This is a genomic window from Ruegeria sp. BB9, from assembly GCF_056539345.1.
The window spans coordinates 504,830-695,544 of sequence record NZ_JBQFUU010000002.1; the positions used below are offsets into that span (position 1 = coordinate 504,830).

A 190,715-nucleotide genomic window follows, 5' to 3' on the forward strand; every position below is an offset into this window, starting at 1 on the left:
GAAACCATGGACGAGCTTGATGCGGTGGAAAAATCCCCGGTGATCGACAAGATGCGCGGTGCGTTGAGCAAGCTGACGGATGCCGCAGCCAACTGATCGGCGTCATACCTGAGAAGCGCGTGCGATCCGTTTCATGCAATTGCGCACGATCAGAATGTGAAGGGGCATGATCACCGTCAGATAGATCCGTCCCAAACGATTGTGAGTCCGCACCCAAGTTGCCATGACTACGCGGTCTTTGTCGCGATGCACGGCGATGCGGAAATCCAGATGGCGGTCATCGATTCCCACGATGACCTCTGTCTCATCCCTGTAGGTCACGGGAAAAATCGCGCCGGTGCCTGCGTCGGGCGAGCCATTGTCGGTGTTCAAGTGCTTGCGGCCCTTCAAGCCGAATGGGGCAACGATTGCGTTCCGGATTCCCATCAGGATCTTCACCCACCCCGGCATGTTCAGACCGATTTTCATCGCGTCAAACGGTGCAAGGTCGCTTTGGACCGAGTACCCATCAACAAAATCACCCGGAGTGAACAGCGACCACAATTCAGACTGCTCGGGCAGAACCTGTTTGCGGACCGCTTGCAATATCCTAACCCTTCAACGCCGCCAGGGCTTCGCGCAGATCCAGCGCGCCGTCATAGAGCGCGCGACCTGAAATCGCGCCGTTCAGGTTTGCGCCGCAGTCGCGCAGGGCGATCAGGTCGTCCAGCGAGCTGACCCCGCCGCTGGCGATCACCGGGATCGAGACTGCACGGGCCAGATCGGCCGTGGCTTCGACATTGGGGCCTTGCATCGCGCCGTCGCGGTTGATGTCGGTGTAGATGATCGCCGCCACGCCCGCGTCTTCGAAGCTGCGCGCCAGGTCGGTCACCATCACGTCGGTTTCCTCGGCCCAGCCCTTGGTGGCGACACGTCCGTTGCGCGCGTCGATGCCGACGGCGACCTGGCCGGGAAAGGCCTTGGCTGCCTGACGGACCAGATCGGGGTTTTCCACGGCAACCGTGCCCAGAATCACCCGGGCCAGGCCTTTGTCCAGCCAGGTCTCGATAGTGGCCATGTCGCGGATGCCGCCGCCCAACTGGGCCGGTACGTCGCAGGACTTCAGGATCGCCTCGACCGGGGCGGCGTTCACGGGTTCCCCGGCGAAAGCGCCGTTCAGGTCCACCAGATGCAGCCATTCGCAGCCGGCCTCGACAAAGGCGCGGGCCTGGGCGGCGGGGTCTTCGTTGAAGACCGTGGCCTTGTCCATCTCGCCGCGCAGTAGGCGCACGGCCTGGCCGTCTTTCAGGTCGATTGCGGGATAGAGGATCATGTCGGGCGGCCTTTTCGTGACTGGTACTGGCGCGGGATATGGCACAGGCGGGGCAGGGGATGCAACGCGACGCAAAGTCAATCTTGCCCGAACCAGTGCCGGCGGTCAGACTGGCTGCAAATCAGGGAGGATACCATGAACAAACTTGCTCTGGCCGCTGCGGCGGCACTTGTCACCTTGGCCACCGGCGCACGGGCGGATGACCCGGTCGACGGGCTTTGGAAAACCCAGCCGGGCGATACCGGCGGATATCTGCACGTCTCGATCGGGCCTTGCGGCAGCGCCGTTTGCGGCACCATCGACAGCGCCTTCGACAAGGACGGAAACCAGCAGCTGGATTACGAGAATCTTGGCAAGAAGATCATCTGGGACATGGTCGCGGATGGCGGCGGCAGCTATAGCGGCGGCAAGATCTGGGCGCCGGACCGGGACAAGACCTACAATTCCAAGATGTCGCTTGACGGTCAGAACAAGCTGACGGTCAAGGGTTGCGTCGCGGGCGGCCTGATCTGCCGCGGCCAGGCCTGGACCCGCGTGCAGTAACCGGTCAGGGGGCCCAGGTCAGGAAGTTTCCGATCATCCGCAGGCCCACATCCTGGCTTTTTTCAGGGTGAAACTGCATTCCGATCATCGTGTCGCGGCCGATCACGGCCGTGACCGGCCCGCCATAGTCCACATGGGCCAGACGTTGCGCCGGATCGGCGACGCGGAAATGGTAGGAGTGGACAAAATAAACGTGATCGCCTGAGGTAACTCCGTTGAACACCGGGTGCTCGCTCTCGATCACCAGATCGTTCCACCCCATATGCGGAACCTTCAGCGCCCGGTCTTCGGGCTCGATCCGCACCACGTCTCCGGTCACCCAATTCAGGCCCGGCGTGTCGGTATATTCGCGGCCCGTGGTTGCCATCAGCTGCATGCCGACGCAGATGCCCAGGAACGGGCGGCCCTTCTGCTCGACCGCTTCGACCATCGCATCGTGGATGCCCTTGTGCCCGCGCAGCTCGGCCGCGCAGGCGGGAAAGGCGCCGTCGCCGGGCAGCACCAGTCGGTCGGCGCGCGCGACGACGTCGGCATCCGAGGTCACGACGACCTCGCCCGCGTCCAGCTCGCGCGCCATGCGTTGAAACGCCTTTTCCGCCGAGTGCAGGTTGCCGCTTTCGTAGTCGATGATCGCGGTCAGCATCTAGAGCGCGCCCTTGGTGGACGGTATCGCATCCGCTTTGCGCGGGTCGGTCTCGACCGCCTGGCGCAGGGCGCGGGCGACGGCCTTGAAGGCGGCCTCGGCGATGTGGTGGCTGTTGAAACCGTGCAACTGGTCGATATGCAGAGTGATGCCGCCATGGGTGGCCAGCGCTTGGAAGAACTCGCGCACCAACTCGGTGTCGAAACTGCCGATCTTGGGCGTCGGCAGATCCACGTTCCACACCAGAAACGGTCGGCCCGACAAGTCCAGCGCGCAGCGCACCTGCGCATCGTCCATCGGCAGATGGCACTCGCCATACCGACGGATGCCTTTTTTGTCCCCCAGCGCCTGCGTCAGCGCCTGACCCAGCGCGATGCCGGTGTCTTCGACCGTGTGGTGATCGTCGATGTGATAGTCGCCTTTGGCCCGGATCGTCATGTCGATCAGCGAATGCCGCGCCAACTGGTCCAGCATGTGATCGAAGAACCCCACACCGGTCTGGTTGTCATAGGTGCCGGTGCCGTCGAGGTTGACCTCGACCGTAATCGCGGTCTCGGCGGTCTTGCGGCTGATCGAAGCTGTGCGCATTGGCGAAATCCTCTTGCTACAGGGGCGCTTATAGACGGGGACGGGCGGCCTTATCCAGCCCGATCGTTGCAATCGCAGCAAACTGTTGCAGGGGATTGCGCCCGGGCGTGGGGCGTGCCAGCCTGCGCCAAACGGAAGCAACAAGGCCACGAAATGTCCACCTGCGTTTTCATCCAGATCCGCTGCAAGCCCGGCACCACCTACAAGGTGGCCGAAGAGATCGCTCTGCGCGAAATCCACTCGGAACTCTACTCCACCAGCGGTGAATATGATCTGCTGCTCAAGCTTTACATCCCCGAAACCGAGGATGTGGGCCATTTCATTAACGAACACCTTCTGGTCATTCCGAACATCGAGCGGTCGTTGACGACAATGACCTTCAAGGCGTTCTAAGGCTCAGCCAAGTTCGAACGTCGTCACGCCGAACACTCGGTTCAGGTCGATATCCGGCTCGTGGTCGGAATACATGCGCGCGGTTTCAAAGACTTTTTCCAAACCCAAAGCGTCAGCCAGTGCAAAGGCCGCCGCGTTGGGCTGTGGCATGTCGACATAGACCTCAGAGCTGCGGTGATCAGCGGGAACTTCGGCCAGAACCGCAGCCAAAAGCGCCAGCGCGATGTCCGGATCGTCGGCGAACAGTGGCCCTACCTTGTAGCCATTCAGGCAGGGGCGCAGAGTTGCATATCCGGCGATGCGACCTTTCTGGATACAAACACGCGAGACGTGGCCCGGTGCGCTCAGCCATTTCGTCAGAAAGGCATCCCGATGCGCGGGGAACAGAGCGCGGTCATAGATGCGAAGGTCTTCGGACAGGCCACTGATGGGCGCGACCCGGATACCGGTTTTGGGTAGGCTGGACAGGATGGCTGAAACCGTGCCGGAGAACCGATAATTGTTGTAGGCGAAGACAAAGCCCGACTTGCGGTAGTTGTCCTGTTGTTCGACCACCCCGTCCAAGCCCATGTTTCGCCCTGTACAATGCGCCAGCGCGTGCTGGGCGATTTCCAGACCATGACCTGATCCGCGATACTCGGGCCGCACGATATAGAAACCCAGAAACGAAAATGCGTCGTCGTAGTTCACGGCTGAAACCGAGGCGATCATCTCGCCATCCAGAAACCCGCCCAGAAATCCGTCGGGGTCGGTCGAGCGGAAACAGACAGCGTCCTCATGACCTGGGTTCCAGCCCTCGCGTCCGGCCCAATCCACTGCGTGGCGCAGTTCTTCGGCGGTCAGCGTGCGAATGTGGTAGTCTGACATCGGGGCGTCCATCTGACTGCTGCATGTCAGAACAGAATGGCGCAGGACCGACCGATCTGCCAGTGCTTGTTGTGGGAAGGTGGATATCTGGAGCGGGCGATGAGATTCGAACTCACGACCCTAACCTTGGCAAGGTTATGCTCTACCCCTGAGCTACGCCCGCAATCAGATATCTTGTGCGACCTTTCGGTCCTCGTTGGAGCGGGCGATGAGATTCGAACTCACGACCCTAACCTTGGCAAGGTTATGCTCTACCCCTGAGCTACGCCCGCGCCGTCGAGTGAGGCGTGAACTATAAATTCTGGCGGAAAGCTGCAAGAGGAAAAACGCACTTGGCCGGAAAAAAATTTGCGACGGAAAAGGTGTGCTGAGCCGTTGAAACCTACAGCCACGGATATTGACAACGGTGGAGACGGAGGGATGAACAAGGTTGAGAACATAAAACTGACTGCGTTGGTCGGAGCCATGCTTCTGAGCCTCTTTGCAGGTCAGTTGAGAAACGAGCAAGCCTATGAAGTTAATGATATTTTCAAACTTCCGCCCGAGGTCAATTCTCTCGAACTGAGTGGGTAACAGCGGTTTCGTTCGAAGGCCAAATTTTGCCGTATTCGATAACTAGTATATGCATAATGCGAAATTTCTGCTCAAACTTGTGCCGGTTGGCGCAAGTATTTGGATACCTAAGAGGGGATTGGCATGCACTGGTTTATTTCCATGTCACGGGTTGTGGCGACATCTTTGTTGCTGACCGGGGCAGTTAGCTTCGTTGCGGTGTTGGCTACGCCAGATATCGCCATAGCCAAGAACGGGAATGGCAATGGAGGCGGAAATGGTAACGGTGGTGGAAACGGAAATAGTAACGGTGGCGGCAACGGAAATGGCAAAAGCGCCGAAAAATCCAGTGCCAGCCTCGGAGGATCTGCGCGCAGCACGAAGGGTGGGTCCGGCCAGGGCAAGGGTTTTCTCGCCGGTCTCGGTCTCGCTAAACCAAAGGCACAACGAAAGAACACCAAAACTACATCACGGACCAAAGGGCAGAACGGTTTTGCAGCCAAACTCGACGAATTCTTCACTGGAAAAAAGAAAGTCGAGAAGCCGATCCGTAAAGCGCGGGTAGCGGCGGCAGTTGTCGAGGAGCCGTATGTCAAACCAATCAAGCACGGCAAAATCGCGTCCGAGCTCAAGGGCTTGAATGCCGCGCACGCCAGCCAGACTGCCCTGATGAATGCGGCCCCGAACAGCATGCCGGGCAAGCTCTACAGCTATCAGCAGAGTATACTTGGTTTCTCTGGCGCGACAGAGGAGCTTGAAATGCGCGAACAGGAATTGTCCGAACTGGAAGGTCTGACCGAAGCGGAGATCGAGGACCAATTTGCGCCAACTGAAGAAGAAGCAGCCGAGGGCATCACCGCACAGGACAAATACGAGGATGCCGTGGCCGAAGCGGAGCAGGCTGTGACCGAAGCCGAAGAAGCCTTGGCAGGGGCGGATGATCCGCAGGAAGCACTTGATACCTTGACCGGTGGCCGTGACTTGTCCGATCCGGCTCTTCATGAACTGCACGATTTGTTGGGCTTGCCAGCGCCGATCGGGGAAGAGGTTTCGATCGACAGCACGCCGGAACAGTTGCCGCAGCAGCCCGTCGCGGAGTCAAGCGACGGCTGAACTCGCCCGCTCGGATGAAAAAAGGCGCGCTTGATGGCGCGCCTTTCTGTGTTTTAACGGTTTTATTCCAACTCGACCAAAAGATCCTTGGCGTCGATCTGGCCGCCGGGCTGGACATGCACCGCCTTCACGGTTGCGTCGCGTTCGGCATGGATGCCGGTTTCCATTTTCATGGCTTCGATCGTCAGCAGAAGGTCACCTTCTTTGACCTCCTGCCCGGCGGTGATCGCCACAGTCGAAACCACGCCCGGCATCGGCGCGCCGACATGGTTGGCGTTTCCGACCTCGGCCTTCGGGCGCTGGGCGGTCGAAGCTTGCACAAGGCGGTTGGGAACGCGGATGACGCGCGGTTGGCCATTGAGTTCAAAGAACACTTTGACCTCGCCATTCTCGTCCGTCTCCCCAATGGCCTGGCAGCGGATTTCCAGCGTTTTGCCCGGGTCGATCTCGGCCGAGATCTCCTCTCCCGGCTCCATTCCGTAAAAGAAGGTGCGGGTGGGCAGGGTGCGTACCGGGCCATAGATGCGGTGACGGCCCATGTAGTCCAGGAACACCTTGGGATACATCAGGTATCCGTTCAGGTCCTCGTCATCGACCTCCATGCCTTCCAGCTGTTTCGAGAGCTCCGCGCGGGTGGCCTCCAAATCAACCGGAGGCACGTCTTTGCCCGGCCGTTCGGTGTTCGGCTTTTCGCCTTTCAGCACCTTGGTCAAGATCGTTTCGGGGAAACCGCCCGGAGGCTGGCCCAGATTGCCGCGCATCATGTCGATGACTGAATCGGGGAAGGCCACGTCGGTCGAGGGATCCTCGACCTGCTCGCGGGTCAGGCCCTGACTGACCATCATCAGCGCCATGTCACCCACAACTTTCGAGGACGGCGTCACCTTGACGATGTCACCGAACATCTGGTTCACGTCCGCATACATCTGCGCGACTTCGTGCCAGCGTTCCTCCAGCCCCATCGAGCGCGCCTGCGCCTTGAGGTTGGTGAACTGGCCGCCCGGCATTTCGTGCAGATAGACCTCGGAGGCGGGGGCCTGCAGCCCGGATTCGAAGGCCGCGTATTGGCCGCGCACCGCCTCGAAGTAGTCGCTGATTTCGCGGATCGCCTTCACGTCCAACCCGGTGTCGCGGTCGGTGTGGCGCAGGGCCTCGACCACGGTGCCCAGCGTCGCCTGGCTGGTGTTGCCCGAGAAGCTGTCCATCGCGCAATCCACCACGTCCACGCCCGCCTCGCTGGCGGCCAGGATGGTGGCGCTGGCGATGCCGGCGGTGTCGTGGGTGTGGAAATGGATCGGCAGGCCGACCTCTTCCTTCAGTGCGCGGATCAGCACCCGCGCGGCGGCGGGTTTCAGCAGGCCGGCCATGTCCTTGAGGCCCAGAACATGGGCGCCGGCGTCGCGCAGTTCCTTGGCCATGCCGACATAGTATTTCAGATCATACTTGGCGCGGTTCGGGTCTAGGATGTCGCCGGTATAGCAGACGGTGCCTTCACAGATCTTGCCGTTCTCGATGACCGCATCCATCGCCACGCGCATGTTCTCGACCCAGTTCAGCGAGTCGAACACCCGGAACACGTCGATATTCCGCGAGGCCTGGCGCACGAATTCCTGCACCACGTTGTCGGGATAGTTGGTATAGCCCACCCCATTGGCACCGCGCAGCAGCATCTGGGTCATCAGGTTGGGCATGGCCTCGCGCAGGTCGCGCAGGCGCTGCCAGGGGCATTCCTGCAGGAAACGATAGGCCACGTCGAAAGTCGCCCCGCCCCAGCATTCGACGCTGAACAGCTGCGGCAGGTTCGCGGCATAGCTGGGTGCCACGCGGATCATGTCGATCGAGCGCATGCGGGTGGCCAGCAGCGACTGGTGCCCGTCGCGCATTGTGGTGTCAGTGATCAGCAACTGGCGCTGGGCCTTCATCCAGTCGGCCACGGCCTGCGGGCCTTTCTGTTCCAGCAGGTTGCGCGTGCCCATCAGCGGTTCGGCCTTGGGCGCGGGGGGCTTGGGTTCTTTCAGGTCGGCACGCGGGCGCGGGCGATCCTTGGTCTCGGGGTGCCCGTTGACCGTGATGTCGGCGATATAGGTCAGAACCTTGGTGCCCCGGTCGCGGCGCTTCTTGAACTGGAACAGCTCGGGCGTCTCGTCGATGAACTTGGTGGTGTATTCATTCGACAGGAAGGTCGGATGCTTCAGCAGGTTCTCGACAAAGGCGATGTTGGTTGAAACGCCGCGCACGCGGAACTCGCGCAGGGCGCGGTCCATGCGGGCGATCGCCTTTTCCGGAGTCGGCGCCCAGGCAGTGACTTTGGTCAGAAGCGAGTCGTAATACCGGGTGATCACCCCGCCCGCATAGGCCGTGCCACCATCCAGCCGGATGCCCATGCCCGTGGCCGAGCGATAGGCCGTGATGCGCCCATAGTCGGGGATGAAGTTGTTAAGCGGGTCTTCGGTGGTGACGCGCGTCTGCAGCGCGTGGCCGTTCAGGCGGATCTCGTCCTGGCTGTCCTTGCCGGTGGCCTCGGCCAGGGTCTTGCCCTCGGCGATCAGGATCTGCGCCTGCACGATGTCGATGCCGGTGACCTCTTCGGTCACGGTGTGTTCGACCTGGACGCGGGGGTTCACCTCGATGAAGTAGAACTTGCCGGTCTCCATATCCATCAGGAATTCGACCGTACCGGCGCATTCATAGTTCACGTGCGCGCAGATGCGGCGGCCTAGGTCGCAGATCTCGGCGCGTTGCTCTTCGGTCAGATAGGGGGCAGGGGCGCGTTCCACGACCTTCTGGTTTCGGCGCTGGACCGAGCAGTCGCGTTCATACAGGTGATAGATCTGCCCGTGTTTGTCGCCCAGGATCTGCACCTCGACATGGCGGGCGCGGGTGATCATCTTTTCCAGATAGCCCTCACCATTGCCGAATGCGGCCTCGGCCTCGCGGCGGCCCTCCAGAACCTTCTCTTCCAACTCGTCTTCGGAATAGATCGGGCGCATCCCGCGGCCGCCGCCGCCCCAGGACGCCTTGAGCATCAGCGGGTAGCCGATCTCGGCCGCTTCCTTGCGGATCGCGTCCATATCGTCGCCTAGCACCTCGGTCGCCGGGATCACCGGCACACCGGCGGCAATCGCCACCTTGCGGGCGCTGGCCTTGTCGCCCAGGGCGCGCATGGTCTCGGCCTTGGGGCCGATGAAGGTGATGCCGTTCTGAACGCAGGCATCTACGAAATCGGGGTTTTCCGACAGCAGGCCATAGCCCGGGTGGATGGCGTCAGCGCCGCTTTCCTTGGCGACGCGGATGATCTCGTCGATCGACAGATAGGCCGCGACCGGGCCCAGACCCTCGCCGATGCGATACGCCTCGTCCGCCTTGAACCGGTGCAGGCCCAGCTTGTCCTCCTCGGCATAGACGGCAACAGTGCGTTTACCCATCTCGTTCGCGGCGCGCATCACGCGAATGGCAATCTCACCCCTGTTGGCGATCAGGATTTTCTTGAAGTCAGTCATGGCAAGTCCCGGTCTTTTGCATTTGGCCGTGTTAATAGACCGAGATTACGCGCAGATATATCTGTAGTTCTGGGTAGAACCGGCATGTTATCGCTCGCAAACGCCGCCTATTGCGGCGTTTTATGGCACATGCTGCATCGCGGCATCAATGTTTGCGTTAACATCAGGCAAATCTTTTAGCGTTGCGGCACCCAATTGTCCCATATTTGCAAGCATATCTTGCCGCAACATATCGATGACATGGGCCGGGCCGCGCACGCCTAATGCTGCAACGCCATAGAGGAAAGCCCGCCCGAGCATGACCAGATCGGCGCCCAAGGCCCGCGCCCGCAGAATGTCCAGCCCGCCCGAAACGCCGCTGTCGAAGATCAGCGGCAGGTCGGTTGCGGCGCGGATGGCGGGCAGCATGTCGATGCTGGCCGGCGCGCCATCGAACTGACGGCCACCGTGATTCGACACCCAAAGCGCGTCGATCCCGGCCTGTTTCAGCCGCTCGGCATCCTCGGGGCGCAGCACGCCCTTGATAATGAACGGCCCCTGCCAGTGATCGCGCAGCCACTTGACGTAATCCATGCCCGGAGAGGTCCTGAGCAGGTATCCGATATGCGCAGTGGGCGGCAGGTTGGCGGTGCCGTCGATATATTTGTCCAGCGTGCGCATCCGGGGCTTGCCGTGACGCGCCATGCCCCAGGCCCAGGCCGGGCGGGCGGCGATCTGCGCCAGCAGGCGCGGCGTCAGGCGCGGCGGATGGGTCAGGCCCGAGCGGGTCTGCCGTTCCCGGCGCGAGGCCACGGGCACGTCTACGGTCAGCACCAGCGTGCCGAACCCGGCGGACCGGGCGCGGTTCAGCAGGTCGGCTCGAATCTCGGGGTCCTTGGGCGGGTACAACTGGAACCAGGCGTCGGGTCCGATATGCGGGGCCATGTCCTCGGGGCTTTGGCTGGCGACGGTGGACAGAACATACGGAATGCCCGCCTGCGCGGCGGCGCGCGCCATCAGCGCCTCGGCCCCAGGCCAGACTAGCCCGCACATCCCGATCGGAGCCATGCCGAAGGGCAGCGGATGGTCGCGCCCCAGAAAGCGGGTGCTGGTGTCGAATTCCAGCGGGCCTTTCAGGATGGCGGGCAGAAACCCGATGCGGTCCAGCGCCGCCCGGTTGCGTTTCAGCGCGGTCTCGGCCCCGGTGCCGCTGTCGACATAGTCCCAGACAAAGCGCGGCAACCGACGGCGTGCGCGGCGCTTCAGATCCTCGATGCCCGGATAGGTGCTGTGCAGGTCCATGTCGATTGATCCGACCTGCCGCGCGATTCGGCAAGGGTTTCAGTCGGATGCAGCCTGCGCCTGACGGCTCAACCAGCGCTACGAAAGAAATTCGCAAAACCGTGCGAACAAGCCGTGAACAAACCCTTTCCCTCGGCGCGCTTCCGGCTTAGTTTGGGCGCATGAGCAGTTTCGATGAAAATGACGCCTTCGAGGGCGCCTCGCTGTCGGCCCGCGCCATGGCCGCGCTTCGGCCCGAGGCGGACTACTTGAATGAATTGAACCCGGCGCAGCGGGAAGCGGTCGAGCTGTTGGATGGCCCGATCCTGATGCTGGCCGGGGCGGGCACCGGCAAGACCAAGGCCCTGACCACCCGCATTGCGCATCTGCTGAACACCGGGCGGGCCCGCCCGAACGAGATTCTGGCGGTGACCTTCACCAACAAGGCCGCGCGCGAGATGAAGGAACGGGTCGGCCGCCTCCTGGGGCAGCCCGCCGAGGGGATGCCGTGGCTGGGCACCTTCCACTCGATCTGCGTCAAGCTGCTGCGCCGCCATGCCGAACTGGCGGGGCTGAAGTCGAACTTCACCATCCTCGACACCGACGACCAGCTGCGCCTGCTCAAGCAACTGGTGCAGGTTGCCAATATCGACGACAAGCGCTGGCCTGCACGGATGCTGGCCGGCATCATCGACGACTGGAAGAACCGTGCCCTGACGCCCGACAAGGTGCCCGCCGCCGATGCCGGGGCCTACAACAACAAGGGCGTCGAGCTTTATGCCCAATACCAGGCCCGCCTGCGCGAGCTGAACGCGGTGGATTTCGGCGACCTGCTGTTGCACATGGTCACCATCTTCCAGACCCACGCGGACGTGCTGGAACAATACCAGCGCTGGTTCCGCTACATCCTTGTGGACGAATACCAGGACACCAACATCGCCCAGTACCTGTGGCTGCGGCTGTTGGCGGGCGGGCACAAGAATATCTGCTGCGTCGGCGACGACGACCAGTCGATCTATGGCTGGCGCGGGGCCGAGGTGGGCAACATCCTGCGGTTCGAGAAGGACTTTCCCGGCGCCCATGTGGTGCGTCTGGAGCAGAACTACCGCTCGACCCCGCATATTCTGGCCGCCGCCTCGAACGTGATCCGTGGCAATGAAAGCCGTCTGGGAAAGGAGTTGTGGACCGACAAGCCCGGGGGCGAAAAGGTCCGCCTGATCGGCCACTGGGATGGTGAGGAGGAGGCCCGCTGGATCGGCGAGGAGATCGACGCCATGCAGGGCGGCACCCGCGGCGTGCGGCCGATGAACCTGGACGAAATCGCCATCTTGGTGCGCGCCAGCCACCAGATGCGCGCCTTCGAGGATCGGTTCCTGACCATCGGTCTGCCCTACAAGGTGATCGGCGGCCCTCGATTCTATGAACGTATGGAGATCCGCGATGCCATGGCCTATTTCCGGTTGGTGGTCAGCCCCGAGGATGATCTGGCCTTCGAGCGGATCGTGAACACCCCCAAGCGCGGCCTTGGAGACAAGGCGCAGCAGACGATCCAGCGCACCGCGCGCGAACATGGTGTGTCGCTGGTTCAGGGCGCGCGGATCGCTGTGGAGCAAGGGCTGATCAAGGGCAAGGGCGGCGCAGCTCTGCGCGAACTGGTCGAAGGGCTGGCGCGCTGGAACGCGATGACCCGCGGCCCCCGGATCGAGATCGAGGATGATGCGGTCATCGACGACGGCAGCGCGCCCGTGCGCTATGGCCCGCCCGAGGTGTCGCATATCGAACTGGCGCAGATCGTGCTGGACGAGTCCGGCTATACCGCCCACTGGCAGAACGACAAGACGCCCGAGGCGCCGGGGCGGCTGGAAAACCTGAAGGAACTGGTCAACCAGCTGGACAATTTCGAAAACCTGCAAGGGTTCTTGGAACATGTCAGCCTGGTGATGGACAACGAACAGGACAGCGGCGGGCCCAAGGTCTCGATCATGACCCTGCACGCGGCCAAGGGGCTCGAGTTTCCCGCCGTGTTCCTGCCGGGGTGGGAGGACGGTCTGTTCCCCTCGCAACGGTCGATGGACGAAACCGGCCTCAAGGGGCTCGAGGAAGAACGGCGGCTGGCCTATGTGGGAATCACCCGTGCCGAGGAGGTCTGCACCATTTCCTTCGCCGCCAACCGGCGGGTGTTCGGGCAGTGGCAGAACGCGATGCCCTCGCGCTTCATCGACGAATTGCCCGAGGATCATGTTGAGGTTTTGCCCGGGGCAGGTTTGCACGGCAACCGGCAGATGTCGGCAGGCATCGAGACCCGCGCGGCGCAGGCCAATGTCTACAACTCGCCGGGCTGGAAACGGATGCAGGCGCGGCAGGGGCAATACGGCATGTCGCAGCCGCGTGAATCCCGCAACACCGTGATCGACGCGACCGCCGTGGCCAGCTTTACCCTGGGCGAGCGGGTGTTCCACCAGAAGTTCGGCTATGGCGGCGTGGTCGGGATCGAGGGGGACAAGGTCGAGGTCGAGTTCGACAAGGCCGGAACCAAGAAGGTCGTCGCGCAGTATCTATCCGCAAAAGACGACGTGCCGTTCTGATCCAGCGGAATGTGCCTCCCGGCACATGCTCGACTTTTTTGTTTGGCGCCCGGTCCTGCCCGTGGCGCCTTTTTCATGCCGAATGAAAAAAAACGGCGGTTCCCAGGGAGGAGGAGGGAACCGCCGTTCTTGTCAACATCAGAGCAGGGAGGAGGAGAGCCCCGATGTATCCGAACCCGGGTTTTCCCCGGTATCTGAAGCGCGCGGTGACACCAGGGAGGAGGAAGGGTGCCACCGCGCTCTTTTCACATCGGGAAGGGAGGAGGAGAACCCGATGTATGCGTTTCCGGGTCTGGCCCGGTATTTGAAGGGCGCGGTGGCATCAGGGAGGAGGAAGATGCCACCGCGCGCTTTCAACATCAGAGCAGGGAGGAGGAGAGCCCCGATGTATCAGCATCCGGCAGGTTGAGGCCGGTATAGGGTGCGGCAGCATCAGGGAGGAGGAGAGATGCTGCCGCTGAAATACAGGTCCTATGGGAGGAGGAGTGGACCTGATCTCGGTGTTTCGTGGCGCTTAGCGCGCAAATTGTTCTTCGGCGGCCTGCATGGCCAGGCGACGGATCATCGAACGGTGCAGGCCCAGATCGGCCAGCTCGCGGTCCGACAGTTCTGACAGTTCGTTCACCGTCTGGCGGTACACGCGATAGCGTGCGATACGGGTCTTCATGGTTTCGATCAGAGAGGCGAAACCAAATGTCGATGCGCTTTTGTGTGCGCTGTTGGTGCTTGCGACTGCCATGTTCGTTACCCAATCATCTGTCGTTTCCGCCGCGATGTTCCGGCGCTTGCTTGAGACTGAAGATAGGCAAATGCTGCGATTGCACAATACCGGACAGGATCAATGCTGCTATGCAGCAAGTGCATAGATTGACTGCCGGAATCCAGACACCCGAAAATATACCTTTAAAATATGGATATTTTCGTTAGCGCGAACTGCGGGGCATTGCTCGGGTCTGGCTACCGCCCATCATTTTGATGAAAATTTGCGCGCGTAAACGTGGAATTTGTGCGGTTCAGGATTGCGCGATTTTTGTGCGTCTGGGTCAACTCCCGATTTGGGTGGGGTCATGGGACTTTGTGGGACTGGCGGGAATTGGTGGGAAATCCGGGGCGGTCTCTCCGGGGCTCGGCCAGGAACGCAGGGTGATTCGGCGCCATATGGCCGAATTAGTGGGGGTACTGGACGGACTCAGGGTCGTTCCGCAGAAAATGTGGGAAATCGTGGGAAAAATTTTCCAGCGCGATATTTGTCTATATGTTGTGTTGGATTGGTTTAGTGCGTCTAACTGTGGACGGATTTCATGTTTGCGTATGGATTTCTACTGCTGTAGCTTTCCGAATCTAACCTTATTGGAAAAAAATCTCATTGATTTCCATGAATTCCCATGGCATCCCTTATTCATCCGATGAGGACGAGGCACATGGGGCGCCAAACGACCCCGAACCAAAAATAAACAGGTTTCATACAGGCATCTCGCTTTCATCACTCAAGAGATCCGGCGCGCGGGCGAGCAGACATCCCCCCAGGTGGCGCGCGCAGCTGGACATCCCGCGAAGCGGGTCAATGCGGCGGGTTGATCAGTGGCAGCAGATCAACCCGCCGTTTTTCATCCGGGGGAAGACGTAGGTGGGGCGCAAGCGAAAGGGACAGTCGTCTTGGCGCGCAGGTTTAGAGGTGAAAGCCACCACAAGGTGGACGCGAAGGGCAGGGTGTCGATCCCGGCCTCGTTTCGCCGTGTGCTCGAGGCCTCGGACCCCAACTGGCAGCCTGGCGACAATCCTGAACTGGTAATCGTATACGGTGACCACCGCCGCAAATACCTTGAATGCTATACTATGGAGGCGATCGACGAGGTCGACGCCAAGATCGACGCGCTGCCGCGCGGCTCGATGCAGCGCAAGATGTTGCAGCGCCTGTTCCACGGGCAGTCTTTCCCGACCAACGTCGATGAAACCGGACGCCTGGTGTTGCCGGCCAAGCTGCGCAACAAGATCGGGCTGGAAGGCGAGGCGTTCTTCATCGCCGCGGGCGACACGTTCCAGATCTGGAAGCCCGAGACATACGAGGCCGAGGAACTGGCCGCCACCGAAGACTGGTTGGACGAACTGCCCGAGGATTTCGATCCGATGCAGTTCCTTGATGGCATCGAAGGTGCGTGACGGCATGGCCGGCGCGGATCACACTTCATCTGATAAACCCCACATTCCCGTTCTGCTGCGCCCGTTGCTGGACGCGGTTCATCCGGTATCTGGCACGTGGCTGGATGGCACCTTTGGTGCAGGCGGCTATACCCGGGGTTTGCTTGAGGCTGGCGCCGACACGGTTATCGGTGTCGATCGCGATCCGTTGGCCTTTGAAATGGCGGCGGAGTGGGCAGCCGTATATGGCGATCGGCTGGTGATGCAGCCGGGTGTCTTTTCTCGCATGGATGAATACGCCAGCAACCTCGATGGCGTGGTGCTGGACCTTGGTGTCTCGTCCATGCAGCTGGATCAGGCCGAGCGCGGCTTTTCCTTCATGAAGGACGGCCCACTGGACATGCGCATGAGCCAGGAGGGCGAAAGCGCAGCTGATCTGGTCAACAGCGCGACCGAGGAGCAGTTGGCCGACATCCTGTTCCACTATGGCGAAGAACGGGCCAGCCGCCGCATCGCGCGCGCCATCGTCAAGGCCCGCACCGAGTCGCCCATCACCACCACCCTGCGTCTGGCCGAGATCGTCGAATCCTGCCTGCCGCGCGCCAAGCCCGGACAATCCCATCCGGCCACTCGGTCGTTCCAGGCGCTCCGCATTGCGGTGAATGCCGAATACGAGGAGCTGTTCCAGGGCCTGATGGCCGCCGAGCGCGCGTTGAAGCCGGGCGGGCAACTGGCCGTGGTCACCTTCCACTCGGTCGAGGACCGAATGGTCAAACGCTTTTTCCAGTCGCGCGCGGGCAAGACCGGCCGTGCCAACCGCTATGCGCCCGAGATCCAGCAGGATCAGCCGCAATTCACATTGAAGACTCGCAAGGCCATCGGCCCCGACCCGCAGGAGTTGCAGGACAACCCGCGCGCGCGCTCGGCCAAGTTGCGGGTTGCTGTTCGTACCGATGCTCCGGCGGGGGAAATTGATGCCCGCGCCATTGGCATGCCCATGATCGGGGGAAAGGCAAGATGAAGAGTATTCTGTTTGTATTGACCGCCTTGGGTGTTTTCGGGCTGGCCCTGTGGGCCTATCAGGAAAACTACCGCACCCAACAGGTACTGAAGGAAACCCAGTCTCTGCAGCACCAGATCGGCGCGGCCCAGGCTCGGCTGGCTGTATTGCAGGCCGAATGGGCCTATCTGAACCGCCCCGACCGACTGCGTGAACTGGCCGACCTTAATTTCGAGCGTCTGGGCCTTCTGCCGCTGCGCGCCGAGCAATTCGGACGCGCTGACCAGATCGCCTATGCCGAGGATCCCGACCTGCCCATCGCCGACCCGATCGAATTGCAGGCGATCACCGACACCCAGGCCCTGGGCGAGGTGCAGATCCCATGACGCGCACACCGCTCCGCCCGCTTGCCCGCATCCTCGAGGCCCGCGCCCGCGGGGAAAACCCCAAGGTGATCGAACGCGAGAACATCCGCCGCCGCCACGAAGAGATGAAGGACCGCGCCCGCGCCCGCGCCGAGGGGCGGTTGCTGGTGCTCAGCGCGTTTTTCTTTGCGGCATTTGCCATTGTCGGGTTCCGGATGGGCGCATTGGCTACTTCGGAGGCGCAAGAGCCGCTAGCGAGCGCCCCGGGCGCGTCGATTGCCATGCAGCGGGCGAATATCGTGGACCGCGAAGGCCGAATCCTTGCGACCAACCTTGATACCTACTCCGTTTATGCCCAGCCCCCGCTGATGATCGACCCGATCGCGGCCGCGGAAAAGCTGGTGGCGATCTTCCCGGATCTGGACAAAGAGCGGTTGGTCAAGGACTTCACCGGCAAGCGTAAATTCCTCTGGATCAAAAAACGTATTTCACCGGAACAAAAGCAGGCGGTGCATGACATCGGCGATCCGGGCATCCTGTTCGGCCCGCGCGAAATGCGGCTCTATCCCAACGGCCGGCTGGCCGCGCATATCCTTGGCGGTTCAGGCTTTGGGCGCGAAGGCGTCTCGGCTGCCGAGGTGATCGGTGTGGCCGGGGTGGAAAAACAGTTCGATGACTATCTGCGCGACCCGGCCAACGGAACCAAGCCGCTGCAGCTGTCGCTTGACCTGACCGTTCAGGCGGCGGTCGAGCAGGTGCTGGACGGCGGCATGAAGATTATGAACGCCAAAGGCGCCTCGGCGGTGCTGATGAACGCCCATACCGGCGAAGTGATTGCTGCCGCCTCGTTGCCATCGTTCGACCCGAACGACCGTCCGCGCCCGCCGACCTCGGGCTTTGACCCCTCGGACAGCCCGCTGTTCAACCGCTATGTGCAGGGGGTGTACGAACTGGGCTCGGTCTTCAAGATCTTCACCGCCGCGCAAGCGGTCGATCTGGGGCTGGTCAATGCCGACACGATCATCGACACCTCGGGGCCGATGAAGATCGGACGTTTCCCGATCGGCGAATTCAACGGCAAGAATTATGGCAAGATCAGCGTGGCCGATGTGATCGTGCACAGCTCGAACCGCGGCACCGGGCGGTTGGCGCTGCAGATCGGCGCCGAGCGCCAGCAGCAGTTCCTGGACGCGCTGGGCATGTTCGACCCCACGCCGTTCGAGATCGTCGAGGCCAAGGGTGGGGTGCCGCTCAAGCCCAAGAAGTGGGGTGAATTGAGCACCGTCACCATTTCCTACGGCCACGGCCTGTCGACCAGCCCGATGCATCTGGCGGCGGGCTATGCGGCCATCGCCAATGGCGGGCATTATGTCAGTCCCACGATCCTGCGCCGCAACGGCCCGCAATACGGGCCGCGCGTGATGTCGGAAAGCGCGGCCAAACAATCGTTGATGATGCTGCGCAAGGTGGTGACGGATGGAACCGCCAGCTTTGGTGACGTTCCGGGCTATGCTGTGGCCGGCAAAACTGGCACCGCCGACAAGCCCAAGCCGCGCGGCGGCTACTATGATGACAAGGTGATCGCCACCTTCGCTTCGGTTTTTCCGGCCTACGATCCGAAATATGTACTGATCGTTGCGCTGGACGAACCGTCGATCCTGGCCTACGGCGAAAAGCGCCGCACGGCAGGCTGGACGGCGGTGCCCGTGGCGGCCGAGTTGATCGGCCGCATCGCGCCGCTGCTGGGGCTGCGTCCGCGGCTTGAGCCTGAGGATCGCGCTGCTATAACGCTGACCTCGAATTAGGCAGTCCGACAGAGGTGGGTCATGGGCGCAAGGTCAAAGAAACTCAGCCAACTGGCCCTGACCGCGCGCGGCGGTGCCGACCCGGAGATTACCGGGCTGGCCGTTGACAGCCGTCAGGTCAAGGACGGCTTTTTGTTCGCGGCGCTGCCGGGGACGCGCGTGCATGGCGGCGAATTCATCCAATATGCCCTGCGCATGGGGGCCGCCGCCATTCTGACCGATGCCGAAGGCGCACGGATCGCCGCTGATGAACTGGCCGCCTCGGACGCCGCCCTGGTGGTGGTGCAGGACCCGCGCCAGACGCTGGCATACACCGCCGCATTGTGGTTCGGGGCGCAGCCGCGCACCATGGTGGCGGTCACCGGCACCAACGGCAAGACCTCGATTTCAACCTTCGTGCGCCAGATCTGGACCGAGTTGGGACACATGGCCGTCAACCTCGGCACCACAGGGGTCGAGGGCGCGTGGACGGCACCGCTGGCCCACACGACGCCCGAACCCATTACCCTGCATCGCTGTCTGGCCGAGGCCGCCAAGGCCGGCGTGACCCACGCCGCGATGGAGGCCTCGTCGCACGGGCTGGAACAGCGCCGGCTGGACGGCGTGCATCTGACGGCGGCGGGGTTTTCGAATTTCACCCAGGATCACCTGGACTATCACGCGACGTTCGAGGCGTATTTCGCCGCCAAGGCCGGCCTGTTCGACCGGGTTCTGCCGCAGGACGGAACGGCCGTGATCAACATGGATGATCCGAAAGGCGTCGCGATCCGTGATATCGCGCAAGCACGCGGTCAGACAGTTCTGACCGTGGGCAGCGGGGATGTCGATCTTTGCCTGTTGAATCAACGGTTCGACGCCACCGGGCAGGATCTGCGCTTTGCCTGGCGCGGCAAGACCTTCCAGACCCGGCTGAAACTGATCGGCGGGTTCCAGGCGGAAAACGTTCTGCTGGCCTGCGGATTGGTCATCGCCAGCGGAGACGAGGCTGAACATGTCTTCGACACCCTACCGCATCTGACCACGGTGCGGGGGCGGATGCAGTTGGCCGCGACCCGCGGCAACGGGGCGGCGGTATTCGTCGACTACGCGCACACGCCCGATGCTGTGGCCACCGCGTTGCAGGCACTGCGTCCGCATGTGATGGGCCGGTTGATCGCCATCGTCGGCGCGGGCGGCGACCGCGACGCGACCAAGCGCCCGCTGATGGGCCGCGCCGCGGCCGAGAACGCCGATATCGTGTTTGTCACCGACGACAACCCGCGCTCGGAAGACCCCGCCGCCATCCGCGCCGCGGTGATGGCCGGGGCCCCCGACGCAACCGAGGTTGCCGACCGGGCAGAGGCCATCCTGCGCGGCATCGATGCATTGCAGCCGGGCGATGCGCTGCTGATCGCGGGCAAGGGGCACGAGACCGGGCAAATCGTCGGTGACCAGGTTCTGCCCTTCGATGATGTGGAGCAGGCCAGCATCGCCGTGGCCGCACTGGACGGGAGGGTCGCATGACGCTCTGGACCGCATCCGAGGCCGCCGCCGCGACGGGCGGACGGGCCACGACCGACTGGCAGGCGGGCGGCGTGTCCATCGATACGCGCACGCTGCAACCGGGCGACCTGTTCGTGGCGTTGAAGGCGGCGCGCGACGGGCATGATTTCGTGGCGCAGGCGCTGGAAAAAGGGGCCGCCGCCGCGCTGGTCTCGCGGGTGCCCGACGGTGTGGCCCCCGATGCGCCGCTGCTGATCGTCGATGACGTACAGACCGCGCTCGAGGCGTTGGGCCGCGCCGCCCGTGACCGGTGCAAGGCCCGCGTGGTTGGGGTGACGGGAAGTGTCGGCAAGACCTCGACCAAGGAGATGCTGGCGACCATCCTGTCGGATCAGGGCCGCACCCATGCCAGCGTCGCCAGCTACAACAACCATTGGGGCGTGCCGCTGACTCTGGCCCGGATGCCGCGCGACACCGAATATGCGGTGATCGAGATCGGCATGAACCACCCCGGCGAAATTGCCCCCCTGGCGCGGCAGGCCCGCCCGCATGTGGCGCTGGTCACCACCGTCGCCGCGGTTCACCTCGAGGCGTTCGAGTCGGTTGCCGGCATAGCCCACGAAAAGGCCGCCATCTTTGATGGGCTGGAGGCCGGCGGCACTGCCATCGTGAACGCCGACCTGGATCACACCGACATCCTGCGCACCTGCGCCGCCCGGCATGGCGCCGTGATCGTGGATTTCGGCCGCACCGCATCGGATTATCGGCTGACCGGCGTGACCCAGTCGCCCACGGACATTCACGTCACCGCCGACGTTATGGGCCAGCCTTTCGCCTTCGACGTGCAATCGGCGGGGACGCATTTTGCCATGAACGCCCTGGGCGCGCTGGCTGCCTGCGTCGCGCTGGGTGTCGATCTGGACGCGGCCATTGCCGGCCTGGCCAAATGGGCGCCGGTCACGGGGCGGGGCGTGCGCGAGACGCTGGCCCTGCCGGATGGCGGGCAGATCGAACTGCTGGATGACAGCTACAACGCCAATCCGACCTCGATGGCGGCGGCATTGGATGTGCTGGCGGCAGCTAAGTGCGAAAGGCGCATCGCCTTTCTGGGCGACATGAAAGAGCTGGGGCCCGATGAACGCGCGATGCACACAGCGATGGCAGAAGTGCCGGCCATGAAGCAGATCGACAAGGTGCACTGCATCGGTCCGTTGATGCGGGCGCTGCACGAGGCCCTGCCCGAGGACAAGCGCGGGCTGTGGTTTGAGACGAGCGCGGAAATGGCACAAGAGCTGCCGCAGCTGGTTCGGGCGGGCGATGCCGTGTTGGCCAAAGGCTCTCTCAGCATGGCGCTGGCACGGATTGTTGACGGTTTGCGGAAAATGGGGCAAGTGGGCGCGCTTGATGCATGACCACCCATGACCGCGGTGTGAGAAAGGTTTTGTAATGCTCTATTGGTTGACCAGCCTGTCGGACGGAGGGGATTTCTTCAACCTCTTCCGCTACATAACTTTCCGCGCAGGCGGCGCCTTTCTGACGGCCCTGATCTTTGGCTTCCTGTTCGGCAAGCCGTTGATCAACGTGCTGCGCAGGAAACAGGGCAAAGGTCAGCCAATCCGGGATGACGGCCCCGAGGGGCACTTTACCAAGGCCGGCACGCCCACGATGGGTGGTCTGCTGATTGTAGGTGCCCTGGTGACGTCCACGCTGATTTGGGCACGGTGGGACAATCCTTATGTGTGGATGGTTCTTTTCGTCACGCTGGCCTATGCGGCCATCGGATTCGCGGACGACTATGCCAAGGTGTCGAAGCAGAATACCAAGGGCGTTTCAGGCAAAATGCGCCTGGCTTTGGGCATCATCATCGCCGCGCTGGCCGCGCTGTGGGCGACGCTGCACCACCCGGAGATGCTGCAGAACCAGCTGGCCGTGCCGATCTTCAAGGACACGCTGATCAATCTGGGTATCTTCTACATTCCGTTCTCGATCGTGGTGATCGTGGGGGCGGCGAATGCAGTGAACCTGACCGACGGGCTGGACGGGCTGGCCATCATGCCCGCGATGATCGCGGCGTCGACTTTGGGCGTGATCGCCTATGCGGTGGGTCGCGTCGACTTTACCGAATATCTGGACGTGCATTATGTGCCCGGCACGGGTGAGATCCTGATCTTCACCGCCGCGCTGTTTGGAGGCGGGCTTGGGTTCCTGTGGTACAACGCCCCGCCCGCCGCGGTGTTCATGGGGGATACCGGGTCTTTGGCCTTGGGCGGTGCGCTGGGCGCCATCGCCGTCGCCACCAAGCACGAGCTGGTTCTGGCCATCGTCGGCGGCCTGTTCGTGGTCGAGGCGTTGAGCGTGATTATCCAGGTGCTGTATTTCAAACGCACAGGGCGGCGGGTCTTCCTGATGGCGCCGATCCATCACCACTATGAGAAGAAGGGGTGGGCCGAACCGACTATCGTGATCCGGTTCTGGATCATCTCGCTGATCCTAGCGATGATTGGCCTTGCAACACTGAAAGTACGGTAAGGCTCCAGCCGGGCGCGGTGGGCCTGCGGCCCGCCTGTGCCCGTTGGGCCCGGCTCGCGCCGAGGGCGCGAGCCTGTCGCCGCCCTTGCCAAGGGTCAATTCTTCGGTACAGGGTGGCGGCGCATTGGCAGATGGAAGAAGGTGCGCGGCATGATCCCGGTCAAAGGGTTTTCAGGACATAAGGTTGCGGTTCTGGGGCTGGGGCGGTCGGGTTTGGCCACGGCGCGCGCATTGCGGGCTGGTGGGGCCGAGCCGGTCTGCTGGGATGACAACCCTGCCGCGCGCGAAAAGGCCGAGGCCGAGGGGTTCCTGTGTCAGGACCTGCGACGGCAGGGCGCCTTCGACGCGATCGCCGCGTTGATCGTCTCACCCGGCATTCCCCATCTTTATCCCGAACCCAACCCGGTTGTTGCCGCCGCACTGCAGGCTGGCGTACCGGTCGACAATGACATTGGTCTGTTCTTCCGCTCGTTGGGCGGTGCCGAATGGGACAAGTTCGATGTGCCGCCGCGTGTGGTCGCCGTCACCGGTTCGAACGGGAAATCGACCACGGCCGCGCTGATCCACCACATCCTGACCCAGTCGGGGCGCGAGGCGCAGCTGGCGGGCAATATCGGGCGCGGCGTTCTGGATATCGACCCCGGCGGCGACGGATCAGTGGTGGTGCTGGAGCTTTCCAGCTATCAGACCGAGCTGGCGCGTGCGCTGACGCCCGACGTGGCGGTGTTCACCAATCTCTCGCCCGACCATTTGGACCGACACGGGGGCATGGGCGGCTATTTTTCCGCCAAGCGCCGCCTGTTCTCAGAAGGCGGTCCCGACCGTGCCGTGATCGGCGTGGACGAGATCGAAGGCGCGTTTCTCGCTGGGCAACTGGCCGAAGGGCCGGGCGACGACCGGGTGATCCGCGTCTCTGTGGCGCGCAAATTGGCCGGTCCGGGTTGGCAGGTCTTTGCCCGCAAGGGGTTCCTGTCGGAGTACCGCAAGGGGCGGCAGGCCGCGTCGATCGACCTGCGCGGCATCAAGGGCTTGCCCGGAACGCACAACCACCAAAACGCGTGCTCGGCCTATGCCGCCTGCCGCGCGCTGGGGCTGGCGCCCAAGTTGATCGAGGACGCGTTGCTCAGCTATCCAGGCTTGCCGCACCGCAGCCAGATCATCGCTGAGGCAAACGGTGTGACATTCGTGAATGACTCCAAGGCCACCAATGTCGACAGCGCCGCCAAGGCGCTGGGCGCGTTCAAAAAGATCCGCTGGATCTGCGGCGGGCTTGAGAAAGAGGGCGGTATCGCAGCGCTGAACGACGCGACCGACGAGGTTCTGTGCGCCTACGTGATCGGGCGCGAGGCGGCCGGCTTCGCCATGCAGTTGTCGGTTGAAGCCCGCGTTTGCACCACCATGGCCGAGGCGGTCGAACAGGCCATGCGCGACGCCGCGCCGGGTGAGACCGTGCTGCTGGCGCCCGCGGCGGCCAGTTTCGACCAGTACGACAATTTCGAACAGCGCGGTGACGATTTCGTGGCGCAGGTACAAAAGCGGCTTTGAACTGCGCATTTGCAATGAACCGCCGGTTGGGCCAAATTGAAGTGCTATCAGCTTGACGCACCAGAATTAATGATTTTGTTACCCTAGGAATCCAACACGAGGTTAAGACCATGCTGAACCGCAAGCTTTCAATGATCCTGCCGGCCATCCTGGTGGCAGGGGCCTGCACGAACACAGGCGCGAACTACCAGCCCATTGTGGATGGACCCGTCAGCCCGAATTACAACGCAGACTTGGCGCAGTGTCAGGCCGTGGCGCGGCAGCAGGGCACGATCGACAGCAATACCGCTGGCGCGGCGGCCATTGGCGCGGCGGGTGCAGCGGGCACCAAAGCCATCATCGACGACAGCGCAAGCGATCTGGGCCGTGCGGCCGTCGCTGGCGCACTGGTGGGGGCAGGGGCCAGCGCTCTGCAAAACACCCAGAAGCAGGAAGTCATCGTCCGCAACTGCATGCGCGGCCGCGGCTATAACGTCGTAGGCTAAAGGCGACCGGCGATCGCAATTCCGGCGGCGTGGCCCGAGGACCACGCCCATTGGAAATTGTACCCGCCCAGCCATCCGGTGACATCCACCGCTTCACCAATCGCATAGAGGCCGGGGACATCCCTGGCCTCCATCGTTTTGGACGACAGGCCGTCCGTGTCGATGCCGCCCAAGGTGACTTCGGCGGTGCGATACCCTTCGGTGCCCGAGGGGGTCAGTGCCCAGTCGGACAGCGAATCGGTCAGTGCCTGCAACGCCGCATCCGACTGATCGGCCAGGTTGCCGCGCATCGGGATATGGGTGCTCAGATACTCGACCAGGCGGGCGGGCAGGTGGCGCGCGAGTTCGGTTGTCAGGGCCTTGCGGCCTGCGCTTTGCCGCCGTTCGCGCAGCAGGTCGAACAGGGGCAGCTCGGGGATCAGGTTGACCCGGATCGCCTCGCCCTCGTGCCAGTATGAGGACAGTTGCAGCACAGCCGGCCCGCTCAGGCCGCGATGGGTGAACAGCAGTGCCTCGTCGAAACTCTTGCGATCGTTCGACAATCGCGTCGGCACGGAAACACCGGACAAGTCTTTGAACCGCCCGTCGGGGAAGGTGAACGGCACCAAAGCGGCACGGGTTTCGGTGACGTGCAAGCCAAACTGCGCGGCGATGTCATAGGCCAGCCCGGTCGCACCCATCTTGGGGATGGATTTTCCGCCGGTGGCCAATACCACGTTGGCAGAGCTCAGGTCATATCGCGCACCCTCGCGCTCGACCATCATTTCAAAGCCGGTTTCGGTCTTGCGCAGATCGCGCAGCGACGTGTGCAACCACAGCTCGGCGCCTGCGCGGTCCATCTCGGCCAGCAGCATGGCGATGACCTGCTTCGATGAGCCGTCGCAGAACAGCTGTCCCAGCGTCTTTTCATGCCATGCGATGCCGTGACGGTCCACGAGGTCGATGAAATCCCATTGCGTGTACCGCGCCAGCGCAGATTTGCAGAAATGCGGGTTCTGCGACAAGAAGTTCTGTGGTCCGGCGTGGAGGTTGGTGAAGTTGCACCGCCCCCCGCCCGAGATGCGGATCTTTTCCCCCGGCGCCTTGGCGTGATCGATCACCAGTACACGCCCGCCGCAATGGGCGGCGCACATCATGCCGGCGGCTCCGGCGCCCAGTATGATCGTGTCAAATCGCATCCCTCGCCCTTGGCGCGGATTGACGCCAATGACAAGAGGAAGAGGCTGGCCTGAGGGGCATTTTCCCTGTAGACTCTCAAACAGATCCCGAAAACGGGACGTTAACGAGGCAGATAGTGGCGGTATCTCATGACTGAGATGGTGTATGGCGCGGTCCAGGACCAGCGCGGTGAACCGATCCTTCCGAAATGGTGGCGGACGATTGACCGCTGGACGATGTCCTGCGTGCTGATCCTGTTTGCGATCGGGCTTCTGCTGGGGCTGGCCTCGTCGCCGCCGTTGGCGCAGCGCAACGGGTTCGATCCGTTCCACTATGTCGAGCGTCAGGCCCTTTTCGGTGTGTTGGCGCTGATCGCGATGATGCTGACCTCAATGATGTCACCCACCTTGGTGCGTCGGTTGGCGGTGCTGGGCTTTCTGGCCTCATTTGTTGCGCTGGCCTTTCTGCCGGTCTTCGGAACCGATTTCGGCAAAGGTGCGGTGCGCTGGTATTCGCTGGGCTTCGCCTCGCTGCAACCGTCCGAGTTTCTGAAGCCGGGCTTCATTGTCGTGGCCGCGTGGCTGCTGGCCGCAGCGCAGGAGATCAATGGCCCCCCGGGGCGGTTGTGGTCGTTTGCGCTGTGTATGTCGATTGTTGGCATGTTGGTGATGCAGCCTGATTTCGGTCAGGCCTGTCTGATCCTGTTCGGCTGGGGCGTGATGTATTTCGTAGCGGGTGCACCGATGTTCCTGCTGCTGGGAATGGCCGGGGCGGTCGTCTTGGGTGGCATGTTCGCCTACGCCAATTCTGAACACTTCGCCCGGCGCATCGATGGTTTCCTGAATCAAGAGGTCGATCCGACGACCCAGTTGGGCTATGCCACCAACGCAATCCGCGAGGGCGGGCTGTTTGGGGTTGGGGTTGGCGAGGGGCAGGTGAAATGGTCGCTGCCCGATGCACATACCGATTTCATCATCGCCGTCGCGGCCGAAGAATACGGCCTGATCCTGGTGCTGATCATCATCGCGCTCTATTCAATCATCGTGGTACGGTCCCTGCTGCGACTGATGCGCGAGCGTGACATGTTCACCCGGTTGGCAGGCACGGGGCTGGCTTGCATGTTCGGTGTTCAGGCGATGATCAACATGGGCGTCGCGGTGCGCCTGCTGCCGGCCAAGGGCATGACGCTGCCTTTCGTCAGCTACGGCGGCTCGTCGTTGATCGCGGGCGGCATCGCACTGGGCATGCTGCTGGCCTTCACCCGCACCCGCCCACAGGGCGAACTGGGCGACATTCTGCGCGGACGAGGCTGATGACGAACCCTTATTTGCTGATCGCGGCTGGCGGAACCGGGGGCCACATGTTCCCCGCCCAGGCGCTGGCCGAGGCGATGCTGAACAAGGATTGGCGCGTGCGCCTGTCCACCGATGCGCGCGGCGCGCGTTATACCGGCGGTTTCCCGCATTCAACCGAGATCGTCGAGGTCTCCTCGGCCACTTTCGCCCGCGGCGGGCTGGCGGCCAAGGCGCTGGCCGGCCCGCGGATCGCGGCCGGTGTGGCCGGGATGACGGCCCAGTTGCTGCGCGACAGGCCGGACGTGGTGGTTGGGTTCGGCGGCTATCCGTCGATCCCGGCGCTGAGCGCGGCGGTGATGCTGCGTCTGCCCCGCATGATCCACGAACAGAACGGCGTTTTGGGGCGCGTGAACCAGTTGTTCGCCACGCGGGTTGCGCATGTGGCCTGCGGTGTCTGGCCCACCGACCTGCCCGAGGGCGCCCACGGTATCCACACCGGCAACCCCGTCCGGGCTGCCGTTCTGGAACGTGCGGCCGCGCCCTACATCCCGCCCGGAGACTATCCGATGTCGGTGCTTGTGATGGGCGGCAGCCAGGGCGCCCGTATCCTCAGCGATGTAGTCCCCGGCGCCATAGCTGCACTGCCCGAGAGCCTGCGCCAGTATATCCGCGTCTCTCACCAAGCGCGCGAGGAGGACACCGAACGGGTCAGCGCCTTCTACGCCGACCACGGGATTCTGGCCGAGGTCCAGCCCTTTTTCCACGACGTGCCCCGCCGCATGTCCGAGGCGCAGCTGGTCATCAGCCGCTCGGGTGCGTCCAGCGTGGCCGACATCTCGGTGATCGGGCGACCTTCGATCCTGATCCCCTTCGCCGCCGCCGCAGGCGATCACCAGACCGCCAATGCGCGCGGGCTAGTGCAGGCGGGCGGGGCAATCATGATCCCCGAAAATGCGCTTGACGTTCCCGCCCTGACCGAGCAAATCGCACTGGTTCTGACCAACCCCGAAGCTGCACAGAAAATGGCCCATGCTGCCCTGTCGGTCGGGGCGCCCGACGCGACCGAGCGTCTGGTGGCCCTTGTCGAACAGCTGGCGCAGAAGGAGACCCCATGAATCCAGCAACCAAACTCCCGCAGGATGTCGGACCGATCCATTTCGTGGGCATCGGTGGCATCGGAATGTCGGGCATCGCCGAGGTGCTGCTGAACCTTGGGTACCAAGTGCAGGGATCCGATCTGAAAGCGTCGAAGATCACCGACCGGCTGGCCTCGCTGGGGGCTGAGATTTTTGTGGGTCAGCGGGCTGAAAACCTCGACAATGCGACCGTCGTGGTCGTCTCGACAGCGATCAAGCCGGGCAACCCTGAATTGGACGGCGCTCGTGCGCTGGGCCTGCCGGTGGTGCGCCGCGCCGACATGTTGGCCGAGCTGATGCGGCTGAAATCCAACATTGCCATCGCCGGTACCCACGGCAAGACCACGACCACCACGATGATGGCCGAGTTGATGGTGGCGGGCGATTTCGACCCGACCGTGATCAACGGCGGCGTGATCCATGCCTACGGCTCGAACGCGCGGATGGGGCAGGGCGAATGGATGGTGGTCGAGGCCGACGAGTCCGACGGCTCGTTCAACCGGCTGCCGGCGACCATCGCCATCGTCACCAATATCGACCCCGAGCACATGGAGCATTGGGGTGATTTCGACCGGCTGCGCGCGGGCTTTCATGATTTCGTCTCGAACATCCCGTTCTACGGTCTGGCGGTGTGCTGCACCGACCATGCCGAGGTTCAGGCGTTGGTGGGCCGCATCACCGACCGCCGCGTGCGCACCTATGGGTTCAACGCCCAAGCCGACGTGCGTGCAGTCAACCTGACCTACAAGGGCGGCATCGCGCATTTCGACATCCACCTGCAATACGAGGATACCGTGATCGAGGGTTGCACCCTCCCGATGCCGGGCGATCACAACGTCTCGAACGCGCTGTCAGCCGTGGCCGTGGCACGTCATCTGGGCATGAAAACCGCTGAAATCCGCGACGCGCTGGCCAATTTCGGCGGCGTCAACCGCCGCTTTACCAAGGTGGGCGAGGTGAACGGCGTCACCATCATCGACGATTACGGCCATCACCCTGTGGAAATCGCGGCGGTGCTCAAGGCTGCACGTCAGGCAACCGAAGGCCGCGTGATCGCCGTGCACCAGCCGCACCGCTATTCACGCTTGTCCAACCTGTTCGACGATTTCTGCGCCTGTTTCAACGACGCCGATGTCGTGGCCATTGCCGAGGTCTTCTCTGCCGGTGAGGATCCGATCGAAGGTGCCAGCCGCGACGATCTGGTGCAGGGCCTGATCCGTCACGGCCACCGTCACGCGCGCGCGCTGCTGGACGAAGGCGACCTAGAGCGTCTGGTCCGCGAGCAGGCCCGGCCCGGCGACATGGTCGTCTGCCTGGGTGCCGGCACCATCAGTACCTGGGCAAATGCGCTGCCTGACCGGCTGAAGGAAAAACAAGCCGTTTGACGTTAGCAGGCATTTGGGTGCACAACTTGCGGATGTGTCGCTGCCTTGGTGCGTGACTCATTTGCGGAGAGAACCATGGATTATTCCGTCATCTTTGCCGCCCTTTGGGTGATCTGCGCCACTGTCGTGGCACTGCTGCCGATGCGCCTGCAATTCCCGCCGGGCATCGTGCTGCTGATCTGCGCACCGGTTCTGATCGTCTGGCTGGGCGTGGCGCATGGCTGGCTGATCGGAGCGCTGGCCTTTGCGGGGTTCGTATCGATGTTCCGCAATCCTATCCGGTATTATTGGCGCAAATGGTCGGGCCGCGAGGTGGAGCAATGAGCTGGTCGATCGCACTTGCCGCCCTGTGGGGCATCGCCGCCAATGTGCTGGCTATGATCCCCAGCAAGGACAACCACTGGACCCGCGCCTATGCGCTGATCGCGGTGGGCATTCCGATCCTAGGCTATGTCACCTATGAAAACGGGCCGTGGGTCGGCCTGTTCGTTCTCGCCGCCGGCATGTCGGTGCTGCGCTGGCCGGTGATCTATCTGACCCGTTGGACAAAGGCGAAAATGCAAGGCATGAAGGCGGCGGACAAATAACCCGACACCCCTTCGGAGACCAACGATGACGGACATCGCCACATTTGCTTACCTGCCGCTCGCGGCGCTTGTGCTCGGGACGCTGGCCGGCTTTGTCGCCGCGCGATGGCTTGGCCTGCGCGCGCTGTTGTGGCTGATCGGTTTGACTTCGGTTGTTGCGCTTGTCCTGATCGTGATGTTGGCAGGCGTCGGCACGGGCGAGGAGGAGCAGGCCTTTGGGCACTTCGTCTGGCTGACCGGAGGTGTTCTGCCGATTCTGTTCGCGGAAATCATGGGCGGAGTCGTCGGGCGCAGCCTGGCGGTGCGATCCGGACAATGACCACGATCCCAACGCCTCGTGGCCGTCTGACCGCGGCCCGTGCTCTGAACGACCTCACCTGGCTGCGTGTCGGCGGCCCGGCGGACTATCTGTTTCAGCCGGCTGACCTTGAGGATTTGCAGGCTTTCCTGCGCGACCTTCCGGCCGAGGTGCCGGTGTTTCCCATGGGCGTCGGCTCGAACCTGATCGTCCGCGATGGGGGCTTGCGGGCCGTGGTGATCCGGCTGGGGCGCGGCTTCAACGGCATCTCGGTCGAGGGCACCACCGTCACCGCGGGGGCGGCCACGCTGGATGCGCATGTGGCGCGCAAGGCGGCGGATGCGGGGGTGGACCTCACCTTTCTGCGCACCATTCCGGGTTCTATCGGCGGGGCCGTGCGGATGAACGCCGGGTGCTATGGCAGCTACACGGCGGATGTTCTGAAATCGGCTACCATCGTCACCCGGCAGGGCGAGGTGGTCGAACGGGCGCCGGCCGATCTGAACTTCCGCTATCGTCAGTCCGACCTGCCCGAGGGTGCGGTGCTGGTGTCGGCCACGTTCCAGGGCCCGGCGGGTGATCCGGCCGACCTGCACGCCCGGATGGAGGCGCAGCTGAAAAAGCGCGACGAGACCCAGCCCACCAAGGACCGCAGCGCCGGGTCGACCTTCCGCAATCCGGCCGGATTCTCCTCGACCGGGAGGTCGGACGATGTTCACGACCTGAAGGCCTGGAAGGTGATCGACGACGCCGGAATGCGCGGCGCCCGGCGCGGGGGCGCACAGATGAGCCCCAAGCACTCGAATTTCCTGATCAATACCGGAAACGCCACCGCCGCCGACCTCGAAGGGCTGGGCGAAGAGGTGCGAAAAAAGGTTTACGAAACAAGCGGGATCACGCTAGAGTGGGAAATCATGCGGGTTGGTGATCCGCTGACAGATTAAAGCCCCGACCGTCAGACCAAAACAGGCAAATTCAGGCGACGGATCAAAGGCATAACGAAATACGGACCACCAGATAAGGTCCGGGGACATTGAGGCGCACGAACGTGGGTAGGTCGAGCAGGACAAACCCCAAAGTGGCGGTATTGATGGGTGGCCCCTCGGCGGAACGCGAGGTGTCTCTCAGCAGCGGGCGCGAATGCGCAGCCGCCCTTGTGGGAGAAGGGATCGAGGTCGTCGAACTGGACGCCGGTCCTGACCTTTGTGCGCGTTTGCAGGACATCAAGCCTGACGTGGTTTTCAACGCCCTGCATGGCCGCTGGGGCGAGGATGGTTGCGTGCAGGGTCTGCTGGAGTGGCTGCGAATGCCCTACACGCATTCCGGCGTGTTGGCCTCGGCGCTGGCCATGGACAAACAGCGCAGCAAAGAGGTTTTCCGCGCGGCCGGCCTGCCTGTAGCCGACAGCGTGATCGTTCCGAAATCGGACGTGATGGCGGGGCACGTCATGCCCGCGCCATATGTGGTCAAGCCCAACAACGAAGGCTCGAGCGTCGGGATCTACCTTGTGTTCGAAGGGTCGAAGGGCCCGCCGCAGCTGTCGGATGACATGCCCGAACAGGTCATGGTCGAACAATACGTGGCGGGGCGCGAGCTGACGGTGACCGTGATGGGCGACCGCGCCTTGACCGTGACCGAGATTCTGACCGACGGTTGGTACGACTACGACGCCAAATACAAGCCCGGCGGATCGCGCCACGTGCTGCCGGCCGAGATCCCGCCGCGGATCTTCGAGTTGTGCATGGAATATGCCCTGCGCGCCCATCAGGTTCTGGGGTGCCGCGGCGTCAGCCGTACCGACTACCGCTGGGACGACGCCAAGGGCGAAGAGGGCCTGTTTCTACTGGAGACCAACACCCAGCCGGGTATGACCCCCACCTCGCTGGTGCCTGAACAAGCCGCGCATCTGGGCATGACCTTCGGTCAGCTCTGCGCCTGGATGGTCGAGGACGCCTCATGCGACCGCTGACCGCCACACGTGCGCCGGTGATCCACCGCGCCAAGCCTCTTTCCGGCCCGGATGCCGAGTTCCAGTCTGCGGATGCCGACGCCGACCGCGCAGAGCCCAAATTGCGGTTGCGCGGTGGTCGGTTCTTCCGCCGTGGCAAGGGCCGTGCGGACCCGGCACCGTCGCGGTTCAGTTATCGGTTCCAGCGATGGATGCTGACGCCGGGAATCCGGCTGGGGGTCAAGATCGGAGTGCCGCTCTGCGCCGTCGTGGCGACGGTTGGGCTCTACTTCGCGGCCGAAGAGCGGCGAGAAGCGGTTCGGGCGCAGGTGGACAACCTGATCACGTCGTTCCAGGAGCGTCCTGAATTCATGGTCAAGCTCATGGCGATCGACGGGGCGGGGGCCGGCCTTGCTGATGACATCCGCGAAGTCGTGCCTTTGGACTTCCCGCTCAGCTCCTGGGATCTGGATGTCGAGCAGATCCGGGACACGATCACCGGCTTGGACCCGGTCAAATCGGCAACCGTGCGGATCCGTCCGGGCGGCATTCTGCAGGTCGATGTTGTCGAACGTCAGCCCGTGATCGTCTGGCGCACCCGTGAAGGCATCCAGCTGTTGGACGAAACGGGCACACACGTGGCCGAGATCGCGGCTCGGACCGAGCGCTCCGATCTTCCGCTGATTGCCGGTCAGGGTGCAGATCAGCATGTGGCCGAGGCACTGGAGCTTCTGGCCACTGCGCGCAGCCTGGGCAGCCGGGTGCGCGGTCTGGTCCGCGTCGGCGAGCGGCGCTGGGACCTGGTTCTGGACCGAGGCCAACGGGTCATGCTGCCGACGGAGCGCCCGGTGCGCGCGCTCGAGCGTGTACTGGCGGTGAACGAGGTGCAGGACCTTCTGGAACGGGATGTTGCCGTGGTCGATATGCGCATAGGGGCGCGGCCGACCATTCGGATGACAGAAGCCGCCAGCGCAGACTGGTGGAATACAAAAGTGACTATGGGTAACGGGCAGTAATACGATGATGACGGATCTCTATCAGTCTCAACGCGCAATGCGCCAGATGCGCAGACAGGCCATGCAACGCGGTGTCGTTGCGATCCTGGATGTCGGAAGTTCCAAGATCGCCTGTCTTGTGCTGCGTTTTGATGGGTCGGCGCGGCTCAGCGAGGACAACTCGATCGGGTCCATGGCCGGGCAGACCGGGTTCCGGGTGATCGGTGCGGCGACGACCCGATCGCGCGGGGTGCGCTTTGGTGAGATCACGGCCATGCAGGAGACCGAGCGCGCCATCCGCACCGCGCTGCAGGCCGCTCAGAAGATGGCCGATATCCGGGTAGACCATGTGATCGCCTGTTTCTCGGGGGCAAACCCTCGGTCTTATGGGCTGGATGCGCAGGTGGATCTGGACGGTCAGCTGGTGACCGAGGCCGAGATCGGTCGTGTCCTGAACGCGTGCGATGTCCCGGACTATGGGTCAGGGCGCGAGGTGCTGCATGCACAACCTGTGAACTTCGCTCTGGACAACCGATCTGGCTTGATCGACCCGCGAGGGCAGATGGGGCAGACGCTTGCGGTCGACATGCACATGTTGACGGTCGATGCGGTTGCGATTCAGAACATCGTTCGTTGCGTCAAGCGGTGCGACCTGGAATTGGCTGGCATCGCGAACTCGGCCTATGTGTCGGGGATTTCTGCGCTGGTAGAAGACGAACAGGAACTTGGAGCGGCCTGTATCGACATGGGCGGTGGGTCCACCGGCGTTTCGATCTTCATCAAAAAGCACATGATCTATGCCGACAGTGTCCGCATGGGCGGGGATCACGTCACCAGTGACATCTCTATGGGGCTTGGTGTGTCCGCCTCGGTCGCCGAGCGGATCAAGACCTTCAATGGCGGGGTTCACGCCACCGGAGCCGATGACCGCGACATGATCGACATTGGCGGCGACACTGGGGATTGGGAACACGACCGGCGTACCGTCAGCCGTGCCGAGCTGATCGGCATCATGCGCCCGCGAGTCGAGGAAATCCTCGAGGAAGTCCGCGTTCGGCTGGACGCTGCAGGGTTCGAACATATGCCAAGCCAACAGATCGTTTTGACCGGTGGAGCCAGTCAGATCCCCGGTCTGGATGGGCTGGCCAGCCGGATACTAGGTCAGCGGGTGCGTCTGGGCCGACCGCTGCGTGTGCATGGGTTGCCGCAATCTGCGACAGGCCCGGGGTTCTCGTCGGCGGTTGGTCTTGCGCTGTTTGCGGCGCATCCGCAGGATGAATGGTGGGACTTTGAAATCCCGGTCGATACCTACGCAGCACGGCCATTCAAGCGTGCCGTGCGCTGGTTCCGTGACAACTGGTAGGTTCCTGCTCCGGGCTGCGGTGTTTTGCGCAGCCTGGGTTCCGGCTGCGGCTGTCGCGCAGACCCGTATCTCGCCCGAAGCATTCCTGGACGCGGTGGTCGGGAAAACCGTCACGTTCCACGAATTGACCAGCGGTATGCTTGTGGGCACCGAGGAGTTCCTCAGCCCAACCCGCTCGGTCTGGCGGCGAGAGGGCGAGGGCTGCGTCCATGGCCGGATCACGACGCCGGACGGCAAGCTGTGCTTCCTCTATGACACCGAGCCCGGCCCGGTATGCTGGTGGCCATTCGAGCATGATGGGCGGTTGCTGGTCAGGATCGCGCGGCTGGGGGATGGCGAAATCCAGGAAGTCAGCGGGTTTTCGGACGACGGCCTGGATTGTCCTTCCGTTCCCATCAGCTGAAAATTCCGGTTGCGGTGCAGGGATTTATCCCTCAGAATATCGACAAGGCCCGTCAGAGGCTCGTCGGCAGGACCCGAGCAGTCAGCCGCAGTTTGAACAGGATGTCCAGCATCGCACCCGCCAAATCAGGCTGGGGGTTTTCGCGTGTGTGGTGGTCTGTCCGCCCTGAACCGCTAGATTTGCGCAGTCGGGCGAAATGCCGCGAAAAACCGCCTTATTTCTTCCATATTTTGTGGATTCACGCGATTTTTGGCGTGACGTTTGACGTTTGGAAAGGTAGAATCACAAGCGGATAGGCAAGAAAAACACCGCTTTGCGGGATCATAAATACAGGCGGACAGAGCATGACATTGAATCTTTCGATGCCCGGGCACGACGAACTCAAGCCTCGGATTACGGTATTTGGCGTAGGCGGTGCAGGTGGAAACGCCGTCAACAACATGATTGAAAAACAACTCGACGGCGTTGACTTCGTGGTGGCCAACACGGACGCGCAGGCACTGCAGCAAAGCCGCTCGTCGGCGCGGGTGCAGTTGGGCATCAAGGTGACCGAGGGTCTGGGCGCGGGTGCCCGCGCATCGGTCGGCGCCGCCGCCGCCGAAGAAAGCATCGAACAGATCGTCGATCACCTGGCCGGCGCGCATATGTGCTTCATCACCGCCGGCATGGGCGGTGGCACCGGCACCGGCGCCGCTCCGATCATCGCGCAAGCCGCGCGTGAACTGGGTGTGTTGACCGTGGGCGTAGTGACCAAACCGTTCCAGTTCGAAGGCGCCAAGCGCATGCGTCAGGCCGAAGACGGTGTCGAGGCGCTGCAGAAGGTCGTCGATACGCTGATCATCATCCCCAACCAGAACCTGTTCCGTCTGGCCAACGAAAAGACCACGTTCACCGAGGCCTTCTCGATGGCCGATGACGTGCTGTATCAGGGCGTCAAGGGCGTAACCGACCTGATGGTGCGTCCGGGCCTTATCAACCTCGACTTCGCCGACGTCCGCGCGGTGATGGACGAGATGGGCAAAGCCATGATGGGTACAGGCGAGGCCGAGGGCGAAGATCGAGCCATCCAGGCTGCGGAAAAGGCCATCGCCAACCCGCTGCTGGACGAAATCAGCCTCAAGGGCGCCAAGGGCGTATTGATCAACATCACTGGCAGCCATGACCTGACCCTGTTCGAACTGGACGAGGCCGCCAACCGCATCCGCGAGGAAGTGGACCCCGAGGCCAACATCATCGTCGGCTCGACGCTGGATCCCGAGATGGAAGGCAAGATGCGCGTCTCGGTCGTGGCAACCGGCATCGATGCCAGCGAAAGCGGCTCCGAGGCGCCGGCTCCGCGCCGGTCCATGTCCGCTCCTCTGACCCGTACCGTATCGGCGGAAGAAGAAGCAGCACAGCCGGCTCCGGTCGCGGCGGAAGTTTCTGAACCGGCTCCGCAGCCCGAAGCTCCGCGCGAACCGTCTCTGTTTGAAGCGGCCGAAGAGCCTTCGCACACGACTTTGCAATTCGGTCACGGCGCCGATGAGGCTGTCGAGGACGATGACGACGGGCTGCCTCCTCCGGCCTACCAGCCGCGCAGCGCCGAGTTCGATCCACAGCCCGAGCCGGTCGAACGCCCGGCGGACAGCTATCAGCCGCAACAGGTGCCGCATACTCCTGGAACGCCTTCGCCTGCCGCGCTGGAACGGCTGCAGGCAGCTGTTCAGAACGTACCGACTTCGGCCCAGCGTCTGACCGCGTCGCGCCCGCAGGAACCGGCGCCGCAGCGCCAGCCCGCCGCCGAGGAACGGCCGCGGTTCGGGTTCAACCGTTTGATCGACCGGATGACTGGGCACGCCCCGGATACCCCCGCTCAACCGGCCCGGCAACAGCCTGCGATGCGCCAGACTGACGCCACGGCACCCTCGCATGAAGAGGTCGATCCCGAGCAGGAGCGGATCGAAATTCCGGCTTTCCTGCGCCGTCAGGCCAACTGATCGCGGTAACAATATCCACTCACGGGGCTGCCGAAAGGCGGCCCTTTTTCCTTTTGGTGCAAACGTTTAAGTGCCAGTAAGCAGGGTTTTGCCGATCTGTTGCAGAACTGTTTCATTCAGTTGCAAAGAGTGAGTTGAGCCTTGACCCGCGCTTCCTTAACTGAGGGTGCAACACAGCCGAAAAAGGCTGGACACCGCTCACCGAGGTTCAATTTGCAACAGACGCTCAAATCTTCGATCACGTTCAAAGGCGTGGGTCTGCACAGCGGCAAGCCCGCGACGATGGTTCTTAAACCGGCGGCTGCCGGTCACGGGATCTGGTTCAAGCGGACCGATATCGAACTGGGCAATGCGTTGATCCCGGCCATCTACGATGTGGTCGAAAGAACCCAACTGTGTACGCGCCTGGTCAATGACGCTGGTGTTTCGGTGTCGACCGTCGAGCATATCATGGCCGCGCTGGCAGGGTGCGGGATCCACAACGCATTGATCGAGATTGATGGACCCGAAGTTCCGATCATGGACGGTTCGTCGATCGACTTCGTGCGGGGTATCATCGCCAAGGGCGTTCGCCGTCAGGCCAGCCCGGTTCTGGCGTATGAGGTCCTCAAGCCGGTCGTGGCCGAGCGGGAAGGTGCCCGTGCGTCGATCCGGCCGGCAGACGGTTTGATCATCGAGTTCCACATTGATTTCGAAGACACTGCGATCGGCAGCCAGTCGAAGATCCTGGATATGCGCAACGGGTCGTTTGCTCGGGAACTGTCCGACTGCCGGACCTTCTGCCGCCGAACCGATGTCGAGGCGATGCGCGAAAACGGTCTGGCCTTGGGCGGCACACTGGAGAATGCGGTTGTTGTTCAAGGGGCCGAAGTGCTGACACCGGGTGGCTTCCGTCACCAGGATGAAGCCGTGCGCCACAAAATGCTGGACGCGTTGGGAGACCTGTATCTGGCCGGCGGCCCGATCTTTGGTCACTTCGTCGGCGAGAAATCCGGCCATGCCATGACCAACACATTGCTGCGCAAGCTGTTCGAAACGCCTGGCGCCGTGCGCCCGGTGCTGTGTACGCCTGAACAAGCCGCGCAACTGCCCGGGCAGGGGTTGGTCTGGGACGAAATCCCCGAAGTTGCCTGATCCGGCACGGCCCGGCGACAAATCGGTCGCGGGGCCGATAAGGCGTTTTGCACCGGAATTTTATGTGCTAGACCAAAGCTCAATCCGGGGTTACCCAAAGAGACAAGACGACTAGGATGGGCGGTATGGTTGGCACCAAAGCGGCAGTCAGGCTTGCGGGCGCGATTCTTCTGGCAGCTACTTTGACGGCCTGCGGCAACGCAGGCGGCCTGTTTGGCAACAGGGGCGCGGACAAATCCCAGAACCTTGAAGGCTTTACGCCCGAGCAGATCTACACCCGTGGCGAATACGAGCTTGCTCAGAATCGTCCCGCAGATGCGGCCTGGTACTTTTCCGAAGTCGAACGGCTTTATCCTTATTCCGACTGGGCCAAGCGGTCACTGATCATGCAGGCTTTCGCGTTCCACTCGGACAAGGAGTATGAGGAAAGCCGCGCAGCCGCGCAGCGGTATATAGACTTCTACCCAACCGACGAAGACGCAGCTTATGCGCAATACCTTCTGGCGCTCAGCTATTATGACCAGATCGACGAGGTCGGCCGCGACCAGGGCCTGACCTTCCAGGCGTTGCAGGCGCTGCGCACGGTGATCGAGGTCTATCCCGACAGCGAATACGCCACCTCGGCGGTGCTGAAATTCGATCTGGCCTTCGACCATCTGGCAGGCAAGGAAATGGAGATTGGGCGCTACTACCTGCGTCAGGATCACTATACCGCGGCCATCAACCGTTTCCGTGTTGTGGTCGAGGATTTCCAGACCACCAGCCACACAGCCGAGGCGCTGTACCGCTTGGTCGAGGCTTATCTGGCCTTGGGTCTGGTCGACGAGGCTCAATCGGCCGGCGCGATCCTGGGTTACAACTACCAGTCGTCTGAATGGTATGATGCGGCCTACAATCTGCTGACCTCGCGCGGGCTTGAACTCAAGAGCCGCGGCAACAACTGGCTCAGCACGATCTACCGCCAGACCATCAAGGGCCAGTGGTTGTAGTCGCCATGGTCACAGGCTTGGGACGCTGACGACCCGATGCTGCGCGCCCTTGATATCCGCGATATGCTGATCATCGACCGGCTGGAATTGACCTTTCAGCCGGGCCTGAACGCGCTGACCGGCGAAACGGGCGCGGGCAAGTCGATCCTGCTCGACTCGCTGGGCTTCGTGCTAGGCTGGCGCGGACGGGCCGAACTGGTCCGGCAGGGGGCTGCGCAGGGCGAGGTCGTGGCCGAGTTCGAACTGCCCGAGGGCCATCCCGCCCATGCGATCCTGGCCGAGGCTGGTTTACCCGGCGGGTCGGAACTGATCCTGCGCCGCGTCAACACTGCCGAGGGGCGCAAAACCGCTTGGGTCAACGACCGCCGATGCTCGGGCGAGGTGCTGCGCGCGTTGTCGGAAACCTTGGTCGAACTGCACGGCCAACATGATGACCGGGGCCTGCTGAACCCGCGCGGCCATCGCGCCATGCTGGACGTCTATGCCGGGGCCGAGCCGCAACTGGCCGCCGTACGCGCTGCCTGGGCCGAGATGGCACGCGCCCGCAAGGCCCTGGCCGAGACCGAGGCCGCTGTGGCCGCCGTGCGCAGCGAAGAGGAATTTCTGCGGCACTCCGTGGGTGAACTCGACACGCTCGATCCGCAACCCGGAGAGGATGCCGAGCTCGACGCCCGCCGCCGGATGATGCAGGGGGCCGAGCGCATCCGCGACGACGTGGCCCGCGCCTTTGCCCTGCTGGGCGGTGACGGGGCCGAAGGGGCGATGGCGGATGCCGTGCGCTGGTTGGAAGGTGTCGCCGACCGGGCCGAGGGCCAGCTGGACGAGCCGATCGCCGCCTTGGGGCGCGCCCTGATCGAACTGGGCGAGGCGCAGGACGGCGTGACCGCCTGCCTTGAGGCGCTGGACTTCAACCCTGTCGAGTTGGAGCAGACCGAAGAACGTCTGTTTGCCATCCGCGCACTGGCCCGCAAACATGACGTGGCCCCCGATGACCTGAGCGGTTTCGCCGACACGCTGCGCGCCCGTCTGGGCCAGCTTGAGGCCGGAGACGCTGACCTGGCCGACCGCCGTGCTGCGGTTCAGACCGCGCAGGCCGCCTATGACGCGGCCGCCGAGGCGCTCGGCGCTCTGCGTCACGAGGCGGCCGGCCGGCTGGACGCGGCGGTGATGGCCGAGCTTGCGCCGCTGAAGATGGAGCGTGCGGTGTTCCAAACCCAGATCACGCCCGCCGACCCCGGACCCGAAGGGCAGGACGCCGTGGCCTTTACCGTGGCCACCAACCCGGGCGCGCCGTCGGGTCCGCTGAACAAGATCGCCTCGGGTGGAGAACTCAGCCGCTTTCTGCTGGCGCTCAAGGTGTGCCTGTCGGGCGACGACAGCACCCGCACCATGATCTTTGACGAAATCGACCGCGGGGTGGGTGGCGCCACCGCGGACGCCGTGGGCCGCAGGCTGGCGGCGCTGGCGCAGGGTGGGCAGGTGCTGGTGGTAACCCATTCGCCGCAGGTCGCGGCCCGCGCGGCGCATCACTGGCGGGTTCAGAAACACGTGACCGACGGGCAAACCCTGTCGACCGTCCTGCCGCTGTCCGAACCGGACCGTATCGACGAGATCGCGCGCATGGTTTCGGGCGACGTCATCACGGAAGAAGCCCGCGCGGCCGCCCGTTCGTTGTTGCAAGCCTGATGCAGCCGGGCGGCGACACTTGCCTTCAATATCTTGTCAGCCGACTTTTCTAAGGGCCCGGCGTGGCTTAGTAAGGGATACCTGTTTATCCACAAAGCCCTATGACACAATCAACCCGAACCGTCCTGCGCACTCAGCTCAACCAGGCCCTGGCCGCGCTCAAGGACGCGTGGCGGGTGCTGCGGCACCGCGGGCCAAGCCAGATCCAGTTCTGGTTCATCGCGCTGGTGATCGGGATCACGGCGGGCTTCATGGCTTTGGGGTTTCGCAAGGGGATCACGGCTCTGCAAGCGCTGGTCTATCAGACCGATGACATCCTGTTTTTGCACAGCTTTGCGGAGAAACTGCACTGGACCTGGATTTTGGCAATCCCCACGGTTGGAGGGCTGGTCGTCGGGATCATCCTGCACCGTTTTACCGATGACGGGAGAGTTCGGTCTGTCGCCGATGTGATCGAAGGATCCGCGATCAGCGATGGCCGGGTCGAAACCAAGGCCGGGGTCGCGTCGTTTTTCGCCTCGCTGATCACACTCAGCACGGGCGGGTCGACGGGCCGGGAAGGACCTGTCGTGCACATGGCCGGCGTGATTTCGACCTGGGTGTGCCAGCGCATCAATGCGGATGGAATAACCGGCCGCGACCTGCTGGGTTGCGCAGTGGCCGCCGCTGTATCGGCCAGTTTCAACGCCCCGATCGCCGGAGCGCTGTTCGCGCTGGAAGTCGTGCTGCGCCATTTTGCAGTCCACGCATTCGCTCCGATCGTGATCGCGTCGGTGGCCGGCACCGTCATCAACCGGCTGGCATATGGCGATGTGACAGAGTTTGTCCTGGATACGCCCGGATCCCTGCAATTTTACGTCGAACTTCCGGCCTTTCTGATCCTTGGGCTGATCTGTGGGCTGGTCTCGCTGTTGCTGATGCGGTCGATCTTTTTTGCCGAAGACTTTGGCAATCACGTGCAGGCGCGCCTGTCGCTGCCGCGCTGGCTGCGACCCGCCGTGTCCGGCGCAATGCTGGGCGTGCTGGCGGTGTGGTTCCCGCATATCATCGGCGTCGGATACGAGACGACCATCCGTGCCCTGACCGGAGATCTGGTGCTGACCACGGCCATTCTGTTTGCAGTGATGAAAACCGTGGCAGTGGCCATAACCATGGGTGGTCGTATGGGCGGCGGGGTGTTTTCTCCGTCGTTGATGATCGGCGCGCTAACCGGCCTTGCCTTTGGCCTGATCGCCACAGGCCTTCTGCCAAGCGTTTCGGGCACGCATACGCTTTATGCCTTTGCCGGCATGGGTGCTGTCGCGGCGGCGGTTCTGGGCGCTCCGATTTCGACCACGTTGATTGTGTTTGAATTGACCGGAGACTGGCAGATCGGGCTTGCCGTGATGGTCTCGGTGTCGATGTCCACGGCGTTGGCCTCCCGCCTTGTGGACCGGTCCTTCTTCCTGACCCAGCTCGAGCGCCGCGGGGTGCATTTGGCCGCCGGGCCACAGGCTTATTTGCTGGCGATGCTGCGCGCCGGGGCCGTGATGCGACCGCTGGGAGATCCGAATACGGCAAGCAGGGAAGAGGTTCAGGAGATGATCGAGCAGGGCCTCTGCGTCCGGGCCAGCGCAACCCTCGAGGCGGCAATGCCGTATTTCGATCGAGACGGAATCACCTGGCTCCCGGTGGTTGTTCGGGATGATGACGGGGTCGAGAACCCGGTCGGAGCCTTGTACCACGTGGACGCATTGAAGGCGTACAACCGTGCACTGGCCGCAACAGCTGCCGAGGAACACTCATGACGCAGCAGTGGCTGGCGAGCCACTGAGGGTTTCTCTTTGATTTTGATACCTTGTCAAAAAGTGGGAGCATTCTAGCCTGATTGAAGAAGTACTCCTGATAGCCACTTTGATTGAGGTGTAAACATGGTTTTCGAACGGTCTTCTTTGCTGACTGTCGTGGTTGCGGTTTCGATGATTGGTGCTGTCCCCGCGCGGGCGCAGGAGGCTCCGTATGTGACCGGCTTTCTCGGTATCACCGATATGGGCGACTATGATTTTGATTTTTTCCAGACAATTCCTTCGGTCGTGGTTGGCCAAGGCACCATCACAACCGACAATGGAGTAACCTACGGTCTGGCCGTCGGACTACGTTTCGCGTCAAATCTACGGGCCGAGTTCGAACTTTCATATGCTTCGAATGATGCCAAGGAAATCGGTCGCCCGTTTACTCAGTATGACGGAAGCTTTGATGCGACCTTCGGAATGGCAAACCTTTGGTATGACGTCCCGGTACAGGGCAGGTTCAAGCCCTATGTTGGTGGCGGGCTCGGGTTTGCGCGCGTGTCCCACGACGGTCAGTCCGGTGCTGGCGTCACATTGGTCGATGACAGTGACACCGCCATTGCGGGGCAATTGGGGTTTGGCGGACGCTTTCAGGTAGGGGAACGCGGGAACATTGACATCGGGTACCGCTACAAGACGACCGGCGATCTTGATTTCACCACGACCCAAGTTTTCATTCCGACAGATCTCACGAATGGCCGCTACTCTTCGCACTCGCTCATTCTCGGATACAGCTACAGTTTCTGACAGACGTAGTTGAGGGCCAGGTTTGTCCGACCCTCAAATCTGTTCGACCTTCACCGACTCCAGCGGGTAGAACGCAAGGTAGCCCTTGATTTCGGCAACGGCGGGAATTGGATCTTCATAGCTCCACACCGCGTTTTGCGTCACGCTCGACTTGTTGACGATCGAGTAATGCGTGGCATCGCCTTTGTGCGGGCAATGGGTCAACTTGTCGGTCTTGTCCAGAAAGGCCATCGCGATGTCTGCGCGCGGAAAGTAGATGACGGGGGCCAGATCGCCTTCCAACAATTCCAGGGCGTTGGACGTTTCGCCCAGAATCGCGCCACCGGACCTGACGCACCACTTGCCAGGTGCTTTGCGGATCTTGATGTAATCTGTCATGTCTGCTCCTTCCCTCGTCTTCGCGGCCTCGTTGTGTTCAGGCCTTCGCCTATGCCCACACTATGTGACAAACGGGTGTCACAAGGGCGCGGTTGCGGCATCCAACCACAGTTGCGCGGCATGTGACAGTCTTGGCCGAATTTTTTCTGCCACGTCCCGGTGATACGCGTTCAGCCAATCACGCTCGGCACTGGTCAGCATGTCGACGACGATCAGGCGTCGATCGATGGGGACATATGTCAGTGTCCGCCAGCACAGCATCGCGCGCTCGGGATCTGCGCCGGGCAGGGCGGGGGCTTCCTCAACAACCAGCAGGTTTTCAATCCGAATGCCGAAGGCACCTTCGCGGTAGTAACCCGGTTCATTCGACAGGATCATCCCGGGCTCGAGCGGAACGTGGCTGACCCGCGCCAAGCGCTGTGGCCCTTCGTGAACGCTCAGGTATGCGCCGACACCGTGACCGACGCCGTGATTGAAATCCTGGCCCGCGGCCCACAAAGGTGCCCGGGCGATGCACTCGATGTCTCGACCGGCCAGGCCAACGGGCCAGCGCAGTTGCGACATCGCGATCATTCCCTTCAGAACCCGGGTAAAGCAGGTCTTTTCCTCGTCTCCCACCGTGCCGATGGGGATCGTCCGGGTGATGTCCGTGGTGCCATCCAGATACTGTCCGCCGCTGTCCAGAACCAGAATATGACCGTCCTCAAGCCGGCTGTCAGTTTCCTCGGTCACTCTGTAGTGCATGATGGCGCCGTTTGGCCCGGTGCCGGCAATGGTGTCGAACGAGATATCCTGCAACGCATTGTCGCGCCGCCGGTTCTCCTCCAGCCGTGTGACCACTTGCGTTTCGGTTAGGCTGCCAGGTGGTTGGGCATCCAGCCAGCACAGTGTTTCGATCACTGCGGCGGCGTCACGAAGATGCGCGGCGGCGCTGCCGGCAATTTCGGCTTCGTTTTTGCAGGCCTTGGGCCGGGCGCAGGGGTCGCCGCCGTCCACAGCCCGGTCGCCAAGCACATCGGCAACGGCCTGCGGCAGAGTTCCCATGTCCACTTGCACCGCGCCCTCAAGCGCCGCAACAGCGTTCAGGAACGCGTCGGGCTCGTGGATCGAAACCCGCGGCCCCAGATGCTCGTCCATCCCATTCAGCTTTTTTGCGGCCATGAACAGGTCCACGTGCCCGTCGGCCTGCAAAATCGCAAACCCATGCGCAACCGGGTTGTACGGAATGTCTGACCCGCGGATGTTGAGCAACCACATGATCGAATCCGGTAGCGTGATGACGGCAGCCGACCTCCCGTTTCGAGCCAGCGCCGAGGCCAGCCGCGAGACCTTTCTTTCGGCGCTTTCGCCTGCAAATTCCAGCGGGTGCACCTTGACCGGGTTCATTGGCGGTGGTGGCTGGTCGGACCAGATGCGGTCCACAAGATTTTCTGACGGAACCAACTCGATCCCGCTATTCTGCAGCTCGGCCCGGGTTGTGGTGATCTGTCCGGCGGAATGCAGCCAGGGATCGAACGCCACCTTCCCTCCATCGGGCAACTGCTGCTTCAACCACACCGCAAGGCTTACGTCTGGCCACGGTACCGGCGTGAAATCGGACGCCACCTGCGCCTTGACCTGAGTGCGATACCGTCCGTCCACAAATACGCCGGCCACGCTTCGCAGCGCAACGCAGAACCCGGCAGAACCGGTGAACCCGGTCAGCCATGCCAGCCGCCCGTCGCGGGCGGCTACATATTCGCCCTGATGCGCGTCGGCACGCGGAACGATGAAGCCATCCAGTCGTTCGCGCTCCAATTCTGTGCGCAACGCCGCCAATCGTGGCGGCCCCTGTTCGGGCCGCGCCGTGACTTCGAAAGACTGGAACATCTGCTTCTCCTTCGGCTCACTACAGGTCTTGGTCGCCTGCCTTCACCTTTCTTTTAAATGCTCTCGCTGGAGGCAAGACCGGCCTCATCCGGCCTTTTTCATGCCCATCACGCGGGCCCGCGCGCGCGGGTCGCTGTCGAACAGCGCGGCCAATTGCTCGGTTATCGCTCCTGCCAGCTGTTCGACATCGGTAATCGTGACCGCGCGATCATAATAGCGGGTGACGTCGTGGCCGATGCCGATGGCCAGCAACTCGACCATCTTGCGCTTTTCGACCATGGCGATGACATCGCGCAGATGCTTCTCAAGGTAGTTGGCGGGGTTCACGCTGAGTGTTGAATCATCGACCGGAGCGCCATCCGAGATCACCATCAGGATCTTGCGCTGTTCACGACGCGCCAACATCCGGCGGTGGGCCCATTCCAGCGCCTCGCCGTCAATGTTTTCCTTCAGCAGGCCTTCTTTCATCATCAGGCCAAGGTTGGGCCGTGCGCGGCGCCAAGGCGCGTCGGCGCCCTTGTAGACGATGTGGCGCAGGTCATTCAGGCGGCCGGGCTGCTGCGGTCTGCCGTCGTTGAGCCACGCCTCACGCGCTTGTCCACCCTTCCATGCCCGCGTCGTGAAGCCCAAGATCTCGACCTTCACGTTGCACCGTTCCAGCGTGCGGGCCAAAACATCGGCGCAGATCGCTGCAATGGAAATCGGCCGTCCACGCATCGAGCCAGAATTGTCCAGCAACAGCGTCACCACGGTGTCGCGGAACTCGGTATCCTTCTCGACCTTGAAGCTGAGCGGTGTCGTGGGGTTGGCTACCACCCGCGCCAGCCGACCGGCATCCAGAATGCCCTCTTCGCGGTCAAACTCCCAGCTGCGGTTCTGCTGTGCCTGAAGGCGGCGCTGCAGCTTGTTGGCCAAGCGGCTTACTGCGCCCTTCAGCGGCTCGAGCTGCTGATCCAGATAGGCGCGCAGCCGTTCCAGTTCGGCGGGTTCGGCAAGGTCCTCGGCCGCAATCTCTTCGTCATGTGTGTTCAGGTAGACCATGTAGTCCGGATCGGCCTCGGAGGCGGGCGGAGGGGCAGGCGGCTCCAAAGGCGCTTCGCCCTCGGGCATCTCGGCTTCTTCACCCATCTCGTCCTCGGCCATCTCGTCCATCGAGACCTGCGCCTGAGACTGATCCTGTTGCTCTTCCTGAGTTTGCTCGGGCGTCGCGTCGGCGTCCTGGTCGTCTTGGTCGTCCTGGCCGGTGCTGTCCGGATCGGGCTGTTCTTCGGCGTCTTCCTCGGCCTGATCTTCCTGATCTTCGTCCAGTTCGTCCGGGTCGTCACCCAACTGGTCGCCATAGCCCAGATCCTTGATCATCTGGCGGGCGAATTTGGCGAATTCGGCCTGATCCGAGAGCACCTCGTCGAGATTCTCCAACACACCGCCGGCCTGTTCCTCGATGAACCCGCGCCACAGGTTCATGACGTTCTCGGCTGCAGCGGGCAGATCACGCCCGGTCGCCAGATGACGGATCAGATAACCCGCCGCCACCGCAAGCGGTGCCTCGGAGGGTTGCTTGCATTGGTCATAGCCGCGCCGCAACGCCTCGTGACCGATCTTGACGTCAATGTTCGAAGCCGTGCCGGGCATGTCCCGGGCGCCCATCGCCTCGCACCGGGCGGTTTCCATCGCTTCATAGAGGTCGCGCGCCATATCTCCCGGAGGCGCATATCGTGCATGCGTCGCATCGTCATGGTAGCGACGGTTCAGCGCCAGGGCATCTGCGGTGCCCCGCGCCAAAAGAACCTCTTCGCGTGTCATTCGGCGTGACACCTGCGGCAGGCGCATCGAGTCTCCGGACAGGCCCGACGGGTCGACGGAATAGCTTACCGACAACTCGGGATCATCGGCCATGACCTTGGTCGCCTCGGCCAGAGCCTTCTTGAACGGATCAGCAGGGTTGTCGTTCTTCTGCGCCATATCTATCAGCCCTCACTCACGCCCTTAGGCCCGACGCCCGGTCGAAGTGACCGGACCCCGTCTTCATCTGGTCCCCGATGTCCCCGCCGGGGGCGTTGCGCCCAATCTGGGCGCAATCGATGCCATCAACCCAGGCTCACGCTGGCCGCGCTTTCCGGCAGTTCTTCATCAAAACAACGCTGATAGAACTCGGCAACGGTCTGCCGTTCCAACTCGTCGCATTTGTTCAGGAAAGACAAGCGGAAGGCGTAGCCCACGTCGCGGAAGATCTCGGCGTTCTGCGCCCAGTTGATAACGGTACGCGGGCTCATCACGGTCGACAGATCGCCGTTCATGAACGCCGTCCGGGTCAGGTCGGCAACGGTGACCATCTGGCTGACGGTCTTGCGGCCTTTTTCGGTGTTGTAATGCGGCGCCTTGGACAGAACGATCATCACCTCGGCGTCGTGGCTGAGGTAGTTGAGCGTCGCCACCAGCGACCAGCGGTCCATCTGGGCCTGGTTGATCTGCTGAACGCCATGATACAGGCCGGTGGTGTCACCCAGACCCACGGTGTTGGCGGTCGCGAACAGGCGGAAATAGGGGTTCGGCGTGATGATCTCATTCTGGTCCAGCAAGGTGAGCTTGCCGTCATGCTCCAGAACCCGCTGGATCACGAACATCACGTCGGCGCGGCCGGCATCGTATTCGTCGAACACGATGGCCACAGGGTTGCGCAGCGCCCAGGGCAGGATGCCTTCGTGGAATTCAGTCACCTGTTTGCCATCACGCAGCTTGATCGCATCCTTGCCGATCAGGTCGATCCGGCTGATGTGGCTGTCCAGATTGACGCGCACGGCAGGCCAGTTCAGTCGCGCAGCAACCTGCTCGATATGGGTCGATTTACCGGTGCCGTGATAGCCCTGGATCATCACCCGGCGGTTGTGGGTGAACCCGGCCAGAATAGCCAGCGTGGTTTCGGGATCAAACTTGTAGGTAGGGTCGATTGCCGGAACGCGGTCGCTGCTTTCGGCGAACCCTTTGACGGACATATTGCTGTCGATCCCGAACACGTCACGGACCGAGATCTCTTCGGTGGGTTTTGCGTTGATATCGGTCGATCCGTCAGCCATTCGCCTTGTCCTTATCCTTTGGCCCGTTTTGCCGGGTTTGAACCCGTGTGTGGTGCAACATATTGCAGATAAGGGCAAGGGAAAGCGGCCCCCTTGGAAAGGTGAGCAGGTTTTTCTTTCAAACTGGCCCTATTGACGCGCGGGCGATCCTTGGTCGCGACGCGTACCAGGTGCAGGTCAAGCCGCGTTTGTCAACAAAGGCACTGCGGCCTGTTCGGACGCACATGCCGATCCATGTGTCGGAAATGCTGTATGCAGGTAAGCATTCAATAATCCAAATGTTGAAAATGACCTTATCAGACATATGAAAAATGGTCTCATGGGGCTTTTTGCAAGTTGCTCAAGCACACAGCAGAATTCTTGGCTAGTCGCGAGCCAGAACTGCCAGGTGGCAATACCAGACGTCGAGATGGCAGTTTCTGGATTCAGCGTCATCCTAAGGACGTGTAGAAACTAGGCAGGGCAACACTTTCGGCGAACGGGAAAGTGACCTCGGGCAAATGCCACAAGAAATCGTCACAACTTGCGGCTCGTCACGTGCAGATATTGAAATGTGTTGTGGAGGTGGTACACTATTTCGGACTTAGTTTAAGTAAAAGGTTGCCATGGCTTTAGTAATTACCGGTCCAACGAGGATTTTCTTTCCTCCGAACACGGACACATTTTCTGTGGACTACAACTCCAGCAAGCCAGCGTCTTGGTTTGTATCTGTAACAGATGACGGACTTCTTTCCCCTTCAGATTACTCGGTTACGATTTCCAGTGCTGGTTTACTAACAGTGGACCTGCAGCCGGGGGTTATTGTTCCCCCAAATACAACTCTGAGTTTGATCGTCAGTGCCTCCAGCGGGCCTGGAAATGGCAACAATGCCTCGATTGGGGTAACCGTTAGGTTGCCCGCTGGAACGGTGCCGTGTTTCGTGAAAGGGACATTGATTGAAACTGAAAGTGGCTGTCGCGCTGTTGAGGAACTCGCTGTTGGTGACAAAGTGCGTGCTTCCAGTGGTGAACTGCTACGCATCGAGTGGATCGGAGAGAAGACCCTGCAGGCAGAAGCTTTGAAGCGAAACCCCCAGTTACGTCCGGTTTGCATTCAGAAAGGTGCATTCGGAAAAGGACTGCCTGACCGAGATTTGTACGTTTCTCCACAACATAGGATTGTCGTGGAGGGTTGGCGCGCAGAGTTGCTGTTTGGAGAGCCAAAAGTTTTCGCCGCGGCAGTTCATCTCGTTAACGATCATACAATTCGCCAAGTAAATACTTATGATCCCGTTACATACTACCATATTGCTTGCTGTCGCCACGCGATACTGTTGTCGAATGGTTTGCCAACTGAAAGTTTGTTTTTAGGTGAAATGGCGGTGATGTCCTTCGATCGGGAAGATGCCGAGGAACTCCGTGTGCTATTTCCCGAACTGCGAAACGCGGCATCCGCTTTTGAGCAAACGCGCGTACGTTGCCTAAAACGCCCCGAAGCTGCTGCGTTACGCGATACGTTCGCGCACTAAAACCGCTATTTGAAGTTCCTGCTGTCCTTGATCTGATCCCAGGCCCAGACGACTTCCTGCAGCTGTTCTTCCTGGCTGCGGTCGCCGCCGTTCATGTCCGGGTGCAGCACCTTGATCAGCTTTTTGTAGGCTTTGCGAACCTCGGCCTTGGTCCAAGTGTCCTTGGCTTCGAGGATTTCGATCGCACGACGCTCAGTAGGCGGCAGGCGACGGCCTGTTGCGGCCCGACCAGGGTTCTTGGTCGCGTTTTCGCCCAGAACCTGATGCGGATCTTCAATGCCAAGCCGGGCCCAGGCCCGCGCCTCGGGGTCGCCCATGGGCTTGGTTTCGCGTTCCCACACTTTGTCTTTCGACCGTTGGGCGTTCAACTCGGCCTCGGTGGTGCCGTCGAAGAAATTCCACTTCTGGTTATATTCGCGCACGTGCTGCTGGCAGAACCAGAAAAAGTCGTCCAGCACATCCGGTGCCTTGGGCGCGCGGAACTTGCCGGCTTCCTGGCATCCTTCGTGGTCACAGACCCGGGTCGAGGTCTCGGACGCGCCCGACATGCCCCGACGCCCGCGCGGGTTTTTCTTCTTGGCGCTGGACACCGACATGTCGAATCCGAAGGGATCTGATTTCACCATATGCTCATCCTCATGAACGCGTCTTTTCGACTCGGAGGCAGCAGTTTAATCTAAGTGATCGAAAGTAGAAGAGGGGCGCGGCAAAATATTTGCCGCTGAGCGCAAAAATGACCGTGACCGACGAAATCCGCCAGCGACTGCAGGCCGAGTTCAACCCGCGTGAACTGGAAGTCGTGGATGACAGTGAACGCCATCGCGGCCACGCAGGGTTTCAGGAAGGCGGCGAAAGCCACTTTAACGTCCGCATTCGCGCTGCCGCGTTTCAGGGGCAGTCCCGCGTTGCGCGCCACCGGGCCGTTCACAAGGCCCTGGGCGACATCGTTCCGCGCATCCACGCCCTGGCTTTGGACATCGGTGATTGAAGCCTTCCGCCCGACTTTTCCGATTATTGTCGGTTTTTCCAATAGTCTGCTATGTTTCCCGTGATTTGCGCGGAGGAAACTATGGAACAGATGAGCCACGCCGTTCGTACGGTGCTGTCAAAATACGCAACCTTTCAGGGGCGCGCGCCGCGCTCCGAGTTCTGGTGGTGGGTGTTGGCGCTCTTTTTGGTGCTGGTTGTCACACAGTTGATAGACGGTGCGGTGGTGGCGCCTTTGCTGGGGTTCGATGCTTTCGCTTCGGAAGCCGGTCAACCGCTGTCGTGGCTAGTCTCGTTGGGCGTGATCCTGCCGAACATCGCGGTGGGCGTGCGACGTCTGCATGACACCGGGCGGTCCGGTTGGTGGATCCTGATCGGTTTGATTCCGCTGATCGGCACGCTGATCCTTCTGTATTTCTACATTCAACCCAGCGAGCAGGCCGAAAACGCCTATGGTGCCGCGCCGGCCTGACGCGGTCTGAGCCTAGCTGTCGGGCTTTTCTTTTTCGTCCTCGGCATCCGCTTTGGGGGCATCTTCTGACTTGGCCGGTTTCAGCGTCAACGGCGGGTCGTCGTGATCCTGCGCGATGCGGGCCGGAGCCTCGACTTGACCGGCCTCAGCCGCATCGTCCGGGCCAGGAACCGGCCGTGCCAGAGGAGTGTCATCCTCTTCTGGCGGGGTCAGGAGTGCGGCGACGTCGTCGTTGGCGACTTCGGTTTCGACCGCACGGCGAAACACCAGAACATTGCGCCAGTTTTCCGCGGTTCCGGTCAGGCCGACCCGCTCCTCGCTGGGCAGTAGCTCGGCGCGCTGGTACTCCCAGCCTTTCGCACCCAACTCGTTCAGCAATTGCTCGATGGTGACGGCAAACCGGCCCTCGGGTGTTTTGACCCCTTTGGCTTTGGTGCCTTTCTTGGGGGCCGGGACGACCTTGTATTCGTAACGCTGCATCAATGGTTCCTGAACTGGTGTTGGCGGGCAATGTATCGTTCCGTCCGGGACGGGGAACAGAAAACTTCGCGCCCCGCGAATTTCAGCCTCGACTGTTGCTTTCCCCCTGCGTCGCCTTTGAGGCGATCTTCAGGCACAGCTCGGTCGCCACCGCCATGTCCTGGACCGAGATCCACTCCAGCGGCCCGTGGATGCATTGCATCCCGGTAAAGATGTTGGGGCAGGGGGTGCCGAATTCGGTCAGGCGCGACCCGTCGGTGCCGCCGCGGATCGGAACCGAGACCGGATCGATCCCCATGTCCCGGCAGGCCTCGCGCGCCAGATCCACCGGTGTCATGTCCTTTTCCAGCCAATAGCGCATGTTGCGGTACTGGTGGCTGATCTCGACGCTGATCTTGGCGCGCGATTCGCTGGCCTGAACCGCGTTGCAGACCTTGCGCACCAGTTCGCCCTTGGCTTCCAGCCCGTCCATCTCGAAATCGCGCAGGATCAGCTTGATCTCCATCTCGGACGAGCCGCCGTTCAGGTCGGTCACGTGGATGAACCCTTCGCGCCCGTCGGTGACTTCGGGGGTCATGGTGGCCTGCGGCAACGTCTGCACGATCTTGGCCGCCAGATGGGTCGCGTTCACCATCTTGTCCTTCGCCAGGCCGGGGTGAATCGAAACGCCCTCGATCCTGATCACCGCCCGGTCAGCCGAGAAGCTCTCGTATTCGATCTCGCCCAGTTGCTGCCCATCCAGCGTATAAGCGAAGTCGGCGCCCAGATCCTTGGGAAGCGCCTCGGTCACACCGCGGCCGATTTCCTCGTCGGGGGTAAAGGCGATGCGGATCGGTCCGTGCGCGACTGTCCGATCGGCCAACAGGTGCCGGGCCATGGTCATGATGATCGACACGCCCGCCTTGTCGTCGGCGCCCAGCAGCGTGGTGCCCGAGGCGGTGATCAGGTCGTCGCCGACCTTGTTGGCCAGATAGGGATGCTCGGCCGGGGACAGCACCAGCGACGGATCGTCGGGAAAGGTGATGTCGCCGCCATTGTAGCCCTTGATGACCCGCGGCTTGACCCCGGTCGCGTTGAACTGCGGTGCAGTGTCCACATGGGCCAGAAAGCCGATAGTCGGCCCCGGCGCGGTGCCCGGAATGGTGGCCAGAACGACGCCATAGTCCGTCATGGTCACATCCTGCGCGCCCATTTCGGTCAGTTCCTGCCGCAGCAGGTTCAGCATGTCGTATTGGATTTCCGTGCTGGGGGTGGTGGGTGAGTTTTCGTCGCTCTGGCTGTCGATAGCAGCGTAGCGAACCAGCCGGTCCTCCAGCTCCTGGTCAAATCTGTTCTGCATGGCACCTTACCTCTCTGGCCAAGACAAAGGCCGCAACCGGCCGCCCGAGTCAAGCGCCGCCTCGAGCCTGGAAGGCGTCAAGAACTCCGGGTAAAACTTTGAGCAACCGGGCAAACCCGGCTGCCGGGCCTGTACAAATGGAAAGACCTTATTGGCCCAGCTTCTGCGCAACCAACTGGTTGACCGCCTTGGGGTTGGCCTTGCCGCCGGTGGCCTTCATCACCTGTCCGACGAACCAGCCGGCCAGCTTTGGGTTCACCTTGGCCTTCTCGACTTGGGCCGGGTTGGCAGCGATGATCTCGTCCAAAGCAGCCTCGATGGCACCGGTGTCGGTCACCTGCTTCATGCCGCGCTCTTCGACGATCTGCGCCGGGTCGCCGCCTTCGGTATAGACGATCTCGAACAGGTCCTTGGCGATCTTGCCCGAGATGGCGTCCGAGGCGATCAGGTCGATGATCTCACCCAGCTGCGCGGGCAAAACCGGCGAGTCGGTGATGTCGCGGTCATCTTTCTTCAGGCGGCCGAACAGCTCGTTGATGACCCAGTTCGCGGCCAGCTTGCCGTTGCGACCCTTGGCGACCTCTTCGAAGTACACGGCCGATTCAACCTCGGCGGTCAGCACCGAGGCGTCATAGTCGGTCAGGCCGAAATCATTGATGAACCGGGCTTTCTTCTCGTCTGGCAGCTCGGGCAGCTTGGCGGCGATGCCATCGACCCAAGCTTGCTCGATCTCAAGCGGCAGCAGGTCGGGATCGGGGAAATAGCGATAGTCGTGCGCCTCTTCCTTGGACCGCATCGAGCGCGTCTCGCCCTTGTCGGGGTCATACAGGCGGGTTTCCTGCTCGACCTTGCCCCCGCCCTCGACGATGGCGATCTGGCGACGCGCCTCGACCTCGATGGCCTGCTGGATGAAACGCATCGAGTTCATGTTCTTGATCTCGCAACGCGTGCCCAAGTGCGAAAAGTCCTGCGTTTCCATGTATTTCTCATAGTCGCCCGGACGGCAGATCGACACGTTCACGTCGGCCCGCAGATTGCCGTTCTGCATGTTGCCGTCGCAGGTGCCCAGATAACGCATGATCTGGCGCAGCTTGGCGATATAGGCGGCGGCCTCTTCCGGGCCGCGGATGTCGGGGCGGCTGACGATCTCCATCAGGCAAACGCCGGTGCGGTTCAGGTCGACGAAGGACATGTTCGGATCCATGTCGTGGATCGATTTGCCTGCGTCCTGTTCCATGTGGATACGCTCGATGCGCACCATGCGCGCGGTGCCGTCGCCCAGTTCCACCAGAACTTCGCCTTCGCCCACGATCGGGTGATACAGCTGGGAAATCTGGTAGCCCTGTGGCAGGTCGGGATAGAAATAGTTCTTGCGGTCAAAGGCCGATTTCAGGTTGATCTGCGCTTTCAGGCCAAGACCCGTGCGCACTGCCTGTTCCACGCAGAATTCGTTGATCACCGGCAGCATGCCCGGCATGGCCGCATCCACGAAAGACACGTTCGAGTTCGGCTCGGCCCCGAATTTGGTCGATGCCCCCGAGAACAGCTTGGCATTGGACGAGACCTGCGCGTGCACCTCCATCCCGATCACCAGTTCCCAGTCGTGCTTGGCACCGGCGATGGTCTTGGGTTTGGGCAGTTCATAGGTCAAGTCGAGCATGGCGCGCCTCATTTCCGCAGAAGTTCAGGCATGGGTATTATGCCCGGCAAGGCCAAGGGGCAAGGGGCAAAGGGCGCCGAGACGCAATTCTCAGTGGCTGGTCAGTTGCAGACCTGAAGGCGTGAAGGTCACGTCGGTCCCGTTGCGCAATTCCTCGCGGAACAGATCACCGATGGCGCGCAAGGCGTCACGCTGTCCACGTGCCGCGAACCGCTCGGGTGAGTTGACGCGGACCGAGTTGTTGAACCCGTTGGCCGCGTGGGCCCAGATCAGCGGGTGCAGTTCGGTCAAATGATCGCGGATCAGCCATTGGGCGGCCTCCCTGATCTGGGACCGGACCAGATCGGCCTTGTCGTCCAGACCGAACCCATTCTGCACCGTGATCGCGCAATACGAGGCCAGCAGGTTGATCGTTTTCTGGTCCGGCATCCGTTGCACGATGTCGCGTAGACCTTCCAGAAAATACTCGATGTCCAGCCGCGCGCAGGCTTGTTCATCCAATGCAATTGCGTCGAACTGAACCCATGTGTATCCGCCGGCACCCCACGTGTCGCGCGTGTTCGCGGCATTGCGCAGGGCCTGCACCTCAAGCTCTTCATAGCTGCCGAACCATCGCGGTAGCAGGTGGCTGCCCATCGCGCGCATGTGTCGATGGTTTCGCGGATCCAGCGAAATAAGGCGTTCGTACTGATCCGCCACCCGGGCCCGTTTGGTGCGCTGACCAGCCAACAGGGCACAGTCGGCGGCGGCGACCACAGGGCTGTCCGGCAGCGCCTTGCGGCACTGGGGCAGTATGGCTGCAGCCCGGTCAAAATGTGCAGCACAGCGTGAACGATGCAGCGGCGGTAGCGCAGCGTCCAGAGCCGTGCCACGCCACGCCCATGCCAGATCGATGTGGGCCAGAGCGACGATGAGAGCAATCATCGGATCATCGGGATGATCCTGTTTCACACCCTCAAGCTCGGAAATACCGCCAAGCAGGTCGTACTCGGCGATCGCACCGCCGTCGGACAGCGCGTGTTCGGCGGCCAGGACAACATCCGATCGCGCGCCAAACGCCAGAAGATCGGCGATGGGCAGCCCGTCCGGGGCTGTTGTCCGCGCTTGGTCCGCGGCCCGGATCTCGGTTGACAGTTCGGCCCAACGATCCTGCCGAGCAAGATGGCGCCCGCGTTCGATCATGTCCCGCCCGATCAGGTCAGCCGCACCCAGTTCCGCAACGGGAATATTGAGACGCCCGACATCTTCCAGACAGCGGGAACCCGCGTCCGAAACCGGAGCCACGTGAGTTGATATGGGATTGATACGGGCAAGACCTGCCCAGAACGACCGGAACATCGAAAACACTCGAAACTGTACAAACTTGTTAACTAGCGATGAATTCTGAACCGGAATTGTGACCAGTTCAAGGATTCTAACATTAAACTTTCTGCTTCAATGGATCAGACAGGATCAATCTACGCGGATTCCGTGAATCGTTTCAGAAAACCGTGAAATGGTGCCGATCAACCCGGAAGCCGGCTTGTTGCAGCGCCTGTTCCAGCTGTTTGTGCGGCGGTAGGGACTCGTCCGGCAGGCGCAACCGCTTGCCGCTGGTCAACACAATCGACACGCGCACGGAAAAATCCCAGCGCGTGTCGAAGCGGAAGAAGTCGATCTCGGTCAGGTCGATCTCGCCCTGCCGCGCGCCCGAATGCCAGCTCAGTTTGGCCGGGTCCAGGTTCAGCCCGGCATCGGTGTCGCGCAGCACGTCCCACAACGCGGGCAGGGTGCCCAGCGCCAGCAACCCGATCAGCCACCAGGCCGCGCCGAAAACCAGCACAAGTGCCAGCAGCCCCGCATAGACAGCGGCCAGGATGGCGATGCTGCGGGGCGACCGGTTGTGTCGGGTAAAGCGAAACCCGGAGCCCTCGGGCGCCGTCATGCCCCGAGGATGCGCGAGATCATCTCGGTCGTGTCGCGCGACAGGTTCGGGGTTTCGGCGATGCGGGTCAGTTGGGCGCGGATCAGGTCCTGACGGTCGGCGTCATAGCGTTTCCAGGTCTGAAAGGCGGTGCACATGCGCGCGGTGGTCTGCGGGTTGACCGGGTCCAACCGGATCAGCCAGTCGGCCAGCAGGGCGTAGGCCTCGCCGCTGGCGTGGTGGAACCCGGCATGGTTCATTGCCAGCCCACCCATCAGCGCACGGAACCGGTTGGGGTTCTTCCAGTTGAAATCCGGATGCTCGGACAGGGCGCGGGCGATCCGCGGCGCATCGTCCGGGGCGGCCAGCGAGGCCTGAAGCCCGAACCATTTGTCCAACACCAGCCGGTCATGGCGCCATTGGTCGTAGAATGCCGCCAGTTCCGCCTGACCTTTGCCAGCACGCAGCAGGCAGGACAAAGCGCTAAGCTGCAGGGTCATGTTGTCGGCCTTGGCATAGACCTCGGCCGCCATCGCCCCGCCGTCCAGCCGGGTGGTCAGGGCCAGCGCGGCGCTGCCCAGGGCGCGCTTGCCCGCCTGTTCGGCATCGGGCGAATAGGGGCCGTCGACCAGCGCCTCGGAGTGCAGGCGGGGCAACAGGTCTTGCATGTGCTGGGCGGTGGCCTGGCGCAGGGTCTCGACCGCGCGCCAGATCGCCATCGGGTCGGGCGTTTCGCCCTGTTCGTGCAGCGCGGCGGCCAGTTCCGACTGGGTCGGCAGGCCCAACATCAGCGCGCGATAGGCCGGGTCCAGTTCGGCGTCGCGCAGAACGGCCAGCAGACCATCCAGGTATTCGGCATCGGGGGCCGCGTCCTGGGTGATCATGCGCAGCAGGGTATCCTGCGCCAGCGTCCGTCCGGCCTCCCACCGGTTGAACGGATCGGTGTCATGGGCCAGCAAAAACGCGCGTTCGGCGTTGGGGCGGTCATGCTCCAGGATCACCGGCGCCGAGAACCCCCGCAGGATCGAGGCGACGGGCCGCGTGGCCAGCCCTTCGAAGGTGAAGCTCTGGCGCACTTCGGTCAGTTCCAGCACCTCGGTGCCGCGCACCTCGTTGCCATTGGGACCCAGCAGGCCCACGGCCACGGGGATCACCTGCGGCAGCTTCTCGGGTTGGCCGGGCGTGGGTGGGGTGCTCTGGGACAGGGTCAGGGTATAGGTGCCGTCGGCCCAAACCTCCTCGACCTTCACCCGGGGCGTGCCGGACTGGCTGTACCACCGCTTGAACTGGGTCAGGTCGCGGCCGGTCGTGTCCTCGAACACTTTCAGCCAGTCCTCGATCGTACAGGCCTGCCCGTCGTGGCGTTCAAAATACAGGTCCAGCGCCTTGGAATAGGCCTCGTCCCCCACCAGCGTTTTCAGCATGCCGATCACCTCGGCACCTTTCTCATAGACGGTCGCGGTGTAGAAGTTGTTGATCTCCTGAAAGCTTTCGGGGCGCACGGGGTGCAACAGCGGCCCGTTGTCCTCGGGGAACTGGCGCGCGCGCAGGTCGATCACGTCATGGATGCGCTTGACCGCGGCCGAGCGCATGTCCGAGGTGAATTGTGCGTCGCGGAACACGGTCAGCCCCTCTTTCAGGCACAGCTGGAACCAGTCGCGGCAGGTGATGCGGTTGCCGGTCCAGTTGTGGAAATACTCATGCGCGATGATCGCCTCGATCCGTTCGAAATTGGCATCGGTCGAGGTTTCAGGGCTGGCCAGTACCGCCGACGAGTTGAAGATGTTCAGCCCCTTGTTCTCCATCGCGCCCATGTTGAAATCATCCACGGCGACGATGTTGAACACGTCCAGATCGTATTCGCGGCCATAGACATCCTCGTCCCATTTCATCGACCGCTTCAGGGCCTCCATGCCAAAGGCGCATTTGCCCTCGTCCCCGGGGCGGACCCAGAGGTTAAGATCGACATGGCGGCCCGATTTGGTGGTGAAATTGTCGGAGTGGGCAACCAGATCACCTGCGACCAGCGCGAACAGATAGGCGGGCTTGGGCCAGGGGTCGGTCCATTCGGCCCAGCCTTCGCCCTTGCCCGTCGGGTTGCCGTTCGACAGCAGCACCGGCAAGTCGCCGTTGATGCGCACGGTGAAGGTGGTCATCACGTCGGGCCGGTCGGGATAGAAGGTGATCTTGCGGAACCCCTCGGCCTCGCACTGGGTGCAATACATGCCGTTCGACATGTAAAGCCCTTCGAGCGCAGTGTTGTTGCCGGGGTCGATCTCGACCTCGGCCTCCCAGACAAAGGGGGCATCGGGGACGCTGGCGGTCAGGCCTTTGTCGGTGACGTCAGGAGTGATCGGGGTGCCGTCGATGCTGGCGCGGATCAGCTTCAGCTCTTCACCGTGCAAAAAAAACGTGCGGTCGGTGGCCTGCGGATTGGGCCGGAACGCGATGCGCGATGTCACGCGCGTTGCCTGCGGGGCCAGATCGAAGGTCAGGTGAACGCTGTCGATCAGAAAACCGAAGGGCGAATAGTCGGACAGGTAGATCGTGGTGGGGGCAGCGTCGCGCATCTGGGGCCTCGTGTCGGTGTGTTCCCGCGCGACGTTAGGAGGATCGCCGTGGCGCTGCAAGCAGGCGGGTCTGGGCGGCATTACCTTGCACGGTTTGAAGCTGTTTCAGGCGGAATTGAAAGGCGGATTGATGCAGCGGCAAGTTGCCTATCGGAAACAATGCCCCTAATTGAAGACTGCATACAACGGCACACGATGGGCAGGAGATTCGAGTCATGAGCGGCAGAGCTATCCGGAGCGGATTGGACGTAGATCAGGTTCTGATCGATTTCATCGAGGAACGCGCGCTTCCCGGAACGGGCGTTGAGCCCGATGCATTCTGGGCTGGTCTTTCGCGGATGGTGTCCGAGTTTGGCCCGAAAAACCGCGACTTGCTGCAAAAGCGTTCGGATATCCAGGGCAGTGTCGACGCTTGGCACCTTGCGCGCAAAGGCCAACCCATCGACATGGCCGAGCATCAGGCGTTCCTGCGCGAAATCGGTTATCTGCTGGATGAAGGCCCCGATTTCCAGATCGACACGGCGAATGTCGACCCCGAGATCGCCGCGACGCCCAGCCCGCAACTGGTGGTGCCGATCACCAATGCGCGTTTTGCCCTGAACGCGGCCAATGCCCGCTGGGGCAGCCTGTATGACGCGCTCTATGGCACCGACGCGATGGGCGACCTGCCGCAGGGGGGCGGCTATGACGCGGCACGCGGTGCGCGGGTCATCGCCTGGGCCAAGGCGTTTCTGGACGAGGCCGCGTCGCTGGCCCAAGGCAGCTGGGCCGATGTGGCCGGTCTGAAGGTCGAAGGCGGCGCATTGGTTCCAGCGCTGGCCGAACCCGGGAAATTCGTGGGCTTCGGCGGCGCGGCCGAGGGTCCGGACTTCGTGCTGCTGAAGAACAACGGTCTGCACGTCCAGATCATGATCGACCCGTCCAGCACCATTGGCGCCTCGGACCCGGCGGGCATTTCCGACGTGCGCCTGGAATCGGCCCTGTCCACTATCATGGATTGCGAAGATTCGGTGGCCTGTGTCGATGCCGAGGAGAAGGTCGTGGCCTATGGCAATTGGCTGGGCCTGATGAAGGGCGACCTGACCGAGGAGGTTACCAAGGGCGGCCGGACATTTACCCGCAAACTGTCCGAGGACATCGCCTTTATCCGGCCCGACGGATCGGCCGGCAGCCTCAAGGGCCGGTCGCTGATGCTGGTGCGCAATGTGGGGCACCTGATGACCAACCCCGCCGTGTTGGACGCCGAAGGCAACGAGATCGGCGAGGGGCTGATGGACGCGCTGTGCACCACGCTGATCGCGATGCACGACCTGCAGCGTGATGGCGGCAACTCGGTCCACGGTTCGGTCTATGTGGTCAAGCCCAAGATGCACGGCCCAGAAGAGGTCGCGTTCTCGGTCCAGATCTTCGACATGGTCGAGGACATTCTGGGCCTGCCGCGCAACACCGTGAAACTGGGCATCATGGATGAAGAGCGCCGGACTTCGGTGAACCTCAAGGAATGCATCCGCGCCGCGAAATCGCGGGTGGCCTTCATCAATACCGGGTTCCTCGACCGGACGGGGGATGAGATCCACACCTCGATGGAGGCCGGGCCGATGCTGCCCAAGGGCGACATGAAGAATACGCCCTGGATCCAGTCCTACGAGGATCGCAATGTCGATATCGGGCTGGCCTGCGGGCTGAAGGGCCGGGCGCAGATCGGCAAGGGCATGTGGGCCATGCCCGACCGGATGGGTGAGATGCTCGAGGCCAAGATCGGCCACCCGATGGCCGGTGCGACCTGTGCCTGGGTGCCGTCTCCCACCGCAGCGACCCTGCACGCGACCCATTACCACAAGGTGGACGTTCTGGCCCGTCAGGACGAGATCGCTACCGGAGGTCCGCGCGGCACGCTGGACGATCTGCTGACCATCCCGCTGCTGAGCGGCCGCAACCTCAGCGACGATGAAATCACTCGCGAGATCGAGAACAACGCGCAGGGTATCCTGGGCTATGTCGTGCGCTGGGTCGATCAGGGTGTCGGCTGCTCGAAGGTGCCCGATATCAACGACGTGGGTCTGATGGAGGATCGCGCCACCTGCCGGATTTCTAGCCAGGCGCTGGCCAACTGGCTGCATCACGACGTGATCGGCGCTGATCAGGTTATGGCCGCAATGAAGAAGATGGCCGCCGTTGTCGACCGCCAGAACGCGGACGACCCGGCCTATCGGCCCATGGCGCCGGGGTTCGACGGCATCGCCTTCCAGGCCGCCTGCGATCTGGTGTTCAAGGGGCGGGTGCAGCCCTCGGGCTATACCGAGCCGGTCCTGCATGCGCGACGGCTGGAACTGAAGGCTCGTCAGGGCTAGAACCGGGGCAGACCACCGCAGACAGAGGACAAGATCATGTCGGTTTCACTTAGAAAGGCCCGCACCATCATTCGCAAAACCCTTGAGAAAGGGCGCGAGATGGACCTGAAACCCCTGTCGGTGGTGGTTCTGGACGCCGGCGGCCATGTCATCGCCTTCGAGCGCGAGGACGGCGCGGCCCCGGGCCGGTTCGCGATTGCCCATGGCAAGGCCTATGGATCGGTCATGCTGGGCATGGCAGGCACCGCCCAGATGAAGCGGGCCGAGGCGCAGGCCTATTTCATGGCTGCGGTGAACGGGGTTTATGGCGGGCAGGTCGTTCCGGTTCCGGGCGGCGTACTGCTGCGCGACCGCAAGGGCGCAGTGATCGGTGCCGTCGGGGTAACCGGAGACACCTCGGACAACGACGCCGCTGCCGCCATGGCCGGGATCGAGGCCGCCGGGCTGACCGGCGAGACCTGATCTGCACAAGCGCCGTCCCGCCGCGGCCGCCTGTTTCGGGAAATTCGTCCCGCGCTCTGCGGAAATCGGGAACAATATGTGCGTATCTGAACACGTCCTTGCGCCATGGTGCAGGGCGTGTTTTCTTGCACGTTATTGAAGGGGCGGATAATTTCCGACCAGTTCAAGTAAAACAGCAAGGTAGCACAATGTCCCGACCCGTCGTTGGCATCATCGGCAATTCGTATCTGATGAACGACCAGTACCCCACCCATGCCGGGGGGACGATGAATTCGGACGCGGTCGCGAATGTCTCGAACTGTCTGCCGCTGCTGATCCCGGCCGATCCGCGCTATGTCGACGTGACCGAGCTGCTTGAGGTGTGCGACGGGTTCTTGCTGACCGGTGGCCGCCCCAACGTTCACCCCGAGGAATACGGCGAGTCGGCAACTGACGCACATGGCGAATTCGACCGGGCGCGCGATGCGATCACCCTGCCGCTGGTACGGGCCTGCGTGGAACGCGGCCAGCCCTTTCTGGGCATCTGCCGGGGCTTCCAGGAGGTCAACGTGGCCATGGGCGGCACTCTGTACCCGGAAATCCGCGATCTGCCCGGCCGGATGAACCACCGCATGCCGCCCGATGGCACGCTGGAAGAGAAATTCGCCCTGCGCCATGTGGTCAAGCTGACCGAGGGCGGGGTGTTCCACCGCCTGTTCGGTGCCAGTGAGGTGATGACCAATACGCTCCACGGGCAGGGCATCAAGACGGTGGGCAAGGGCGTGGTGATCGACGGCCACGCGCCGGATGGTACGCCCGAGGCGATCTATATCCAGGATGCGCCCGGGTTCACCCTGTCGGTGCAATGGCACCCGGAATGGGATGCCGCGAATGACCCGGTGTCGCGGCCTCTGTTTCAGGCTTTCGGCGACGCGGTGCGGGCTTGGTCGGCAAGTGCAATGCCGACGCCGGTGCGGCAATCGGCCTGACAATCGGCTCTCGGATTTCTTCAAAAGACCGGCGCGGCAATCACCGCGCCGGTCTTTTTTCGTTTCACACCAGCAGGTTGAACTGCTTGTTGAGCGGCAGGGTCCGAGCGCGCTGGCCGGTCAGGTCAAACAGCGCGTTGCCAAGCGCCGGCATCGAGGGCGGCGTGCCGGGCTCGCCCGCGCCACCCATGAAGCGGTTGGTTTCCAACACCTGAACCTCAACCTGCGGCGCGGTGTGCATGCGCAGCGCGTCATAGTCGGGGAAGTTCATCTGTTCGACCTCGCCATCGGCGAAGGTGATCTCGCCGTAGCAAGCCGCCGACAGGCCATACATCATGCCGCCGGACATCTGCGCCTTGACGTTTTCAGGGTCCAGCGCCAACCCCATGTCGCAGGCGATCCAGGCCTTGCTGATGCGGATGGTGCCGTCTTCGTCGGTCACCTCGATCACCTGCGCGACCGGGGTGCCGAAGCTGTAGGTGAAGGCCACGCCGCGCCCCACGCCATCGGGGGTCTTGCCCGTCCAGTCGGACATGTCGCGCACCGCCTCGAGGCACCCGGCCGAGGGCGCGTGTTCGTCGCGCATCAGCTCCAGCCGGAACTCCAGCGGGTCGCGTCCGGCGGCATGGGCCATCTCGTCGATGAAGGTCTCGTGGAAGAAACCGTTGTGGCTGTTGCCGACCGAGCGCCAGAAACCCACCGGGATCTTCAGGTCGGCGATATGGCCGCTCATGCGATAGTTGGGCACCGCGTAGGGCTGGTTGAAGAACCCTTCGACCAGAACCTTGTCCGGGCCAGCGCCGGGCATTCCGGTATAGCGCTCAACGGCTTGCTGCGTGCAGGACTGCGCGGCGACCGCACCATCGATGAGCACTGCTTTGCCATCCTGAACCGCACCGCGCATCCGTGCCATCGCACCGGGGCGGTAGTAGTCGTGACGCATATCTTCTTCGCGGCTCCAGGTGGTCTGGACCGGAGTGCCGGGCATCGCCATGGCCACTTTGGTGGCGATGTCGCCGAAATCCAGCTCTCCGCGGCGACCAAACCCGCCGCCCAGATAGGTGGTGTGGATTTGGACGGCTTCGGTGTCCAAACCGGCCGTGTTGGCAACGCGGAACTGGATCAGCGTGGGGGCCTGGTTGCCGCACCACAGTTCCAAGGCGTCGCCGGTGAACAGCGCGGTGGCGTTCATCGGTTCCATCGTGGCGTGGGCCAGGTAGGGGACAGTGTATTCAGCGTCGATTACGGTCGCGCCTTCGGGAACGATGCTGACATCGCCGTCATCGCGCATGGTCGAGTTCGGATCCGCGTCGAAGGCCTTGGCGATCTCGGCAAAGATGGCGTCGGTTTCAGGGGGATAGGGGGCCTCGCCCCAATCAACGCCGATGGCCTCGACCGCCTGGTTGGCCAGCCAGGTGTTGGTGGCGATCACCGCGACACCGTTGCCCAGATCGACGATCTTTTCCACGCCCGGCATTGCCTTGGCGGCGCTGTCGTCAAAGCCGTTCATCTGGCCGCCCAGCTTGGGGTTCATCCGGACGCTGGCGAATTTCATGCCGGGCAGGCGCACGTCAACGCCGAACTGGGCGGTGCCGGTAGCCTTTTCCACCATGTCCAGACGCGGCAGGGTCCGGCCCAGATAACGCCACTCGGACGGGTCGCGCAGCTCTGCCTCAATCGGTTCCATCTGCGCCACGTCTGCAGCCAGGTCGGTATAGGCGATCTTGCTGTCATCAGGCGCGATGACATGGCCCGAAGCGGTCTTCAACTGAGCCCGATCCACCCCCAGTCGGTCGGCGGCGGCCTGTTTCAGCGTCTCGCGGGCGGAGGCACCAGCCGCGCGCATTCGCTCGAACCCGTCCTTCATCGAGGTCGAGCCGCCGGTGACCTGCAGGCTGAGCGCTTTGCCGATCACGCCAAGGGCCTCGCCCAGATTGTGCTGGAAGTTCGAGACGTCATAGCCCTTGTTGGGCAGGCTCTCGCCGATCAGGGCCGAGTTGTAATAAGCCGCCGCCGCAGGTCCGTGCAGAACGGTGACCTGATCCAGATCCACGTCCAGTTCCTCGGCAATCAGGGCGGCCCAGGTGGTTTTCACGCCCTGGCCCATCTCGGCGCGGGGCGCAAACAGGGTCACGCCGTTCTGGTCGATCAGGATGAAAGGGTTCAGCGCCGCTTCGCCCTCGCCCGGTTTCAGCGGGTTCTTGGCGGGACGGTTGACGTAATAGACCCCGAAAGCCACGCCGCCGACGATGGCGGCAGATCCGATCAGGAAGGTGCGGCGCAGGATTTTTCCGATGCTGGCCATGGATCAGGCCTCCTTCAGCTTGGCGGCGGCGTCGTTGATCGCGGCGCGGATGCGGGGGTAGGTGCCGCAGCGGCACAGGTTGCCCTGCATCGCCTCGTCGATTTCTTCGTCAGAGGGGGCAGGGTTTTCGGCCAGCAGCGCGGCGGCCTGCATGATCTGCCCCGACTGGCAATAGCCGCATTGCGCGACCTGATGGTCGACCCAGGCCTGCTGGATCGTGGCCAAGTTGTCGGGCGTCCCCAACCCTTCGATCGTGGTGACCTCGCCCCAGACATCGGACAGGGCAACTTGGCACGAGCGGACGGCCTCGCCGTCGATCTGCACCGTGCAGGCTCCGCAGGCGGCCACACCGCAGCCGAACTTGGTTCCGGTCAGGCCCACCTCGTCGCGCAGCACCCACAGAAGGGGGACATCGTCGGGCAGATCGACCTGATGTGGCTTTCCGTTGATCGTCAGCGTGGTCGCCATGGCGTACCTCTTTTGGCTGTGGCTGGTTTCTGACATAATTGATGAAAAATGTCAGTGCGTCAATTGACAATTTCGCGCGAAACTGTCAGAGGTCAATTCATGGCGGAAAAACTGGATGATACACGGGCAAAGGCGATCCTGACTTCGGCGTTTCAGGCCTTTTCCGCCTATGGGTTCCGCAAGACCTCGATGGATGACATAGCGCGTGGCGCGGGCATGTCCCGTCCAGCGGTCTATCTGCATTACAAGAACAAAGAGGCCATCGTTAGCAGCCTGACACAGGCGCATTACGCCGAAAAGATCGCGGCGGTGGCACATGCGCTGCAGGGCGACGGAGCGGTGTCCGAGATCCTGGCGCGGGCGATTGACGCGCAGATCGCCGGGATGGCGGCCATACTGGCATCGCCGCATGGGCTGGAGATGCTGGATACCAGCAAGTCCACCGCTGCCGACATCGTGGCCGAGGGCGAGGCGGCGCTGGCGGATCTCTACGCTGAATGGCTAAAGCGCGAACTGGCGGCCGGTCGCGTGCGCCTGCCGGACGGTCCGGCCGAGACCGCGCGGACCATCACCGCCGCGCTGAAGGGGATCAAGATGACCGCCTCGAACGCCGAGGAGTTCGAGCAGCGCATTGCCCAGTTGTCCGCGCTGATCGGCGCGGGGCTTGAGGTCAGGTAACCCGCTGCCGGACCTTGAATTCCGGTCTGTCCCACAAACGGTTCTGCATGATGTCAGTCAGGATCTCGACGGCGCGCGACACGTCGCATTCGTCGATATACAGCGGCGTGAAGCCGAACCGCATGATGTCGGGCGCGCGGAAATCCCCGATCACGCCGCGGGCGATCAGGGCCTGCATCGCCGCGTACCCGTCGGCAAACCGGAACGAGACCTGGCTGCCGCGCATCGCGGGGTCGCGGGGGCTGGCCAGTTGTAGATCGGGGCAGGTGGCCTCGACCTGCTGGATGAACTGCTCGGTCAGGGCGATGGACTGCGCGCGCACATCGTCCATGTCGGCCATGTCCCAGATATCCATCGTCGCGGCCAGCGCGGTCATCTGGATCACCGGAGGCGTGCCGACGCGCATGCGCTCGATGCCCGCGCCGGGGCGATAATCGAGGTCGAAGGCAAAGGGGGCCTCGTGCCCCAGCCAGCCCGACAGGGCCGGGCGCGCGGTGTCGGCCCATTTCGGCGCGACATAGATGAAGGCCGGGGCGCCCGGACCGCCGTTCAGGTATTTGTAGGTGCACCCGACCGCGAAATCGGCGTTGCAACCGGCCAGGTCCACCGGGATGGCCCCGGCTGAGTGGGCCAGGTCCCACACGGTGATGACGCCCCGAGCATGTGCCAGTTCGGTCAACGCCTTCATGTCGTGCTTGCGACCGGTGCGATAGTCGACCTCGGTCAGCATCAGCACCGCGACCTCGTCGGTAATGTGCTCGGCCACGGCCTCGGGGTCCACGACCCGAAGCTCGTACTCCTCGCCCAGCGAGCGCAGCAGCCCGTCAGCCATGTAGAGATCGGAGGGAAAGTTGCCATTGTCTGACAGCACCACCTTGCGCCCCGGGTTCAGCTCCAATGCCGACGCAACCGCCTGATAGACCTTGATCGACAGCGTGTCGCCTACCACGACCGTGCCGGGTGCGGCGCCGATCAGGCGGCCGATCCGATCGCCCAGGTCAGTCGGCATGCTCATCCATCCGGCCTTGTTCCACCCGGTGATCAGCATTTGGCCCCATTCCTCGGTCAGCATCTTCTGCACTTTCGCGGCCGCCGCCTTGGGCAGAGGGCCCAGCGAGTTGCCGTCCAGATACAGCACTCCTTCCGGCAGGTGGAACATGGCTTTGGTGGCGGCGAAATCGGTCATGATCAATCCCGGTGTTTTCTTGTGTCCGAACCGGGGTATCGGATCGGTGCCGGGCTGTCTACGCCCACCTGTTTGTGGCTCGGGTGCACAATATTCGGCCGCAGGGCCAAGATGCTTTGCCATCGGGGTCTGAAAGCGGTAGGACTTGGCCCGGAAGCGACATGTGTCGGTGCATGTCGTCATTCAAAAGGGATGCACATGCGCCGTATCGACGTACCGCCACTGTGGCTTTTGGGCTTCGCGGTGTTGGCCTGGTTGCAGGGCCGTTATCTGTCGCTCGGCCTGTCGCTGGAAGGCGGGTTGACCGACCTGCTGAGCGGTCTGCTGATTGGTGGGGGTATCCTGTTGGCGGTTCTGGCAATCGTAGAATTCCGCCGCCACCGTACGACGGTCATTCCGCATGAAACACCCACCGCAATGGTGCAATCGGGCATCTACAAACGCAGCCGCAATCCAATCTATCTGGGCGATGTCCTGATCCTTGCCGGGTTGATCCTGCGCTTCGATGCCGTGCTGTCGCTGGTTTTGGTTCCGGTCTTCGTCTGGGTACTGGAACGGCGGTTCATCCTGCCCGAAGAGGACCGCCTGCGCCGCACCTTCCGTGCGGACTTCGCGCGTTACGAACGCAAAACCCGTCGGTGGATCTGAAATGCGCCGACCCGTGACACAACGTAATGAATGCTGCGCTTGCGAAATAATGTTGCGCAGGATAGATCTTTGCTTAACAAACAATACCGACCACCCGCTCGGTCAGAGTGAAAATTAGGGGGACTTGCCGGTGAAAATAGGCACGCCAAAGGAAATACTGAAAGGCGAGAACCGGGTCGCGATGACTCCGGAGTCAGCCGTGCAGCTGCAGAAATTGGGCTACGAATGCGCCATCGAGAAGGGGGCCGGTGCTGCCGCCGGTTTCTCGGACGAGGCTTACGAGGCCGTCGGGGTGGAAATCGTCAAGACAGCCGCCTCTTTGTGGAAATCGTCGGACATCATCGCCAAGGTGCGCGTGCCCACCGAGACCGAAATGAAGCGCCTGACCAAGGGCAAGACGCTGATCTCGTTCTTCAACCCGGCAGGGAACGAAGAAGGGATGGAATTGGCGAAAGCCAAGGGCGCCAATGTCATCGCGATGGAAATGGTGCCCCGCATCAGCCGCGCGCAGAAGATGGACGCTTTGTCTTCGATGGCCAACATCGCCGGGTACCGTGCGGTGATCGAAGCGGGCAACAACTTTGGCCGTTTCTTCACCGGCCAGGTGACGGCCGCGGGCAAGGTGCCGCCGGCCAAGGTTTTGATCGTTGGTGCCGGCGTGGCAGGTCTGGCCGCCATCGGGACGTCGACGTCGCTTGGCGCGATCACCTATGCGTTCGATGTGCGCCCCGAGGTCGCCGAACAGGTCGAGTCGATGGGCGCCGAATTCGTCTATCTGGACTTTGAGGAAGAACAGCAGGATGGCTCGGCCACCGGTGGGTATGCTTCCGTTCAGTCCGAGGAGTTCCGCAATGCTCAGCTGGCCAAGTTCCGCGAGCTGGCGCCCGAGATGGACATCGTTATCACTACGGCCCTGATCCCCAACCGCCCGGCCCCCAAGCTGTGGCTTGAGGATATGGTCAAGGCGATGAAGCCCGGCTCGGTCATTGTAGACCTTGCGGCCGAGCGTGGAGGCAATGTCGAAGGCACCGTGCCGGATGAAAAGGTCGTGACCGACAATGGCGTGACCATCATCGGCTATACCGACTTTCCCAGCCGGATGGCGGCTCAGTCTTCGTCGCTTTATGCGACCAACATCCGTCACATGATGACTGACCTGACCCCCGACAAGGACGGTCAGATCAATCACAACATGGAAGATGACGTGATCCGTGGCGCGACCGTCACCTACGAAGGTGAGATCACATTCCCGCCACCACCGCCCAAGGTGCAGGCCATCGCGGCCAAACCCAAGGCCGAGGTCAAGGAACTGACGCCCGAAGAAAAGCGCGCGCAAGAGATCGCGGCCTTCAAGGCGCAGACCAAGCAGCAGGTTACCCTGCTGGGCGTGGGCGGGGCGCTGATGCTGTTGGTGGGGCTGGTGGCTCCGGCCAGCTTCATGCAGCATTTCATCGTCTTCGTGCTGGCCGTTTTTGTGGGCTTCCAAGTGATCTGGAACGTCAGCCACAGTCTGCACACACCGTTGATGGCGATCACCAACGCGATTTCCTCGATCATCATCGTAGGCGCGTTGATGCAGATCGGGTCGGGGTCTTTCCTCGTCATTCTGCTGGCGGCGCTGTCGATCTTCATGGCCGGGATCAACATCTTCGGCGGTTTCCTCGTAACCCGGCGCATGCTCGCCATGTTCCAGAAATCTTAAGGAGGCCGGGCACATGGAATTTGGCTTCACCACTGCCGCCTATGTCGTTGCGGCTGTTCTGTTCATCCTTTCGCTCGGCGGCCTGTCGAACCAGGAAAGCGCCAAGCGCGCGGTATGGTACGGCATCGTCGGCATGGCGCTGGCGGTGTTCGCCACGCTGGTCGGCCCCGGGTCGGGCCTGTGGCTGCTGTCGCTGCTGCTGATCATCGGCGGTGGTCTGATTGGTCAATACGTGGCGCAGCGCGTCCAGATGACCGAGATGCCGCAGCTTGTGGCCGCCATGCACTCGCTGGTGGGTCTGGCGGCGGTTTTTGTCGGCTACAACGCCCATTTTGAGATCAAGAACGTCGCCGAAGTCTTTGCGATCGTTGACGCGGCCAAGGATGCCGACCTGTCGGATCTGGGGGCCTTCGCGAAACTGATCGCCAAGAAAACCCCGGCCGAGCTGGCCATTCTGCATGTCGAGCTGTTCCTGGGCATCTTCATCGGTGCGATCACCTTTACCGGTTCGGTCGTGGCCTATGGCAAGCTGGCCGGCAAGGTCACCTCGGCGGCCACCAAGCTGCCGGGCGGGCATGCGCTGAACGCGGCGGCGGCTGGCCTCTCGCTGATCTGTCTGATTTGGTACACCGCTTCGGGTGGCTTCTTCCCGCTGTTCCTGATGACGCTGGCGGCGCTGTTCATCGGTTATCACCTGATCATGGGCATCGGCGGTGCCGACATGCCGGTGGTGGTTTCGATGCTGAACAGCTACTCGGGCTGGGCCGCGGCTGCGATCGGTTTCTCGTTGGGCAACGACTTGCTGATCGTCGTCGGCGCGCTGGTCGGCTCGTCGGGCGCGATCCTGTCCTACATCATGTGCAAGGCGATGAACCGTCACTTTGTCAGCGTGATCCTGGGCGGCTTTGGCGGCACTTCGGGGCCCCAGATGGAAGTCGAAGGCGAACAGGTGGCGATCGACGCCGACGGTGTTGCAGCAGCGTTGAACGATGCCGACAGCGTCATCATCATCCCCGGCTACGGAATGGCGGTGGCGCAGGCGCAGCAATCGGTCAGCGAACTGGTCCGTAAGCTGCGCGCGAAGGGCAAGAATGTGCGCTTTGCCATCCACCCCGTCGCGGGCCGTCTTCCGGGCCACATGAACGTGCTGCTGGCCGAGGCCAAGGTGCCCTATGACATCGTGCTGGAAATGGACGAGATCAACGACGATTTCCCGGAAACGGATGTGGCGATCGTCATCGGCTCGAACGACATCGTGAACCCTGCGGCGCAGGAGGACCCGAACAGCCCCATTGCCGGGATGCCGGTTCTGGAATGCTGGAAGGCCAAGCAGGTGATCGTCTCGAAACGCGGGCAGGGCACCGGGTATTCGGGCATCGAAAACCCGCTGTTCTACAAGGAAAACACCCGTATGTTCTATGGCGACGCCAAGCAGTCGCTGGACAAGCTGCTGCCAATGATCGACTGATCCGTGGCTCATATCCTTGGAAAAGGCGCCTCTCGCGGGCGCCTTTTTTCGTTTCAGGGTATGATGCCGTATCAACCCCCAACGGCAGGAGGTGTTCCATGCAGAAGGTAAACGGCATTGGCGGAGTGTTCTTCCGCGCCCGTGATCCGAAGGCTCTGTCGCAATGGTACGAGGCCCATCTGGGCGTCAATCACTATGACCCGGTCCCGTGGAAGCAGCGCGAAGGCTACACCGTGTTTGCCCCTTTCGCCGCAGACACGGACTATTTCGGCGATGCGGCGCAACAATGGATGATCAATTTCCGAGTCGACGATCTGGCGGCCATGGTCGACCAACTGAGTGCGGCTGGAATCGAGGTGGAGACCCGTGACGAATGGAACAGCGAGATCGGAAAATTCGCCCGCTTGCACGACCCCGAGGGCAATCCCATTGAGCTCTGGCAGCCAAATCAATGAGATAGCCGGCTTGTATACCGCGGTATCCATGTAAGTATATGAAATAAAAAGATAATTGATGAAATGCTTCGGTGTCGTATAGTGCCCGGAACACAAGGAGCCGCTCATGACGCCAATCGAGGATCATCCGCTGCGCTATGCGCTGGCCAATGAATTGCACGCGCGGCCGTTCCCCGTGGCGCAGGCGCCGTGCACGGTTGTATTCCTTGCGATCAAAAAACCGGTCGCCGCGGTGGCGCGCGACCGAGCCAAAGATATGGCTCACCTGATCGACCTGTTGGACCGCCACGGGGCGCAGCATCCGCAGCCCGATGCCACCCACTATGCCGGCCAGATCGGGCGGCATTGGTTGAAGTGGGAGCACCACACTGAATTCGTGACCTATACGGCCATCACTCAGAATGTCAGCGAGCGCGCGTTCAACCCCGCCGATTTCGAAGTATTCCCCCCCGACTGGCTGATGACCAGTCCAGGCCAGCGCGTGACCTCGATCATGCTGCGGGTGGTGCCGCGCCCGGATGACGGGGCCACGCAAGCCGCGCTGGCAGATTGGTTCGAGCCGGAAAGCCTGGCGGTGTCGCGGGTGCTGGACGACTCGGCGATCTGCGCCAGCGATTTTCGCATCGACCCGGCAGGCCACATGCGGTTTGCCCTGTTCGTGTCCGAGGGGACCGGGCGCAGGCGCACCGGCCGGATCATCCAGCGCCTGTGCGAGATCGAGACCTACAAGGCGATGTCCATGTTGGGCTTTGCCCGGGTCAAGGCCCTGATGCCCCAGATCGGCGAGTTGGACCGACAACTGACCCAGTTGATGGGCGAGATGACCAAGGACACGACCCATCCCGACGATCTGCTGCCGCAATTGCTGGCCACCTCGACCGAGCTCGAGACGTTGTCGGCGCGTTCGGCCTTTCGCTTTGCCGCGACGGGGGCCTATGAGGCCATCGTGCACCAGCGGATCGAGGCGCTGCGCGAGGATCGTTTCCACGGGCGTCAGACATTCGCCGATTTCATGATGCGCCGCTATGACCCGGCCATGCGCACGGTCAAGGCAACCGAACGGCGGCTGCAGGCACTTTCGGACCGGGCCATTCGCGCCGGTGACCTGCTGCGGACGCGCGTCGATGTCGAGCGCAGCGCGCAGAACCAGGCCTTGCTGGAGAGCATGGACCGCCGGGCGGATCTGGCGCTGCGATTGCAGCACACGGTCGAAGGTCTGTCGGTGGTCGCTATCAGCTATTACGCCGTGTCGCTGGTCAGTTACCTGCTGTACCCGTTGACCAATGCGGGGATCAGCAAGGGGATGCTGACCGCGGGCGTGACGCTGCCTGTAGTGGCGCTTGTCTGGCTGGCCGTGCGCCGCATCCGCCGCAAGCTGGAATAGCGCGGCTTGCCAACCGGCGCGCGGCCTGTATTTCTGCGAGGCAGATATTTCGCAGGCGGGGCAGGTTTCATGATCGGATTGGTTTCAGCCTGGCGGGCCGTGGCCGCCATGTTCATCCTGAACGGCGCCCTGTTTGGGATCTGGGCCTCGCGCATTCCAGCCGTCCGTGACCGTCTGGGGCTGAGCCACGAGGAGCTTGGTTATGGCCTGTTGTTCATGGCAGCCGGCGCGGTGTGTTCCTTTCCGGTCACCGGACGCCTGACCGACAGGTTCGGCGCGGTGACCGTGACGCGGGTGATCGCGGTCCTGTACACAGCCTCACTGATCCTTCTTGCGGCCGCCGACAGCTTCGCCATGCTGGCTGCGTTCCTGTTCATCTTCGGGGCCTTCCACGGCTCGATGGATGTGGCAATGAACGCCTGGGCCGCCGAGGTCGAACAGGCCTATGCCAAACCGGTGATGTCCTCGTTTCACGCGATGTGGAGCCTCGGCGCCGGGTTGGGTGCGCTCAGCGGTTATGGCGCGGTTCAGCTGCAGCTTGACGTGTTGCCGCATTTCCTGCTGGCCGGCGGGGCAACCGTCGCGCTGGCGCTTGCCTTGTCCTGGGTCCGATGGACGTCGCGGCGGGTGCAGTCCGACGGCAACGCGATCTTTGCTTTGCCCAGCGGCGTTCTGGTTCTGGTCGGGCTGACCGCGATGTGCGGCGCGTTGGGCGAGGGTGCAGTGGCTGACTGGAGCGCCATCTTTCTGCGGGATGTCACGGGGGTGGCTGAAAGCGTTGCTGCCTTGGGCTATGCCGTCTTTTCGGTGTCCATGGTTGCCGTGCGGCTGCTGGGCGGCCTCGTGATCGCCCGGTTCGGCCCGGTGCCGGTGGCCCGGGTCAGCGGAGCCTGCGCCGCCGTCGGCGTGTTCCTGGTGGTATCGGCCGGCGGCGCGGTCGGGGCGCTGGCTGGATTCGCGATGATGGGTGTGGGCTATGCGGTGATCATGCCGCTGGCGTTCAGCCGGGCCGCGAACGACCCGCATGTCCCGCCGGGGCAGGCCATCGCCAGTGTGGCCACTTTGGGATACGGAGGTTTGCTGATCGGTCCGCCGCTGATCGGGCTTCTGGCAGGTATCCTGTCACTGCGGCTGGCCTTTGCCGTCCTGCTGCCGCTGGCAGTGGTGATCGTGGTGTTGGCCGGCGCGCTCAGGCGCGCCGACTGACTTTGGTTCAGCGTCCGCGGATCCGCGGATCGAGCGCATCGCGCAGGCCGTCGCCCAGATAGTTCACGCTGAGAACGGTCAGCGAGATCGCTAGGCCGGGCCAGAACACACGCTCGGGGTATTGCTGCAGATAGTCGACACCATCGAACAGCAGCCGGCCCCAGGTGGGGAAATCGGGCGGGAAGCCCAGCCCCAGGAAGGACAGCGCGCTTTCGGTGATGATCGCCGTGGCGATGCCCAGCGTGGCCGACACCATGATCGGCGACAGCACGTTGGGCAGGATGTGCCGGGTGATGATCTGCGTGTTGCTTGTGCCGATCGAGCGGGCAGCCAGAACAAACTCGCGTTCCTTGATGGCCAGCACGTCGCCGCGCACGATCCGCGCCGTAGGCATCCACGAGGTGATTCCGATGGCGCAGACGATCAGGATGAAGATCCCGCGCTCGAGCCCGAACGCAGCGGACAGAGGCTCGCGGAACAGCAGCATCATCACCAGCAGCAGCGGCAGCAGCGGCAGGGCCAGGAACAGGTCAGTCAGGCGCATCAGCGGCCCGTCCAGCCGTTTGAAGAACCCGGCAACCACGCCGATGAACGACCCCAGGAACAGCGCCAGCAGCATCGCAGTGATGCCGACCGAGACCGAAGTCTGCCCCCCCGACATCATTCGCGCCATGATGTCCCGGCCCAGCTGATCGGTGCCGAACGGGTGGGCCCAGCTGGGCCCCTGGTTGCGGGCACGGATGTCGATCTGGGTCGGGTCGATGGTCCACAGGAACGGGCCCAGGTAGACGGCTGCGACGATGAAGATGAACAGCATTGCGCCGATCATGGCGCCCTTGTGGGTCTTGAACTGGTCCCACACGTCGCGCCACTGGCTGCGGGGCGGGGTGGTCAGTTCTTCCATTACATCGGCAGTCGGCAAGGCCGTCGAGGCCGGCGCAAGGCCCTCATCAGGGACCAGCGTGTCTGATTGATTGTGATCAGTCATAGCGGATCCTCGGGTCCAGAATGCCATAGAGAACGTCTGCGATCAGGTTGAACAGGACGATCAGCACGGCAAAGATGAAGGTCAGCGTCTGCACCATCGGCAGGTCATTGGCCTGAATGGCGCCGATTAGCAGCTGGCCGATGCCGTTCACCTTGAACACCTGCTCGGTGATGATCGCGCCACCAAATATCGCCGGGATCCCTAGGGCGATCACGGTGACCACCGGGATCATCGAGTTGCGCAGGACATGCACCATGACGACGGTGTACTCGCTCAGGCCCTTGGCGCGAGCAGTACGGACGTAGTCCTGGTTCAGGTTGTCCAGCATCGAGGCGCGCATGAACCGGCTGAGCTGCGCGGTGATCTGCAACGCCAGCACCATCACGGGCATGATCATCTGTTTCAGCTGAACGACGAAGCTGTCCCAGTCATTGACCACATGCGTCGTGTCATAGATCGACGGGAACCAGCCCAACTGGACCGAGAAGATCACGATCACCAGCACCCCCGAGAAGAACGGCGGAACCGAGAAACCGACCATCGACACGAAAGTACCCATTTGGTCGAACCACGAATACTGGCGATAGGCCGAATAGATGCCGATGGGCAGCGCGATCAGGATGGCGACCACATAAGCGGTGCCGACAACCCACAGGGTCTGCGGGATACGCTGAACGACGATGTCCATGACGGGCGAGCGGGTCTGCCACGAAATCACACGCAGGTCACCTTCGGAAAAGGTGGTGCCAAAGATGTGGTCGACCAGAACCTGCGGTTCGATCCAGAAGAACTGCACGATCCATTTCCAGAACCGGACATGCATCGGCTGGCCGAGGCCAAGCGCCTCGCGCATCTTCTCTTTGACTTCGGGCGGAACGGTAAGCGGAACCTGTGCCATCGGGTCGCCGGGGGCGAGCTCGAGCAGCAGGAAGATGACGAGGCTGATGAACAAGAGCGTCGGAACGGCCAGAATCAGTCGTCGAATGGTGAAGTTGAGCATTAAGAGGCGCCTTTATATGCGTCTTCTTGTTGGTGGAACTTGCGAAAGACCGCGCCCCGATACAGATCGGGACGCGGCTGTGCAAGGCTAGCGCTTAGGAACCGGTCTTGCGGTACCAGTCAGCGATGTTCCACAGTTCGCTGTCCCACACGTTCAGGACGACACCGCCCAGAGTGTTGGCGTGGGCCGACAGACGACCACGGTGGACCAGCGGGATCATGCCGCCGTTCTGAACCATGATGTCGTTCAGCTGCTTCGCGATTTCGGCGCGCTGCTCCAGACCGGCGGTCTGCGCCAGTTGGGCGTGCAGCTTGTCGAACTCTTCGTTGCAGAAGCGGCTGATGTTCTCACCCTGCCACTGGGTCTCGGGACGCGGTGCCTTGTCGCAAAGGCCGTTGCCCAGATAGCTTTGCGGGTCGGTGCCGTTGAAGGTGTTGGCGTACATTTCAACGTCCGCATAGAACTTCTGGAACGTGTCGGGCGAGCCCGGGTCACCACCGAAGAAGACCGAAGCGTTGATGTTGCGCAGTTCGGTTTCAATGCCGATCTGGCTCCACCATTCCTTGATCAGCGCCTGGAAGTCCTGGCGGACAGCGTTGGTCGAGGTCTGATAGACAATCTTCAGCGGAACGCCATCCTTCTCGCGGACGCCGTCGCCGTCGGTGTCGACGATGCCGGCATCATCCAGAAGTTTCTTGGCGCCTTCGATATCCTGCGTGTCGCAGGTCATCGAGGTCGAGTTGAACGCAGCCGGAGCCGGTACCCAGTTGCAGGTCACTTTACCCGCCTGGCCATAGCCGATCTCAACCAGCAGCGGGCGGTCGATTGCCATCGACATAGCCTTGTAGACCGCCGGATCCTGCAGGAACGGGTGCGGGTGCTTGGCCGTCGAACGCTCGCCTTCCGGCAGTTCGGGCGACGGGTTGGTCTGGTTCAGCATGATGCGCTCGACCAGCGGACCAAAGCCTGCCACCGGAGTGCCTTTGCCGCCTTCCTGCATCTGCGCGATCACTTCGGGCGCCAGCTGCAGGTTCCAGGCATAGTCGAACTCGCCGGTTTCCATCACGGCGCGACCGGCCGCGGTCGCATCGCCGCCGCCCTTGAAGGTCACGGTTGCGAAGGCCGGTTTCGCCGGGTCACGATAGTTGTCGTTGGCCTTGAAGGTGATCACGTCGTTCGGCTTGAACTCGGTGACGACAAACGGGCCGGTGCCGATCGGGTTGAAGTTCTGCTCGGTGCATTCCGGAGCTTTCGCGCCCATGCAGTCCGCGAACTGAGCTGCCTGGATGATCGGGCTTTCGCCGCCGACGAACGGACCGTAGGGGAACGGGGTCGGCTTGTCGAAAGTGACCTTGACGGTCAGATCATCCACAGCTTCGACGCTGGTGACGCCTTCGAACTTGGTCACCTGCGCACAGCCACCTTCGGGGTCCATGCAGTAATCGGCGGTGAATTTCACGTCGGCCGAGGTGAACGGCGTGCCATCCGACCAGGTGATCCCCGGAGCGATCTTCCACGTGATCGAGGTGAGATCCTCGCTCACACCGCCGTTTTCGACGGTCGGGATTTCGGCTGCCAGATAGGGCACCATGTTGCCGTCTTGGTCGTAGCGTGCCAGGGGTTCGATCACCAGCGAGGCCGCTTCGACGTCTTTGGTGCCGCCCGACAGGAACGGGTTCAGGATCGAGGGTGCTTGCCAATAGATGATGCTGACGTTGCCGTCCGATCCGCGCTCGGCCATGGCCATCGGGGCCATCGCCGTGCTTGCAATCGCACCAAGCAAAAGGGTTTTGATTTTCATCATACACTCCTTGTTGGACACATTCGTGTCTCGATTTTCTCCGCAAGGCCTGCGGATTTGGCGTTGCCGTGCCGGGCTCAAGTCGCTGAAACAAAAGACAATTGCGCAAATGTCTGCGCACTACGCCCAATTTCTCGGCACGGTTACGCGGGGTATCGAAACAGAGTTTGCAGAAATTGCAAGCCTTGCCGCAGCGAAACTGGCAATGCGTTTGACTTTTCCTGTCAGCCCGCCTTAGCGTTCGGCAATCAAAACACTCATGCAGCCAAGGGGAGCGCTCGCGTGCTGGATCAGCCTATCGCCCAGATCAGGGAACTTCGGGTCGAATTCCAAACCAAGGATGGGCCCGTCGTCGGGGTCGAGGACGTCTCGTTCGAGGTCCGTCCGGGCGAAACCGTTTGCATCGTGGGCGAATCGGGGTCGGGCAAGTCCGTGTCTTCGCTGTCGTTGATGCGCCTTGTTGAATTTGGCGGGGGTGAGATCGCCGGCGGACAGCTGATTTTCGACCGTACCGACGGAACCGAGCTGGATTTGGCCAAGACCGATCAGGACCTTATGAAGCAGATTCGCGGCAACGAAATCGGGATGATCTTTCAGGAGCCGATGACGGCGCTGAACCCCGTCTTCACGGTTGGGCGACAGCTGACCGAAGGGTTGCGGATTCACAAGGATATGTCCAAGTCCCAGGCCGAAGCACGGGCCCTGGAACTGCTGAAACAGGTCCGTATCCCCGAACCCGAGCGGCGGCTCAAGCAGTATCCGCACGAATTGTCGGGTGGGATGCGCCAGCGGGTTGTGATTGCAATGGCCATGGCCTGCGAGCCGCGCCTGCTGATCGCCGATGAACCCACCACGGCGCTGGACGTGACGATCCAGGCCGAGATCCTCGCTCTGATGGATCGGCTGAAGCGTGAAACCGGCACGGCGGTCATGTTCATCACCCATGACATGGCCGTGGTCGCCCAGATGGCCGACAGGGTCGTCGTCATGTACCGCGGCAACAAGGTCGAAGAGGGCACCGTCACCGAGATTTTCGAGAATCCCCAGCATGACTACACCAAGGCTCTGCTAGCCGCGGTGCCCAAGCTGGGTGAGATGCGCGGAAAGTCCGCCCCCGAGCCGATGAAGTTGTTGGGTGTCGAAGGACAGAAGATCGCCCCGATTCCCGGAACCGAGGAAGTTTTGCTGTCAGTCCGGAACCTGACCACGCGGTTCCCGGTCAAAGGCGGGATCCTGCGCCGCACCATTTCGAATGTGCATGCGGTTGAAGATGTCTCATTCACCCTGAACAGAGGGCAGACGTTGAGCCTTGTTGGGGAGTCGGGTTGTGGAAAATCCTCGGCCGGCCGCTCGATCCTGCGGTTGATAGAGCCGATGGCCGGCGAAATCAGTCTTGATGGTGTGGACATCATGAAGCTGGAACAGAAGGGCCTGCGCAAGGCCCGTCTGGATATGCAGATGATTTTTCAGGACCCATTCGCATCGCTGAACCCGCAGATGCAGTTGGTTGATCAGGTGGCCGAGCCGATGCGCAACTATGGCGTGGCATCGGGGTCGGAACTGCAGGACCGGGTCGCACAGCTGTTCGACAAGGTGCACCTGCCACGCAGCTTCATGCGCCGGTTCCCGCACGAAATGTCGGGTGGGCAGCGGCAGCGAATTGCGATTGCCCGGGCGCTGGCCCTGAACCCGAAACTGATCATTGCGGACGAAGCCGTTTCCGCGCTGGACGTTTCTGTTCAGGCGCAGGTTCTGAACCTGATGATGGAATTGCAGTCCGAACTTGGCCTGAGCTATCTGTTTATCAGCCACGACATGGCCGTGGTTGAGCGGGTCAGCCACCACGTGGGTGTGATGTATCTGGGCCGGATCGTCGAACTGGGCCCACGGGCGCGTGTTTTTGAGAACCCGCAGCACCCCTATACGCAGGCATTGATGAAGGCGGTTCCGATCGCCGATCCCAATCAGCGCAAGTCGGAAAAAGATCTGAATTTCAAACCGATCCCGTCTCCAATTCACCCAATCGGCTATGAGCCTGCGCCTTCGGAATACCGCGAGGTCGAGCCGGGTCACTTCATTCTGACGACCGACAGCGGTTACTGACCCATATGCCACAGCGCCTGACTCCGCTTGAGATCATGACCAAGCTGATCTCGTTTCCCACCGTCAGCCGCGACAGCAACCTGCCGCTGGTCGACTGGGTCGAAGACTACCTGAACGGCCACGGTATCCGTGCCCACCGATGGCCGGATCCGGATCAGCCGCACAAGGCGGCCCTGTTTGCCCATGTCGGCCCCTGGGAGGAAGGCGCGGTCGTGCTTTCCGGTCACACGGATGTGGTGCCGGTGGACGGACAACCCTGGGACAGCGACCCGTTTGTCGTGACCGAACGGGACGGCAAGTATTTCGGACGTGGCACCTGTGACATGAAGGGCTTTGACGCCCTCGCCATCTGGGCGCTGGTCGAGGCGCAGTACGCCGACGTCAAACGCCCGCTGCAATTGGCGCTGAGCTTTGACGAGGAGGTCGGCTGCACCGGTGCGCCGCCCATGATCGTCGCCATGCAGGAGGTTTTGCCCAAGGGCTCGGCCGTGGTGGTGGGCGAGCCGTCGATGATGCAGGCCGTCACCGGCCACAAGGGCGGTTTCGGCTATGATACCCATGTGGTTGGATACGAGGTGCACAGTTCGATCATGCATACCGGTGTCAATGCGATCATGTATGCAGCGCCGCTGATCGACTGGGCAAATGCCCAGAACGACATCAACATGGCGGCGGACCCCAGCGACATCGCGGCAGTCTTTGATCCTCCTTGGACAACCTGTCACGTGGGCATGATCAAGGGCGGCACTGCGCACAACATCACGGCCAAGGATTGCCGTTTCATGATGGATTTCCGGGTCGTCCCCGGCGAGCAGGCATCGACGTGGAAAGAAGCCTATCTGGAACAGGTAAGAGCGGCGGAAAGGAAGATGCAGCAAGTGCATCCGGACGCCCATATCGAGGTGAAGGCCAGCTTTGCCGTTCCGGCGTTGGTCCCGGAAACCGATGGCGAAGCCGAGACGCTGGTGCGCGCCCTTACGGGCGACAACGCTACCCATGTCGTCAGCTATGGCACCGAAGCCGGTCAGTTTCAGGAAGCCGGATACTCGGCCGTGATCTGTGGGCCCGGGGATATCGCCCAGGCGCACCAGCCGAACGAATACATCACGATCGCTCAGTTCAACGCCGGCCATGACTTCATGCAGCGTCTGATCTACAAACTGGCGGCGTGACCCAAAAGAGGCACTGGAAACTCAGGATTTCAGTCAGAAGCTCGGAGAGTTGAACATGCCGGTCAAAAACAGACTTGCCGAAATGCACGCCGAGATCACCAAGTGGCGGCGGCACCTGCATGCGCATCCCGAGTTGATGTACGACGTGCATGAAACCGCCGGCTTCGTTGTCGACCGGCTCAAGGCGTTCGGTGCCGATGAAATCACGCCGGGTATAGGCAAAACCGGTGTCGTGGCCGTGATCCGAGGGCGGACGGACACGCAGGGCCGCGTGATCGGGTTGCGGGCCGACATGGATGCCTTGCCGATCAACGAGGCGACCGGAGTGGACTATGCCTCGACCGTGCCGGGCAAGATGCATGCCTGCGGGCATGACGGGCACACGTCGATCTTGCTCGGCGCTGCGCAATACCTTGCCGAGACGCGCAATTTCGACGGAACGGTGGTACTGATCTTTCAACCGGCTGAAGAAGGCGGGGCCGGCGGTCTGGCCATGTGCCGTGATGGGCTAATGGATCGATGGGGCATTCAGGAAGTCTACGGCTTGCACAACATGCCCGGCCTGCCTGTCGGAGAGTTCGCAATCCGGCCCGGCGCGCTGCTGGCGTCGTCGGACGAGTTCGAGATTGTCGTGACCGGCAAAGGTGGCCACGCCGCCGCACCGCATGAAGCCATCGACACAACCTTGGTCGCATCGCATATCGTGGTTGCGCTGCAATCGGTTGTATCCCGCACCGTCGATCCGATCCGACGGGTGGTGCTGACGGTGGGGACGTTTGAAACTGACAGCGTCGCCTCGAACGTGATTGCGCACACGGTCCGGCTGCAGGGCACGGTTCGCACACTGGACCCGGAATACCGTGGCATCGCCGAGGAGCGCGTGCGCCGGATCGCCGAAGACACAGCCTCGGCTTTTGGCGCCAAAGCCCGCGTGACCTGGACGCCCGGCTACCCGGTGACGGTGAATTCCGAAGCGGAAACGGCCTTCGCCGCCGAAGCCGCCGAGGCGGTGGCCGGCAAGGTCAATGACGCAACGGATCCGATCATGCCGTCGGAAGACTTCGCCTACATGCTTGAAGAACGGCCCGGAGCCTACATCTTCTTGGGGAACGGCGACACGGCCATGTGCCACCATCCCGAATACAATTTCGACGACCAGGCCATTCCGGCCGGATGCAGCTGGTTCGCCGAGCTTGTCGAACGACGAATGCCCATCGCCTGAAACAGGAAAGACAGTCATGCCGATCAAGAACCGTTTTGCCGAAATGCACCCCGAAATCACCGGTTGGCGGCGCGACATACATCAACACCCTGAAATTCTCTACGATACCCATCGGACCAGCGCATTGGTTGCCGAAAAATTGAAGGAGTTCGGTTGCGACGATGTCGTGACCGGGATTGGCCGGACCGGGGTGGTCGGTGTGATCAAGGGCAGGACCGACACCCAAGGCCGCGTGATCGGTCTGCGGGCCGATATGGATGCGCTGCCAATGCAGGAGCAGACGGGAGCGGAATATGCCTCCAAGACTGCGGGCGCCATGCATGCTTGTGGCCATGACGGTCACACTGCGATGGTTCTGGGCGCCGCCAAATATCTGGCCGAGACCCGGAACTTCGATGGGACCGCGATCGTGATCTTTCAGCCGGCCGAAGAAGGCGGCAACGGTGCTGAAGCCATGTGCCAGGACGGTTTGATGGACCGCTTCGGAATCCAGGAAGTCTATGCGATGCACAACGTGCCGGGCCTGCCGACCGGGCAGTTTGCCATTCGCTCCGGGCCTCTGCTGGCAGCGGCGGACGAGTTCGACATCCATCTTGAAGGCCGCGGCGGTCATGCCGCCAAGCCGCAGGAAACCGTGGACACGACGGTCATGCTGTCGCAACTGATCGTGGCCCTGCAGACCATCGTTTCGCGCAACGCCGACCCGATCTTGCAGGCCGTTCTGTCGGTCACTGCGGTCGAGACCTCGTCGAAAGCGTTCAACGTGATCCCGCAATCGGCCCGGCTGCGTGGCACCGTTCGCACCCATTCGAACGAGATGCGCGACCTGATCGAACAGCGGCTGAAAGAAGTTGTGCAAGGTGTCGCGGCGACCATGGGTGGCACCGCCACGGTGACCTACTCGCGCGGCGTTCCCGTCACGATCAACGCGGAAGAGCAGACTGGATATGCAGAATCCGCGGCAATTGCCGTCGGTGGCAGCTGTGCCGAGGCACCGATGGTGATGGGGGGCGAAGACTTCTCGTTCATGTTGCAGGAACGTCCCGGGGCCTTCATAGTCTTGGGAAATGGCGACAGCGCCGGGCTTCACCACCCCGAATACGATTTCAATGACGAGATCATTCCGATCGGATGCTCGTGGTTTGCAGAAATGGTCGAACGCCGGATGCCGGTGGCCTGAGATTTTTTAAGGAGAGAAGACGAAAATGCCAGTGAAGAACCGCTTTGCCGAATTGCAGGATGAAATCACCGCCTGGCGGCGTGATATTCACGAGAATCCTGAAATTCTGTTCGATACGCATCGCACCAGTGCGCTGGTCGCGGAAAAGCTGAAAGAATTCGGCTGCGACGAGGTGGTCACGGGGATTGGCCGCACCGGAGTGGTCGGGGTGATCAAAGGCAAGGCCGACACCAAGGGGAAGGTGATCGGATTGCGGGCGGATATGGACGCTTTGCCGATCCACGAGGCGACGGGGTTGGACTATGCTTCGAAAACGCCGGGTGCGATGCATGCCTGCGGCCATGACGGCCACACCGCCATGCTGCTGGGGGCGGCCAAATACCTGTCCGAAACGCGCAATTTCGACGGAACCGTCGTTGTGATCTTCCAGCCCGCCGAGGAGGGTGGCGGCGGCGGCCGCGAAATGTGCGAAGACAACCTGATGGAGCGTTGGGGCATTCAGGAAGTCTACGGAATGCACAATTGGCCCGGTAAGCCTGTGGGCAGCTTCTCGATCCGTCCGGGGGCGTTCTTCGCGGCAACTGACCAGTTCGATATCACTTTCGAAGGTCGTGGCGGTCATGCCGCCAAACCGCACGAAACCGTGGACACCACTGTCATGACTGCGCAGGCGGTTTTGGCGTTGCAGACCATCGCGTCGCGCAATGCCGATCCGATCGATCAGGTCGTTGTTTCGGTCACCTCGTTCGAGACCTCGTCGAAGGCGTTCAACGTGATCCCGCAGAAAGTGCAGATCAAGGGCACCGTGCGCACGATGAGCAAAGAGATGCGCGACCTTGCTGAGCAGCGCATCAACGAAATCTGCTCGGGCGTCGCCGCGACATTCGGCGGTACTGCCGATGTCAACTATATCCGGGGCTATCCGGTCATGATCAACAGCGACGAGCAGACCGAGTTCGCCGCCGAGGTCGCCCGCTCGGTTTCGGGGGCCTGCGAGGAGGCGCCTTTGGTCATGGGCGGCGAGGATTTCGCCTACATGCTGGAAGAGCGCCCCGGCGCCTATATCCTGGTCGGCAATGGCGACACGGCGATGGTTCACCACCCGGAATACAATTTCAACGACGAGGCGATCCCTGCCGGGTGCAGCTGGTGGGCCGAGATCGTCGAACAGCGGATGCCCGCAGCCTGATACCGTGGCGGGGGCGCAGGCCCCCGCTGCCGCTTGCGGTCAGGGGCCTGCGTCCTCAAGATCCAGTTTGTCGCACAGCGTATCCACAATCGCATCAAGCGCCGATTTCTGGGTGTTCACGCAGGATTGCGCCGCCGCTTGCGCCGCTGCCAGCGCCGATTTGTCCGACAGCCAGAGCTCGACCGCCTTGGCCAACTCCGGCGCCGAAGCGACTTCGACCGCGCCGCCGCTGTCCACCAGCGGGGCAAATGTCTCGGCGAAATTGTAGTAACCCGGCCCGGTGATCACCGCGGCGCCAGCCTGCGCCGGCTCGAACGGGTTGTGGCCGCCAATCTCTTTCAGCGACCCGCCCAGAAACACGATCGGGCACAAAGCGTACCACGTTCCGGTTTCGCCCAGCGTATCGGCCACATAGACCTGCGTGTCGCCGGTGATCGGCTGCCCGGCGCTGCGCAGGGCGTGGCTTTGACCTGCGGCATCAATCAGGGCGCAGACCTCGTCCCGCCGTTCCGGGTGGCGGGGGATCAGCAGCAGCAGCAGGCCGGGCCAGCGGTTCAGCAATTCGGCATGGGCGGCCAGAACGGTCTCTTCCTCGCCTGCGTGGGTCGAGCTGGCGATCCAAACCGGCCGCGCGCCGATCTGCGCGCGGATCTGTATCAGCGTGTCTTGATCCACCGGCAGCGGATCGGACATGGCCTTGAGGTTGGTTCCGGGCTGCACCAGATCGGCGGGCGCGCCCATGGCGATCAGGTTTGCGGCCGTGCGGTCGTTTTGCGTCAGGAACAGGCGGAACTGGCTAAGGACAAAGCGGGCGGTGTCGGGGCGCTTCTTCCACCCGGCCACCGATTTCTCGGACAGGCGCGCGTTCAGCAGGGCCAGTGGTGTCCCACGCTGGGCGGTCTCGACGATCAGTCGTGGCCAGATCTCGCTTTCGACAAAGACGCCGGCATCGGGCCGCCAGTGATCCAGGAACCGCGCCACCGGGCCGGCGCTGTCCAGAGGGGGGTATTGGTGGCGGGTGCGCGGCGGCAGACGTTTTTCCACCAGCGCCGCCGAGGTCGGGGTGCCAGAGGTGATCAGGAACTGTGCATCCTCGATCCGTTCGCTCATGCGCCTGATAAGGCTCAGAACCGACAGGCTTTCGCCAACGCTGGCCGCATGGAACCAGATCAGCCGACCGTTAGGGCGGGGCAGACTCGCATGGCCCAGCCGCTCGCGCTGACGGATTTCGGAAACACCCGCCGATTGCAGCTTGGCGCGAACGGTGCGCCAGGCCAACGGCATGGCGATGGACGTCAACGCGCAGTACACACGGTACAGCGCCGTGGGTCGCCCCGACAAGTCTGACATGTCAGCCGCCCGTATGGCTCATGTGACGGCTCATCTGGCCGTCGATCTTCTGGCGGGAATAGTCAAAATCATGGCCCTTGGGCTTGAGGGTAATCGCCGCGCGGATCGCCTGTTCCAGCGGCTCTTCGCTGTTGGTGTGGTCGCGTAGGGGCGCGCGCAGGTCGGCCATGTCCTCTTGCCCCAGGCACATGTACAACTCGCCCGTACAGGTTAGGCGTACGCGGTTGCAGCTTTCGCAGAAATTATGGCTGAGCGGTGTGATGAAACCGATCTTTTGCCCGGTTTCCTCCAACCGGACATAGCGCGCCGGGCCGCCGGTGCGCTCGGCCAGATCAGTGACGGTATAGTGGTTTTCGTACTCGGCCCGCACGTCTTTCAGTGACCAGTACTGGTCCAGCCGATCCTCGTTGCCGATGTCACCCATCGGCATGACCTCGATCCAGGTCAGGTCCATGTCGCGCTCGGCGCACCATCGTGTGATCTTGGGCAGTTCTTCCTCGTTGAACCCTTTCAGGGCCACCGCGTTGATCTTGACGCGCAACCCGGCCTTCTGTGCGGCATCGATCCCGCCCAAGACCTGTTTCAAGCGACCCCAACGGGTGATCTTGGCGAACTTATCCTCGTCCAGCGTGTCGAGCGAAACATTCACCCGCCGCACCCCGGCGGCATACAGGTCGTCGGCGAACCGGGCCAGTTGCGAGCCATTGGTGGTCAGCGTCAGCTCTTTCAGTGCGCCGCTGTCCAGATGCCGGGTCATCGAGTCGAAGAAGCCCATGATCCCACGGCGCACCAGCGGCTCACCGCCGGTGATCCGCAGCTTTTCCACGCCCAGCCGGATGAAGGTCGAGCACATCCGGTCCAGTTCTTCTAGCGTCAGCAGCTCTTTCTTGGGCAGAAAGGTCATGTTCTCCGACATGCAGTAGACACAGCGGAAATCGCAGCGGTCCGTGACGGAGACGCGGAGATAGGTGATTGCGCGGGCAAACGGGTCGATCAGCGGAGCAGTCATGCTCAATAGGTAAAGCGCACGGTGCCTTGCGACAAGTCAGAACTGCGCTTGAGGGGTGGAACGCGGGCGCGGGCAGGGGTAGGCTGGTTGCATGCGATACCTGTTTGTCATTATTCCTGCGTTTTTGACCGGCTGTGATGCGGTGCGGCAAAGCCTTGATCGCGCCCCGGATGCGGAACCTGCGCAGACGACAGAAACCGCCGCTGCGACCGAAGAGGTGGAAGCAACGCCTGTTGCGGCTGTGAACACCGGATGGGCTGGCGCCAAGACAACGATTGCCGGACTGGGCGATCCGAACAAGCCCGGACGCTGGCTTGAAACGCCGTTGGTCGAAACTGAGATCAATGGCCGGGTGGTCGTACCCAAGACGGGCGCGCAGGCCTATATCACACTTGTACCGGCGCCGTCAGGCGGCAGCCGCCTGTCGGTTGAGGCGATGCGTGCGCTATTGGTGCCGTTTGACGAACTGGTTGAACTGGACGTTTATTCCAACTGATCTTTCAGGTACTTGCCGGCCTCTTTGCGGGCAAACGGCTTCATCGCGTCACCATGCGCGGCCAGAAACGCCCGGACCCGATCGGGGTCATGTTTGGACAGGTCGCGCAGCCACCAGGCCACCGCCTTCTGGATGAACCAGTCGCGATCGGGGACATACTTGGCGGCCCAACCCAGGATGCGGTCGCGGCGCTGTAGGTCCTCGGGCTTGGGGTGGTTTTGCTTGGTCCAGGGCAGGGTGGCGACCAGTGCCGCGCGTCGGGTCCACATGTGATCCGAGGTCGTCCAGCCTTCGACCTGATCCAGCCGCGACGGATCGGCCCACAGGCGCTTTTGCATGGCCATGCTGGCATGGTCGGCCACCGCCCAAGCGTCGAAATCGGACAGCCAGCTTTGCAGCAGGTCCCAAACCGCCTGATCGGGGCGGATGCGCGCCTGCGTCAGTAGCTTGGCGGCGGCCAGCCGCGCCTCGTGAATGTTGGTCTGCCACAGCTGATCGGCCAGCGCGACACGGGCGTCCACGTCCATCTGCTGCCGCCAGCTTTTGGTCAGATCATTCAGCACCGGGTTCGGTACACCAAGATAGGGGCGATCGACCTTGTGATAGGCCGCCATCTGGGCGGCCCGGTCCGGGTCGGCATGAGCCTTGATCTGGTCCAGAGGGCTGTCCGGCATGGCGGCTTACTCGACCGTGACGGATTTCGCCAGGTTGCGGGGTTGGTCCACATCGGTGCCCTTGGCGACCGCCGTGTGATAGGCCAGCAGTTGCGCGGGCACCGAATACAGGATCGGCGCGACCGAGCCGTGGGCATGTGGCATGCGGATCGTGCTCCAGACTCCGTCCTTGGCATCTGCGATCCCGTCGTCGTCCGAGACCAAAATGACCTTGCCCTTGCGCGCCATGACCTCTTGCATGTTCGACACGGTCTTGTCGAACACCGCATCGCGCGGTGCCATCACCACCACGGGCATGTGCTTGTCGATAAGGGCGATGGGGCCGTGCTTCAGCTCGCCCGAGGCATAACCTTCGGCGTGGATATAGCTGATTTCCTTGAGTTTCAGCGCGCCTTCGAGGGCCAGCGGGTACATCAGGCCGCGTCCCAGGAACAGAACGTCGCGCGCCTCGGACAGGCGCTGGGCGGATTTCCGGATCGCCTCCTCCTGGTCCAGCGCGGCATTCAGCAGTGTCGGCAGGCCGCGCAGCGCGGCGGCGTGATCGGCCAGCGCATCGTCGTCCAGCGTGCCCCGGTCGGCCGCGGCCTTGAGCGCCAGCATCAGCAGAACGCTCAGCTGGCAGGTGAAGGCCTTGGTCGAGGCCACGCCGATCTCGACCCCGGCATGGATAGGCAGCGCCACGTCGCTTTCCCGCGCGATCGAGCTTTCGGGGACATTGACCACCGACACGATCTTGTCAGCCTTGCCCTCGCAATAGCGCAGCGCGGCCAAGGTGTCGGCGGTTTCGCCCGACTGGCTGACGAACAGGGCCAGCGTGCGGTCGGTCACCGGCGGCTCGCGATAGCGGAACTCGCTGGCGATATCGACCTCGACCGGCATCCGGGCCAGTTGCTCGAACCAGTATTTGGCGGTCAGACAGGCATAGAAGGCCGTGCCGCAGGCCACCATGGTCAGGCGGTCCAGCTTGGAGAAATCAAGATCAGTGTCCGGCAGAACCACCCGGTCGCCGCCGGTGGGCAGGTACGAGCGGATCGCTTCGGCCACCACCACCGGCTGTTCGGCGATTTCTTTGGCCATGAAGTGCTTGTGCCCGCCCTTGTCGGTCCGGGTCTGATCCAGCTGGATCTTGCGGATCTCGCGATTTGCGATCTCACCGGCCTCGTTGCGGATCTCGACCGAAGTGCGGGTGACCACGGCGCTGTCGCCTTCCTCCAGATAGGTGATCCGGTCGGTCAGCGGCGCCAGCGCGATGGCGTCCGAGCCGACGAACATCTCGCCATCCCCGTGCCCGATGGCCAGCGGCGAGCCTTTGCGGGCGGCGACGATCAGGTCATCTTCGCCGTCGAACAGGAAGGCCAGCGCAAAGGCGCCTTGCAGCCGGTCGATGGTCTTGAAGGCGGCCTCGACCGGGCTCAGCCCCGATTTCATGTTGAATTCCGTCATCAACGCGACGGTTTCGGTGTCGGTCTCGGTCTGGAAATCGATGCCGTTCTCAGCCAGTTCGGCCCGCAACTCGCGATAGTTTTCGACGATGCCGTTGTGGACCACGGCGACCGGCCCGGCCTGATGCGGGTGCGCGTTGCTGACAGAGGGTGCGCCATGGGTCGCCCAACGCGTGTGCCCGATGCCGGACTTGCCAGGCAGGGGGTCATGCACCAGCAGGTCACTGAGATTGACCAGCTTGCCCACCGCGCGCCGACGGCCCAGCTTGCCGCCGTTTACGGTTGCGATGCCCGCACTGTCATAGCCGCGGTATTCCAGTCGTTTCAGTGCTTCGACCAGGATGGGCGCCGCCTCGTGCTTGCCCAATACGCCAACAATTCCACACATTTACTCAGGCTCCCTTGTCCCGGCGTGCCTTTTTCGCCTTCAGCATCTCGAACAGCTTGCGGGCATAGCCCGGCTTGTTTTCCTGTTTGGCGCGGCCCACCGCCAGGGCGTCGGGTTCGACGTCGCGGGTCACGATGGTGCCGGTGGCCGTCATCGCGCCGCTGCCCACGGTGACCGGGGCCACCAGCATGGTGTTCGAGCCGACAAAGACATTCTCGCCGATCACCGTGCGGTGTTTCATCACGCCATCATAGTTGCAGGTGATGGTGCCCGCGCCGATATTCGTACCGGTGCCGACCGACGCATCGCCGACATAGCTGAGGTGATTGACCTTGGCGCCCTCGGCGATCTCGGCATTCTTGATCTCGACGAAATTGCCGATACGGGTGTTCTCGGCCAGTTCCGCCCCCGGGCGCAGCCGGGCATAGGGGCCGACCACTGCGCCGCGGCTGACATGGCAGCCTTCCAGGTGCGAAAACGCCCGGATCGTCGCGCCGCTTTCGACCGTGACGCCGGGGCCGAAGACCACGTTGGGTTCGATCACCGTGTCGCGGCCGATCACCGTGTCGGCGGCCAGATAGACCGTCTCGGGGGCCATCAAGGTGACGCCCAGATCCAGCAGCTCGGCCCGGGCGCGGGCCTGGAACACGGCGTCGGCAGCGGCCAGATCGGCGCGGGAGTTCACGCCCAGCGTCTGCGCCTCGTCGCACGAGACGGCGGTGACCTTCAGACCGCGGTCGCGCGCGATCTCGACCACGTCGGTCAGATAGTATTCGCCCGACGCGTTGTCGTTTCCGACCGCGTCGATCAGGTCGAACAGAGTGCCCGCGTCACACGCCAGAAGGCCCGAGTTGCAGAAGGTTATGGCGCGTTCTTCATCTGACGCGTCCTTGAACTCGACGATCCGCTCCAAGGCGTCGCCGTTCATCACCAAGCGGCCATACCGGGCCGGGTCGGCGGCCTCGAAGCCCAGGATAACCAGATCGTTGTCAGCCCGCGCGGCGATCATGCGCTCCAGCGTGTCGGGCTGCAGAAACGGGGTGTCGCCGTACAAAACGACCACGTCGCCGGTGAACCCGTCCAAAGCCGCGCGCGCCTGGGCGACGGCATGGGCGGTGCCCAACTGTTGGTCCTGCACGACGATGCGGGCGTCTTCATCCTCGGCCCGCGCGACCTTGGCCACCGCCTCAGCGCCGTGGCCGGTGACGATGACCGTGCGTTCGGGTGCCAGAACCGACCCGGCGCGCATGGCGTGCACCAGCATCGGAATCTGGGCGATCGGGTGCAGAACCTTTGGGATATCCGAATTCATCCGGGTGCCTTTTCCGGCGGCAAGGATGACAAGGGCAGTGCTCATGAATGCGTTTTCTCTTTTGTTTTGTCGCGGTCCGTTTTATCCGCTGGGGGCAGGGGCGCAAGCCGTTCGGCCATCAAACAAGATTGCCGTTTGCAACACGACATGGCGGAAAACTGCCGAGCAAGGAGACAGAATGCGCACGGTCATCTTCGATCTGGACGGGACTTTGGCCGATACGTCGGGCGATCTGCTGGCGGCGGCGAACCACTGTTTCCGGCAGATGGGGCATGGCGATGTGCTGGTGCACGGGCAGGATGCGGCGGTGGCTTTGCGTGGGGGACGGATGATGTTGACCCACGGGTTGAAACGCGTGGGCGCCTACGACGAAGAGACCGTGAATGCCTATTACCCGGTCCTTCTGGACGCTTATGCGCAGGCGATTGACACCCACACCACCTTCTATCCCGGAGCGCTGCAGGCGGTCGAAGCGCTGAAAGCCGCCGGGTACGGTGTCGGCATCTGCACCAACAAACCCGAGACGCTGGCCGAGCTGCTGATGACGCGTCTGGGCGCGCGGGCACTGTTCGGCTCGCTGGTGGGGGCGGATACGCTGCCGGTGCGCAAGCCCGACCCCGCGCCGCTGCGCGAAGCGGCGCGCCGGGCCGGTGGGCATCCCGACCACTGCATTCTGGTGGGCGACTCGGATACCGACCGGAACACGGCCCGCGCCGCCGGGGTGCCTTCGATCCTTGTGACCTTCGGCCCGTCCGGCGATGACATGGCCGCGCTGCAGCCCGAGGCGCTGCTGCACCGTTTCGACGATCTGCCCGCAATCGTTGCCGAGCTTGTGGGCGCGGCGGTCTGATCTCTTGACCCGCGCTGCGACTGGCCCCACAAACGACGCCATGACCGAGCGATTTTCTGGCAGTTTCACCCAGCAAGAGCCGATCCCCGACGAGGCGATCGAGGCTGCGCTGGCTGTTCTGCGTCACGGGCGGTTGCACCGCTACAACGTGGCCCCCGGAGAGTTGAGCGAAACCGCCCTGTTGGAACAGGAATTTGCCGCGCAGATGGGCGCGAAATACTGTCTGGCCGTGTCCTCGGGCGGCTATGCGTTGGCCACGGCCCTGCGTGCCGTGGGGGTCCAGCCGGGGGATGCGGTTCTGACCAACGCTTTCACGCTGGCCCCGGTGCCGGGGGCGATCGCCTCGGTCAATGCGCGCCCGGTTTTCGTGGGCGTGACCGAGGGGCTGACCATCGATCTGGACGATCTGGAAGCCAAGCTGGACCGCGCCAAGGTTCTGATGCTCAGCCACATGCGCGGGCATCTGTGTGACATGGACCGGTTGATGCAGATGTGCGACGCCGCCGGAGTGACGGTGATCGAGGACTGCGCCCACACGATGGGCGCCGCCTGGCGCGGGCAACTGTCCGGCCGTCAGGGGGCGATCGGCTGCTATTCCTGCCAGACCTACAAACATGTGAACTCGGGCGAGGGTGGTCTGCTGGTTACAGATGACGAGATCCTGGCGGCCAAGGCCACAATGCTTTCGGGCTCGTACATGCTGTATGAACGCCACCTTGCGGCGCCGGGTCCCGAGGTGTTCGAGCGGATCAAGTACACCACGCCGAACGTGTCGGGGCGGATGGATAATCTGCGCGCGGCGATCCTGCGGCCCCAATTGCGCGATCTGGATCGGCAGGTGTGGCGCTGGAACGAACGTTATGCCGAGATCGAGTCGGGCCTGCGCGGCACGCCCGGCCTGACCATCGTCGAGCGGCCCGCCGAGGAGAGCTATGTCGGCTCGTCGATCCAGTTCCTGCTGCTGGATTGGGCGCCTGAGCAAATCGCCGAGGTTTTGCGGCGCTGCGCAGATCGCGGGGTCGAGCTGAAATGGTTCGGTGGGGCCGAGCCGACCGGGTTCACCTCGCGCTATGACAGTTGGCGCTATGCCGAGTCGGAGCGGATGCCCGAGACCGACCGGATTCTGCGCGGGATCATCGACATGCGCGTTCCGCTGACCTTCTCGCTGGACGATTGCCGCCTGATTGCCGGCATCATCCGCGCCGAGGTCGGCGCTGTTTTCCAACAGTAATTCAATCGAGTGCGCCATACGGCGCACGCTCGAATCCTGAAAAAGCCGCCTTGGGGCGGCTTTTTCATTTGGGTCACGCGATGATTGACCGCGCGGAGAAAGGTCTGTATCAGTTTATTGAACACCTGTTCATTAACGCGAAAGAGGAGAGCGCGGATGTTCACGGCGACAATGCAATTCGATCTGGGTGAAGATGTGAACGCGCTGCGCGAGATGGTGCACCGCTGGGCGCAGGAGCGGGTCAAGCCGCTGGCGGCCGAGATCGACAAGACCAACGCCTTTCCCAACGAACTGTGGAAGGAAATGGGTGAACTCGGTCTGCTGGGCGTAACCGTTCCCGAACAGTATGGCGGCGCCGAAATGACCTATCTGGCGCATACGATCGCGGTTGAAGAAATCGCACGCGCCTCGGCATCGGTGGCGCTGTCCTACGGGGCGCATTCCAACCTCTGCGTCAACCAGATCAAGCTGAACGGCACTGAAGAACAGAAGCAGAAATACCTGCCGCGCCTGATTTCGGGCGAACACGTAGGTGCCCTGGCAATGTCGGAACCCGGGGCGGGGTCGGATGTTGTGTCGATGAAACTGCGAGCGGAAAAGCGCAACGACCATTACCGCCTGAACGGCAACAAATACTGGATCACCAACGGGCCGGATGCCGATACGCTGGTCGTCTATGCCAAGACCGACCCGGAGGCCGGGTCCAAGGGCATCACGGCCTTCCTGATCGAGAAAGAGATGAAAGGGTTCTCGACCTCGCCCCATTTCGACAAGCTGGGTATGCGGGGCTCGAACACGGCCGAGCTGATCTTTGAAGATGTCGAGGTGCCGTTCGAGAACGTGCTGGGCGAAGAAGGCAAGGGCGTCGCCGTGCTGATGTCGGGCCTCGACTATGAGCGCGTGGTTCTGGCCGGGATCGGCACCGGCATCATGGCTGCCTGCCTGGACGAGATCATGCCCTATCTGGCCGAGCGCAAGCAGTTCGGCAAACCGATCGGAACCTTCCAGCTGATGCAGGGCAAGATCGCCGACATGTACACCGCGATGAATTCGGCCCGGGCCTATGTCTATGAGGTCGCCAAGGCCTGTGACCGGGGCGACGTGACCCGGCAGGATGCGGCGGCGTGCTGCCTCTATGCGTCCGAGCAGGCGATGGTGCAGGCGCATCAGGCTGTTCAGGCCATGGGCGGGGCCGGGTTCTTGGCGGATGCGCCAGTCAGCCGGATCTTCCGCGATGCCAAGCTGATGGAGATCGGCGCGGGCACCAGCGAGATCCGCCGGATGCTGATCGGCCGCGAATTGATGAACGAAATGCTCTGAAGAAAAACGCCTCGCCGACGAGGTCACGGCGAGGCGTTTCCGATCAAGGGATCAGAAGCGATGGACGTAGGACACGCCAACCAGCCACGGATCGATCTCGGCCTTGCCGATGTCGGCTCCGTTGAGGGTGACGTCCGAGTCGATGTCGAACCAGCGGACGTTCAGGCGAACCGCGCCCTTGTCCGTGACCATGTAGTCCAGGCCGGCCTGCAGCGACACGCCGAACGAGTCGTCGACCTTGAGATCGCCCAGCGGCGATTCCTCGTCAAAGAACACGGTGTAGTTCAAACCGGCGCCGACATAGGGTTTCCAGGCGCTGTTGGTTGCAAAGTGGTAGTTCAGCGACAGTGTGGGCGGCAGGTGCTTGACGCTGCCCGCGTCGACGCTTCCGCCCAGCGTGATGTCATGGCTGAACGGTGTTGCGGCCAAAAGCTCGATGCCCAGATTGTCGCGGATGAAATACTCGGCGGTGAAGATCGGGCGGGTGTCCGAGTCGACGTCGGCGCTGAAGCCGGCGAGGGACCCGTTGTCGGATTTCGGGTCGAGGTAGCCGATACCGACACCAACGGTCCAGTCCCCCTGAGACTGGGCGAATGCGGGGGCCGAAACAGCGGCCAACGCGGTGGAAAGGGTGAGGATGGCGAGTTTGCTGGTCATGTTCTTGCCTTTGGTTTTGTGTGCAAGCCGACCATGCCCGCAGGATGGGGCGCCCACTCTGATCTGCATCAAGTTTCGACGATGTTCGATATTCAACTTGGCGCAGCAACCTGTATAAATATAAGGGAAAAACGCCATGTGTCCCGCTGAGCTCATACCGGGTTTGCGGTCTGGTGGCAGCTGGGACATACCGCCCAGGCTGAACATGGCGCACCAGTGTCTCTCGCGGCCCGCTGAGCAGGTGGCGATACTCGATCTGTCTTCCGCGGCTACGACCGAGATCACTTATGGTGAACTTGACCTAATGACCGACCGGCTGGCGCGCGGGTTGCTGGGCCGCGTGCAACCCGGCGACCGGGTCGGCGTGCTGCTCAGCCAGTCGCCGTGGTGCGCGGCGGCGCATCTGGCCATCTGGAAGATCGGGGCAATCTCGGTGCCGTTGTTCAAGCTGTTCAAGCGCGATGCCCTGGCCTCGCGCATCGGCGATGCGGGGGCCGGGTATGTGCTGACCGACGGCGAGGGCGCCGATATGTTGGGCAATTTGGCGCAGCCGCTGATCGTGTCCGAGCTGGGGGCGGACGGGCCCGCCGTGGATTTTGCTGACACCGGCCCCGAGGATCCGGCGGTGCTGATCTATACCTCGGGCACGACGGGCAAACCCAAAGGCGCGCTGCATGGGCACCGGGTGCTGACCGGGCATCTGCCGGGCGTTTCGATCAGCCACAACCATCTGCGCGCGGGCGACTGCCTGTGGACGCCGGCCGACTGGGCCTGGATCGGCGGGTTGTTCGACGTGCTGATGCCTGGGCTGGCGCTGGGCATCCCGGTCGTTGCCGCGCGGCTCGACAAGTTCACTCCCGAGGCCTGCGCGGATTTGATCGCTCGCGGCGGCGTGCGCAACGTGTTCTTTCCCCCCACGGCGCTGCGGATGCTGAAGGCCGCGGACATGACGATCCCCGGTCTGCGGTCCGTGGCCTCGGGCGGCGAGCCGCTGGGCGCGGAAATGCTGGCGTGGGGAGAGCGGGCCTTTGGCCTGACGATCAACGAATTCTACGGCCAGACCGAATGCAATATGGTTGTCTCGTCTTGTGCCGAGGATTTCCCCGCGCGCCCCGGTTGCATCGGCAAGCCAGTGCCGGGCCACGAGGTCGCGGTGATCGACGCCACAGGCAACCCGACCGACGCCGAGGGCGACGTGGCCATCCGGCGCGGCTCGGCCTCGATGCTGCTGGAATACTGGAACAACCCGCAGGCCACGGCCGAGAAGTTTCGCGGCGATTGGCTGATCACCGGTGACCGCGGCTTGTGGGAGGGCGACTATCTGCGCTTTGTCGGCCGCGAGGATGACGTGATCACCTCGGCCGGATACCGCATCGGCCCGGCCGAGATCGAGGATTGCCTGCTGACCCATCCGGCGGTGGCCACCGTGGGCGTGGTCGGCAAACCCGATCCGCTGCGGACCGAGATCGTGAAGGCCTATGTGGTGCTGAAACCGGGGTCTGAGGCCTCGGAGGCCGAGTTGCAGGATTGGGTCAAGGACCGTCTGGCGCATTATTCCTACCCGCGTGAGGTGGCTTTTGTGCAAGACTTGCCTTTGACCGTGACGGGAAAAGTCATTCGCAAGGAATTGAAACGTCGCGCGTCCGAGGAGATATGCCATGGCAGATAAATCCAGCGTCCGGACCGGAATCGAGTTCAGCGCGACCGTCATCGCGGTCATCGGGGCTGTGTGGGCCGGAAAGACCTATTTCGAAACGTGGATGCACGACACGATCGACAAGGCTGTCGAAGAAAAGATCGCCGTCATCGAAAAACTGCAATTGGCCGACCTTCTGGTTTTATACGGCTACCCGGATGAGGCCATCTCGGAATTGCGCAAGATCGCCGATCGGGTCGCGAGGCTGGACGCTGAAGACAAACGCAGGATCGCGTTCTACGACAACTATCTGGATGCGGTGGCCGATTCCGACGGCACCCTGAAATTCGAACCGGAAATCCGGATGCTGCACAGCGTCTTCAGCAACGAGATGCAGACCGACGGCTGGCACGACGAGAAGCTGGCCTATGTCGCAATGTTCCTGCCCGAGGCACAGGCGGATGACGGGTATTTCGACCGTCAGGTCGTGGGGCGGCTCAAGCTTGCGGTCAGCCAATACGAGGCAGACGACGACTATGAGAGCCTCGGGAGCGCCTATCGTAACCTGTCGCTGGCCTATCTGTGCCGGGGTGAACAGGACCAGGCCGTCGAGGCGATGGAAATGGCGGCCGAGATGCAGCCGTTCGAATACTATTTCATGGTTCCGATGTGGGACCTTGAGGATTTCCTCGAAGAGCCGGAAATCAAGAAGCTGGACACCGTCTGTTCCAGCAACGTGTCGCAGGGCTATGCGCGCATCATGCAGAGCTTTGGCGTCAGCGAAAACCCCGTTCGCGAATTTCTGAGAGAGTATACCAGATGAAGCTGCGATCTTCCGCTTTGCCCTCGTCCGATGGCTTCAAGCAAAACCGTGCCGCGCACCTTGAGGCGCTGGCGCAGATCTCGGACGCCGCCGAGGCCGCGCGTATGGGCGGGGGCGAGAAATCGCGCGACCGCCATGTGTCGCGGGGCAAGATGCTGCCGCGCCGGCGGGTGGCCAACCTGCTGGATCCGGGGTCTCCGTTCCTCGAAATCGGCGCGACGGCGGCGCATGGCATGTATAGTGGTGCGGCCCCCTGTGCCGGTGTCATCGCAGGGATCGGCCGGGTGCAGGGGCAAGAGGTCATGGTGGTCTGCAACGACGCCACCGTGAAGGGCGGCACCTACTATCCGATGACGGTCAAAAAGCACCTGCGCGCGCAAGAGATCGCCGAGGAAAACCATCTGCCCTGCATCTATCTGGTCGACAGCGGCGGCGCGAACCTGCCCAACCAGGATGAGGTCTTTCCCGACCGCGACCATTTCGGCCGCATCTTCTACAACCAGGCCCGGATGAGCGCCAAGGGCATTCCGCAGATCGCCGTGGTCATGGGCTCGTGCACCGCTGGCGGCGCCTATGTGCCGGCCATGTCCGACGTGACGATCATCGTCAAGGAACAGGGCACGATCTTTCTGGCCGGTCCGCCGCTGGTCAAGGCGGCAACGGGCGAGGTTGTCAGTGCAGAAGACCTGGGCGGCGGCGACGTGCACACCCGCCTGTCCGGCGTCGCGGACTATCTGGCCGAGGATGACGCCCACGCGCTGGCTCTGGCCCGCCGGGCCGTTGGCTCGTTGAACCGGAACAAGCCGCAGACGGTGGATTGGGCCAGCCCCGAAGAACCGGCCTATGACCCCGAGGAAATTCTGGGCGTCGTCCCGGCCGATCTGCGCACACCGTACGACATTCGCGAGGTGATCGCGCGTCTGGTCGATGGCTCGCGCTTTGACGAGTTCAAGCCTCGGTTCGGTGAAACGTTGGTGACAGGCTTTGCTCATGTCAAAGGCTGCCCCATCGGCATCATCGCCAACAATGGCGTGCTGTTCTCCGAGGCCGCGCAGAAAGGCGCGCATTTCGTCGAACTGTGCAGCCAGCGCAAGATTCCGCTGGTCTTTCTGCAGAACATCACCGGCTTCATGGTTGGCCGCAAGTACGAGAACGAAGGCATCGCGCGCCATGGCGCCAAGATGGTGACCGCCGTGGCCACCACAAGCGTGCCCAAGATCACAATGCTGGTGGGCGGCTCGTTCGGGGCCGGGAACTATGGCATGGCCGGGCGCGCCTATCAGCCCCGCTTCCTGTGGACGTGGCCAAACAGCCGTATCTCGGTCATGGGCGGCGAGCAGGCCGCCGGTGTTCTGGCAACGGTCAAGCGCGACGGGATCGAACGGCAGGGCGGCACATGGTCGGCCGAAGAAGAGGCCGAATTCAAACGCCCAACGCTCGAGATGTTCGAGGAGCAGTCGCACCCGCTTTATGCCTCTGCCCGGCTGTGGGATGACGGCATCATCGACCCGCGCAAAAGCCGTGACGTGCTGGCCCTGTCGCTGAGCGCCGCGTTGAACGCGCCCATCGAGGACACGCGCTTTGGCGTGTTTCGGATGTAGAAGGGGCGGTTTGATGCTGGAAAACCTGAAAGAAAGATATCCGGGGGCCGAGACCTTTCAGTTCGGCGACAACCGTGCATTGTGCGACGAATTGCTGGCTCTTGTCCGCTCGGGCCGCAAGACCGCGACATGTGGCGCGTTGCGTGACTTTACGGCGGATGGCGAGGCAATGCCGCAAGTTGGCCGCCGCGACATCGCTTTGGACTGGGACGGGCAGCCCGCGCTGGTCATCGAAACGGTCGATGTGACGGTCCGGCGCTATTGCGATGTGGACGAGGCATTTGCCTTGGCCGAGGGCGAAAACGACAGCCTGGAAGGCTGGCGCGAGGATCATCGCAGATATTTCGAACGAAACGGCGGCTTCGACCCAAAGATGGAGTTGGTCTGCGAACGGTTTCGCCTTGTGGAAGATCTGGCAGGGAAAGGGTAACAGCCATGTTTGACAAGATCCTGATCGCCAACCGAGGCGAGATTGCCTGCCGGGTCATCGAAACCGCGCACAAGATGGGCGTGGCCTGCGTTGCCGTGTACTCGGATGCGGACGCGGCCGCCAAGCATGTGCAGATGGCGGATGAGGCCGTACATATTGGCGGGGCGGCTCCGGCCGACAGTTATCTGAAGGGCGACGTGATCATTCAGGCCGCGCTGGATACCGGCGCGCAGGCGATCCACCCAGGGTACGGGTTTCTGTCCGAGAACCCCGATTTCGTGGATGCCGTGCAGGCCGCGGGCCTGACCTTCATCGGCCCCTCGGCGGATGCGATCCGCAAGATGGGCCTGAAGGATGCCGCCAAGGCGCTGATGGAGCACGCCGGCGTCCCGGTCGTGCCCGGCTATCACGGCGACAACCAGGACCCTGAGCATCTGGCCGGAGCGGCCGACACCATCGGCTATCCGGTTCTGATCAAGGCGGTGGCCGGCGGTGGTGGCAAGGGGATGCGGCTGGTCGAGAGGCCGGCGGATTTCGCCGCTGCTCTGGACAGCGCCCGGGGTGAGGCCAAGACTGCTTTTGGCAATGATGCCGTTCTGGTCGAGAAATTCGTGGCCAAGCCCCGTCATATCGAGGTTCAGGTTTTTGGTGACGGCACCCATGCCGTGCATCTGTTCGAACGCGACTGCTCGCTGCAGCGCCGCCACCAGAAGGTGATCGAGGAAGCACCGGCGCCCGGAATGACGCCCGAGATGCGCGAAGCGATGGGCCAGGCGGGCGTGCGCGCGGCCGAGGCCATCGGCTACAAGGGCGCAGGCACCGTGGAGTTCATCGTCGATGCCTCGGACGGGCTGCGCCCCGACCGCTTCTGGTTCATGGAGATGAACACCCGCCTGCAGGTCGAACACCCGGTGACCGAGGCCATCACCGGAATCGACCTGGTCGAATGGCAGTTGCGGGTTGCAGCCGGGGAAAGCCTGCCCAAGCGGCAGGCAGAGCTGTCGATCAACGGTCATGCCTTCGAGGCCCGGCTCTATGCCGAGGACGTGCCCAAAGGGTTCCTGCCCGCGACGGGCACTCTGACCCATCTGGAGTTTCCGCACGGCTGCCGCGCCGACAGCGGCGTGCGGGCGGGTGACACGATCAGCCCATGGTATGACCCGATGATCGCCAAGGTGATTGTGCACGGCCGGACCCGCGCGGTGGCGCTGGAACAACTGCACCGCGCGCTGCGCCGGACGCAGGTGGCGGGAACCGTCACCAACCTGTCTTTCCTGGGCGCACTGACCCGGCACGCCGGGTTTGCGGCGGGCGATGTCGATACCGGGTTGATCGGCCGCGATCTGGACGATCTGGTGCGCGAACCCGCCGTCACCCCGGCAATGACCGTTGCGGCGGCGATGGCCGCGACCGGGCTGGACAAACCCGCCCAGGATACCGGATTTACCCTCTGGGCCCCGCTGCACCGGGCGCTTCAGCTGAAGCGCGACGGCGAGGTTCTGGATCTGGACGTCCAGGTCGCAGGGCCGGACCGGCAGGACTGGCAGGTTGGCGGGGCCAGCGTGATCGCCGAACGGGTCAACGGCCGCTGGATCATCGACGGCCAGCCGATGCCTCCGGTTGCGATTGCGGGCCACGATGTCACCGTGTTCGACGCCTATGGCGTGAACTTCGAGATGCTGGACCCGCTGGACCGCGATGTCAGCGCCGCCGGTGACACCAACGTGGTCGAAGCGCCGATGCCCGGGCTGGTCAAGGCGGTATTTGCCGCGCCGGGGCAGGCGGTGAAGGAAGGCGACCGGCTGGCCATCCTCGAGGCCATGAAAATGGAGCATTCGCTGCTGGCCGCCCGCGACGGTGTCGTGGCCGAGGTTCTGGCCGAGGCCGGATCGCAGGTCGAGGCCGGTGCGGCGCTGGTCCGGCTGGAAGACGACTGAAACCCTGAACGCCCGCCCTGAACGGGGCGGGCCGGGACTGTACAGGAGGGCACCGCCATGGCGGAACGTGTCGAGATTTTCGAAGTGGGGCCGCGCGACGGGCTGCAGAACGAAAAGCGTGAAATCCCGGTTTCCGAGAAGATCGCGCTGGTCGACTGCCTCAGCCGGGCGGGGTTCAGCCGGATCGAGGTGGCCAGTTTCGTATCGCCCAAATGGGTGCCGCAAATGGCCGGCAGCGCCGAGGTGCTGGCCGGGATCACCCGCGCCCCCGGCGTGCGCTACGCCGCGCTGACCCCGAACATGCGTGGCTATAAGGACGCGCTGGCCGCCGGGGCGGATGAGATCGCGGTGTTTGCCTCGGCGTCGGAGGGGTTTTCCAAGGCCAACATCAACGCGACCATCGCCGAATCCATCGAGCGGTTCGTCCCGATCCTTGAGGCGGCGCGCCATATCGACCTGCCGGTGCGGGGATACGTCTCTTGCGTGACCGACTGCCCCTATGACGGGCCGACGCCACCCGCCAAGGTGGCCGAGGTGGCCGACCTGCTGTTCGCGCACGGCTGTTACGAGATCTCGCTGGGCGACACGATCGGGCAGGGGACACCCGACAGCATCGCACGAATGCTGCTGGCGGTGCGTGAATACGTGCCCGCGACCCGTCTGGCCGGGCATTTCCACGACACCAACGGGCGGGCGATCGACAATATCGACGCGTCTCTTGCGCTGGGCGTCCGGGTGTTCGACGCAGCCGTGGGCGGATTGGGCGGCTGCCCCTACGCGCCTGGCGCGGCCGGGAATGTGGCCACCGAAGCCGTTGCCGCGCATCTCGAACGGCTGGGCTATGATACCGGGCTGGACGTTGCCGTGCTGAACCAAGCGGCGGAAATGGCCCGCGCGATGCGGGCGGGATAAGAGGCTGACATGTTTGAGACCATCTCGATCTCCACCGATTTGCGCGGCGTTGCCACGCTGACGCTGAACCGGCCGGAAAAACACAACGCGATGTCGGCGCAGATGATCGCCGAGCTGACCCGGGCCGCCGCGCAACTGGGGGAAACCAACGACGTGCGTGTCGTAGTTCTGACCGGCGCGGGCAAGAGCTTCTGCGCCGGGGGTGACCTGGGCTGGATGCAGGCCCAGATGGCCGCCGACCCCGAGACCCGCTTTGTCGAGGCGCGCAAGCTGGCCGAGATGCTGAACGCCCTGAACACCCTGCCAAAACCCTTGATCGGCGCGCTTCAGGGCAACGCCTTTGGCGGTGGCGTGGGCATGGCCGCGGTCTGTGATGTGGCCGTCGGCGTGGACAGCCTGAAGATGGGGCTGACCGAAACCCGGCTGGGGCTGATCCCGGCCACCATCGGCCCCTATGTCATCGCCCGCATGGGCGAGGCCCGCGCGCGGCGCGTGTTCATGTCGGCCCGTCTGTTCGACGCGGCCGAGGCGGTGGATCTTGGCCTGTTGGCGCGGGCCGTTCCGGCGGATGAGTTGGATGCCGCGATAGAAGCCGAAGTGCAGCCCTATCTCTCCTGTGCGCCGGGCGCCGTGGCCTCGGCCAAGGCGCTGGTTCGGAACCTCGGACCGCGTATCGACGACGCGGTGATCGACCACACGATCCGGGCGCTGGTCGACCGCTGGGAAACTGACGAGGCGCGTGAGGGAATCGGCGCTTTCTTCGACAAGCGAAAACCTTCATGGAATAGTAAGGTTTGACCGCCCGCGACCATTTGAAGCCAAGGGTTTGCGCCTAGTGCAGCGCTGGGCGTTGGCAAGCCGAATATTCGGTGCCATGCGCGCTTCTGCTCGGTTGACCCTCTGACCCCGCGCGGATAGAGAATGTCCAGTCAACACGCCAATTGACGGCGTGTCTCGTTCGGGATGCGCAGGAAAGGAGCCACTCGTGGAAGAGCTGTTGCGGGAGTATCTCCCGATCCTGGTGTTTCTGGCCGTCGCCGTGGGCCTTGGAATCGTCCTGATTCTGGCCGCCGTCGTTCTGGCAGTCCGAAATCCCGACCCCGAAAAGGTCAGCGCCTATGAGTGCGGGTTCAACGCGTTCGACGATGCGCGGATGAAGTTCGATGTCCGATTCTATCTGGTGTCGATCCTGTTCATCATCTTCGACCTCGAGATTGCGTTCCTGTTTCCCTGGGCCGTGGGCTTCAAGGACATCAGCGATGTCGGCTTCTGGTCGATGATGGTGTTCCTCGGCGTTCTGACCATCGGCTTTGCCTATGAATGGAAGAAGGGGGCCCTGGAATGGGAGTGATGACGGGTGCAAACACCGCTGGCGTCGACAAGGAAGTCGCCACCCAGGCCCTGAACGCCGAGTTGCAGGACAAAGGGTTCCTGCTGACTTCGTCCGAGGACATCATCAACTGGGCGCGCACCGGCTCGCTGCACTGGATGACCTTTGGTCTGGCCTGCTGTGCGGTCGAGATGATGCACACCTCGATGCCGCGTTACGACGCCGAACGCTTCGGCATCGCGCCGCGCGCATCCCCGCGCCAGTCGGACGTGATGATCGTGGCCGGTACGCTGACCAACAAGATGGCCCCGGCGCTACGCAAGGTCTATGACCAGATGCCCGAGCCGCGCTATGTGATTTCGATGGGGTCCTGCGCCAATGGTGGCGGGTACTACCACTATTCCTATTCCGTCGTGCGTGGCTGCGACCGGATTGTTCCGGTGGACATCTATGTGCCCGGCTGCCCGCCGACGGCCGAGGCTCTGCTGTACGGTCTGCTGCAGCTGCAGCGCAAGATCCGCCGCACCGGCACTATTGTCCGCTGAGGAGGGACCGAGATGAGCGAAGCACTCAAGGAACTCGGCACGCATATCGAGCTCAAGCGCACGGACTGTGTTCTGTCATGGAGCGTGGCCCATGACGAGCTGACGGTTGATGTTGCGCCCTCGAGCCTGGTGGAATTTGTCGAGTTTCTGAAAACGGATCAGAACTGCAAGTTTTCTACCTTGGTCGACATTACCGGAGTTGACTACCCCGAACGCGCCAAACGGTTCGACGTGGTTTACCACTTTCTTTCGATGTACCAGAACCAGCGCATCCGGATCCGGATCTCGGTGCGCGAGGAAGACATGGTTCCGTCGATCGTCGATGTGCACCCCTCGGCCAACTGGTTCGAGCGTGAAGTGTTCGACATGTTCGGCATCCTGTTCTCGGGCCACCCGGACCTGCGTCGCATTCTGACCGACTATGGCTTTCGCGGCTATCCGTTGCGCAAGGATTTTCCGACCACCGGGTATATCGAAGTCCGCTATGACGAAGCGCAGAAACGGGTCGTGTACGAACCGGTCTCGCTGGTTCAGGAATATCGCCAGTTCGATTTCATGAGCCCGTGGGAAGGTGCGAACTATGTTCTGCCGGGGGATGAAAAACAGGAGACCTGACAATGGGTGGCATCTGGTGGCTGATCCTTTCTGCACTGACCATCATTCCGATGGTGAAGATCTTGCCGTTTTTCGGGATCAACAAATACTGGTGCCTTCTCTGCCTGGTCCCATTCGGCACGATCGCGTTGCTGTGGTGGGTCGGGTTGAAACTGCAGGAACTGGAGCGCCGCTGAGATGGTCATGCTGCTAGGGGAACTTATTGCGTTGGGTGCGCTGGGGGTCCTGCTGGCGGGGGCCGCAGCCAAAGCGCTTGAGGCGGAAAAGGTCCGGGTTCGGGCCGAAGCGAAAAAGAAACGAGGGCGTTGATGGACGGCTCAAGATACGATGACGGCAGCACGGACGCGCTGAGCGGAGAACAGAAGATCCGCAACTTCAATATCAACTTCGGCCCGCAGCACCCTGCGGCGCACGGAGTTTTGCGTCTTGTGCTTGAGCTGGACGGCGAGATCGTCGAGCGTTGCGACCCGCATATCGGCCTGCTGCACCGCGGTACCGAAAAGCTGATGGAAAGCCGGACCTATCTGCAGAACCTGCCGTATTTCGACCGATTGGACTATGTGGCGCCGATGAACCAGGAACATGCCTGGTGCCTGGCCATCGAAAAGCTGACCGGCGTCGAAGTTCCACGCAGGGCCTCGTTGATCCGGGTCCTGTATTCCGAGATTGGGCGCGTTTTGAACCATCTGCTCAACGTGACCACGCAGGCGATGGACGTGGGCGCGCTGACCCCGCCGCTGTGGGGCTTTGAAGAGCGTGAAAAGCTGATGGTGTTTTACGAGCGTGCCTGCGGTGCGCGCCTGCACGCGGCCTATTTCCGCCCCGGCGGTGTGCATCAGGACCTGCCGCCCGAGTTGCTGGACGACATCGAGACCTGGAGCCACGAGTTCCCCGCCGTTCTGGACGACATTGACGGACTGCTGACCGAGAACCGGATCTTCAAACAGCGCAACTGCGACATCGGCGTGGTGACCGAGGAGGATATCCAGCAATACGGCTTCTCGGGCGTGATGGTGCGCGGATCGGGCCTCGCCTGGGACTTGCGTCGCGCGCAACCCTATGAATGCTACGACGAGTTCGAGTTCCAAATCCCCGTCGGCAAGAATGGGGACTGCTATGACCGCTACCTGGTGCGGATGGAAGAGATGCGCCAGTCGGTGTCGATCATCCGTCAGGCCATCGCCAAGCTGCGCGACTGCCCGGGCGACATTCTGGCCCGCGGCAAGATCACGCCGCCGAAACGCTCGGACATGAAGACCTCGATGGAGAGCCTGATCCATCACTTCAAACTGTACACCGAAGGGTTCCACGTTCCGGCGGGTGAAGTCTATGCCGCCGTCGAAGCGCCCAAGGGCGAGTTCGGCGTCTATCTCGTCGCCGACGGCACCAACAAGCCGTACCGCGCCAAGCTGCGTGCGCCCGGTTTCCTGCACCTGCAAGCCATGGACCACGTCGCCAAGGGCCACCAACTGGCCGACGTCGCCGCCATCATTGGCACCATGGACGTCGTATTTGGAGAGATTGACCGCTAATGCTCCGCCGTCTTCATCCCGAACAACCTGATAGCTTTGCCTTCACTCCCGCCAATATGGATTGGGCCAAGGCGCAGATCACCAAGTACCCCGAGGGCCGTCAGGCCAGCGCGGTCATCCCGCTGCTGTGGCGCGCACAAGAGCAGGAGGGCTGGCTGAGCCGTCCGGCGATTGAAACCGTCGCTGACATGCTGGGCATGTCGTACATCCGGGTGCTCGAAGTTGCGTCCTTCTACTTCATGTTCCAGCTGCAACCGGTTGGGTCCGTTGCGCATATTCAGGTCTGTGGCACCACGTCCTGCATGATCTGCGGGGCCGAAGACCTGATCGCGGTCTGCCGCGAAAAGATCGCGCCCAAGCCGCACCAGCTGTCGGCGGACGGCAAGCTGAGCTGGGAAGAGGTCGAGTGCCTGGGCTCCTGCACCAACGCCCCGATGGCACAGATCGGTAAAGACTATTACGAGGACCTGACCGCCGAGAGTTTTGGTCGGATCATTGATGAAGTGGTCGCTGGCAAGGTTCCGGTGCCGGGTCCCCAGAATGGGCGCTATGCGGCCGAGCCTCTGGGCGGGGTGACCAGCCTGAAGGACTACGAGGGTGGCAAGGCAAAGCACAATGCCAGTGTGCAACTGGCCACGGAACTGGGCGATACCGTCAAGCGCATCGACGGAACCGAGGTTCCGATTTTGACGCCTTGGTTGGGCAAGGATGGCAAGGTCGCCGGCGCGAAAGCCGCGCCCAAGCCGCCGAAGGTGCCAGAGCAGGGCAAACCAGCCGCCCGCCAGGCCGCACCCAAGAAATCCGCCAAGGCCGAGCCATCTTCGCCCGAGGGCGCCGCGGCCAAGCCGGAAACGGCTGAGGCTCAGCCCGAAACGCTGAGCGGTGCGCGCGACGGCAAGCCCGACGACCTCAAGCTGCTGAAAGGTGTGGGGCCGAAGCTCGAGCAGACGCTGAACGAGCTCGGGTTCTACCACTTCGATCAGATCGCGGCCTGGACGCCCGAACATGTGGCCTGGGTTGATGCCCGGCTGAAGTTCAAGGGCCGGATCGAACGCGACGGCTGGATCGAGCAGGCGGCCAAGCTGGCTGCTGGTGAGGAAACCGAATTTTCCAAACGTGCCAAGCAAGACGGCACCTACGAAGACTGAGAGACGGTGCCCGATACGTGCATCGGAGTGTGATGGACAAGGACAAGGAACAGGCCATCGCCCGCAAGGGCCGACATATCGGCGTGGTCATCGCGGTGACCATGCTGTTGTGGCTTGCCATGACCCTGTTCATCGGCCCGGCCCTGGAGCTGCCGGGACGCTTTGCGCTGCTGTTCGATTTCGCCGCGATCGCGGCGTTCATCTATGCGGGCGTCAACATATTTCAACTCTGGCGCATGCGTCAGGACAGCTGAAGGTAACACGCGATGCTGAAGGATCAGGACCGGATCTTTACCAACATCTACGGGATGCACGAGCGCACCTTGAAGGGCGCCCAGGCCCGGGGGCATTGGGACGGCACTGCTGGCCTGATGGAAAAGGGTCGCGACTGGATCATCCAGACGATGAAAGACTCAGGCCTGCGCGGGCGTGGCGGTGCGGGCTTCCCGACCGGCCTGAAATGGTCGTTTATGCCGAAGGAAAGCGATGGCCGCCCGTCCTATCTGGTGGTCAACGCCGACGAATCCGAACCGGGCACCTGCAAGGACCGCGAGATCATGCGCCACGATCCGCACACGCTGATCGAAGGCTGCCTGATTGCGTCTTTCGCGATGAATGCGCACACCTGCTACATCTACCTGCGCGGCGAGTACATTCGTGAGCGCGAGGCACTGCAGGCTGCAATCGACGAGGCCTATGATGCGGGCCTGCTGGGCAAGAACGCCGCCGGATCGGGATGGGATTTCGACCTGTTCCTGCACCACGGGGCAGGCGCCTATATCTGTGGCGAGGAAACCGCGCTGATCGAAAGCCTGGAAGGCAAGAAGGGCATGCCGCGCATGAAGCCGCCTTTCCCGGCGGGGGCGGGTCTGTATGGCTGCCCGACCACGGTGAACAACGTGGAATCCATCGCGGTTGTCCCCACGATCCTGCGGCGTGGCGCCGACTGGTTCGCCGGTTTCGGCCGCCAGAACAACGCGGGCACCAAGCTTTTTGCCGTCTCGGGTCACGTCAATACCCCCTGTGTGGTCGAAGAGGCGATGTCGATCAGCTTTGAAGAATTGATCGAGACCCATTGCGGTGGCATCCGCGGCGGGTGGGACAACCTGTTGGCCGTGATCCCCGGTGGCTCGTCCGTGCCTTGCGTGCGCGGCGAGAACATGCGCGACGCGATCATGGATTTCGACTATCTGCGCAACGATTTGGGCTCGGGGCTTGGCACGGCGGCGGTGATCGTAATGGACAAGTCCACCGACATCATCAAGGCCATCTGGCGCCTGTCGAAATTCTACAAGCACGAAAGCTGCGGCCAGTGTACGCCCTGCCGCGAGGGTACGGGCTGGATGATGCGGGTGATGGACCGCCTGGTGCGCGGCGAGGCCGAACTGGAAGAGATCGACATGCTGTTCGAGGTGACCAAGCAGGTCGAAGGCCATACGATCTGTGCGCTGGGTGACGCGGCCGCATGGCCGATCCAGGGCCTGATCCGCAACTTCCGCGAAGAAATCGAAGACCGCATCAAGGCTCAGAAATCGGGCCGTATGGGTGCGCTGGCGGCGGAGTGACAACGATGGAAGCCTATGCAGAGTATTCCCACGCGATTGCGTCTTTGGTGATTTTCACACTGGTCGTTTTGTTCCTATCGCCGTTTTCGGCACTGGCGAAACAGGGCAAAGGGCTGGCTCCTGGCGCGACCCCCGACCAGGACTATGCCGACAAGGCTTATCGCCTGAACCGTGCCTATCTGAACGGCACCGAGACTTTGCCCGCGTTTCTGACCGTTACTGTGGCAGCCATTCTGTTGGGCGCCAGCCCGGTCTGGGTGAACTGGCTGGCCGCGATTGCCTTGGTCGCGCGACTGGTGATGCTTGTCGTACACATTCAGGGCGTTGGCAAACCGCATAGCGGTATTCGTTCAGTCCTGTATGTGGTGGCTTGGGCCTGCATGTTTGTGCTTGGGATCCTTGCATTGGTGGCTGCGTTCTGATGGCCGTCACACTTGTTGATATCACCGCGAACCTGCGTCGCCCGGCTGTCGGTGTGCTTGTTCTGCTGACGCTGCTTTCGGCCTGCGGGACGGCTCCAACAAGCGACCGGATCCTGTTTGACGGCAAGTCGTTTCGGGCCAAGGCAAAGCCGGTCGACAAGAAACGGTCGCCTGCGGATTTCACCGTGACGATCAAAGGTGTGTCAGCCTCGCTGGATGGCGCGCGCGAAGCTGGTCGGTACGAGGGCACCCGGTTCTGCATTCAGAATTTCGGTTCCTCCCGCATTGCGTGGAAGGTTGGTCCTGACACCGAACCGCAGAACCTGCGCATCGAAAACGACAGCCTGACATTTGCCGGAGCCTGTCAACGACCATGAGCTGCGCTATTGCATATCCTGCGCTGATCGGGCGGCCGTTATTGCATAACAGCCGTGCCGCGGGACGTCTTGGGGAACCCAAGACGAAAGGATATGTCATGAAATTTGTGAAACTTGCCGCATTTGCCTGTGCGACGGCGTTGCCCGTCTCGGCGGACGCAAAGCCGCCCTTGCGCGAAGTCAAGGAAATCGACAACGAGCTTTACTACATCGCCATCGCAAATGAGATCTCGGAATACTGCCCGTCGATCAGTGGGCGGCGAATGAAGGCAATCGGTGTGATGTGGAGCCTGCGGTCCACGGCCAACAGCCTGGGTTATTCGGACGGAGAGATCCGGGCCTATGTCGAGTCGGACTCTGAAAAAGCGCGGATGCGGGCCAAGGGCGAGAAGTATCTCGCGCAGAACGGCGTGAGCTACGGAAAAGCTGAAACATTCTGTGCCCTGGGGCGCAAGGAAATCGAACGAAACAGCGCCATTGGCGTGTATTTGAGGGCGAACTAGACCATGTCTGACCTCCGCAAGATCGTAATCGACGACAAGGAAATCGAAGTCGATGGCGCGATGACCCTGATTCAGGCCTGCGAGCAGGCCGGGGTCGAGGTGCCGCGGTTCTGCTATCATGAGCGCCTGTCGATTGCCGGCAACTGCCGCATGTGCCTGGTCGAGGTCGTGGGCGGGCCGCCCAAGCCGGCCGCTTCGTGCGCGATGCAGGTGCGCGATCTGCGCCCTGGACCGGAAGGCCAGCCGCCGGTGGTCAAGACCAACTCGCCCATGGTCAAGAAGGCCCGGGAAGGGGTCATGGAATTTCTGCTGATCAACCACCCCTTGGATTGCCCGATCTGCGACCAAGGCGGTGAATGCGATCTGCAAGACCAGGCAATGGCCTACGGTATGTCGGCCAGCCGGTTCAAAGAAGCCAAGCGGGCCGTGGATGATCTGGATCTGGGTCCGCTGGTTGGTACGGCCATGACCCGCTGCATCAGCTGCACCCGCTGTGTGCGTTTCACGACCGAGATCGCGGGTATCGACCAAATGGGCCAGACAGGCCGGGGCGAGGATGCGGAAATTACCTCCTACCTGAACCAAACGCTGGATTCGAACCTGCAAGGCAACATCATTGACCTGTGCCCGGTGGGGGCGCTGACTTCCAAGCCTTATGCCTTTACCGCACGCCCGTGGGAACTGACCAAGACCGAAACCATCGACGTGATGGACGCCTTGGGATCGAACATTCGTGTCGATACCAAGGGCCGCGAAGTGATGCGCATTCTGCCGCGCAACCATGATGGCGTGAATGAAGAGTGGATCTCGGACAAGACGCGTTTTGTCTGGGACGGTTTGCGCCGTCAACGTCTGGACACGCCTTATATCCGCGAAAACGGTCGCCTGCGCGCCGCCAGCTGGCCCGAGGCTTTGGCCACCGCCGCAGCGGCGATGAAGGGCAAGAAGGTTGCAGGTCTGATCGGCGATCTGGTTCCTGTCGAAGCCGCCTTTGCGTTGAAGCAGTTGATTGAGGGGCTGGGTGGCAAGGTCGAATGCCGAACCGACAATGCCCGCCTGCCTATCGGTAACCGTTCGGGCTATGTCGGCAATGTGACGATCGAGGAGATCGACACGGCGAAAGAGATCATTCTGATCGGCACCAACCCGCGCGACGAGGCTCCGGTGCTGAATGCGCGCATCCGCAAGGCGTGGCTGGCGGGCGCCGATGTCAAATTGATCGGCCCGGCCGTTGATCTGACTTATGACTACGAACATCTTGGCACCGACCGCGATGCACTGGCCAAGGCCAAGGCAAGCAACGAAGCCGTTGTGATCGTCGGACAAGGCGCCGTTTCTGAGGCCGACGGTCTGGCCGTTTTGGCCGCTGCGCGCGCGCTGTCGGGTCGGATGCTGGTTCTGCACACAGCGGCGGCCCGCGTCGGTGCGATGGATGTGGGGGCAGTTACGGAAGGTGGCCTTGAGGCTGCAATCGACGGCGAGGTGATCTTCAATCTGGGCGCGGACGAGGTCGATATCGATACCGGTCCGTTCGTCATCTATCAGGGCAGCCACGGTGACCGCGGTGCACATCGCGCCGACGTCATCCTGCCAAGTGCGGCCTATACCGAGGAAAACGGTCTCTTCGTCAACACTGAGGGTCGCCCTCAATTGGCGATGCGGGCCGGATTTGCGCCGGGCGAAGCCAAGGAAAACTGGGCGATCTTAAGGGCGCTTTCGGCAGAGTTGGGCGAGAAACTTCCTTATGACACTTTGGCCCAGCTGCGGCAAAAGCTGATCGAAGCAGTGCCGCATCTGGCCGGGATCGACCAAGTGCCCGAGAACGAAGAACAGGCAATCGAGGCCGGACCTTTGGGGCAGGCCGATTTCCGGACCGTGATCAAGGATTTCTATCTGACCAACCCGATCGCACGTGCCTCGCAGTTGATGGCCGAGCTTTCGGCGCTGGCCAAGGCGCGCGGTGACCAAAAGATTGCTGCGGAATGAGGCTTGCGACGACCATAAACAGCACAGAGGGCGGAAGCCCGAGCTCGTTTTTCCGAGAGGAGATACGAGGGGCGTGGTCGGGTGTTTTGCCGAATGAAATGAAGGAAAAAGGTGGCGTGCAGGAAGCGGATGCTGTTTACACCAACTCGCCAAACCAATCGCAGGCGACGCGAGTCTCCGACCGGCCGGTCGGGCCTCGCGATGGCAGCGGAAAACGGAATACCCACGGTGTGAGGACCAATGGCTGAATTCTTTGACACCCCAGGCGGAATAGCCCTGATCATATTGGCGCAGGTGCTGGCCGTCGTGGCCTTCGTGATGATCTCGCTGCTGTTTCTGGTCTATGGCGACCGCAAGATCTGGGCCGCGGTCCAGATGCGTCGCGGCCCCAACGTGGTTGGCGTTTATGGCCTACTGCAATCGGTGGCGGACGCGCTGAAATACGTCGTCAAAGAGGTGGTGATCCCTGCCGGCGCCGACCGGACTGTGTTCATCCTGGCGCCGCTGACGTCGTTCGTACTGGCCATGATCGCCTGGGCGGTCATTCCGTTCAATGACGGCTGGGTCCTGTCCGACATCAACGTGGCCATCCTTTACGTGTTCGCAGTGTCCTCGCTCGAGGTTTACGGCGTTATCATGGGCGGATGGGCGTCAAACTCGAAATACCCGTTCCTGGGTTCGCTGCGCTCGGCCGCGCAGATGATTTCGTATGAGGTTTCGATCGGCCTGATTATCATCGGGGTGATAATTTCGACCGGCTCGATGAATTTTGGAGACATCGTGCGGGCGCAGGATGGCTCGTTCGGGTTCTTCAGCTGGTACTGGCTGCCGCATTTCCCGATGGTCTTCCTGTTCTTCATCTCGGCCCTGGCCGAGACCAACCGCCCGCCGTTCGACCTGCCCGAGGCGGAGTCTGAGCTGGTTGCAGGCTATCAGGTTGAATACTCGGCAACGCCCTTCCTGCTGTTCATGGCGGGCGAATACATCGCCATCTTCCTGATGTGCGCCCTGACCACGCTGCTGTTCTTCGGCGGCTGGTTGTCGCCGATCCCGGGCCTGCCCGATGGTGTGCTGTGGATGGTCGCCAAGATGGCGTTCTTCTTCTTCCTGTTCGCGATGGTCAAGGCAATCACGCCCCGCTACCGCTACGACCAGCTGATGCGGCTGGGCTGGAAAGTGTTCCTGCCGTTCAGCCTGGTGTGGGTGGTCTTCGTGGCCTTTGCGGCGAAGTTCGACTGGTTCTGGGGTGCATTCGCCCGTTGGAGCGTAGGAGGCTGACAATGGCAAATATCGACTATACCCGCGCGGCCAAATACTTCCTTCTGCAGGATTTCTGGGTCGGCATGAAGCTGGGGCTGAAGTATTTCTTCGCCCCCAAAGCCACCGTGAACTACCCGCACGAAAAGGGTCCGCTGTCGCCCCGGTTCCGCGGTGAACACGCCCTGCGCCGTTATCCCAACGGCGAGGAGCGCTGCATCGCCTGCAAACTGTGCGAAGCTGTGTGTCCCGCTCAAGCCATCACAATCGACGCTGAGCCGCGTGAAGACGGCAGCCGCCGTACCACGCGCTATGACATCGACATGACCAAGTGCATCTACTGCGGCTTCTGCCAAGAGGCCTGCCCGGTCGATGCCATCGTGGAAGGGCCGAATTTCGAATTCGCCACCGAAACCCGCGAAGAGCTGTTCTATGACAAGCAGAAGCTGCTGGACAACGGTGAACGCTGGGAAGCCGAGATCGCCCGCAACCTGGAACTGGACGCGCCCTACCGATGAGCGATCCGGCAAAAAACCCATTCGAGCAGATGCTCAGACAGGCCCATGACATGGCCAAGGCGTTCAACCCGGCGCTGGAGAGCTATTCGCCCGTCGACGCGATGCGCGGCTTCGAGGCGCTGTGGCCGACCATGCCCAAAGAGGTCATGGAAATGATGTTCGGCAACACCGTCAATCCGGGCGGACTGGATGCCAAGACCCGCCTGTTGCTGACGCTGGCCGGTCTGACTTGCCAGGGCGCGCAGGCCGACACGGCCCTGCGCCAGACGGTGCGCCATGCCATCGAGGCGGGGGCCAAGAAACAAGAGATCGTGGAAACGATCGGTCAGATGTCGGTCTTTGCCGGCATCCCGGCCATGACCCGGGCGCTGGAACTGGCGCAGGAGGCCATGGGCGAAAACGAGGAAGATGACCAATGAGCGTATTTGCCTTTTACCTCTTTGCCATCAGCGCCATCACCGGCGGGCTGTTCACCGTGATCAGCCGGCAGCCGGTGCATTCGGTGCTGTGGCTGATCCTGGCCTTCCTTTCGTCGGCGGGACTGTTCGTGCTGCTGGGGGCGGAATTCGTCGCCATGCTGCTGATCATCGTCTATGTCGGCGCGGTGGCGGTGCTGTTCCTGTTCGTGGTGATGATGCTGGACGTGGACTTTGCCGAGCTCAAGGCCGAGATGGCGCGCTACATGCCTCTGGCCCTGCTGATCGGTCTGGTCATCCTGATGCAGTTCGTCATGGCCTTTGGCGCCTGGGACAGCGCACAAGGCGCGGCGGCCAACCTGGCCCAGCCGATCCCTGCCGACCGCCACAACACCGAGGCACTGGGTGTCATCCTTTACGATCAATACTTCCTTCTGTTCCAACTGGCGGGCCTGATCCTGCTGGTGGCCATGATCGGCGCCATCGTGCTGACGCTGCGCCACCGCAAGGACATCAAGCGTCAGGACATCGTCGGCCAGATGATGCGTGACCCGGCCAAGGCAATGGAGTTGAAGGACGTGAAACCGGGGCAGGGACTTTGAGACGATGATCGGACTTGAACACTATCTTACCGTCGCGGCGACGCTGTTCGTCATCGGCATCTTCGGTCTCTTCCTGAACCGCAAGAACGTCATCATCCTGCTGATGAGCATCGAACTGATGCTGCTGGCGGTGAACATCAACCTCGTGGCGTTTTCCAGCTTTCTCGGCGATCTGGTCGGGCAGGTTTTCACGCTGTTCGTGCTGACCGTGGCCGCGGCCGAGGCTGCGATCGGGCTGGCTATTCTGGTCTGCTTCTTCCGCAACCGCGGCACTATCGCGGTTGAAGACGTCAACATGATGAAGGGGTAAGGGATCATGGAAACCACAATCCTCTTTGCCCCGCTGGTGGGCGCGCTGATCTGCGGCTTTGGCTGGAAGTTCATCGGCGAAAAGGCCGCGCTGTGGACGGCCACTGGCCTGTTGTTCCTGGCCTGTTTGCTGTCGTGGATCGTCTTCTTCAGCTTTGACGGACAGACCCAGCAGATCGAAATCATGCGCTGGATCGAGAGCGGCTCGCTGTCGACCTCGTGGGCCATCCGTCTGGACCGGCTGACCGCCATAATGCTGATCGTCGTCACCACGGTTTCGGCGCTCGTGCACCTTTATTCGTTCGGCTACATGGATCACGACCCGCAGTGGCGTGAGGGCGAAAGCTACAAGCCGCGCTTCTTTGCCTATCTGTCCTTCTTCACCTTCGCCATGCTGATGCTGGTGACGGCCGACAATCTGGTGCAGATGTTCTTCGGCTGGGAAGGTGTAGGGGTCGCGTCGTACCTGCTGATCGGTTTTTACTATCGCAAACCTTCGGCCAATGCGGCGGCGATGAAAGCGTTCATCGTCAACCGTGTGGGCGATTTCGGCTTTGCGCTGGGGATATTCGCGCTGTTCTTCCTGACCGACAGCATCAACTTCTCGGACATCTTTGCCGCTGCACCCCAGCTGGCAGAAACGCAACTGACCTTCCTGTGGGGCGAATGGACCGCGATCGAGGTCATCTGCGTGCTGCTGTTCATCGGTGCGATGGGCAAATCGGCGCAGTTGATCCTGCACACCTGGTTGCCGGACGCGATGGAGGGCCCGACGCCCGTGTCGGCGCTGATCCACGCGGCCACCATGGTGACGGCCGGTGTGTTCTTGGTTTGCCGCATGTCGCCGCTGATGGAGTTCGCGCCAGGAGCAACCGGGTTCGTCACCGTGCTGGGGGCTGCCACCGCTTTCTTTGCCGCGACCGTGGGCTTGGTGCAGACGGACATCAAACGCGTGATCGCCTATTCGACCTGCTCGCAGCTGGGCTACATGTTCGTGGCCGCGGGCGTGGGCATGTATTCGGCGGCGATGTTCCACCTGTTCACGCATGCCTTCTTCAAGGCGCTCTTGTTCCTGGGGGCGGGCTCGGTGATCCACGCCATGCACCACGAACAGGACATGATGAACTATGGCAACCTGCGCAAGAAGATCCCCTATACCTTCTGGGCGATGATGATCGGCACGCTGGCCATCACCGGTGTCGGTATCCCGCTGACCACGATCGGCTTTGCCGGTTTCCTGTCCAAGGATGCCATCATCGAAAGCGCCTATGCCGGCGGATCGGCCTTCGGGTTCTGGGCGCTGGTGATCGCGGCCGCGATGACCTCGTTCTACAGCTGGCGCCTGATCTTCCTGACCTTCTTTGGCGAGGAGCGGGGCGACAAGCACACGCATGAGCACGCGCATGAAAGCCCGATGGTCATGCTGGTGCCGCTGGGTGTTCTGTCGCTGGGCGCCGTGTTCGCGGGCATGATCTGGTACAACAACTTCTTCGGTCACGCCGATCAGGTTGGCAAGTTCTATGGCATTCCGGTGGCCGAGGCGCATGCCGAGGCCGGTGACCATGCCAAGGCCGATGACCATGGCGACGACACGCATGCCACCGAATCCCATGGCGACGAGGCTGCGCATGATGACAAGGCGAAGGGCGGAGATCACCACTATGCCTTTGTCGGCAAACCGGGCGAGGGTGCGCTGTACATCGCGCCGGACAACCATGTTCTGGACGACGCGCATGCGGCGCCGAAATGGGTCAAGGTCTCGCCGTTCATCGCAATGGTTCTGGGCTTTGGACTGGCCTACCTGTTCTACATCGTGAACCCGGCGCTGCCGGGCCGCCTGGCCGAGAACCAGCGTCCGCTGTACCTGTTCCTCAAGAACAAGTGGTACTTTGACGAAATCTACGACGCGATCCTTGTCAAACCGACTGTGGCCCTTGGCCGGTTCCTGTGGAAGGGCGGTGACGGCAAGACGATCGACGGTTTCCTGAACGGAGTAGCAATGGGCGTCGTTCCCTTCTTCACCCGCCTCGCAGGCAAGGCGCAGACGGGCTACATCTTCACTTACGCCTTCTGGATGGTTCTGGGGATCGCCGCCCTGGTCACCTGGATGTCGATCGGCGGAGGCGCAAACTGATGGACAATATCCTATCCATTGTAACGTTCATTCCGGCCATTTCCGCCGGTCTGATGGCGCTGTTCCTGCATGGGAACGATGTGGCCGCACAGCGCAATGCCAAGTGGATCGCGCTGGTTGCGACCACAGTGACCTTCCTTGTTTCGATCGGAATCTATACCGAGTTCGACCCATCGAACACCGGCTTCCAGATGGTGGAAGAGGGTCAGTGGCTGCTGGGCCTGAAGTACAAGATGGGCGTGGATGGCATCAGCGTTCTGTTCGTGCTGCTGACCACCTTCATCATGCCGCTGACCATCTTGGCCAGCTGGAACGTGACCGACCGGGTCAAGGAATATATGATCGCCTTCCTGCTTCTGGAAACGCTGATGCTCGGCGTATTCATGGCGCTGGATCTGGTGCTGTTCTACCTGTTCTTCGAAGCCGGGCTGATCCCGATGTTCCTGATCATCGGCATCTGGGGCGGCAAGGACCGGATCTATGCCAGCTTCAAGTTCTTCCTCTACACCTTCCTCGGCTCGGTTCTGATGCTGGTGGCGATGGTGGCGATGTATGCGGATGCAGGCACCACGGACATTGCCGCGCTCATGACGCACCAGTTCTCGTCCGAGAGCTTCAGCGTGCTGGGTGTCCACATTGTCGGTGGTATGCAGACGCTGATGTTCCTCGCGTTCTTCGCGTCCTTCGCGGTGAAGATGCCGATGTGGCCCGTGCACACCTGGCTGCCTGACGCGCACGTTCAGGCACCGACGGCGGGTTCGGTCGTGCTGGCGGCAATCCTGCTGAAGATGGGTGGCTATGGCTTCCTGCGCTTCAGCTTGCCCATGTTCCCGGTTGGGTCGGCCGTGATGACCGATCTGGTGCTGTGGCTGTCGGCCATCGCCGTGGTCTACACCTCGTTGGTGGCGCTGGTGCAGGAGGACATGAAAAAGCTGATCGCCTATTCCTCGGTCGCGCATATGGGTTTTGTGACCATGGGCATCTTTGCGGCGAACCAGCAGGGCATCGATGGGGCGATCTTCCAGATGCTCAGCCACGGGTTCATCTCGGCCGCGCTGTTCCTTTGCGTCGGCGTGATCTACGACCGGATGCACACTCGCGACATCGAGGCCTATGGCGGGCTGGTGATCCGAATGCCGGCCTATGCGCTGGTGTTCATGCTGTTCACGATGGCCAATGTGGGGCTGCCGGGCACCAGCGGGTTCATCGGCGAATTCCTGACGCTGATGGGCACCTTCCAGGTCAACACCTGGGTGACCGCAGTGGCGGCCAGCGGTGTGATCTTCTCGGCAGCTTATGCGCTGTGGCTGTATCGCCGCGTGGTCTTTGGCGACCTGATCAAGGAAAGCCTCAAGTCGATCACCGACATGAGCACACGCGAACGCCTGATCTTTGCGCCGCTGATCGTCATGACCATCCTGCTGGGGGTCTATCCGTCGCTGGTCACCGACGTGATCGGCAATTCGACCGCCGCGCTGATTTCGAACTATGACACGGCTCTGGCCGCGGCCGAGGCCGCGACCCAGGTCGCCTCGCACTAAGGGAGCTTTGGAGACATGATCCAGGCTGATCTCACTGTAATTCTGCCGGAAATCATTCTGGCGATCTATGCGATGGCGGCGCTGATCGGAGCTGTCTACACCAGCAAGGATGCGCTGGCTCCGGTTCTGGTCTGGACGACGGCCGGACTGATGGCGGCGCTGTCGTTCTGGATCGCGTCGAACGGCTCGGGGACCAACGTGGCCTTCAACGGCATGTTCATCGACGACGGGTTCGCCCGATTTGCAAAGGTCGCGATTCTGCTATCGGCCGCCGCGGTTCTGGTTATGAGCCAGGAGTACATGGCGCGCCGGAACCTGCTGCGTTTCGAGTATCCGTTGCTGGTGGCTTTGGCAGCGGTCGGCATGATGATGATGGTCAGCGCCGGCGATTTGATGTCGCTCTATATGGGTCTCGAGCTGCAGTCGCTGTCTCTGTATGTCGTGGCGGCCCTGCGCCGTGACAGCGCCAAATCGACCGAGGCGGGGCTGAAGTATTTCGTTTTGGGTGCGCTCAGTTCGGGATTGCTGCTGTTCGGCGCATCTCTGGTCTATGGGTTCACCGGTACGACGCTGTTCTCGGGCATCATCAACACGGTGCATCACGGCGATGTCTCGGTTGGGCTTCTGTTTGGCCTTGTTCTGCTGATCTCGGGTTTGGCATTCAAGATTTCGGCGGTTCCGTTCCACATGTGGACACCGGACGTTTACGAGGGCTCGCCCACTCCGGTGACGGCTTTCTTTGCAACCGCACCCAAAGTTGCAGCGATGGCCTTGTTCGCGCGCGTTCTGCATGATGCGTTCGGCGGTGCCATCGCGGACTGGCAGCAGGTGATCGTGCTGCTTTCGGTCCTGTCGATGTTGCTGGGGGCCGTGGCTGCCATCGGGCAGCGCGACATCAAACGGCTGATGGCCTATTCGTCAATTGCACATATGGGGTACGCGCTGATCGGTCTGGCCGCGGGCACCGAATTGGGTGTCAAAGCGATGCTGATGTATCTGGCGATCTATGTGACCATGAATATCGGCACCTTCGCCTTCATCCTGATGATGGAGCGCGACGGCAAGCCGGTGACAGACATCGACGCCCTGCGCCAGTATTCCAAGCGGGACCCGGGCAAGGCGCTGGCCGTGCTGATCCTGATGTTCAGCCTTGCCGGCGTACCGCCAATGCTGGGGTTCTTCGCCAAGTTCGGCGTCTGGCAGGCCGGTGTGCAAGCTGACCTGATTGGGTTGGTTATTGCATCGGCAATCGCCTCGGTGATCGGTGCCTTCTACTACCTGCGGATCGTCTTCTACATGTATTTCGGCGACGAAAACGAAGATCCGATCGAAACCCGCTCGACCCCGGTATTGTGGGTTGCTCTGATGGGGTCGGCCGCATTGATGTTGATCGGTGTGGTCTACCAGTTCGGGATCGAGGGCGCAGCGGCAGCCGCGGCGACGACGCTTGTCAACTGACCGTTTCAACAAAATCTGGAAAGGGGCTCGGCCATCAGGCCGGGCCTTTTTGGCATGAGCACCTGGCCCCAAGGATACGGTCTGCATATCCTGCAGGAAGTTGACAGCACCCTGAATGAGGCCGCGCGGATCGCACCCACTGCAACAGGTCCGGTCTGGATCATGGCGCATCATCAAACCGCCGCGCGTGGCAGGCGCGGCCGGGCGTGGTCCAACCCCCAGGGCAACCTGGCAGCAACCTTGTTGCTGCGGCCCGAGGGCAATCCAGAGCAGGCAGCCCTTCGCAGCTTTGTTGCCGCGCTGGCGCTTTTTGATGCCTGTGTTTCGGTCACCGGTCGCGCACAGGGGTTCGCATTGAAATGGCCGAATGACGTGTTGTTGAACGGCGGGAAACTGGCCGGCATCCTGTTGGAAAGCACGGGGCAGGGGCGCGACGTATCCCACCTTGCGATCGGCATCGGGGTGAACCTCGCAGACGCGCCTGATCCTGAGACAGTTGAGCAGGGAGCTCTGCGGCCCGTTTCGTTGTTGTCGGAAACCGGGGCTCAGGTGTCCGCCGAGGATTTTCTGACTGAACTCGCCGATGCCTACGCAAAGCTCGAACTGCAGTTTGTTACCTACGGGTTTGAACCGATCCGCAAAGCGTGGTTGGCCCGGGCTGCGAAGCTGGGCGAGGTGATTACCGCGCGCACAGGTGCTTCGGAAACCGTCGGGACCTTTGAAACGGTGGACGCGGGCGGCAACCTTGTCCTAAACACCGCCAAGGGCCGCGTCAGCATTCCGGCGGCAGACGTTTATTTCTGAAAGGGGCGCATATGCTTCTGGCCATTGACTGCGGCAACACGAACACCGTTTTCTCGATCTGGGATGGCGAGAAATTCCTGTGCACGCTGCGCACCTCAACCCACCATGCCCGCACGGCCGATGCCTATTTCACCTGGTACTCGACCCTGGTGAAACATTACGGGATCGAGGCTGACATCACCGACGTCATCATTGCCTCGACGGTGCCGCGGGTGGTGTTCAACCTGCGCGTCTTTGCCGACCGGTTCTTTGGATGCCGGCCGTTGGTGGTGGGCAAGCCCGATTGCGAGTTGCCGGTAGCGCCGCGCGTTGATGAAGGGACGATTCCCGGTCCGGACCGTCTGGCGAATGCGGCCGGTGCCTTTGATCGGCACGGCGGGAATGTCGTGGTGGTGGATTTCGGGACCGCCACGAATTTCGATGTGGTCGCCGCTGATGGCGCCTATGTCGGAGGAGTGATCGCCCCCGGCGTGAACCTCAGTCTCGAGGCCTTGCACCAGGGCGCTGCAGCTCTGCCGCATATCGACGTGACGCGTCCCGAGAAAGTCATCGGCACAAACACGGTTGGATGTATCCAGTCAGGTGTGTATTGGGGGTATTCCGGCCTCATCGAAGGTTTGATCGACAGGATCAAGGCGGAATACGGAATGCCCATGAAGGTCATAGGGACGGGCGGTCTTGCACCGCTGTTCGATCAGGCGGATGTGGGCTTTGATGCAATTGAAGACGATCTGACGATGCACGGGCTTACCGTGATCCATCGCTACAATAAGGATACTGGCTCGGCATGAGCAGCGAAAGACTGATCTACTTGCCGCTCGGCGGCGCGGGCGAAATCGGTATGAACGCCTATGTCTACGGCTATGGCAAACCCGGTCAGGAACGTCTGATCCTGGTCGATCTGGGCGTGACCTTTCCCGACATGGATACAACGCCGGGCGTCGATCTGATCTACGCCGACATTTCGTGGTTGAAGGAACGTGCGGATCGGCTTGAGGCGATCTTCGTCACCCATGCGCACGAGGATCACGTCGGCGCCGTGGCCCATTGTCAAGAGGCCCTTGGCGCGCCGGTCTACGCGCGTGCTTTCACCGCAAATATCGCCCGCCGCAAAATGGAAGATGTCGGACATCCGCCCGAAGCCGTGCGCACCGTGTCCGCCTGGCCCGAGCAGATCAAGGCAGGTCCGTTTACGGTCGGGTTCCTGCCCGTTTCGCATTCGATCCCCGAGAGCGCGGCGCTGGTGATCGATACACCGGCCGGCCGTGTCGTGCATACCGGTGATTTCAAACTGGACACCAATCCGGTTGTGGGCGAACCGTTTGATCCCGATCTTTGGGCCGAAGTGGCCAAGCCCGGGGTCAAGGCGTTGGTTTGTGACAGCACCAACGTGTTTTCCTCGCATCCCGGCCGTTCGGAGTCGGAGGTCGGGCCGGCCATCACTCAATTGGTCGAAGACGCGACCGGTATGGTGGTTGCAACGACCTTTGCGTCGAATGTCGCGCGGGTCAAAACGCTGGCCGAGGCCGGGCAGCGGGCGGGTCGGTCGGTGGTTCTGTTGGGCCGGGCCATGCGCCGCATGATCGAGGCTGCGACCGAAACCGGTATCCTGTCTGATTTTCCCCGCGTGATCAGCGCTGAGGAAGCCTTGGATCTGCCCCGCCAGAACCTGATGCTGATCGTCACCGGCAGCCAGGGTGAGCGCCGCGCGGCCAGCGCGCAGCTGGCGCGTGGCAAGTACCGGGGGATCGAGCTGAAAGATGGCGACCTGTTCCTGTTCTCCTCGAAGACCATTCCGGGGAATGAACGCGGTGTGATCCGCATCATGAACCAACTGAGCGAAAAAGGCGTCGACGTGGTCGATGACAGCGCTGGCTTGTATCACGTTTCCGGCCACGCCAACCGCCCCGATCTCGAGCAGATGCATGCCTTGGTCGATCCTCAGATCGTCGTTCCAATGCACGGTGAACACAGGCATCTGCGGGAACACGCCAAGCTGGCCGAGGCCGGGGGGCGTGCCGGAGTTCTGGCGGTCAATGGAACGATGCTGGATCTGTCCGGGAACGCGCCCGAGGTCGTGGATTATGTCGAGACCGGCCGGACCTACCTGGACGGATCCGTCAAGATTGGCGCGCTGGACGGTGTGGTGCGGGACCGTATCCGCATGGCTCTGAACGGGCACGTGACCGTAACTGTCATCCTGGACGAAGACGACGAGCCACTGGGCGAGCCTTGGTGCGATACCATGGGCCTGCCGGAAACCGGCGTGTCGCGGGCCGGATTGATCGAGGTGCTGGAAGAGGACCTGAACCAGTTCCTGATGCGGGCTGATGTCAAAACGCTGCGGGACGATGACAAGCTGGAAGAAGCCATGCGTCGCATCGTTCGCCAAAGTTCGCAGATCGAAATCGGCAAAAAGCCCGAAGTCACAGTTGTGGTAAGCCGAATGAAATAAGGTGGCTCAGTCTGCTTCGGGCATCGGGTGGCCCTTGAGGCGCTGGAACAGGCTGGCTTCTTCGTTGTTCAGAAAGAACGGCACAGAGTCGGGGGGCGTTGTATCTGATACGCGCGCCTCGACTTCCGACAGAACAACCTCGGTGATGAACGGCAAGTCGAACTCCCGCGCCTGTTCCAACGGAATCCACTGTAGATGTGACAGCTCATCCGAAGCCTGGCTGAAGTCGTCCAGATCACCGTCGATGGCATCTGCGTCCAAAAGAAAAAACCGGGCGTCGAACCGTCGTGGGCGTCCGGGCGGGGTAACCGCGCGGAACACGAACTGCAGCGCTTCAGCCGACGGAATGTAGCCTCTTTCCGCGAAGCCGGTCCAGGCATGTGGAACCGGACCCGGCCAGGTATCCCGGGCACCGAGGATAAGGCCGGTCTCCTCCCACAACTCGCGAATTGCCGCCGCCGCCAGTGGCACATGCAACCCGGCAGGGGCCTGATCGCTCAGCCGTTGCCGGCAAATCTCGGGTACCGGAGTGGCCAGCGGAACTTGCGCGTCCTCGGCATCCACGGCACCCCCCGGAAACACGAACTTGTTCGGCATGAAGGCCGCCGCGGCACCACGTTGGCCCATCAGGATCGACGGGGTTCGAAAACGGTCGCGCAAAACAATGATCGTCGCGGCGTCGCGAATTGCGGATTTGTCCACGGTCATGAGAAGCTCAGCTGCATTGACGGGTCACTTGCTGTCGTCGAACCCGTGCATCTTCCGGGCCCATTGAAAGCCGACGACCGCTCCTTTGAGCCTGGGCAGAAGGAACAGCGACAGCGCAACGCACGCGATCGAAAAGCCGATTGCCATGGCCCACGGAGACGGGCGCAGGCCGACGTAAGTGACATGCAGCGCCGGAGCCAGAAGATGTCCGACCAGCAAAATGGTCAAGTAGGCCGGCCCGTCATCTGCCCTGTGGTGAAACAATTCCTGACCGCAGTTTGCGCAGGTATCATTCACCTTCAGGTAGCTATGCAACAGCTTGCCTTTGCCGCAGTTGGGGCATTTGCACCGGAACCCTTTCACGATGGCGGGCCACGTGGGGCGTTCCTCCTGAGGGAGGGTGTCGATGGTTTGATCTGTCATCTTGATACTCGCGCTCGGATTTCGGAGATATTGCGCTTGTTTCATCCCGCAGAAAAGGGGGGTGCGTCGCTTTGCACCGACCCTCTCAAAAATATTGACCGGAAATGCAGGTTTCAATGCCGGAAAAAAATTTGCGGACGGCGACGGAAACTTTGCCGGTCCGCGTTTGAATGAATGTAAGCAGCGGCACAGGGCCGCGACAACAAAGGAAACGAGCAATGAAGAGCGCAAAATTTATCTCGGCCATCATTCTGTCTGCAGTTGCCGTCACCGGGACGGCTGCGCTGGCCAAAGGACCTCGCGACCGTGAACCGGTCAGCTTTCAGGAGCTGGATGCGAACGGTGACGGCCAGGTGACCAAGGCCGAGATGGAGGCCCATCGCCTGCAGAAGTTCACCTCGGCCGATACCGACGGTGACGGAAAGATCAGCGTCGAAGAAATGCAGGCCGAGGCCCAGAAGAAGGCAAACGACCGCGTTTCCGACATGTTCGAGCGTCATGATGCCGACAAAGACGGCTTTCTGACTGCGGACGAGTTGCCGAAACCGCGCCGGGCTGACAAGATGTTTGACCGCCTTGATGCGGATGGAAACGGTTCGCTGTCCGAGCAGGAGTTCGCCAATGCACGGGATGGAATGGGTCGGCACCACAAGAAGGGTGGCCGCCCGGACCCAGACAACAACTGACGCAGGATGAAGGACGTGCCGTCCTCTGCGCATACTGTCCGCGGCGACACGGTCGCCGCGGATGCCTGCAGCGACGACGTGTTGCTGAAGCGGTTTGCCGAAGGCGACGCCCAGGCAGCACGCCTGTTGACCGATCGGTTGGGGCCGCGGTGCTATTCGGTTGCTCTGCGCATGTTGAACAACAGGGCAGAGGCCGAAGACGTAACCCAGGAAGCGATGCTTCGGCTGTGGAAAGTGGCGGCGGACTGGGTTCCGGGGCAGGCCAAGATCTCGACCTGGTTGTACCGCGTGGTCTTGAACCTGTGTGTCGATCTGCGGCGGAAGAAAACGGCAGGCACATTGGACGATGTGCCAGAGCCTGAGGACGACCAGCCCAGTGTCGTGGACCGAATGCAGCAAAACGCCCGCGTGGATGCGTTGCAAGCGGCCTTGGCACAATTGCCCGAACGGCAGCGCGAAGCTGTCATTCTCAGGCATATCGAGGAGTTGTCCAATCCGGAAATCGCGGGAATCATGAGGATTTCCGTAGAAGCGGTAGAAAGTCTTGTTGCCCGCGGAAAGCGGTCGTTGACGGCCATACTGTCAGGCCGTCAGGAAGAGTTGGGGTATGACCATGTCTGACCAAGATACAGAACTGGATCTCTTGTTTGCCGAGGCACGGCAGGCACATGTTGATCTGCCCGACGATTTGGCGGTTCGTATCCTGACGGATGCCGAGGCCATCCGGCTTGCGGCGACAAAAACAGCGAAACCCAAGTCACAAGGGTTTCTGGGCAATCTCGTTGCCGGTCTCGGGGGCTGGCAGGCGCTCAGTGGGCTTGCGGCGGCCAGCGTGGTTGGCGCATGGGTCGGCTTTGCCGCGCCGTCCTTTCTGCCGGACCCGGCAAATTACATAATGACCCAGGATGCATCCTACATGGTCGCCAATCTCGGTCTCGAGGCCGCGTTTCTGGAGGAAGCGGAATGAATGAAGACGTCAAACCCCCACGGCGCTGGGTGCCTGTGCTGCTGGTGGTATCCCTTGGTCTGAACCTGCTGGTCGCCGGGGTGATCATCGGGACTGCGCTGCGGTTTCATGGTGTGCGGGACGATGTTCCTCCCGGATTTGGACCTGCCCTGTACCGCGCTCTTCCTGATCCGGAACGCAAGGCGTTGAGAGGCGATCTGGCCGACAAGCATCGGCGCGGGGCCGAGAAAAGGTCTCGTGATTTCAAGGCGCTTGGCAAGGCGCTGCGGGCCATTCCGTTCGACCGCGATGAAGTCCAGAACCTGCTGGAAGAACAAGCCCGGGCGAATGACGAAATCCAGGCGGCTCTGCAAGAGCAGTGGCTGGCTCGGGTTTCGGCCATGTCCGACAAAGAACGAAAAGCTTATGCCGACCGCCTGGAAGACGTGTTGAAGCGGCGCCCGGATCCCAAGAAACGCAAGGACTGACTCGCTTAGGCCGCGTTCTGTTTCATCCACACCTGGTTCCGGCCGGCCTGCTTTGCCGCATAAAGCGCCTTGTCCGCGCATTTGATCAGGCTTTCGGCCGACAGTGAGCCGTCCGGAATTGGGGAGAAGGGTGGCTCGCACACCTTCAGCCCGATGCTGACCGTCACCGGAAGCCGGGCAGGAATGTCCGGCAGGACGATCGGTACGCTGCTGACGCCGCTGCAGATATCGGCCGCCTTCCTGAGCGCCTTTTCGCGGGTCGCGTTTGGCAGTCCGAACAGGAATTCCTCTCCTCCGATGCGGGCGAGGAAACCGTCAGGTCCGAAAGCACGTTTCATCCGTTTTCCGGCCTCGACCAAAACCCTGTCACCGGCACTGTGGCCGTAACGGTCATTGATGGATTTAAAATGGTCCAGGTCGGCCAGCATGATCGCGAAACCCCGCTGTTTGTGCACCGAGCTGTGCAGCAATTGGTCCATCGCGGTCTGTGCGAAACGACGGTTGTTCAGGCCGGTCAGCGTGTCGATCCACGATTCCTCAATTCCACGGCGCAACGAGTCGCGCATTTGCTCGTCATGCGCCTTGCGTGCAATCAACGCCTCGACCCGAAGCGATACTTCGTCAGGGCAGAACCCTCCGAGGCAAATTGCATCGGCGCCACGATCCAAGGCCTCGGCGGCAAGAGTGGCGTTGTCATCGGGAATGATTCCGATCAGAGCGGTCCGCCGGGTGCCGGTGCGGGATTTGAGGTCGGCCAACATGTTCAGGCCGGATGGATCGCTGTTCAGTTCGACAACTATCGCGTCAGGTATGGTGCCAGACAAGACGCCGCTAAGGTTGGGCAGGGTATGGCTGCACACCGAATGCTGCGTTCGTCCGTTCAGGGCCTTGTGCCACAGCGTGCGAGTACGTGCGGTGTGGGCCAAGACGGCGATCTGACCATGCCGCGCGGGCGTGATCATTGCTGCGGGGGCTTCGGCAAATCCCACGGATTGAGGGTTGCCACTGTTCTTCAGATCCTGAGTTTCCGCACGGGCGCGCAGCAGGCTTCGCACACGCGCCAGCAACAGCGTATCTTTGAACGGATAGGCCAGAACGTCATCCAGCCCCTCGGACAGGTTCCGCAGCCGGGCGGTCCGATCGTTCTGAGGCGCAATCGCGACCACAGGGACATCCTGCAGGGCCGGAACGGACAGCATCAGTCTTTTGACGTCGCCCGCGTCTCCGTCTGGCAGTGTCTGGGCCGTCAGCACCAGATCCGGCCGGGTCCGCCGCAGCAACGCCCCAAGACCAGCCAGCTTCTCGCCCTGCACGACATGATACCACGCCGCCGTCAGTTGCACCTTCAGCATGATGCGATTGGTCGAGACCCCGTCGAGGACAAGGATGGTTCCCTGCACGGACATTGTTTTCACCGTAGATTGCATGCCTTGCCAAAGTGTTTATGAGTCTGGTTAACAAACCCTTTCCAAATCTTCGAACCGGGGCCTGATCATGCCGATCTCTGCCGAATTCGCCGAAACTCTGGCCTTGAAAGCGCTTGGGTGGCTTGTTGGGAACGATGAATTGTTGCCTGTTTTCCTTGGTTCGACCGGCGCGTCGACGGATGACCTGAGGGACCGCGCCACAGAGCCCGAGTTTCTTGCTTCGGTGCTGGAATTTCTGATGCTTGACGATTCGTGGGTGTTGGCCTTTTGTGACGCAAACGCTGTCCCCTACGATCAACCGGCCCAGGCCCGAAGCGTCCTGTCAGGCGGCGCGGATGTTCATTGGACCTGAACGGGTCCGCGCAGGAGCAAGAATGCATGTCGATTGATGCGCTGGTTTTTGACAAGGACGGAACCCTGTTTGATTTCGCCGCCACGTGGGGGGCGTTCGGCAAGGCGGTGCTGCTGCGTCTGAGCGAGGGCGACAATGCGCGTGCGTCCGTGCTTGGAAAGAGCATTGGCTTTGACTTCGCGACAGAGACCTATTCCGAGGACAGTATCGTGATCGCTGGCACCGTCGACGAGGTCGCAGGCGCCTTGTTCCCAGACCTTGACGGCTGGTCCCGCGAGGATCTGGTTCAGACCTTGAATGCGGCTTCTGCCCATGCGCCTCAGGTCGAGGCCGTTGCGCTTGAACCGTTTCTGCAATCCTTGAAAGACGCCGGCAAGAAGCTGGGTGTTGCGACCAATGACGGCGAGATGCCGGCGAAACGGCACCTGGCCTCGGTCGGAATCGAGACCTATTTCGATTTCATTGCGGGGTATGACAGTGGCCACGGGTTCAAGCCTGGGCCCGGCCAGTTGTTGGCTTTTGCCCAACATGTTGGCGTCGCACCGGAGCGGATCGCCATGGTCGGCGACAGTCTGCACGATCTGGAGGCCGGTCGCGCCGCCGGCATGACCACGATCGGTGTTCTGACCGGACTGGCCAGGGTTGAGGATCTTGCACCGATGGCAGATGTCGTTCTTCCCGATATCAGCCACATCCCCGGCTGGCTGAACCTTCGTTAAAGCGCCTTGCCTGAAAATCGGCGGTTCATGAGTTGAAACCGACCTTGGCTGTCGCAGACAGAGCGGCCAGAGGCCGGACTTCGGGTCTTGTTTGAGAGTAACAAACGCCGGAGGAACAGATGGCCGACACGAATACTCGCAAGCGCAGGGGTGGTGGACGCGCAGGCGCTGCAGCGCGCCGAGGTGCGGCAGTCATCGACCAGATGCCTTGGAATCCGCCGATCAACATCGACCGGCCAACCGAACCGTTGGGCCCGGAGGGCGTCGAAGCCATTCATGACGGTGCCATGCGTATTCTCGAGGAAATCGGCATCGAGTTCTACAACCAAGAAGCCTTGGAGATCCTGCGTGAAGCTGGATGTATCATCAATGGCGACAACGTGCGCATGGGCCGTGACTTCGTCATGGAAATGGTCGCCAAGGCGCCTTCGACCTTTACAATCACGCCGCGCAACCCGAACCACACGATCGAGATCGGCGGCAAGACGATGTTGTTCGGAAATGTCTCGTCACCGCCGAACTACTGGGACATGGAGATCGGCAAGAAGGTACCCGGCAACCGTGAAATGTGCCGGAACCTGTTGAAGCTGACGCAGTATTTCAACTGCATCCATTTTGCCGGGGGCTACCCGGTCGAGCCGGTTGACCTGCACGCCAGCGTCCGGCACCTGGATGTCCTATATGACAAGCTGACGCTGACGGACAAGGCGATGCATGCCTATTCGCTGGGCAAAGAGCGCGTCGAGGATGTCATGGAAATGGTGCGCATCGCAGGCGGTCTCAGCCACGAGGAATTCGAGGCGTCACCGCGCATGTACACCAACATCAACTCGACCTCGCCTCTGAAACACGACCACCCGATGATCGACGGGTGCCTGCGTCTGGCCCGGCGGGGGCAGGCGATCGTCGTCACGCCTTTCACGTTGGCGGGGGCGATGGCCCCGGTTACGATGTCTGGGGCAGTTGCGCAGTCGCTGGCCGAGGCGCTGTGTGCGATTGCCTTGTTCCAGTACGTCCGGCCCGGCATCCCCTGTGTCATCGGGACATTCACCTCGAATGTCGACATGAAGTCCGGTGCGCCCGCGTTTGGCACGCCTGAATACATCCGGTCGACCCAGATGACCGGCCAGATGGCGCGGTTCTATGGGCTGCCCTTGCGCTCGTCCGGTGTCTGCGCGGCCAATGTGCCGGACGGCCAGGCCGTCTGGGAGACGTCGAATTCACTCTGGGCGGCGGTGCAGTCGGGGACCAATATGGTCTATCACGCAGCCGGATGGCTGGAGGGCGGTCTGATCGCGAGTCCGGAGAAGTTCATCATGGACTGCGAGATATTGCAGCAAATTCAAAGGTATATGCAGCCTGAGATCTGCGCCACAGGCCCAGACGAAATCGCACTGGAAGCCATCCGCGCGGTCGGGAACGATGGGCACTTCTTTGGCATCCAACACACCCAGGATCGCTATACCACCGCGTTCTATCAACCCTTCCTGAGCGATTGGAAAAACTACGAGGGCTGGGAAGTCGCGGGTGGGATCTGGACAGCCGAACGGGCGCATCTGATGTTCAAGGAGATCATCAACAGTTTTGAGGCTCCGCCGATGGATGAAGCCATCCGAGAGGAACTGGCTGACTTCGTCGCACGGCGCAAAGCCGAAGGGGGCGCGCCGACCGATTTCTGATAGCGCCCCACCGGGCAGGCAGCTGGAACGGCAGGATGTCTCAGTCTGAGATTTTGGTTAATTTTCCCCATCTTGAACTTCCGCATTTGGCCTTTGTTAAGATCTTTGAGGTGGGATCGGGCATGAAACCTTTTTGAGGGCATTCATGCACGGATTGATCAACAAGGCAGTTCAATCGTTTGTATGCGCGACGTATGGGCGTGAGCGCTGGCTTCGGGCGACCGAGGCCGCTGAACTTGGGTTCGCCGAGTTCGAAGCGATGCTCGTATACGACCGGGAAAAGTCATATCGCCTGCTGGACGTGGTCTGCGATCAACTGAACCGTTCGCGGGACGAGTTCCTGGAGGATCTCGGAACCTATCTGGTCTCACACCCCAACATGGAAGGGTTGCGGCGCCTTCTGCGCTTTGGCGGCGTCACCTATGTCGAGTTTCTGCAGTCTTTGGATGATCTGGCCGATCGGGTCAAACTGGCGGTCTCTGACCTTGAGTTGCCTTCCCTGGAACTGCAGGAGCGCTCGCCCACCGAATTCGAACTGCACTGCCATCCCGGGCTGGATGGCTATGCCAATGTCATGATCGGGATTTTACGAGCAATGGCGGACGACTATGGCGCACTCGTGATTCTAACGCATGCCGGGCACCAAGGCGGGGTGGACGTCATCTCGATGGTTCTGGTCGAAAGCGCCTTTGCCGAGGGCCGTCACTTTGATCTGGGGGCGCGGAACTGATGATGGATCTGGATCAACTGGGCAGGATGTTGGAGACGTTGTGCCCGATGTTCACCCTGGTGGATAAGGATGGGCGTATCCTTCAGGTCGGGCCGACACTGCAAAAACTGCGCCCGGACCAGCCAATGGTTGGCAGCGGTTTTCTGGATATTTTTGAACTGGTAAGGCCCAGAACCGTAACGACTCTGCCGGCATTGATGGCGACGGCAGGTACCAAGCTTCATCTCAAGCTTCACGATGAACCGCGCACAGCATTGAAGGGGTTGGTGGCACCGCTGCCTGACGATGCAGGTGCGGTTATCAACCTGTCCTTCGGGATCTCGATCCTGGACGCCGTACGGGACTATGCACTGACAAGTGCGGATTTCTCAGGAACCGACCTCGCAATTGAATTGCTGTACCTGGTCGAGGCCAAGTCTGCGGCGATGGAGGCTTCGAGGTCGTTGAACCTGCGGCTTCAGGGGGCAATGCTTGCGGCCGAGGAACAGGCCTATACGGATACTCTGACCGGCCTCAAGAACCGGCGCGCGATGGACCATATCCTCGAGCATTTGGTTTCAACGAAATCCACTTTTGCGTTAATGCATCTGGATCTGGATTTCTTCAAAGCCGTGAACGACGAATTGGGACATGCCGCGGGCGACTATGTCCTGTCCCGGGCCGCCCGGATCATGCTGGAAGAAACCCGCAGCGACGATACGGTCGCCCGGATCGGCGGCGATGAATTTGTTCTGATATTCAAAAGCCTGTCGAGCAGGGCTCAACTTGAACGGATCGCCAATCGCCTGATTAGCCGACTTCAGAAACCAATGGTTTTCGAGGGCGAGACCTGCGCGATTTCGGCGAGCATCGGGACCGCCCTAACGTCACAGTTTCTGTCCCCAAAACCGGCTGAGATTCTGCACGCGGCGGATTTGGCCCTGTACGAGGCCAAGCGAAACGGTCGGTCTTGCCATCGCTTCTATTCCGAAGAGGCGCCGGCACCGGATTAGCCCGGTGCGTCGATAGGCTGGCTGCTTGGCTAATCAGCGAAAGCCCCGTCCAATGTCCGCGCGACATGCGACTGGATTTCATCCAACTCGCCGACCACAGGCAGCACCGGGCCGCGAAATGCGGCCTTCCCCAGCTCGGCGGGAATATCATCCAACACGTGGCCCCCGGTGCAGGCAAAGAACGGCAGGCAGATCGCATGGTCCCCGGTCATTTTCGCAGCGTCACTGATCGATGGGGCTTCTTCGACAAATCCGCAGCGGATTGATTTCAGTGATATCAACCCGGCCAAACGGTCAGCGAATTCGTGGGTGACGGCTGCCGGGTTGCGGCTGCGGCCTGAGCCGTGTGCGGCAATCAGCAGATCCGTCGACGTGGTGCTCCAACCTTGCTCGTCGATCAAAGGTTGCAGGGCGTGCGCCACCAGGTTGGGTAGCTGTGGATCGACGCCCAGCGGGTCGAGTTGCCGTACTGCACGCCCTTCAAGGCGTTTGGGAAGCGCAGAAGTCACAAACCACCCTTTCGCCATGAACAACGGATAAATCGCGCTGCCGTCCGGAATGTCATCAAGGACTTTTTCCAACGCGCCTGGCGCGGCGAGGGTCGCCGATCTGACTGTGACTCTATCCGTCAGTTGATCGATCCGAGTGGCCAGTCTGGCCAGGGATGCCTCGGCCGGGTCTGGGTCGGAGGGTTGGCCATGCGCTACGATGACAGCAGTCGGCATGCTTGGGCTTCCTTATTCTGTTTCGGGATAGGTGTGGCGCCCTCACGCAAAGTCAATTCGTCTTTACCCGAGTAACGTCAACCACATCCATACCGTAAGAATGGACACGCCTGTGCCGATCAATACCGAAGAGGCGGCAACTCGTTTGGCCCGGCCGTACATATTGGCGAAAATGTAGGCGTTGAAACCGGGCGCCATCGCCGCGTTCAGAACGCCCGAGCGGAAAAGATCTTGCGGCAGGGCGGTCGCTGTACCGAACAACCAAACCAGGCTTGGATGCAGAACAAGTGAAACGCAGCAAACATAGCCGATTGTCCGCAGGTCACCTTCGGGCTTGTATTTGACCAGAACTCCGCCCAGGGCGAATAGGGCACCGGGCAATGCTGCGCGGGTCACCAGGCTCAGGGCCTCGTCTGCCACAGCCGGAATACCGACACCCGTGAGATTGACGATGAAGCCCAGAGCAATACCCAGGATCAGCGCGTTCTTGAACATTGCCGAAAGCACCGACCGGGCCATGCGCATACCGCCATTGCCTCGGTTGCGGATGACCTCCATCACGGTAATACCGACGCAGTAGCAGAACGGCGAGTGGAACGCGATGATCGCATAGTTTCCGGTCAGGTTGTCGGGACCATAGGCGCGTTCGGTGATTGGCAGGCCCAGCAGGACCGAGTTCGAAAACAGGCAGCAGAACCCGATCGCGACGCAATCTTCCCATTCGCGCTTGAATATCAGGCGAGCGCCGAAAGCCCCCGCAAGGAAACACAGAGCTGCGGCGGTATAGAAACTGCCCAGAAGGCGCGGGTCAAAGCTGGCGCTCAGGTCCAGATGGGCGATGGCCAGAAACAGCAGGCAGGGGATTGCGAACCCCTGCGTGAACTTCATCAGCCCGTCGATATGCACTTCTTTGAAGTAACCCGTCAGCGTCGAGACATAGCCGGCCCCAATCACAAGAAAAACCGGAAGGATGACGTCGATCAGGCTTTGCAACATGTCACGACCTCAATCCAGGCAGTTCGGTCAGAGCTGGGGGAAGCGCGTGCAATCCGATGTCCTACAATGGTTGCCGGATCACCAAGCCGTCATAGGCAGGCTCGACATAGTCCGGGGTCTCGGCATCGACGGCTGCATAGTCCAGATCGATGTGCATATTGGTCAGAACCGCCCGAGCCGGCTTTAGCTGTTCGATCCAGCCAAGGGTCTTTTCCAGGTGGGCATGGGTCGGATGCGGGTTCCGGCGCAGCGCGTCAATCACGAGGCAGTCCAATCCCTGAAGCTCGGGCCAGGCATCATCGTAGATTTCCGCAACATCAGGCAGATAGGCCAGGTTGTTCATACGAAAACCAAGCGCATCGATCGATCCGTGGTTCACCTTGAACGGGCGAAACGGGATTGATCCTCCCGGACCGTCTATCTCGAACGGACCGTCAATTGTCTTCAGGTCGAGGATCGGTGGATAGGGTGAGCCTTCGGGTTGAATGAACGCGTAGCCGAACCGCCCCAGCAATGCGTTTTGCGTGTCGCCATCCGCCCAAACGGGCACCCGCGCGCGCATGTTGAAAACGATCATGCGCAGGTCGTCGATGCCGTGGACATGATCGGCATGCGAGTGTGTGTAGACAACGGCGTCGAGGCGTCCGGTTCTGGTGTCCAGCAGTTGGCTGCGCATGTCCGGGGTCGTGTCGATCAGAACCGAGGTCGTGCCGTCCGGCCCGTCCCGTTCAACCAGCATCGAGCACCGGCGGCGGATATTGCGCGGATTTTGCGGGTCACAATCTCCCCAATGCCCACCCAACCGGGGGACACCGCCAGAGGAGCCACAGCCCAGGATCGTGAACCGCAGCATGCTCATGCGGCAACCGGGTAGGCGGCCGCCTTCGCAAACAGTCGATCAAAATTCGCTTGGGTCTGCGCGGCGAAATCCGGGTAGTCCATGCCAAACAGTTCGGCGCCGACCCGGGCGGTGAAAGCGGTATAGCCGGGCTCGTTCCGCTTGCCCCGGTGCGGCGGCGGGGCCAGGTATGGTGCGTCGGTCTCTATCAGAATTCGATCGACAGGCGCTGCCGCAAAGATATCCCTCAGCTCTTGGCTTTTTGGAAAGGCCGCGATGCCGGACATGGAGAGGTAGAACCCCAAATCCAACGCTGCCCGTGCCAGTTCGGCCGAAGACGAGAAGCAATGCATCACACAGGAGTAAGGTGCGTTCCGAAACTCGTCCTGCAGGATCGCCGCCATGTCCTCGTCGGCTGCACGGGCGTGAATGATCAGCGGCAGGCCTGTACTTTGGGCGGCCTGAATGTGAAACCTCAACGAGCGTTTTTGTATTTCGGCGCTGTCGGCGGTGTAGTGATAGTCCAGCCCGGTTTCGCCGATGCCGACAAATTTCGGATGTCGGGACAATGCGACGAGTTCGTCGACGCTCGCCAGTGGCTCTTCGGACGCGCTCATGGGATGGGTGCCCGCAGCGTAGAATACCGGGGCATGTGTTTCGGCGATCGCGCGCACGGTCGGCTCATTGCGCAGACGTGTGCAGATCGTCACCATGCGTGTCACGCCCGCTTCGACCGCACGAGCGATAATTGCGTCCAACTGGCCCTCGAAATCCGGGAAATCCAGATGGCAATGGCTGTCAGTGATTGCGGGAGGTTGGGGCGTGTCGCTCATCTGCTCGGACCGGCGGTTTCCTGAATCTTGAACACCGTATCTAGGACGACGGCGACAGGGTCAAGGTTCACCGCCTTCCCGTGCCGCGCACGGGCCGTGATGATGGATGCGGCCTCGGCCCAGCCCAAGGCTTGTGGGCGCGAGGATGACAGGCGCAACAGAACTTCGGCTTCGTTTGGCGCAGCTTCGGGCTGCGGAGGCGCGCCGGTCGCACCTGTCAGAGCAAGGCGAGAAAGGGCGATGTCAATCAGATTCAAAAGCAGGTCATAGCGCTCGGCTGCTCCGCGCTGCGCGGCCGCTTCGGCCAAAGCCAGCGCGCGCTGGCGGTCGAGGCGGGGCAGGGTGCCAAGTATCTGGATCAGCTCGGCATAGATCTCCATCCCGCCCAGATTGATCAGCCGTACCGCGTCGCCTACGGAACCGGCGGCCAATGCCGCGAGGTGATCGGATTGCGGAGGCAATTCGGCCCCGGTCTGTGCCAGCGCCGATTTCATGTCCTCCGGCGACAGCGGTGACAGGCGCAGGGTACGGCACCGCGAGCGGATCGTCGGCAACAGCCGTGACGGCTGATGCGAAACCAGCAGCAGTGTCGTGCGGGCAGGGGGCTCTTCGAGCATTTTCAACAACGCGTTTGCGGCGCTGACATTCATTTCGTCCGCCGCATCCACGATAACCACGCGGCGCCCGCCGTCCGCTGAACTGAGGCCGAAGAAGCGCCCCAATTTTCGGATGTCATCGACAACGATTTCGTTACGCAGGCGGCCCTGATCATTCAGGGATCTGGTGATCGCGGCCAGACCGGGTTCGGCCCCCGCCAGCATCCGCGCTGCAACCGGGTGGTCCGGCGCGATGTCGAGTGTCGTCGGAGCCTCGGGCGCGCCGCACAGCCCGTCATCCTGTTGCGGCGGCGTGGCCAGCAGAAACCGCGCGATGCGCCATGCCAGGGTCGCTTTGCCCACGCCACGAGGGCCGGTCAGAAGCCACGCGTGATGCAGCCGGTCAGACGCAAAGGCGGTCAGGAAGGCTTGCTCGGCCGCATCCTGTCCAAACAGCCTGCGTGTCTCGCGCGGGTGAAGCGCGCCGGGCGCCTGGTCCGGTGTGGGTGTGTCGTCGCTCATTCGTGAATTACCGCAGAACCTTCAGGACGGTTTCTCTCACATCCACGGCCACGCTGTCCACGTCGCGATTGCCATCGATCACACGGAACCGGTCCTTGAACTCGTCCGCCAGCGCAAGGAAACCCGAGCGCATGCGTTTTTGAAGGGCCGGGCCAAAATCCTCGAACCGTTCTTCGGTGCCTTGCCGGCCTTTGGCGCGGGATAGCCCGATTTCCGGATCCATATCGATCAGCAAGGTCAGATCGGGCTCGCGGCCGATCATCAGGCCGTGGAGTTGGTCCACCAACGCGCGCAGATCTCCGCGCGACAGGCCCTGATACATTCGGGTGCTGTCGGCGAACCTGTCGCAAATCACGATCTTTCCCGCATTCAAGGCAGGTTCGATCGTGCGCTCCAAATGATCGCGCCGTGCGGCCGTGAACAGAAGAATTTCGGTTTCCGCCGACCACCTGTCGGGGTCGCCTTCGAGGACCAGACGGCGAATCTCCTCGGCCCCGGGCGAACCGCCCGGCTCACGCGTCAGAACAACGTCATGTCCGGCCACCTCGAGGCTTTCTGCCAGCCTGCGGGCCTGCGTGGACTTGCCCGAACCGTCGATCCCCTCGAATGTCAGGAACAGACCGCGCGGGCTCACATCGACTCCAGCGGGGTGTTGATCATGTCTTTCAGGACGATGCCGCCCACGGTCATCAGCCGCACCAGGAACCCGCCCATCGCCACATCCTCGGCCGCGACCAGAGGGCGCCGGATTTCCGGCAAACCTTCGGGCTGGATCACAAGTTCGGCCAGTTGCTGGCCCTTGGCGATCGGAGCGTTGATCGGGCCTTGATACACGACTTCGGCCTGGACGTTCTGATCGCCCAGAACGGGGAACAGAAGGGTGAGGTCACCGTCGGGCACAAGCCCAACCGTCTTTTGCGCGCCCATCCACACTTTGGCCTGTGCTATCGGCGTCTCGGCGTTGGCAACTGTCCTCTCGACAAAATTTCGAAACGACCAGTTAACCACGGCCTCAGCCTCCTCTGCCCGGCGAGAGATGCTGTCGAGCCCGGAAAGAACGAAGACCACCCGGCGATCGCCTTGCTTGGCCGATCCGACAAGGCCATAGCCCGCCTCTTGCGTGTGGCCGGTCTTCAGGCCATCGGCACCGATATCCAGTTTCAGCAACGGGTTGCGGTTGTTCACATTCGACGGGGCGCGGCCGTCAAATTCGAAGGTTTCCTCGGCAAACAGCGGATAGTATTCGGGAAAATCGGTGATCAGCCTGTCGGCCAGCACGGCCAGATCATGAACCGACATCATGTGACCTGCAGCAGGCCAGCCGTTCGAGTTGGTGAAGTTCGAGTGGTTCATGCCCATCTGCCTGGCGCGTTGGGTCATGTAGCGCGCAAAGCCGGCCTCGGTACCGTCCGGGCTAAGCGCTTCGGCGATCACGACACAGGCGTCATTGCCGGACAGGACGATGATGCCCCGCAGAAGGTCCTCGACCCGGACCCGGTCCTGCGTGTTCAGGAACATGGTCGAGCCGCCATAGCTCATGGCATGTTCCGAGACCGGAAGCGTTTCATCCAGCGTCAGTCGACCGTCGCGCAGGGCTTCGAATGCCACGTAGAGCGTCATCAGCTTGGACATCGATGCCGGTGGGAGCGGCTCATCGGCATTCTTCGACAATAGCACAGTGCCTGTCGTCTGATCGATCACGTAGGCCGCGCGCGCGGACGTGTCGAAGGCGTGAACCGGCAGGGCCAGCAGGGCAAGGCCCGCGGCCAGAACAGCCGATTTGAATGAGGTCAGCATTGGACCCTCCTGTTCAGTTCTTCACGATAAAGGCATCGGTAAAGCCCAGGTCTTTCATATCTCCGAGGATCGCTTTGCGTTCGGCGCGCGTTGTGGCAGGGCCGACCAATACACGCCAGACCGACTTGCCCGCCGACTCCAGTTCCAGAACTTCGGCCGCCAATCCGTTCGTGCGGACCTTTTCGGCGGCGGCTTTCGCGTTCGCTTCAACTCCGAACGTTCCGATCTGAACATAGGGTTTGGTCAGGTTCGACGATGCGGCTGTGCCACTGGCCGCCGCAGCCGGCGTCGGCTCGGATGCGTCAATGGCGGCAGCGGCACCTGCGATCGGGTCCAATGGCGTCTCGGTAATTTCATTGGGATCTTTCTTCTGCCACCACTTGCGTTTTTTCTGGGCGGGTGGCGGTGCGACGACCGGATCCGTCAATGCAGCGGTCGCGGACGCATCTGCCGCTTCCTCAATCGCGGGCGCAGTTTCGTCGGCCGCGGCGCTTGCGGCCGCTCCGGCCGCGGCAGCACCGGCGACCATGGCACCGGTGTTTTCAGGTGTCTTTTTCTGCCACCATTTCCGCTTGGCCGGCTTTTCTTCGACCTTTTCGTCGGGCCCGGCCGTTGTGATTTCTTCGGCTGCGGTTGCTTCGGCGGCGTCTGCAGTTTCTTCGGTCGGGGCTGCTTCGGGTTCCGGTGCAGGCTCCGGCTCGATCGTTTCGCGACGGAGTGCAACCACCTGCAGACGGGCAGGAGCGCCGGCAAGCATTCCCAGTTTTTCAGCCGCTGCCGAGGACACCTGAAGGGCTGGCCCGGGCAGGTTTCGTTCCCGGCGGAACAAGGCGCCCGTCACGGTCTTGTTGTTGCTTGTGTTCTTGATGGCGACCCGCTCGGGCTGAGATGCGCTGGGGTGCGCCACCCAGATGCCACCCAACGAGGGACGCCCATCCCATAGCCCGGCCTCGGTCACTTCGAAGACGTCCGGCGCTTCAATATCGCGCTGAGAGCCGCTGGCGACTTCGGGGAACAGTTCCGTGGTGTTGCTTTGGGTCTGCCCATCGTCACTGGCTGCCTTAGAGGAAGACTTGCCTGTGTTCAAAGCTTCGTCGCATCCCGTCAGCGCAGTCAATGCAACAACCAGCACCGCCAACGGCCGCGGTCCAAAGCGTGTCTCTGTCGCTCGCTTCATATTGTGTTATCCCTTGCCTGTAGGGCCTTTGCGTGGCTGGCCCCAACCGCGGTTCGACCGGTTCTTTTGCCGGCCTCCTGCAGTCCTTGCGCAAATCATAACCTGCGGGTTGTTTCAAGGAAAGACCGCGGGTCCGGCTTCGGCAAGAAATCCCTCTTTTGGACTTGCCACCAACCGATGTTCGTCCTAGACCGCTGCCTGCGCCGGGGAGGTGGCAGAGTGGTCGAATGCGGCGGTCTTGAAAACCGTTGGGCGTGAGAGCGTCCCCAGGGTTCGAATCCCTGTCTCCCCGCCACCCATTCCCGTCTCACTCTATTGATACTTTCTGCCCCGGATTTCTGCCGCGACATCAGCGGTTTACCATACCCGTTTTCTATCAGAGACGATCTAGCAAGCACAACTAGGCCACGGTTCTAACGCCAGTCTCAGTTCCGTATTTTCGCGGGGTCGCTTTGGGCGGATTTTCCCTGATAACAGGGAGTTTACAGCGAATTTCGGCATTTTTGGCGGAATTTCCTGATTTTGTCTTTGTGATAATGGCGTGATATCAATGATTTACGCCCCAAATTCCCTAAACTGTGGAACAGGGAAATTTTTTCACGGTAACAGGGAAGTTCTGCGTCGGAACAGGGACGTCACACCGGGTATCAGGGAAGCCGGAATTTTGGAGAGTTTCAGAAGCCGAAGATGCGCTCCTGCTCCGCCCAATCCAGCGGGTGGGTGACGCTGACCAGGCGCTTGAGGGTAAGCTCCGGCGGCTGGCTGCCGTCGAGAATCGCGGCCTGGATCTTCGGCGACAGGAAGGCGAGTTGGGCGCGGGTGCGGATGAAGGAGGCGGGCACCTGTTCCTCGCGCGCAATGTTGACCAGCTGGACGCCACTTTTCAGATTGCGGACCCAGCCATGGGCGCGGACCAGCATGGAGCGGAGATGCGGATCCGGGTGAGGCTGCACATCGCCGGCGATGATCTTGGCTTCGACGCCGCGGCGTCGCAGGTCGAAAGGCGCTTCGATTCTGAGCAGGTCCGGGTTCAGATCGTCTGGCGAATGGCCAAGCGCGCTTGCCAGGGCCTTGCCGTCCAGGTCGAGGCAGATCCGCCCGCGCTTGAGCGTGCCAGAGGCAAGCAGGCCGGCGCAAATCGTTCCGCCGGTGTCGCGGAGCCGGGTGGCCAGTTCTGCGACCGCGGACTTGATTACAGATGCGGACCCGGCCTCGGGCCGCGCGAGGATCCGGTGCGATGCGGATGCCTCCTGCAGATGTGTGATCACGATGTTGCTAACCGCCGTCTCCAATGCTGGTCCTGACAATCGCCAACCGGTGGGATCCGTGCCCCCGGAGATCAGCCTGTTGGAGACGTAGTAGCGTAGCCGTCGGCCCTTGCGGGTGGTGTGGGTCGGGGTGAGCCAATCGCCGGTGTCATCTCGCAGCTTGCCGGTCAGCCAGGCGCCGGGGGCCGTCCCTCTGGATGGAGTATCGGGTGAGGGTTGCGCGCGGGACCGTTGTGAGGCTTGCCGCATCCTCTCCTGCACCCGTTCCCACAGGTCCTCGTCGACGATCGCCGGGTGCTGGCCGGGCCAGAGCTTGTCCTTGTGGCGGATCTGGCCGCGATAGACCGGGTTGCGCAGCAGGTAGTAGATCTGGCCGCGCGACAGCAGGCGATTGCCCCTAACGGTGCCATCAGCTCGGACAACCCGTTTCGAGCACAACCCCTCGGCAGCGGCCCGCTCCGCCACCCGGCGCAGGCAGCGCAGTTCCGCGTAGAGATCAAAGAGGCGCCGGACGGTGCTGGCCTCTTCCTGGTTCACCACCAGCGTGCGGGCTTTGGGATCAGGGTGGCGGTCGAAACCCAAGGGCAGGTTGCCGCCCATCCAGAGGCCTTTCTTCTTGGAGGCGGCGATCTTGTCGCGGATGCGCTCGGCCGTTACCTCGCGTTCGAACTGGGCAAAGGACAGCAGCACGTTCAGGGTCAGTCGACCCATGGATGACGAGGTGTTGAAGGACTGCGTCACCGAGACGAAGGAGCAGTTGGCCTGTTCGAGCCGCTCGACGAGCTTGGCGAAGTCGGTGAGTGAGCGGGTCAACCGGTCGATCTTGTAGACCACCACCATGTCGATGCGCCCGGCATCGATCTCTTCCAGAAGCCGCTGCAGGGCAGGGCGTTCGAGCGTGCCGCCGGAGAGGCCGCCGTCGTCGTATCGCTGTGGCAGCAGTGACCAGCCCTCGTGACGCTGGCTAGCGACATAGGCGGCGCAGGCCTCGTGTTGCGCATCCAGCGAGTTGAAGTCCTGGTCCAGCCCGTCCTCGGAGGACTTGCGGGTGTAGATGGCGCAGCGGACTTTGCGACGCGGGCTCATCTGGCGCCCTTTCCAGTGAGACCGAAAAAACGGGGGCCGGACCAGTGCGCCCCGGTGATCTCGCGGGCGATGGCCGAAAGCGAGCGGTAGGCGCGACCGTTCCAGGCAAAACCGTCCTCGGTGACATCGACCACATGGGTCACCCCGTTCCATTCGCGCAGCAGGCGTCCCCCGGGTTTGAGGGCAGGGGGCGTCGGCCGTGGCTTTTGGTCCGCCCCCTTGTCCAGCGCAGCCGTCACCTTCCGGGAGAGCCCGCCATGACGGCGGGCCTGCAGTTCGAAGGCGAGGAAGCGGCGCAGGAAGGGCTGGCTCAGCATTGCCGGGGCAGGGCGGTCGAACAGCTGCTGCCAGAGCAACAACAAGCCCTTCCGATCCATCGCTTCCAGCTCGGCGATTTCCGCTGGGAAGGTCATGCCTGCGCCTCCGCCTCGGCAACGAGGTGGTAGGTGGCCGGCGCGCCCGGTTTATCCGATGCTCTGCGTTCGATCGTTGCGCCTTTCTTGCGCAACATGCTGAGGGCGGCCCGGGCCGAGTGTTGCTGCCAGCCGGTGGCCTTGCAGATGTCCGCGAGGCTGGCACCTGCGGGGTGGCGAAGCAGGGTTTGTACCCTATCGGTCTTGGTGTGTTTGGTTTTGGGCATGTCTGGTCTCCTCGTGTTCAGAGGGGCGGGATGCCGTGCCCCGGTACCGAGGTGAGCCCGAACATGTCGGGCGTGGGACCAGTGATGCGTGGTTCGCACCGGTAGTCCAGCCTGAATCCGCTGGCGCTAACGAAGAATCGTAGGTGTCGTAACGCACTGGAAAAAAACAAAAACTTGATTCTTTCTGGTTGGGTGGTTATATTCGGTGTGCCTCACGCAGGACCTTCAAATCCTGCCAGAAGCACTCACCGGGCCCGAGCGCCCAAAGGGAGCATCGAAAGAGGCAATGAACCGGATCGCTGGATCCGGGCAGTTGCTGTTCGTGCTCTCTCCGAATTCCCCGAAGCGGTCCATTCGATCCCCGGCTGTTGCGACAGCCCAGATGAATGGAGGCGCGCATGCGTACCCAATCCCAACCCCGCGATGCCGCAGCATCGACCGCCCCTGTCTGGATGGCCGAAAAGGTTGTGCAGACGCCGATTGCAGACCTCAAGCCTTACGCCAAGAACAATCGCGTTCACACGGTAAAGAGCATCGACAAGCTGAAAGCCTCGGTACGACAGTTCGGCTTCGTCACCCCGATCCTGGTCGACGGCGACGGCGTGATCATTGCCGGTCATGGCCGGTTCGAGGCAGCGAAGGCGCTTGGCCTCACCACGGTACCGACCGTGGTGGCCGGTCACCTGAGCCCGGCCGAGGTGCGCGCCCTGCGCATCGCCGACAATAGGCTCGCGGAACTGTCCGACTGGAACCAGGCGGCGCTGCAGATCGAGTTTGCCGAGCTGATGGACCTGAGCCTGGATGGCGAGCTGGAGTACGGTCTCGACATCACCGGCTTCGAGGTGGCGGAGATCGACCTCCTCATCAGCGGTGCCGGTGACACGGATGCGCGTCAGCCGGAAACCGTTGAAGAGCCGAACCCGGCAAAAGTCGCCATCACCCGGCCCGGCGACATCTGGCTGCTCGGGGATCACCGCATCCTCTGCGGCAATGCATTGGAAGCGGACGGCTATGCCTCTGTGCTGGATGGTGATGTGCCGCGCATGGTCTTCACCGACCCGCCCTACAATGTGCCGGTGCAGGGGCATGTGCGCTTGGGCAAGGATGGCAGCCACCGCGAGTTCGCCATGGCCTCGGGCGAGATGACCGACACGGAGTTCCGCAGCTTTCTCCAGACGTTCCTGACCCATGTCGTGGCCAATCTGCCTGCAGGCGGCATCGCCATGGTCTGCATGGACTGGCGCCACATCGAGGACCTGATCGCAATGGGTAAGGCCGGCGGTCTCGACCTCATCAATCTCTGCGTCTGGAACAAGACCAATGGCGGCATGGGCAGCCTCTACCGCTCCAAGCACGAGATGGTTTGCATCTTCAAGAAGCCGGGTGCGCGGCACATCAACAACGTGGAGCTGGGCAAGCATGGCCGCAACCGCACCAATGTCTGGGACTATGCCGGGGTCAACAGCTTCGGCAAGGGGCGCGAGGCCGATTTGGCCGATCACCCCACGGTCAAGCCGACGGCGCTGGTGGCGGACGCGATCATGGATGTGAGCCATCGTGGCGACGTAGTGCTCGATGCCTTCGGCGGCTCCGGCGCCACGCTGCTGGCGGCCGAGAAGACCGGGCGCCGGGCGCGGCTGATCGAGTTGGACCCGGCTTACGTCGATGTCGCCATCCGTCGCTGGCAGGAGATGACGGGTGAACAGGTCGTGCATGCGGTCACCGGCGAGACCTTTGACGGCCGGGCTGCTCAGGCAAATGCCGTCGCGAAAAAGGAGGTCCGCCATGTCTGATGACGAAAAGGACTACGAGGTGGGATATGGCAAGCCGCCGAAACAAACGCGGTTCAAGAAAGGCCAGTCGGGCAATCCGAAAGGGCGGCCGAAAGGTGCCAGGGGGTTGAGTGCCAGCCTCAAGCGGGAGCTTGAATCGAAAATCACGGTCCGCGAGGGCAACCGCGAGATCCGGATCACCAAGGCGGAAGCCATGGCCAAGCGGCTGACGGCCAGTGCCTTGAAGGGAGATTCGAAGGCGCTGTTGGCCCTTCTGAAGCTTGATGCGGACCTGTTTGGCGACAGCGAGGCTCACGATACTGAGGCTGGTCTCTCGGGCAGGCCCGAGCCGGTAGACTATGACATCCTCCGGGATTTCTTCTCCTCCCCGCAAGCGGGTCAAGAGGATGTCGAGGACCAGGAGGATGATTATGACGGTACCTGAACCGCGCACGGTTCGGCAGGCCGCCATCAATCTCTGCCGGGACAACTTCTTCCCGTTCGTGTGGAGGGTGTTCGACACCCTCCATCACGGGCCCAATGGTACGTTTGAGCCGGCTTGGCATGTGCGCGCGATGTGCCATGCTCTGGACGAAGTGCGCAGTGGCGAGAACAAGCGGCTGGTGATCAACATTCCGCCCCGCTGCCTGAAATCCGTAACCGTGGCGGTTTCCTACGTGGCCTTTCTGCTGGGACACCATCCGGGCGCCAAGATCATCGTGGCCAGCTATGGCCTTGATCTCGCCCGCAAGCATTCCGAGGATTGCCGGCGGGTCATGTCGTCGCGCTGGTACCGCGAGATGTTCCCCGGGACTCGGCTGGCGAAAAAGGGCAATACCGTGGAAGAAATCCGCACCACCGCGGGCGGCAGTCGCAAGGCGGTGTCCATCGGCAGTTCGGTGACCGGCCATGGCGCCGACTACATCATCATCGACGACCTGATGAAGGCCGGGGACGCCAATTCCGAGGCGGAACTGATCCGGGCGCAGGAGTTCATCGAAGGCACGTTGCTGTCTCGCTTCGACAATCCAGCGGAGGGCAGGGTGGTGATGATCGCCCAGCGGCTGCACGAGATGGACCCACCGGGCTACCTCCTTGACGAGGGCACCTACCGGCACCTGAACCTGCCGGCCATCGCGGAGGAGAACGAGGTCATACCGATCGGGCGCGGGCAAGTGCATCGGCGCAGGCCGGGGGACCTGCTGTTCCCGGCGAAGCTCGACCGGGAGACGCTCGATCGCATGCGCCGTGAAATGGGCACGGCGATCTTCAACTGCCAGTACCAGCAGAACCCGATCGCACCAGACGGATCTCTGCTGCGCTGGGAGTGGTTTGGCACCTTTGACGAGGTCCTGCCGCGGCACCACTATCACCTGGTCGTCCAGAGTTGGGATACCGGCACCTCGTCAGATCCGCGGTCGGACTATTCCGTCGGCACGACCTGGGGGTTCCTGCCGCCCCACTGGCATCTGCTCGATCTCTGGCGCGGGCAACTGGACTACCCCGAACTGAAATCGAAGGTGCTGACCTTGGTTGGGCAATGGGATCCCGAGACGGTTCTGATCGAGGATGCCGCGACCGGTCGGCCGTTGTTCCAGGAGTTATTCCAGGATGACAAGCGCTTCAACCGGGTGACCCCCGACAAGGACAAGGAGATCCGCTTCAACGCGGCCTGTGCCCCGGTGGAGGCGGGCAAGGTGTGTCTGCCGGCCGACTCCCCTTGGCTGGCAACCTTCAAGCGCGAGCTTCAGTCCTTCCCACGCGGACGGAACGATGACCAGGTCGACAGCTTCAGCCAGTTCCTAAACTGGTCAAAGGGCAACGGCTTCTATCGCGCCCTCGGTCGGGAACACCCGATCAACGTCGCGCGGCGTGAACAGAACCAAACGCGCGTGAGGCGGCGGTAACGCCGCCGTCCCGACAATTCGAATCCCTTCCGTTCCGCCACTTGCCCCCGAGAAAGCGTTCTCCCCATCCGGTTGCGGCCGGATTTTTCCGTTGTTTTAGAGGGTTATGCGGATGGGGCTGTTCACTTTGCCCGGCGTGAGGCGGCCGAGATCGGTCTCTCAGGGCCGATATTCTCTGAACCAATTGACTGCGCCGATTTGGTGAATTTTTTGCAAAGCACTGAAATCAAGCCATTATTTGGTAACGCAACCTAAACACTTCGATGTCGGATGCATTTGGCGAGATGGAACGGAACCCGAACCTTCGCATGCTATCATGCTTTGCTCCCGCCTGAGGACTCTCCGGCCTCAAGAAAAAGGCGTTTGATATCATCGACAGTGAAGGGCGGGTTTCTTCGATGGGCGACGGAATGGCAATTTGGACAGAGCGGAACGAGGTCCTCTTTCGGATTGATCACGTAATCTCTACCCAACTGGCTGACCGGCACGACGTGATGAACCTCGATGTACCCATCCACTTGAGGGCCGTATGTTCTTCCGAAATATATGCCGCACGCCAGGCACGCATTACCGCGTATCGCAAGCGCAGCAGCTCGGTTGCGCCTACGCCACGGCAGCGGGATGGCTTCCGTCCGTCAGGAGGTCTGCGATATCTCGTCATCGCGAACCCGGAAGAAGATCGCGTAAAGCGTGGGTACGACGATCAACGTCAGGATGGTTGCAAAGCTCAGGCCACAAATGATGACGACTGCCAGAGACTCGAAAAACGGATCCCAGAGCAGAGGCATGACGCCCAGAACCGTCGTCAGTACGCCAAGAGACACCGGGCGCACACGCGAAACGGCGGAATCCACGACTGCCTGAAGTCTGGGTTTGCCGTCTCCTATCTGGGTGTCGGTCTCGTCGATCAGAACGATGGCATTCTTAATCAACATACCCGTCAACGACAGCACGCCCAATATGGCCATGAACTCCAGCGGCGTCCTTGTAAGCGCCAGCCCCCAGACCACCCCGATCAGGGCCAGCGGTACGGTCAGCCAGATGATCAGGGGTTGGCGGAAGGCGTTGAACAGTATGACCACGACGATGATCATGGCGCCAAACCCCAACGGCATCGTCGATGCCAACCCATCGTTGGCGTCCTGCGAGTCACCGTACTCGCCGCGCCACTCAAGGGAATATCCGCTTGGCATCTCGATGTCCTCGACCAGAGGCCGGACCTTGGCGAAAAGATCGCCCGACAGTTCGTCAGGGGCGTTGTCCGCCTGGGCGGTGATAGAGAGCCGCCGGTCGATGCGGCGCAGATTTCCGGATTCGAAGACCAACTCGAAACGGGTCACGACCTGAGAGATCGGGATGTAGCCACCGGCTACCTGGCTGAAGACCTGGATGTTGCGCAAATCGCCGATATCATCGCGGGCGTCTTCAAACGGGCGCATGACAATGGCCAGCAGGTCATCGCCTTCCCTGTAGATGCCGATATCGGCCCCGTTCAGATGCGCATAGATCGCCCGGGAAATCTCGCCCTGGGTCAGCCCAAGGCGTCGGGCGTTTTCCGTGTTGATGATCGGGCGGATGACCTGCACCTGTTCGCGCCAGTCGTCCTTGATCGCGATGCCGCCCTGCTCGGAGAAGACCTTTTTGGCTTCTTCAGCGAGCGACCGCAGCACGACCGGATCGGTTCCGGTGAACCGGGCTTCGATCTTTGAACCTCCGCCGGGTCCAAGCACGAACTTCCAGACCTTCGAGTAGGCCTCGGGATAGGTATGATCGATCCACGCCTGTATCTGGGGCTGGAGGTCGTCGATCTGCCGGTAGTCTTCGACGTCGACCAGAATCTGGCCGTATGCCGTATTCGCATCCTCGCTGGTGTAGACCAGCATGAACCGTAGATGGCCGCCTCCGACCGACAGGTTGGTAGAGGTCACGCCATCCAGGCTGCGGATGTGCTGGTCGATTTCCTTCAGATCCTGGCTGGTTCTGGTGATGTCCGTCCCTTCAGGCAGGTTGTAGTCCACGACGAACTGCGCCCGGGTGCTGTTGGGGAAGAAACCCGGCGGTACGAGGGCTATACCGACCACGGCAGAGGCGAACAGCGCGACAACCAGCACGACCGTGATGTAGCGGGCCCGGATCGCCAGGGCCAGAACTGTCCGGTATCCGCGCAGGATGGCGTTCTCCTTCGGTGCCGCGGTTTCGCTGGGCTTCAGCAGAAGCGTGCAGAAATACGGGGTCAGCCAGATCGCGACCAGCCATGAGAACAACAACGAGATCGATATCGTCCAGAACAGGCTGCCTGCATACTCACCGGTGTTGTCCGGTGAAAAGCCGATGGGCGAAAACGCCAGAAGTCCCACGACGGTTCCGCCAAGCAGCGGCCATTTCGTCTGGTTGACCACCGCAATCGCCGCATCTTTCGTGTCTTCGCCTCGCTGCACGCGGACCAGGGTACCTTCGACGACGACAATTGCGTTGTCGACCAGCATGCCAAGCGCAATGATCAGCGCGCCAAGGGAAATCCGCTGCATGTCCAGGCCGTACAGGTACATGCCTGCCAAGGTGCCTGCGACGGTAACAAGCAGGATGCCCCCCATCAGGATCCCCGACCGCAACCCCATGAAGACGAGCAGCGTGCCGACGACGATGACAAGTGCCAGAACCACGTTCATCACGAAGTCGTCGACGGAATCCTTGACCGAAGCGGACTGGTCCGAGATCGGAAGAATTTCGATGCCGACCGGACGGGCGGATTCAAGCTCGGCAATACGTGCCTTCACGGCGTCGCCCATGTTCACGACATTGCCGCCAAGCGTGTTCGAGATGCCGATTCCGATGGCAGGCTGAGCGTCGCGAAAAAGCTGTCGACGGGGCGGATCAACATAGCCGCGCGACACCACGGCGATGTCCGAAAGCCGGAAAGACGCCCCTGTACCCGGCGCCGTGATGACAAGATCCTCGATCGACTGGATCGACTCCACGGCCGCCGTGGGGCGGATCTCGATCCTGCGGGAATCCGACTCGATGGAGCCACCGGGAATGACTAGGTTCTGCCCCTCCAGAACCTGCTGGATCTGCTGTGGTGTCAACCCGAGTTCGACCAGCCGGGCCGGTGAGTATTCTACATAGATGACCTCATCCTGTGTCCCGCTCAGCACGACCTTGGACACGCCCTCGACGGCGACCAGTTCCCGCTGAAGGTCCTTTGCGTAGTCGCGCAGTTCGGCAATGGTGTAGCCATCACCGACAATTGCGAAATACAGCGCGAACACATCGCCGAAGTCGTCGTAGACCTGAGTCGGAAGGGCGTTGGGCGGCAGATCTGGCTGCACGTCCAAGATTTTTGCGCGCATCTGCGCGAACCGTTCGTAGAGCGTGGGGAAGTCCGGTGTGGTCGGGATCGTGAATTCGACCGTAACGGTACTGACCCCCGGCGACGACACCGAGCGCACTTCTTTCACGCCCTGCAGTTCCTGCAATGCGTTTTCGACAACTTCGGTGACCTCTTCCGCCACTTCCTCGGCGGTTGCACCGGGATACGGGGTGATGATCTGCGCCTGCCGGATGATGAACTCGGGGTCCTCGAACCGAGGTAGGGTCATGTACGCGAAGTAACCGGCGATCAGGATAAGGATTGTGGACAGCGCCGAGATAACGCGCTTTTCGACTGCGAAACGGGCAAGATCCATGGCTTAGTCGCCGATCTTCGAAATGGGGCGGATCGCCATGCCTTCCTGAAGACCACTCAGTCCTGCGGTCACAACCACGGCCCCGGCCTCGAGCCCGGTATTGATGACGACGCCGCCTTCCGACACGTCGCCAAGCTCGACAGGCTGGCGTGACACCGTGTTGTCGCTGGTGTCGACGCGCCACACGAACGTGGATCCGTCCGGGCTGGAAGCCAGGGCGGAGAGCGGGACAGTCATTTGAGGCGCCTGCTGACGGTTGGCGCGCGAAATGACCCGCGCGACCATCCCCGGTAGGACGATCATCCCGTCAGGTGGCGTGACGGACAATCGACCCCGGTAGGTTTGGGTCGCGGCGTCTGCCTGAGTTGTGAACTCGACCAGTTCTGCAGGGACTTCGACGTCGGGCATCGACTCGAAGATGACGACGCTGGTGACGTTCTCTATGTCGAGACCCGACATGGCAATGATGTCCGCGCCCGGAAGATCGAAGCCGACTTCCACGGTCGAAAGGTTCTGAAGCAGGGCGATCGCCTCGCCTGCCTGAACGTTGCGGAAGTTCTCGACAAACCGGCTGGAAATGGTGCCGCTGAACGGTGCCCGCAACGTGGTGTCGGACAGGTTGTCTCGAGCGCTTTGAACCTGGGCTTCGAGCCCGCGCAACTGGGCTTCGGCAGCAAGAATTTCTTCGGGGCGTCCACCGCTGCGGCCAATGGCCAACTGTTCCTGCTGTGATCTGAGTTCCGCCTGAGCCACGCGATAGGCCGCCAACCGCTGTTCGAACTGCGAGGCCGGCGCGACGCCGCGTTCGACCAGTCGCTGAGTCCTTTCAAAATCATCCCGAGCCTGATCAAGCTGAGCTTGTGCCGCTGCAACGGCGGCTTCGAGGGCGGCGATCTCTTCGGGTCGGGCACCGACGCGAAGCACGATGAGTTGTGCCTTTGCCTGGTCCATCTGGCTTTCCAGCCGCCGCACCTCGGCCTCGAAATCGCGGGTATCCAACTTTGCGACGACGTTACCTTGCGCTATGCTCATGGAGGCCCTGATCGGCAATTCCACGATCCGCCCGCTGACCCGAAAGGACAGCTCCACCTCCTGAGAGGGGTACACTATCGCGGGATAGGAACGTTGATACAACGTGTCGGTTTCAACAACCGTGTACACCTTTGCCGGACGTGCCGAACCGGTGCTTTCCTGTGCTTCAAGCACTGAGCCCTGTGCGAAGAAAACCAGTGCAGAGAAGAGGCTTAAGCTTTTGATATGCATCGCAATCCCTCGATAAGACATCGGCGGAACCGCAAGCCGCATTTCCGTTTAGACCAACGTTTTCCATCCCAATCTGCCCGCGCAGACCATACTTGACAAGCGACGCTGAGCCAAAATGGCTCAGTGTCTCGCGCACCTTGTGACCGGACATAGTACCAAACATACTCATGTCCGCCGAGGCGACGCGATCCGAACTGCAAGACCAGTCCAAAGGCCTGGGGGAAGAGCCACCAAACTGGGGGCAGGGAGGCCTCAAGGCTTGGGTGTGCTGCGGGGCTTAGACCTCGGGATCGCAAGCTTTTTTGTTGTGTTTTGGCCTTTGGAGTAGAGCCCCTGCCTTGGAAACCGGTCGATAAAAACGAACTTGGCGCCGCGCCGTCCAGTTCTTTTGCTGACGCGGCAATAGCGCGTGCAGACGCGAGTGCGGAAAAGCTGATCGGAGTGATCAGGCTTGCCGCCGCGCTGATCATTGGGCTTACGATTGTTGTCCTGACGGTTTCGGCTGACATCCTTTCCGAGGGTGAAGCGGGCGATGTGCTGCTGGCCGCGTGGATCGTGTTTTCGTATTTTCTGATCGGTGTTGCGTCCATCTCGGTCGTGCAACTCGGCTACTACAGGCTTTGGATGTCCTGGGCCTTCGGTATCGCGGACATAAGCATAGTGCTGTGCAACCTGCATTTCGGCGCCAGGATTCACTCTGCCGGATCGGTCGTGGCCTTCGCGGCGCCAGCGACGTTCTTCCTGTTTGTCGTGCTGGTCTCGCAGCTGATCCGGATTCGACCGGTGTTGCAGGTGACATTGACGCTTTGCCTCGTGGCTGGTCTGTTTTTCGTCACTTTGGTGGGAATGGAAGACGGTCTGTCTGACGCGGACATCGTCTACCTCACCAAGAACCACTCCCCCATGAGCAATACGGTCCGGTTCCTTCTGGTCGTCCTGATCGGGGTCATCTGTATTCTTGTCGTATGGCGCGCCCGTAGGCTGGCCTATGCGGTGGCCCAACAGAGAGAGCGGGAGCGCAACGCGACGCGGTTTCTTTCCCCTGAACTGGCAGGAAACCTCAGCGACAGAAAACTGGACGAACTGCGTCAGGGAAGGGCGGTCCGGATCGTGGTCATGTTTGTCGATATCCGGGGGTTCACCGCTATATCCGAGGCCATTGGCGCCCATGCAACTACTGAACTGCTGACCGAGTTCAGGTCGCATATCGAGAGGGAGGTTACCGCGAACGACGGCGTCATCGACAAGTTCATCGGCGACGGCGCAATGATCGTGTTCGGCCTGAACGAGTCAATGGAGCGGGCAGCGCAGCACGCCCTGAAAGCTGCAGAAGGCATATCCGCCACGGTGTCACGATGGTCTGAAGAACGCGAAGGCGCCGGGCGAACCGAGATCAACGTTGTTATGTCCCTGCATGCCGGAACCGCTGTCGCAGGCGCGATTGGCGACGCGCACCACCTGGAGTTCGGGGTTTTTGGCAGCGTCGTGAACGAGGCTTCACGGATCGAGGCATTTGCCAAGCAGCGAAACCTGCAAGTGGCCGTGTCAGATGCGGTTCTGTCTGCGGCAGGAGCGGACGCCGCAGACTGGGTGGAGTTTCCCCCGGAGAACCTGCGAGGCCGAAGCGAGCCGATCAGGCTTTTTGGGTTGTCGAATGCAGAAATGCAGAAACGGGATCGGGCAAAGGCGTCCGGGCCCGAAATTTGATCGGCTTTCGGAATGGCCATAGTCTGCAAGCTACCGTAGACGAATACAGGACTAGAAAAGATGCACAAATGTCCCTGAACAAACAACTTGTGACCCTGCGGTCGGTTTTTGTCGCGATGGCGTCCATTCAGCTGGCGACGGCAGCCGCAGGCACGCTTGTGCCTCTTGCTTTTGCCCAGTCCGGCGCGTCGCAGGAAGCAGCTTCGTTTGCCGCGTCGGCCTACTCGGCCGGTTTTCTGGTCGGGTGTTTTGTCGTCGCCAAGTCGATCGCGGATATCGGGCACATTCGCGCATTTGCGGCGGGCGCAGCGATAACAACCGCCGCTATCCTGTTGTTTTCGCAGGTCGACAGTGTTTCGTTTCTCATTCTTCTGCGTTTCCTGATGGGGCTCGCCACGGCGGGCCTGTTTTCCATCGGGGATGCCTGGATCAACGAAACGGCCGAGAAGTCCTCGCGGGGCAGGGTGCTGGCCATCTACGCAATTGTTGTCGGCATTGTTTCGGTTCTCAGCCAGGCCGTTGTCATTCTCGTCCCGGAAGAAAGCGACGATGCCTTCGTTCTCGTGGCCTTGATCTACTGCTTCTCGACCGTGGTCATTGCCTCCACCCGAACGAACCCGCCAGACCCCGGATCCAAGGCCAAGGTTCGTGTCAGAGGGCTGTTACAGGACGCGCCTGCAGCTGTCTTCGGGGTGATCGCCATGGGAATGGTGTCCACCACGATCCTGAGTGTGGCGCCTTACAGCGCCTCTCAACTGGGCATCAAGGTCCACGACATTGCCTACATTATCGGCGCGATCTACCTGGGGAGGGTCCTGTTCCAGTACCCGCTTGGCAGCCTGTCTGACAAAGTGGACCGGCGTGTGGTGATCTTCATCACGTCATCCATATGCGCAGCGGTGCTGTTGGCCATGGCTCTCCTGGCCGACGCGCAGCCCGTTGAAATCGAGTTCGACTATCTTTCGCCGGGCTACCTTGTTCTGATGATCCTGATGGTTCTTCTCGGTGGCAGCCTTTTGACCATGTATTCTCTGCTGACAGCACACGCGATGGACAGAACGGTCCCGGTCTATGTTTCGGCCGCGGCGGTGACCATGCTGTTTGTCTGGACCTTGGGATCGATCGCGGGGCCCATAATCACAAGCGTCTTCACGGGTTTTTTTGGCGACAATGCAATGCACTGGGTGAACTTCGCGGTCATGTCCAGTTTCGTCGTCTACCTCGGGTTCCACATCCGGTCCTCCGAACCGGTGTCCCATGCCGAGCAGACCTCCCACACCGATCTCGTGCCGTCGAGCACCGAGATGGTGCCGTCAAAGAAGAGATGAGAATGCACCCCGAAACCCGGAAACTCCACCGGAGGCATAGATGAGAATTCTTGTCATCGTTCTTGTTTCCCTGATACTGTCCGCGTGCGGAACCACTATATCTCGAGATCCTGTCAGCATCAGAGAGCTTGAAGCCCCGCAGGTTCCAGGTATCAAAAATGCCCGCTTCTGGGCCGACGACACGCCACCCAACATCAACGAGCTTCTGACCGAACGGCAGCAGCAAGCGCGAGCGGCCGGACTGCCGGACCGGCATGCCGACCTTACACTGTCCGGCGGGGCAGAAAACGGCGCCTATGCTGCGGGTATCCTGACGGCGTGGAGCGAATCCGGAACCCGCCCGGTTTTCATGAACGTGACCGGGGTGTCTACGGGCGCCCTGGCCGCCCCATTCGCCTTTTTGGGGTCTGACTACGATGACGAACTCAAACGACTTTACGGCGGCCTGCCGCCGGAACAGATCTTTGAGCGCCGCCCGATCACCCAGATTTTTTCGAAGGCGTCCGTAAAAAGCTCGGGACCTCTTCGTCGGTTGCTGGAAGACTATGTCACCGACGAATTCCTGGAAAAAATCGCCGTGCAGCACCGCCGGGGTCGCCGCTTGGTGATCCAGACGGTCAGCCTGGACGCCCAACGCCCGGTGCTATGGGATCTTGGTCGAATTGCTGCCAGTGGCGCTCCGAACGCGCGGAAGGTATTTCAGGATGCGTTGATGGCATCCGCAGCGATGCCCGGCGTGTTTCCTCCGGTATTGATCGATGTCGAAACACCGTTGGGAATTCGTGACGAGCTTCATGTCGATGGTGGCGTAGTTTCGCAATCCATGTTTGTTCCCGGATGGCGCATTCCAAGCCGGTTTACCGAAGGGACCACTTTGTATGCAATCAGAAACGGCAAGATTGATCCCGAGGCCGAGATCACAAAGCCCGGTATCGCCGATATCTCGAAACGCTCGCTCGCCACTCTCATCAAGTATCAAGGCGCGGTCGATCTGGGCGTGGCCTACGCCATCGGGCAGCGCCAGGGCGTCAGGTACAATGCCACGTGGATCGGCCCGGATTTCAACGCGCCTTTGAATGAACCCTTCGATCCGGAATACATGCAGGCCTTGTTTGACTATGGCTACATGCGTTTCAAGTCTGGAACGGTTTGGAACAGAAAGCCACCTGGATGACGCCAGTGAACCTTAGAAAATGTTGGGCCGAAGCACCGTGAATCCCGAAGCCACCTTGGTCTTCGTTCTGATCGCGGTTGCCGGTGCGATGGTGGCCAGCAACCGGGTCAGGTAAGATCTGGTCGCCCTGATCGTCGTGATCGCGCTTATCCTTTCCGGCATATTGGCGTCTGGCCAGGCGATGTCGGGATTTGGCAGCCCGGTCGTGATCATGGTGGCCGCGCTTCTGATCATTGGTGAAATGCTGGATCGCACCGGTATTGCGCACAGCATCGGAAACCTGATCCTGCGCTACGGGGGTAACAGCGAGACTCGATTGCTTGTTTTCCTCATGGTCGGTGCCGGCATTCTGGGATCTGTCATGAGTTCTACGGCCATCGTGGCGATTTTCGTCCCTATCATCCTGCGCATTGCCGCCAAAACCGGTCTCCATCAGTCGCGCCTGCTGCTTCCGATGTCATATGCAGCTTTGATCAGTGGAATGCTGACCTTGATCGCGACGGCACCCAACCTCGTCGTCAGTGATACCTTGCAGGAGGGTGGATACGAGCCGCTCGGCTTCTTCAGCTTTTTCCCGATCGGGCTGTTTGTTCTAGTGGTCGCGATCCTTTACAGCCTTACGATTGCGCGGCCCATGCTGGCCGGAGACGACGCGGCGGTCGAGGCTGAACGACCGAGCGAAGGCACGGCGTCACGGCGGGCGTCGTCCCTGAAACTGCTCGAGACTTTCGCGCTACTCGACAAGTTTTACCTCGTTTCGGTGGTTCACAAACCTCAATCCGACCTCCGCTCGATCTTCAGTGGGATAATCGCGCGCGTTCTGGCGCGCAAGCGACCGCCGAAACGCAAGGCGGACGCCTTCGTTCCAGAAATGGAACTGATGACGAGGGACGCCTGTTGGTTGTCGGGGAACCGGCAGAGCTTGCCATACTGTCGGATCAATCCGCATTTCGCGTTGTCGGCGTGATCGAGGAAGAGACCACGGAATGGGGCACAGGCGTGGCATTGGCCGACATGCTTGTCCATCCGGAGGCCCGGATCATTGGGCGCACGGTCTCGGAATACGCATTTCGCGATATCCACGGTGTCGATGTCATTGGTGTGCTTCGGGGCGAAGACCGTCTGGACGACCCGTTTCGTACCGAACTCAAGGCCGGTGACCGGATCCTGATCGCCGGACCGGTGAGTAACATCGACGCCTTCGCCGAATTGAACCATGATTTCGTGCTGTTGCACTTGCCAACCGAGCGCGAATATGTCCCGCTGGTCCCGGACAAATACCTGAGTTCCCTGGCCATTCTGGTCATGATGGTTGTCCTCAGCGTCTCTGGCCTGGTGCCGGTGGTTGTGGCCGTCTTGCTGGCGGCCATCGCAGCAGTTCTGTTTCGCACCATTTCGCCCGAACGTGCCTACGGGGCGATCCACTGGAGCAGCATCGTTCTGATCGCAGGCATGCTGCCCCTTGCCGATGCCTTGCAGGTCACCGGTGGCGCGGACCTTGTTGCAGACGCGCTGATTTCTTTCGTGGGGGACGGTTCGCCAAGGGCAATGATGGGAATGCTGTTCTTCCTGACAGCGGCCCAGGGGCTGGTCCTGTCCAATACCGCGACCTCAGTTCTGGTCGCACCGATTTCCGTGACCGCCGCCGAGACCATGGGAGTGTCGCCGTATCCATTCGTCATATGTGTCCTGCTGGCAGCGTCTTCGGCCTTTTCCACCCCGGTGTCGACGCCGGTGATCACACTGGTCGTGGCACCGGGCGGCTACAGGTTTGCCGACTTCCTGAAAATCGGTTTGCCGCTGACCGTTCTTGTGGGTGTGATTGCTGTCGCGATCACACCAGTGTTCTTCCCGCTGTAGGTCAGAACCCTCCGAACGCGCCGGCAAGAAGAATGATGGCGACCAGCGCGAGGAACGGAATGACGACCGCAGTCACAAAGATATCGAAGTAGCTGTCCTTGTGAGTCAGTTTCGCGATCGCGAGAACCGTGATGACGGCCCCGTTATGGGGCAGCGCGTCCAAGGCGCCGGAAGAGACCGAAGTCACACGGTGCATGGCCTCCAACGAGGTGCCCGAGCTGTCCGCCATGGTACGGAAAGTGTCGCCGAGCGCGTCCAGCGCTATGCTCATCCCGCCCGAGGCGGACCCCGTCATGGCCGACAGGGTCGTGACCGACATCGCAACCGAAACCAGCGGGTTTCCCCCGCTGGCAGACATCAGGGCTTCGGTTACCAGGGCGAAAGCGGGCAGGGCGGCGACCACACCACCGAAACCCACCAGGCTGGCCGTGTTAAAGATCGGCAGCACTGACGCATCCGCCCCCTTGTTGAGCGTTTCGCGCAGGTCCCGGTATTGCCGCCAGTTCACAGCAATCAAGAACAGGATGGATGTGGTCAGCGCAACCACGATTGCCCAGACACCACCCACGGCTTCGACCGAGGTTTCCCCAAAAAGTGGCTTGGCCAGATAGTCGGTGTCGAGATGGGGAAGCAGAAAGGACACGAAGAGCAGGTTCACCGCCACCACGATCACGATGGGCGCCGTGGCGAGGATGATCCCCGGTGGGGTCAGGTCAGGATCGGCGGGGTCAATCTCGTTTACATCAAACCCTTCGTTTGACGTTTGCGCCCGCATGATGCTGTCAGGCTCGGGCACGGCGTCCTCGTGGGCGCCGTATCCTTCTGCGCTTGTTCTCGCCGACCGCTCGCGGAAATTGAGCCAGGCAATACCCAGGCCGAACATGATGATCGCGGCGAAGATGCCCAACCCGGGCGCGGCAAAGGCAGTGGTGCCGAAGTACGGCATCGGAATGGCATTCTGGATGGCGGGCGTGCCCGGCATCGCTGACATGGTGAAAGTGAATGCCCCCAAGGCGATCGCGCCTGGAATCAACCGTTTGGGCACGTCCGCATCACGAAACAACGCTGCGGCGATGGGAAAGATGGCAAAGGCCACCACGAAAAGCGACACCCCGCCATACGTCAGAACCGCACAGCAGATGACCACGGACAGGATCGCGTTGCCCTTGCCAAGCTTTGCGACGATCCATCGCGCAATCGCGTTTGCGGACCCGCTGTCGTCCATGAGCTTGCCGAAGATGGCCCCCAGAAAGAACAGGGGAAAGAAGGCAAAGATGAAGTCGGCCGCGTTCATCATGAAAACCTGGGTATAGGCCGCGATGGGCGGTAACCCACCGGTCAGGATCGCCGCAAGCAAGGCCATCAAAGGCGCCAGGATGAGCAACGTGATGCCTTTGAAGGCAAGGTACATCAGAAGGATCAGGGGCAGCAGGATGCCCAGCAATTCGTAACTCACAACGGCAGCTTTCGTTTGGTCCCCGGTTCAAGGTGCGCCGGTTCAAGGCTTTCTTCCCACAGCGGCTGTGGCGTCCATGTCGATTGTACGCCGATATGGGCGGCATTCTCGTCCAGCCAATCCGACGCAGCCTTGTGCCCAATGTCGAACAGGTGGCGCAGAAACGCCTCCTCGGCGTTCAGCTTGCTGGATGCGCCAAGGCCACAGAGATCGCGTTCGGCGCCGATGACGTGAAGTCGCGAATCCCTGTAGGCCTCGCGGTCGAGGTTCTCATGGTGGATGATCTCCCATAGGAAACCGAGCGCCCGCAGCTCTTTGACAAGGCTGCTGTTGAACGTGATTTCGTTGAGTCGGTTGTCAATCTCGGCGGCCGTCGTAGGAATCTCGTCCCGCTCGAACGGATTGATTTGGACAAGAATGACGTCGCGGGCCGTGGTTTCGTCAATGAGGGGAAAAAGCGGCGGGTTGCCCATGTATCCGCCATCCCAATAGGCTTCGCCGTCGATCTCCACAGCCTTGAACAGTTTTGGAAGGCAGGCCGATGCCATGACCGTGTCGACGCTGATGTCCGGTTGCCGAAAAATCTTGGGGCGCCCGGTCCGCACATTCGTTGCGCACAAGAAAAGCTTGATGTCCTCGGATCCGTTGACTAGGTCGAAGTCAAAGCACTTTGCCACGATGTCCCGCAGCGGGTTCACGTTGGCCGGGTTCAGTTGATAGGGCGAAAGCAACCGCCCGAAAATCTCGGAAGCAAGATAGGTCGGAGAATAGTCCAGCGACCAGCGACCCAAAAACCTGTCCAGCGGACCGCGTCGGATCGGGCTGAGCCGTGCAGCCCGGCTTACGTCCATCCAGTATTTCTCAAGCAGTTCCTGCGCGCGCGGGTTTCCACCCTCGAGGAGCCCTTGAACCAAAGCGACGGCATTCATCGCCCCGGCGCTGGTCCCCGAGACGCCCTGGATGCCAAGCCAGTCCTCTTCCAGAAGCCTGCTCAGCACGCCCCAGGTAAAGGCCCCGTGGGAACCGCCGCCCTGCAACGCGATGTCTACCTTCACCGCAGCCCTTTGTTCACTTGCCATGGTTTGTATCTCTGATTTCTGCGCTGTGGACGCGGCAATGCCGCCAGTATCGTTGCGATGATTGCTGTGCCTGGAGCTTTCATTGAACGGGTAGAATAGGTGACAAGGCTACAGGATGGGATGAAAAAAAGATCTGGCGGCCTGGCAGTCTGGCGCCAAAACAGCCGGGAAAGTGCTTGAATGCCCGAAAGCGCGGCATCTGGCAACGCTCTGGCAAGGGCCAGTCCGCTGTCGGGGAAAAACCTCGGACTTGCCCGAACCGGGTTTGCTTTATGGGATCGCTTACCTCAGAAACGGTACCAAGCATCGCGGTCAAACCTTCTCTGGTGTCGCCATAGGTGCCGGTAAGGGTAAACTCCATGTTGTTTCCGATCTGCTTGTAGATGCCAAACCGACCGGCCCATTCCTCATGCTCCATACCGATGTTGAAGTTCAGGTTGGGGCCACCCGGAATGGGAATGGTTCCGGCCATCTGGCTGTCGAGCTTGAGCCAGTCGGCACCGATCATCACGCGCAGGCGATGCCGCGGAAAATAGTATCCGATCTGGGGCGCAATCAAGTGTGATGTCGCTTTTGTGCCGGCTTCTTCGGTTGTTGTGGTCAACACTGTTCCGGTGACCGAGGCGAAGTAGTTGCGCCAGCCCCCCGCGAGCGTTGCGCCGCCACCGACCACAGTGGAATTGATGTCGATTTGTTCTTCGATGATTGGAGGCAGCCCAACCAGCTGACCAAGACCGGTCGTCCGGATCTTCAGGCTTCCGGTGGCTTCCAGCTTGCCAAAAAGGCCCATTAGGTTCAGGAATGGAAACGGAAACCAGTCGATCCGGACTTGGGGTGATTTCGCGTGGATGTCGATGCCTGACCCGTTGGGGTTGAAGATTGCCTCGATCGGCTCGCGTATCCCATTGATTTCAAAGCTTGAGAAAGTGAACCTTGTTGTGATGTCGTTGTACATCACGCTGACGCCGAACGGCTTGGGAAACTCGTAGCCGGCCGCCCTGGCCTGCCTGCCGAAGATCGGGAATGTCCGGTCAATGTTCACCCGCACCGGATTGTTGAACGAGGCGAGGTCCACGCGTCTCAGAGCTGCGGCACTTTTGGGTGTTACGTCGTTTCCGTCCTCATCGACATAGCTGATCGCAGTTGTCCGAACCGTCGTGACAAACTGCCCGCCATTTGGCACCAGGCCGAGGAACAAATCTCTTGCCACGATCACGTTGACCGAATCCTGGATAACATCTGTTTCGTTCTTCGCCCGAGAGAAACGGACATCCAGCGTGTAGTCTGACACGCGGGTGCCGTCGTGCAGGAAGGTGCGGCCTTCATCTAGCGTCAGAACAATCCGGGTTACGCGGTCGCCATCCACCCAGATCCGCCCCTGTAGGAAGCGGATCCACGCGATGTCTTGCGCCAGCGCAAACGGGCTGTAGCGAAACGTGTAGACGGCGGTTGACCCGTTGGAGGATTCCAGCCGGACGCTTTCAGGGTCGTATGACAGATCCAGCGATCTGATTTCGTGCTGAAGCCGCATCCTGGCTTCCAGGACACTGCGAAACCGGCGGGTCGAGGCGGTCGTCGGGGTCGGCTTGTCGAACTTCAGGACCAGATCGATCCCCGACGGGGTTCTGGGATCGAATTCAATCAACACGCGATCGCTAAGGGTTTCTTCCGCGGTACGGATCTCGATTTCGGCAAACCGGGTATAGCGCAGATCCGTTGACAATTCGGAAACCATAAGTTCCAGTGTCTTGGGATCGATCCCGCGGTCGGTTAGAGGATCGGCATTCGCGATCGCGGCGACACCGATGGCAAAGACCACAAGTGCTACGTTCGAGATCCAGCGCTTCAACATAGGAGTTGTCCTGGTTGTGTGTGCATTTGAAGGACGGGGTCGAACGGATCGCACATCGTTTGAAAGCCGATTGTCACTGCTATCGACGTCCTCTGGTTCAACGGGTTCCGACCGGGTTCTAGGGTCAAAAAACTCATGCCTTGGAAGAGAGACCTTTCCTCAACTGCAAGTATTGCTAAGGGACAAAACCTTGTCGCAAAAGTCCTGGGCCATTTTGGCTCACTTCGATTTGGACAAATCAAAGCCACCACCCATTATCAAAGCGCGTGCGAGGTCAAATCAGGGCGACAGTTTTTAGTAAACCAGTGCTGTGCACCGGGTTCTTGAGAGGTGGTTCAATTGCCAAACTACGATCAGAAGGGGGCCGTGGAGCACTTTCCCGATGGCGGAGTGCAATGCGCCGGCTCGGCTGGGACAGACGCCACGCACATGGTTGACGGCCCGATCGGCGCCTAGGTTCGGACGACGCATTCAGGAGCGGGGAAAGTGCAGGATCTACCATTCTGGAAAGCGGTTCTGATCACGCTTGGTGTTTTGGTCGCGGCCGGAAGCTATTTTTTTGTCACGTCGTTGTTTGGTCTCAAAAATCCCTGGATCGCCTTTGTTGCGGTCACCGTCTGGAGCGCCACCGGCATGAAATTGGATCAGGCGCCCGGGATCTTCGTCGGCGGTGCGGTTGGGCTTCTGATCTCCTGGTCGATTGCGGAGTTTCCTGCGCTTTTCGGCGATATCGCGGTGATCGTCCCGCTGACTGCAATCATTCTGGCCATTGCGTGCAAGATCAAGGACATGCTGCCGCTGGTCTGCAATTTCGGGCTTTTCGCCTTCCTGACCATCGGCACGGCGCCAGTCCTGTTGGAGCAGGACATGCATCTGATCTACCTGAGGGATCTGGCATTCGGCGCAGTTTGCTTCTGGTTGTTGCCATGGTTGGTCGTACGGCTGCGACCTGACCCCGCGGGACCGGAACGTTGAGGCTGCAACCACGTGAGGTCGGTCACGGGTAGTTTTCGATCGGCACGGAAAACATGGAGGATTTGAAAAATGGGACGCTGTAATAGCCGGGTGGCCTTTGTAACGGGCGCGAGCCGGGGGATCGGCAAGGCAATCGCCATGCGGCTGGCCTCGGAAGGGGCATCGGTGGTCTTGAACGCACCCGTGATGGGGGAAGAAGACGGCCTGCCGGGAACGCTCGAATCCGCCGTGGCGGATATCGAGGCAATGGGCGGCAAGGCGGCCGCGATTGCGTGCGACCTGGCGGACCCCGAGGCGCGTGCCGGGTTGATGGATCGGGCAAGCGCCTTCTTCGGACCCATCGACATTCTGGTGAACAACGCCGCCTACGGAATCATGAAGTCGCTCACCGAGATCGAAAACAGCGAGATGACCTTCATGTTCGAATTGAACGTCATCGCCCCGGTGGACCTTGCCCGGCAATGTCTGCCGGAAATGAAGAAGCGGGGGGCGGGGTGGATCCTGAACATCGGAAGCGGTTCGGCCCGGGTCGATGAACTTCCTGGTCGGGCGGGCATTCCAATCGAGGCGACGTATTCCATGGGCGGTTACGGAACGACCAAGGCCGCGCTGGACCGCGCGACTTTGGCCCTTGCCCGCGAGCTTCAACCACATGGCATTTTCGTCAATTCGATGCGCCCGACGGCCATCGTTCTGACCTCGGGGGCCGGCTTTACCCGGATGATCGCGAAGACCAATCCCGACATGCTGGAACCGGTCGAGGTGATGTCCGAAGGCGCGCTGGAGCTGTGCACGGGAAGGCATGCGGGTCGGGTGATCGCGAGCCGTGAAATCATCTTCTACGTCGGCGGCAAGGTTCACAGCCTGGACGGGAAGAAGGTCATCGGCGATGCCTTCTTGTTGGGCGACCCTGAAGGCACCACCGACTGACTACCGGCATTGATGATTCCGCTCCCGTAGCAAGCTTGCGGCTTCGGGACCTGCGGGCGGGCGGCAGTCTTGGTTGCTCATGCCCCGGAAAACACCGGCGGCGTCAAAAGATGCCGTTCTCTGCTTTCTTGATGACGGGCCACCACACGTGGTTCTCCAACATCTCGAAGTTAGCCGCTTCGGGGCCGAACCTTTGTTTGAACACCTTGAGCAGTTCCTTGTTCAGGTGGACCCCGCCGTGAACGTAATCGGCGATCGCCCGATGAAAGCTGGAGTTGAACGCAACCTGCATCTGGTTGATCTGCACACCGTGCTCGGTCCGCTCAATCGCGTTTCCCGCGTCCAGAAGGTCCAGCTGACGGCGGACAGATGTCTGGGGCATGTTGGTGTAGGTGGCCAGCGCCCGGGTGCTCCATGGCTGACGATGCACCAACAAGGCCTGGTGAACGCGTTGCAGGGGTTCGGGGTAGTTGAACCAGTCGAACGTGATTTTCCACCTTCGCCAGAGGCGCAGCTGGTCACGTTCGTCGTCGGTGTAGTCAAGTTCCATCCGGAGCATTCCAAGCTGAAGCAGAGCGATACGCAAATAAGTGATTGCCGAAACATCAAATGTCAAACTGGCATAGCGAGTTCGGGGATCAAGCCGGCGCGCCGGCAGGAGAAATTTTGGTGAGATGCGAATACGAAAGCCCCCCGCATGGCACTCTCAGGCCAGTCTTGGACAGCTGCATGCTGTCATCTTTGACAGCAGGTGGCGAGTAAGGATCAAGAGCAGTTCAGTTGTTGACCCAATGCCGGCCCGATACTGGTATCTGCTGCGGCCGACGGATGTCAGTCTTGCCGACGCGCAGCCGATGGCTGGTTGAACATCACTGCAAAAGGCATGCAGGGACAGCATTCCATGGATATTTTCCGAACCCCTGTCCTTGTTCGGTCGTGCCGAATGGCCTACACGGTCAGGACTGCTTTTCCAGCCACGGCAGGATGGTGTCCGTGTGCCTGTCGGCCAATCCTCCCTCGGTCCGGAGAATGAAACTGGCCGCGATGCCATTTCGTTGTGCAAACTCGAACCCTTCGTCCGGCCCCATTACCATCAAGGCCGTCGAAAGCGCATCCGCGGTCATTGCTTGGCGATCGACAACGGTGACAGAGGCCAGAGTATGCGCGACTGGCCGCGCGGTGCGGGGATCAATGACGTGGCTGTAGTTTCGTTCCGCCACCGTGAAGAAGTCGCGATAGTCCCCAGATGTCGCTACCGCCTGATCCTGCAACTGAAGCACGCGGTGAACCTTTCTTTCCGCCGGCTCGGGGCGTTCGATCCCGACACGCCACCCGGACTTGTCAGGCTTCTGCCCCTTGGCCCGCAGCTCGCCACCTATGTCGATGAGATAGCCGGGAACTTCCAGCGCATCCAGCATGGTCGCAAGCCGGTCCACCGCAAACCCCTTGGCAATACCGTTGAGGTCGATGGCAAGATCGGCGGTAGTCTTCCAGCAGCTGCCGTCCTTCAAGTGCAGCCCATCCATGCCGACGACACCCACCGTTTTCGAGACCTGGCGTGCACTGGGTACCTTGTGTGATCCACCAAGGGGGCCAAAACCCCAAAGGTTCACCAAGGGGCCGATCGTCGGATCGAAGGCGCCTTCGGTAAGGTCACGGATACGTCGTGCTTCTTCGACGACCTTGCAGGTGAGGTCCGAGAATGCCAACGGCGAGTTGGGCGCCGCGTCGTTGAACAATGAAACCTCGGAGTTCGCTTTGTAGGTGGACATAAGCCGGTCGACTTCGGCCAAGGTTCCAAGCACGTTCAGTTGAAGACCGTCGTCGAAGCCGAGGCCTTGGGGAAACACGATCCGGTAGTACGTGCCCATCACTCTGCCGGACAAGCTGTCCAACCCGGCTTCCTTGGCCCAAGCCGGGTAGGCGGAGCCGAGAGTCACGCCGTAAAGAACCCCGGCGGTTCCTGCTAGAAACGTCCGTCTGCTCATCATGTTATGTGCTCCGCTTTGGTGTGGTCGAACTGGGCCAATTCTAATGCTCAAGCTTCACCGGCTGAATGTCGGCTGCCACGCCGAGGCCTAGGCTGAACGGGAACGAGACATGGTGAAAGCGCGTCGTCACGTTGTCGTCATGCACTGCGAAACTGATCGTATAGGCGTTTCCGTCGCGCAGGATCTTGTCGTCCTGCGGGTGGCCGGTATCCAACGGGCGCGTCCAGGTCACGGTCCATTCTCCGTCTTTCCAAACGCCTTCCGAGCGGGCGTTGTCGGCGGCTGAACCGGTGGCGTCTTCGCGGCTGAGCAGCCGGCCCGGCAAGACATCGTCTGTCATCCAACCATGGCTTGCGTCATAGGGTTTGGCGTTTTCTTCCCGAATGATCGCAAAGGGTTTCGACAGGTCGCCCACGCTGTCCGTCGTCAGCGACAGAAGACCCGTCACCCCCTCATCGAACATGTAGATGGGGGTCATTGTCGACCGGTCGACATTCCAGCTGAACGGGCCTTTTCCTTCATCAAACAACCGGTATTCCAGAACATACCCGTCGTCTGACATGCCGACCGCATTGCTTCGCGCACCACGCCACTGCATCAGATCCAGAAAACCGCCGTCATTCTTGATTTGGGCGATTTCATCCGCCGACTTGGTCTGGTCCCAGCTCGAACCGTCATCGGTGCGGCTGGAGGGCAGGTACTTCCTTACGTCCCCGACATTCAGAACCGCGCCAAGCAGGTCATGACCGCGCACCTGTTCCGCTGTTGGGCGTTCCGGCATGTCGCGCTGGCCAAGATGACAGGTCAGCCAGCAACCCTGCTCCTGGTAGAGCGGCACCGTTCCGTCATCGATGATCATCGCGATCCGGTCTTCGTAGAGCGGTGGGGTGTCGCCGTTGCGCACCCGGTCGCTGGAACGCGGTCCGCCATAGAATTCCCACGCCTCGCCGTTGAAGCGCATGTAGTCATGCATCTGCCCGGGGCGATCCGCGTTGGTTTTCCACTGAAAACGCCAATACAGGTTTTCGGCGTCATAGGCGGCCTGAACGGCAAGGTCGATCACCCCGTTCTTGCCGTCGATGGGGTTCGGCTCGAGCCGTCCGCCGCCAACGATGCCGTCGCCAAGTGTCGCCTCGGCGTCTGTGTGGCAAGCCGAGCAGGGCTGCCCCTGCGCCACCATGAGGGCGCCGACGCCGTGTTCTTCGCTGCGAAGCCATTGCGAGCTTGAAACCCCGGGATAGAACAGCTTAATCGTCGTGGTGGGTATGTTCGACCAATCGTCCGGCGGGGCGGCAGATATCGACGCCGGCACGGCAAGGCTCCCTGCCGCCAAGACGGCTGATCCGATAATTCCTGTAACTCTACTCATGAAACATCTCCCTGACACGTTCTGCCGACGCACCCGATCGGGCGGGTCGCTTGTTGGGTGATGGCCGCAAACGGTTCGCCGCCATCAGCGCAGATCACTTTGACGCCAGCCATTCCGCGACCGCCGACAGATCCGCGTCGCTTCCAGTCCAGGCAAGCGGATGAGGCGGCCCTGCGCGCAGATAGGCCTCGATGTTGGCCGCATCGCGGCGGCCGCCGATGCCATCGATCTCTAGCCCCATCATCGTCGCTGTGATGTCCTCGCTGCTGACGGAATGACACTGGCTGCAGTTTGCGTCGATAAAGGCCTGCTTTCCGTCAACCGATGGCATGGCGTCATTGCTCGTGGTTTCCGCCGCGGCCACGCGGGTCAGCCGGTCCTGAACCCTGCGGTCGGCAGCATGGGCGATTGCCGGCGGCAGCGAGCCGACAATGTCGTCGCCACGGATCGGGGCAGGGGCGTCCGGCAGGGTCGGGTTGATCGTCGGGACCAGCTCGATACCGTGCCGGGCCGCGACTTCGACCAACAGCGCCTGACCATCCTGGGCCATGTCGACAGCTTGATCGAGGACGCGCAGGGCTTCTCCGGGGCTGTGTGCACCTGTCGAATTGGACGCACCGATCCAGTCCCAACGCATGCTGGCGCGCCGGTGATAGTCGAGCACCAGTGACAGTTCTTCGCTGATTGCGCCTTCGCGCTCGGCTGCGTCCGCAATCTGCGAGAAGGGTTCCAGTCCGGCGAGGGTTTCGCGAACCGTCGCGACGTCTTCGATCAGGGCAAGCACCGCCTTTTCAGCCGTCAGATAGGCCGCGATCACGTCCACCTGAATGTCATAGACCCGCTGATACATCTCGTCGGCGGTCATGCTGTTGTGGCAGCTCAGGCAGTTTTCGATCTTCTTCAGCGGTGAACCCATCGTGTGATCGGTCACCTGTCGCCCGTTCCACTCGGTTTTCGGCATGTGGCAGTCGACGCATCCGATCATGCTGGAATGAACCCCGCTCGACACCACTTCGAATTCCGGGTGCTGCATCTTGAGCATCGGGGCCTTGGTTACCGCGTGGGTCCAGTCCTGCGCAAACACGCCGGATTCGCGCGCGGTGTCATAGTATTCCTCGACCATCTCGAAGCGCAGGGGCTGATCCTTTGGCCACTCGGTCCAGGGATAGGTCAGGATCGCGTCCTGACCCTGAAAGTAGTATTCGACGTGGCATTGCGCGCACACATAGTCGCGCATCTCCCGCGGCGAACCTTTGAGCCCGCTCGCCGGGTCTTCTTCGTAGCCGCGCATCACCATGGCGTCGATGAATGCCTGCCTGTTCACGCGCAGACTCATGTCAGACGGGTTGTGGCAATCGTTGCAGGAACTGCCCAGTTGAGCGCCCTCGACACCATGCCCGTATTCACCGCGAAGTTTTTCGATCGTATCCCAATAGGGTGTGCGGTTGAACTCGGCCCAACCCATCTCTTCGGTGAGTATGGGGGACCAGCCGCTGTGGCAGTTCATGCATGCGCCGGGCTGGCCGTTGAAGGCGGGAAGACCATGAGCATTGAGATATTCCTTGTCGTTGCGCTTGGTCTCCATCTGGTCGATCTGCGTATAGTAGTGACCGCGATCTTCGTTGAAATCGACGGCAAAGGCATAGCCTGCCCAAAGAGCCTGCTTGCCCGGATAGCGGATCAGCTTGCTGTACGGGTAGTTGCCGCCAAAGGGGGTTGGATTGTCCATCTCTTTGGTGGTCATGTACATTTCAACGTAGTCCGGCCATTCCTCGGCCCAGGCTTCAATCCGGGGATCGTCCCCATCGGGTGAGGCAAAAACAATCGCCGCGGAAAGCGCCGAGGCAATGCCGGCTGCGGCGATCAAATCTGGTCTCGGCGTCTTCCAATCCATCAAATCTCCTCCCTTTGAACTGCAAAACTGCATTCAGTGGCTTTCTTCCACGGCTTCCGTACACCCGGCATTTGCGCGGATATCCGACGCTTGATCACAGATCATGCGGGTCGTGGCATGTTGCGCATTGCAGCGTTTCGATCTGTATCCCGTTGTTTTCGAAGTCTTCGTGCTTCGAATTTGTCAGCCCGTGACAACTTGCACAAAGGGCTCTTTGCCCTGCCAGCTCTGCCAACGGGTTCTCGGTCGCGTGAACCTCGTGACAGGTCGAGCAGGTCATGCCGCTGACATCATGAGAGCTGCCCAACCAACCTATGCCCAGGCGCCCCCCGGACGTGTTGGCGTGGCAACCCAGGCAGGTGTCGAACTGGCCCTCCTTGGGCCGCCCGGCATAGCTGAAATCGTTGAGAGGCGGGAACCCGACACCCCCCCGGGCACTTGAAACATGAAAGCTGCCCGGGCCGTGGCAGGACTCGCACCCCTGTTGGCCATAGGGCGCATGGGGATTGTCCGCGTCCCCGTGCGGTGTCTCGGCCATAAGCGTCATCTCCGGGCCGCCGTGACAGGTCAGGCATGCCTCCGGCCCGCCGTCGGTGTGTTTTGCCTCCGGCAGGTTCCGAAGGCTTTGAGCCTGTGTTCCGTCCAGCCAGACACCCACCGAAAGGATGCTGACCACCGCAAACATCACGGCCGCCATCGGGCTTCGGACCGAGTTGAATTTCGAGATTTTGCGCCAGAATTTCATGCGTCACCCATCAACTCGACCACTGCCAGCGATCCGTCAATGCGGCGATGATGTCCCGCCGGCTGATCACGCCGACCAGATCGCCACCGGCAACGACCGGATAAAGCCGGTGCGGAAGGTGAAGCAGGCTGCGGGTGGCGCTGATCAGGCCTTCGTCCGGGCCCACGGTCTTGACATCGCTTGCCATAAAATCGCCGACGAGCCCCGCAAGTTCTGAATGGTAGGTGGCCTGCAGAACGCCCCTTATGCAGTCCCGGTCGCTGAGGATGCCGGTAAGCGCGCCCCTGTCGTCGACTACTGGCGCATTGGATATGTCGTGCGCGTGCATTAGGTGCAGAGCTCGCAAAATCTCTGTGTCCGGTTTGACCGAGATGACGGTCCGGGTCATGTAGTCGCGCACACGCATGATCAGCCCCTTTCCTCGTCGGTTCCTGAAGCCGACGCCGACTTGTTCGGACAATCCTTGCGGCAACGCTGGCACCCGCCGGGGGTGCAGCCGGTTGGCAGCTCACCGTTTCGAAGCACCTGGATGCCAACCAAGATCAGCATGCTGATGAAGAACAGGATGAATGTGGCCAGCAGGACTTCCATTCGATTACCCTCCGAAATCGTCCAGCATGATGTTCTCGGCGTCCACGCCTTGCGAGTCGAGCATGTCGATCACCGCTTCGTTCATGACCGGCGGGCCGCACATGTAGTACTCGCAGTCCTCGGGCTCGGGATGCTTAGACAGATACTCCTGATAGAGCACTTCGTGGACGAACCCCGTCAGCCCGGTCCAGTTGTCCTCGGGCAGCGGTTCGGACAGCACAAGATGCCACGAGAAGTTGTCATGTTCGCGGGCCAACTTGTCGAACATTTCGACGTAGAACGCCTCGCGCAGGCTGCGCGCGCCGTACCAGAAACTGATCTTCCGCTTTGTCTTCAGCGTGCGCAACTGGTGCAGAATGTGGGACCGCATCGGCGCCATGCCCGCCCCACCACCGATGAAGACCATCTCGGCGTCCGTCTCTTTTGCAAAGAACTCGCCATAGGGGCCGGATACGACAACCTTGTCCCCGGGCTTGCAGCCGAAGATGTAGGACGAGACGATTCCCGGTGGCGCGTCCGGCGCCTGTGGCGGCGGTGTCGCGATGCGGACGTTCAGGATGATGATGTCGTCTTCGGCAGGGTAGTTCGCCATCGAATAGGCGCGCAGCGTCGACTCGGTCACATTCGATTTCAGGTCGAGAAGCTTGTATTTTTCCCAGTCTTCCCTGTATTCGCCCGGAATATCGATCTGCCTGAAATCAAGGGAGTAGGGAGATGTTTCGATCTGGACGTAACCGCCGGCCCGGAAGTCGATCTTCTCACCTTTGGGCAGTTCAAGGACGAACTCCTTGATGAAGGTCGCCAGGTTCTCGTTCGAGCGAACCGTGCAGGTCCAGCGGTTCACCCCAAAGACGTCGTCGGGCACCTCGATCTTCATGTCGTTGTCGACGCTGACCTGACAGGCGAGGCGCAAACCGGTTGCAGCCTCCTTCTTGTTGATGAAGGACTTTTCGGTTGCCAGCAATTCGCCGCCGCCCTCGAGCACCCGCACCTTGCATTGGCCACACGTGCCGCCGCCGCCGCATGCAGACGCGAGAAACAGGTTGCTGTCGCCCAGGGCGACCAACAGCTTGCCCCCCGGATCCATCTTGATGTCACGGCTGTCGTTGATGTTCACCGTAATCTGGCCCTGGGGAACAAGGCGCGACCGGGCAAGGAGCACAAGGACCCCGAGGCTCGACACGATGACCATGAACAGCAGGACGGAGACGATGATTTCGGTGCCGGCCATCTTACAACTCAATCCCTGAAATGCCCAGGAACGCCAGCGACATGATCCCAACGGTGATGAAGGTCAGCCCCAATCCTTCAAGACCTTCGGGCGCTTCGCTATAGCGCATCTTCTCGCGCAGCCCGGCAAGCGCGACGATCGCGATCGCCCAGCCTGTTCCGACGCCGAACCCGTAGACCGTGCTTTCGACGAACGTGTAGTCGCGCTGCACCATGAACAGCGATGCCCCCAGGATCGCGCAGTTGACCGTCAGCAGTGGCAGGAAAATCCCCAGTGACGCATAAAGGGGCGGCGCGAACTTCTTCAGGACCATCTCGAGGATCTGGACCATGGCCGCGATGACGCTTATGTAGCTGATCAGTCCCAGATAGCTCATGTCCAGCTCGGGCAGCCCTGCCCAAGACAGCGCACCGGGTTTCAGGAACAGGCTGTAGATGAGGTTGTTGAGGGGGACGCTGATCGTCTCGACCACGACAACGGCGATCCCGAGACCGATGGTCGTGCGCACTTCCTTGGATACCGCCAGAAAAGTGCACATGCCTAAGAAGAACGAAAGCGCAAGGTTCTCGATCAGAACCGCACGAAGAAAGATGTCGAAGAGGTTGGTCATGATACGTGCCTCCTCGCGTGTTCGGGAAGCTGCTCGGGCCGGACCTTGGTTTCGTCGAACTCCGGGGCTTCCCTTTGCTCGCGTTTCCACGTCCGCAATCCCCAGATCAGGAAGCCGATGATGAAGAAGGCGCTTGGCGGCAACAGCATGAGCTGGTTGGGGACGAAAAGGCCGCCATCTGCAGCCACCGGCCAGATCGTGACCCCAAGCAGTGTGCCGGCACCGAACAGCTCGCGGATGGTGCCCACGACGACCAGCACGGCGGTGTAGCCCAATCCGTTGCCGATGCCGTCAAGCACGCTCATGCCGACAGAGTTCTTGGCGGCAAAGGCTTCGGCGCGGCCAAGGACAATGCAGTTGGTGACGATGAGGCCGATGAAGACCGAAAGCGTTCGGGCCGCATCCGGCGCGTAGGCCTTCAATACCTGATCCACCACGACGACCCCGGTGGCGATGACGGTCATCTGAATGATGATCCTCAGGTTGCTTGGGATGAAGTGGCGCAGCGCCGAGATCACACCGTTCGAGAAGGTGCAAACCGCCGTCAGCGACACCCCCATGATCAGAGACGTGTAGAGCGAGTTGGTGATCGCAAGGGCCGAGCAGACACCGAGAACCTGAAGCAGAACCGGATTGTTTTCAAAGACCGGGTCCAAGAGTGTCGACCGAACCGTCATTCTCTGATCTCCCACATCGAACGCTTCATCGTTTTGGCGCGCCCACGCCGATTTGTTTCAGAAATGGCCCGTACCCGTGCGGGCCAAACCAGTAATCGGCCAAATTCGTCACGCCGGTCCCGGTTATCGTGGCACCGGTCAAGCCGTCGACTTCGTAGGCTGCTGCCGCAGAAGACGGGCTGACGACGCCACCGGCCACACGGAACCGTACCTCGCCGTTCGGGCCGTACATCTTCCGGCCCTGCCATTGGTCCTGCCAGTCCGGGTCCTCGATCTGGTCACCCAGCCCGGCGGTCTCCGCCTGTTCGTAGAAGCTGACTGCTGCAATGGTGTTCAGGTCATCTTCCAAGGCGATGAAGCCATAAATGGTGGACCACATCCCCTGACCGCTGATCGGGAAGATGATCCGGCTCAGGGTTTGATCCTGCCAGACGAGATAGACCACCTCGTGGTTGGGGCGGCGTCCCAACCGTGCGGTGTCTGCTTCGGCCGGAATGGCAGTGCTGCGGTCGGGATCGTTCACGGCGGACCGCGCATCGATGTCACCGGGCTCCAAATCCGAAGCGAACTCGCCCGTATCCAAGTCCACCACCCGCGCGTCAAGTTGTGCAACCACCTCGAGGATCGTGTCGTCATCTGCGCCGGGCGCCACGAGCCCGGTCAGCGACACAACGTTCCTGTACCTCTGCACGGCCTCGTTGCGTTCCTGAATGGGGCGCAACGTGATCGTCGAAACGCTGACGAGGATCGAACAGACCAGCGCGACGCCGACCAGGACCAAAAGGGATCGCAACGCATCGCGGTTCATGGTTCCCGCTCCAGCCGGGCCTGGCGCCGCTTGATGTTGCGCTCGACAACAAAGTGATCACACAGAGGGGCGAAAGTGCTCGCAAGCAGGATGGCGAAAATGACCCCCTCGAAGTAGGCGGGGTTGGTCAGGCGGACAATGATGGTCACGACGCCCATCAGGAAACCAAAGGCCCACCGCCCCGGACGTGTCGTGGCCGCGGCGGTTGGGTCCGTGGCAAGGAACACCGTACCAAAAGCCCAACCGCCCAGAACCACGTGCCAATACCACGGCGTCTGCAATGCGGCCTGATCTGCGGGCGCGATCAAGGCGATAAGGACAACCGAAATGATCAGCCCGGCCAGCGATCCGGCCATGATCCGCCACGAGGCCGAGCCGGTTGCAAGGAGGTACACGGCACCAAGCAGGCACCCCAGAACGGAGGTAACGCCGAACGGTCCGGGCTGGTTGCCCACGAACAACAGCCACCAGCTGTAGTCGACCGCGGTCAGGGCAGGCACGCCGCCTTCGAGGATGGCCAGTTCGAGGGTCGTCGGTTCCTGGTAGCCCGGAAGCGGAATCCAGACATCTGGCCCGTGCAGGACGCTGGAGTAGGAAAAAAACAGGATGCAAACCCCAAGGATCACCGGGCTGACAAGATACCGCCCGGTTCCGCCGAAAACCGCCTTCCCGACGATCATTGCGGCGGTCATCCCGTAGACGACCTGAAAGAATGTGACCGTTGGAGGCAAAATCAGGGCAAATATCCAGGCGATGCAGAGGACGCCTTCGTCCAGCGGGCGCCCGCGGCGGGCTGCGAACACGATCTCCCAGAACGCGCCGACGATCAGGGCGGTCAGGAATACAGGAAGGAAATAGAGGAACCCGTGAAGCCAGTTCGACACCAGGCTCTCGGGGTCGATCGACAGGCCGATCCCTTCGATCAGTGCTGCCCGCCACCCCGGCAAGTTGTCGATGCCGGCTATGTGCATTCCCACGGCGATTTGTTCACCGAGATTCCACATTCCGATCAGCCAGCAGGGCAGCGTGGCTATTATGAAGCGGTTTAGCAGTCGGTCGATACTGTTGGCATCCCGCACATGCGGTGCCGAAACCGTAGGGATCGTCCAACGCCACACCAACCGAAGGCGCAGCTCGTCGATCAGGTCGACCGTTTCCCGACTTGACCCGGCCCGTGCGTTGCCGCCTGTGTTTGATTTCGGTTCCGCCATCCCGATCAACCGTCCCTTTCGATCGCTTCGAGGTTGTGGCGCAGCACCGCGGCATAGTCGTTCTTGCCCGGGCAGATGAAGGAGCACAGAGCCAGGTCTTCTTCGTCCATCTCCAAGGCGCCCAAAGACTGCGCCTGGTCAGTATCCCGGATGAGCAGGGCCTTCAGAAGCGGCGCGACCAGCACATCCATGGGGATCACTCTTTCAAACGCGTCGATGGGCACCATGGCTGTTGCGCGGCCATTCTGGTCGGTGGTGAACCGAGGGGTGGAAAGGAACCCGGACAGGAAATTCCCGAACGAGAACCGGTTCTTGCTCGGTTCCGCCCACGGCCGCCAGCGACTGGGGCGCATCTGCGGAACAGCCGAAACCTGCAGGTGGTATCTTCCAAGGTAGGCTTCGGCGCCGCGTGCGTGGCGGCCGCTCAGAACGCAACCGGAAACGAGCCGGGCCGCATCGTTGCCCGGGTCTTCGGGGGCCAACTCTGCTGCCGTCAGCTCGATGACGTCCGCGCCAAGCCGGGTGCGCACCAAACGGGGCCTGCTGAAGCCGGTTCCGCCAAGCGCGACCACGCGTTCGGTCCAGATCACGCCCTCGCCAATCAGCTTTCCGATCGCGATGACATCCTGGTATCCGATGTGCCAGACCTCGGGTTCGGGGCCGACCGGGTCCAGACTGTGAATGTGGGTTCCCGGCAGTCCGGAAGGGTGCGGCCCGTCGAACACGACATGCCGAACTGACGCCGCGGTCCCGGTCGGACCGGACCATCCGGGACCGGTGCAAAGATAGACGTTTCCCGAGGCGAGTTTGGCAAGCTGGTCGAGCCCCAACGCGAAAGCACCAGCGTGTTCGGCAACCACGACCTGTGGGTCTGCGGACAGCGGGCGCGTATCGCAGGCGGTCACGAAGATCGACCGGGGCACCGCGTCGGACGCGGGAATGCGGCTGAACGGGCGGGTGCGGAACGCAACCCAAAGACCTGTCTTCAGCAACCGCGCCCGCAGCGTGTCGGGCGATGCATCGCTTCCGGTTTCATTGCGGGTGTCGGCGCCCGGGTCGCCGGCCCCGTCGACCGCGATGACGAAGGATTTGAGGGCGCGCCTTTCACCACGGTGGATGTTGGTAACGACACCGCTCGCCGGTGCGGTGAACTGGATCGACGGGTCTCTCTTCTGCTGGAAAAGCGGTTGGCCCAACACGACCCGATCTCCTTCCGAGACCAGCTTTTTCGGCTCCAAACCGTTGTAATCCGCCCCGAGAATGGCAACCGAGTGAACTTCTGGCCCATCTTCGATCAACTGCAGAGGCGCCCCGCCGATCGGCAAATCCAGGCCCTTCGTGCTTTTCACGTGATGTGGCAGCATTCTTCTCCCCGCGCCCGATACTCAAGCCGGGCTGCAAAACTGACAATGCAGCGGGTAGTCACGCCGCGATACATCAAGGCTGTTCTTCAGTTCAATTAACTGGCTCCGGTCTTCTGCCGGAGTTCCTGAAAAGCGTATTTTTGGTGACGATACCGGTCAATGTGCGGGCGAGCCGATTTGGCTCGGGTGTTTGTCCAGCAGGAAAGAACGTTAAGGATGGGGTCCGAAAACGACGACTAGCAGGTTGGCCGGCTATGGCCGCCGTCCCTGAATCGGGCTCTTGCTCACTCAACATGACAAGTCCAGGCCGCCCGTTTCCTAGATGGTGCGAGAGTGCCCACAGGTCGCCGAGCGGATCTCGTCGCAGGGGGCAGGCATCGGTCCCGGAGGATGCAGTACATGATCTACCAGTTGATACTTGGTTCCTTCATCACCCTTGCATCGCTGATCTGTGGTGTCCTGGTTTGGTGGGCGATGGACAGGCTGATAGCGGCGATGGAGCCATGGCTGAGGCGCCCGACCTTTCCTGCCAAGCCATTGCTTGCCATCATGTTGATCATTCTTTCGGCCATGACGATGGTCACGTTGGGCGTATGGCTCTGGGCCTTCGTATTCACTTGGGCGGACGTGTTTGGAACGCTTGAAGAGGCCTTTTACTATTCGTTGATTGCATACACGACGCTTGGACTGGGCGATGTGCTTGTCCCGACTGAATACCGACTGTTAGGCGGGATGACGGGTGCAAACGGCTTCCTGATGTTCGGGCTGATGACCGCGGCTTTGACCGACTCCTTGCGATACGTTAGGGACCTCGAACTCTGACGGCCGTTTCGCCGCATTGCCGGTCCGGGAACCGCCAATGAGCCATTTTGGCTCGCCTCCGAGTTGACCGGTGTTCTCGCTGAAAAATACGTTTCACGCACTGGATCATCGCCAGCCCGACCGCAGACAAGGAAATCGGCATGCCAAAGCTACCGGCTTCTTGCGACTTGGCGGATGGTTCGCACGAGTTCGCAGTAAGCGGGTGGGCGCAATTCGATCGGCCTCCGAGGGCCCGGAACTGCCGCGCTGATCGGTGCCAGAAGAACGAAACCGACAGTGTCCGGGCAAGATGGCGCCAATGTCGAAGAATGAAGGGATCTGCATGCAACAGGCGAGCTTTTCGGCGTGGCGCGGGTTCATGGCTCAGATCATGGTCTTTGCGGCGATCTGGTCGGTGCTAGCAGGTGGGGATCTGGCTTCATGTCTGATAGGTGCCCCGCTTGTCCTGTTCGTTGTGGTCGCGAACCATCGGCTTGGACGGCTGAATGGCCGTTGCGCGCGCTTATCCGGGGTCCTTCGGTTCCTTCCCTATTTTCTGATCGGGTCTTTTCGCGGCGGTCTTGCAACCGCTACGCTGGTGCTGTTTCGAGGACGGGAAGTCCAACCCGCGATGGTCGAGTATCAGACCACCTTGCCCCCCGGGAGGGCGACGGCATTGTTCGTCGGGACGATAGGGTTGCTTCCGGGGACACTGACGGCGGATCTGAACGGACGTCTTTTGCATATCCATGTGCTGGACGGCAGCATGCCGGTCACTTCGGAGCTTCGAGAACTGGAAAGGCGGATAGCCGCCATTTTTCTGCAGGAGACGGGGTGAGGAAATGGGTTCGTTGTTGCTGCTGATTGCCCTGTTGCTTTTGCTGTTCCTGCTTGCTGGAATGTATCGGGTGTTTCGCGGTCCGAGCGATGCAGACCGGATGATGGCGGCGCAGCTGTTCGGCACGACAGCGGTTGCGGTATTGCTGGTGACCAGTTTCGCGACCGGGTTGCCCGCCTTGATAGACGCCGCGCTGGTCATGGCTCTGCTTGCTGCGATCACCACCATCGCCTTCGTGCGCGGCGAGACAAGCGGCGGAGCGACCGATGACAACTAGTTCGATGCTGGCGCTGCCCCTGCTTCTGATCGGGGTCTGTTTCTTTTTCGCCGGAACGGTGGGGATGCTTCGATTGCCGGACATCTTCACGCGGCTGCACGCGCTGACCAAAGCGGACAACGTCGGATTGGGGTTCATCGTCGCGGGGCTGGCGGTGATGTCCGGGCAGTTTCTGATTGCTCTGAAACTGGTGCTGATATGGGGCCTGGTGCTGGTGAGCGCAGCAACGACCGCCCATCTGATTGCCCAGTCAGCGGTTCGCAAGGGGGCGAAACCATGGAAGCGTTGAACTTGAGTTTCGACCTCGTTCTGGCGATGGCGTTGATCTGGTTGGCATGGAGAACACTTGCCAGCCACGAGATGTTCACCGCTATCGTGCTGTTCATCGCCTTCGGTCTGCTTGTTGCACTTGCATGGGTGCGGCTCGACGCACCGGACGTTGCCTTGGCAGAGGCATCCATCAGTGCCGGTTTGACGGGCGTTCTTCTGCTTGCAGCCTGGCGGCGCCTGCGCAGTCCGCCGCAGCAGGATGGGGGGCAGAACAATGAATGACGACACATCCCCCGTGGTGCGCCTGTTGATCGGCGCGTTGGCGGCCGCGATCTCTTGGGGACTGGCGATTTCGCTGATGCGTCTCCCCGTGGGGAACAGCGAGCTTGCGGACCGTGTGATGGAAGGATTGCCCGACAGCGGTGCCAGCCATCCGGTAACGGCGGTGCTGCTGAACTTCCGGAGCTACGATACCTTCCTCGAAACCTGTGTCTTGTTTCTGGCCGTTGTCAGCATGTGGTCACTTGGTCCGGCGCGTGCAGATCCCGCGACGCTGGTTTCCACGGGCCCGGTCCTGGGCGAGGCCGGTAAGATCCTGCAGCCCATGTGCCTGTTGACGGCGGGCTACCTGCTCTGGGTCGGCGCGACAGCGCCCGGCGGGGCATTCCAAGCCGGGGCGATCCTTGCGGCAGGTGGCGTTCTGGCCCTGCTGATGGGGTGGCAGCCCGGTGCCCGGATGCGGCCCTGGCTCGAGGTAGGGTTGACGATGGGGGTCGGCGCGTTCCTTTGCTTGGCGACCATCAGCCTGTTGTCTTCGGGCACCCTTCTGTTTCTGAACCCGGAACTGGCGAAGGGTGTGATCCTTGCGATCGAACTGGCTGCAACCATCTCGATCGGGCTTTCGTTGGCCGCGATCTCGTTGGGTGGCTCGCCAATCTACAAATTGCGAGACAAGGGGCAATGATGCCGACCCTGGCACCTTACATCGTCGCCGGCGCTATGCTTGTGGGTCTGGGCCTCTTCGGTCTTTTCACAGATCGCAAACTGCTTCGGCAAATCATCGCCCTAAACATCATCAATGCCGGCGTGTTCCTGCTGCTGATCGCATCATCCGGCGAAAGCAGCGCCTCCGTCGCTGATCCGGTTCCCCGCGCGATGGTGCTTACAGGTGTTGTCGTCGCGGTCAGTGCAACGGCGCTGGCGCTTGCCTTGGCGACCCGCCTGCATCAGGTGACGGGTGAAACGCGCCTGTCGGTCGGCACGGACGACGAGGCCGGGACATAGCAATGCCGGGACCAACCGAACCTGCATGGATCGCTTGGGTGATGCTGCTTCCCTTTGCAGCGGCAACCGCCTCGTTTTTGACATGGCGCCTAGGGGCGAAAATCGGTCTCTCCGCGGCCTTCATCAATGCCATCGTCTCGGTGACGCTTGTCGTTCAGGTCCGGGGCGGAGGGACCGTCACGCATCACGTGGCCGGTTGGGGAACGCCACTAGGTATCGAACTGAGGGCAGATGGGCTTGCTTGCCTGATGCTCATCCTGACGGCAACTGTCGGGATGGCTGTCAGTGTGTATGCGTCCGGCTATTTCCCCGCCGAAAGCAGGCAGCAACGGTTTTTCTGGCCCCTTTGGCTGCTGCTTCTGGGAGGGCTGAACGCACTTTTCCTGTCTGCCGACGTGTTCAACTTGTACGTCACCCTAGAGATCGTCGGCCTTGCCGCCGTCGCGCTGGCGTCATTGCCGGGCACGGCGGCCGCGCTGAACGCGGCGATGCGCTATCTGCTGGTCAGCCTGCTGGGCTCGCTGTTCTACCTGCTTGGGGTGTCGCTTCTCTATGCCGAACACCAGCTGCTGGACCTGGTCGCGCTTGGCAGCGTGATGGAACCGGGCGCGATCACCTGGTTGGCCATAGCATTGATGACGGCGGGACTGCTCATGAAGGCGGCGGTCTTCCCGTTGCACTTCTGGCTTCCACCCGCGCACGCCAATGCACCCGCACCGGTCAGTGCCATTCTGTCAGCCTTGGTGGTCAAGGCTTCGTTCTACCTGCTGCTGCGATTGTGGTTTGAGCTCTTCGCGCCGGCGGTGACAGGCACTGCCTTGCATTGGATTGGTGCATTGGGGGCAGCCGCAATACTGTGGGGGTCATTGTTGGCCTGCTATCAGCGCAGGCTGAAGCTTCTTGTCGCCTATTCGACGGTTGCCCAACTCGGTTACCTTTTTGTCGCCTTTCCGCTTGTCACCGCGACAGAGGGCATTGGATACGGCGGCGCGGTTTACTTTGCGCTGTCGCACGGGTTCGCCAAGGCCGCGATGTTCTTCAGCGCCGGCACGATGTTGCATGCGGCAGGTCATGACCGGATCGACGACCTGAGTGAAATCGCACCGCACATGCCGGTATCGATGCTTGCCTTCGGGTTGTCCGGCCTCAGCTTGATGGGCCTGCCGCCCAGTGGCGGGTTCATTGCCAAGTGGATGCTTCTTGAAGCGACGCTGCAAAGCGGATTGTGGTGGTTGACTGCAACGATCCTGATCGGTGGTCTGCTTGCGGGCGTCTACGTCTATCGCGTCGTGTCATGTGCGTTTGCACCAGGGACCGCCCGCAGCTTTGCGCCGACACTGCGCCGGCTGGAGTGGTCTGCGCTGGTCCTTGCGGTGATCGCCTGCCTCCTGGGCCTTACACCCAACGCTCCGCTTGCCTTGGTGAGCGAAGGACCAGACCTGTCCGCACAGCTGTTCGGGGGGGCTGGGTCATGAGGTGGCGCAGGCAACCAGGGGGCAGCCGATGACCCAGCTTGCCCCCGTATCGGTCCATTCTGCAATTCTGCTTGCTGTGCCGTTGCTGCCGCTTTTGCTTGCCGCCGGGCTTGCGCTGCCGGCCTGTCGCGGGCTTTGCCTAAGACTGGCCGCCTGGGCCGCGCTTCCGGCGCTTGCCTCGGCATTCCTGGTGCCATTGGGCACTACCGTCAGCGTTCCCGTGCTGCTCGATGGCGCACGTTTTGGCATGGACCAGACCAGCCAAACCTTCCTTTTGTTCACCAGCTTGCTGTGGCTGTTGGCAGGCCTGTTCGGATCACGTTACCTGGCCGACGATCCCCGGCGCGGGCGGTTCACAGCTTTCTACCTGACAGCGATGTCTGGAAGCCTTGGCCTCAACATCTGCCTGGACCCAGCCAGCTTCTTTGTCCTGTTCGCGGTGATGGGGGTCAGCTCGTTCGGGCTTGTTGTCCACGATGGCAGCGCCGAGGCCCGGCGCGCCGCGCGGGTCTACATCGCGCTCGCCATTCTGGGCGAGACCCTTCTTTTCGTTGCGGTCATCAAGATCACGGGCGCCGGCTTCACGGAACTGCCTTACCGCGATCCGGCGGCTTCGAACCTTGTGATCGCACTTGTGCTGGTCAGTTTCGGGATAAAGGCGGGTGCCTTGCCCTTACATTTCTGGTTGCCGCTGGCACATCCCGCGGCGCCGATACCCGCCAGCGCCGTTCTCAGCGGCGCGATGATCAAGGCGGGATTGCTGGGGTGGTTGCGGTTCCTGCCGATCGGAGCGGTTGCCGCGCCGCACTGGGGGATTGCGGTTGTCATCGCCGGTTTGGCCGCGGCGTTCTACGGCGCCCTGGTCGGTTCGACCAAGGACAACCCCAAGGCCGTTCTGGCCTATTCGAGCATTTCGCAGATGGGGCTGATCACCATTCCTATCGGTATCGCGCTGGCCGTTCCGGACGCTGCGCCGATGGCGATCGTGGCGGCGCTTTTGTATGCCGTCCACCACGGTCTTGCCAAAGGGACCCTGTTTCTGGGCGTCGGCATGGCGCATCATGCCGGCAGATGGCGTGGCCCGGTTTTCCTGACCTTGCTGTTGCCCGCCGCGGCCTTGTCGGGGTTGCCCCTGACCAGTGGTGCCGTGGCAAAAACGGCCCTCAAAGGGGCAGCTGTAGTGTCCTCGTGGTACGTTTGGCTTGGTCCGCTCATGTCGCTTGCCGCAGTGGGCACAACGGTTCTGATGGCGCGCTATCTGGTCAATCTGCAAGTATCTTTGAAGAAAGACCATACCCCAAAGCCGGGGCTGTGGGTGCCTTGGGTAGCTCTACAATTGGCCGCGGGATCCCTGATCTGGCTGTTGCCACTGGCCGGTGAAGCCAGAGTCGAGACGCTGTCGCCTGGAAAGGTATGGCCGTCAGTCTGGCCGCCCATTCTGGGCGTGCTCTTGTCGGTGATACTCTGGAACCTTGTGTGGCGCCACGTTTCATCCCCGGAAGGAGGACAGCCGCGCGACATCCTGCGCGCGTTCGAAACCTTTCTGTGGTGCTCTGGCGCTGCGCTTGCCCGGGTGCTGCATCAAGGCGAACTGCGACTGCGGGACTGGCCCATTGCCGGGGTTGTGTTTCTTCTGACCATCGCCGTGCTTTTTCTGTCCTTGGCGTTCCGTTCGGACGTGCCCGCCGCTTTCTGAACGTCATTTGCAGATACCGCCGCGCAAGTCCGCCCGCCGCAGTTCTTGCACCGTTCCGGTGATGCGCAGGATCAGGGTAGAACCGAAAGGAACCCCTGGATGATGAAGGCATTGGCGACGTCCACAAAAAAGGCCGACACCAGCGGCAGCACGATGAAGGCCAGAGGCGAGGGGCCATACTTCTGCGTGACCGCCGTCATGTTCGCGATCGCCGTCGGCGTTGCGCCGAGGGCGAAGCCGGCAAACCCGGCCGAGATGACGCCGGCAAAGTAGTTCCGTCCCATCATTCGGTAGACAACGAAAACGATGAACAGGGCAGCGGCGGCAGTCTGCAGAAGCATCGTGAAGGCCAGAACACCGGCCGAGCCCGCCAGGGTCCAGAGTTGCATGCTCATCAGCGACATGGACAGGAAGACAGCCAGTGAAAAGTCCTGCAACAGCTGCAGCGACGCGGTTCCGGTAGGTGTCTTGATGCGCGGCAACAGTTTTGGAGCGAGATTGGCGATGACGATGCCGGAAAGAAGGCAGGGCACAAACAACGGCAGCTTCAAACCCGCCGCGTCCAGCGCTTCATCCGCGACAAAGCCGATCACAATGGAGATGTGCAACCAAAGGATGGCTCTCATCAGGCCGGGGTTCGTAGGGCCACCGAAGGAGGCAGTGCTGGCGTTTTCAGCCGCGCTTTCTTCTCCAGCTGCGGCGGCGCGCTCCTCGGTGCTCGGTTCCAGCTTGTCGCGGCTGATCAGGTAGTTGGCGATGGGGCCGCCGAGCAGGCTTGCCAGAATCAAACCGACCGTCGCGGCGGCGATGCCCAGTTCGGCGGCGCCCGCCACCGCGTATTGCTGCTCTACCACTGGGCCCCACGCGATCGCGGTGCCATGGCCGCCTATCAGTGATGTCGTTCCCATCATGACACCAGCCTGCGAGTGCAGGCCAAAGATCGACGCGCCCAAAACGCCGATGCCATTTTGAACGACCATGTAGCCAATCGTCAGAAGAAGCATGATGCCGAGCAGCGGGCCGCCCTTGACCAGATCCGAAAACTTCGCGTTCAGCCCGATGGTGGTAAAGAAGTAGACCAGCAAGGAGTCACGCGCATCCAGGTCGTAAATCACCTCGCGCCCGGTCGCAGTCACAACGACAAGCGTCAGAATCGCAGCAAGCAATCCGCCAGATACCGGTTCGGGGATAGAGTACTTTCGCAGGATCGGAAACCGGTCGGACAGCTGTGCTCCAAGAAAGTAGACGACTATGCCGAGCGTCATGGCAATGAAACTGTGTACCTCGATCGGTTCGACCATGAGCTGTGCCCCCGAGCACGAAATTGCTGAACGGATTAGTTGCCGCCACCGTAGGGCCGCGGGTTGGATCATTGCAACGGTATTGTTGGAAGGGCACATTCAGGTAGTGTCAGAGGAACTTATCTTGAGGCAGGGCAGGCCGCTGGCTAGCGTCCCTGCATGACCAGATCCCGTCCCTTCAAGTACTTCAAAACTAGCCCGGAGATCATCCGCTTGGCGGTGATGCTCTACGTCCGTTTTCCGCTCTCGCTCAGGAATGTCGAAGATCTCCTTCATGAAAGGGGTGTCGATGTGAGCCACGAAACGGTCCGATATTGGTGGCACAGGTTCGGTCCGATGTTCGCCTCGGAGATCCGAAAACGCCGGATCGGAGGGAAAAAATCCAGCCGGTGGCGCTGGCACCTCGACGAAATGTTCGTGAAGATCAACGGTGAGCGTCACTACCTCTGGCGGGCTGTTGATCACGAGGGCGAGGTGCTGGAAAGCTTCGTGACGAAGACACGAGACAAGAAGGCGGCGCTCAAATTTCTCAAGAAAGCAATGCGCAAGCACGGTCGTCCCGAGGCAATCGTGACGGACAAGCTCCGGTCCTATGGCGCCGCTCTGAAGGAACTCGGAGCAGGCGACCGGCAGGAGACAGGTCGCTGGCTCAACAACCGAGCGGAGAACTCACACCTGCCTTTCCGACGACGGGAGCGAGCGATGCTCAGGTTCCGGCGCATGCGAAGTCTACAGAAGTTCGCCTCCGTCCATGCCTCCGTCACAAACCATTTCAATCACGAGCGCAGCCTCTCCAGCAGACCCCAGTTCAAGTTGAACCGCGCCGCCGCTCTCGCCGAATGGCGCGGACTCTGCGCTGGATAAGAGGCAGTGACCCTGTCCTGGCAGAGACTGGTTCGAATTGGTCTGACAGCACCAACAGGTGTCCAAAGCCCTGGCACCGACCCAAGAGAAGCGGACGAAGCCACTTTAAACCGATGCCGCAGTGACAGCTTCTATACCGATTTCGGACGAGAGAACGGCCTCGACATCCCTTGAATTGATGTTGTTCTAACGTTCGAAACGCCACGAAAAGCTGGTCCGATAGAGCGGCAGATGCGTCCTTCGCTCTCGGGGTTAAATCATTCGTCGGATCAAGTCGGCGCATTCATTTATTGTTGGTGGATCCATGTTCAAGCCTCAACGATCCGTCCTGCTTTTCGTAGATAACTCAATTTCTGATAAGGTTTTGGGGGCATGTGGGCTTTGTAAGGGTGGAGAGTTGCTTAAATTTGACGCTGAAACAACGAAATTACTTGAAATCGCCTATCAAGGCGCAGAACTGACGCGGCGAAGACAGGCTTCATTTGATGCGCTGTGCCCGGCTCCTGGTTAAACTATTTTGGACATCGGTTGTGGCAACGGGATGTTAACAGTTGAGTTGGCCCGGGCAGTTGGCTCGGATGGCTATGTCATCGGGATCGACCCAAGCGCTGACATGACGGCAGCTGCTAGAGAACGGTGCAGCGACTACGCAAACGTGGAGTTTCGTGCTGGTGCCGCAAATAGCTTGCCCATTGAGGATGAGAGTGCTGACAAGGCCGTCTCGGTACAGGTCTTTGAGTACATCGAAGACGTAGACGGTGCGTTGGCTGACACGCTGCGGTGCGTCAAACCCGGCGGGCGCCTCGTCATCAGCGATCTACACTTTGGCAGCTTGATCTGGTTCAGCGATGAGCCCGACAGAATGCAAAAGATGCTGACATCCTGGAACCAGCACTTTGTGAGTGGTTCCGTCCCGGAAAGACTGCCCGCGCTGATAAAGGCTCGCGGCGACCGTGTGGAAGATGTCTTGTCGTTCACAATGACGGATCACCAGTTGAAGCCTGATGGCCTCGCAATCATGATGATGCACCTCATGAAGCAATACACTGTCGCAAATGACCATGTTGATCCCGCAGTTGCGCAATCGTGGTTTGATGAGCAGCTCAGCCTTGCAAGGACTGGACGCTTCTTCTTTTCGATGACCCAATTTGTTGTCGTGGTGCGCAAAAAGGGGTGATTGAGCTAAGTAAATCGGCCTGGGTTCTTTCGCGGGCTTCATGAAAGTCTCGTATTGGTACTTACTCAATGGCTACAACACAGGTGCGTGGCTGCCACTTCCAGCTTGCAGCTGCATTTGGCGTGATCTAATCGCCTTATTCGGCCGATTGTCACCAAGTGTCGTCAGAACCTTCCTGGATAAAGACTCACCATGTTCTGCACGTCAAGCTCACTCAAAAACGCGTCGGGATTACTCCAGATCACGTCATTAATATAGTCGCGTTCAGCGTGAAAATCGTCAGCTGTAGGCCGCGGCTTCCGGGCTTCGGGGCAGGCTCTCTTGGTCCAACCGATCAGTCCACCAAATACGGTCCAGATGCTGGGTGACATTGTATGGGAAGCCATCTCATGGTCCTTTCCGAGTTACTTGCGCTGTCGCAACAAAGGTAACTGTTCACCTGTTTTTCTGGTATCCGGCACAAAATTGTGCTGTTCTACAAAAATGAAGAATGGGTTCCGAAATTGGTCGGATATTCGTGTGTTCCTCTCTGTCTTGAGAGAAGGATCGACGCTTGCGGCCTCTAGAAAGCTAACGGTCTCCCAACCAACGGTCGCCCGACGCATTGATGTTCTCGAAAGAGAAACAGGGTTGACGCTGTTTGAGCGCGGTACGCACGGGTTTAAGCCGACCCGAGAAGCGCTTCGCCTCGCTCCCCTAGCCGAGGCAATCGAGGCTTCAGTCCTCGAATTTGCCGATTGCGCGAAGGAATTGACGTCGACACAACCCATCCGTATCACCGCTTATTCGGCAAACTTCTCCGCACGCATGATTGAAATCGTAAACGAGTTTTCCGCCGACAATCAGGATGTCGCATTCGAGTTTTTATCCAGCGTTCGGGCGCTGGACCTGATGGCGGGCGAGGCCGACATTGCTTTGCGCCTTGCAAGAACCGATCCCGATCCTGACCTGATTTGCCGGAAGATCAGCACGGCCCGCTGGTCTTTGTTCGGCAGCAGAAATTACGCGGACAAATTTGGCTTACCGGGGTCAACGAATGATCTGGCCGGGCATCAGTTTGTTACCTTTCAGCGGGACGATGTACCAAATGTATTCCACGAATGGTTGACCAATCACGTGGAGCCGGACCAGATCGTTATGTCTTTCACTGAACTCGAGCTAATGCATGCGGCGATCAGGTCAGGGCAAGGCCTTGGAATCAGCAACGTCAAGCTGGTGGAAACAGATATGTCTTTTATCCGATGTTTCGACGAAATCCCCGAACTTGCGGTGCCGCACCTAATGCTCATTTCGCCGGAAGCCTATCGTCGGCCAGAGGTTAGAGCCTTCGTTAAGTTCTTCGCACCTCGCTATGCGGCAATCTACAAGTAGTTATTTAGGCAAAAAGGATTGAGAACACGCGAACAAGCTAGTTTGCATGTACGCCACGACCGCAATTGCGAATAGAAGCCTTATGTAGCGGGCCCAAGGATACTCTTGAAGATGACAATGGGAGTTCAAATTGATCGGCGCGCCCAAGTCGCTGCAAACTGCCTTAACTCCGATATGCCATCACGTGGTGCATGATCAGATTAAGAACTTCAACATCGTTCTGGTTAAATGTCTGGTATCGGAATTTGACCGTTCCCCGGTCGGGCTTCGAACGTGATGGTGTAATTGCCTCAACCGTGACGCGCACGCTGATCGTGTCACCGGAATACACAGGAGCCAGCCACCGCACCTCGTCCATACCATGTCCACCCAGATTGGTGCCGGTAAGTACACCAGTGTCGCGGAACAACCTGAAAGTAAGGGCTATTGTCTGAAATCCACTGGCGATGAGACCGCCGAAAATCGACTCTGCGGCAGCCACTTTGTTAACGTGGAAGGGCTGCGGGTCATGAACCAGTGCGAAGTCAATAATCGCTCCCTCGGTCAGCGTAACGCCTCCGGTTTCGAAGGTTTCGCCAACCGACAAATCGTCGATGTATTTTCCGCTAGGCATGGCAAAAGTATAGTTTGATGCAGACTCAACCGTCAACGCGGAGCCAGGCTCGGCCGCCACTAATGCCGCATTGTCTTTCGACCATGGCAAAGATCGTAATGGAGAACTAAGTCAGTGGTCGTTGACCTATGCCGCGGCGACGGTCTTGTCAGAAGAACTTGTCTTGAGGCAGGCAGGACGGTTGCGTAGCTTTTGCCCATGACCAAACCTGCCTCTTTCAAGTACTTCAAAACCAGTCCCGAGG

Annotated in this window: 183 protein-coding genes and 3 tRNA genes (1 of these 186 cut by a window edge); 117 read left to right on the forward strand and 69 right to left on the reverse strand. The window is 61.6% G+C overall.

What is annotated here, in order from left to right:
- Positions 1-96, forward strand: the 3' end of a protein-coding gene (locus tag ACR0FC_RS09925; RefSeq protein ID WP_390895973.1) for a DUF302 domain-containing protein. It extends 351 nt beyond the left edge of the window; only the last 96 of its 447 coding nucleotides appear in the window; the start codon falls outside the window, past its left edge; its stop codon occupies positions 94-96.
- Between the two features lie 6 nt (positions 97-102).
- Here ACR0FC_RS09925 and ACR0FC_RS09930 read toward each other — a convergent pair whose 3' ends face one another.
- Positions 103-585, reverse strand: coding sequence for a DUF2867 domain-containing protein (locus tag ACR0FC_RS09930; RefSeq protein WP_170340261.1), 483 nt, complete (start codon positions 583-585; stop codon positions 103-105).
- Between the two features lie 4 nt (positions 586-589).
- Positions 590-1,312, reverse strand: a complete 723-nt coding sequence (hisA, locus tag ACR0FC_RS09935; RefSeq protein WP_170340263.1) for a 1-(5-phosphoribosyl)-5-[(5-phosphoribosylamino)methylideneamino]imidazole-4-carboxamide isomerase — start codon at positions 1,310-1,312, stop codon at positions 590-592.
- A gap of 135 nt (positions 1,313-1,447) precedes the next feature.
- Here hisA and ACR0FC_RS09940 point away from each other — a divergent pair, with 135 nt between their 5' ends.
- Entirely contained in the window at positions 1,448-1,855 is a 408-nt protein-coding gene (locus ACR0FC_RS09940) for a DUF2147 domain-containing protein (protein ID WP_005977442.1), read from the forward strand.
- Between the two features lie 4 nt (positions 1,856-1,859).
- Here ACR0FC_RS09940 and hisH read toward each other — a convergent pair whose 3' ends face one another.
- Together hisH and hisB are read right to left on the reverse strand one after the other, a co-directional pair.
- Positions 1,860-2,498, reverse strand: coding sequence for an imidazole glycerol phosphate synthase subunit HisH (hisH, locus tag ACR0FC_RS09945; protein WP_170340265.1), 639 nt, complete (start codon positions 2,496-2,498; stop codon positions 1,860-1,862).
- On the reverse strand, positions 2,499-3,086 hold the full coding sequence (gene hisB / locus ACR0FC_RS09950) for an imidazoleglycerol-phosphate dehydratase HisB (protein ID WP_170340267.1): 588 nt from the start codon (positions 3,084-3,086) through the stop codon (positions 2,499-2,501).
- A 153-nt stretch (positions 3,087-3,239) separates the two neighbouring features.
- On the opposite strand from hisB, the gene ACR0FC_RS09955 reads away from it, so the two are divergent.
- Positions 3,240-3,479, forward strand: coding sequence for an Lrp/AsnC family transcriptional regulator (locus ACR0FC_RS09955; RefSeq protein WP_050602861.1), 240 nt, complete (start codon positions 3,240-3,242; stop codon positions 3,477-3,479).
- Positions 3,480-3,482: 3 nt separating this feature from the next.
- Here ACR0FC_RS09955 and ACR0FC_RS09960 read toward each other — a convergent pair whose 3' ends face one another.
- The 3 genes from ACR0FC_RS09960 to ACR0FC_RS09970 form a co-directional block, all read right to left on the reverse strand.
- A complete protein-coding gene (locus ACR0FC_RS09960) occupies positions 3,483-4,346 on the reverse strand; it encodes a GNAT family N-acetyltransferase (protein WP_170340268.1) in 864 nt (287 codons plus the stop codon).
- Between the two features lie 88 nt (positions 4,347-4,434).
- A tRNA-Gly gene (locus tag ACR0FC_RS09965) sits at positions 4,435-4,509 on the reverse strand.
- A 34-nt stretch (positions 4,510-4,543) separates the two neighbouring features.
- Positions 4,544-4,618, reverse strand: a tRNA-Gly gene (locus ACR0FC_RS09970).
- A 148-nt stretch (positions 4,619-4,766) separates the two neighbouring features.
- On the opposite strand from ACR0FC_RS09970, the gene ACR0FC_RS09975 reads away from it, so the two are divergent.
- Both ACR0FC_RS09975 and ACR0FC_RS09980 read left to right on the forward strand, forming a co-directional pair.
- Entirely contained in the window at positions 4,767-4,919 is a 153-nt protein-coding gene (locus ACR0FC_RS09975) for a hypothetical protein (RefSeq protein ID WP_170340270.1), read from the forward strand.
- Between the two features lie 123 nt (positions 4,920-5,042).
- Positions 5,043-6,011, forward strand: a complete 969-nt coding sequence (locus ACR0FC_RS09980) for a hypothetical protein (RefSeq protein WP_170339495.1) — start codon at positions 5,043-5,045, stop codon at positions 6,009-6,011.
- 62 nt (positions 6,012-6,073) lie between these two features.
- On the opposite strand, the gene ACR0FC_RS09985 is transcribed toward ACR0FC_RS09980, so the two are convergent.
- On the reverse strand, positions 6,074-9,511 hold the full coding sequence (locus ACR0FC_RS09985) for a pyruvate carboxylase (RefSeq protein WP_170340273.1): 3,438 nt from the start codon (positions 9,509-9,511) through the stop codon (positions 6,074-6,076).
- A gap of 120 nt (positions 9,512-9,631) precedes the next feature.
- Entirely contained in the window at positions 9,632-10,792 is a 1,161-nt protein-coding gene (locus tag ACR0FC_RS09990) for an alpha-hydroxy acid oxidase (protein ID WP_170340275.1), read from the reverse strand.
- A gap of 161 nt (positions 10,793-10,953) precedes the next feature.
- On the opposite strand from ACR0FC_RS09990, the gene ACR0FC_RS09995 reads away from it, so the two are divergent.
- Positions 10,954-13,356 carry an ATP-dependent helicase gene (locus tag ACR0FC_RS09995; protein ID WP_170340277.1) on the forward strand — a complete coding sequence of 801 codons (2,403 nt, stop codon included), beginning with the start codon at positions 10,954-10,956 and terminating at the stop codon, positions 13,354-13,356.
- A gap of 514 nt (positions 13,357-13,870) precedes the next feature.
- Here the strand turns inward: ACR0FC_RS09995 and ACR0FC_RS10000 are convergent.
- Entirely contained in the window at positions 13,871-14,095 is a 225-nt protein-coding gene (locus tag ACR0FC_RS10000) for a DUF1127 domain-containing protein (protein ID WP_093964832.1), read from the reverse strand.
- Between the two features lie 917 nt (positions 14,096-15,012).
- Between ACR0FC_RS10000 and mraZ the strand changes: the two genes are divergently transcribed.
- From mraZ to ACR0FC_RS10045, 9 genes are all read left to right on the forward strand, one after another.
- Positions 15,013-15,516 (forward strand): division/cell wall cluster transcriptional repressor MraZ, encoded by a 504-nt coding sequence (gene mraZ, locus ACR0FC_RS10005; protein WP_093965061.1) that lies wholly within the window; start codon positions 15,013-15,015, stop codon positions 15,514-15,516.
- A 4-nt stretch (positions 15,517-15,520) separates the two neighbouring features.
- Positions 15,521-16,516 (forward strand): 16S rRNA (cytosine(1402)-N(4))-methyltransferase RsmH, encoded by a 996-nt coding sequence (gene rsmH / locus ACR0FC_RS10010; protein WP_170340544.1) that lies wholly within the window; start codon positions 15,521-15,523, stop codon positions 16,514-16,516.
- Positions 16,513-16,881, forward strand: coding sequence for a cell division protein FtsL (gene ftsL / locus ACR0FC_RS10015; protein ID WP_093964833.1), 369 nt, complete (start codon positions 16,513-16,515; stop codon positions 16,879-16,881). The genes rsmH and ftsL overlap by 4 nt, the downstream gene beginning before the upstream one ends.
- A complete protein-coding gene (locus ACR0FC_RS10020) occupies positions 16,878-18,665 on the forward strand; it encodes a peptidoglycan D,D-transpeptidase FtsI family protein (protein WP_170340279.1) in 1,788 nt (595 codons plus the stop codon). Before ftsL ends, ACR0FC_RS10020 begins: the two co-directional genes overlap by 4 nt.
- A 21-nt stretch (positions 18,666-18,686) precedes the next feature.
- Positions 18,687-20,168 carry a UDP-N-acetylmuramoyl-L-alanyl-D-glutamate--2,6-diaminopimelate ligase gene (locus ACR0FC_RS10025; protein WP_170340281.1) on the forward strand — a complete coding sequence of 494 codons (1,482 nt, stop codon included), beginning with the start codon at positions 18,687-18,689 and terminating at the stop codon, positions 20,166-20,168.
- Positions 20,165-21,559, forward strand: a complete 1,395-nt coding sequence (locus ACR0FC_RS10030) for a UDP-N-acetylmuramoyl-tripeptide--D-alanyl-D-alanine ligase (protein ID WP_170340283.1) — start codon at positions 20,165-20,167, stop codon at positions 21,557-21,559. Before ACR0FC_RS10025 ends, ACR0FC_RS10030 begins: the two co-directional genes overlap by 4 nt.
- Positions 21,560-21,593: 34 nt before the next feature.
- Positions 21,594-22,676 (forward strand): phospho-N-acetylmuramoyl-pentapeptide-transferase, encoded by a 1,083-nt coding sequence (gene mraY, locus ACR0FC_RS10035; RefSeq protein WP_093964837.1) that lies wholly within the window; start codon positions 21,594-21,596, stop codon positions 22,674-22,676.
- A 150-nt stretch (positions 22,677-22,826) separates the two neighbouring features.
- Complete coding sequence (murD, locus tag ACR0FC_RS10040; RefSeq protein ID WP_170340284.1) at positions 22,827-24,221, forward strand: UDP-N-acetylmuramoyl-L-alanine--D-glutamate ligase; 1,395 nt, start codon at positions 22,827-22,829, stop codon at positions 24,219-24,221.
- A gap of 110 nt (positions 24,222-24,331) precedes the next feature.
- Positions 24,332-24,706, forward strand: coding sequence for a glycine zipper family protein (locus ACR0FC_RS10045; protein WP_093964839.1), 375 nt, complete (start codon positions 24,332-24,334; stop codon positions 24,704-24,706).
- On the opposite strand, the gene ACR0FC_RS10050 is transcribed toward ACR0FC_RS10045, so the two are convergent.
- The gene (locus ACR0FC_RS10050; protein ID WP_170340286.1) at positions 24,703-25,884 is read right to left on the reverse strand and encodes a BaiN/RdsA family NAD(P)/FAD-dependent oxidoreductase; all 1,182 of its coding nucleotides are present in this window, start codon (positions 25,882-25,884) and stop codon (positions 24,703-24,705) included. The genes ACR0FC_RS10045 and ACR0FC_RS10050 overlap by 4 nt on opposite strands.
- A 129-nt stretch (positions 25,885-26,013) precedes the next feature.
- Here ACR0FC_RS10050 and ftsW point away from each other — a divergent pair, with 129 nt between their 5' ends.
- The 17 genes from ftsW to ACR0FC_RS10135 all read left to right on the forward strand — a co-directional run bounded on the left by ftsW (position 26,014) and on the right by ACR0FC_RS10135 (position 43,635).
- Positions 26,014-27,177 carry a putative lipid II flippase FtsW gene (gene ftsW, locus ACR0FC_RS10055; RefSeq protein WP_093964841.1) on the forward strand — a complete coding sequence of 388 codons (1,164 nt, stop codon included), beginning with the start codon at positions 26,014-26,016 and terminating at the stop codon, positions 27,175-27,177.
- Positions 27,177-28,274 (forward strand): UDP-N-acetylglucosamine--N-acetylmuramyl-(pentapeptide) pyrophosphoryl-undecaprenol N-acetylglucosamine transferase, encoded by a 1,098-nt coding sequence (locus tag ACR0FC_RS10060; protein ID WP_170340288.1) that lies wholly within the window; start codon positions 27,177-27,179, stop codon positions 28,272-28,274. The genes ftsW and ACR0FC_RS10060 overlap by 1 nt, the downstream gene beginning before the upstream one ends.
- Positions 28,271-29,680: a UDP-N-acetylmuramate--L-alanine ligase gene (murC, locus tag ACR0FC_RS10065; RefSeq protein ID WP_170340290.1), complete on the forward strand. Its 1,410-nt coding sequence runs from the start codon at positions 28,271-28,273 to the stop codon at positions 29,678-29,680. The genes ACR0FC_RS10060 and murC overlap by 4 nt, the downstream gene beginning before the upstream one ends.
- 75 nt (positions 29,681-29,755) lie before the next feature.
- The gene (locus ACR0FC_RS10070; RefSeq protein ID WP_170340291.1) at positions 29,756-30,004 is read left to right on the forward strand and encodes a DUF2484 family protein; all 249 of its coding nucleotides are present in this window, start codon (positions 29,756-29,758) and stop codon (positions 30,002-30,004) included.
- Positions 30,001-30,267, forward strand: coding sequence for a DUF2484 family protein (locus tag ACR0FC_RS10075; RefSeq protein WP_005984154.1), 267 nt, complete (start codon positions 30,001-30,003; stop codon positions 30,265-30,267). The genes ACR0FC_RS10070 and ACR0FC_RS10075 overlap by 4 nt, the downstream gene beginning before the upstream one ends.
- A 25-nt stretch (positions 30,268-30,292) precedes the next feature.
- Entirely contained in the window at positions 30,293-30,586 is a 294-nt protein-coding gene (locus tag ACR0FC_RS10080; RefSeq protein ID WP_170340293.1) for a hypothetical protein, read from the forward strand.
- Positions 30,583-31,509: a UDP-N-acetylmuramate dehydrogenase gene (murB, locus tag ACR0FC_RS10085; RefSeq protein ID WP_170340294.1), complete on the forward strand. Its 927-nt coding sequence runs from the start codon at positions 30,583-30,585 to the stop codon at positions 31,507-31,509. The genes ACR0FC_RS10080 and murB overlap by 4 nt, the downstream gene beginning before the upstream one ends.
- Positions 31,510-31,613: 104 nt before the next feature.
- Complete coding sequence (locus ACR0FC_RS10090; protein ID WP_170340296.1) at positions 31,614-32,534, forward strand: D-alanine--D-alanine ligase; 921 nt, start codon at positions 31,614-31,616, stop codon at positions 32,532-32,534.
- On the forward strand, positions 32,522-33,529 hold the full coding sequence (locus ACR0FC_RS10095) for a cell division protein FtsQ/DivIB (RefSeq protein ID WP_170340297.1): 1,008 nt from the start codon (positions 32,522-32,524) through the stop codon (positions 33,527-33,529). Before ACR0FC_RS10090 ends, ACR0FC_RS10095 begins: the two co-directional genes overlap by 13 nt.
- Positions 33,530-33,536: 7 nt before the next feature.
- On the forward strand, positions 33,537-34,871 hold the full coding sequence (ftsA, locus tag ACR0FC_RS10100) for a cell division protein FtsA (protein WP_170340546.1): 1,335 nt from the start codon (positions 33,537-33,539) through the stop codon (positions 34,869-34,871).
- Between the two features lie 19 nt (positions 34,872-34,890).
- A complete protein-coding gene (locus ACR0FC_RS10105) occupies positions 34,891-35,274 on the forward strand; it encodes a hypothetical protein (protein ID WP_367646650.1) in 384 nt (127 codons plus the stop codon).
- Positions 35,275-35,618: 344 nt separating this feature from the next.
- Complete coding sequence (ftsZ, locus tag ACR0FC_RS10110; RefSeq protein ID WP_170340301.1) at positions 35,619-37,250, forward strand: cell division protein FtsZ; 1,632 nt, start codon at positions 35,619-35,621, stop codon at positions 37,248-37,250.
- 213 nt (positions 37,251-37,463) lie between these two features.
- Positions 37,464-38,384, forward strand: a complete 921-nt coding sequence (lpxC, locus tag ACR0FC_RS10115; protein ID WP_093964852.1) for a UDP-3-O-acyl-N-acetylglucosamine deacetylase — start codon at positions 37,464-37,466, stop codon at positions 38,382-38,384.
- Positions 38,385-38,509: 125 nt separating this feature from the next.
- On the forward strand, positions 38,510-39,373 hold the full coding sequence (locus ACR0FC_RS10120; RefSeq protein ID WP_170340303.1) for an outer membrane protein assembly factor BamD: 864 nt from the start codon (positions 38,510-38,512) through the stop codon (positions 39,371-39,373).
- Between the two features lie 36 nt (positions 39,374-39,409).
- Complete coding sequence (recN, locus tag ACR0FC_RS10125; protein WP_170340304.1) at positions 39,410-41,059, forward strand: DNA repair protein RecN; 1,650 nt, start codon at positions 39,410-39,412, stop codon at positions 41,057-41,059.
- A 101-nt stretch (positions 41,060-41,160) separates the two neighbouring features.
- Positions 41,161-42,846, forward strand: coding sequence for a chloride channel protein (locus ACR0FC_RS10130; protein WP_170340306.1), 1,686 nt, complete (start codon positions 41,161-41,163; stop codon positions 42,844-42,846).
- A gap of 123 nt (positions 42,847-42,969) precedes the next feature.
- Complete coding sequence (locus tag ACR0FC_RS10135; RefSeq protein WP_170340308.1) at positions 42,970-43,635, forward strand: outer membrane protein; 666 nt, start codon at positions 42,970-42,972, stop codon at positions 43,633-43,635.
- 33 nt (positions 43,636-43,668) lie between these two features.
- Here ACR0FC_RS10135 and ACR0FC_RS10140 read toward each other — a convergent pair whose 3' ends face one another.
- The 4 genes from ACR0FC_RS10140 to cobS all read right to left on the reverse strand — a co-directional run bounded on the left by ACR0FC_RS10140 (position 43,669) and on the right by cobS (position 48,956).
- Complete coding sequence (locus ACR0FC_RS10140; protein WP_170340310.1) at positions 43,669-44,013, reverse strand: DUF427 domain-containing protein; 345 nt, start codon at positions 44,011-44,013, stop codon at positions 43,669-43,671.
- Between the two features lie 78 nt (positions 44,014-44,091).
- On the reverse strand, positions 44,092-45,882 hold the full coding sequence (locus tag ACR0FC_RS10145; protein WP_170340312.1) for an aminopeptidase P family protein: 1,791 nt from the start codon (positions 45,880-45,882) through the stop codon (positions 44,092-44,094).
- An 84-nt stretch (positions 45,883-45,966) separates the two neighbouring features.
- Positions 45,967-47,844, reverse strand: a complete 1,878-nt coding sequence (cobT, locus tag ACR0FC_RS10150) for a cobaltochelatase subunit CobT (protein ID WP_170340315.1) — start codon at positions 47,842-47,844, stop codon at positions 45,967-45,969.
- A 125-nt stretch (positions 47,845-47,969) separates the two neighbouring features.
- Positions 47,970-48,956, reverse strand: a complete 987-nt coding sequence (cobS, locus tag ACR0FC_RS10155) for a cobaltochelatase subunit CobS (protein WP_093964859.1) — start codon at positions 48,954-48,956, stop codon at positions 47,970-47,972.
- Positions 48,957-49,561: 605 nt separating this feature from the next.
- Between cobS and ACR0FC_RS10160 the strand changes: the two genes are divergently transcribed.
- A complete protein-coding gene (locus ACR0FC_RS10160; protein WP_170340317.1) occupies positions 49,562-50,464 on the forward strand; it encodes a Hint domain-containing protein in 903 nt (300 codons plus the stop codon).
- A gap of 5 nt (positions 50,465-50,469) precedes the next feature.
- Here ACR0FC_RS10160 and ACR0FC_RS10165 read toward each other — a convergent pair whose 3' ends face one another.
- On the reverse strand, positions 50,470-51,090 hold the full coding sequence (locus ACR0FC_RS10165; protein ID WP_093964862.1) for a J domain-containing protein: 621 nt from the start codon (positions 51,088-51,090) through the stop codon (positions 50,470-50,472).
- A gap of 107 nt (positions 51,091-51,197) precedes the next feature.
- Between ACR0FC_RS10165 and ACR0FC_RS10170 the strand changes: the two genes are divergently transcribed.
- Both ACR0FC_RS10170 and ACR0FC_RS10175 read left to right on the forward strand, forming a co-directional pair.
- Entirely contained in the window at positions 51,198-51,452 is a 255-nt protein-coding gene (locus ACR0FC_RS10170; RefSeq protein ID WP_093964863.1) for a BolA family protein, read from the forward strand.
- 81 nt (positions 51,453-51,533) lie between these two features.
- A complete protein-coding gene (locus ACR0FC_RS10175) occupies positions 51,534-51,923 on the forward strand; it encodes a DUF805 domain-containing protein (RefSeq protein ID WP_170340319.1) in 390 nt (129 codons plus the stop codon).
- A 12-nt stretch (positions 51,924-51,935) separates the two neighbouring features.
- Here ACR0FC_RS10175 and ACR0FC_RS10180 read toward each other — a convergent pair whose 3' ends face one another.
- The 6 genes from ACR0FC_RS10180 to pepN all read right to left on the reverse strand — a co-directional run bounded on the left by ACR0FC_RS10180 (position 51,936) and on the right by pepN (position 59,875).
- The gene (locus ACR0FC_RS10180) at positions 51,936-52,403 is read right to left on the reverse strand and encodes a DUF4177 domain-containing protein (protein WP_170340321.1); all 468 of its coding nucleotides are present in this window, start codon (positions 52,401-52,403) and stop codon (positions 51,936-51,938) included.
- Between the two features lie 82 nt (positions 52,404-52,485).
- Positions 52,486-53,742 (reverse strand): peptidase T, encoded by a 1,257-nt coding sequence (pepT, locus tag ACR0FC_RS10185; protein WP_170340322.1) that lies wholly within the window; start codon positions 53,740-53,742, stop codon positions 52,486-52,488.
- Positions 53,743-53,890: 148 nt separating this feature from the next.
- The gene (gatB, locus tag ACR0FC_RS10190) at positions 53,891-55,402 is read right to left on the reverse strand and encodes an Asp-tRNA(Asn)/Glu-tRNA(Gln) amidotransferase subunit GatB (RefSeq protein ID WP_170340324.1); all 1,512 of its coding nucleotides are present in this window, start codon (positions 55,400-55,402) and stop codon (positions 53,891-53,893) included.
- A gap of 90 nt (positions 55,403-55,492) precedes the next feature.
- Complete coding sequence (locus tag ACR0FC_RS10195) at positions 55,493-56,740, reverse strand: hypothetical protein (protein ID WP_170340326.1); 1,248 nt, start codon at positions 56,738-56,740, stop codon at positions 55,493-55,495.
- Positions 56,741-56,882: 142 nt separating this feature from the next.
- A complete protein-coding gene (locus tag ACR0FC_RS10200; protein WP_170340328.1) occupies positions 56,883-57,326 on the reverse strand; it encodes a hypothetical protein in 444 nt (147 codons plus the stop codon).
- Positions 57,323-59,875, reverse strand: coding sequence for an aminopeptidase N (pepN, locus tag ACR0FC_RS10205; RefSeq protein WP_170340330.1), 2,553 nt, complete (start codon positions 59,873-59,875; stop codon positions 57,323-57,325). Before pepN ends, ACR0FC_RS10200 begins: the two co-directional genes overlap by 4 nt.
- Before the next feature lie 215 nt (positions 59,876-60,090).
- On the opposite strand from pepN, the gene ACR0FC_RS10210 reads away from it, so the two are divergent.
- The 3 genes from ACR0FC_RS10210 (at position 60,091) to ACR0FC_RS10220 (ending at position 63,656) form a co-directional block, all read left to right on the forward strand.
- Positions 60,091-62,226, forward strand: a complete 2,136-nt coding sequence (locus ACR0FC_RS10210; RefSeq protein ID WP_170340332.1) for a malate synthase G — start codon at positions 60,091-60,093, stop codon at positions 62,224-62,226.
- 36 nt (positions 62,227-62,262) lie between these two features.
- A complete protein-coding gene (locus ACR0FC_RS10215) occupies positions 62,263-62,688 on the forward strand; it encodes a GlcG/HbpS family heme-binding protein (protein ID WP_170340334.1) in 426 nt (141 codons plus the stop codon).
- Positions 62,689-62,876: 188 nt separating this feature from the next.
- Complete coding sequence (locus ACR0FC_RS10220; protein WP_170340336.1) at positions 62,877-63,656, forward strand: gamma-glutamyl-gamma-aminobutyrate hydrolase family protein; 780 nt, start codon at positions 62,877-62,879, stop codon at positions 63,654-63,656.
- A gap of 64 nt (positions 63,657-63,720) precedes the next feature.
- Here ACR0FC_RS10220 and ACR0FC_RS10225 read toward each other — a convergent pair whose 3' ends face one another.
- Both ACR0FC_RS10225 and ACR0FC_RS10230 read right to left on the reverse strand, forming a co-directional pair.
- Complete coding sequence (locus ACR0FC_RS10225; RefSeq protein ID WP_170340337.1) at positions 63,721-65,961, reverse strand: xanthine dehydrogenase family protein molybdopterin-binding subunit; 2,241 nt, start codon at positions 65,959-65,961, stop codon at positions 63,721-63,723.
- A gap of 3 nt (positions 65,962-65,964) precedes the next feature.
- Positions 65,965-66,429, reverse strand: a complete 465-nt coding sequence (locus tag ACR0FC_RS10230) for a (2Fe-2S)-binding protein (RefSeq protein ID WP_170340339.1) — start codon at positions 66,427-66,429, stop codon at positions 65,965-65,967.
- Positions 66,430-66,528: 99 nt separating this feature from the next.
- On the opposite strand from ACR0FC_RS10230, the gene ACR0FC_RS10235 reads away from it, so the two are divergent.
- Positions 66,529-67,107, forward strand: coding sequence for a TetR/AcrR family transcriptional regulator (locus tag ACR0FC_RS10235; RefSeq protein WP_217358612.1), 579 nt, complete (start codon positions 66,529-66,531; stop codon positions 67,105-67,107).
- Here ACR0FC_RS10235 and kynU read toward each other — a convergent pair.
- Positions 67,100-68,293, reverse strand: coding sequence for a kynureninase (kynU, locus tag ACR0FC_RS10240; RefSeq protein ID WP_170340343.1), 1,194 nt, complete (start codon positions 68,291-68,293; stop codon positions 67,100-67,102). The two genes, ACR0FC_RS10235 and kynU, sit on opposite strands and share 8 nt — an antisense overlap.
- Positions 68,294-68,491: 198 nt before the next feature.
- Between kynU and ACR0FC_RS10245 the strand changes: the two genes are divergently transcribed.
- From ACR0FC_RS10245 to ACR0FC_RS10270, 6 genes are all read left to right on the forward strand, one after another.
- Positions 68,492-68,941 (forward strand): methyltransferase family protein, encoded by a 450-nt coding sequence (locus tag ACR0FC_RS10245; protein ID WP_093964875.1) that lies wholly within the window; start codon positions 68,492-68,494, stop codon positions 68,939-68,941.
- 130 nt (positions 68,942-69,071) lie between these two features.
- On the forward strand, positions 69,072-70,643 hold the full coding sequence (locus ACR0FC_RS10250; protein ID WP_170340345.1) for a Re/Si-specific NAD(P)(+) transhydrogenase subunit alpha: 1,572 nt from the start codon (positions 69,072-69,074) through the stop codon (positions 70,641-70,643).
- 13 nt (positions 70,644-70,656) lie between these two features.
- Complete coding sequence (locus tag ACR0FC_RS10255) at positions 70,657-72,111, forward strand: NAD(P)(+) transhydrogenase (Re/Si-specific) subunit beta (RefSeq protein WP_093964877.1); 1,455 nt, start codon at positions 70,657-70,659, stop codon at positions 72,109-72,111.
- Between the two features lie 98 nt (positions 72,112-72,209).
- Positions 72,210-72,566 carry a VOC family protein gene (locus ACR0FC_RS10260; protein ID WP_170340346.1) on the forward strand — a complete coding sequence of 119 codons (357 nt, stop codon included), beginning with the start codon at positions 72,210-72,212 and terminating at the stop codon, positions 72,564-72,566.
- 106 nt (positions 72,567-72,672) lie between these two features.
- Positions 72,673-73,950, forward strand: coding sequence for a DUF3422 family protein (locus ACR0FC_RS10265; protein ID WP_170340348.1), 1,278 nt, complete (start codon positions 72,673-72,675; stop codon positions 73,948-73,950).
- A gap of 69 nt (positions 73,951-74,019) precedes the next feature.
- On the forward strand, positions 74,020-75,156 hold the full coding sequence (locus tag ACR0FC_RS10270; protein WP_170340349.1) for an MFS transporter: 1,137 nt from the start codon (positions 74,020-74,022) through the stop codon (positions 75,154-75,156).
- 7 nt (positions 75,157-75,163) lie between these two features.
- Here the strand turns inward: ACR0FC_RS10270 and ACR0FC_RS10275 are convergent, their stop codons facing one another.
- The 3 genes from ACR0FC_RS10275 to ACR0FC_RS10285 form a co-directional block, all read right to left on the reverse strand.
- Positions 75,164-76,144 (reverse strand): ABC transporter permease, encoded by a 981-nt coding sequence (locus ACR0FC_RS10275; RefSeq protein ID WP_093964881.1) that lies wholly within the window; start codon positions 76,142-76,144, stop codon positions 75,164-75,166.
- Complete coding sequence (locus ACR0FC_RS10280; protein ID WP_170340351.1) at positions 76,137-77,144, reverse strand: ABC transporter permease; 1,008 nt, start codon at positions 77,142-77,144, stop codon at positions 76,137-76,139. Before ACR0FC_RS10280 ends, ACR0FC_RS10275 begins: the two co-directional genes overlap by 8 nt.
- A 94-nt stretch (positions 77,145-77,238) precedes the next feature.
- A complete protein-coding gene (locus ACR0FC_RS10285) occupies positions 77,239-78,945 on the reverse strand; it encodes a peptide ABC transporter substrate-binding protein (protein WP_093965071.1) in 1,707 nt (568 codons plus the stop codon).
- A gap of 282 nt (positions 78,946-79,227) precedes the next feature.
- Between ACR0FC_RS10285 and ACR0FC_RS10290 the strand changes: the two genes are divergently transcribed.
- From ACR0FC_RS10290 to ACR0FC_RS10310, 5 genes are read left to right on the forward strand one after another with little or no spacing between them, the layout of a single operon-like run.
- Positions 79,228-81,048 (forward strand): ABC transporter ATP-binding protein, encoded by a 1,821-nt coding sequence (locus ACR0FC_RS10290; RefSeq protein ID WP_170340352.1) that lies wholly within the window; start codon positions 79,228-79,230, stop codon positions 81,046-81,048.
- Positions 81,049-81,053: 5 nt separating this feature from the next.
- Positions 81,054-82,220, forward strand: a complete 1,167-nt coding sequence (argE, locus tag ACR0FC_RS10295; RefSeq protein WP_170340354.1) for an acetylornithine deacetylase — start codon at positions 81,054-81,056, stop codon at positions 82,218-82,220.
- A 55-nt stretch (positions 82,221-82,275) separates the two neighbouring features.
- On the forward strand, positions 82,276-83,442 hold the full coding sequence (locus tag ACR0FC_RS10300) for a M20 aminoacylase family protein (RefSeq protein ID WP_170340356.1): 1,167 nt from the start codon (positions 82,276-82,278) through the stop codon (positions 83,440-83,442).
- A 16-nt stretch (positions 83,443-83,458) separates the two neighbouring features.
- Complete coding sequence (locus tag ACR0FC_RS10305) at positions 83,459-84,622, forward strand: M20 aminoacylase family protein (protein WP_170340358.1); 1,164 nt, start codon at positions 83,459-83,461, stop codon at positions 84,620-84,622.
- A 25-nt stretch (positions 84,623-84,647) separates the two neighbouring features.
- Positions 84,648-85,811, forward strand: coding sequence for a M20 aminoacylase family protein (locus ACR0FC_RS10310; RefSeq protein ID WP_170340360.1), 1,164 nt, complete (start codon positions 84,648-84,650; stop codon positions 85,809-85,811).
- Positions 85,812-85,850: 39 nt separating this feature from the next.
- Here ACR0FC_RS10310 and ACR0FC_RS10315 read toward each other — a convergent pair whose 3' ends face one another.
- Positions 85,851-87,161: a 3-deoxy-D-manno-octulosonic acid transferase gene (locus ACR0FC_RS10315; RefSeq protein WP_170340362.1), complete on the reverse strand. Its 1,311-nt coding sequence runs from the start codon at positions 87,159-87,161 to the stop codon at positions 85,851-85,853.
- A gap of 1 nt (position 87,162) precedes the next feature.
- Positions 87,163-88,170 carry a GTP 3',8-cyclase MoaA gene (gene moaA, locus ACR0FC_RS10320; RefSeq protein WP_093964889.1) on the reverse strand — a complete coding sequence of 336 codons (1,008 nt, stop codon included), beginning with the start codon at positions 88,168-88,170 and terminating at the stop codon, positions 87,163-87,165.
- A 91-nt stretch (positions 88,171-88,261) separates the two neighbouring features.
- Here moaA and ACR0FC_RS10325 point away from each other — a divergent pair, with 91 nt between their 5' ends.
- Positions 88,262-88,666, forward strand: a complete 405-nt coding sequence (locus ACR0FC_RS10325) for a hypothetical protein (protein WP_170340364.1) — start codon at positions 88,262-88,264, stop codon at positions 88,664-88,666.
- Here the strand turns inward: ACR0FC_RS10325 and ACR0FC_RS10330 are convergent.
- From ACR0FC_RS10330 to glmU, 3 genes are read right to left on the reverse strand one after another with little or no spacing between them, the layout of a single operon-like run.
- Positions 88,654-89,340 (reverse strand): DNA alkylation repair protein, encoded by a 687-nt coding sequence (locus tag ACR0FC_RS10330; protein WP_170340365.1) that lies wholly within the window; start codon positions 89,338-89,340, stop codon positions 88,654-88,656. The genes ACR0FC_RS10325 and ACR0FC_RS10330 overlap by 13 nt on opposite strands.
- A 6-nt stretch (positions 89,341-89,346) precedes the next feature.
- Positions 89,347-91,170, reverse strand: coding sequence for a glutamine--fructose-6-phosphate transaminase (isomerizing) (gene glmS, locus ACR0FC_RS10335; protein ID WP_170340367.1), 1,824 nt, complete (start codon positions 91,168-91,170; stop codon positions 89,347-89,349).
- A 4-nt stretch (positions 91,171-91,174) separates the two neighbouring features.
- The gene (gene glmU, locus ACR0FC_RS10340; protein WP_170340369.1) at positions 91,175-92,527 is read right to left on the reverse strand and encodes a bifunctional UDP-N-acetylglucosamine diphosphorylase/glucosamine-1-phosphate N-acetyltransferase GlmU; all 1,353 of its coding nucleotides are present in this window, start codon (positions 92,525-92,527) and stop codon (positions 91,175-91,177) included.
- A 133-nt stretch (positions 92,528-92,660) separates the two neighbouring features.
- Here glmU and ACR0FC_RS10345 point away from each other — a divergent pair, with 133 nt between their 5' ends.
- The 3 genes from ACR0FC_RS10345 (at position 92,661) to ACR0FC_RS10355 (ending at position 95,883) form a co-directional block, all read left to right on the forward strand.
- Positions 92,661-93,332, forward strand: a complete 672-nt coding sequence (locus tag ACR0FC_RS10345; protein ID WP_170340370.1) for an HAD-IA family hydrolase — start codon at positions 92,661-92,663, stop codon at positions 93,330-93,332.
- A gap of 40 nt (positions 93,333-93,372) precedes the next feature.
- Entirely contained in the window at positions 93,373-94,563 is a 1,191-nt protein-coding gene (locus ACR0FC_RS10350) for a DegT/DnrJ/EryC1/StrS family aminotransferase (protein WP_170340372.1), read from the forward strand.
- A 156-nt stretch (positions 94,564-94,719) separates the two neighbouring features.
- Positions 94,720-95,883, forward strand: a complete 1,164-nt coding sequence (locus ACR0FC_RS10355; RefSeq protein ID WP_170340374.1) for an isovaleryl-CoA dehydrogenase — start codon at positions 94,720-94,722, stop codon at positions 95,881-95,883.
- A gap of 51 nt (positions 95,884-95,934) precedes the next feature.
- On the opposite strand, the gene ACR0FC_RS10360 is transcribed toward ACR0FC_RS10355, so the two are convergent.
- Complete coding sequence (locus tag ACR0FC_RS10360; protein WP_093965074.1) at positions 95,935-96,540, reverse strand: OmpW/AlkL family protein; 606 nt, start codon at positions 96,538-96,540, stop codon at positions 95,935-95,937.
- A 136-nt stretch (positions 96,541-96,676) separates the two neighbouring features.
- Here ACR0FC_RS10360 and ACR0FC_RS10365 point away from each other — a divergent pair, with 136 nt between their 5' ends.
- The 31 genes from ACR0FC_RS10365 to ACR0FC_RS10515 all read left to right on the forward strand — a co-directional run bounded on the left by ACR0FC_RS10365 (position 96,677) and on the right by ACR0FC_RS10515 (position 125,396).
- The gene (locus tag ACR0FC_RS10365) at positions 96,677-98,209 is read left to right on the forward strand and encodes an AMP-binding protein (protein WP_170340376.1); all 1,533 of its coding nucleotides are present in this window, start codon (positions 96,677-96,679) and stop codon (positions 98,207-98,209) included.
- Positions 98,199-98,999 carry a hypothetical protein gene (locus tag ACR0FC_RS10370; protein WP_170340378.1) on the forward strand — a complete coding sequence of 267 codons (801 nt, stop codon included), beginning with the start codon at positions 98,199-98,201 and terminating at the stop codon, positions 98,997-98,999. The genes ACR0FC_RS10365 and ACR0FC_RS10370 overlap by 11 nt, the downstream gene beginning before the upstream one ends.
- Entirely contained in the window at positions 98,996-100,600 is a 1,605-nt protein-coding gene (locus ACR0FC_RS10375; protein WP_170340380.1) for a carboxyl transferase domain-containing protein, read from the forward strand. The genes ACR0FC_RS10370 and ACR0FC_RS10375 overlap by 4 nt, the downstream gene beginning before the upstream one ends.
- Before the next feature lie 13 nt (positions 100,601-100,613).
- The gene (locus tag ACR0FC_RS10380; RefSeq protein ID WP_170340382.1) at positions 100,614-101,030 is read left to right on the forward strand and encodes an ASCH domain-containing protein; all 417 of its coding nucleotides are present in this window, start codon (positions 100,614-100,616) and stop codon (positions 101,028-101,030) included.
- Between the two features lie 5 nt (positions 101,031-101,035).
- Entirely contained in the window at positions 101,036-102,967 is a 1,932-nt protein-coding gene (locus ACR0FC_RS10385; protein ID WP_170340384.1) for an acetyl/propionyl/methylcrotonyl-CoA carboxylase subunit alpha, read from the forward strand.
- Positions 102,968-103,024: 57 nt separating this feature from the next.
- On the forward strand, positions 103,025-103,879 hold the full coding sequence (locus ACR0FC_RS10390; protein ID WP_170340385.1) for a hydroxymethylglutaryl-CoA lyase: 855 nt from the start codon (positions 103,025-103,027) through the stop codon (positions 103,877-103,879).
- 9 nt (positions 103,880-103,888) lie between these two features.
- A complete protein-coding gene (locus ACR0FC_RS10395; protein WP_170340387.1) occupies positions 103,889-104,677 on the forward strand; it encodes a crotonase/enoyl-CoA hydratase family protein in 789 nt (262 codons plus the stop codon).
- 187 nt (positions 104,678-104,864) lie between these two features.
- Positions 104,865-105,230: an NADH-quinone oxidoreductase subunit A gene (locus ACR0FC_RS10400; RefSeq protein WP_093964903.1), complete on the forward strand. Its 366-nt coding sequence runs from the start codon at positions 104,865-104,867 to the stop codon at positions 105,228-105,230.
- Entirely contained in the window at positions 105,221-105,754 is a 534-nt protein-coding gene (locus tag ACR0FC_RS10405) for a NuoB/complex I 20 kDa subunit family protein (protein ID WP_093964904.1), read from the forward strand. Before ACR0FC_RS10400 ends, ACR0FC_RS10405 begins: the two co-directional genes overlap by 10 nt.
- A 12-nt stretch (positions 105,755-105,766) precedes the next feature.
- Positions 105,767-106,369, forward strand: coding sequence for an NADH-quinone oxidoreductase subunit C (locus ACR0FC_RS10410; protein ID WP_170340389.1), 603 nt, complete (start codon positions 105,767-105,769; stop codon positions 106,367-106,369).
- Positions 106,370-106,371: 2 nt separating this feature from the next.
- Positions 106,372-106,545, forward strand: a complete 174-nt coding sequence (locus ACR0FC_RS10415; RefSeq protein ID WP_010442775.1) for a hypothetical protein — start codon at positions 106,372-106,374, stop codon at positions 106,543-106,545.
- Positions 106,546-106,552: 7 nt separating this feature from the next.
- Positions 106,553-106,678, forward strand: a complete 126-nt coding sequence (locus tag ACR0FC_RS10420; RefSeq protein ID WP_261391884.1) for a hypothetical protein — start codon at positions 106,553-106,555, stop codon at positions 106,676-106,678.
- Positions 106,678-107,901 (forward strand): NADH-quinone oxidoreductase subunit D, encoded by a 1,224-nt coding sequence (locus tag ACR0FC_RS10425; RefSeq protein WP_170340391.1) that lies wholly within the window; start codon positions 106,678-106,680, stop codon positions 107,899-107,901. Before ACR0FC_RS10420 ends, ACR0FC_RS10425 begins: the two co-directional genes overlap by 1 nt.
- The gene (locus ACR0FC_RS10430) at positions 107,901-109,049 is read left to right on the forward strand and encodes an NADH-quinone oxidoreductase subunit E (protein ID WP_170340393.1); all 1,149 of its coding nucleotides are present in this window, start codon (positions 107,901-107,903) and stop codon (positions 109,047-109,049) included. Before ACR0FC_RS10425 ends, ACR0FC_RS10430 begins: the two co-directional genes overlap by 1 nt.
- Positions 109,050-109,081: 32 nt before the next feature.
- A complete protein-coding gene (locus ACR0FC_RS10435) occupies positions 109,082-109,303 on the forward strand; it encodes a DUF5337 domain-containing protein (protein WP_093964908.1) in 222 nt (73 codons plus the stop codon).
- Positions 109,304-109,315: 12 nt separating this feature from the next.
- Positions 109,316-110,614, forward strand: a complete 1,299-nt coding sequence (gene nuoF, locus ACR0FC_RS10440; protein ID WP_170340395.1) for an NADH-quinone oxidoreductase subunit NuoF — start codon at positions 109,316-109,318, stop codon at positions 110,612-110,614.
- Positions 110,615-110,619: 5 nt separating this feature from the next.
- Positions 110,620-111,036 (forward strand): MAPEG family protein, encoded by a 417-nt coding sequence (locus ACR0FC_RS10445; RefSeq protein ID WP_170340397.1) that lies wholly within the window; start codon positions 110,620-110,622, stop codon positions 111,034-111,036.
- Positions 111,036-111,413 carry a hypothetical protein gene (locus ACR0FC_RS10450; RefSeq protein WP_170340398.1) on the forward strand — a complete coding sequence of 126 codons (378 nt, stop codon included), beginning with the start codon at positions 111,036-111,038 and terminating at the stop codon, positions 111,411-111,413. Before ACR0FC_RS10445 ends, ACR0FC_RS10450 begins: the two co-directional genes overlap by 1 nt.
- Positions 111,410-111,916 carry a DUF5333 domain-containing protein gene (locus ACR0FC_RS10455; RefSeq protein ID WP_367646652.1) on the forward strand — a complete coding sequence of 169 codons (507 nt, stop codon included), beginning with the start codon at positions 111,410-111,412 and terminating at the stop codon, positions 111,914-111,916. Before ACR0FC_RS10450 ends, ACR0FC_RS10455 begins: the two co-directional genes overlap by 4 nt.
- A 3-nt stretch (positions 111,917-111,919) precedes the next feature.
- Entirely contained in the window at positions 111,920-113,902 is a 1,983-nt protein-coding gene (nuoG, locus tag ACR0FC_RS10460) for an NADH-quinone oxidoreductase subunit NuoG (RefSeq protein ID WP_170340400.1), read from the forward strand.
- 240 nt (positions 113,903-114,142) lie between these two features.
- Positions 114,143-115,180: an NADH-quinone oxidoreductase subunit NuoH gene (nuoH, locus tag ACR0FC_RS10465; protein WP_170340401.1), complete on the forward strand. Its 1,038-nt coding sequence runs from the start codon at positions 114,143-114,145 to the stop codon at positions 115,178-115,180.
- Positions 115,181-115,182: 2 nt separating this feature from the next.
- Entirely contained in the window at positions 115,183-115,677 is a 495-nt protein-coding gene (gene nuoI / locus ACR0FC_RS10470; RefSeq protein ID WP_093964915.1) for an NADH-quinone oxidoreductase subunit NuoI, read from the forward strand.
- The gene (locus ACR0FC_RS10475; RefSeq protein ID WP_170340403.1) at positions 115,674-116,096 is read left to right on the forward strand and encodes a carboxymuconolactone decarboxylase family protein; all 423 of its coding nucleotides are present in this window, start codon (positions 115,674-115,676) and stop codon (positions 116,094-116,096) included. The genes nuoI and ACR0FC_RS10475 overlap by 4 nt, the downstream gene beginning before the upstream one ends.
- The gene (locus ACR0FC_RS10480; RefSeq protein WP_170340404.1) at positions 116,093-116,695 is read left to right on the forward strand and encodes an NADH-quinone oxidoreductase subunit J; all 603 of its coding nucleotides are present in this window, start codon (positions 116,093-116,095) and stop codon (positions 116,693-116,695) included. The genes ACR0FC_RS10475 and ACR0FC_RS10480 overlap by 4 nt, the downstream gene beginning before the upstream one ends.
- A gap of 4 nt (positions 116,696-116,699) precedes the next feature.
- Positions 116,700-117,005 (forward strand): NADH-quinone oxidoreductase subunit NuoK, encoded by a 306-nt coding sequence (nuoK, locus tag ACR0FC_RS10485; protein WP_005984024.1) that lies wholly within the window; start codon positions 116,700-116,702, stop codon positions 117,003-117,005.
- Between the two features lie 6 nt (positions 117,006-117,011).
- A complete protein-coding gene (nuoL, locus tag ACR0FC_RS10490) occupies positions 117,012-119,138 on the forward strand; it encodes an NADH-quinone oxidoreductase subunit L (protein ID WP_170340406.1) in 2,127 nt (708 codons plus the stop codon).
- Positions 119,138-120,679: an NADH-quinone oxidoreductase subunit M gene (locus tag ACR0FC_RS10495; RefSeq protein WP_170340407.1), complete on the forward strand. Its 1,542-nt coding sequence runs from the start codon at positions 119,138-119,140 to the stop codon at positions 120,677-120,679. The genes nuoL and ACR0FC_RS10495 overlap by 1 nt, the downstream gene beginning before the upstream one ends.
- Before the next feature lie 15 nt (positions 120,680-120,694).
- Positions 120,695-122,137 carry an NADH-quinone oxidoreductase subunit NuoN gene (gene nuoN / locus ACR0FC_RS10500; protein ID WP_093964920.1) on the forward strand — a complete coding sequence of 481 codons (1,443 nt, stop codon included), beginning with the start codon at positions 120,695-120,697 and terminating at the stop codon, positions 122,135-122,137.
- Positions 122,138-122,191: 54 nt separating this feature from the next.
- Positions 122,192-122,941 carry a biotin--[acetyl-CoA-carboxylase] ligase gene (locus ACR0FC_RS10505; RefSeq protein WP_170340409.1) on the forward strand — a complete coding sequence of 250 codons (750 nt, stop codon included), beginning with the start codon at positions 122,192-122,194 and terminating at the stop codon, positions 122,939-122,941.
- Between the two features lie 11 nt (positions 122,942-122,952).
- On the forward strand, positions 122,953-123,732 hold the full coding sequence (locus tag ACR0FC_RS10510; RefSeq protein ID WP_093964922.1) for a type III pantothenate kinase: 780 nt from the start codon (positions 122,953-122,955) through the stop codon (positions 123,730-123,732).
- On the forward strand, positions 123,729-125,396 hold the full coding sequence (locus ACR0FC_RS10515; RefSeq protein ID WP_170340410.1) for a ribonuclease J: 1,668 nt from the start codon (positions 123,729-123,731) through the stop codon (positions 125,394-125,396). The genes ACR0FC_RS10510 and ACR0FC_RS10515 overlap by 4 nt, the downstream gene beginning before the upstream one ends.
- A 6-nt stretch (positions 125,397-125,402) precedes the next feature.
- Here the strand turns inward: ACR0FC_RS10515 and ACR0FC_RS10520 are convergent, their stop codons facing one another.
- Positions 125,403-126,104 (reverse strand): NUDIX hydrolase, encoded by a 702-nt coding sequence (locus ACR0FC_RS10520; protein WP_170340412.1) that lies wholly within the window; start codon positions 126,102-126,104, stop codon positions 125,403-125,405.
- 24 nt (positions 126,105-126,128) lie between these two features.
- Positions 126,129-126,527: a DUF983 domain-containing protein gene (locus tag ACR0FC_RS10525; protein WP_093964925.1), complete on the reverse strand. Its 399-nt coding sequence runs from the start codon at positions 126,525-126,527 to the stop codon at positions 126,129-126,131.
- Between the two features lie 218 nt (positions 126,528-126,745).
- Between ACR0FC_RS10525 and ACR0FC_RS10530 the strand changes: the two genes are divergently transcribed.
- From ACR0FC_RS10530 to ACR0FC_RS10545, 4 genes are read left to right on the forward strand one after another with little or no spacing between them, the layout of a single operon-like run.
- Positions 126,746-127,213, forward strand: coding sequence for an EF-hand domain-containing protein (locus ACR0FC_RS10530; RefSeq protein ID WP_170340413.1), 468 nt, complete (start codon positions 126,746-126,748; stop codon positions 127,211-127,213).
- A gap of 6 nt (positions 127,214-127,219) precedes the next feature.
- On the forward strand, positions 127,220-127,834 hold the full coding sequence (locus tag ACR0FC_RS10535) for an RNA polymerase sigma factor (protein WP_093964927.1): 615 nt from the start codon (positions 127,220-127,222) through the stop codon (positions 127,832-127,834).
- Positions 127,827-128,180, forward strand: a complete 354-nt coding sequence (locus tag ACR0FC_RS10540; protein ID WP_254429904.1) for a hypothetical protein — start codon at positions 127,827-127,829, stop codon at positions 128,178-128,180. Before ACR0FC_RS10535 ends, ACR0FC_RS10540 begins: the two co-directional genes overlap by 8 nt.
- On the forward strand, positions 128,177-128,647 hold the full coding sequence (locus ACR0FC_RS10545; RefSeq protein ID WP_170340417.1) for a periplasmic heavy metal sensor: 471 nt from the start codon (positions 128,177-128,179) through the stop codon (positions 128,645-128,647). Before ACR0FC_RS10540 ends, ACR0FC_RS10545 begins: the two co-directional genes overlap by 4 nt.
- A gap of 5 nt (positions 128,648-128,652) precedes the next feature.
- On the opposite strand, the gene ACR0FC_RS10550 is transcribed toward ACR0FC_RS10545, so the two are convergent.
- A complete protein-coding gene (locus tag ACR0FC_RS10550; protein WP_170340423.1) occupies positions 128,653-130,053 on the reverse strand; it encodes a diguanylate cyclase in 1,401 nt (466 codons plus the stop codon).
- 88 nt (positions 130,054-130,141) lie between these two features.
- On the opposite strand from ACR0FC_RS10550, the gene ACR0FC_RS10555 reads away from it, so the two are divergent.
- The 5 genes from ACR0FC_RS10555 to ACR0FC_RS10575 all read left to right on the forward strand — a co-directional run bounded on the left by ACR0FC_RS10555 (position 130,142) and on the right by ACR0FC_RS10575 (position 134,546).
- Complete coding sequence (locus tag ACR0FC_RS10555; protein ID WP_093964931.1) at positions 130,142-130,426, forward strand: DUF3572 domain-containing protein; 285 nt, start codon at positions 130,142-130,144, stop codon at positions 130,424-130,426.
- Positions 130,427-130,452: 26 nt separating this feature from the next.
- A complete protein-coding gene (locus ACR0FC_RS10560) occupies positions 130,453-131,145 on the forward strand; it encodes an HAD family hydrolase (RefSeq protein ID WP_170340425.1) in 693 nt (230 codons plus the stop codon).
- A gap of 119 nt (positions 131,146-131,264) precedes the next feature.
- On the forward strand, positions 131,265-132,824 hold the full coding sequence (locus ACR0FC_RS10565; protein WP_170340426.1) for a trimethylamine methyltransferase family protein: 1,560 nt from the start codon (positions 131,265-131,267) through the stop codon (positions 132,822-132,824).
- Between the two features lie 145 nt (positions 132,825-132,969).
- Positions 132,970-133,554: a heme NO-binding domain-containing protein gene (locus ACR0FC_RS10570; protein WP_170340428.1), complete on the forward strand. Its 585-nt coding sequence runs from the start codon at positions 132,970-132,972 to the stop codon at positions 133,552-133,554.
- Positions 133,554-134,546, forward strand: coding sequence for a GGDEF domain-containing protein (locus ACR0FC_RS10575; RefSeq protein ID WP_170340430.1), 993 nt, complete (start codon positions 133,554-133,556; stop codon positions 134,544-134,546). The genes ACR0FC_RS10570 and ACR0FC_RS10575 overlap by 1 nt, the downstream gene beginning before the upstream one ends.
- 29 nt (positions 134,547-134,575) lie before the next feature.
- Here the strand turns inward: ACR0FC_RS10575 and ACR0FC_RS10580 are convergent, their stop codons facing one another.
- The 8 genes from ACR0FC_RS10580 to ACR0FC_RS10615 form a co-directional block, all read right to left on the reverse strand.
- Positions 134,576-135,271, reverse strand: coding sequence for a CbiX/SirB N-terminal domain-containing protein (locus ACR0FC_RS10580; protein WP_170340432.1), 696 nt, complete (start codon positions 135,269-135,271; stop codon positions 134,576-134,578).
- A 63-nt stretch (positions 135,272-135,334) separates the two neighbouring features.
- Complete coding sequence (locus ACR0FC_RS10585) at positions 135,335-136,267, reverse strand: AEC family transporter (protein WP_170340433.1); 933 nt, start codon at positions 136,265-136,267, stop codon at positions 135,335-135,337.
- A gap of 61 nt (positions 136,268-136,328) precedes the next feature.
- Positions 136,329-137,126, reverse strand: coding sequence for an MBL fold metallo-hydrolase (locus ACR0FC_RS10590; RefSeq protein WP_170340435.1), 798 nt, complete (start codon positions 137,124-137,126; stop codon positions 136,329-136,331).
- Positions 137,123-137,938 carry a TatD family hydrolase gene (locus tag ACR0FC_RS10595; protein WP_170340436.1) on the reverse strand — a complete coding sequence of 272 codons (816 nt, stop codon included), beginning with the start codon at positions 137,936-137,938 and terminating at the stop codon, positions 137,123-137,125. Before ACR0FC_RS10595 ends, ACR0FC_RS10590 begins: the two co-directional genes overlap by 4 nt.
- The gene (locus ACR0FC_RS10600; protein WP_170340438.1) at positions 137,935-139,056 is read right to left on the reverse strand and encodes a DNA polymerase III subunit delta'; all 1,122 of its coding nucleotides are present in this window, start codon (positions 139,054-139,056) and stop codon (positions 137,935-137,937) included. Before ACR0FC_RS10600 ends, ACR0FC_RS10595 begins: the two co-directional genes overlap by 4 nt.
- Positions 139,057-139,063: 7 nt before the next feature.
- Positions 139,064-139,690 carry a dTMP kinase gene (gene tmk / locus ACR0FC_RS10605; RefSeq protein ID WP_170340441.1) on the reverse strand — a complete coding sequence of 209 codons (627 nt, stop codon included), beginning with the start codon at positions 139,688-139,690 and terminating at the stop codon, positions 139,064-139,066.
- Positions 139,687-140,853 (reverse strand): D-alanyl-D-alanine carboxypeptidase family protein, encoded by a 1,167-nt coding sequence (locus ACR0FC_RS10610; RefSeq protein ID WP_170340443.1) that lies wholly within the window; start codon positions 140,851-140,853, stop codon positions 139,687-139,689. Before ACR0FC_RS10610 ends, tmk begins: the two co-directional genes overlap by 4 nt.
- Positions 140,854-140,866: 13 nt before the next feature.
- Complete coding sequence (locus ACR0FC_RS10615; RefSeq protein WP_170340444.1) at positions 140,867-142,030, reverse strand: SPOR domain-containing protein; 1,164 nt, start codon at positions 142,028-142,030, stop codon at positions 140,867-140,869.
- A gap of 205 nt (positions 142,031-142,235) precedes the next feature.
- On the opposite strand from ACR0FC_RS10615, the gene ACR0FC_RS10620 reads away from it, so the two are divergent.
- Positions 142,236-142,325, forward strand: a tRNA-Ser gene (locus ACR0FC_RS10620).
- Between the two features lie 379 nt (positions 142,326-142,704).
- On the opposite strand, the gene ACR0FC_RS10625 is transcribed toward ACR0FC_RS10620, so the two are convergent.
- From ACR0FC_RS10625 to ACR0FC_RS10635, 3 genes are read right to left on the reverse strand one after another with little or no spacing between them, the layout of a single operon-like run.
- The gene (locus ACR0FC_RS10625; protein WP_170340447.1) at positions 142,705-144,384 is read right to left on the reverse strand and encodes a recombinase family protein; all 1,680 of its coding nucleotides are present in this window, start codon (positions 144,382-144,384) and stop codon (positions 142,705-142,707) included.
- Positions 144,381-144,797 (reverse strand): DUF2924 domain-containing protein, encoded by a 417-nt coding sequence (locus tag ACR0FC_RS10630; protein ID WP_170340449.1) that lies wholly within the window; start codon positions 144,795-144,797, stop codon positions 144,381-144,383. The genes ACR0FC_RS10625 and ACR0FC_RS10630 overlap by 4 nt, the downstream gene beginning before the upstream one ends.
- Entirely contained in the window at positions 144,794-145,024 is a 231-nt protein-coding gene (locus ACR0FC_RS10635) for a DUF3489 domain-containing protein (RefSeq protein WP_170340450.1), read from the reverse strand. Before ACR0FC_RS10635 ends, ACR0FC_RS10630 begins: the two co-directional genes overlap by 4 nt.
- Positions 145,025-145,422: 398 nt before the next feature.
- Here ACR0FC_RS10635 and ACR0FC_RS10640 point away from each other — a divergent pair, with 398 nt between their 5' ends.
- Genes ACR0FC_RS10640 through terL form a run of 3 tightly spaced genes read left to right on the forward strand, consistent with a single transcriptional unit; the run spans position 145,423 to position 148,703 of the window.
- Positions 145,423-146,817, forward strand: coding sequence for a site-specific DNA-methyltransferase (locus ACR0FC_RS10640; RefSeq protein ID WP_254437793.1), 1,395 nt, complete (start codon positions 145,423-145,425; stop codon positions 146,815-146,817).
- Positions 146,810-147,241 (forward strand): DUF5681 domain-containing protein, encoded by a 432-nt coding sequence (locus ACR0FC_RS10645; protein ID WP_170340452.1) that lies wholly within the window; start codon positions 146,810-146,812, stop codon positions 147,239-147,241. The genes ACR0FC_RS10640 and ACR0FC_RS10645 overlap by 8 nt, the downstream gene beginning before the upstream one ends.
- Positions 147,228-148,703 (forward strand): phage terminase large subunit, encoded by a 1,476-nt coding sequence (gene terL, locus ACR0FC_RS10650; RefSeq protein WP_170340454.1) that lies wholly within the window; start codon positions 147,228-147,230, stop codon positions 148,701-148,703. The genes ACR0FC_RS10645 and terL overlap by 14 nt, the downstream gene beginning before the upstream one ends.
- Before the next feature lie 314 nt (positions 148,704-149,017).
- On the opposite strand, the gene ACR0FC_RS10655 is transcribed toward terL, so the two are convergent.
- The 3 genes from ACR0FC_RS10655 to ACR0FC_RS10665 are packed head-to-tail and all read right to left on the reverse strand — an operon-like array spanning position 149,018 to position 153,652.
- The gene (locus tag ACR0FC_RS10655) at positions 149,018-149,326 is read right to left on the reverse strand and encodes an HNH endonuclease (RefSeq protein WP_170340551.1); all 309 of its coding nucleotides are present in this window, start codon (positions 149,324-149,326) and stop codon (positions 149,018-149,020) included.
- A 12-nt stretch (positions 149,327-149,338) separates the two neighbouring features.
- Positions 149,339-152,389: an efflux RND transporter permease subunit gene (locus ACR0FC_RS10660; protein WP_170340456.1), complete on the reverse strand. Its 3,051-nt coding sequence runs from the start codon at positions 152,387-152,389 to the stop codon at positions 149,339-149,341.
- A 3-nt stretch (positions 152,390-152,392) separates the two neighbouring features.
- A complete protein-coding gene (locus tag ACR0FC_RS10665; protein ID WP_170340457.1) occupies positions 152,393-153,652 on the reverse strand; it encodes an efflux RND transporter periplasmic adaptor subunit in 1,260 nt (419 codons plus the stop codon).
- A gap of 441 nt (positions 153,653-154,093) precedes the next feature.
- On the opposite strand from ACR0FC_RS10665, the gene ACR0FC_RS10670 reads away from it, so the two are divergent.
- The 5 genes from ACR0FC_RS10670 to ACR0FC_RS10690 all read left to right on the forward strand — a co-directional run bounded on the left by ACR0FC_RS10670 (position 154,094) and on the right by ACR0FC_RS10690 (position 159,721).
- Positions 154,094-155,359: an adenylate/guanylate cyclase domain-containing protein gene (locus tag ACR0FC_RS10670; RefSeq protein ID WP_170340459.1), complete on the forward strand. Its 1,266-nt coding sequence runs from the start codon at positions 154,094-154,096 to the stop codon at positions 155,357-155,359.
- A 68-nt stretch (positions 155,360-155,427) separates the two neighbouring features.
- The gene (locus ACR0FC_RS10675) at positions 155,428-156,687 is read left to right on the forward strand and encodes an MFS transporter (protein ID WP_170340461.1); all 1,260 of its coding nucleotides are present in this window, start codon (positions 155,428-155,430) and stop codon (positions 156,685-156,687) included.
- A 40-nt stretch (positions 156,688-156,727) separates the two neighbouring features.
- Positions 156,728-157,861 carry a patatin-like phospholipase family protein gene (locus ACR0FC_RS10680; protein ID WP_170340462.1) on the forward strand — a complete coding sequence of 378 codons (1,134 nt, stop codon included), beginning with the start codon at positions 156,728-156,730 and terminating at the stop codon, positions 157,859-157,861.
- A 127-nt stretch (positions 157,862-157,988) separates the two neighbouring features.
- A complete protein-coding gene (locus tag ACR0FC_RS10685; RefSeq protein ID WP_302476851.1) occupies positions 157,989-158,828 on the forward strand; it encodes an SLC13 family permease in 840 nt (279 codons plus the stop codon).
- A complete protein-coding gene (locus ACR0FC_RS10690) occupies positions 158,759-159,721 on the forward strand; it encodes an SLC13 family permease (RefSeq protein ID WP_170340466.1) in 963 nt (320 codons plus the stop codon). The genes ACR0FC_RS10685 and ACR0FC_RS10690 overlap by 70 nt, the downstream gene beginning before the upstream one ends.
- A 1-nt stretch (position 159,722) precedes the next feature.
- Here ACR0FC_RS10690 and ACR0FC_RS10695 read toward each other — a convergent pair whose 3' ends face one another.
- The 3 genes from ACR0FC_RS10695 to ACR0FC_RS10705 all read right to left on the reverse strand — a co-directional run bounded on the left by ACR0FC_RS10695 (position 159,723) and on the right by ACR0FC_RS10705 (position 164,075).
- Positions 159,723-161,177 (reverse strand): GntP family permease, encoded by a 1,455-nt coding sequence (locus ACR0FC_RS10695; RefSeq protein ID WP_315901672.1) that lies wholly within the window; start codon positions 161,175-161,177, stop codon positions 159,723-159,725.
- Positions 161,174-162,256 carry a patatin-like phospholipase family protein gene (locus ACR0FC_RS10700; RefSeq protein WP_170340468.1) on the reverse strand — a complete coding sequence of 361 codons (1,083 nt, stop codon included), beginning with the start codon at positions 162,254-162,256 and terminating at the stop codon, positions 161,174-161,176. Before ACR0FC_RS10700 ends, ACR0FC_RS10695 begins: the two co-directional genes overlap by 4 nt.
- Positions 162,257-162,335: 79 nt before the next feature.
- Positions 162,336-164,075: a hypothetical protein gene (locus ACR0FC_RS10705; RefSeq protein WP_170340469.1), complete on the reverse strand. Its 1,740-nt coding sequence runs from the start codon at positions 164,073-164,075 to the stop codon at positions 162,336-162,338.
- Positions 164,076-164,594: 519 nt separating this feature from the next.
- Here ACR0FC_RS10705 and ACR0FC_RS10710 point away from each other — a divergent pair.
- Positions 164,595-165,083: a hypothetical protein gene (locus ACR0FC_RS10710; protein WP_170340471.1), complete on the forward strand. Its 489-nt coding sequence runs from the start codon at positions 164,595-164,597 to the stop codon at positions 165,081-165,083.
- Between the two features lie 69 nt (positions 165,084-165,152).
- Entirely contained in the window at positions 165,153-166,013 is an 861-nt protein-coding gene (locus ACR0FC_RS10715; protein WP_170340473.1) for an SDR family NAD(P)-dependent oxidoreductase, read from the forward strand.
- Positions 166,014-166,116: 103 nt separating this feature from the next.
- Here ACR0FC_RS10715 and ACR0FC_RS10720 read toward each other — a convergent pair whose 3' ends face one another.
- The 13 genes from ACR0FC_RS10720 to ACR0FC_RS10780 form a co-directional block, all read right to left on the reverse strand.
- Positions 166,117-166,563: a hypothetical protein gene (locus tag ACR0FC_RS10720; protein ID WP_170340475.1), complete on the reverse strand. Its 447-nt coding sequence runs from the start codon at positions 166,561-166,563 to the stop codon at positions 166,117-166,119.
- A 406-nt stretch (positions 166,564-166,969) separates the two neighbouring features.
- Positions 166,970-168,004: an FAD:protein FMN transferase gene (locus ACR0FC_RS10725; RefSeq protein ID WP_170340477.1), complete on the reverse strand. Its 1,035-nt coding sequence runs from the start codon at positions 168,002-168,004 to the stop codon at positions 166,970-166,972.
- A 40-nt stretch (positions 168,005-168,044) separates the two neighbouring features.
- Positions 168,045-169,373 carry an ethylbenzene dehydrogenase-related protein gene (locus ACR0FC_RS10730; RefSeq protein ID WP_170340479.1) on the reverse strand — a complete coding sequence of 443 codons (1,329 nt, stop codon included), beginning with the start codon at positions 169,371-169,373 and terminating at the stop codon, positions 168,045-168,047.
- Positions 169,374-169,467: 94 nt separating this feature from the next.
- Positions 169,468-171,267: an ammonia-forming cytochrome c nitrite reductase subunit c552 gene (locus ACR0FC_RS10735; protein WP_170340481.1), complete on the reverse strand. Its 1,800-nt coding sequence runs from the start codon at positions 171,265-171,267 to the stop codon at positions 169,468-169,470.
- Between the two features lie 94 nt (positions 171,268-171,361).
- Positions 171,362-172,012, reverse strand: a complete 651-nt coding sequence (locus tag ACR0FC_RS10740) for a cytochrome c3 family protein (RefSeq protein WP_170340483.1) — start codon at positions 172,010-172,012, stop codon at positions 171,362-171,364.
- A gap of 10 nt (positions 172,013-172,022) precedes the next feature.
- Positions 172,023-172,418, reverse strand: coding sequence for a CBS domain-containing protein (locus ACR0FC_RS10745; protein WP_170340485.1), 396 nt, complete (start codon positions 172,416-172,418; stop codon positions 172,023-172,025).
- Between the two features lie 2 nt (positions 172,419-172,420).
- Complete coding sequence (locus tag ACR0FC_RS10750; RefSeq protein WP_170340486.1) at positions 172,421-172,603, reverse strand: hypothetical protein; 183 nt, start codon at positions 172,601-172,603, stop codon at positions 172,421-172,423.
- A 4-nt stretch (positions 172,604-172,607) separates the two neighbouring features.
- The gene (nqrF, locus tag ACR0FC_RS10755; RefSeq protein ID WP_170340487.1) at positions 172,608-173,834 is read right to left on the reverse strand and encodes an NADH:ubiquinone reductase (Na(+)-transporting) subunit F; all 1,227 of its coding nucleotides are present in this window, start codon (positions 173,832-173,834) and stop codon (positions 172,608-172,610) included.
- 1 nt (position 173,835) lies between these two features.
- Positions 173,836-174,444 carry an NADH:ubiquinone reductase (Na(+)-transporting) subunit E gene (gene nqrE / locus ACR0FC_RS10760; RefSeq protein ID WP_170340489.1) on the reverse strand — a complete coding sequence of 203 codons (609 nt, stop codon included), beginning with the start codon at positions 174,442-174,444 and terminating at the stop codon, positions 173,836-173,838.
- Complete coding sequence (locus ACR0FC_RS10765; protein WP_170340491.1) at positions 174,441-175,121, reverse strand: NADH:ubiquinone reductase (Na(+)-transporting) subunit D; 681 nt, start codon at positions 175,119-175,121, stop codon at positions 174,441-174,443. The genes nqrE and ACR0FC_RS10765 overlap by 4 nt, the downstream gene beginning before the upstream one ends.
- 25 nt (positions 175,122-175,146) lie before the next feature.
- Positions 175,147-175,929: a Na(+)-translocating NADH-quinone reductase subunit C gene (locus ACR0FC_RS10770; RefSeq protein ID WP_170340493.1), complete on the reverse strand. Its 783-nt coding sequence runs from the start codon at positions 175,927-175,929 to the stop codon at positions 175,147-175,149.
- Positions 175,926-177,140: an RnfABCDGE type electron transport complex subunit D gene (locus ACR0FC_RS10775; protein WP_170340495.1), complete on the reverse strand. Its 1,215-nt coding sequence runs from the start codon at positions 177,138-177,140 to the stop codon at positions 175,926-175,928. The genes ACR0FC_RS10770 and ACR0FC_RS10775 overlap by 4 nt, the downstream gene beginning before the upstream one ends.
- Before the next feature lie 5 nt (positions 177,141-177,145).
- A complete protein-coding gene (locus ACR0FC_RS10780) occupies positions 177,146-178,504 on the reverse strand; it encodes a Na(+)-translocating NADH-quinone reductase subunit A (RefSeq protein WP_170340497.1) in 1,359 nt (452 codons plus the stop codon).
- A gap of 399 nt (positions 178,505-178,903) precedes the next feature.
- Between ACR0FC_RS10780 and ACR0FC_RS10785 the strand changes: the two genes are divergently transcribed.
- The 9 genes from ACR0FC_RS10785 to ACR0FC_RS10825 all read left to right on the forward strand — a co-directional run bounded on the left by ACR0FC_RS10785 (position 178,904) and on the right by ACR0FC_RS10825 (position 185,145).
- Positions 178,904-179,326, forward strand: a complete 423-nt coding sequence (locus tag ACR0FC_RS10785; RefSeq protein WP_170340499.1) for an ion channel — start codon at positions 178,904-178,906, stop codon at positions 179,324-179,326.
- Positions 179,327-179,684: 358 nt separating this feature from the next.
- The gene (locus ACR0FC_RS10790) at positions 179,685-180,143 is read left to right on the forward strand and encodes a Na+/H+ antiporter subunit E (protein ID WP_170340501.1); all 459 of its coding nucleotides are present in this window, start codon (positions 179,685-179,687) and stop codon (positions 180,141-180,143) included.
- Positions 180,144-180,147: 4 nt separating this feature from the next.
- Positions 180,148-180,420: an MrpF/PhaF family protein gene (locus tag ACR0FC_RS10795; protein WP_170340502.1), complete on the forward strand. Its 273-nt coding sequence runs from the start codon at positions 180,148-180,150 to the stop codon at positions 180,418-180,420.
- The gene (gene mnhG / locus ACR0FC_RS10800) at positions 180,410-180,709 is read left to right on the forward strand and encodes a monovalent cation/H(+) antiporter subunit G (RefSeq protein ID WP_170340504.1); all 300 of its coding nucleotides are present in this window, start codon (positions 180,410-180,412) and stop codon (positions 180,707-180,709) included. The genes ACR0FC_RS10795 and mnhG overlap by 11 nt, the downstream gene beginning before the upstream one ends.
- The gene (locus tag ACR0FC_RS10805) at positions 180,697-180,972 is read left to right on the forward strand and encodes a Na(+)/H(+) antiporter subunit B (RefSeq protein WP_170340506.1); all 276 of its coding nucleotides are present in this window, start codon (positions 180,697-180,699) and stop codon (positions 180,970-180,972) included. Before mnhG ends, ACR0FC_RS10805 begins: the two co-directional genes overlap by 13 nt.
- Positions 180,965-181,654, forward strand: coding sequence for an MnhB domain-containing protein (locus ACR0FC_RS10810; RefSeq protein WP_170340508.1), 690 nt, complete (start codon positions 180,965-180,967; stop codon positions 181,652-181,654). The genes ACR0FC_RS10805 and ACR0FC_RS10810 overlap by 8 nt, the downstream gene beginning before the upstream one ends.
- A complete protein-coding gene (locus ACR0FC_RS10815; protein WP_170340509.1) occupies positions 181,651-181,974 on the forward strand; it encodes an NADH-quinone oxidoreductase subunit K in 324 nt (107 codons plus the stop codon). Before ACR0FC_RS10810 ends, ACR0FC_RS10815 begins: the two co-directional genes overlap by 4 nt.
- Before the next feature lie 2 nt (positions 181,975-181,976).
- Complete coding sequence (locus ACR0FC_RS10820) at positions 181,977-183,449, forward strand: complex I subunit 5 family protein (RefSeq protein ID WP_170340511.1); 1,473 nt, start codon at positions 181,977-181,979, stop codon at positions 183,447-183,449.
- 28 nt (positions 183,450-183,477) lie between these two features.
- Entirely contained in the window at positions 183,478-185,145 is a 1,668-nt protein-coding gene (locus ACR0FC_RS10825) for a complex I subunit 5 family protein (protein WP_170340513.1), read from the forward strand.
- 71 nt (positions 185,146-185,216) lie between these two features.
- On the opposite strand, the gene gltS is transcribed toward ACR0FC_RS10825, so the two are convergent.
- Positions 185,217-186,446, reverse strand: a complete 1,230-nt coding sequence (gene gltS, locus ACR0FC_RS10830) for a sodium/glutamate symporter (RefSeq protein ID WP_170340515.1) — start codon at positions 186,444-186,446, stop codon at positions 185,217-185,219.
- Positions 186,447-186,605: 159 nt separating this feature from the next.
- Between gltS and ACR0FC_RS10835 the strand changes: the two genes are divergently transcribed.
- The 3 genes from ACR0FC_RS10835 (at position 186,606) to ACR0FC_RS10845 (ending at position 189,858) form a co-directional block, all read left to right on the forward strand.
- Positions 186,606-187,310, forward strand: a complete 705-nt coding sequence (locus ACR0FC_RS10835) for an IS6 family transposase (protein ID WP_170340517.1) — start codon at positions 186,606-186,608, stop codon at positions 187,308-187,310.
- Positions 187,311-187,827: 517 nt separating this feature from the next.
- A complete protein-coding gene (locus ACR0FC_RS10840; protein WP_302476845.1) occupies positions 187,828-188,487 on the forward strand; it encodes a methyltransferase domain-containing protein in 660 nt (219 codons plus the stop codon).
- Between the two features lie 483 nt (positions 188,488-188,970).
- Complete coding sequence (locus tag ACR0FC_RS10845; RefSeq protein ID WP_170352227.1) at positions 188,971-189,858, forward strand: LysR family transcriptional regulator; 888 nt, start codon at positions 188,971-188,973, stop codon at positions 189,856-189,858.
- A 163-nt stretch (positions 189,859-190,021) separates the two neighbouring features.
- On the opposite strand, the gene ACR0FC_RS10850 is transcribed toward ACR0FC_RS10845, so the two are convergent.
- On the reverse strand, positions 190,022-190,531 hold the full coding sequence (locus ACR0FC_RS10850) for a MaoC family dehydratase (protein ID WP_217354834.1): 510 nt from the start codon (positions 190,529-190,531) through the stop codon (positions 190,022-190,024).
- Between the last annotated feature and the right edge of the window lie 184 nt (positions 190,532-190,715).

Excerpts from the sequence above, each read along its gene's own strand:
- hisA (WP_170340263.1), bottom strand. The coding sequence starts at position 1,312 with ATGATCCTCTATCCCGCAATCGACCTGAAAGACGGCCAGGCCGTGCGC.
- ACR0FC_RS09940 (WP_005977442.1), top strand. The coding sequence starts at position 1,448 with ATGAACAAACTTGCTCTGGCCGCTGCGGCGGCACTTGTCACCTTGGCC.
- hisH (WP_170340265.1), bottom strand. The coding sequence starts at position 2,498 with ATGCTGACCGCGATCATCGACTACGAAAGCGGCAACCTGCACTCGGCG.
- hisB (WP_170340267.1), bottom strand. The coding sequence starts at position 3,086 with ATGCGCACAGCTTCGATCAGCCGCAAGACCGCCGAGACCGCGATTACG.
- ACR0FC_RS09955 (WP_050602861.1), top strand. The coding sequence starts at position 3,240 with ATGTCCACCTGCGTTTTCATCCAGATCCGCTGCAAGCCCGGCACCACC.
- ACR0FC_RS09960 (WP_170340268.1), bottom strand. The coding sequence starts at position 4,346 with ATGTCAGACTACCACATTCGCACGCTGACCGCCGAAGAACTGCGCCAC.
- ACR0FC_RS09975 (WP_170340270.1), top strand. The coding sequence starts at position 4,767 with ATGAACAAGGTTGAGAACATAAAACTGACTGCGTTGGTCGGAGCCATG.
- ACR0FC_RS09980 (WP_170339495.1), top strand. The coding sequence starts at position 5,043 with ATGCACTGGTTTATTTCCATGTCACGGGTTGTGGCGACATCTTTGTTG.
- ACR0FC_RS09985 (WP_170340273.1), bottom strand. The coding sequence starts at position 9,511 with ATGACTGACTTCAAGAAAATCCTGATCGCCAACAGGGGTGAGATTGCC.
- ACR0FC_RS09990 (WP_170340275.1), bottom strand. The coding sequence starts at position 10,792 with ATGGACCTGCACAGCACCTATCCGGGCATCGAGGATCTGAAGCGCCGC.
- ACR0FC_RS09995 (WP_170340277.1), top strand. The coding sequence starts at position 10,954 with ATGAGCAGTTTCGATGAAAATGACGCCTTCGAGGGCGCCTCGCTGTCG.
- ACR0FC_RS10000 (WP_093964832.1), bottom strand. The coding sequence starts at position 14,095 with ATGGCAGTCGCAAGCACCAACAGCGCACACAAAAGCGCATCGACATTT.
- rsmH (WP_170340544.1), top strand. The coding sequence starts at position 15,521 with ATGGCCGGCGCGGATCACACTTCATCTGATAAACCCCACATTCCCGTT.
- ftsL (WP_093964833.1), top strand. The coding sequence starts at position 16,513 with ATGAAGAGTATTCTGTTTGTATTGACCGCCTTGGGTGTTTTCGGGCTG.
- ACR0FC_RS10020 (WP_170340279.1), top strand. The coding sequence starts at position 16,878 with ATGACGCGCACACCGCTCCGCCCGCTTGCCCGCATCCTCGAGGCCCGC.
- ACR0FC_RS10025 (WP_170340281.1), top strand. The coding sequence starts at position 18,687 with ATGGGCGCAAGGTCAAAGAAACTCAGCCAACTGGCCCTGACCGCGCGC.
- ACR0FC_RS10030 (WP_170340283.1), top strand. The coding sequence starts at position 20,165 with ATGACGCTCTGGACCGCATCCGAGGCCGCCGCCGCGACGGGCGGACGG.
- mraY (WP_093964837.1), top strand. The coding sequence starts at position 21,594 with ATGCTCTATTGGTTGACCAGCCTGTCGGACGGAGGGGATTTCTTCAAC.
- murD (WP_170340284.1), top strand. The coding sequence starts at position 22,827 with ATGATCCCGGTCAAAGGGTTTTCAGGACATAAGGTTGCGGTTCTGGGG.
- ACR0FC_RS10045 (WP_093964839.1), top strand. The coding sequence starts at position 24,332 with ATGCTGAACCGCAAGCTTTCAATGATCCTGCCGGCCATCCTGGTGGCA.
- ACR0FC_RS10050 (WP_170340286.1), bottom strand. The coding sequence starts at position 25,884 with ATGCGATTTGACACGATCATACTGGGCGCCGGAGCCGCCGGCATGATG.
- ftsW (WP_093964841.1), top strand. The coding sequence starts at position 26,014 with ATGACTGAGATGGTGTATGGCGCGGTCCAGGACCAGCGCGGTGAACCG.
- ACR0FC_RS10060 (WP_170340288.1), top strand. The coding sequence starts at position 27,177 with ATGACGAACCCTTATTTGCTGATCGCGGCTGGCGGAACCGGGGGCCAC.
- murC (WP_170340290.1), top strand. The coding sequence starts at position 28,271 with ATGAATCCAGCAACCAAACTCCCGCAGGATGTCGGACCGATCCATTTC.
- ACR0FC_RS10070 (WP_170340291.1), top strand. The coding sequence starts at position 29,756 with ATGGATTATTCCGTCATCTTTGCCGCCCTTTGGGTGATCTGCGCCACT.
- ACR0FC_RS10075 (WP_005984154.1), top strand. The coding sequence starts at position 30,001 with ATGAGCTGGTCGATCGCACTTGCCGCCCTGTGGGGCATCGCCGCCAAT.
- ACR0FC_RS10080 (WP_170340293.1), top strand. The coding sequence starts at position 30,293 with ATGACGGACATCGCCACATTTGCTTACCTGCCGCTCGCGGCGCTTGTG.
- murB (WP_170340294.1), top strand. The coding sequence starts at position 30,583 with ATGACCACGATCCCAACGCCTCGTGGCCGTCTGACCGCGGCCCGTGCT.
- ACR0FC_RS10095 (WP_170340297.1), top strand. The coding sequence starts at position 32,522 with ATGCGACCGCTGACCGCCACACGTGCGCCGGTGATCCACCGCGCCAAG.
- ftsA (WP_170340546.1), top strand. The coding sequence starts at position 33,537 with ATGACGGATCTCTATCAGTCTCAACGCGCAATGCGCCAGATGCGCAGA.
- ftsZ (WP_170340301.1), top strand. The coding sequence starts at position 35,619 with ATGACATTGAATCTTTCGATGCCCGGGCACGACGAACTCAAGCCTCGG.
- ACR0FC_RS10120 (WP_170340303.1), top strand. The coding sequence starts at position 38,510 with ATGGTTGGCACCAAAGCGGCAGTCAGGCTTGCGGGCGCGATTCTTCTG.
- recN (WP_170340304.1), top strand. The coding sequence starts at position 39,410 with ATGCTGCGCGCCCTTGATATCCGCGATATGCTGATCATCGACCGGCTG.
- ACR0FC_RS10130 (WP_170340306.1), top strand. The coding sequence starts at position 41,161 with ATGACACAATCAACCCGAACCGTCCTGCGCACTCAGCTCAACCAGGCC.
- ACR0FC_RS10135 (WP_170340308.1), top strand. The coding sequence starts at position 42,970 with ATGGTTTTCGAACGGTCTTCTTTGCTGACTGTCGTGGTTGCGGTTTCG.
- ACR0FC_RS10140 (WP_170340310.1), bottom strand. The coding sequence starts at position 44,013 with ATGACAGATTACATCAAGATCCGCAAAGCACCTGGCAAGTGGTGCGTC.
- ACR0FC_RS10145 (WP_170340312.1), bottom strand. The coding sequence starts at position 45,882 with ATGTTCCAGTCTTTCGAAGTCACGGCGCGGCCCGAACAGGGGCCGCCA.
- cobT (WP_170340315.1), bottom strand. The coding sequence starts at position 47,844 with ATGGCGCAGAAGAACGACAACCCTGCTGATCCGTTCAAGAAGGCTCTG.
- cobS (WP_093964859.1), bottom strand. The coding sequence starts at position 48,956 with ATGGCTGACGGATCGACCGATATCAACGCAAAACCCACCGAAGAGATC.
- ACR0FC_RS10160 (WP_170340317.1), top strand. The coding sequence starts at position 49,562 with ATGGCTTTAGTAATTACCGGTCCAACGAGGATTTTCTTTCCTCCGAAC.
- ACR0FC_RS10165 (WP_093964862.1), bottom strand. The coding sequence starts at position 51,090 with ATGGTGAAATCAGATCCCTTCGGATTCGACATGTCGGTGTCCAGCGCC.
- ACR0FC_RS10170 (WP_093964863.1), top strand. The coding sequence starts at position 51,198 with ATGACCGTGACCGACGAAATCCGCCAGCGACTGCAGGCCGAGTTCAAC.
- ACR0FC_RS10175 (WP_170340319.1), top strand. The coding sequence starts at position 51,534 with ATGGAACAGATGAGCCACGCCGTTCGTACGGTGCTGTCAAAATACGCA.
- ACR0FC_RS10180 (WP_170340321.1), bottom strand. The coding sequence starts at position 52,403 with ATGCAGCGTTACGAATACAAGGTCGTCCCGGCCCCCAAGAAAGGCACC.
- pepT (WP_170340322.1), bottom strand. The coding sequence starts at position 53,742 with ATGCAGAACAGATTTGACCAGGAGCTGGAGGACCGGCTGGTTCGCTAC.
- gatB (WP_170340324.1), bottom strand. The coding sequence starts at position 55,402 with ATGCTCGACTTGACCTATGAACTGCCCAAACCCAAGACCATCGCCGGT.
- ACR0FC_RS10195 (WP_170340326.1), bottom strand. The coding sequence starts at position 56,740 with ATGTTCCGGTCGTTCTGGGCAGGTCTTGCCCGTATCAATCCCATATCA.
- ACR0FC_RS10200 (WP_170340328.1), bottom strand. The coding sequence starts at position 57,326 with ATGACGGCGCCCGAGGGCTCCGGGTTTCGCTTTACCCGACACAACCGG.
- pepN (WP_170340330.1), bottom strand. The coding sequence starts at position 59,875 with ATGCGCGACGCTGCCCCCACCACGATCTACCTGTCCGACTATTCGCCC.
- ACR0FC_RS10210 (WP_170340332.1), top strand. The coding sequence starts at position 60,091 with ATGAGCGGCAGAGCTATCCGGAGCGGATTGGACGTAGATCAGGTTCTG.
- ACR0FC_RS10215 (WP_170340334.1), top strand. The coding sequence starts at position 62,263 with ATGTCGGTTTCACTTAGAAAGGCCCGCACCATCATTCGCAAAACCCTT.
- ACR0FC_RS10220 (WP_170340336.1), top strand. The coding sequence starts at position 62,877 with ATGTCCCGACCCGTCGTTGGCATCATCGGCAATTCGTATCTGATGAAC.
- ACR0FC_RS10225 (WP_170340337.1), bottom strand. The coding sequence starts at position 65,961 with ATGGCCAGCATCGGAAAAATCCTGCGCCGCACCTTCCTGATCGGATCT.
- ACR0FC_RS10230 (WP_170340339.1), bottom strand. The coding sequence starts at position 66,429 with ATGGCGACCACGCTGACGATCAACGGAAAGCCACATCAGGTCGATCTG.
- ACR0FC_RS10235 (WP_217358612.1), top strand. The coding sequence starts at position 66,529 with ATGGCGGAAAAACTGGATGATACACGGGCAAAGGCGATCCTGACTTCG.
- kynU (WP_170340343.1), bottom strand. The coding sequence starts at position 68,293 with ATGACCGATTTCGCCGCCACCAAAGCCATGTTCCACCTGCCGGAAGGA.
- ACR0FC_RS10245 (WP_093964875.1), top strand. The coding sequence starts at position 68,492 with ATGCGCCGTATCGACGTACCGCCACTGTGGCTTTTGGGCTTCGCGGTG.
- ACR0FC_RS10255 (WP_093964877.1), top strand. The coding sequence starts at position 70,657 with ATGGAATTTGGCTTCACCACTGCCGCCTATGTCGTTGCGGCTGTTCTG.
- ACR0FC_RS10260 (WP_170340346.1), top strand. The coding sequence starts at position 72,210 with ATGCAGAAGGTAAACGGCATTGGCGGAGTGTTCTTCCGCGCCCGTGAT.
- ACR0FC_RS10265 (WP_170340348.1), top strand. The coding sequence starts at position 72,673 with ATGACGCCAATCGAGGATCATCCGCTGCGCTATGCGCTGGCCAATGAA.
- ACR0FC_RS10270 (WP_170340349.1), top strand. The coding sequence starts at position 74,020 with ATGATCGGATTGGTTTCAGCCTGGCGGGCCGTGGCCGCCATGTTCATC.
- ACR0FC_RS10275 (WP_093964881.1), bottom strand. The coding sequence starts at position 76,144 with ATGACTGATCACAATCAATCAGACACGCTGGTCCCTGATGAGGGCCTT.
- ACR0FC_RS10280 (WP_170340351.1), bottom strand. The coding sequence starts at position 77,144 with ATGCTCAACTTCACCATTCGACGACTGATTCTGGCCGTTCCGACGCTC.
- ACR0FC_RS10285 (WP_093965071.1), bottom strand. The coding sequence starts at position 78,945 with ATGAAAATCAAAACCCTTTTGCTTGGTGCGATTGCAAGCACGGCGATG.
- argE (WP_170340354.1), top strand. The coding sequence starts at position 81,054 with ATGCCACAGCGCCTGACTCCGCTTGAGATCATGACCAAGCTGATCTCG.
- ACR0FC_RS10300 (WP_170340356.1), top strand. The coding sequence starts at position 82,276 with ATGCCGGTCAAAAACAGACTTGCCGAAATGCACGCCGAGATCACCAAG.
- ACR0FC_RS10305 (WP_170340358.1), top strand. The coding sequence starts at position 83,459 with ATGCCGATCAAGAACCGTTTTGCCGAAATGCACCCCGAAATCACCGGT.
- ACR0FC_RS10310 (WP_170340360.1), top strand. The coding sequence starts at position 84,648 with ATGCCAGTGAAGAACCGCTTTGCCGAATTGCAGGATGAAATCACCGCC.
- ACR0FC_RS10315 (WP_170340362.1), bottom strand. The coding sequence starts at position 87,161 with ATGTCAGACTTGTCGGGGCGACCCACGGCGCTGTACCGTGTGTACTGC.
- moaA (WP_093964889.1), bottom strand. The coding sequence starts at position 88,170 with ATGACTGCTCCGCTGATCGACCCGTTTGCCCGCGCAATCACCTATCTC.
- ACR0FC_RS10325 (WP_170340364.1), top strand. The coding sequence starts at position 88,262 with ATGCGATACCTGTTTGTCATTATTCCTGCGTTTTTGACCGGCTGTGAT.
- ACR0FC_RS10330 (WP_170340365.1), bottom strand. The coding sequence starts at position 89,340 with ATGCCGGACAGCCCTCTGGACCAGATCAAGGCTCATGCCGACCCGGAC.
- glmS (WP_170340367.1), bottom strand. The coding sequence starts at position 91,170 with ATGTGTGGAATTGTTGGCGTATTGGGCAAGCACGAGGCGGCGCCCATC.
- glmU (WP_170340369.1), bottom strand. The coding sequence starts at position 92,527 with ATGAGCACTGCCCTTGTCATCCTTGCCGCCGGAAAAGGCACCCGGATG.
- ACR0FC_RS10345 (WP_170340370.1), top strand. The coding sequence starts at position 92,661 with ATGCGCACGGTCATCTTCGATCTGGACGGGACTTTGGCCGATACGTCG.
- ACR0FC_RS10350 (WP_170340372.1), top strand. The coding sequence starts at position 93,373 with ATGACCGAGCGATTTTCTGGCAGTTTCACCCAGCAAGAGCCGATCCCC.
- ACR0FC_RS10355 (WP_170340374.1), top strand. The coding sequence starts at position 94,720 with ATGTTCACGGCGACAATGCAATTCGATCTGGGTGAAGATGTGAACGCG.
- ACR0FC_RS10360 (WP_093965074.1), bottom strand. The coding sequence starts at position 96,540 with ATGACCAGCAAACTCGCCATCCTCACCCTTTCCACCGCGTTGGCCGCT.
- ACR0FC_RS10365 (WP_170340376.1), top strand. The coding sequence starts at position 96,677 with ATGTGTCCCGCTGAGCTCATACCGGGTTTGCGGTCTGGTGGCAGCTGG.
- ACR0FC_RS10370 (WP_170340378.1), top strand. The coding sequence starts at position 98,199 with ATGGCAGATAAATCCAGCGTCCGGACCGGAATCGAGTTCAGCGCGACC.
- ACR0FC_RS10375 (WP_170340380.1), top strand. The coding sequence starts at position 98,996 with ATGAAGCTGCGATCTTCCGCTTTGCCCTCGTCCGATGGCTTCAAGCAA.
- ACR0FC_RS10380 (WP_170340382.1), top strand. The coding sequence starts at position 100,614 with ATGCTGGAAAACCTGAAAGAAAGATATCCGGGGGCCGAGACCTTTCAG.
- ACR0FC_RS10385 (WP_170340384.1), top strand. The coding sequence starts at position 101,036 with ATGTTTGACAAGATCCTGATCGCCAACCGAGGCGAGATTGCCTGCCGG.
- ACR0FC_RS10390 (WP_170340385.1), top strand. The coding sequence starts at position 103,025 with ATGGCGGAACGTGTCGAGATTTTCGAAGTGGGGCCGCGCGACGGGCTG.
- ACR0FC_RS10395 (WP_170340387.1), top strand. The coding sequence starts at position 103,889 with ATGTTTGAGACCATCTCGATCTCCACCGATTTGCGCGGCGTTGCCACG.
- ACR0FC_RS10405 (WP_093964904.1), top strand. The coding sequence starts at position 105,221 with ATGGGAGTGATGACGGGTGCAAACACCGCTGGCGTCGACAAGGAAGTC.
- ACR0FC_RS10410 (WP_170340389.1), top strand. The coding sequence starts at position 105,767 with ATGAGCGAAGCACTCAAGGAACTCGGCACGCATATCGAGCTCAAGCGC.
- ACR0FC_RS10415 (WP_010442775.1), top strand. The coding sequence starts at position 106,372 with ATGGGTGGCATCTGGTGGCTGATCCTTTCTGCACTGACCATCATTCCG.
- ACR0FC_RS10420 (WP_261391884.1), top strand. The coding sequence starts at position 106,553 with ATGCTGCTAGGGGAACTTATTGCGTTGGGTGCGCTGGGGGTCCTGCTG.
- ACR0FC_RS10425 (WP_170340391.1), top strand. The coding sequence starts at position 106,678 with ATGGACGGCTCAAGATACGATGACGGCAGCACGGACGCGCTGAGCGGA.
- ACR0FC_RS10430 (WP_170340393.1), top strand. The coding sequence starts at position 107,901 with ATGCTCCGCCGTCTTCATCCCGAACAACCTGATAGCTTTGCCTTCACT.
- ACR0FC_RS10435 (WP_093964908.1), top strand. The coding sequence starts at position 109,082 with ATGGACAAGGACAAGGAACAGGCCATCGCCCGCAAGGGCCGACATATC.
- nuoF (WP_170340395.1), top strand. The coding sequence starts at position 109,316 with ATGCTGAAGGATCAGGACCGGATCTTTACCAACATCTACGGGATGCAC.
- ACR0FC_RS10445 (WP_170340397.1), top strand. The coding sequence starts at position 110,620 with ATGGAAGCCTATGCAGAGTATTCCCACGCGATTGCGTCTTTGGTGATT.
- ACR0FC_RS10450 (WP_170340398.1), top strand. The coding sequence starts at position 111,036 with ATGGCCGTCACACTTGTTGATATCACCGCGAACCTGCGTCGCCCGGCT.
- ACR0FC_RS10455 (WP_367646652.1), top strand. The coding sequence starts at position 111,410 with ATGAGCTGCGCTATTGCATATCCTGCGCTGATCGGGCGGCCGTTATTG.
- nuoG (WP_170340400.1), top strand. The coding sequence starts at position 111,920 with ATGTCTGACCTCCGCAAGATCGTAATCGACGACAAGGAAATCGAAGTC.
- nuoH (WP_170340401.1), top strand. The coding sequence starts at position 114,143 with ATGGCTGAATTCTTTGACACCCCAGGCGGAATAGCCCTGATCATATTG.
- nuoI (WP_093964915.1), top strand. The coding sequence starts at position 115,183 with ATGGCAAATATCGACTATACCCGCGCGGCCAAATACTTCCTTCTGCAG.
- ACR0FC_RS10475 (WP_170340403.1), top strand. The coding sequence starts at position 115,674 with ATGAGCGATCCGGCAAAAAACCCATTCGAGCAGATGCTCAGACAGGCC.
- ACR0FC_RS10480 (WP_170340404.1), top strand. The coding sequence starts at position 116,093 with ATGAGCGTATTTGCCTTTTACCTCTTTGCCATCAGCGCCATCACCGGC.
- nuoK (WP_005984024.1), top strand. The coding sequence starts at position 116,700 with ATGATCGGACTTGAACACTATCTTACCGTCGCGGCGACGCTGTTCGTC.
- nuoL (WP_170340406.1), top strand. The coding sequence starts at position 117,012 with ATGGAAACCACAATCCTCTTTGCCCCGCTGGTGGGCGCGCTGATCTGC.
- ACR0FC_RS10495 (WP_170340407.1), top strand. The coding sequence starts at position 119,138 with ATGGACAATATCCTATCCATTGTAACGTTCATTCCGGCCATTTCCGCC.
- nuoN (WP_093964920.1), top strand. The coding sequence starts at position 120,695 with ATGATCCAGGCTGATCTCACTGTAATTCTGCCGGAAATCATTCTGGCG.
- ACR0FC_RS10505 (WP_170340409.1), top strand. The coding sequence starts at position 122,192 with ATGAGCACCTGGCCCCAAGGATACGGTCTGCATATCCTGCAGGAAGTT.
- ACR0FC_RS10510 (WP_093964922.1), top strand. The coding sequence starts at position 122,953 with ATGCTTCTGGCCATTGACTGCGGCAACACGAACACCGTTTTCTCGATC.
- ACR0FC_RS10515 (WP_170340410.1), top strand. The coding sequence starts at position 123,729 with ATGAGCAGCGAAAGACTGATCTACTTGCCGCTCGGCGGCGCGGGCGAA.
- ACR0FC_RS10520 (WP_170340412.1), bottom strand. The coding sequence starts at position 126,104 with ATGACCGTGGACAAATCCGCAATTCGCGACGCCGCGACGATCATTGTT.
- ACR0FC_RS10525 (WP_093964925.1), bottom strand. The coding sequence starts at position 126,527 with ATGACAGATCAAACCATCGACACCCTCCCTCAGGAGGAACGCCCCACG.
- ACR0FC_RS10530 (WP_170340413.1), top strand. The coding sequence starts at position 126,746 with ATGAAGAGCGCAAAATTTATCTCGGCCATCATTCTGTCTGCAGTTGCC.
- ACR0FC_RS10535 (WP_093964927.1), top strand. The coding sequence starts at position 127,220 with ATGAAGGACGTGCCGTCCTCTGCGCATACTGTCCGCGGCGACACGGTC.
- ACR0FC_RS10540 (WP_254429904.1), top strand. The coding sequence starts at position 127,827 with ATGTCTGACCAAGATACAGAACTGGATCTCTTGTTTGCCGAGGCACGG.
- ACR0FC_RS10545 (WP_170340417.1), top strand. The coding sequence starts at position 128,177 with ATGAATGAAGACGTCAAACCCCCACGGCGCTGGGTGCCTGTGCTGCTG.
- ACR0FC_RS10550 (WP_170340423.1), bottom strand. The coding sequence starts at position 130,053 with ATGTCCGTGCAGGGAACCATCCTTGTCCTCGACGGGGTCTCGACCAAT.
- ACR0FC_RS10555 (WP_093964931.1), top strand. The coding sequence starts at position 130,142 with ATGCCGATCTCTGCCGAATTCGCCGAAACTCTGGCCTTGAAAGCGCTT.
- ACR0FC_RS10560 (WP_170340425.1), top strand. The coding sequence starts at position 130,453 with ATGTCGATTGATGCGCTGGTTTTTGACAAGGACGGAACCCTGTTTGAT.
- ACR0FC_RS10565 (WP_170340426.1), top strand. The coding sequence starts at position 131,265 with ATGGCCGACACGAATACTCGCAAGCGCAGGGGTGGTGGACGCGCAGGC.
- ACR0FC_RS10570 (WP_170340428.1), top strand. The coding sequence starts at position 132,970 with ATGCACGGATTGATCAACAAGGCAGTTCAATCGTTTGTATGCGCGACG.
- ACR0FC_RS10575 (WP_170340430.1), top strand. The coding sequence starts at position 133,554 with ATGATGGATCTGGATCAACTGGGCAGGATGTTGGAGACGTTGTGCCCG.
- ACR0FC_RS10580 (WP_170340432.1), bottom strand. The coding sequence starts at position 135,271 with ATGCCGACTGCTGTCATCGTAGCGCATGGCCAACCCTCCGACCCAGAC.
- ACR0FC_RS10585 (WP_170340433.1), bottom strand. The coding sequence starts at position 136,267 with ATGTTGCAAAGCCTGATCGACGTCATCCTTCCGGTTTTTCTTGTGATT.
- ACR0FC_RS10590 (WP_170340435.1), bottom strand. The coding sequence starts at position 137,126 with ATGAGCATGCTGCGGTTCACGATCCTGGGCTGTGGCTCCTCTGGCGGT.
- ACR0FC_RS10595 (WP_170340436.1), bottom strand. The coding sequence starts at position 137,938 with ATGAGCGACACGCCCCAACCTCCCGCAATCACTGACAGCCATTGCCAT.
- ACR0FC_RS10600 (WP_170340438.1), bottom strand. The coding sequence starts at position 139,056 with ATGAGCGACGACACACCCACACCGGACCAGGCGCCCGGCGCGCTTCAC.
- ACR0FC_RS10610 (WP_170340443.1), bottom strand. The coding sequence starts at position 140,853 with ATGCTGACCTCATTCAAATCGGCTGTTCTGGCCGCGGGCCTTGCCCTG.
- ACR0FC_RS10615 (WP_170340444.1), bottom strand. The coding sequence starts at position 142,030 with ATGAAGCGAGCGACAGAGACACGCTTTGGACCGCGGCCGTTGGCGGTG.
- ACR0FC_RS10625 (WP_170340447.1), bottom strand. The coding sequence starts at position 144,384 with ATGAGCCCGCGTCGCAAAGTCCGCTGCGCCATCTACACCCGCAAGTCC.
- ACR0FC_RS10630 (WP_170340449.1), bottom strand. The coding sequence starts at position 144,797 with ATGACCTTCCCAGCGGAAATCGCCGAGCTGGAAGCGATGGATCGGAAG.
- ACR0FC_RS10635 (WP_170340450.1), bottom strand. The coding sequence starts at position 145,024 with ATGCCCAAAACCAAACACACCAAGACCGATAGGGTACAAACCCTGCTT.
- ACR0FC_RS10640 (WP_254437793.1), top strand. The coding sequence starts at position 145,423 with ATGCGTACCCAATCCCAACCCCGCGATGCCGCAGCATCGACCGCCCCT.
- ACR0FC_RS10645 (WP_170340452.1), top strand. The coding sequence starts at position 146,810 with ATGTCTGATGACGAAAAGGACTACGAGGTGGGATATGGCAAGCCGCCG.
- terL (WP_170340454.1), top strand. The coding sequence starts at position 147,228 with ATGACGGTACCTGAACCGCGCACGGTTCGGCAGGCCGCCATCAATCTC.
- ACR0FC_RS10660 (WP_170340456.1), bottom strand. The coding sequence starts at position 152,389 with ATGGATCTTGCCCGTTTCGCAGTCGAAAAGCGCGTTATCTCGGCGCTG.
- ACR0FC_RS10665 (WP_170340457.1), bottom strand. The coding sequence starts at position 153,652 with ATGCATATCAAAAGCTTAAGCCTCTTCTCTGCACTGGTTTTCTTCGCA.
- ACR0FC_RS10675 (WP_170340461.1), top strand. The coding sequence starts at position 155,428 with ATGTCCCTGAACAAACAACTTGTGACCCTGCGGTCGGTTTTTGTCGCG.
- ACR0FC_RS10680 (WP_170340462.1), top strand. The coding sequence starts at position 156,728 with ATGAGAATTCTTGTCATCGTTCTTGTTTCCCTGATACTGTCCGCGTGC.
- ACR0FC_RS10700 (WP_170340468.1), bottom strand. The coding sequence starts at position 162,256 with ATGGCAAGTGAACAAAGGGCTGCGGTGAAGGTAGACATCGCGTTGCAG.
- ACR0FC_RS10715 (WP_170340473.1), top strand. The coding sequence starts at position 165,153 with ATGGGACGCTGTAATAGCCGGGTGGCCTTTGTAACGGGCGCGAGCCGG.
- ACR0FC_RS10720 (WP_170340475.1), bottom strand. The coding sequence starts at position 166,563 with ATGGAACTTGACTACACCGACGACGAACGTGACCAGCTGCGCCTCTGG.
- ACR0FC_RS10725 (WP_170340477.1), bottom strand. The coding sequence starts at position 168,004 with ATGATGAGCAGACGGACGTTTCTAGCAGGAACCGCCGGGGTTCTTTAC.
- ACR0FC_RS10730 (WP_170340479.1), bottom strand. The coding sequence starts at position 169,373 with ATGAGTAGAGTTACAGGAATTATCGGATCAGCCGTCTTGGCGGCAGGG.
- ACR0FC_RS10735 (WP_170340481.1), bottom strand. The coding sequence starts at position 171,267 with ATGGATTGGAAGACGCCGAGACCAGATTTGATCGCCGCAGCCGGCATT.
- ACR0FC_RS10740 (WP_170340483.1), bottom strand. The coding sequence starts at position 172,012 with ATGAAATTCTGGCGCAAAATCTCGAAATTCAACTCGGTCCGAAGCCCG.
- ACR0FC_RS10745 (WP_170340485.1), bottom strand. The coding sequence starts at position 172,418 with ATGCGTGTGCGCGACTACATGACCCGGACCGTCATCTCGGTCAAACCG.
- ACR0FC_RS10750 (WP_170340486.1), bottom strand. The coding sequence starts at position 172,603 with ATGGAAGTCCTGCTGGCCACATTCATCCTGTTCTTCATCAGCATGCTG.
- nqrF (WP_170340487.1), bottom strand. The coding sequence starts at position 173,834 with ATGGCCGGCACCGAAATCATCGTCTCCGTCCTGCTGTTCATGGTCATC.
- nqrE (WP_170340489.1), bottom strand. The coding sequence starts at position 174,444 with ATGACCAACCTCTTCGACATCTTTCTTCGTGCGGTTCTGATCGAGAAC.
- ACR0FC_RS10765 (WP_170340491.1), bottom strand. The coding sequence starts at position 175,121 with ATGACGGTTCGGTCGACACTCTTGGACCCGGTCTTTGAAAACAATCCG.
- ACR0FC_RS10770 (WP_170340493.1), bottom strand. The coding sequence starts at position 175,929 with ATGAACCGCGATGCGTTGCGATCCCTTTTGGTCCTGGTCGGCGTCGCG.
- ACR0FC_RS10775 (WP_170340495.1), bottom strand. The coding sequence starts at position 177,140 with ATGGCGGAACCGAAATCAAACACAGGCGGCAACGCACGGGCCGGGTCA.
- ACR0FC_RS10780 (WP_170340497.1), bottom strand. The coding sequence starts at position 178,504 with ATGCTGCCACATCACGTGAAAAGCACGAAGGGCCTGGATTTGCCGATC.
- ACR0FC_RS10785 (WP_170340499.1), top strand. The coding sequence starts at position 178,904 with ATGATCTACCAGTTGATACTTGGTTCCTTCATCACCCTTGCATCGCTG.
- ACR0FC_RS10790 (WP_170340501.1), top strand. The coding sequence starts at position 179,685 with ATGGCTCAGATCATGGTCTTTGCGGCGATCTGGTCGGTGCTAGCAGGT.
- ACR0FC_RS10795 (WP_170340502.1), top strand. The coding sequence starts at position 180,148 with ATGGGTTCGTTGTTGCTGCTGATTGCCCTGTTGCTTTTGCTGTTCCTG.
- mnhG (WP_170340504.1), top strand. The coding sequence starts at position 180,410 with ATGACAACTAGTTCGATGCTGGCGCTGCCCCTGCTTCTGATCGGGGTC.
- ACR0FC_RS10805 (WP_170340506.1), top strand. The coding sequence starts at position 180,697 with ATGGAAGCGTTGAACTTGAGTTTCGACCTCGTTCTGGCGATGGCGTTG.
- ACR0FC_RS10810 (WP_170340508.1), top strand. The coding sequence starts at position 180,965 with ATGAATGACGACACATCCCCCGTGGTGCGCCTGTTGATCGGCGCGTTG.
- ACR0FC_RS10815 (WP_170340509.1), top strand. The coding sequence starts at position 181,651 with ATGATGCCGACCCTGGCACCTTACATCGTCGCCGGCGCTATGCTTGTG.
- ACR0FC_RS10820 (WP_170340511.1), top strand. The coding sequence starts at position 181,977 with ATGCCGGGACCAACCGAACCTGCATGGATCGCTTGGGTGATGCTGCTT.
- ACR0FC_RS10825 (WP_170340513.1), top strand. The coding sequence starts at position 183,478 with ATGACCCAGCTTGCCCCCGTATCGGTCCATTCTGCAATTCTGCTTGCT.
- gltS (WP_170340515.1), bottom strand. The coding sequence starts at position 186,446 with ATGGTCGAACCGATCGAGGTACACAGTTTCATTGCCATGACGCTCGGC.
- ACR0FC_RS10835 (WP_170340517.1), top strand. The coding sequence starts at position 186,606 with ATGACCAGATCCCGTCCCTTCAAGTACTTCAAAACTAGCCCGGAGATC.
- ACR0FC_RS10845 (WP_170352227.1), top strand. The coding sequence starts at position 188,971 with ATGAAGAATGGGTTCCGAAATTGGTCGGATATTCGTGTGTTCCTCTCT.